188 protein-coding genes and 1 pseudogene (2 of these 189 cut by a window edge) are annotated in these 230,686 nt (G+C 56.7%); 121 read left to right on the top strand and 68 right to left on the bottom strand.

What is annotated here, in order from left to right; genetic code table 11:
- Positions 1-38: the 3' end of an O-antigen ligase family protein gene (locus DRW39_RS06670; protein ID WP_198664810.1), read on the top strand. Its footprint begins 1,273 nt before the window's first position; 38 of the gene's 1,311 nt are visible here — the last part of the coding sequence; the start codon falls outside the window, past its left edge; the stop codon is at positions 36-38.
- 56 nt (positions 39-94) lie between these two features.
- Here DRW39_RS06670 and DRW39_RS06665 read toward each other — a convergent pair whose 3' ends face one another.
- Positions 95-538: a hypothetical protein gene (locus tag DRW39_RS06665; protein WP_116106233.1), complete on the bottom strand. Its 444-nt coding sequence runs from the start codon at positions 536-538 to the stop codon at positions 95-97.
- Positions 539-807: 269 nt separating this feature from the next.
- Between DRW39_RS06665 and DRW39_RS06660 the strand changes: the two genes are divergently transcribed.
- Positions 808-2,502, top strand: a complete 1,695-nt coding sequence (locus DRW39_RS06660; RefSeq protein ID WP_198664809.1) for a glycoside hydrolase family 28 protein — start codon at positions 808-810, stop codon at positions 2,500-2,502.
- Between the two features lie 64 nt (positions 2,503-2,566).
- A complete protein-coding gene (locus DRW39_RS06655) occupies positions 2,567-3,688 on the top strand; it encodes a glycosyltransferase (RefSeq protein WP_116106231.1) in 1,122 nt (373 codons plus the stop codon).
- A gap of 276 nt (positions 3,689-3,964) precedes the next feature.
- Here the strand turns inward: DRW39_RS06655 and DRW39_RS06650 are convergent, their stop codons facing one another.
- The gene (locus DRW39_RS06650) at positions 3,965-4,408 is read right to left on the bottom strand and encodes a hypothetical protein (RefSeq protein ID WP_116106230.1); all 444 of its coding nucleotides are present in this window, start codon (positions 4,406-4,408) and stop codon (positions 3,965-3,967) included.
- Between the two features lie 166 nt (positions 4,409-4,574).
- Between DRW39_RS06650 and DRW39_RS06645 the strand changes: the two genes are divergently transcribed.
- The gene (locus DRW39_RS06645) at positions 4,575-5,768 is read left to right on the top strand and encodes a hypothetical protein (RefSeq protein ID WP_116106229.1); all 1,194 of its coding nucleotides are present in this window, start codon (positions 4,575-4,577) and stop codon (positions 5,766-5,768) included.
- Positions 5,768-7,684, top strand: a complete 1,917-nt coding sequence (locus tag DRW39_RS06640) for a DUF5060 domain-containing protein (RefSeq protein WP_116106228.1) — start codon at positions 5,768-5,770, stop codon at positions 7,682-7,684. The genes DRW39_RS06645 and DRW39_RS06640 overlap by 1 nt, the downstream gene beginning before the upstream one ends.
- A 12-nt stretch (positions 7,685-7,696) precedes the next feature.
- Here the strand turns inward: DRW39_RS06640 and DRW39_RS06635 are convergent, their stop codons facing one another.
- The 10 genes and pseudogenes from DRW39_RS06635 to DRW39_RS22880 form a co-directional block, all read right to left on the bottom strand.
- The gene (locus tag DRW39_RS06635; RefSeq protein WP_198664808.1) at positions 7,697-9,253 is read right to left on the bottom strand and encodes an arylsulfatase; all 1,557 of its coding nucleotides are present in this window, start codon (positions 9,251-9,253) and stop codon (positions 7,697-7,699) included.
- A gap of 32 nt (positions 9,254-9,285) precedes the next feature.
- The gene (locus tag DRW39_RS06630) at positions 9,286-10,431 is read right to left on the bottom strand and encodes a S41 family peptidase (protein ID WP_116106227.1); all 1,146 of its coding nucleotides are present in this window, start codon (positions 10,429-10,431) and stop codon (positions 9,286-9,288) included.
- A gap of 237 nt (positions 10,432-10,668) precedes the next feature.
- Positions 10,669-11,094, bottom strand: a complete 426-nt coding sequence (locus tag DRW39_RS06625; protein WP_116106226.1) for a VOC family protein — start codon at positions 11,092-11,094, stop codon at positions 10,669-10,671.
- Positions 11,091-11,468, bottom strand: coding sequence for a nuclear transport factor 2 family protein (locus tag DRW39_RS06620; protein ID WP_116106225.1), 378 nt, complete (start codon positions 11,466-11,468; stop codon positions 11,091-11,093). Before DRW39_RS06620 ends, DRW39_RS06625 begins: the two co-directional genes overlap by 4 nt.
- Before the next feature lie 18 nt (positions 11,469-11,486).
- Positions 11,487-11,942 carry a DUF1569 domain-containing protein gene (locus tag DRW39_RS06615; RefSeq protein WP_116106361.1) on the bottom strand — a complete coding sequence of 152 codons (456 nt, stop codon included), beginning with the start codon at positions 11,940-11,942 and terminating at the stop codon, positions 11,487-11,489.
- A gap of 161 nt (positions 11,943-12,103) precedes the next feature.
- The gene (locus tag DRW39_RS06610; RefSeq protein ID WP_116106224.1) at positions 12,104-12,835 is read right to left on the bottom strand and encodes a class I SAM-dependent methyltransferase; all 732 of its coding nucleotides are present in this window, start codon (positions 12,833-12,835) and stop codon (positions 12,104-12,106) included.
- A 610-nt stretch (positions 12,836-13,445) separates the two neighbouring features.
- Positions 13,446-14,897: a hypothetical protein gene (locus DRW39_RS06600; protein ID WP_116106223.1), complete on the bottom strand. Its 1,452-nt coding sequence runs from the start codon at positions 14,895-14,897 to the stop codon at positions 13,446-13,448.
- 352 nt (positions 14,898-15,249) lie between these two features.
- On the bottom strand, positions 15,250-15,849 hold the full coding sequence (locus tag DRW39_RS06595; protein ID WP_116106222.1) for an IS982 family transposase: 600 nt from the start codon (positions 15,847-15,849) through the stop codon (positions 15,250-15,252).
- A 131-nt stretch (positions 15,850-15,980) separates the two neighbouring features.
- Positions 15,981-17,570, bottom strand: a complete 1,590-nt coding sequence (locus DRW39_RS22885; RefSeq protein ID WP_116106360.1) for a family 43 glycosylhydrolase — start codon at positions 17,568-17,570, stop codon at positions 15,981-15,983.
- Between the two features lie 72 nt (positions 17,571-17,642).
- Positions 17,643-18,629: pseudogene (locus tag DRW39_RS22880) on the bottom strand (glycoside hydrolase family 43 protein); the annotation flags it as partial.
- 156 nt (positions 18,630-18,785) lie between these two features.
- Here DRW39_RS22880 and DRW39_RS06575 point away from each other — a divergent pair.
- Positions 18,786-19,301, top strand: coding sequence for a hypothetical protein (locus DRW39_RS06575; RefSeq protein WP_157975973.1), 516 nt, complete (start codon positions 18,786-18,788; stop codon positions 19,299-19,301).
- 72 nt (positions 19,302-19,373) lie between these two features.
- Here the strand turns inward: DRW39_RS06575 and DRW39_RS06570 are convergent, their stop codons facing one another.
- Complete coding sequence (locus tag DRW39_RS06570; RefSeq protein WP_116106220.1) at positions 19,374-19,769, bottom strand: ACT domain-containing protein; 396 nt, start codon at positions 19,767-19,769, stop codon at positions 19,374-19,376.
- A gap of 141 nt (positions 19,770-19,910) precedes the next feature.
- On the opposite strand from DRW39_RS06570, the gene DRW39_RS06565 reads away from it, so the two are divergent.
- Positions 19,911-20,525 (top strand): trimeric intracellular cation channel family protein, encoded by a 615-nt coding sequence (locus DRW39_RS06565; protein WP_116106219.1) that lies wholly within the window; start codon positions 19,911-19,913, stop codon positions 20,523-20,525.
- Here DRW39_RS06565 and DRW39_RS06560 read toward each other — a convergent pair.
- Positions 20,522-20,788 (bottom strand): hypothetical protein, encoded by a 267-nt coding sequence (locus tag DRW39_RS06560; protein WP_116106218.1) that lies wholly within the window; start codon positions 20,786-20,788, stop codon positions 20,522-20,524. The two genes, DRW39_RS06565 and DRW39_RS06560, sit on opposite strands and share 4 nt — an antisense overlap.
- A 457-nt stretch (positions 20,789-21,245) precedes the next feature.
- Between DRW39_RS06560 and DRW39_RS06555 the strand changes: the two genes are divergently transcribed.
- A complete protein-coding gene (locus DRW39_RS06555) occupies positions 21,246-23,591 on the top strand; it encodes a sugar-binding protein (RefSeq protein WP_116106217.1) in 2,346 nt (781 codons plus the stop codon).
- An 87-nt stretch (positions 23,592-23,678) separates the two neighbouring features.
- Here DRW39_RS06555 and DRW39_RS06550 read toward each other — a convergent pair whose 3' ends face one another.
- Together DRW39_RS06550 and DRW39_RS06545 are read right to left on the bottom strand one after the other, a co-directional pair.
- Complete coding sequence (locus DRW39_RS06550) at positions 23,679-24,626, bottom strand: hypothetical protein (protein ID WP_116106216.1); 948 nt, start codon at positions 24,624-24,626, stop codon at positions 23,679-23,681.
- A 185-nt stretch (positions 24,627-24,811) separates the two neighbouring features.
- Positions 24,812-25,768 carry an adenylate/guanylate cyclase domain-containing protein gene (locus DRW39_RS06545; protein WP_116106215.1) on the bottom strand — a complete coding sequence of 319 codons (957 nt, stop codon included), beginning with the start codon at positions 25,766-25,768 and terminating at the stop codon, positions 24,812-24,814.
- Between the two features lie 130 nt (positions 25,769-25,898).
- Here DRW39_RS06545 and DRW39_RS06540 point away from each other — a divergent pair, with 130 nt between their 5' ends.
- Positions 25,899-27,236: a hypothetical protein gene (locus DRW39_RS06540; RefSeq protein ID WP_116106214.1), complete on the top strand. Its 1,338-nt coding sequence runs from the start codon at positions 25,899-25,901 to the stop codon at positions 27,234-27,236.
- 93 nt (positions 27,237-27,329) lie between these two features.
- On the opposite strand, the gene DRW39_RS06535 is transcribed toward DRW39_RS06540, so the two are convergent.
- Positions 27,330-28,484, bottom strand: coding sequence for an acyl-CoA dehydrogenase (locus DRW39_RS06535; protein ID WP_116106213.1), 1,155 nt, complete (start codon positions 28,482-28,484; stop codon positions 27,330-27,332).
- Between the two features lie 110 nt (positions 28,485-28,594).
- Between DRW39_RS06535 and DRW39_RS06530 the strand changes: the two genes are divergently transcribed.
- Positions 28,595-30,289 (top strand): CotH kinase family protein, encoded by a 1,695-nt coding sequence (locus DRW39_RS06530; RefSeq protein WP_116106212.1) that lies wholly within the window; start codon positions 28,595-28,597, stop codon positions 30,287-30,289.
- Positions 30,286-31,971 carry a CotH kinase family protein gene (locus DRW39_RS06525; protein WP_116106211.1) on the top strand — a complete coding sequence of 562 codons (1,686 nt, stop codon included), beginning with the start codon at positions 30,286-30,288 and terminating at the stop codon, positions 31,969-31,971. The genes DRW39_RS06530 and DRW39_RS06525 overlap by 4 nt, the downstream gene beginning before the upstream one ends.
- Here DRW39_RS06525 and DRW39_RS06520 read toward each other — a convergent pair.
- From DRW39_RS06520 to DRW39_RS06505, 4 genes are all read right to left on the bottom strand, one after another.
- Positions 31,968-32,702, bottom strand: a complete 735-nt coding sequence (locus DRW39_RS06520; protein WP_116106210.1) for a hypothetical protein — start codon at positions 32,700-32,702, stop codon at positions 31,968-31,970. The genes DRW39_RS06525 and DRW39_RS06520 overlap by 4 nt on opposite strands.
- Positions 32,699-33,250 carry a class I SAM-dependent methyltransferase gene (locus DRW39_RS06515; RefSeq protein ID WP_116106209.1) on the bottom strand — a complete coding sequence of 184 codons (552 nt, stop codon included), beginning with the start codon at positions 33,248-33,250 and terminating at the stop codon, positions 32,699-32,701. Before DRW39_RS06515 ends, DRW39_RS06520 begins: the two co-directional genes overlap by 4 nt.
- Before the next feature lie 45 nt (positions 33,251-33,295).
- Positions 33,296-34,648, bottom strand: a complete 1,353-nt coding sequence (locus tag DRW39_RS06510; RefSeq protein ID WP_116106208.1) for a dihydrolipoamide acetyltransferase family protein — start codon at positions 34,646-34,648, stop codon at positions 33,296-33,298.
- A gap of 95 nt (positions 34,649-34,743) precedes the next feature.
- On the bottom strand, positions 34,744-36,417 hold the full coding sequence (locus DRW39_RS06505) for a competence/damage-inducible protein A (protein WP_232830079.1): 1,674 nt from the start codon (positions 36,415-36,417) through the stop codon (positions 34,744-34,746).
- Positions 36,418-36,713: 296 nt separating this feature from the next.
- On the opposite strand from DRW39_RS06505, the gene era reads away from it, so the two are divergent.
- From era to DRW39_RS06485, 4 genes are all read left to right on the top strand, one after another.
- On the top strand, positions 36,714-37,610 hold the full coding sequence (gene era, locus DRW39_RS06500) for a GTPase Era (protein WP_116106206.1): 897 nt from the start codon (positions 36,714-36,716) through the stop codon (positions 37,608-37,610).
- A 196-nt stretch (positions 37,611-37,806) separates the two neighbouring features.
- Positions 37,807-38,073, top strand: coding sequence for a hypothetical protein (locus DRW39_RS06495; RefSeq protein ID WP_116106205.1), 267 nt, complete (start codon positions 37,807-37,809; stop codon positions 38,071-38,073).
- 48 nt (positions 38,074-38,121) lie between these two features.
- Positions 38,122-38,388 carry a hypothetical protein gene (locus DRW39_RS06490; RefSeq protein ID WP_116106204.1) on the top strand — a complete coding sequence of 89 codons (267 nt, stop codon included), beginning with the start codon at positions 38,122-38,124 and terminating at the stop codon, positions 38,386-38,388.
- A gap of 241 nt (positions 38,389-38,629) precedes the next feature.
- The gene (locus tag DRW39_RS06485) at positions 38,630-39,274 is read left to right on the top strand and encodes a hypothetical protein (RefSeq protein WP_157975972.1); all 645 of its coding nucleotides are present in this window, start codon (positions 38,630-38,632) and stop codon (positions 39,272-39,274) included.
- Here DRW39_RS06485 and DRW39_RS06480 read toward each other — a convergent pair.
- Positions 39,271-40,305 (bottom strand): Gfo/Idh/MocA family oxidoreductase, encoded by a 1,035-nt coding sequence (locus DRW39_RS06480; RefSeq protein ID WP_116106202.1) that lies wholly within the window; start codon positions 40,303-40,305, stop codon positions 39,271-39,273. The genes DRW39_RS06485 and DRW39_RS06480 overlap by 4 nt on opposite strands.
- Positions 40,306-40,451: 146 nt before the next feature.
- On the opposite strand from DRW39_RS06480, the gene DRW39_RS06475 reads away from it, so the two are divergent.
- Both DRW39_RS06475 and DRW39_RS06470 read left to right on the top strand, forming a co-directional pair.
- On the top strand, positions 40,452-41,150 hold the full coding sequence (locus tag DRW39_RS06475; RefSeq protein ID WP_198664806.1) for a hypothetical protein: 699 nt from the start codon (positions 40,452-40,454) through the stop codon (positions 41,148-41,150).
- Positions 41,151-41,219: 69 nt separating this feature from the next.
- Positions 41,220-42,170, top strand: a complete 951-nt coding sequence (locus DRW39_RS06470) for a sugar phosphate isomerase/epimerase family protein (protein ID WP_116106200.1) — start codon at positions 41,220-41,222, stop codon at positions 42,168-42,170.
- 23 nt (positions 42,171-42,193) lie between these two features.
- Here DRW39_RS06470 and DRW39_RS06465 read toward each other — a convergent pair whose 3' ends face one another.
- The gene (locus DRW39_RS06465) at positions 42,194-44,365 is read right to left on the bottom strand and encodes a sensor histidine kinase (RefSeq protein ID WP_116106199.1); all 2,172 of its coding nucleotides are present in this window, start codon (positions 44,363-44,365) and stop codon (positions 42,194-42,196) included.
- A gap of 42 nt (positions 44,366-44,407) precedes the next feature.
- A complete protein-coding gene (gene uvrA / locus DRW39_RS06460) occupies positions 44,408-47,311 on the bottom strand; it encodes an excinuclease ABC subunit UvrA (RefSeq protein WP_116106198.1) in 2,904 nt (967 codons plus the stop codon).
- Between the two features lie 382 nt (positions 47,312-47,693).
- Here uvrA and DRW39_RS06455 point away from each other — a divergent pair, with 382 nt between their 5' ends.
- The 3 genes from DRW39_RS06455 (at position 47,694) to DRW39_RS06445 (ending at position 50,923) form a co-directional block, all read left to right on the top strand.
- On the top strand, positions 47,694-48,713 hold the full coding sequence (locus DRW39_RS06455; RefSeq protein ID WP_116106197.1) for an IS110 family transposase: 1,020 nt from the start codon (positions 47,694-47,696) through the stop codon (positions 48,711-48,713).
- Positions 48,714-48,874: 161 nt separating this feature from the next.
- Entirely contained in the window at positions 48,875-49,753 is an 879-nt protein-coding gene (locus DRW39_RS06450; RefSeq protein WP_116106196.1) for a hypothetical protein, read from the top strand.
- Between the two features lie 291 nt (positions 49,754-50,044).
- Positions 50,045-50,923, top strand: coding sequence for a T9SS type A sorting domain-containing protein (locus DRW39_RS06445; RefSeq protein ID WP_116106195.1), 879 nt, complete (start codon positions 50,045-50,047; stop codon positions 50,921-50,923).
- Here DRW39_RS06445 and DRW39_RS06440 read toward each other — a convergent pair.
- The 5 genes from DRW39_RS06440 to rfbC form a co-directional block, all read right to left on the bottom strand.
- Positions 50,864-51,862: a hypothetical protein gene (locus DRW39_RS06440; protein WP_116106194.1), complete on the bottom strand. Its 999-nt coding sequence runs from the start codon at positions 51,860-51,862 to the stop codon at positions 50,864-50,866. The two genes, DRW39_RS06445 and DRW39_RS06440, sit on opposite strands and share 60 nt — an antisense overlap.
- On the bottom strand, positions 51,846-53,243 hold the full coding sequence (locus DRW39_RS06435; RefSeq protein ID WP_116106193.1) for an MBL fold metallo-hydrolase RNA specificity domain-containing protein: 1,398 nt from the start codon (positions 53,241-53,243) through the stop codon (positions 51,846-51,848). The genes DRW39_RS06440 and DRW39_RS06435 overlap by 17 nt, the downstream gene beginning before the upstream one ends.
- A gap of 208 nt (positions 53,244-53,451) precedes the next feature.
- Positions 53,452-54,396 carry a sulfotransferase gene (locus tag DRW39_RS06430; protein WP_116106192.1) on the bottom strand — a complete coding sequence of 315 codons (945 nt, stop codon included), beginning with the start codon at positions 54,394-54,396 and terminating at the stop codon, positions 53,452-53,454.
- A 73-nt stretch (positions 54,397-54,469) separates the two neighbouring features.
- The gene (locus tag DRW39_RS06425; RefSeq protein ID WP_116106191.1) at positions 54,470-54,877 is read right to left on the bottom strand and encodes a thiol-disulfide oxidoreductase DCC family protein; all 408 of its coding nucleotides are present in this window, start codon (positions 54,875-54,877) and stop codon (positions 54,470-54,472) included.
- A gap of 25 nt (positions 54,878-54,902) precedes the next feature.
- On the bottom strand, positions 54,903-55,433 hold the full coding sequence (rfbC, locus tag DRW39_RS06420; protein ID WP_116106190.1) for a dTDP-4-dehydrorhamnose 3,5-epimerase: 531 nt from the start codon (positions 55,431-55,433) through the stop codon (positions 54,903-54,905).
- 118 nt (positions 55,434-55,551) lie between these two features.
- Here rfbC and DRW39_RS06415 point away from each other — a divergent pair, with 118 nt between their 5' ends.
- Entirely contained in the window at positions 55,552-55,920 is a 369-nt protein-coding gene (locus tag DRW39_RS06415; protein WP_116106189.1) for a hypothetical protein, read from the top strand.
- Positions 55,921-55,939: 19 nt separating this feature from the next.
- Here DRW39_RS06415 and DRW39_RS06410 read toward each other — a convergent pair whose 3' ends face one another.
- Both DRW39_RS06410 and DRW39_RS06405 read right to left on the bottom strand, forming a co-directional pair.
- Entirely contained in the window at positions 55,940-56,782 is an 843-nt protein-coding gene (locus DRW39_RS06410; RefSeq protein WP_157975971.1) for a hypothetical protein, read from the bottom strand.
- A gap of 72 nt (positions 56,783-56,854) precedes the next feature.
- Positions 56,855-58,309 (bottom strand): MBOAT family O-acyltransferase, encoded by a 1,455-nt coding sequence (locus DRW39_RS06405; RefSeq protein WP_116106187.1) that lies wholly within the window; start codon positions 58,307-58,309, stop codon positions 56,855-56,857.
- A 140-nt stretch (positions 58,310-58,449) separates the two neighbouring features.
- Between DRW39_RS06405 and DRW39_RS06400 the strand changes: the two genes are divergently transcribed.
- A complete protein-coding gene (locus DRW39_RS06400; protein ID WP_116106186.1) occupies positions 58,450-59,085 on the top strand; it encodes a peptidylprolyl isomerase in 636 nt (211 codons plus the stop codon).
- A gap of 24 nt (positions 59,086-59,109) precedes the next feature.
- On the opposite strand, the gene DRW39_RS06395 is transcribed toward DRW39_RS06400, so the two are convergent.
- Positions 59,110-59,688 (bottom strand): class I SAM-dependent methyltransferase, encoded by a 579-nt coding sequence (locus DRW39_RS06395; protein ID WP_157975970.1) that lies wholly within the window; start codon positions 59,686-59,688, stop codon positions 59,110-59,112.
- 87 nt (positions 59,689-59,775) lie between these two features.
- Between DRW39_RS06395 and DRW39_RS06390 the strand changes: the two genes are divergently transcribed.
- The 52 genes from DRW39_RS06390 to DRW39_RS06140 all read left to right on the top strand — a co-directional run bounded on the left by DRW39_RS06390 (position 59,776) and on the right by DRW39_RS06140 (position 122,573).
- Positions 59,776-60,459 (top strand): response regulator transcription factor, encoded by a 684-nt coding sequence (locus DRW39_RS06390; protein ID WP_116106358.1) that lies wholly within the window; start codon positions 59,776-59,778, stop codon positions 60,457-60,459.
- A 5-nt stretch (positions 60,460-60,464) separates the two neighbouring features.
- Positions 60,465-62,555, top strand: a complete 2,091-nt coding sequence (locus DRW39_RS06385) for a hypothetical protein (RefSeq protein WP_116106184.1) — start codon at positions 60,465-60,467, stop codon at positions 62,553-62,555.
- Positions 62,556-62,949: 394 nt separating this feature from the next.
- On the top strand, positions 62,950-66,978 hold the full coding sequence (locus DRW39_RS06380; RefSeq protein ID WP_157975969.1) for a choice-of-anchor Q domain-containing protein: 4,029 nt from the start codon (positions 62,950-62,952) through the stop codon (positions 66,976-66,978).
- Between the two features lie 227 nt (positions 66,979-67,205).
- On the top strand, positions 67,206-67,841 hold the full coding sequence (locus tag DRW39_RS06375; protein ID WP_157975968.1) for a UpxY family transcription antiterminator: 636 nt from the start codon (positions 67,206-67,208) through the stop codon (positions 67,839-67,841).
- Between the two features lie 195 nt (positions 67,842-68,036).
- Positions 68,037-69,341, top strand: a complete 1,305-nt coding sequence (locus DRW39_RS06370) for a glycosyl transferase family 1 (RefSeq protein WP_116106181.1) — start codon at positions 68,037-68,039, stop codon at positions 69,339-69,341.
- Positions 69,338-70,396, top strand: a complete 1,059-nt coding sequence (rfbB, locus tag DRW39_RS06365) for a dTDP-glucose 4,6-dehydratase (RefSeq protein ID WP_116106180.1) — start codon at positions 69,338-69,340, stop codon at positions 70,394-70,396. Before DRW39_RS06370 ends, rfbB begins: the two co-directional genes overlap by 4 nt.
- A 9-nt stretch (positions 70,397-70,405) precedes the next feature.
- Entirely contained in the window at positions 70,406-71,269 is an 864-nt protein-coding gene (gene rfbA, locus DRW39_RS06360; protein WP_116106179.1) for a glucose-1-phosphate thymidylyltransferase RfbA, read from the top strand.
- A gap of 5 nt (positions 71,270-71,274) precedes the next feature.
- Positions 71,275-73,086 (top strand): ABC transporter ATP-binding protein, encoded by a 1,812-nt coding sequence (locus tag DRW39_RS06355; RefSeq protein WP_116106178.1) that lies wholly within the window; start codon positions 71,275-71,277, stop codon positions 73,084-73,086.
- 54 nt (positions 73,087-73,140) lie between these two features.
- A complete protein-coding gene (locus DRW39_RS06350; protein ID WP_116106177.1) occupies positions 73,141-74,475 on the top strand; it encodes a nucleotide sugar dehydrogenase in 1,335 nt (444 codons plus the stop codon).
- A gap of 12 nt (positions 74,476-74,487) precedes the next feature.
- Complete coding sequence (locus tag DRW39_RS06345; protein WP_116106176.1) at positions 74,488-75,576, top strand: NAD-dependent epimerase; 1,089 nt, start codon at positions 74,488-74,490, stop codon at positions 75,574-75,576.
- A complete protein-coding gene (locus tag DRW39_RS06340; protein ID WP_116106175.1) occupies positions 75,576-76,319 on the top strand; it encodes a tyrosine-protein phosphatase in 744 nt (247 codons plus the stop codon). The genes DRW39_RS06345 and DRW39_RS06340 overlap by 1 nt, the downstream gene beginning before the upstream one ends.
- A complete protein-coding gene (locus DRW39_RS06335; RefSeq protein WP_157975967.1) occupies positions 76,316-77,134 on the top strand; it encodes a polysaccharide biosynthesis/export family protein in 819 nt (272 codons plus the stop codon). Before DRW39_RS06340 ends, DRW39_RS06335 begins: the two co-directional genes overlap by 4 nt.
- Positions 77,135-77,183: 49 nt before the next feature.
- On the top strand, positions 77,184-79,556 hold the full coding sequence (locus tag DRW39_RS06330; protein WP_116106173.1) for a GumC family protein: 2,373 nt from the start codon (positions 77,184-77,186) through the stop codon (positions 79,554-79,556).
- 15 nt (positions 79,557-79,571) lie between these two features.
- Entirely contained in the window at positions 79,572-80,267 is a 696-nt protein-coding gene (locus DRW39_RS06325; RefSeq protein WP_116106172.1) for a cytidylyltransferase domain-containing protein, read from the top strand.
- A gap of 195 nt (positions 80,268-80,462) precedes the next feature.
- Entirely contained in the window at positions 80,463-81,677 is a 1,215-nt protein-coding gene (locus DRW39_RS22195; RefSeq protein ID WP_157975966.1) for a hypothetical protein, read from the top strand.
- Complete coding sequence (locus DRW39_RS06320) at positions 81,667-82,581, top strand: glycosyltransferase family 2 protein (RefSeq protein ID WP_116106171.1); 915 nt, start codon at positions 81,667-81,669, stop codon at positions 82,579-82,581. The genes DRW39_RS22195 and DRW39_RS06320 overlap by 11 nt, the downstream gene beginning before the upstream one ends.
- Before the next feature lie 1,065 nt (positions 82,582-83,646).
- A complete protein-coding gene (locus DRW39_RS22190; RefSeq protein ID WP_157975965.1) occupies positions 83,647-84,486 on the top strand; it encodes a hypothetical protein in 840 nt (279 codons plus the stop codon).
- A gap of 58 nt (positions 84,487-84,544) precedes the next feature.
- Positions 84,545-84,958, top strand: a complete 414-nt coding sequence (locus DRW39_RS06310) for a helix-turn-helix domain-containing protein (RefSeq protein WP_157975964.1) — start codon at positions 84,545-84,547, stop codon at positions 84,956-84,958.
- 24 nt (positions 84,959-84,982) lie between these two features.
- The gene (locus DRW39_RS06305; protein WP_116106168.1) at positions 84,983-85,606 is read left to right on the top strand and encodes an IS630 family transposase; all 624 of its coding nucleotides are present in this window, start codon (positions 84,983-84,985) and stop codon (positions 85,604-85,606) included.
- A gap of 330 nt (positions 85,607-85,936) precedes the next feature.
- A complete protein-coding gene (locus DRW39_RS06300) occupies positions 85,937-86,212 on the top strand; it encodes a hypothetical protein (protein ID WP_116106167.1) in 276 nt (91 codons plus the stop codon).
- Positions 86,213-86,641: 429 nt separating this feature from the next.
- Entirely contained in the window at positions 86,642-87,622 is a 981-nt protein-coding gene (locus DRW39_RS06295) for a hypothetical protein (protein ID WP_116106166.1), read from the top strand.
- Between the two features lie 467 nt (positions 87,623-88,089).
- Positions 88,090-88,872 (top strand): hypothetical protein, encoded by a 783-nt coding sequence (locus DRW39_RS06290; RefSeq protein WP_116106165.1) that lies wholly within the window; start codon positions 88,090-88,092, stop codon positions 88,870-88,872.
- A 6-nt stretch (positions 88,873-88,878) separates the two neighbouring features.
- Positions 88,879-89,709 (top strand): polysaccharide deacetylase family protein, encoded by an 831-nt coding sequence (locus tag DRW39_RS06285; RefSeq protein ID WP_116106164.1) that lies wholly within the window; start codon positions 88,879-88,881, stop codon positions 89,707-89,709.
- Between the two features lie 14 nt (positions 89,710-89,723).
- The gene (locus DRW39_RS06280; protein WP_198664805.1) at positions 89,724-90,857 is read left to right on the top strand and encodes a glycosyltransferase family 4 protein; all 1,134 of its coding nucleotides are present in this window, start codon (positions 89,724-89,726) and stop codon (positions 90,855-90,857) included.
- A gap of 6 nt (positions 90,858-90,863) precedes the next feature.
- Complete coding sequence (locus DRW39_RS06275) at positions 90,864-91,760, top strand: GNAT family N-acetyltransferase (RefSeq protein ID WP_116106162.1); 897 nt, start codon at positions 90,864-90,866, stop codon at positions 91,758-91,760.
- Positions 91,761-91,764: 4 nt separating this feature from the next.
- Positions 91,765-92,904 carry a glycosyltransferase family 4 protein gene (locus tag DRW39_RS06270; RefSeq protein WP_116106161.1) on the top strand — a complete coding sequence of 380 codons (1,140 nt, stop codon included), beginning with the start codon at positions 91,765-91,767 and terminating at the stop codon, positions 92,902-92,904.
- On the top strand, positions 92,891-94,063 hold the full coding sequence (locus DRW39_RS06265) for a glycosyltransferase (RefSeq protein WP_116106160.1): 1,173 nt from the start codon (positions 92,891-92,893) through the stop codon (positions 94,061-94,063). Before DRW39_RS06270 ends, DRW39_RS06265 begins: the two co-directional genes overlap by 14 nt.
- Positions 94,038-95,018 (top strand): GNAT family N-acetyltransferase, encoded by a 981-nt coding sequence (locus DRW39_RS06260; RefSeq protein WP_116106159.1) that lies wholly within the window; start codon positions 94,038-94,040, stop codon positions 95,016-95,018. Before DRW39_RS06265 ends, DRW39_RS06260 begins: the two co-directional genes overlap by 26 nt.
- A 13-nt stretch (positions 95,019-95,031) precedes the next feature.
- Complete coding sequence (gene asnB, locus DRW39_RS06255) at positions 95,032-96,942, top strand: asparagine synthase (glutamine-hydrolyzing) (protein WP_116106158.1); 1,911 nt, start codon at positions 95,032-95,034, stop codon at positions 96,940-96,942.
- Positions 96,943-96,980: 38 nt separating this feature from the next.
- Positions 96,981-98,168 carry a hypothetical protein gene (locus tag DRW39_RS06250; RefSeq protein WP_116106157.1) on the top strand — a complete coding sequence of 396 codons (1,188 nt, stop codon included), beginning with the start codon at positions 96,981-96,983 and terminating at the stop codon, positions 98,166-98,168.
- The gene (locus DRW39_RS06245) at positions 98,161-99,141 is read left to right on the top strand and encodes a polysaccharide deacetylase family protein (RefSeq protein ID WP_157975963.1); all 981 of its coding nucleotides are present in this window, start codon (positions 98,161-98,163) and stop codon (positions 99,139-99,141) included. Before DRW39_RS06250 ends, DRW39_RS06245 begins: the two co-directional genes overlap by 8 nt.
- Positions 99,138-100,280: a glycosyltransferase family 4 protein gene (locus tag DRW39_RS06240; protein ID WP_198664804.1), complete on the top strand. Its 1,143-nt coding sequence runs from the start codon at positions 99,138-99,140 to the stop codon at positions 100,278-100,280. The genes DRW39_RS06245 and DRW39_RS06240 overlap by 4 nt, the downstream gene beginning before the upstream one ends.
- A gap of 11 nt (positions 100,281-100,291) precedes the next feature.
- Positions 100,292-100,993, top strand: a complete 702-nt coding sequence (locus DRW39_RS06235) for a glycosyltransferase family 2 protein (protein ID WP_116106154.1) — start codon at positions 100,292-100,294, stop codon at positions 100,991-100,993.
- 4 nt (positions 100,994-100,997) lie between these two features.
- Positions 100,998-101,336 (top strand): DUF2304 domain-containing protein, encoded by a 339-nt coding sequence (locus DRW39_RS06230; RefSeq protein ID WP_116106153.1) that lies wholly within the window; start codon positions 100,998-101,000, stop codon positions 101,334-101,336.
- Positions 101,337-101,652: 316 nt separating this feature from the next.
- Positions 101,653-102,735, top strand: coding sequence for a hypothetical protein (locus DRW39_RS06225; RefSeq protein ID WP_157975962.1), 1,083 nt, complete (start codon positions 101,653-101,655; stop codon positions 102,733-102,735).
- A 207-nt stretch (positions 102,736-102,942) separates the two neighbouring features.
- Positions 102,943-104,121 (top strand): hypothetical protein, encoded by a 1,179-nt coding sequence (locus tag DRW39_RS06220; RefSeq protein WP_157975961.1) that lies wholly within the window; start codon positions 102,943-102,945, stop codon positions 104,119-104,121.
- Positions 104,122-104,394: 273 nt separating this feature from the next.
- Positions 104,395-104,550 carry an IS66 family insertion sequence element accessory protein TnpA gene (gene tnpA, locus DRW39_RS22875; RefSeq protein WP_116106150.1) on the top strand — a complete coding sequence of 52 codons (156 nt, stop codon included), beginning with the start codon at positions 104,395-104,397 and terminating at the stop codon, positions 104,548-104,550.
- Between the two features lie 135 nt (positions 104,551-104,685).
- The gene (gene tnpB / locus DRW39_RS06210) at positions 104,686-105,036 is read left to right on the top strand and encodes an IS66 family insertion sequence element accessory protein TnpB (protein WP_116106149.1); all 351 of its coding nucleotides are present in this window, start codon (positions 104,686-104,688) and stop codon (positions 105,034-105,036) included.
- A gap of 39 nt (positions 105,037-105,075) precedes the next feature.
- Positions 105,076-106,302, top strand: a complete 1,227-nt coding sequence (gene tnpC / locus DRW39_RS22620) for an IS66 family transposase (RefSeq protein WP_116106148.1) — start codon at positions 105,076-105,078, stop codon at positions 106,300-106,302.
- Positions 106,229-106,558: a transposase domain-containing protein gene (locus tag DRW39_RS22775; protein ID WP_255419241.1), complete on the top strand. Its 330-nt coding sequence runs from the start codon at positions 106,229-106,231 to the stop codon at positions 106,556-106,558. The genes tnpC and DRW39_RS22775 overlap by 74 nt, the downstream gene beginning before the upstream one ends.
- Positions 106,559-106,833: 275 nt before the next feature.
- Positions 106,834-109,563 carry a gliding motility-associated C-terminal domain-containing protein gene (locus DRW39_RS06195; RefSeq protein ID WP_116106146.1) on the top strand — a complete coding sequence of 910 codons (2,730 nt, stop codon included), beginning with the start codon at positions 106,834-106,836 and terminating at the stop codon, positions 109,561-109,563.
- Between the two features lie 25 nt (positions 109,564-109,588).
- Positions 109,589-110,611 (top strand): UDP-N-acetylglucosamine 4,6-dehydratase (inverting), encoded by a 1,023-nt coding sequence (gene pseB / locus DRW39_RS06190; RefSeq protein WP_116106145.1) that lies wholly within the window; start codon positions 109,589-109,591, stop codon positions 110,609-110,611.
- Positions 110,608-111,783 carry a UDP-4-amino-4,6-dideoxy-N-acetyl-beta-L-altrosamine transaminase gene (gene pseC / locus DRW39_RS06185; protein ID WP_116106144.1) on the top strand — a complete coding sequence of 392 codons (1,176 nt, stop codon included), beginning with the start codon at positions 110,608-110,610 and terminating at the stop codon, positions 111,781-111,783. Before pseB ends, pseC begins: the two co-directional genes overlap by 4 nt.
- A complete protein-coding gene (pseF, locus tag DRW39_RS06180; protein ID WP_116106143.1) occupies positions 111,776-112,453 on the top strand; it encodes a pseudaminic acid cytidylyltransferase in 678 nt (225 codons plus the stop codon). The genes pseC and pseF overlap by 8 nt, the downstream gene beginning before the upstream one ends.
- Positions 112,450-113,472 (top strand): UDP-2,4-diacetamido-2,4,6-trideoxy-beta-L-altropyranose hydrolase, encoded by a 1,023-nt coding sequence (pseG, locus tag DRW39_RS06175; RefSeq protein WP_157975959.1) that lies wholly within the window; start codon positions 112,450-112,452, stop codon positions 113,470-113,472. Before pseF ends, pseG begins: the two co-directional genes overlap by 4 nt.
- A gap of 20 nt (positions 113,473-113,492) precedes the next feature.
- The gene (locus DRW39_RS06170; protein WP_198664803.1) at positions 113,493-114,332 is read left to right on the top strand and encodes a methionyl-tRNA formyltransferase; all 840 of its coding nucleotides are present in this window, start codon (positions 113,493-113,495) and stop codon (positions 114,330-114,332) included.
- Positions 114,333-114,337: 5 nt separating this feature from the next.
- Positions 114,338-115,372, top strand: a complete 1,035-nt coding sequence (gene pseI / locus DRW39_RS06165) for a pseudaminic acid synthase (RefSeq protein ID WP_116106140.1) — start codon at positions 114,338-114,340, stop codon at positions 115,370-115,372.
- Between the two features lie 102 nt (positions 115,373-115,474).
- On the top strand, positions 115,475-116,395 hold the full coding sequence (locus tag DRW39_RS06160; RefSeq protein ID WP_116106139.1) for a methyltransferase domain-containing protein: 921 nt from the start codon (positions 115,475-115,477) through the stop codon (positions 116,393-116,395).
- Positions 116,396-116,480: 85 nt separating this feature from the next.
- Positions 116,481-117,956, top strand: a complete 1,476-nt coding sequence (locus tag DRW39_RS06155) for a hypothetical protein (protein ID WP_116106138.1) — start codon at positions 116,481-116,483, stop codon at positions 117,954-117,956.
- Complete coding sequence (locus DRW39_RS06150) at positions 117,953-119,449, top strand: hypothetical protein (RefSeq protein WP_116106137.1); 1,497 nt, start codon at positions 117,953-117,955, stop codon at positions 119,447-119,449. The genes DRW39_RS06155 and DRW39_RS06150 overlap by 4 nt, the downstream gene beginning before the upstream one ends.
- Positions 119,450-119,459: 10 nt before the next feature.
- Positions 119,460-120,938 carry a lipopolysaccharide biosynthesis protein gene (locus DRW39_RS06145; protein ID WP_116106136.1) on the top strand — a complete coding sequence of 493 codons (1,479 nt, stop codon included), beginning with the start codon at positions 119,460-119,462 and terminating at the stop codon, positions 120,936-120,938.
- Between the two features lie 3 nt (positions 120,939-120,941).
- Complete coding sequence (locus tag DRW39_RS06140; protein ID WP_116106135.1) at positions 120,942-122,573, top strand: aspartate:alanine exchanger family transporter; 1,632 nt, start codon at positions 120,942-120,944, stop codon at positions 122,571-122,573.
- Between the two features lie 813 nt (positions 122,574-123,386).
- Here the strand turns inward: DRW39_RS06140 and DRW39_RS06135 are convergent.
- Positions 123,387-124,286 carry a M23 family metallopeptidase gene (locus DRW39_RS06135; RefSeq protein ID WP_116106134.1) on the bottom strand — a complete coding sequence of 300 codons (900 nt, stop codon included), beginning with the start codon at positions 124,284-124,286 and terminating at the stop codon, positions 123,387-123,389.
- Positions 124,287-124,476: 190 nt separating this feature from the next.
- Between DRW39_RS06135 and DRW39_RS06130 the strand changes: the two genes are divergently transcribed.
- Entirely contained in the window at positions 124,477-127,497 is a 3,021-nt protein-coding gene (locus DRW39_RS06130; protein ID WP_157975958.1) for a hypothetical protein, read from the top strand.
- Here the strand turns inward: DRW39_RS06130 and DRW39_RS06125 are convergent.
- The 8 genes from DRW39_RS06125 to DRW39_RS06090 form a co-directional block, all read right to left on the bottom strand.
- Positions 127,484-128,413: a class I SAM-dependent methyltransferase gene (locus tag DRW39_RS06125; RefSeq protein ID WP_116106357.1), complete on the bottom strand. Its 930-nt coding sequence runs from the start codon at positions 128,411-128,413 to the stop codon at positions 127,484-127,486. The genes DRW39_RS06130 and DRW39_RS06125 overlap by 14 nt on opposite strands.
- 47 nt (positions 128,414-128,460) lie before the next feature.
- Positions 128,461-129,354, bottom strand: coding sequence for an oxygen-dependent coproporphyrinogen oxidase (hemF, locus tag DRW39_RS06120; RefSeq protein WP_116106132.1), 894 nt, complete (start codon positions 129,352-129,354; stop codon positions 128,461-128,463).
- Positions 129,354-129,707, bottom strand: a complete 354-nt coding sequence (locus DRW39_RS06115) for an arsenate reductase family protein (protein ID WP_116106131.1) — start codon at positions 129,705-129,707, stop codon at positions 129,354-129,356. Before DRW39_RS06115 ends, hemF begins: the two co-directional genes overlap by 1 nt.
- 9 nt (positions 129,708-129,716) lie before the next feature.
- Complete coding sequence (locus DRW39_RS06110; RefSeq protein ID WP_116106130.1) at positions 129,717-130,235, bottom strand: biliverdin-producing heme oxygenase; 519 nt, start codon at positions 130,233-130,235, stop codon at positions 129,717-129,719.
- Positions 130,232-130,708 (bottom strand): response regulator, encoded by a 477-nt coding sequence (locus DRW39_RS06105; protein ID WP_116106129.1) that lies wholly within the window; start codon positions 130,706-130,708, stop codon positions 130,232-130,234. The genes DRW39_RS06110 and DRW39_RS06105 overlap by 4 nt, the downstream gene beginning before the upstream one ends.
- Positions 130,709-130,712: 4 nt before the next feature.
- Positions 130,713-133,013, bottom strand: coding sequence for an ATP-binding protein (locus DRW39_RS06100; RefSeq protein ID WP_116106128.1), 2,301 nt, complete (start codon positions 133,011-133,013; stop codon positions 130,713-130,715).
- Between the two features lie 133 nt (positions 133,014-133,146).
- Positions 133,147-133,575 (bottom strand): response regulator, encoded by a 429-nt coding sequence (locus DRW39_RS06095; RefSeq protein ID WP_116106127.1) that lies wholly within the window; start codon positions 133,573-133,575, stop codon positions 133,147-133,149.
- A gap of 69 nt (positions 133,576-133,644) precedes the next feature.
- A complete protein-coding gene (locus DRW39_RS06090) occupies positions 133,645-135,819 on the bottom strand; it encodes an ATP-binding protein (protein ID WP_116106126.1) in 2,175 nt (724 codons plus the stop codon).
- A 135-nt stretch (positions 135,820-135,954) separates the two neighbouring features.
- On the opposite strand from DRW39_RS06090, the gene DRW39_RS06085 reads away from it, so the two are divergent.
- The 3 genes from DRW39_RS06085 to DRW39_RS06075 are packed head-to-tail and all read left to right on the top strand — an operon-like array spanning position 135,955 to position 137,592.
- Positions 135,955-136,458: a hypothetical protein gene (locus tag DRW39_RS06085; RefSeq protein WP_116106125.1), complete on the top strand. Its 504-nt coding sequence runs from the start codon at positions 135,955-135,957 to the stop codon at positions 136,456-136,458.
- A gap of 2 nt (positions 136,459-136,460) precedes the next feature.
- Positions 136,461-137,081, top strand: coding sequence for a hypothetical protein (locus DRW39_RS06080; RefSeq protein ID WP_116106124.1), 621 nt, complete (start codon positions 136,461-136,463; stop codon positions 137,079-137,081).
- 19 nt (positions 137,082-137,100) lie between these two features.
- On the top strand, positions 137,101-137,592 hold the full coding sequence (locus DRW39_RS06075; RefSeq protein WP_116106123.1) for a DUF4174 domain-containing protein: 492 nt from the start codon (positions 137,101-137,103) through the stop codon (positions 137,590-137,592).
- 4 nt (positions 137,593-137,596) lie between these two features.
- Here DRW39_RS06075 and DRW39_RS06070 read toward each other — a convergent pair whose 3' ends face one another.
- Positions 137,597-138,202, bottom strand: coding sequence for a C40 family peptidase (locus tag DRW39_RS06070; RefSeq protein WP_116106122.1), 606 nt, complete (start codon positions 138,200-138,202; stop codon positions 137,597-137,599).
- Positions 138,203-138,294: 92 nt separating this feature from the next.
- Between DRW39_RS06070 and DRW39_RS06065 the strand changes: the two genes are divergently transcribed.
- The gene (locus tag DRW39_RS06065) at positions 138,295-139,611 is read left to right on the top strand and encodes a DUF58 domain-containing protein (RefSeq protein ID WP_232830077.1); all 1,317 of its coding nucleotides are present in this window, start codon (positions 138,295-138,297) and stop codon (positions 139,609-139,611) included.
- A gap of 4 nt (positions 139,612-139,615) precedes the next feature.
- Here DRW39_RS06065 and DRW39_RS06060 read toward each other — a convergent pair whose 3' ends face one another.
- Entirely contained in the window at positions 139,616-139,984 is a 369-nt protein-coding gene (locus tag DRW39_RS06060) for a YraN family protein (protein ID WP_116106121.1), read from the bottom strand.
- Between the two features lie 85 nt (positions 139,985-140,069).
- Here DRW39_RS06060 and DRW39_RS06055 point away from each other — a divergent pair, with 85 nt between their 5' ends.
- On the top strand, positions 140,070-140,678 hold the full coding sequence (locus tag DRW39_RS06055; RefSeq protein ID WP_116106120.1) for a hypothetical protein: 609 nt from the start codon (positions 140,070-140,072) through the stop codon (positions 140,676-140,678).
- A gap of 78 nt (positions 140,679-140,756) precedes the next feature.
- On the opposite strand, the gene DRW39_RS06050 is transcribed toward DRW39_RS06055, so the two are convergent.
- Together DRW39_RS06050 and DRW39_RS06045 are read right to left on the bottom strand one after the other, a co-directional pair.
- On the bottom strand, positions 140,757-141,347 hold the full coding sequence (locus DRW39_RS06050) for a DUF697 domain-containing protein (RefSeq protein ID WP_157975957.1): 591 nt from the start codon (positions 141,345-141,347) through the stop codon (positions 140,757-140,759).
- Between the two features lie 89 nt (positions 141,348-141,436).
- Positions 141,437-142,456 carry a nucleoid-associated protein gene (locus DRW39_RS06045; protein WP_157975956.1) on the bottom strand — a complete coding sequence of 340 codons (1,020 nt, stop codon included), beginning with the start codon at positions 142,454-142,456 and terminating at the stop codon, positions 141,437-141,439.
- A gap of 141 nt (positions 142,457-142,597) precedes the next feature.
- On the opposite strand from DRW39_RS06045, the gene DRW39_RS06040 reads away from it, so the two are divergent.
- Positions 142,598-143,317, top strand: a complete 720-nt coding sequence (locus DRW39_RS06040; protein ID WP_116106117.1) for a pirin family protein — start codon at positions 142,598-142,600, stop codon at positions 143,315-143,317.
- 7 nt (positions 143,318-143,324) lie between these two features.
- Here the strand turns inward: DRW39_RS06040 and DRW39_RS06035 are convergent, their stop codons facing one another.
- A complete protein-coding gene (locus tag DRW39_RS06035) occupies positions 143,325-146,873 on the bottom strand; it encodes a VCBS repeat-containing protein (protein WP_198664802.1) in 3,549 nt (1,182 codons plus the stop codon).
- Between the two features lie 197 nt (positions 146,874-147,070).
- Between DRW39_RS06035 and DRW39_RS06030 the strand changes: the two genes are divergently transcribed.
- Complete coding sequence (locus DRW39_RS06030; RefSeq protein ID WP_198664801.1) at positions 147,071-150,316, top strand: SusC/RagA family TonB-linked outer membrane protein; 3,246 nt, start codon at positions 147,071-147,073, stop codon at positions 150,314-150,316.
- A gap of 77 nt (positions 150,317-150,393) precedes the next feature.
- Positions 150,394-152,112, top strand: coding sequence for a RagB/SusD family nutrient uptake outer membrane protein (locus DRW39_RS06025; RefSeq protein ID WP_116106115.1), 1,719 nt, complete (start codon positions 150,394-150,396; stop codon positions 152,110-152,112).
- Between the two features lie 273 nt (positions 152,113-152,385).
- Here the strand turns inward: DRW39_RS06025 and porU are convergent, their stop codons facing one another.
- Positions 152,386-156,264, bottom strand: a complete 3,879-nt coding sequence (porU, locus tag DRW39_RS06020; protein ID WP_116106114.1) for a type IX secretion system sortase PorU — start codon at positions 156,262-156,264, stop codon at positions 152,386-152,388.
- A gap of 154 nt (positions 156,265-156,418) precedes the next feature.
- Between porU and DRW39_RS06015 the strand changes: the two genes are divergently transcribed.
- Both DRW39_RS06015 and DRW39_RS06010 read left to right on the top strand, forming a co-directional pair.
- Entirely contained in the window at positions 156,419-157,426 is a 1,008-nt protein-coding gene (locus DRW39_RS06015) for a PorP/SprF family type IX secretion system membrane protein (protein WP_116106113.1), read from the top strand.
- A gap of 579 nt (positions 157,427-158,005) precedes the next feature.
- Positions 158,006-159,559 (top strand): hypothetical protein, encoded by a 1,554-nt coding sequence (locus tag DRW39_RS06010; protein ID WP_116106112.1) that lies wholly within the window; start codon positions 158,006-158,008, stop codon positions 159,557-159,559.
- 134 nt (positions 159,560-159,693) lie between these two features.
- Here DRW39_RS06010 and DRW39_RS06005 read toward each other — a convergent pair whose 3' ends face one another.
- The 6 genes from DRW39_RS06005 to gap all read right to left on the bottom strand — a co-directional run bounded on the left by DRW39_RS06005 (position 159,694) and on the right by gap (position 166,884).
- On the bottom strand, positions 159,694-160,152 hold the full coding sequence (locus DRW39_RS06005) for a hypothetical protein (RefSeq protein ID WP_116106111.1): 459 nt from the start codon (positions 160,150-160,152) through the stop codon (positions 159,694-159,696).
- 68 nt (positions 160,153-160,220) lie between these two features.
- A complete protein-coding gene (locus tag DRW39_RS06000) occupies positions 160,221-160,685 on the bottom strand; it encodes a hypothetical protein (protein ID WP_116106110.1) in 465 nt (154 codons plus the stop codon).
- 368 nt (positions 160,686-161,053) lie between these two features.
- Positions 161,054-162,112 carry a PhoH family protein gene (locus tag DRW39_RS05995; protein WP_232830076.1) on the bottom strand — a complete coding sequence of 353 codons (1,059 nt, stop codon included), beginning with the start codon at positions 162,110-162,112 and terminating at the stop codon, positions 161,054-161,056.
- A 73-nt stretch (positions 162,113-162,185) separates the two neighbouring features.
- Positions 162,186-164,570, bottom strand: a complete 2,385-nt coding sequence (locus DRW39_RS05990; RefSeq protein WP_116106108.1) for a GAF domain-containing protein — start codon at positions 164,568-164,570, stop codon at positions 162,186-162,188.
- A gap of 37 nt (positions 164,571-164,607) precedes the next feature.
- On the bottom strand, positions 164,608-165,822 hold the full coding sequence (locus DRW39_RS05985) for a phosphoglycerate kinase (RefSeq protein ID WP_116106107.1): 1,215 nt from the start codon (positions 165,820-165,822) through the stop codon (positions 164,608-164,610).
- 69 nt (positions 165,823-165,891) lie between these two features.
- On the bottom strand, positions 165,892-166,884 hold the full coding sequence (gap, locus tag DRW39_RS05980; RefSeq protein ID WP_116106106.1) for a type I glyceraldehyde-3-phosphate dehydrogenase: 993 nt from the start codon (positions 166,882-166,884) through the stop codon (positions 165,892-165,894).
- A gap of 219 nt (positions 166,885-167,103) precedes the next feature.
- Between gap and DRW39_RS22185 the strand changes: the two genes are divergently transcribed.
- Positions 167,104-167,262, top strand: a complete 159-nt coding sequence (locus tag DRW39_RS22185) for a hypothetical protein (RefSeq protein ID WP_157975955.1) — start codon at positions 167,104-167,106, stop codon at positions 167,260-167,262.
- Between the two features lie 298 nt (positions 167,263-167,560).
- Here DRW39_RS22185 and DRW39_RS05975 read toward each other — a convergent pair whose 3' ends face one another.
- Positions 167,561-168,346: a DUF547 domain-containing protein gene (locus DRW39_RS05975; protein WP_116106105.1), complete on the bottom strand. Its 786-nt coding sequence runs from the start codon at positions 168,344-168,346 to the stop codon at positions 167,561-167,563.
- 151 nt (positions 168,347-168,497) lie between these two features.
- On the opposite strand from DRW39_RS05975, the gene DRW39_RS05970 reads away from it, so the two are divergent.
- Positions 168,498-169,676, top strand: a complete 1,179-nt coding sequence (locus tag DRW39_RS05970; protein WP_116106104.1) for a hypothetical protein — start codon at positions 168,498-168,500, stop codon at positions 169,674-169,676.
- A gap of 296 nt (positions 169,677-169,972) precedes the next feature.
- Here the strand turns inward: DRW39_RS05970 and DRW39_RS05965 are convergent, their stop codons facing one another.
- A complete protein-coding gene (locus DRW39_RS05965; RefSeq protein WP_116106103.1) occupies positions 169,973-170,851 on the bottom strand; it encodes a sulfotransferase in 879 nt (292 codons plus the stop codon).
- A gap of 105 nt (positions 170,852-170,956) precedes the next feature.
- On the opposite strand from DRW39_RS05965, the gene DRW39_RS05960 reads away from it, so the two are divergent.
- The 6 genes from DRW39_RS05960 (at position 170,957) to DRW39_RS05935 (ending at position 177,714) form a co-directional block, all read left to right on the top strand.
- Positions 170,957-171,649 (top strand): hypothetical protein, encoded by a 693-nt coding sequence (locus DRW39_RS05960; RefSeq protein ID WP_116106102.1) that lies wholly within the window; start codon positions 170,957-170,959, stop codon positions 171,647-171,649.
- Positions 171,650-171,755: 106 nt separating this feature from the next.
- Positions 171,756-172,505, top strand: coding sequence for an SGNH/GDSL hydrolase family protein (locus DRW39_RS05955; RefSeq protein ID WP_116106101.1), 750 nt, complete (start codon positions 171,756-171,758; stop codon positions 172,503-172,505).
- A 516-nt stretch (positions 172,506-173,021) separates the two neighbouring features.
- Entirely contained in the window at positions 173,022-173,777 is a 756-nt protein-coding gene (locus DRW39_RS05950; RefSeq protein WP_116106100.1) for an SDR family oxidoreductase, read from the top strand.
- A gap of 39 nt (positions 173,778-173,816) precedes the next feature.
- Positions 173,817-174,350, top strand: a complete 534-nt coding sequence (locus tag DRW39_RS05945; protein ID WP_116106099.1) for a GNAT family N-acetyltransferase — start codon at positions 173,817-173,819, stop codon at positions 174,348-174,350.
- Positions 174,351-174,421: 71 nt separating this feature from the next.
- The gene (locus tag DRW39_RS05940; protein ID WP_116106098.1) at positions 174,422-176,815 is read left to right on the top strand and encodes a family 78 glycoside hydrolase catalytic domain; all 2,394 of its coding nucleotides are present in this window, start codon (positions 174,422-174,424) and stop codon (positions 176,813-176,815) included.
- A gap of 473 nt (positions 176,816-177,288) precedes the next feature.
- On the top strand, positions 177,289-177,714 hold the full coding sequence (locus tag DRW39_RS05935; protein ID WP_157975954.1) for a hypothetical protein: 426 nt from the start codon (positions 177,289-177,291) through the stop codon (positions 177,712-177,714).
- A 95-nt stretch (positions 177,715-177,809) separates the two neighbouring features.
- Here DRW39_RS05935 and DRW39_RS05930 read toward each other — a convergent pair whose 3' ends face one another.
- Positions 177,810-178,469 carry an MBL fold metallo-hydrolase gene (locus DRW39_RS05930; RefSeq protein WP_116106096.1) on the bottom strand — a complete coding sequence of 220 codons (660 nt, stop codon included), beginning with the start codon at positions 178,467-178,469 and terminating at the stop codon, positions 177,810-177,812.
- Between the two features lie 184 nt (positions 178,470-178,653).
- On the opposite strand from DRW39_RS05930, the gene DRW39_RS05925 reads away from it, so the two are divergent.
- Positions 178,654-179,568 (top strand): sugar phosphate isomerase/epimerase family protein, encoded by a 915-nt coding sequence (locus DRW39_RS05925; RefSeq protein ID WP_116106095.1) that lies wholly within the window; start codon positions 178,654-178,656, stop codon positions 179,566-179,568.
- Positions 179,569-179,663: 95 nt separating this feature from the next.
- Here DRW39_RS05925 and DRW39_RS05920 read toward each other — a convergent pair whose 3' ends face one another.
- Positions 179,664-180,242 (bottom strand): RNA polymerase sigma factor, encoded by a 579-nt coding sequence (locus tag DRW39_RS05920; RefSeq protein WP_116106094.1) that lies wholly within the window; start codon positions 180,240-180,242, stop codon positions 179,664-179,666.
- 161 nt (positions 180,243-180,403) lie between these two features.
- Between DRW39_RS05920 and DRW39_RS05915 the strand changes: the two genes are divergently transcribed.
- The 6 genes from DRW39_RS05915 to DRW39_RS05890 all read left to right on the top strand — a co-directional run bounded on the left by DRW39_RS05915 (position 180,404) and on the right by DRW39_RS05890 (position 190,823).
- Positions 180,404-181,408 (top strand): FecR family protein, encoded by a 1,005-nt coding sequence (locus tag DRW39_RS05915; protein WP_157975953.1) that lies wholly within the window; start codon positions 180,404-180,406, stop codon positions 181,406-181,408.
- Between the two features lie 68 nt (positions 181,409-181,476).
- Positions 181,477-184,917 (top strand): SusC/RagA family TonB-linked outer membrane protein, encoded by a 3,441-nt coding sequence (locus tag DRW39_RS05910; protein ID WP_116106092.1) that lies wholly within the window; start codon positions 181,477-181,479, stop codon positions 184,915-184,917.
- 37 nt (positions 184,918-184,954) lie between these two features.
- Positions 184,955-186,430 carry a RagB/SusD family nutrient uptake outer membrane protein gene (locus tag DRW39_RS05905; RefSeq protein WP_198664800.1) on the top strand — a complete coding sequence of 492 codons (1,476 nt, stop codon included), beginning with the start codon at positions 184,955-184,957 and terminating at the stop codon, positions 186,428-186,430.
- The gene (locus DRW39_RS05900) at positions 186,420-187,088 is read left to right on the top strand and encodes a hypothetical protein (protein ID WP_116106090.1); all 669 of its coding nucleotides are present in this window, start codon (positions 186,420-186,422) and stop codon (positions 187,086-187,088) included. Before DRW39_RS05905 ends, DRW39_RS05900 begins: the two co-directional genes overlap by 11 nt.
- A gap of 42 nt (positions 187,089-187,130) precedes the next feature.
- A complete protein-coding gene (locus tag DRW39_RS05895) occupies positions 187,131-188,519 on the top strand; it encodes a BNR-4 repeat-containing protein (RefSeq protein WP_116106089.1) in 1,389 nt (462 codons plus the stop codon).
- Positions 188,520-188,555: 36 nt separating this feature from the next.
- Positions 188,556-190,823 carry a glycoside hydrolase family 3 N-terminal domain-containing protein gene (locus DRW39_RS05890; protein ID WP_116106088.1) on the top strand — a complete coding sequence of 756 codons (2,268 nt, stop codon included), beginning with the start codon at positions 188,556-188,558 and terminating at the stop codon, positions 190,821-190,823.
- Between the two features lie 26 nt (positions 190,824-190,849).
- On the opposite strand, the gene DRW39_RS05885 is transcribed toward DRW39_RS05890, so the two are convergent.
- Positions 190,850-192,481, bottom strand: coding sequence for a hypothetical protein (locus DRW39_RS05885; protein ID WP_116106087.1), 1,632 nt, complete (start codon positions 192,479-192,481; stop codon positions 190,850-190,852).
- A 745-nt stretch (positions 192,482-193,226) separates the two neighbouring features.
- Between DRW39_RS05885 and DRW39_RS05880 the strand changes: the two genes are divergently transcribed.
- Positions 193,227-194,033, top strand: coding sequence for a hypothetical protein (locus tag DRW39_RS05880; RefSeq protein WP_116106086.1), 807 nt, complete (start codon positions 193,227-193,229; stop codon positions 194,031-194,033).
- A 227-nt stretch (positions 194,034-194,260) separates the two neighbouring features.
- Here DRW39_RS05880 and DRW39_RS05875 read toward each other — a convergent pair whose 3' ends face one another.
- Complete coding sequence (locus DRW39_RS05875; protein WP_116106085.1) at positions 194,261-195,577, bottom strand: IS4 family transposase; 1,317 nt, start codon at positions 195,575-195,577, stop codon at positions 194,261-194,263.
- Between the two features lie 256 nt (positions 195,578-195,833).
- Here DRW39_RS05875 and DRW39_RS05870 point away from each other — a divergent pair, with 256 nt between their 5' ends.
- A complete protein-coding gene (locus tag DRW39_RS05870) occupies positions 195,834-197,507 on the top strand; it encodes an IS1182 family transposase (RefSeq protein ID WP_116106084.1) in 1,674 nt (557 codons plus the stop codon).
- Between the two features lie 180 nt (positions 197,508-197,687).
- Positions 197,688-198,578, top strand: coding sequence for a hypothetical protein (locus DRW39_RS05865; protein ID WP_116106083.1), 891 nt, complete (start codon positions 197,688-197,690; stop codon positions 198,576-198,578).
- A 269-nt stretch (positions 198,579-198,847) separates the two neighbouring features.
- On the opposite strand, the gene DRW39_RS05860 is transcribed toward DRW39_RS05865, so the two are convergent.
- From DRW39_RS05860 to DRW39_RS22605, 3 genes are all read right to left on the bottom strand, one after another.
- Positions 198,848-199,042 carry a hypothetical protein gene (locus tag DRW39_RS05860; protein WP_116106082.1) on the bottom strand — a complete coding sequence of 65 codons (195 nt, stop codon included), beginning with the start codon at positions 199,040-199,042 and terminating at the stop codon, positions 198,848-198,850.
- 27 nt (positions 199,043-199,069) lie between these two features.
- Positions 199,070-199,459, bottom strand: coding sequence for a transposase (locus DRW39_RS22610; protein WP_255419240.1), 390 nt, complete (start codon positions 199,457-199,459; stop codon positions 199,070-199,072).
- Positions 199,460-199,566: 107 nt separating this feature from the next.
- Positions 199,567-199,911: a hypothetical protein gene (locus DRW39_RS22605; protein ID WP_232830075.1), complete on the bottom strand. Its 345-nt coding sequence runs from the start codon at positions 199,909-199,911 to the stop codon at positions 199,567-199,569.
- Positions 199,912-200,488: 577 nt separating this feature from the next.
- Between DRW39_RS22605 and DRW39_RS05850 the strand changes: the two genes are divergently transcribed.
- The 17 genes from DRW39_RS05850 to DRW39_RS05760 all read left to right on the top strand — a co-directional run bounded on the left by DRW39_RS05850 (position 200,489) and on the right by DRW39_RS05760 (position 224,794).
- Positions 200,489-201,823, top strand: a complete 1,335-nt coding sequence (locus tag DRW39_RS05850; protein WP_157975952.1) for an acyl-CoA thioester hydrolase/BAAT C-terminal domain-containing protein — start codon at positions 200,489-200,491, stop codon at positions 201,821-201,823.
- 483 nt (positions 201,824-202,306) lie between these two features.
- Positions 202,307-203,587, top strand: a complete 1,281-nt coding sequence (locus tag DRW39_RS05845) for a dicarboxylate/amino acid:cation symporter (protein ID WP_116106079.1) — start codon at positions 202,307-202,309, stop codon at positions 203,585-203,587.
- A 1,086-nt stretch (positions 203,588-204,673) separates the two neighbouring features.
- Positions 204,674-204,994 carry a hypothetical protein gene (locus DRW39_RS05830; protein ID WP_116106076.1) on the top strand — a complete coding sequence of 107 codons (321 nt, stop codon included), beginning with the start codon at positions 204,674-204,676 and terminating at the stop codon, positions 204,992-204,994.
- 154 nt (positions 204,995-205,148) lie between these two features.
- Complete coding sequence (locus DRW39_RS05825) at positions 205,149-205,910, top strand: GLPGLI family protein (protein WP_116106075.1); 762 nt, start codon at positions 205,149-205,151, stop codon at positions 205,908-205,910.
- A 40-nt stretch (positions 205,911-205,950) separates the two neighbouring features.
- Positions 205,951-208,617, top strand: coding sequence for a hypothetical protein (locus DRW39_RS05820; RefSeq protein WP_157975951.1), 2,667 nt, complete (start codon positions 205,951-205,953; stop codon positions 208,615-208,617).
- 376 nt (positions 208,618-208,993) lie between these two features.
- Complete coding sequence (locus tag DRW39_RS05815; RefSeq protein WP_157975950.1) at positions 208,994-209,545, top strand: hypothetical protein; 552 nt, start codon at positions 208,994-208,996, stop codon at positions 209,543-209,545.
- A gap of 151 nt (positions 209,546-209,696) precedes the next feature.
- A complete protein-coding gene (locus DRW39_RS05810; protein WP_116106072.1) occupies positions 209,697-210,824 on the top strand; it encodes a hypothetical protein in 1,128 nt (375 codons plus the stop codon).
- Between the two features lie 125 nt (positions 210,825-210,949).
- Positions 210,950-211,156, top strand: a complete 207-nt coding sequence (locus tag DRW39_RS05805) for a penicillin acylase family protein (RefSeq protein ID WP_198664799.1) — start codon at positions 210,950-210,952, stop codon at positions 211,154-211,156.
- 215 nt (positions 211,157-211,371) lie between these two features.
- Entirely contained in the window at positions 211,372-213,681 is a 2,310-nt protein-coding gene (locus tag DRW39_RS05800) for an endo-1,4-beta-xylanase (RefSeq protein ID WP_116106070.1), read from the top strand.
- A gap of 60 nt (positions 213,682-213,741) precedes the next feature.
- The gene (locus tag DRW39_RS05795) at positions 213,742-214,050 is read left to right on the top strand and encodes a hypothetical protein (RefSeq protein WP_157975949.1); all 309 of its coding nucleotides are present in this window, start codon (positions 213,742-213,744) and stop codon (positions 214,048-214,050) included.
- A gap of 39 nt (positions 214,051-214,089) precedes the next feature.
- Positions 214,090-214,764, top strand: coding sequence for a hypothetical protein (locus DRW39_RS05790; protein ID WP_116106068.1), 675 nt, complete (start codon positions 214,090-214,092; stop codon positions 214,762-214,764).
- A 108-nt stretch (positions 214,765-214,872) separates the two neighbouring features.
- On the top strand, positions 214,873-215,244 hold the full coding sequence (locus DRW39_RS05785; protein ID WP_116106067.1) for a glyoxalase: 372 nt from the start codon (positions 214,873-214,875) through the stop codon (positions 215,242-215,244).
- Positions 215,245-215,280: 36 nt separating this feature from the next.
- Positions 215,281-216,144, top strand: a complete 864-nt coding sequence (locus tag DRW39_RS05780) for a sugar phosphate isomerase/epimerase family protein (RefSeq protein ID WP_116106066.1) — start codon at positions 215,281-215,283, stop codon at positions 216,142-216,144.
- Entirely contained in the window at positions 216,137-216,322 is a 186-nt protein-coding gene (locus DRW39_RS05775; protein ID WP_116106065.1) for a hypothetical protein, read from the top strand. The genes DRW39_RS05780 and DRW39_RS05775 overlap by 8 nt, the downstream gene beginning before the upstream one ends.
- Positions 216,323-216,740: 418 nt before the next feature.
- Complete coding sequence (locus tag DRW39_RS05770; protein WP_116106064.1) at positions 216,741-219,863, top strand: SusC/RagA family TonB-linked outer membrane protein; 3,123 nt, start codon at positions 216,741-216,743, stop codon at positions 219,861-219,863.
- 11 nt (positions 219,864-219,874) lie between these two features.
- Complete coding sequence (locus DRW39_RS05765; RefSeq protein ID WP_116106063.1) at positions 219,875-221,521, top strand: RagB/SusD family nutrient uptake outer membrane protein; 1,647 nt, start codon at positions 219,875-219,877, stop codon at positions 221,519-221,521.
- A 186-nt stretch (positions 221,522-221,707) separates the two neighbouring features.
- A complete protein-coding gene (locus tag DRW39_RS05760) occupies positions 221,708-224,794 on the top strand; it encodes a DUF2723 domain-containing protein (protein ID WP_116106062.1) in 3,087 nt (1,028 codons plus the stop codon).
- A gap of 120 nt (positions 224,795-224,914) precedes the next feature.
- On the opposite strand, the gene DRW39_RS05755 is transcribed toward DRW39_RS05760, so the two are convergent.
- The 6 genes from DRW39_RS05755 to DRW39_RS05725 form a co-directional block, all read right to left on the bottom strand.
- Positions 224,915-225,592, bottom strand: a complete 678-nt coding sequence (locus tag DRW39_RS05755) for a type 1 glutamine amidotransferase domain-containing protein (protein WP_116106061.1) — start codon at positions 225,590-225,592, stop codon at positions 224,915-224,917.
- Positions 225,593-225,646: 54 nt separating this feature from the next.
- On the bottom strand, positions 225,647-226,807 hold the full coding sequence (locus DRW39_RS05750) for an iron-containing alcohol dehydrogenase (protein WP_116106060.1): 1,161 nt from the start codon (positions 226,805-226,807) through the stop codon (positions 225,647-225,649).
- A gap of 4 nt (positions 226,808-226,811) precedes the next feature.
- Positions 226,812-227,819 carry an NADP-dependent oxidoreductase gene (locus DRW39_RS05745; protein ID WP_116106059.1) on the bottom strand — a complete coding sequence of 336 codons (1,008 nt, stop codon included), beginning with the start codon at positions 227,817-227,819 and terminating at the stop codon, positions 226,812-226,814.
- Positions 227,820-227,830: 11 nt separating this feature from the next.
- Positions 227,831-228,409 (bottom strand): TetR/AcrR family transcriptional regulator, encoded by a 579-nt coding sequence (locus DRW39_RS05740; protein WP_116106058.1) that lies wholly within the window; start codon positions 228,407-228,409, stop codon positions 227,831-227,833.
- A 167-nt stretch (positions 228,410-228,576) separates the two neighbouring features.
- The gene (locus tag DRW39_RS05735) at positions 228,577-229,029 is read right to left on the bottom strand and encodes a hypothetical protein (RefSeq protein ID WP_116106057.1); all 453 of its coding nucleotides are present in this window, start codon (positions 229,027-229,029) and stop codon (positions 228,577-228,579) included.
- Positions 229,030-229,530: 501 nt separating this feature from the next.
- Complete coding sequence (locus DRW39_RS05725; RefSeq protein ID WP_116106055.1) at positions 229,531-229,944, bottom strand: hypothetical protein; 414 nt, start codon at positions 229,942-229,944, stop codon at positions 229,531-229,533.
- Between the two features lie 258 nt (positions 229,945-230,202).
- Between DRW39_RS05725 and DRW39_RS05720 the strand changes: the two genes are divergently transcribed.
- A protein-coding gene (locus DRW39_RS05720) for a glycosyl hydrolase family 95 catalytic domain-containing protein (RefSeq protein ID WP_116106054.1) crosses the window boundary here: on the top strand, positions 230,203-230,686 show its beginning. Its footprint extends 1,901 nt past the window's final position; only the first 484 of its 2,385 coding nucleotides appear in the window; its start codon is at positions 230,203-230,205; its stop codon lies beyond the right edge, outside the window.

Below are 230,686 nucleotides of genomic sequence, written 5' to 3'. Positions count from 1 at the left end.
GGACGGAAGCGGGCGGATTTTTGGGAGTGGCGAACTGACGACGGCGCTCTAGGCGATTCATGCTAGGCGTCGGATCCCCGCGCGACACCGGCGGCTACCGCTTGCCTGCAAGTCCGCAATCTGATCCGTTCTGCGCCTGCATCGGGCTGCTCACCGTAGCCCACTCCGCGGCCTCATCCTTAGAGATGTTGACCAGTGGAACTTCGGGCAAAATAATATACCCGACAGCCACGCAGTACATCGCGGTCGTTGTCCCGTTAACGGGTAAATCACGAACCACAAGCTTGGTATTCAGCAGTTTTCGCTCCGTGGGTAAACCGCTGTCCATAACGAAGTTGGTCGAAAGATCAAAGAGTTCCGTATGCTGGCTGATGCGTCTCCAGACCTTCGGGTGGTCCTCCAGGCCCATCGCCGTCAGCAGCGACCGAATTTGCCTGACGTGAAAGGAAGAAAGGAAGTTATCCAGACTGACTAGCTGAGAAACTCGGATTCCCCTATCATCAAGGTAGGGAACCAAGGGAACGTACTGGTTCTTCATTGGAAGCTGCTTAGTTTTCAGGAGAGATTTTAAAAATACGATTGTGAGAAGACGTGTGCAAGTTGTTAGGTCGATTTAATTTCGCTTCCCTTATTTGGCTTGATTGTCACCGCTCGCCCCATTTTAATCCTTCCGGCGACGGTTCGCAGCAATCCTGAACGGGCCGGATCTTCAAATGTGAAATTGGGTATAGGGTAAGTTGATTACGGCACGTAGGGGGCGATGCCGTATGCCGACCTTGATGCATGAAGTCAATCCTGCAAAATCCTATGAATAAATTAGCGCTCCACCTCCCGGCTATCACCTTGCTGCTTCTGGCTTGCCTGCAGCCCTTATCCGCTCAGGACATCACCGTCGACGAACTCTACGCCGACCTCCCCTTTGACATGCCGAGGGTAACGGAACCCACTTTCCCCGACCGTGAGGTAATCATCACGGACTTCGGCGCCGTAGGGGACGGTACCACCCTCAATACCGAGTCGATCGAGGAAGCCATAGCTACCGTTGCCGAACGGGGCGGGGGTACCGTACGTATTCCGCGGGGAATGTGGCTTACCGGCCCGATCACGCTGCGCAGCAACATTCGCCTGCATACCGACGAGGGCGCCCTGGTCATCTTCAGCGAGGATAAGGATCTCTACCCCCTGGTGGCCACCAGCTTTGAGGGCCTGGAAACCTACCGCAACACATCTCCCATCAATGGGCGCGACCTGCAGAACGTAGCCCTCACCGGCCGCGGCGTCTTCGACGGCTCCGGGGATGCCTGGCGGCCCGTGAAGAAAGACAAAATGCCACCGCCGCGGTGGAAAAAGCTGGTCGCTTCGGGCGGCGCGCTACGCGACGACGGCAAGATCTGGTATCCTTCGGAGGAGTACAAGCGGGCCGACAGCGACGTCAACTTCAACGTACCCAATCTCAGCACCAAAGAAGAATTTATGCGGGTAAAGGATTACCTGCGCCCGGTTATGGTGAGCCTGGTCAACTGCAGGAACGTGCTGTTCGACGGCCCCACCTTTCAGAACTCGCCGGCCTGGAATATTCACCCGCTCATGTGCGAGAACGTGATCATCCGCAATTTGGAGGTCCGCAACCCCTGGTACTCGCAAAACGGCGACGGGCTGGACCTGGAATCCTGCAAGAACGTACTCATCTACCAGAATACCTTCGACGTGGGCGACGACGCCATCTGCTTCAAGTCCGGCAAGGACGAGGACGGACGGAAGCGCGGCATGGCCACCGAGAACGTGATCGTATCGCACAACACCGTTTACCACGGCCACGGTGGCTTCGTGGTGGGCAGCGAGATGTCCGGCGGCGTGAAGAACGTAAAGGTGGCCCACTGCACCTTCATCGGTACCGACGTAGGCCTGCGCTTCAAGAGCACCCGCGGCCGGGGCGGGGTAGTGGAGAACATCTGGATCAACGACATCGATATGGTCCGCATCCCCACCGAGGCGATCCGCTTTAATCTCTTTTACGGCGGCAATTCGCCCATCCTGGAGGAGACCCAGTCGGCCGAAACGGAAGCCCGCGACGAGACCCTGATGCCGGTCACGGAGGAGACCCCCTCCTTCCGCAACATCCACCTGCGCGATATCCGCGTCACGCAGTCGGAAACCGCCGCGCAGTTTCAGGGGCTGCCCGAGATGAACCTACAGAACGTCACCCTCGAGGATGCCTCTTTCGAGACCCGTAAGGGCATCACCATTATTGATGGCGACGGGATGCGCTTCAAAAACATTCGCATCCACCAGGCCGAAGGCCCCGCCTTCACCTTCTACAATTCGAAGGATGCGGAGGTGGAAGCAATCGACTTTGCCGGGGAAGGCGAGCAGTGGGTTCGGGTACTCGGTCCGCTGTCGGATAATATTCGCCTGCGATCGAAGGAAGGTCGGTCCGGGGAAGACAGCGTGAACTTCGGGCAGGGGGCCAGACAGTCGGCCCTCAGCTGGGAGACGAAGTAGACGGGAGGGCGCCCACGCCAGTATCCGTTCGCGCTTCCCCAAAATTTTGGTATGTTGGTTTCCAATGACCGACACCCACCTCCACGTTGTCAGCCTGGACGTACCCTACCCGCCCGACTACGGCGGAGCCATGGATATCTTTTACAAGGTCAGGGCCTTGCACGCGCGGGGCGTTAAGATTCACCTCCATTGCTACGAATACGGCCGCGGTAAGGCGCCGGCCCTGCAGACCTACTGCCACCGCGTCGACTACTATCCGCGCCGTACGGGCTGGCGAAGCAATGTGTCCCGCTTACCCTACATCATCCGCTCCCGCCGAAGCCGGCAACTGCTGACCGATCTCGAGGCCGACAATCACCCGGTACTGTTCGAGGGCCTGCACACGGCCTACCCGCTGATCGCCCGGCAGCTCGGCAACCGGATTTGTGTATTGCGAATGCATAACATCGAGCACGATTACTACCGGGCCCTGGCGAAACGGGAACGCAGTCAGGTTAAACGGGCTTACTTCGTCAAGGAAGCCTACCAGTTGAAACAGGCCCTGCACCGGCTGCCTTCGGCGACCCCGATCGCGGCCATTTCCCCGCCGGATACGGCCTATTTGCAGCCGGACTTCCCGGCTACGTTCTGGCTGCCTCCCTTCCACGCCAACGAACGGCTCAACATCCAGGAGGGCAGCGGCACCTACGCCCTCTACCACGGTAACCTCTCCGTTTCCGAGAACGTCGAAGCGGCGGAGTACCTGATCCGCGCTTTTCAGGGCCGGGATATCAAGCTCGTTCTGGCCGGAAAGGAGCCTACCCCGGAGCTACGGGCGTGGGTCAAGGCGTCCCCCAACATCCAGGTCGTAGCCAATCCCTCCGCGGTGAGCATGCAGGAGTGGATACAGAACGCCCACGTCATTCTACTGCCCACCTTCCAGACCACCGGCATCAAACTCAAGCTGCTCGAATCCCTCTGCAACGGCCGCTTCTGTCTGGCTAACCAAGCCATGGTCGCCGGTACCCACCTGGAGGACTACGTTACGCTGGCCGACGGGGACTTCTACGCCGCTACCGAAGAACTGATGACGCGTCCCTTCACGGCGTCGGATATCCAGCGCCGGGAGGCCATCCTGGACGGTGAATACAGCAACCGGCGCAACGCCGGGCGACTCTTGGAAGCGCTGAAGCTGGCGGAACGCTAGGTCTTCGGATTTTGGGCGGCGGAGCGCAGGTAAAGGGTTAGCTACTGAAGGGAGAGTTTCAACTTCCCTCAATCTTTGCCCGACCGCTAGCCGATGACTTGACCGCCCGGTTGCGACATGTTCAGGGTAGGGTGGACGGAAGATCATCAATCCTCAGATTTGCAGCCTGAAAGGAGGACCACTTACCACAAGCTATCGGTGGGAGGATCCTGCAGCTACAAATCCGGCAAAAGAAGCAGCCGGCGTTGGCGTTGTCCTTTCCCCCTCCAGCAAGGACTAAATGTATAAACTGGTAAAGAACGATTCGATCACCGTCCCGAGCACGAAACTCCCCAGGGCGGCCAAAAACGAGATGCGGCCAATGGAAAAGACGTTCGAAAAGGCCATCCACAGGGCGGCAATACCGGCGGCGCCGATGAGTACGGAAGGAAACAACAGTGCCCCGCCGGCGTATCCCCCCAGAAGATTTTTCACGATCTCCAAAATTACGGTGAAACCAAAAAGCGCAAGGGCGAAGTTGGCCTTCCGGTGGCGGACGAAGAGATAGCCTCCGGCGATAAAGAGCTCGACGCAGAGCGCCAGCGGACCGAACTGCCGGTAATAGGCCGGTTGGAAGTAGCCCTCCAGGCCGACGGGGAAGCGGATGTGACCGAGGGCGTCGATCCCCAACCACAGGGCCAGGACCAGGAGGAGCGCCGCGACTATTTTTCTTTTCAACATGGGTGAATCTTAATCTGCCTATCCCAAATAAGCGGGAGAGGCCAACCTAGGCCGCGACGGGGTTGCCGGCAAAATTTCTCGATGACAACCCCCGGAGCATCGACGGAGTTCCTGAAGGGGGTGGGTGAGCCTCTCCGCTTTGTCGCCCGCTTAAAAAATCTGCTTTATGCGTAGTAATCTTATCGTGTTCCTGCTTCAATGGCTGCTACTGCCGGCTGCCGGGGCCCAGTTTCTCGATGACTTCGCTACCGATAGCCACGACGACTACATCCTGATGACGGGCGACGGCGACCCGACCATGGCGCTCACGGCCCGCGACGGGCACGGCATCATCTCTATCGACGCTACGCAGGACCGCCACAACGTTTGGTGGACCATCCTGAAACGGGACGTCACCGACGAACTCGATCTCGAACGACTGAGCGATCCGGCGTACGAATTGCTGCTCGAAGCCCGGGTGAAGATCAGCGCCGCCCCCCGGCGGGTCAACTTCATGGTGGTCACCAACCGCACCACCGACTTCCACGAGCACCTGCGGGAGTTCGACATCGCGGACACCACCGACTGGCATACCATCAGTTTCCTGACCCGCGACCTGGACGTCCGTGCCGGGGATACGCTGTACGTGCAGTTCTGCGCCACGGACTTCGGGCCGGATTCCTACGAGGTACAACTCGATTACTTCCGCGCCGACGTGGTCGAGGCCGCGGATGCCGGTCCGGAAAAGGGGGAACCCCTGGTGTATCACCCCCCGGTACCCGATCTGGCGACCTTCGACCGCGTGCTGCCCGTAGCGCAGAATGCCGTCATCGCACCCGAATACCCCGAAGTAAACTTCAGCAACTGGACGGCCCGGGAGGACGGCGCGGAGGTGCCGGTGCTGAGCGTCGGCCGCGGACAGTACGCTCTCCTGCGTTGGAACCCGGACGACTTCCGGGGGGAAGCTGCGGACGGGGCAGGTATCCTGGAACTCACGACCCAGGCCGTAGCTTCGGGTGGTAACTACCGCGCGGCCTACGGCGACCAGCTCGGCGAAGAATTCCCGAAAGTGCGCATCATCGAGGTGATGGGTGGCGACCCCGACTGGGAGCAGGATAGCGTCACCTACGGCGATTTCCTCCTGCCCGACGGCACCGAGCCGCTGAACCAGCAGATGATCTTTGATCAGCCCGTCACCGGGGGGCAAGGTAGCAAGACCCACGTCACTCTTTCCCGGCCGGTCATGCAGCGTATTCTGGACGGCACCACGACGGGCCTGATCATCAAACCCCTCGGCCTGATCAACGCCAGCTTTTACGCGAACGACGGCGATCGGGGTCCGAAACTCTACTTCAACCTACGCCAAACCGCCGGACGATAATGCGTGATCTATTCTTCTGTTTTGTCCTGTTTTTATTTGTTGCTTCGACGCTCATCGGTCAGGACGCCACTGGCACTTATCACGTCTGGGAAGTGGTGGAGATCGAGCTTGCCGCCGCGAAAGACTACGCTAACCCCTACGCCGAGGTAACCTGCTGGGCGGAACTGGAGGGCCCCGATTTTTCCAAACGGGTATACGGCTTCTGGGACGGAGATTCGACCTTCCGTATCCGGCTGACCGCCCCGGCACCCGGAGAGTGGACCTATACCACCGCATCCAACCAGCCGGACGATGCGGGTTTGAACGGACACAGCGGTACGTTCCTAGCCGAGCCCTGGACCGCAGGGGAATTAGCTGAAAACCCGGTACGCCGCGGTTACCTGCGCCCCGACGCCACCGGTCACGCGCTGCAATTTGCCGACGGCACGCCCTTTTTCATGCTGGGCGACACCTGGCTTGCGGGAAGTACGTGGCGGCTGCCTTTCCGCGGGGCGGTGACGGACAGCAGCTACCAGCCCGGCCCCGGTATCGGCTTCGAGGATGCCGTGCTGTACCGCAAGCGGCAGGGCTTTAACTCGGTCAGCATGATCGCCGCCTTCCCGAACTGGGATTCGGACGTACACCCGAGCACCTACGCGGATGCGAACGGCGTGTACCTGCGCAATGCCTGGGAGAAATTCGGCTATACCGTATCCGATTCCCTGGGCCGCGATGCCTCCGGGGATATGAGCTACTGGGGCAGCTTCACGGCTAAGAATATGCGCGACGAGTGGGGCAACCTGCCGTTCGAGCCGTCGGCGGAGCGGAAGGAATTGTCCGATTTCGACCGGATCAATCCGGCCTATTTTCAAAGTCTCGACCAAAAGATGGCCTTTCTGTCAGAGCACGGCTTCACCTCCCTGCTGGAGACGGTGCGGCGGGATGCCGGGCCGTCGTGGGCGGCGTACTTCGATTTCAACGAGAGTTTCGCGCGCTACTTTCAGTACCTGGTCGCGCGCTACGGGGCGTACAACGTGGTCTTCAGCGGCATCCACCTGGACTGGATACCGGAGGACTTCAGCCTTACCGCCGACCAGTTCAACGAAGCGCTGACCTACCACCACGAGACCTACGGGCCGCCGCCCTTCGGGCAGCCCGTGACGGCCCTGATCAACAACAGTACGTTGGAGCAATTCGGCAGCGGTGACACGGCTCCCTGGCTGACGATCCAGAGCGTAGGCAACAAGCCGCGGGACCACCGGGTGAGCGATTCGCTGGAGTCCATCTTCGCCCTCGAGCCGCCGTACCCGGCAATCAACTTCGAGCCCTACTATACGGGCTGGGACCACGAGATCAATAAGCCGGGCGGCGAGCGGCCACCGGCGGATTCGGAGCGGGACAACTACTTCGCCCGGGCACAGATGTACGGATCGGTACTGTCGGGCGGACTGGCCGGCCACGTGCACGGTACGGCGGCCTACGACATCACCACCACCGGAGAGCCGGCCGGTGCACGGCCCCATTTCTGGGAGGCGCTGCGGTACGCTTCGGGTAATTATATGGCCGGGCTTGGGGAATTTATGCTGTCGGAGGGCGACGCCTACGCCGAGCTACGGCCCGTACGGGAAGATCTCCATCCGCATAAGGCGTCCGACGCCCCCTACGACGGTCTCGATGGCTGGGCGTACATGCTGCGCGACTCCGCGGCTAGCCTGGCGCTGCTCTACTTCGAGCACGGGGCGGAAGTGCCGGAGGTGCACGGCCTGCAAGCGAATGCCACCTACCGCCTGGAGTGGTATAACCCGGTGGAAGGAAGTTGGCAGTCCCCGGTGACGGTGCGGACCGACGGAGCCGGGGTAATGAAACTGTCCGAATTTCCGGAAGATGCTTCGAGGTCCTACGGCGACTGGGCCGCTAAGCTGCGGATCGCGGATTAAGATCAGACGGATTCAGACCCCTACCTGTCGTGCCCATACTTCGTAACGCCGGGACAGTTCCTGCACCGTATCCGGCAGGCTGGGCGCGATATCGTGCAGCTCGGTAGGGTCTTCGGCCATATCGAAAAGCATCCAGGGGGCGGTGGGGGAGTTACGCACGAGTTTGTACCGCCCGCGCCGGACGGCCGCGTGTCCGTAGTGCTCCCAGAACAGGGGGCGGCTTTGCTCCGCGGATGTTTCCTCCAACGTCGTGAGCAGGTTCAGCCCGGGTAACTCGCTTTCTTCGGTTGAAATGCCCGCAGCGGCCAGGGCGGTGGGGTAGAGGTCGATGACGTGGCCGTAGGCGTCGACCCAGTCGCTATCGGCCTGCGGCCCGTCCGGCCAGTGTACAATCAGCGGGGTGGCGATGCCTCCCTCTTCGGTCCACTTCTTGAATTTGCGGAAGGGCACGTTGCTGAGTTGGCTCCAGGGTTTCAGGTAGGCCACGTAACTGCCGGGCAGACCGATGGTGGCGGTATCCCGGTGCAGACCGCGACTGCTGACGTCTTCGGCGCAGCCTCCGTTGTCGGATAGAAATACCAGGAGCGTATTGTCCAGCTCGTCGCTGCCCTCCAGCTGCTCGATCAGGCGGCCGATGCCTTCGTCCATGCGGTGTACCATGGCGGCGTAGACCTCCATGCGCCGCTCCCACTGCATCTCGGGGCCCACGGTGTCCCAGTCGGGAATGCTCGTCTCCAGGGGGGGCAGCTCGTAGCGGTCGTCGATCAGGCCGAGCTCCCGCTGCCGGGCGTGGCGAACGTGGCGCAGGCTATCCCAACCAGCCGCGTACTTGCCCGCGTACAGCTGGGTAGTCGCTTCGGGAGCGTGCAGCGGCCAGTGGGGCGCGGTGTAAGCCAGGTAAAGGAAGAAGGGGGCTTGATCCTGATTCTCCTCGTGATCCTGCAGCACCTCTACCGCGAAATCCGTGTAGGCATCGGTAGCGTAGAAGCCGGTGGCGGGCGGGTACCAGCGCGCGGAATCCAGCACCATTTGTCGCTCGCGGTTCTGGTCGGTTCGCAGGTCGTAGTAGCTGCTGGCACCACTGATGAGGCCGAAGTAGCGGTCGAAGCCATAGTGCAGCGGCCAGTGTTCGGGACCTTCGCCCACGTGCCACTTGCCGGACATATACGTGCGGTACCCCGCGGCCCCCAGCCGTTCGGCGATGGTGGGAATGTCCTCGCGGAGATAGCCCTGGTACGGGCCCGGATCGGGCGCACTATTCGTGCCGCTGACCATCTTGCCCATGCCCGCCGTGTGGGGATACTGCCCGGTCAGCAGCGCCGCCCGCGTCGGACAGCAGCGCGCCGCATTGTAGAAATGGCGGAACTTGGAGCCGTTGGCCGCCAACCGGTCGAGGTTGGGGGTAGCGATCTCCCCGCCGTAGCAGCCAATGTCGGAGTAGCCCATATCGTCGGCGAGAATGAAGACGATGTTGGGGCGTTGGTCGGCCGGGGCGGAGGATTCGTTTTGCGGGGCGGGTGCGCAGGCCACGAGGGCAGCAAACGCGAGTAGGGTACAGCGGTGTCTCATAGGTCGAAGGTAGAACACGCCGCAATGACTATTTAATCCGTAATCCACTCCCGGAGCTGCTCGACCCAGTCGCGGTCATGTAGCAGCTCAATTTCGGCGGGTACGCCCTTGCCCTCGTAGGGGAGGTACCGTCGGTGGCGTTTGGTGGCCATCCGGAGTAGGTAGCGGTCGCAGCCGACGGACACCGATTCGCCTTGCAGCTCGTACGCCAGCACCCCTTTGGTGGCTTCCCCGGCGGTGACGACCCGCGACCACCGCTTCAGTCGCAGCGCGAATTGCTCGGCGTTGCTCGTGGTACCATGGTTGATCAGTACGTAAATGCGGTCGTAATGCCGCCGGTGCCGTCGTAAGATCTTGTAGACGATGTTGGAGTTGCGCACGCCCCCGCCGGTGTTGTCGCGGAGATCTACGATCAGTTGATCGCCGGTCAGGCTATCGGAAAGCGTGGCGTAGAAGGCTTCCGCCTCGCCAAGCACCGGTTGGAAGCCACTGAAGCTGCCCAGGCGGAGGTAATCGACACGGGTTGCCACACGCTGGTAGGCGTAAGTAGCTTCTCCTGAATAGCGCGCGAAAATCGTTTCGGTCGTATCGCGCCGCAGGCCCAGTTGGTGGAATTGGCCGTTCCGCACCTGCTCCTGGAAGGTGACCAGCCGGCCGTCGCCCGGGAGATAGCCCGTATACCGATAGCGAAAGTTGCCGAGCGGATCCAGGTAGGCCAGGGTATCTCCGGCTTGCCATCGGCGCTTGGGGGAATCGACCACGCGCAGCACCATCCCTTCGGTTCCGGCGGCCGGCTCCAAGGAAAGAACGTACGGCCCGGCGTAATAGCGTTCGCCCGTACTAAGATCGTTGTTCGGGGCGGCTCCCGTTTCCTGCGCTCCGTCGCCCAACGTATCCGCAGCGCTGCCGTAGATGGCGGTGTGGCCGTCGAGGAGGGTAGCTACCAATTCCGTCAACAGGCGGTAGCACGCCAGTCGGGACATCTCGGGACTCGTCCGGGCAGTGAGTTGGGCGAAGCGATCGGCGCAGCTGTCGTCGCGGCACCGGTCGCGGAAGGCCGGCAGCTCACGCAGCTCCGACCAGGTATCCTCCAATGCGGCTTGGCAGGAGCAGTCATCGTCTTGTGCGCAGAGACCGTGCGTAAGCGTCACCAGGAATAATAATAAAGCATATCTCATCCACGAAGTAGACGAGGAAGCCTTGCTTTAGGTTGTAAGCTACGGGCACTCAGGCACAGGGTCGAGACAGGTCGCGCCGAGATACCATGGAAGGTGCTCGTGTGCTACCGGTGAGCTATGAGCGTACTCGGAAAATACGAACCAGGGTCGAGGCGCTCCGCGAGGCTAAGTTTAGTGGAGAGCCCCATGCCCGATCCGGCAGAGAACCATCGTATTGCCAGCACGCAACCCACCCCGTCAAGCATTCTTCAGCGCTTCAATGTCAAACTTCTTCATCTTGCGGAAAGCCTCCATGACGCGCGGCCCCCGCTCGGGATCGCCAAGCAGTTCCGGCAGCACCGCGGGCACGATCTGCCATGACAGGCCGTATTTATCCTGGAGCCAACCGCAGTTCCCTTCCCGACCGCCGTTGGCGGTGAGGTGGCTCCAGTAGTAGTCGATCTCGTCCTGGGTGGCGCAGGTGATCACGAAGGAGATGGCCTCAGTGAAGGAGAACTGCGGGCCACCATTGAGACCCATGAAGGTCCGGCCATTCAATTCGAAGTTCACCACCATCGGGTTTTCCGAGAGGATGCGCGCGTCGGGGAAGATGGAGCAGTAATAACGGGCGGCTTCACTGGCGGTCCCGTCGAACCAGAGGCAGGGATGGATGGGCCGGGTCATGCGGGCTGTTTTTTAGACATCGGTGTCTCGCGTTCCGTAATGCAGTAAGAATGGATGGAGATGATTCGGTTGGACTCGTCGAAGCGGTAGACATCGCAGGAAGACGCGCGGGACACCAGCTGTCCGTCGCGGATGAATTCGGCGGTCCCGTTGATGGCTACTCCGCTGTCGTCTTCGATCACCCCGAGTTGCCGGAAGTCAGTGGTCACGCTGGCGAAGTAGGCCGCGATCGTACGGCAGAAGGCTTCGATTTCCCCCTTCCCCGTGAGGTACTGTTCGCCCGGCGTGTTCCAGATGGTTTCCTGCGTTACGTACGGCAGGCACGGCTCGAAGTTACCGGTGGAAAAGGCTTCGGCGATGGCTCGTTTATCCATGGGGGTTGCAGTCTTGGATTAAACCCCGAATTGCCGAAGGTGATGATCCATGTGTTTATAGGCGAAGATGCCGATCTGCTTCTTGGTCATTTTGCCAAAGAAGTCGTGGAGGTCAGCTGGATTGTTGAAATGGGTGAAACCGCTGATCGTTTCTACCAGCTGTTGCTTCTTTATTGCCAGCTCACCATGAATTTCCTTAACGAGAAATGCCTTTCCGGTGGGGATGTTTTTCCCGATGGGCCGGTCGTCCCGGGTGAAGTAGCGGAGCGCCCGGCGTCCGAAAATTTTGCCCAACAGATCGTGGCGATAGGAGATGGGGTTGTCTACGCCCAGTATCCAGCGGTTCCAGATGAGACAGTGAACGGTCATGTGAAACACCTTCATTTTACCCCATAAAGGTGTTGCCAAGGGATCAAGAGCTTGTATCCGGCTGATTAAGGCTTCGCGGGTGGCGGCGTCGAAAATGGTGGTCATACCTTTGGAGGAATAAGCCTTAAAGGTAGCGGGAAGGAAAAAGCCGTCGATTGTCATAGGACAAGAAATCCGGGGACGAATTCGCACGAGCATAGTCATCTCCTAACCCGCCAATAGCCTGACTACAAGTCGGGAACCGGGAGGGGGGCACGCACCCTTCCCTACCCCCGCTTCACCGCCCGCAGACACATAAAAGCGGGAAAGGCATTCAATTCCCGGAAGTGCTTCGGATCCCGCTCCTCGAATTCGGGCACCGGGCGGGGTTCCAGCAGTTCGTCCAGGTAAAAGCCGTTGTGGAGCAGGGGCTGCAGACAATCCTGCAGTGGCCGCCGGTAGCTGTCCACCTCGACGGGCTCGCCGAAGCCGGACCAGGTCGCGCGCACCGCTTCCACGTCGAAGTAGCGCTCCGATTTGAAGTAGGTGTACTCGTAAAAGGGGTGCTCGATGGACATTACCAACGTGCCTTCCGGTTTGAGGACCCGGTGAAACTCCCGGATCGTCGGCCCCCACTCCGGTACGTAGTGCAGGGCGAGGGCGCAGAGTACCAGGTCGTAAGCCGCATCACCGCAGTGCTGAAAGGGCTCCGCCAGGTCCTGTATGTAGAAGGTGCCCTTGGCGCCATTTCGCTGCCGTGCGAACTCCACCATTTTCGGACTCAGATCGAAACCCGTCACCGTGGCACCGCGCTCGTGGAGGATCTCGGCGTACTTCCCCGGTCCGCAGGCGGCGTCGAGTACGTCTTTACCCTTTACATCCGGAAGCAGCCGGAGCGTATTCGGCCGGTCGTAAAAGGCGTTGTGGGGTTTGTCGTCGATGCGGGCGTGGTATTCCCCGGCCATGGTCTCGTAGGCCAGCAGGATGCGCCGGCGCAGGGACCGTTGTTGCTCCGTCATGTATTAAAGGTAGCTCGAAAGGAGGTGGTGCCAGGTATTGCTTTTCGTGCAAGGAAGTAGGCTGTGCATGCGGAGATGGGGGCACTAGGAACAATACGATTTATGCGACTTTCCGATCATTGGAATACACCATTTAATCTTTTAAAAACTCGTATATGTAAGCACAAGGAGCCTGACGCGTGTCCTTTGTTACCCTGGGGTGGCTTTCCATAATCTCGGCTTCGGTCCAGCCGTCATCCAAGCACTCCATTAGGAACGCTACCGACTACCTGGTTCCCTTTACAGCCGGTTATTCCGGACTATACCCGGCACGAAGTGGTTTGAAGATTTAGGTCGCTGCTATCTTCGTTCAGATCAAGGCAGCAAACGTAGGCGACACCGAAGTGTCGGCGAGGCTTGCTAACGCCGGGAGCAAGCGATAAACGTCCACCGCGAAGCAGCAGCGCCAGCTAAACCACTTTGTAACGGGGATTAAGATAACGGTCCCTGCAGGACTCCTCCGCTCCGGTAGGGTCTCCATAGTAAAGCATAGTGCAGAATCGGTCGAATTAATACCAATTGCCACCAGACCCGCGTTCACCAACAGTAGTTCGAAACGCGCAGCTTTCCTCTACTCTCCACCCCGCACCACCTCCACCCCACGAAACATCACCGGATTGTCACTCACCCGCAGGGCCTTTCCGCTCGCGGTGGTGACTTCCTTCAGGATGACCCGCTCGGGAAGTTGGTAGGGATAGCGTTCGACGTAGGTGCTGTCCGTTCGCTCCCGGTTGAAGTCGGCGAAAAGGGCTGGCCCGGGGTTGTCGTCCGGTAGTCCGGAATCGTCGATGTGGAGCCCGGCGATGGTAATGGTATTCGGCATATAGGATACGTAGCCAAAGTCGTGCCGCCCCGAGTAATAGCCGTTGATCACCGCCGCGCCGGCGTTCGTGGGTACGTAGGTGCAGTCGCGCAGCAGCATTGGGCCCCGCCAGCTACTGCCGTAGTCGGACCGGAGGTTAACGAAGCGGCCGCCCCGCACCGAGGTGTTCTCTACGGTCAGGGTGCCACTGCCGATGGCGTTGATGCCCATATGGCCCAGGGTCGAGTTGCGGATGGTCGCGTTGGCCACCCCCTTATGGGCATCGAATCGGGAGAGCACGCAGCTGTCGTACACCAGGTTCTTGCAGTAGTTGGAGCCCATGATGCCCCAGTAGGTGCGGTCGTGGATGTCGTTGGTTTGGGTGCAGTTCACGAAGGAAACGTTGAGGGCCCGGTTGGCCAAAATATCGTAGCTGCCCATGCTCACCTCGGTACCGGCCCGGCCGATGGTGGAGTAGGTTTTATGGCCGGTCAATACGCAGTCGCGCACCGTTACGTAGGCGCATTCCCGGACGTTGATGAAGCCCCCGTAGGGCGCCCCGTGCTTACCCTCCCCGATGATGCGGTGCTGCAGTCCGTCGACGATCACCTGCGACCGCTCGATCACGATGTTGCGGGCGTAGTAGGTGTACTTCGATTCGGCCTGATTGGCTACGGTGATAAAACGGCCGCCGGTGATGCGCAAGGTATCGTTCTCGATGGGGCGGGCACTAATCGCGGTGACGCGGTCGAAGTCCCAGATAATGGGCGTTTGCGGGTCGACAGTCCCGTCGGCGTTTACTACGAAGATGTCGGTCTGTGGTGCCCCCTGGTCCTGGTTCGCCCCGTAGCGGATGTAGTGGCGCACGGAATCGTTCGTCACCGTAACCAGACTGACGGCGGGGAGCGTAATGGGCAGGCGTTCCTGGCCGCGGCGCAGGGTGGTGATCCCCTCCGGCACGAAGGTTTCCTTCCGGGAGCCGACCGTGAAGACCGGGGCGCCGATGTTCTCCACTGCCGTATCGTCGATGATGAAGGTGGCTGTCCCGAAGTTGGTCGGCGTGAGGATTAGCGCGGTGCGATCCGCATCGCCGATGTAGTAGATTCCTCCATCAGCGCGCACCGGTATGCCGTGGTCATTGGCGTAGGCGTGGGCGGCCGCGATGGCTGCGCTGGCGTCGGTCATGCCGTCGGTGGGGGCTCCGAAGTCGCGATAGGTCACGTAGCCCCGCTCGCGGATGGTACGCGCTGCTTCGGGATCTGGCTCGGAGGGGGCATTTCCTGGGCCGCCATTACAGCGGTGAAGAACAGGGAAAAGAACAGCAGGGTGTAACGCATGATTGAAGGGATTCTCGGACGGGACGGCTTCTTATCGTAGCAAACCGGACTGGGGTATAAGGTAACGTGAGGTTGGGGCTATTTGAGCAGTTTTGGCAGCAAAACAGCCGGCTTTTGGTCCATGAATGAGTAAGCAGCCAATGTGCCTAACATATGTGCCAGTGCATTTTGTGGACTGCGATGACGGGTATGATCAATGTCGAATATGGTCATTAAAATATTGAAAACGGACTCAATTATTCCGCGTTTGAATAACGCATATTTTCTTTTAGCGGCATAAGTTTATTCTTCATGCTTTTGCGAATCCGGGTAACCAATTTTATTCCCTGTTCGTACAGTTCTGCAAATATGCTTGAGCTATATCTTTTGTCGCCATAACAGTTTCCCGTCAGTTTGGCGAACAGCGCCCGCAATACGCCGGCGTTGGCATCCGCTACGTTGCCGGGAGTACCGGTGAAGTTCATTGCCTGTCCCAGGTTATTGATGATCAGATGCAGCTTCAGGCCGTAGAACCAGCCCGTTGAGGTGTATCCGCGCTCGGCCAGACCGCGGAAAACCTGGTGCTGGTGGATACGGCGGTTGTGGCACACCGGCAGTTTCTTGGAGTCAACAAAGTAGGTACCCGTAGTCTCGCTGTTCAGGCACCTCCATTTGGCAAACACATACAAATGAGGTACGGCTTTGGTAATTAGCTGTAGAAAGCGCCGATAGCCGACCTGGCGAGGAAAATAGGTCCGTAAATCATGGGCCATCATATCCTCATAATAATACTCGAAGCATTTGTAGCCGGAGTATTGATAGAAAATAATAAGGGTGAGTACTTCACTAATGCTCATAATGCCCTCAAAGCGGCATTTGCCTCCAACCTCACGTCACTTATGCAATAACTCGGCCTGGAAGGCCTCGACCTTGGATCGCCGGGTGGAGGAGGCATATTTCCAAGTACCCAGCCTTCCCCCTCGCCGCGTCATTTCCGCCGCACCAACGCCACGTCATCCACCAGGCAAAACGCCCCCGCTTCCCCGTCGGCTAAAAACCCGATCTCCACCGCATTACCGGTCACCCGGATGTTGTCGACCCGGATTGTCGTCCACTCGGGGTTGGCTTCATTGACGGTCGCGGTAAAGCGCTCCCCGCCCGATTCGGCGTACATCTCCAGGCGGTCGAAGCCGTCGCTGTTCTTCACCTTGGCGGTAAGGACGTAGCGGTCGTCAGGGAAGGTCACGTAGGGGGAGGAGGTGATCGTCTGGTATACCCGGCGGACGAAGGCCACCGTGTCGCTCATGTTCAGGCTGCGTTCGCCGATGACGTGCTTGCGTTCGGCTTCCGTGTTGGCGTGGTTGAGTTTGGGCCCCAGGGTGTCGAGCGAAATGGGCGTACCCTCCACGACTTCCGTCTCCCATCCCCGCAGGAAGGTCTGCACGGGTTTGACCTGACTGGGGATCTGCTTGCGGTCCGCTTCGAAGCTGGCGTTGACGGCCCAGTTGTTGTCTTCGGCCACCCGCCATTCGCCGGTTTCGGCGTTGAGGTCCCAGGAGTTGAGAGAGTTGAAGTAGGGCCGCTCCCCGTCGAAGGAGAGGGGAACCCACTGGTTGTAGCCCAACCCGTTGCCCGCAAAGTCGGCCCAGCGGTCGCCGCAGAAAATGACCGTGGTATCCCTGGTGCCGCGGACGGTCACGAAAAAGCCGGTCTGGGAAATGTGGGCGTAGTCGGCCTCCGCGCCCGCGAAGACCTGCATGTCGTTTTCCGGCAGGTAGGTGCCCATCACGTCGTCGGCCATCAGGTAGTAGGCCAGGGAACCGTCCCAGCCGTAGAGCTGCGAGGCGGCCAGGTAGTACTTGTCCTGGTACTTAAACATACAGTTGCCCTCACGTCCCGCTCCCCGGAAGACCTGTTTGTAGTCGAGCAGGGTGAGGGTATCGTTCTGCAACCCGATCTCGGAGAGGTAGATCTTGTGACGCCCCTGCCCGTAGCTGTACACGAGGTAGGACTTCCCGGTGTCCTCGTCCGTGAAGACCGTCTGATCGCCGGTGTTGGAGGTCCCGATCCAGCTTTCCATGCTTTTGTGGTGGCTCACTTTAAAGGGACCCAGGTGGGAGTCCGCCACGGCAAACAGCACCCGCGCGTTATGCTGAATGATCAGGACGTACTGGTCCGCCTCCTCCACGTAGGCCACGCCCATGCGCCCGAGCCAGCCCCAGCGGCGGTCGGAATCGCCGTAGACTTCGTCAGGGGTAAGTACGTGCCCCTCGAAGGTCCAGTCCACCAGATCGGTGGAGGAGTAGCAGCTCACCCCCGCGAAGTTGTTGCGTGGCTGGGTGACGCTGGGGTCCTCCCGGTACCGTTCGGCCTGCTCGTAGTGTACGCCGTACCAGTAGTATGTCTCCTCGCCCGTTTCCGGGTCGGCAAAGGTGAAGATGCCGCCGCCCTGGCTGTAGATCGGCTCCCCGTCGGCGGTATCCCAGAAGGTATCGTTCTTAATGTTCTTGAACTGGGCGTATGCCGGGTGTAAGCTCAGGGTGAAGAGTAGGAGGAGTAGGTAAGGTTGGATTTTCATGGGTGTGCTGGGTACTGGTTGCTTGGTGCTGGGTGCTGGGTGCTGGTTGCTGGTTGCTGGTTTCTGGTTGTCCGGATAGTAACTGCCGACTACCCGCAGTTTATCTTCGGAAAGATCCACTTCAAACAGCTTAGGATGCCGGATGTACCGCCCATTTACCGAGCGGTGACTGTGCACCGACATCAAATCCTTCCCCCCGAACGAGCGGAAGAGCATCCCGTGCCCGAAGTTATCCGGCGTGATCGGCTCCGGCTCCTGCGTCCACGGACCTCTCAGGTTGCCACTTTCGGAGTAGGCCACGCCCTGCACGTAGATGTCGTGTACCCAGCTGGTCCAGATCATCCCCAGCCGGCCGGTCCCGGTACGAAACAGCCAGGGCCCGTCGGTCACCACGCTCGGACCTACGGTTCCGTCGTCCCGCTTCTGCCGGCTCCAGGGGGAGTCGCTGGCGCGGAAGAGCAAGGTGGCTTCGCCCACCGTGCCGCTGAGGTCCGGCTTCAATTCGATCATCTCCATGGTGCCGTTCTGGTTCTGCAGCCACTCGTAGCAGTAGACCATATAGGGGGTGCCGTCGGTGTCGACCCAGAAGGTACCGTCCAGGGTGGACATGTCGGCGGGCAGGTAGGTGCTGTCGACCATGGGCACGTAGGGGCCGTCGGGCATATCGCTCACGAGGACGTGGCTGGCGCGGCGCTCGATCGCTTTGCCGGCGACGGTATCGATGATGACGTCGCGGTTGGTGAAGGTGGCGAAGTCGTAGTACTTGCCTTTATATTGGTGTAGTTCGGCGGCCCAGATCATGGGGTCGGGGCCCATCCAGCTTGTGGGGTCGGTGGCGACGATCCGGTATGGGCCTTCCCAAGTGACGAGGTCCGCGCTCTTCCACATCCAGCCGCCGGTGCCGGTCATATAGTAGGTCATCGTAGCCGAATCGGCGAGGATGGCCGGGTCGCTCAGGCGTATCGAGTCCAGGGGGAGGTCGAAGCGCACCGGACGCTGGCCGAAGGACAAACAGCTGCAGGCGACCCACAGGAGCACAATAGGAAGGTGATATTGCATGATACCAGTAAGGTAGAGATTTTCACCAACGGTATAGGGACGTATTCACGGCTACGGGTAAGGAATGGGGGGGTGGGAAAAGCAGTCCACTGCCAACTTCAGCGGGTATATCAACCGTCCCCGGGGGTATTCGCTCATTAGGCAAAATCCCCACCTATGAGAAAGTTTACCCTGCAGGCCATGCTGCTATTGACGATTACCTGGACGAATGCACAGGACCGCCAACCCCCATGCTGCCAAACGATAGACCGTACGGTGACCGAGCTGCTTCAACTAATCTCGAACGAGCCGGGAGAAGCAAATGACACGGCGGCGATCCGGGCGCTTTTCCTCCCGACCGCCCGGTTTACGGTGCATACCCAAGATATGACGGTCGATAACCCCCTGCAAACCGCCGATCTGGACGAGTTTCTTCGGTATATGCAGGACCCTTCCTACGATGAGGGCTTTGAAGAGAGAGAAATTTCCCGGGTCGTGGATGAATACCGCAACATCGCTCAGGTTTTTCAATCCTTCGCGGCAACGGAAGGGGATACCCCCCCGGCAAGGGGCATCACCAGCTACCAATTGGTACGTGTCGATGATCGGTGGCGGATCGCGAGCCTGGTCTGGACGATGGAGTCAGCCGATGCCCCGATACCCGATAAATACCTGGAGTACGCAGCTCGGTAGTCCGGCGAAGGAGCAAGCACCTGACGCAGGCAGAAAAAGTAGTTGCAAAAGTCTGCCGAGGTACGGTCCCGGTTAGGTCCCGGCCAGCCCCCGCAGAACCTCCAGCGCGTCCTCCGCATTCTCTTCGGCTATGAACAGGTGGTCATGGTAGTAGCCGGCGATCACGTTACAAGCCATCCCCCGCTCGGCCAGGGCGGTGGCGACGGCCGCCGTCAGGCCCACGGCCGCCAGGTCGGAATGCACGAGCAGGGTGATCCAGGCGGCCGCGAAGGGGTAGGGGAGGCCAAGCCCGTCGGCAATTTCACGCCGGAGGATCAGGGTCGTTCCTTCCGGCTCCCGGACGGTAGCTACGGGGAGGGCGAGGTCGATACCGGCGGTATCCTGCACCGTGGTGAAGACGTAGGTGCCTGGCTTGCGTTCGGGAGAGAGATTAGCCAGCAGTCGGTTAAGGTTTTGCTCCGGGGGCATGGGGAAATGATTCAGGGGAGTATTCGCTAAGCGGTTATCGGCGGGCACTTTACCTGCGCTCCGGCGCCATCCTTTATATGCAGGTGCGCCTGGGCCGGCCTGCTTAAGGTACCTTGGCGCTTCGGATAAACCCGGCTCTATATGGACTACGCCGTACTGACCATCGATTACCTGGGCACCCTGGTCTTCGCGATTTCGGGCGCGCTGGCGGGCCTACGGTCGCGCTTTGACGTGTTTGGTGTATTCATCATGGCGCTGGTTACGGCCATCGGCGGGGGTACGCTGCGCGACCTGCTGCTGGGCAGTACGCCCGTCAACTGGTTGCTGCACCCGACCTACGTGTACATCGTGATCGGCGCGGTGGCGCTCACTTACCTCTTTCGTACGCAGGTGGTGGCGCTGCGGCGCAGCCGTTTCCTCTTCGATACCATCGGCATCGCCCTCTATACGGTGGCCGGACTCCAGAAGGCACTGGATTACGACCTGAGCCCGCTCATCGCGGTGATGCTCGGCGTGGTATCGGCAACTTTCGGTGGGGTCATTCGAGACGTCTTATCGGGGGAGCCACCGCTCATCTTCCGCCGGGAGATATACGCCAGCGCCTGCCTGGCCGGTGGGGTCGTCTTCCTGCTGCTGAGCACTGTGGTCGGCGAGACGGTCAGTACCATGACGGCCAGTCTGGTGGTCTTTCTGATCCGCTTTTTCGCCGTTCGGAATAAGTGGTCGCTGACGATCCCGGTGCGGAAGAGGGGCTAGACCCGATCGGTTACGTCCCGCTCGCGACGCAGTACGCCGTCGTCCAGCACCACGCGGGCGTCGTAGAGGAGAGTATCGCCGTCGGTGATGGCGCTGATGTCGAGGTCGCGGCCCTGAAAGGCGCGCAGCATCACTTCGGAGTAGCCGGTGGGGGCATCCTTCCAGGCGTCGGTGGCCAGGTCGTCATTGTAGCGGTCCACGAGGTCCTCGTCGGTGAGTTCGATCAGGTCGTTTTCGAATTCCTGTAATTGTCGATTTTCCATGATTGGGTACTAGGTTTTCCATCATACCGCCGGGAGGTAGGGTTGGGTTCGGATACGCTGGTGGATAGGTGGCGCGTGAAAGCGCTGATAAGCTACATTGCCGGGGTGCAGACAAAAGTATTGCTGGAGGTTGTCACTACGCAATCGATTGTGTATTTTCGTTCCGATTTTGGAGGTTGTCTGTCCGCTCAGGACGGATCTCCGAAGCCAGATTTAACGAACCAGTGGGGAATTGCCCCCGCTGTGACTGTTTTTTGCATGATATTATGATCGACATTTATGCCGGCGGCCACAAGCCTCCGGCTTTTTTATTGGGCCAAGCGAAGCTTTCGCTCCGGAAGTTTGGTATGGCGGCGGAGCGCAGGAATAAAATTTGTCCAGAATTGGAATATGACCTATACTCGCATCCCGTACAACGCAATCGATTGTGCCTCTTTTCTATTCTAATACCCAGATCATGCAACGACACCTCTACTCCTTTTTATGCTGCCTGCTCGGCAGTACCCTCCTGGCGCAGATCCCGCTGGTCTACGACCAGGAGAATACCGGTACCGCCTGTGAGGCCCCACCGCTTCCCGCGCCGACCGAACTCACGAACTATCCCCTGTTACCCGATCCCTTCGCCTGGGCAGATGGCAGCGGCCGGGTAGAAGACTTCGCGGATTGGGCATGCCGCCGCAACGAGATCGCCGCCGAGATCAGCGAGTACGAGATCGGTCCCAAACCGGTGGCCCCTGAAAACATCACCGCTACCTACACCAACGATACCCTCCGCGTCTCGATCACCGAGAATGGGGAGACGCTCATGCTGACCTCCCGCGTGACCATGCCGGAGGGCGACGGCCCCTTCCCCGTCGTGATCGGCATGAATAATGCTACCGGGTCCCTGCCCGGCGAAATCTTCGAGGGGGTGATCCAGATCCCCTTCCGCCACAATCAGGTGGTGACCTACACCCAGACCAGCGACCGCAACCCCGAAGACCCGTACTACCGCCTTTATCCCGATCTTACCGAGGTAGGTAACTACAGCGCCTGGTCGTGGGGCATCAGCCGCCTCATCGACGGTATCGAGATCGTCAGCGAAGCGCTCAACGCCGACCTGGACCACCTCGCCGTCACGGGCTGCTCCTACGCCGGTAAGATGGCCCTCTTCAGCGGTGCCTACGACGAGCGCATCGCCCTGACCATCGTTCAGGAATCCGGCGGCGGCGGTATCAACGCCTGGCGGGTGTCGGAAACCATCGGCAACGTTGAGAAGATCGACAACACCAACTACAGCTGGTTCATGCGGAGTATGCAGACCAACTTCGCCGGTCAGCCCGGCCTGCTACCCCACGACCACCATGAACTGATGGCCATGGTGCTGCCCCGCGCCCTGCTGGTGCTCGGTAATCCCGACTACGAATGGCTGGGCGACGAGTCCGGCTACGTTGCCAGCCGCGCCGTGGAGCAGGTCTACAAGCAGTTTGGGATCGAGGACCGCTTCGGCTTCTCCTTCCGTGACGAACACCCCCACTGTCAGCTACCGGCCGAATCTTACCCGGAAGTGCAGGCCTTCGTGGATAAGTTCCTCTTCGAGGACGCAGACGCCGATACCAACGTGCGGTACCACGAATTCTTCAATACCGACTACCGCCGCTGGATCGCCGACTGGGCCGAACCCGCCGACCCGAACGCCCCGGTGGCGATCCTGACCGGACCGGAGGACGGCGCCCTCTACGAAACCCCCGCCACGATCACCTTCACCGCTACCGTGACGGACGCCAACGATAATATGGCTGCGGTCCACTTCATGAGTAACGGCGATACCCTGCACACCGATTCCATTGCCCCCTACGAATTCGTCTGGGAGGCCAGCACCGTCGGCAGCTACAGCGTGTACGCCACGGCAGTCGACTCGGCCGGCCTGATCGGTTACTCCAACCAACTATCGGTCACGCTGCGTGCACCGGTCGCGTCCATCTTCAAGACCATGATGATGCCTATCATCGACGGCGTGGCCGACGATATTTGGGACAGCGAGAACATCCTCACCCTCGAAGCGGAGAACGAGTTGGTCGGTTCCGACATCGAGGAAGATGACCTCTCCGGTACGGTCAGGCTGCTCTGGGACGACGACAATATGTATTTTCTCGCCGAAATTATCGACGACGAGCTCGTCAACGATAGCGACAATACCTACGAGGACGATAATATCGAATTATATTTCGACGTGGATAACGCCAAAGCCGGTAGCTACGACGACGATGACGCCCAACTCTCCTTCGCCTGGAACGACGGGACCACCATCGGCACGATTCCCGGTGGGTTCGACACCGAAGGCATCACCTACGCTATCTCGGATACGGACTTCGGCTACTTCGTGGAAGGGATGATCCCCTGGTCGGTACTGGGGGGTACGCCCACGGATTCCATGATGATCGGCTTCGACTTTATGGTCAACGATGATGACGACGGCGGTGGTCGCGACGGCAAGCTCTCCTGGAACGCGACCGAAGACCAGGCATGGACCAATCCGAGCCTTTTCGGTACGATCATGCTGCGGTCGGCCAACGTACTCTCCAACGTCGTCACGCTGCAGGGGCGTACGATTACCCTTTTCCCCAATCCGACGAGCGGACGGCTCAACCTGCGCGGTATCGAGGGAACGTTCGACTACGAGATCTACGACGCCGGTGGCCGCCTTCAGGCGCGGAGCACGGGCCAACAATACATTCCCACCGACGGGCTAGCTACCGGGGTCTACTTCCTGCGTGTACGCGCGGGTGGGGAATCCGTGCAGACCCGCTTCGTGAAGCGGTGACGAATTGATTTTTTGCATTGATGTGATGACGTGTCGAATACTTTCCCGTAAGTATTCGGCACCTTTTTTTGCCCGGTAGCGATCGGATCAGTTCTGCGAACGGGTGAATACCCGGCCGATGAGCGAGGCCGCCTTGAGCGCGAAACGCTTGGAGCGCACCGTACCTGAGCTATGCACGCGGATGGGCGACTCGACGTAATGCCAGTAGACCTTATCGGTATTACTGGGTCGGGAGCCGTCGAGCAAGATATTTCGCACGTAGTTCTTGTGCCAGGGCTTGCGCCGGCCGGCGGCGTGGGACATCACGTAACCCAGGCGCCCGAAGTCCATCGCATCGCGGCCCATGATGCTGACGTCCTCCGTCAGATCCTTGGCGATGTTGAGCGCGTCCTGATCCATGAAGTGGAACATATTCCAGCGGTCGGCAATGCCGATGCGGTCCTGCTTGCCGGTATACTGCTTCATGTAAGTCTGGATTTGATCCCAGAGCTCCGAAAATTCGCGATTTTTCTTGTTGATGCCCACGAATCCCCCGTTGACGTAGACGTCGTCCTTCGGCTTGTAGTCGATACCGAAGCCTTCGTAGTAGCGTTGCCACTGCTTCCGCAGGGGGTGGGACACCGGCAGGGGGCTATTCATGTCCTCACACAGGGCAACACCCCAGGAGACCCAATCCTCGAAGTGGCGCCATTCGGCCTTGATGACGATGTCGCAATCGATGTAGAAGACATTTTCTATTCCCCGGTCCTCATAGCGATTCCATACCTGGCGCAGCAGTTCGGGTTTCACGTAGGCCAGCAACTCTTCGGTTTTTTGCAGGGCGAAGTAGATGTGAAACCCCGGGGCTACTTCCCACCGCAGATTGCCGGAAGCGTCCGGAGCGGCCTCGCCCACCCAGGGGGGCAGGGCTCCGCGGTAACCGGCGTAGAGCTCGCCGCGGAAACCGGCGGCGTACAGCGAGTTGGCCAAAGCCCCCACTCCGTGGTGGTAGTCGCGCTCGAAGACAGTGCAGATCACGCTTTTAGCATCCGGCATGAATGAAATATTTGATTGGGGTTTTCGTGTTAGGGGCAATTGCCAGCGGCCGTAGCCGGTGAAATGTATAATGCCTTTCGGTGTTCACGGCAGGTAACAGGTTCATGGTGGTGCCGTGTTCGGGCAGGTAGCAAACGGCGGGTATCCGTGTCAACTGCCGTTGCCGAAAATGGCGTTGCCGAATACTAATCCGACGGGTTTTCCAAATGGGAGGCGCGAAGGTAAGCCGTACCGAGTAGGATTACCCGGAAACTGCCGGATACTCCTTTGAGATCAACGCTGTCCTCCGTATGGGCGTATGCCGTTTGATCTAAATACGAGAACAGCTCGGCGGAGACGACCAGGTTATTGTTCAGTTGCTTGGTGGCATCCTGGAGCCGGGCCGCTATGTTGACCGGGTACCCCATGATCAGCAGGTGATCGCTACCCGCGACGCGGATGCCCCCCATAATGACGTTGCCGAGGTGGATACCGATACCGATCTGGACGCGATGATTAAAGTGGACGCGGAAGTAGCTGTCGTTCATCTCCCGCAGTCTTTCGAGTATGGCGAAGGAGGCCTTGACCGCCGCGGCGGCACCGCTGGCCAGGTCGGACTCGAAGCCGAAAGCGGCGTAAATACCGTCGCCCGCGGTTTCGACAATTCTGCCGGCGTGCTCCTCGATGACTTCCTGGAAGGTGGTGAACAGTTTGCGGATGATGTGGATGACGTCGAAGGCCAGGTAGCGCTCGATCAGCGGAGTGAAGTTCCGGATATCGAGAAAGAGCAGGGTGAGCTCGCGCTCTTCCCCGATCTGCTGGGTGGCGGCACCCGCGAAGGGGCCCACGTAGAGGCTCATATCCGACTCGTCACGCAGGATGCGGCTCAGGCGAACCGGACCGCCTGTGACCCGCGTTTGGCAAGCCAGTCGGACATTGGGTGGAAAATGCATCCGCTCGCCCAGCGCCAGTTCCGGATCCGTCGGGGGCGTGAGGTGATCGGCCCCTTCGTGGATCAGCACCCGGCAGGTCGAGCATTTGCCCTTGGCACCGCAGGCGTGATAGAGGGGGATGCCCGCCGCCAGGGAGGCCTCCAGCACGCTCTCGTCGGTGGAAGCCTGAACGCTTCCTTCCTTGGTAAATTCGATCAGGTGTGTTGGCATACGGGTTGGTCATCAGGCTGGACCGGCGAAGGTACGGTACGGTTCATGGCCGGAACAATAGCTGCTGTTCGTCGAAAATTATTCTCCTGCGCCCCGCCGCCCCGAGCACGCTCCCTATCTTTCCGCCTAGATGAGCATTTGGGATACCCTTTTCGGCCGCAGATCCCGTTATCCAACCGGTGAACAGCCCGACCATAACTTCGGACGGTACACCGATGCGTACAAAACACGCGATAATTACACCGCCTGGGACCGGGCCGTCGATGCCTTCGAGGACGACCGCTTCCTGGATGCCTGCGCGGCCTTCATGGCTTACCTCCGCGATGAACGGGAGGACAATGTCAAGTGGCAGCAGGAGGACGAAAAGCTGTACTTCGAGTTTTACCAGGGCAGCAAGCGGGTCACCGGTTTTGCCGATGGGGAGCAGTTTCGCGCCACGGCCCGCATCGCTCGCCTGGAAACTCCCAACGTCGACCTGCTCCGGCGGCTCACGTCCATGAACTACGAGCTCAAGTACAGCCGCTTCGCCCTGGACGAGGACGACTGCCTGACGATCGTTTTCGATACACCGGTCGTTGATGCCAGTCCGCACAAGCTTTACCACGCTCTTAAGGAAATGGCCCTGCGCGCCGACAAACAGGACGACCTGCTGCTGGAGGAATTTGAAGCGGCGGTCAGTCCCGTTGAGGTCACCCACCTCGAACCCCTGTCTGAAACCGAAAAGGCCCTCAAACTCCGCTTCCTGCGGGAATCGATCGCCGGGGTAACGGCGTACCTCGCCTCGAGCCGGATCAACCCGGAAGAACACCCCGGAGCGGTAGCCTACCTCTTATTGGAACTGGTGTACCGGCTGGATTATCTCCTCATCCCGGAGGGCCACACCATGGAAGCCCTGGAACGGATGCACCGGATGTACTTCGCCCGGGAAGGGGACCAGCCCGTGACGTATAAGAACGTGCGCCTGCTCGGCGAGCTACAGAAACTGGTGGAACGGGCTCCCGAAGACTTCGCCGAGGAGCTCTACGGCGGAAAGTCCACCTTCGGCATCACGCTACCGGCGAGCCACGACCGGCTGAGCGGACTGATCCGCAACGAGCTACCGAATATGGACTGGTACCAGGATAACGACTTCGACGAAGTGGCCCGTGCCATTCCTGGCTACATTGCGGGTTATGCCTTATTCAACTACGCCATCCCCCCGCCGGATCGCGACCTGCTCAATCTTTACTACCGCGTCACGGAAAACAGCTACTTCCAGAAACTGGGCTACCAACAGGAGCTACTGACCCGCGATGGCCGCCCTGCCCGCCGCCCGATCAAGGCTATCATCGCCGACATCGTCGAGCGGCACCGCCGGGAGTACCCGCGCCTCCGCCCGGTCACCAGCCACCTCCGTTTTGACAATTTCCCCGATTTCGGACGGAGCTATTTGGAGATGGTCGGGGAACTGGACCTTAGTCGACCTTAGGCTAATCCGTAAGTGGGTCGGTTGTCGTGGTGGTAGTCAGGGTAGGGCCGAGGAGGCAGGATGCGTGGCAACACCCGAGACCCGACACAAAACCTAAACATAAAGCTCCCCCTTCAGCAGCCCCCGGCTAATGACGATCTTCTGGACCTCACTGGTGCCTTCGTAGATCTGGGTGATCTTGGCGTCGCGCATGAGTCGTTCGACGTGGTATTCCTTGACGAAGCCGTAGCCACCGTGGACCTGGACGGCCTCCACGGTGTGGCGCATGGCGACCGAGCTGGCGAAGAGTTTGGCCATGGCGCCGGCCTGGTCGTAATCGCCGCCGGATTCCTTGAGCCAGGCGGCTCGGTAGACCAGCATCTTAGCGGCTTCGATGTCGGTGGCCATATCGGCCAGTTTGAAGGCGATGGCCTGGTGGTTGGCGATGGGTTTGCCGAAGGCTTCCCGTTCCTTGGCGTAGGCGGTAGCCAGCTCGTAGGCGCCGCCGGCGATACCGAGGGCCTGGGCGGCGATACCGATGCGGCCGCCGGCGAGGGTCTTCATGGCAAATTTGAAGCCGAAGCCGTTGTCGCCGATCCGGTTTTCCTTGGGCACCTTCACGTTGTTGTACATAATGGTGTGCGTGTCGCTGGACCGGATGCCGAGCTTATCTTCTTTGGCCCCGATCTCCACGCCGTCCCAACTGGTTTCGACGATGAAGGCGTTGATGCCGCGGTGGCCCTTATCTGGATCGCTCTGCGCGATGACGAGGTGGACCTGGCTCGTGCCGCCGCTGGTAATCCAGTTCTTGGTACCGTTCAGGAGGTAGTGGTCACCCTTGTCCTCGGCGGTCGTGCGCTGGTGGGTGGCGTCGGAACCGGCCTCGGGCTCGCTGAGGCAGAAGGAGCCGATCCATTCCCCCGTGGCGAGCTTGGTCAGGTACTTTTTCTTTTGTTCCTCCGTACCATAGGTTTCGATGCCGTAGCAGACCAGGCTATTGTTGACCGACATGATGACCGAGCAGCTGTTGTCGACCTTGGAAATCTCTTCGATCGCCAGGACGTAGCTTATGTAATCGAGTCCGCTGCCCCCGTACTCCGGGCTGACCGTCATGCCCATGAAGCCAAGCTCTCCCATCTGCTTGACCTGGTCCAACGGATAGGTCATCTTATTATCCCGGTCGATAACGCCGGGTTTGCAAACTTGCTGGGCGAAATCGCGGGCGGCCTCGCGGACGGCGAGCTGTTCTTCGGTTAGCTGGAAATTCATGATCGATACGTTTAGCGGGCAAAAATAGCGAAAATTCGCTAGGTGGGTCGGTGCCGTATACCCGTCCATTATACGTACTTTACATGCCCCTACGACCCTGATTAAACCGCATGCGACTGCCTTATCTCCTCCTTTTAATTGTATTCGGATCGGGAATATTCAGCCAGTCTCTTCTTACCGTCGATCCGCTTCGTGTCGGCCTGGATGAAGAGGCCGCCTTTTTGCTTATCCACCAGAACCTGAACGGCCTGGCCGACGTGCCGGATGCGATTCGGGTGGGGGAGATCGACTACGCTTTTGATCCATCTCCCGATTTGCTGCGCTACAACGAAACCTACCGTGCCATAAGTTCATCGGGTGACTCGGTGGACATCGCCTTCACCTCGCTTCCCCTTTTTCAGGTGGCATCTTTTTACGAGTTGAACAACGAAACGAAAGTGCCGTCCGTCATTCGTTACGCCGACGACGAACAGGCAATCAGCGCGATTGCCGGCATTGAATACCGGGGCGGACTATCGCTGGGGTACCCTAAAAAATCGCTGGACCTGGAATTCTGGGACAACGCCACTAACCGGGAATCGGTGGACATTCAGTTCACGGGTCTCCGCGTAGATGACGACTGGGTGCTGGATGCTTTGTATAACGAGCCGATGCGGGTAAATGCCTACGTTGCCCACGAGTTATGGCTGGACTGGCATCAGCCCTACTACATCGACCGGGAACCGGATGCCCGCAGCGGAGCGGACGTAACATTCGTCGAAGTTTTCTTTCAGGACCAATACCACGGGGTGTACCTGCTTTCCGAACAGGTTGATCGCAAGCAATTGGGGCTTAAGAAACTAAAGGACGGCGCGCTGCGCGGAGAGTTATACAAGGCGGTGGATTGGACGGATGCTACTCTTTTTAAGGGCCAACCGCCCCGCCCCGGGAAGAATCAGGCTACCTACAGCGGCTGGGAACTGAAATATCCCGATGAGGATGACCTGATCGACTGGGATCCACTCTACGGAATGCTCGGTTTTGTGAAGAACACCTCCGATGTCGACTTTTCAGCGGGAATTGCCGAGCGGTTCCACCTCGGTAATCTCGTCGATTACATGTTGTACATCAATGTCGCGGCCCTCTTCGATAACTCCGGGAAGAACACCTACCTGGCGCGGTATGACCAATCGGAGCCTTACTTCTACGCCCCCTGGGACCTGGACGGGTCGTTCGGTAATTTCTTCGACGGAAGCCGCGCCGAATTTGGGGACTTCTGGTTGTCGAATGGCCTACTGGATCGGATCATAGCTTTGAATCCCGATGACTTCAATCAGCGAATGTGCGACCGCTACCGGTCGCTTCGGTCCGGAATCCTCGCCACCGATAGCCTGCTCGGCCGTATCGACGAGGCGCGTCTGCTGCTGGAATCGAATGGTGTCTTCGCGCGGGAAAACAAGCGGTGGGGCAATGCCCGCCACGACGCAGAGCAAATCGCGTTTACCAAAGAATTCGTCACCCGCCGGCTGGCCTATTTGGATGAGTACGTATGTTTACTATCCTCCGTGGACGAGGCCTCAAGCGACCATTCCTGGCATATTTTCCCGAACCCGACCGCGGGCTACCTTACCGTGCGGACGACGCTCCTCGGGCAGCCAACCCCCTACCGCATAGTCGACCTCCTCGGCCGAACTCTCCTGTCGGGGGAGTTGCGTGCGGCGGAAGAACGACTCGATTTATCCGGTGTACGGCCGGGCGTTTATTTCATTCAGGTTTTTGACCGTCTCCAACGATTTGTTGTAGCGGATATGTCTTCCCAGTTATGAAAACTATACTGTTTCTCCCCCTGATCGTATATACGATCGCCCTGTCCGGCCAGGTGCCGCTCCCGATTGGCCCGTCGCACTATGGTCTGGATTCCACTCGCAGGATGATGTTGGTCCACGTTGGCGGACCCTCCTTGTCCAAGGCGGAAAACGGACTCCTTACCCCGGATGACCTGTACGAGTTTCCGGGTGCAACGCCGGAGCTGGTATACGACAGTAGTTACCTGATGACCGGACAGAACGGCGACAGTTTTACCGTTTCCTTCACGCCGCTGCCCCTGGTCAAAATAAGCACCCCGCATACGCTTAACCGGAACGAAAAACGCCCGGCGGTATTCACCTACGCCAGCGGCAACGAGATCGTCGTGTCCGACATCGGCGTTCGATACCGGGGGGGCTTCAGTATGCGATTTCCAAAGAAATCACTGGACCTGGAGTTTTACGAGCCGGGTGGCGACGAGGAGTCGCGCGACGTCAGCTTTGGGAACATGCGTAGTGACGACGACTGGGTAATCGACGCGCTTTACAACGAACCGTCACGCGTCAATGCCTACGTCGCCCATAAACTCTGGCTGGACCTGCATCACCTGAGCTACGCCGAGGAGGAACCGGAAGCCCGGGCCGGCGCGGACGTGGAGTTCGTGGAGCTGTGGTTCAACGGAACGTACTGGGGCGTATGCACGATCGGCGAACAGGTCGACCGCAAGCAACTGAAGCTGAAAAAGTACAAGGACGACAAGATTCGGGGGGCCTTATTCAAAAGCGAGGATTACACGGATGCCACGACATTCAAAGGGGTTCCCTCCAGCCAGGTGAAAGGAGATACCTGGGCGGGCTGGGAAGTGAAGCACCCGGAGCCGGAGGAGGTAGACTGGGAAGAGCTGAAGGAAGTCATTCGCTTCGCCGCTTCCTCTACCGACGATGCATTCTCCGAAGAGGCCGGCGACCGCTTTGACCTGGCGAACATCGTCGACTACGTACTATTCGTAAATGCGCTAACGCTGACGGATAATGTGTCCAAGAATACCTATCTCGCCCGCTACAATCAATCCAGCCCCTATTTTTTCGTTCCCTGGGATATGGACGCCGGCATCGGGAATGACCATAAGGGAGATCGGTTATCCACTTTCGAACACTTTTCCGAAAACTACCTCTTTCGCCGTTTGCGGGAGCAAAACCCCGATGACTTCATCGATCAACTTTGTGGACGGTACCAGACCCTGCGGGAGGGCTTACTTCATCCCGATTCCCTCATCGCGCGCGTAGACACGGCCATGGCGACACTACGCGAAAGCGGTGCTTATCGACGGGAAGCGGCGCGGTGGCCGGGGTCGGTGATGTCCGATGGGGAACAGTATGACTTTATGGCGTCGGTGTTGGAGGCCCGCATCGACAAGCTGGATAGCTACGTTTGTTCCCTGCAAACGGGGACGGATGATGGGGACCTACAATCCGTGACTACGCTTAAAATCTTCCCCAATCCCGCGAGTGGTTCGGTCACGGTAAGCTTAGCGGATAATGCGGTGGATACGGATTACGTGCTCTACGGCAGCACGGGCCAATCCGTTCGGTCGGGGCGCATTCGTGGTGAACAGGCAGGCATCCCCCTGGAAGGGCTGCACGCCGGGCTGTATTACTTACGGGTTGGGAAGCAGATTGCCCGGCTGACGATAGTCCACTAGTTAGCTGCATCCTGGCCGGGCGGAGCTGCGGGCTCGCCACCTAAGAATTCCTCCATCGTGAGGCGCCTGCGCAGACGTCCGCCGGCCACTCCGCCGGCACCCAGGTCACGCACGTATTCCACCAGGCCGAGGTTCTTCGCATATATCTCATAGCCCGTATAGGTAGGACTGATGTCGCCCTCCCTTTGGTCGCGCAGGCTTACTTCGCCCTTTAGATCGAAGACGACGGCATCTACTTCGTCGCCCATTACTTCCAAGATGGTGTCGCCCCGGTAGTAGCGGTTCAGCGAGACATAACTCTCCGCATCGGGGTTGCTCGGGGGAACGAACCGGACCCGGTAGCCACTGGCTCGCTCGTCATCGGGGTAAAAGGGGAAGACGCGATCGTAGAGGATCGTGGCATCGACCTGCTGCCGCACGCCGCCGGTATCCGGGGGGTATAGCGTCAGTTTCTGTAGATAGACCCCGTCGTTGCGAACGCGGTCGGTGGTGACCTGCACTGGTGTCGTGGCTTCCGCGTAGCGGGTGGAGCTCAGATAGAGGGCCGAATCCTGGTCGATGCCGAGGTAGTACCAGTATTCGTAGGGAGCAGGCTCGAAGTTGCCGGTGTTCTCGTACTCGTAGATCAGGCCGTCGGTAAGATCCCGGATCGGGTAGTAATAATCCCGCAGGTCGGCTTCCCCCGAACAGGCGGATACCAGGAACGCGAGGATGATTAACAGCTGTTTCATTTTTTGCAGTAGAGTACCCACGCCGGCGGCAGGTTCAGATAGACGCGCTTTGCCTCTACTTTACCGAAGGCACGCTCGTAGTAGGACTTGGTCTTCAGGCTGTAGTGGACCTGGTTGTAGCATCCGCCGGGGCGCAGGTTGTCCTTTGCCGCCTCGACGATGCGCATGCCCAAATCCGGGGGCAGGGCGGCAAAGGGAATGGCCGAAACGATGTGGTCGGCCCGGTCCGCGCCGATGCGGTCCAGCCACTGGCGGATATTCTCGGCACTGTCCTGGGCAACGACGAGCCGGGAGTCTCCAATAGCCCGCATATCGTCGCAGAGATCTTCGCTGACCTCAAAAGCGATAACCTTTCCGTCGGGGTGCAGCCGGTCGAGAATATACTCCGTGATGACCCCGTCGCCGGCGCCGAGTTCGACAATGGTGCGGGCGGTGGAAAAGTCGATCCGGTCGATGGCCGCTTTACAGAGGGCGGGGCTACTACGGGTAATGGTGCCGGTAGTGCCGATGTTACGCAGCCCTTCCAGTAAAAAGGAAAATGTGCTCATGCAAGTACGTTCCCCTACGAAAAGCGGACGGGGGGCAAAGGTTTACTACACGTCACTTCGCTGGGGGTCGAAAGCCTCCAGGTAGTCACCGATGCGGCGCAGGAAGGATCCGCCCAGGAAGCCGTCCACCACGCGGTGATCGTAGCTCAGGCTCATGAACATCATCTGCCGCACGGCAATCAAGTCGCCGTACTCCGTTTCCACCACGGCGGGCTTCTTGCGGATGGCACCGACGGCCAGGATGGCTACCTGCGGCTGATTGATGATTGGCGTACCCATGACGTTGCCGAAGGTGCCGACGTTGGTCACGGTGAAGGTGCCGTCCTTGATCTCCTCGGGTTTGAGCTTGTTCTCGCGGGCGCGGCCGGCCAGGTCGTTGACCTGCTTCGTGAGCCCCATCAAATTGAGGCGGTCGGCATTGCGAATCACCGGGACGATGAGGTTGCCACTGGGCAGGGCGGCGGCCATGCCGATGTTGATATCGGCCTTTTTGATGATGCGGGTGCCGTCGACGCTTACGTTGACCAGGGGGAAATCCTTGATGGCCTTGGCGACGGCCTCGATGAAGATCGGCGTGTAGGTGATTTTTTCCCCGTGCTGTTGCTGAAAGTCTTTCTTGATGCCTTCCCGCCAGTTGACGATATCGGTGACGTCGACTTCGATAAAACTGGTAACGTGGGGGCTGGTCCGCTTGCTTTCGACCATGTGGTCGGCGATCAGCTTACGCATCCGGTTCATCTCGATGATCTCGTCGGACGAAGAACCGGAGGCAAGACTGCCGGCTGGTGCGACAGGGGGGCGGGGGGGAAGGGTTGTCGCGGGAGTTCCAGCCGTTGGTGCAGCCTTGCCAGGACCGGTTATAAAGCGGTTTGTACGCCGCTTCAGGTAAGCCTGTATGTCTGATTTGTTAACCCGGCCGCCATTGCCCGTGCCGGGGATCTGGTCGAGCTCAGCCTGGCTGATGCCCTCCTTCTCCGCAATAGTACGAACTAGTGGCGAATAAAAACGACCGTTATCCGACTTTTCTGATGGGCTCTGCTCACTTTCGCTTTTGTTTTCGCGGCGGGGCGCAGGTGTTGGTGCCGGCTCCGGGGTGGATGCTTTTGGCTTGTCATCGGCCGGTGCCACCGCGGGGGATGCTTCTACCTCCGCACCGGCTTCGGTTTCGATAAGGGCAATGACTTCCCCCACCGCAACCGTGCTGTCCGGCTCGTACCGAATTTCCTTGATGATCCCGGCGACCGGGGCGGGCACCTCGCTGTCTACCTTATCGGTGGCGATCTCCAGAACGGTATCGTCCACCTCGACGCTATCACCGACCTTCTTCACCCAATTAAGGATGGTCGCCTCGATAATACTTTCGCCCATCTTGGGCATGACGAGCTCTACTTGGGCCATGTTATCTACTTTGGTTTTGCTGGCTGGTTAGACCTTGATCGACTAGGGGAAGGCAAATTTAGGTCGTATGCGCCACTTGGTGTTTTGGACACCGGCTACTTTTTGCGTCGGGGGGTGCGCTTAGGCTTGGCCGGCAGCTCGTCTACCTCCGGTGCTTCTGACTTGGACGCTGCCTTTTTACGGCCGGTGCGCCGGGGCTTGGCCACTTCCGCTTCTCCCTCGTCTTTTTTCTTGCGGGGCGTCCGCTTCGGCTTGACTACCGCTTTCGTATCGCTCTTGGCTTCGGCGGGTTTTGCCTTCTTGCGGGGTGCCCGCTTGGGTTTGGGGGTCGTAGCGGCCGGTTCGGTTGCCACGGTAGGCGCATCGACCGGGGTGGGCTCCTTGGCCTTCGTCGGGCTTTCCTCGGCGGCCGCTGCGGTCGTTTTCGGCTTGGTCGTCTTTGCTTTACGGGGGGAGCGCGCTTTTTTAGCGGGCTTCTTCTCGACCACTTCCGCCGGCGGTACGGATTCCTGTACCGGGTAGCCGGGGGTGGCTCCTATTTCCAGACGTAGTAGGTTCAGCGCGTGGAGCGCGGTGTATTCGATATTACGCAGGCGATCTTTTCCGGAGCGAAGCAACTTGGTTACGGTACCCTCGGGCGTGGCGAGGGCCATCCAGATCGTACCGACGGGCTTCTGTGCGGTACCCCCGGTCGGTCCGGCAATGCCGGAGGTAGCGAGGGCGTAGTCGGCGTTCATGCGGGTGCTCGCTCCTTCCGCCATGGCGGTTACAGTCTCTTCACTCACGGCCCCGAACTGTTCTATTGTCTCCTCGGGAACACCCAGCAGGGAGGTTTTTAACGGGTTAGAGTAGGCAACCACGCCCCCGACGTAATGGGCGCTCGAACCGGCCTGTGCGGTGATGAGGCTGCCCAGGTAGCCACCGGTGCAGCTTTCGGCGGTTGCCAGCGTCTGCTTGCGCTCCTGCAGCGTACGGGCGACCAGCGAAGCCAGGTCGTCCTTGCCGTAGCCATAGATAAGCGGGCCGAGGACTTTTTCAAACTCCTTCCGGTAGGCCTCCAGGTCGTTACGGAGGGAATCCTCGTCGTCGCCGCGGGCACTGATGCGCAGGCGTACCGTTCCGAGGCTGGGCAGGTAGGCCAGGCCCATGTGCTCGGGCAGATTATCCTCCAGCGTTTCCAGTCTTTCGGCGATGGCGCTTTCCCCCTCGCCGGCGGTCAGGATCGTGATGGACCGCAGCACCTCGGCGTCGAGCTGCCGGCGTTTGAGGCGGCGCATGACCTCATTGTCCATAAGGTACTGCATCTCGTAGGGCACCCCGGGCATGGAGACGACGATCTGGTCATCCTTCTCCAGCCAGAGGCCGGGGGCGGTGCCCCGCTCGTTGTCCAGAATTTTGGCCCCGGTCGGTAGCCGGCATTGCTGCTTGTGCGCGTCCGTCGCCTGCCTTCCGTAGCGGGAAAAGATCTTCTGCAGGCGCTTCCAGGTGGGGTTGTGCAGCCGTAATTCCGCGCCAAAGTAGTCGGCGAGTACGAGTTTGGTGATGTCGTCCTTGGTAGGGCCCAGGCCGCCGGTCATGAGTACCAGGTCGGATTGTTCCAGGGCCCGGTCGAGCCCACCCATGATCCCCATCCGGCTATCGGCTACGCTCATGTGCTCTACGACCGTGATGCCTTCCTCGCTCAGAGCTGCGGCCATATAGGTGGCGTTGGTATCGGTCACCTGCCCGATGAGGATCTCGTCGCCGATGGTCAGGATGGTTGCGCGCATAATTGGGTGTCTGGTTCAGTAAGGGGTTGCCTTGTCTCGTATCAAGGTGGTAAAGGTCGCAAAGTTCGGCATTCCATAATCCTACGGGCCGGAATAAGCCGGCGGGGGAGGATAACGCACCCTTATGTCGTGTCGACGGTGATGTGTGCGGGGTACCTCGATAAACCGGTCGGACGGGTTTACGTGGGAAGCGCTCCATCCTGCGCTCCGCCGCAAAAAGAGAATGCGCCCGGCCACGTACCTTTACCGGATCACCCCGCACCCCGTACCCCGTACCCCCCATCACCCCCCGTCCTATGCACAAAAGCGGCTTCGTAAACATCATCGGCCGGCCGAACGCCGGAAAGTCGACGCTGATGAACGCGCTCGTGGGGGAGCGAATGAGCATCATCACCGCTAAGCCGCAGACGACCCGCCACCGGATCATCGGCATCCTGACCGAGGAGGACGTTCAGATCGTCTTCAGCGACACGCCCGGCTATATCGAGGAGGCCAGCTACAAGATGCAGGAGAAGATGAACAGCTACGTCAACTCCAGCTTCGAGGACGCCGACGTGATGATCTACCTGGTCGACCCGCAGGAGGAATACGGCGAGGACGACCTGCTCGTGGGCAAGCTGCGCCGTATGGACACCCCGCTCTTCCTGGTCTTCAATAAACTGGACCTGGTGGATGAGAACCGCGTCAGCCAGCTGGAGCGGCAATTCAAGAAGTGGATCAAGCCGCAGCGGATATTCGGTATCTCCGCCCAATCGGGCCTCGGCGTCGACGACCTGCTTACCGCTATCAAGGAAGCCCTGCCGGAAGGTCCCGTCTACTACCCCGAGGACCAGCTCACCGACCGCTCCGAGCGCTTCTTCGTCTCCGAAATCCTGCGCGAACAGATCCTGGAGCAGTACCACCAGGAAATCCCCTACAGCGTCGAAATCGAAATCGAAACCTTCGAGGAAACCGAAACCAAAGACGGGGCGGAACTGGCCCGCATCAGTGCCGTGATCTACGTCAGCCGCAAAACCCAGAAACCCATTCTGATCGGCAAGGGCGGCAGCAGCATTAAAAAGCTCGGCACCAACGCCCGCAAGCGGATGGAAGAATTTTTAGGTCGCAAGGTGTTTCTGGAAACCCACGTCAAGATTCGGGAGGACTGGCGGGATGATGAGAGCTGGTTGAAGCGGTTTGGGTACGATCGGTAGAAGTTATTGGTACGGTAGTTGGTAGTCGTCCGCTTCGCGAACGGAATAGTACGGTAGGTATCGGACCGGTATGTTCTCTGGGACCGGGGAAGCCTCTTCCGTCCACCACTTACCGTACTACTGTAATACCGTACTACCAACCACTCCCGAACATTTACAGCCCACCGCCACGTTGCAAAAGAAAAGATATAGCGACATGGCAGACACGAGAAAGACCACCGATCACCGCACGATTAAATCCTGGACCGAAGACCGCAACGGGGCGCCCGCGATGGTGGAGGATACCGCCGGTGGCGGAAAGGGAGAGATCATCCGGATCCACTTCGAGAATAAATCCGAGAATACGGGCCTGAAGGAGATCAGCTGGGAGGAGTGGTTCAAGCAGTTTGACGACAGCAAGTTGGCTCTCCTGCACAGCACGGAAGCCGGAAATACCTTTAATAAACTGGTGAGCCGCGACTAGCCGTTTTCTCTCCTTTGCATTTTTATCACATTCTAGTAAGACAGACCTATGGCTACCAACGCCACCACCACCGAACACACTACCATCCGGCAATGGGCCGAGAAACACAACGGCGTACCCGGAGTGATCGAAGAAGCTACCACCGCTAACGATAGCCGCCCGCTGGCGATCATCTGGCCGGAAAATCGCAGCGACGCCAACCTACGGGAGATCAGTTGGAATACCTTTTTCGACCATTTCGAATTGCGGCAGCTGGCGCTTTCCTACAATACGACCGACTTCAAAAAGGATTATGAGTTCGTGACGCGGGGATAGACCGCATGCGCGCGCCAAGCCCCCGGGTGACTGGGCTGGAAAGGTATTTGCTAATCGATTTGATTTGCGGTAGATAGATCGACACCGGACGAAGACTTCAGGTCCGAAAAGTGCTGGTAAGTAGAGCCATGTGGTGGGGCGGGGGGTACTTTGGTCCAGGGATATTCGTTTTTTTTGGTGTGGAATAACCCTCTATTGGGGAGCGATTCCATTCGTGTTTACCCTAATCAAGATCGATCATATGACCGAGAAGTTCCTCCGCGCGCGCCACTGGCAATTATTCACTTTGTCCTTCGGGATTCCCTTCCTGATGCAATTGCTGGGTACGGCCGTATCCGTATCCAACGTCGCCAAATTCGACAGCCTGGAAGCCCTTCCCGCCTGGCCGTACTACCTTTCCTTCGCGGGTTCGCTCGCCATCGGCGCGGTGATGTACGGTTGGACCTGGTCAGTAGGTCATGGCCTGCAGCAGCGTATAGCGCGGGAGTTCCGCCGGTCGACCATCGGCTTCGGAGCGGTACTGATTACGTTGGCGGTACTCTGCGTCAGCAGTTTCGCCTATAGTGGCGATACCCTCCTTATTCTGGACGCATCCAACACTTTCACCCTGCTGTTCTGGACCCTGCTGCCACTGCTGTCGGTATGGATGGTCGCCCACCTCTACTGTGCCGCCTACGTGGCCGATCTGATCATTACGGCGGAGGAGGAGCGGGAACCCACTACCCACGAGCTCATTCAGCTGAGTCTGCAAATCTGGCTTTTCCCCGTGGGTATCTGGTTGGTCCAGCCACGGGTCAATCGACTGGCCCGCCGGTCCCCCCAACCCCACGGCGCTTTGGAAGCCGAGGATGTCCTGGTCTTCGGAGAGCAGAGCCAGCCAGCCTAATCGACCGGCAATACCGGAATCGCTTCAATGATCTCCAACTGGAGGATCACGTCTTCAAGCGGTACCGCGGGTTCCGCCCCGCCGGTGATCACTTCATACATATTATCGAATAGGCCCATCCAGTGTCCGCTGCGCGTTTGTACCGGTCCGCGCACGGTCAGGCCATTCGTTTCAGTGTGGAGTAATCCATGCTGCTCGGCCGGCTCTTCCCCGAAGTGCTCGTGATCCGGTAAAATGCCGGCTCGTAACTGGTCCTCCTGAACGTCGATGCCGTACTTCACGAAACTGCCCTGCTTGCCGTGGAGGGTATAGCGGGGAGTAGGCTCCCGTACCAGCAGACTACAAGACAGGTGCACGCGCATCGGCCCGTCGTAGGTAAGTTGGATGTCAAATGCGTCAGAGATGTTAGAATTATCGCGCTGCGTCAAGGTCGCGCCGCTGATGGCTGTCGGACGCCCGAACAGTACGATCGCCTGGTCGATGATATGGGCTCCGAGATCGAAGAGCATGCCCGCGGCGGCACCCGGCTTTTCCTTCCAGGGCTTGGCGTTCGGTTCGGGCTTCCAGCGGTCGTAGCGGGCTTCGTAGTTGACCAATTCTCCCAGTGCACCGCCTTTGACCACGTCACGTACGGTCAGGAAATCGCTGTCCCAACGCCGGTTCTGGAATACAAACAGCTGCAGCCCTTGCTTACCGGCCAGGTCGCGCAGCTCCCGCAGCTGGGCGGCGGTGGCGCAGGCGGGTTTGTCGACCAGCACGTGCTTACCGGCTTCCAGGGCGGCTTTGGCGAACTCGTAATGCGTGGCGTTTGGGGTGGCAATGCTCACCAGATCGATCCGGTCGTCGGCCAGCACGGTGTCCAGATCTGTGGTCGGTTCCAGGTCAGGAAATTCGGCCTGTAGTTCGTCGCGGCGGCTGGTCACTACCCGCGCAACCTGGAAGCCGGCGTGCGCGCGATAGAAGGGAGCCTGCAGGTAACGACCGGAAAGGCCGAATCCGATCAGCCCTACGGTAATGGGTATATTCGTCATAGCGGGCTTAAGATACTAGCTGACGGCAAAGGAGGGCGGCGGAGCGCAGGTAGAAACCGGCCAGGTAGGTGGGGAGCTTCAAAATCAATCCGGAGCCTTACTTTCGGCTGATGCCGTTGCTATCCGTTCTTTCTATTTCACTTTTAGTGAGCGTACACCTTTTCGTAGGATATCTACGCCTGTCTCGCATACCCCGCAGTCGGTGGCTTTCCCTGGCGGGCGGCACTTCGGTCACCTACATCTTCCTCCATGTATTACCGGAATTCGCCGAATACCAAGAAGTGCTTGCCGAAACCGAGCGCATCGAATGGTTCTCCTACCTGGAGCACCACGTTTACAGTTTCGCCTTGCTCGGACTCGTCACCTTTTACGCGCTCGAACGGGCGGCCAAGCGGGCGCGGGATACGAAGCGCGATCCCGACAATGACCACACGCACCACGACGTGCGGATCTTCTGGATCCACATGGCCTCCTTCATGCTCTATAACGGCATCATCGGTTACCTGCTGGTGTGGCGGGAAGATCAGACCGATCTCGGACTCCTCTATTTCGTCGTCGCGATGGCCTTCCACTTTATGGTCACGGACTACGGGCTGTACGATCATTACCGGGAGATATACAAGACCCGCGGGCGCTGGCTGGTGGTCGGTGCGCTGATTGGCGGGTGGGTATTGGGTCTGCTGGGGCGAATACCGGAAGTCTTTATCGGCATGATCTTCTCTTTTCTGGCCGGGGGCGTGATCATGAACGTCCTGAAGGAAGAACTGCCGGAGGAGCGACGGAGTAACCTCTGGGCCTTTATCGGAGGGGTGGGGGCCTATGCTACGCTGTTGGTCGCAACGTGAACGGTTCGGATCCAAGAGGGGGCACTATACCTGCGCTCCGTCGCGATAAAAGGAGAATTAGCTACATTAATGCCGCAAACCAACGTATTCCGCATGATGACCGATCGCCGCAAGTTTCTCCGCCAATCCGCCAAGTACGGCGCCGCCTCGCTGCTGTTGCCCGCATGGGCCTGCGGCTCGGGTAACGAATCAGCGGAAGCTACCTCCGCGAGCGACGGAGCGGAAGAAACGACACCGGCCGCCGGGAATGGTACCCTCGAGGCTTTCGGGATCCAGCTGTACACCCTGCGCGACGTATTGCCCCAGGATCCGAAGGGCACACTGGCTAAACTTGCCGATTACGGGTACACGCAGATCGAAGGCTACGAGGGCGACCAGGGCATGTTCTGGGGCATGGAGCATACGGAGTTCAAGGATTACCTCGACAGCCTGGGCCTGACCATGGTTTCCAGCCACTGCAACATCGACGAAAACTTCGAGGAGAAGGCCCGGCAGGCCGCAGAGATCGGGATGGACTACCTCATTTGCCCCTACATCGGGGCGCAGGATAGTAAGGAGGCCTGGCAGGGCGTGGTGGACAAGTTCAACGACCGGGGCCGCATCTGCGCCGAAAACGGTATCCGCTTCGCCTACCACAACCACGGGTACAGCTTCGAGAATGTCTACGGGATCGTTCCGCAGGACTTCATGATGGAAAACACCGACGATACCGTCGATTACGAGATGGACATCTACTGGGTGGTCACCGGTGGTGCTGACCCCATCGATTACCTGAACAAATACCCCGGGAAATGGATGCTTTGCCACGTCAAGGACCGCGAGACCGGCGCCGATCCGGAGGAAAGCGAAGCCTCGGTGGATCTGGGGACCGGGTCCATCGATTTTGCCGAGGTGCTGGCCGTTGCCCAGGAGCAGGGGATGGAGTACTACATCGTGGAACAGGAGCGCTACCCCTCCGGTACGCCATTGGAAGCCGCGGAGGTTGACGCGGCCTACCTAAAACAACTCAATTTCGGATAGAAGGAAAAGGTAGGACCAGCGCACTATTCGGCTTGTTCTTCGCAGCCGACTCCCGTGTAGAACATAAATTTAGTCCCTCTGTCTACCTCGCTTTCCAGCCAGATTCTTCCCTCGTGGAAACGAATGATCCGCTGGACTAGAGCCAGGCCAATACCGGTTCCTTCGTAATCACCACTGTTGGACGAGCGAGCGAAAAGGTCGAAAATGCGGTCGTGCTGGTCCTCGGGGATGCCGATGCCGTTATCCTCGACGTAAAAGACGGGGCAGCCGTCGCGGTATTCTCCGGTGAAGCCCACTTCCACCCGGGGTTCGCGAGCTTCGGCACTATACTTGAGGGCGTTGGAAATGAGGTTGGTAAAGACGATCAGCAGATAATTCCGGTCGCCGTGGATGTCGGGAATTTCCCGGTGCACCTCGCAGGCAATCTGCTGGTCATCAAAATTAACGAGATCGCGCAGCACGCGGTCTACGAGGTTACGGATGGATAGTTGATTGACGACCATCTGTCGACGATCGATTCGGTTCAGGGATAGCAGGTCATCCATAAACAGCCGCATGCGACTGGCATTTTGCCGGATGATGTGCAGGTACTGTCGCCCCGGATCGCCCAGTTGGTTGTTATATTCCTCGTGTAGAATGTCGGCATAGCTACTGATTCCCCGCAGGGGCGCGCGCAGATCGTGACCTACGGCGTAGCTGAATATCTCCAGGTCTTCGTAGGCTTCGCGTAGTAATTTATTACTGTGGCGTACGCTGGCGTAGCGTTCCATGACCACCTGCTGGACAAACCATTGTAAACCTTGCGCGGTGCCGAGTTGGTCTTGGGTCCACGGAAGGGAGCAGTTATAGCAGGTTTCCGAGGTCATCTCGTAAGAACGTTCGCCCTCCACGCCGGTGATGTCGGCCTGGCTTCCGTAAGTGATGGTTTCCACCGTTTCCGGACGAAACCACAGAACCCATTGGTTTGCGGCGGTATCGAGGGGAAGGTACAATATGCCCGCCGCCGTATCGGTAAGATCGTGGGCGGCTGGTAAGTGTTCTTTTAGCTGATCGGTAGACCAGATCTTATCATCGCCAATTTCTTTTTGAAGCCAGTCTATGATGACATTTATATCATTTACTTCCGGTGTAGTTCCGAAGCAGGTTAATTCCTGATCGGAGCAGAGGGCTACGCCGGGTGTCCCTTCGATCAGATCCAGCGCCGTAATATCTCCCTCCAACAGGCCTTCCGCCAGGGAATTCGCTTTGGCGACCTGATCGTACAGGCGATCGCGCACCTCGTTCGCCGTCTTCTGCATGCGCAGTCTGCGATAATGAAGGTGGTAGGCCGCTCGCTGCTGGGCAACGCGACCGATGACCCGCATAAAGGCGCGCATCTGATAGTCCACATAGAAGGAGTTGCGATTGTGCAGGTAGACGGAGCCCCACAGCTTTCCATCAATGACCAGACTAATGTAACTGAGGGTACTGTAGCCACTATCGGTCAGGAAGCGAAGAATATTGCGATTCGGTCTGCGGGCGGCGCTGTGTGCTTCCAGCACGGTTCGCACTTCATCGCTGACTTCTCCCTGAATTTCCACCAAGGCTTTCTCATTGTCCGTATAAACGTATACGGTTTCCGTAAGCTGACTTTTCCGCTCGACCATGGGAATGTCCTTCTCTACGTACCGTACGTTGAGAAGAGAGGTCTGCCCGGGCTTCTGGGCCTGGTGGGTGACCGTCGCGTTCTGGATATCGTCAAACTGAATGACGATGGCCCGGTCAAAGTCGAAATGGTAGATTAGCCCCTCACAAAGTCTCTCCAGTAGGTCATCTAAATCCGACTGGGCTTCCAACTCGGCGGTGAAATCATTGAGCCGGGCGGCGTAGTCGCCCGCGTGCGGCCAGGTCCGGCGCGGCTCGATTTCTATTACCAGTTCCGCCCCGACGGTGCGGACGACCAGCTGATAATTTCCCGGTTTCCATCCTTCCGGGTCGATCAGTTTGACTATGGCGGGAAAATTCTCCGAAAGGGAGTCCTGTATCTCCGAGATGACCTTTTCGGGTACGAAGTCATGCAGGGTCGAGCCGAGCAACTCCTCCGCGCTCCGGCCGAACTGATCGTCGGAGTGTGCACTGACGGCCTTTATAGCGAGGGTGTCCCGATCGGTAACCAGCACCAGTGCATACGATTGCACCAGGATCTGGGGAGTCATAGGATGCTTATTTCCGGTGAATATAAAGAAACCAGCGTGTTGTTATGTCACAGCCAGCTCGTCCCGGAGAAAGCGACCCGTATGGCTCTCGGCTACTTCGGCCACGTCTTCGGGCGTTCCGGTGGCCACGAGCTGGCCGCCGCCGCGGCCGCCCTCGGGTCCCATGTCGATGAGGTAGTCGGCCACCTTTATAACATCCATGGTGTGCTCGATCACGATGACGGTGTTGCCCTTATCCACCAGTTTCTGGAGTACCTTCAGCAGGTACTTAATGTCCTCGAAGTGCAGGCCCGTAGTGGGCTCGTCCAGAATGTAGACGGTCTGTCCCGTATCGCGTTTGGATAGCTCCTCGGCCAGTTTTACCCGTTGCGCCTCCCCGCCGGATAGGGTAGTAGCCCGCTGCCCGAGAGTGATGTAACCCAGGCCGACATCGCGCAAAGTCTTCATCCGTCGGTATATCTTCGGTATCGGCTGAAAGAAATCGGCTGCCTCGGATACGCTCATGTTGAGGACGTCGGTAATGGATTTCCCTTTGTAAAGGATTTCCAGCGTCTCGCGGTTAAAGCGCATGCCCTGGCAGTTCTCGCATTCCACCTCCACGTCGGGCAGGAAATTCATCTCGATGGTGCGCATCCCGCTGCCCTTGCAGACTTCGCAGCGTCCCCCCTTAACGTTGAAGCTGAAACGACCGGGTTTGTAGCCGCGGATCATCGCTTCGGGTAGCTTGGTAAATAGCTGGCGAATGTCGGTAAATACGCCAGTATAGGTGGCTGGGTTGGAGCGTGGCGTCCGGCCGATGGGCGACTGGTCGATATCGATCACCTTATCAATGTGCTGCAGGCCATAGACGCGACCGTGCTCCAGCGGCTTCTTGACGCTGTTGTAGAAGTGCTGCCGCAGGATCGGGTAGAGGGTTTCGTTGATCAGCGTCGATTTGCCGCTGCCGGATACGCCCGTCACGCAGGTAAGGGTGCCCAAGGGAATCTTGATATCGACGCCCTTCAGGTTGTTGCCCTTGGCTCCCTTGAGGGTAAGATATTTACCGTTGCCTTTGCGCCGCTTCTCGGGCAGCTCGATCTTGCGCCGGCCGGAGAGGTAGTCGCTGGTGATGCTACCGGCGTGTTCCTGCTTCAGAAATTCCTCGGGTTTGCCGGCGGTCACCACGGCTCCGCCCTTTACGCCGGCACCGGGGCCGAGGTCGAGCAGGTAGTCGCTGGCCATCATGATGTCGCGATCGTGCTCGACGACCAGCACCGTATTGCCGATGTCGGTCAGGTCGCGGAGGGCGCGGATCAATCGCTGATTGTCGCGCTGGTGGAGGCCGATGCTTGGCTCATCCAGGATGTAGGTAATGCCCGTGAGCTGACTGCCGATCTGGGTAGCTAACCGGATCCGTTGTGCTTCGCCGCCGGAGAGGGTTCGGCCCGGCCGGTCCAGGCTCAGGTAGCCCAGTCCGACGTGCAGCAGGAACTGCAGGCGGAAGCGGATCTCCTTGAGGATGTCGGTCGCGATGAGGGTGGTCCGTTCGTCCATTCCCTCCTCGGCCGTCTGCATCCAGTCACCGAGTTCGGTGAGGTCCATGCGCGCCAGGTCGCTGATGGTCTGGTCCTTGATCTTGTAGTGCCGCGCTTCCCGGCGCAGGCGGGCGCCTTCGCACTCGGGGCAGGTGTCGATCGTCATGAATTCTTCCGCCCAGGTACGGATGCGCTCGCTGGTGGTTTCCTCGTACCAGCGTACGATCATATTGACCAGGCCGTGCTTCTCCACGTCCCAGACCATATCGTTGGCCACCTTATCGTAGCGGCTCTTCTTTTTCTTCTTGCCGTCCTTTCGGCCGTAGAGAATGACGTTCAACGACTCCGGGGAGATCTTCTCGATCGGGTCGGTCAGCTTGAATTTTTCCGTCTTCGCGATGGCTTTGATCTGCTTGAAGGTCGTGTTGTCACGGGTGTCACCGAGCGGTACCAGGCCGCCCTTATTGATGCTGAGCGAGCGGTCGGGGATGATCTTGGTGATGTCCGGGCTGTTCACCTGGCCCAGCCCCTTACAGGTGGGGCAGTAGCCGTAAGGCGAGTTGAAGCTAAAAGTGTTCGGGCTGGGCTCCTCGTAGCTGATGCCGTTCTCGGCGTCCATCAGGTTCTTGGAGTACGGACTGGCTTCACCGGTTTCGGCGTCCTGAATGAAGACGAGCCCTTCGCCCATCTTTAAAGAGGTCGACACCGCCTGACTGAGCCGGTCGCGCCGCTCCCCGTTCATCTTGATGCGGTCGATCACCAGCTCGATGTCGTGGACTTTGTAACGGCTGACCTGCATGCCTTCCTTCAGGTCCTGAATTTCGCCGTCCACGCGGACCTTGGTGTAGCCCTGCTTCCGTACCTGGTCGAAGAGCTCACGATAGTGCCCCTTCCGGCCACGGACCAGCGGGGCGAGTACGACGATCTTGCGCCCATCATATTCAGCCGCAATCTGGTCGAGCATTTGCTCCTCGGTATACCGCAGCATCGGCTTGCCGCTCACGTAGCTGTAGGCGGTGCCGGCACGTGCGTAAAGCAGGCGCAGAAAGTCGTAAATCTCGGTCACCGTACCCACCGTGGAGCGGGGGCTCCGGTTGGTGGTCTTCTGCTCGATGGAGATGACGGGGCTGAGCCCGGTGATCTGCTCCACCTCGGGCCGCTCCATGCTGCCCATGAACTGGCGGGCGTAGCTGCTGAAGGTTTCCATGTACCGCCGCTGCCCCTCGGCGTAGATCGTATCGAAGGCGAGGCTGGATTTGCCGCTGCCGCTGAGACCGGTGATGACCACCAACTCGTTACGCGGTAGTTCCACGTCGATGTCCTTGAGGTTGTGCTCCTTGGCGCCGATCACGGTGATGAAGCGTTCCGTGTGGGGTATCTCTTGCGGGTCTTGGCGCCGGGTCTCGGGGGTAGCGGTCGTGGTTGAAGGCATAGCCTTAACAACCCATCAAGTTGGTGGGTGGTTGTGTCGGTTGGCCCGCCTCCTGGTCCGCCGAGCGGCAGCTCGTCCTTTAACTTCGTTGTGTCCGGTTTGTAGGCTTGCCGCCCGCGCTGCAGTTGTTGGGTTTGGCTTTTCAGCGTAGCGCTTGTCTGGCTTAGGCTATCTTCTGGACTTCACCCGCTTTATTCACCACGACGAACCAGCCTGGGGGTAAGTCACTACTTCGTCTTGGGCTCCTAACCCATGGGCAGATACCGACCCCTCAGGACTGTTCGCTGCCCCAACCCGTATAGCAATCCCGGGAGTAAAACCCGCTAAAGGACAGGGGTGGGCAGCGTACACGGTTCGCCGTAGCTTCAAACGCCACTAAATTATGGCTAATTATCGATTCTTCGTCGGCTGGGATGTATCCCCGGACACCCTCACCTACTGTATTCATACCCAGCAGGCCGAACTAATCCACGAGGGCCTTATCCCCAATGAGCCCGAGGCCATCAAGCAGTGGTGTGGACAGCTCCCCACGCTGCTGAGCTGTGCCCCAAAGGAGGTGTTCTGTCTGGTCGAGCACACCGGCCTATACTCTCACCTACTGGTTAAACTGGCCCACCGGGCGGGACTGAGCGTGTGCCTGGAAGATGCCCTGCGCATCAACAAGTCGGCCAGCCGGCAGTTGGACAAAACGGACGACGGGGACGCCCGTAGCATCAGTATTTACGGGCTGGAGCGCGCCTATCGCCTGCAGCTGTGGGTGCCCGACCGCAAGGTGCTGGCGCAGATCGAGGGACTACAGCGGCGGCGGCGCAACCTCATCAAAAACCGGCAAAGCATGGCCACTTCGCTGAAAAACAGCCTTGCCCTGGACAAGGAGCCGCTGGATAAAGCAGTCAGCCGAGCCATCCAGCAGGCGATCGCCAAACTCGATAAGGTGATCGCCTTGGTAGAAGCTAAAGTCCAGCAACTCATCGAAGCGGATGGGGAGCTTCAACCCATTTACCGACGCGTGCGCTCCTGCTTCGGCTTCGGGCCGAAAAACACCGTGGTGGTGCTGTTGGAAACCGGTTTTCTGCAGAAGATATCAACGGCCAAGGCGTGTGCCAACTACGCCGGACTACGCCCGAACGAGCACCGCTCGGGAACATCCATTCATCGCAAGGCCCGTACCTCGAAGAAAGTCAACCTAAGCCTGAAAACCGCCTTCCACCAGGCAGCCTTCAGCGCCATGACAAACTCTCCCATTCACCGCGCATACTATCAACGTAAACGGCAAGAAGGCAAGACCCACCTACAGGTGCTCAATGCGCTGAGAAACAAACTTTGCCGTACGATCTACGCTTGCGTAAAGAATGAAGAAGATTATCAAATAAACTATACTTCCGCCTTGCATAAGTCATAGCAATCTGCCGAGGGGGCGGGTCGAATTATGAGGATCGACTTTTCGGAAGTGGTACAATAGGTTGAATGCTTTTTCTCTCCGACCCGTCGGCAGACCAGTTAGCGCTAGGCAGACGACTAGTGCTACTCCCGTACCCGTCGGCGACGAGTACCTTTATCAACATGAGCCCCAGCCCGATTTCGGTGCGGCTATTTGCCTACGCCGTCGCCCTATTGCTGCTTTCTGCTTGCGGCAGCACGTACCCGCCCCGTAAGTTTTCCCTGCCGCAACGGCTTCGCGAAGCTTCCGGTCTGGTGATCGATCAGGGCCGCATGCTCTGGCACAACGACAGTGGCGACGGCCCGTACTTGTATAGCACGGATATGGCCGGTAGCTTATTAAAGGTCGATACCCTGCGCGCCGCCGCCATTGATTACGAGGATATCTGCCAGGATGAAGCGGGCCGCCTCTATCTGGGCGACTTCGGCAACAACCGCGGACTGCGGCAGCAGCAAGTCATCTACCGCTACGATACGGTGAGCGAGCGGACCGACTCCATCGTCTTCACCTACCCCGGCCAGGACGGACGCGGCATCCAGTACCCCGGAAATTATAACTGCGAAGCGATGGTGTTTCTCGATGGGCAGCTCCACCTCTTTACCAAGGATGTCCTCTCCGGAGACCGACCCTTCTATATCAAGCATTTCCGTCTACCCGCCACGCCCGGCAATCACGAGGCCAAACTGGTCGACAGCCTGTACCTGCCCCGCCGGGTCATTACGGGAGCAACGCTGGACCGGGAGAAGAAAGAGCTGTACCTCGTCGCGTACAATTTTCGCGTATTACTTGGATTCATCCCTTCCGGTGCTGCATCGCTCATTACCATTTCCGGCTACCCCGGAGATGAATTTTTCAAGGGGAATATCGAGCGCCGCAATATCTCCTGGGCCGTTCCGACGCAGCACGAGGCGGTGGCGATCTATGATGATCGGTATTTGTACATAGCGGCTGAAGCCACTGCTATACGGCGCCGTGCTATTGCGCGGCGTATTCGACGCTGACAGTGTTTTATGCTAGATACGATGGAAGCGTAGGTCCTGTGAGCCCACGATTTTAAACCGGATGATATGATAAAAAATTCAATATTTTCTACTCACAGTTTCTTCGGACTTTCGAATATAGTTGTTTGCATGGTTGAGCAATAGCAACAAGGCTATTGCGACATATTTGTATCATTAGACTTGCGATACTGTGAAAGAAGCTTTGCTTTTCTAAATATGCACTTTAGCATGGCGAAGGCATTGGTTGACTGCGGTTCAGGTGGTATATTGAGTTACCCTAAACCCCTACGTATGGATCGTAACTTTATTTTAGTAGTAGTCCTGATGGTTGTAAGCTTCTCGGGTATCTGGGCTCAATCGGCCTTATCCGTAAGCTATTTCGACACCTACGGAATACCTGCTTTCGATACGACCGATATGGCAGCGAGCACTACGACATTCATCATCAACGGAAACTGCAAGACCCTACAACTGCAGGTCACCGATCCGGAGAACGACCCACAGCCGGTCTCCACTCCCTACGCAGTACGGGTGCTGAATGCCGACGGTGATTCCATCAAAGATTTAACCGGTAACGTGAATGTGACGATGCGGGTGTACACGCCCGAGACGGTCACCGTAGCGGCACTGTTTCGGTCCGGTGACGGTGCGAGCGGATCCCGAACCCAGCAGCTTAATTACGAGGTGCCGGGCAGTACCTCTTCCTGGACTGAATTCACCCTCACTTTCGAAGGAGACGATCTGGGCGGCCTTGCCCCGTCCGATATACGCGACTTTTGGTTCTACCTCGACCCCAATGAGGAAAATTTCGCCGGCAACCAGTTCGTGATCGATCATTTGGCTATCGGCGGTACCCCGGACCCGACCAGGTATTCACCTTGCGATCTTGTCAGCGATGTCACGGAACCCGAATGGGCGCAGTCCCTATCGGTATTTCCTAATCCCACAGGTGGAAATCCAACCTTGGCAATTGAGGGACGCCACCTTGGCGCAGCGCGTTTGCACGTGGAATTGCGCGACGTGATGGGGCAACGGATACAGCTCCCTTATCAAGCAATCACTTCCGAGCGGACACTGCTGCAGATCGACGATTTGCCGGCGGCAACCTACTTACTGTTTATTATGGACGGAGCCGGTGGCCGAGCGATTCGACCCATTATAAAACAATGATCTTTCCGGCTGGCCCCACTGCCGGCTCCCGATCCGGTAGTAGATGACGTAGCGGCTCCCGGAATTGGCCATGTGGGGCCACAGATCCTCGGTTACCTGCCGGGCCAGACTGGTATCGGCCACCTCCCGCCGCAGCAAATCGCCCCGGTAGAGGTAAAGCCCTTCGTAATAGGTGGCGGAATCCACTCGGTAGCGCAGGGGCGCCAGCCGGGAAAAGTAGGTGCTGTCCTCAAGGGCCACCAGGTTAGGCTCATTGATCAGGTAGGCCAGCTCGCCGCGCCGATACACGGCCGCCCAGTCGTAGGTCGCTACGGCCAGGTCCAGCGGGAGGGGATAGGCAGGCTGTCCGGTGACGTAATGGTCGATTGCCCGCGGGTCGACTATGGAGTTTTCCGTTTCCCAGCTGCCCAGGTCGCCGGTATTATAGGCCATCAGCACAGCCCGGTCGACGGGCGGGATACCCTGCCGGTCGCGATCGCGGTACTGGTGCAGGCGAACGGTACAACTGATCGATGCTCCCGTCAGCTGACGCAGGTCGTCGAGAAAGGCAAAATAAGCATCCCGGGTACCGGCGGTCCAGTCGCAGTCGACTTGCAACTCCTCGTAAGGGTAGGGGAAGCGTTGATTCAGAAGGTGAAGGACATCCCCCGCCAGTTCGCCGCTGGGATGAGTGAAAACGTCGTTGGTGATAAAGACTACCGGTACCAGGTCAGCCACCACGGTACCATCCGTTTCAAGTAGGGCGGAGGGCTCGGCGCGGCCATCAGTCCAACTCACGTCGAATACCTTGACGTACACCCGGTCGGTGCGCATTGTCTGCATCGGACCGCTCGGCGGGTCCAGTCGCGTCTCCCAGTGATAGAAAGCATAGGCAGGTTCGGGAACGTCTCGTCCACAGGAAAGCAGGAAGAGCAGCAGAATGCTACAGCTCCACCTCATCCTCCAGTTTTGGTGCCACCACGTCCGTGAAGCCGGCCCGGTGCAGACTTTCGGTGAAGGTTTCCATCCGGTCCAGCGTGCCGTGTACCAGGAATAGTTTTTTGCAATGGTCTTGCTGCCCATTCAGGAAGTTGATGAGTTCGGAGCGGTCGGCGTGGGCGCTGAAGCTGTCCATAACGACGACGTCGGCGCGGAGCTCGTGGTATTCCCCGTAGAGCTTCATGCCCGTCGCCCCGTCGCGAAGCTTCCCCCCGGGGGTGCCCGGCGCGCAATAGCCGACGATGAAGATGGTATTCTTCGGGTCGCCCATGGTATTTGCCAGGTGGTGTTTGCTGCGACCCGCGTTCATCATGCCGCTGGCACTGATGATGATGGCCGGCCCATCCAGGAAGTTCAGCGCCTTGCTGTCCTCGACGTCTTTGATGTACGTCAGGTCGTTGAAGCCAAAGGGGTTGTCGTCGGTCAGCAGGTATTCCTGCAGGTCCAGATCGTAGCATTCCGGGTGGGATCCGAAGACGGTGGTGGCATTCACGGCCAGCGGGCTATCAACGAATACCTGGATTTTCGGCAGCCGACCGCTGCTCTCCAGCTGGTCGAGCATGTACACGATCTCCTGGGTACGCCCTACGCTGAACGCCGGGATCAGCAGTTTCCCCCGTTTTTCCACGCAGGTATTCCGGATGATCTTCAGGAAGCGCTCCATTTCGTTGGGGGGCAGCTCGTGTTCCTTATCGCCGTAGGTGGATTCGCTGATGACGTAATCGCACGCCGGTAATTTCCGCGGGTCCCGCAGAATGGGCCGGTCGGGTCGGCCGACGTCACCCGTAAAGCCCACCGTGGTCGTCCTTCCGTCCGCCCGCTTCACGCGCAGGGTTACGCTGGCGCTACCGAGGATGTGCCCCGCATCGCGAAACTGGAGTTCCACATCGGGGTGAATGCGGATCCACTCGCCGTAAGGGTGACCGACGAAGCGCTCCATCGCCGGCTTCACGTCGGGCCGACTATACAGCGGCTTGCGCCCCTTGCCGAATTTTCCGTACCGCTTATTATAGTACTCCGCGTCCTTCTCCTGGATGTAAGCCGAATCCAGCAGCAGGATGGCGCAAAGGCTTCGGGTAGCGTGGGTGCTATAGATATTCCCCCTAAACCCGTCACGTACCAGCTTCGGGATACGCCCACAGTGGTCGATGTGCGCGTGACTCAGCACCAGGGCATTGATCTCCGCGGGCTCGAAAAGAAAGTGCTCGTTGAAGTTCTCCATCTCTTCATTCCGTCCCTGGTACAGCCCGCAATCCAGCAGGATCTTGTAGCCACCATCGAGAGTGAGTAGGTGGCACGAGCCGGTAACCTCGCGCGCGGCACCACAGAATTTAAGCGTCATAGGGGGAGTTGGTGAATGGATGAAGGACTGAATTATCGAATAGCCGCCACAGCAGACGCGCTACCCGGCCTCCGCAGGATACGAAATTCATAATGGACCGCCCCTACGTCATGCAATCAGGTGGGCTTACCATACTTATTGCGGCGGAGCGCAGGTAAAAAGCTAAACCAGCACCCGGAAACCAGCAACCCAGCACCCCAAACCCTGATCAAACCTCCCCCCCATAAACCAACGTAGCCGGAAAGTCAATCTCCACCGGCGGAACAAAGTCCGAATTAAATGTACGCTGGTACCAGTAGTCCGCATACCCTCCGAAACCTTCAGCCAGGGAGGCCATCATCGGCTCGTACTTTTCCTTCAGCAGCTGGTCGATCTCTTCCGGGATCCGGACCTTGGGGGAAGCGTTAGACACCTTTTTGAGTTTGCAGTAGCGATCGATGGCGGAGGCATCGCCGCCGGTGAAGGATACGATGTCGGATAAGAGGGCGTGGGGGTCGTGGACGATCGCGTCGAAGAAGCCGACGATGATCTGCGCGGGGTCGAAAACCTCGGCGTAGGCGTGCAGGGTGCGGATATAGTCGCTGCGGAGCACCTGTCCTTCTGAATTCAGAAAGGCGCGGAGGTCGTCGAGGTCGAAATTCTCGTCCTGGGTGTAATCCTTAATCCGTCCCTTTTTGATGGTATGGCGGTAGTGGGACCAGGCGCGATCCACCGGGTTGCGGATGAGGAAGATAATTTTCGCATCCGGGCTGATGGCCTGCATCCGCCGGATGTCTTTCTCCTTCAGCATGGAGTAGGCCGGGGTGATATCGCCGGTGAGGCCGGAGAGATCCGCGAAGAGGCTTTCGTACCAGGCGTCCGTGTATTTAGGCAGCGCGTAATTGGCCATCCACTTCAACTCGTGCATGTTCCCGCGGCGCAGGGCGTCGACCGTTCGCTTACCTTCCATATATACCCACGATGGCTTGCGTACCCGGTCGATGAAATTGGCGGGGGCCAGTTCGTAGGGGATCGGGTATTCCTTACTGCGGTTGAAGTAGTGCAGTTCCTTGACGTAGGGGAGAGCGTACTGCGGGAGTTCCGAGAGCCGGGCCCATAACCAGGTCGTGCCGGATTTCATGGCACCGATGCCATAGAAGGAAATATTACTCATGTAGAATGGCGTTCGAGCGCTAAGGTAAACGGGGGGTACTTCATCAACGACGGTTTGCCGATCGAAGGTGTACCTAAACTTCCAGAAACCTGCCCTTCCATTCCGGGCGCGGTAGCATGCAATTGTCCCGTTTGCCGAACCAATTGTAGCGGTGGTGGCTGATGTAGTTGTAGAAGAAGTCCCGGATGCGGCGCGGAATGATGCCAAATATGGCCATGTAGGACAGCGGCCCGCCCATGAGCTTTAACGTCCGGAGCACGCTGCTGCTGCGCGTATATACGGTGCCGTTTTCGTAGAGCACGACCGAGTTCAGGTCCCGCGGATTGATCCCGAAGGGCGGCAAAAGTTCCTCGGCAAGTTCCGACTGCAGGCTGGCGAAGCGCAGTTCCCCGCGCCGGTCGTTCTTCAGGATAAACTGCACGGCCCCGTTGCAGAGGTTACAAACGCCGTCGAAGAACAGAATGGGATGCGTGGTGTCCATGCGGAGATAACACCCCTTTCCCCCCTTAGGTTAGCAGCGGCCAGGCCAGATCGCGTTCGGCTACGGTGTACTCTCCGTCGATTTCCGGCCACTTGATCCCGAAGGCGGGGTCGTCGTAGCGGTAGCCCTGCTCGGCCTTGGGGGCGTAGAGGTTGTCGCACTTATAGGCGAAGACCGCGTGCTCGGAGGTGACCAGGTAGCCGTGAATGAAGCCGCGGGGGACGAAAAGTTGCTTGTGGTTTTCGCCGCTTAGGTAAACTCCGTACCACTGCCGGTAGGTAGGAGAGTAGGGACGAAGGTCGACGGCAACATCGTATACCTCCCCCGAGATTACGCGTACCAGTTTTGCCTGCGCCGCGTCGCCCTCTTGTTTATGCATGCCCCTAAGTACTCCCCTGCTGCTGGCAGCTTGATTGTCCTGGACGAAGGTTGCGTCAATGCCCGCCTCCCTGAAGGTCCGTTCGTTGTAGGTTTCCATAAAGTATCCCCGTTCGTCGCCGAAGACGCGGGGTTCGAAGACCTGAAGGCCGGGAATGGGAGTGGCAGTGAAGGGCATGAGAGGGAGGGGTTTTACGGGGCAGCCATGCAACCGTCGGCTACCCCTAAGTCGTTTTTACCACGAAGGTACTAAGGGCAACCCCTTACCACGAAACCCTATAGAGAAATCGGCCTGTATGGACACTAACTGGGAACAAGACTTCGCCTACCAGCGCATTCGCCACCTGATCAAGGACCGCTTCCGCCGCGATAACCTACCGGATCTGAACGCCCTGCTTTTTCTCATCGGCGTGCAGGAGCTCGGCCACTGGCAGGCCGATTTCACTAAGGAAGAAAAACGCGATCTGATGCACATCGCCGTCTGCCGCCTGATGGCCGAAGACGGACACTACCGCTTTGTAGGCCGCGACGACGAGGGCTGGCCCCACTACGAGCTGACGAGCAAGATCCCGCCGACGGACCTGGCCGGGCAGGAACGGCTGTTGAAGGAGAAGATCATCGGGTACTTTGCCGAGTTGGAGTCTTCGGAAGGGTTTATCGGATAGGGAACTTAGAATATAGTACCTATTCTTTGTGATTTGTAAACTGATCCATTCTTACTAATCTCTCCTTTAAAATCCCAACAAATTTTTTTCCCCCCTCATAAGTTAGGTGATCCTGATCCTCAAAGTTTTGACTATCAGATAAATCGTCAGTGAAGTCTAAAACAGGATAACCGCTGTTGATTAGAATGGAATCAGCTTTGTAACCTTTGCCAATAAATGCCTCTTGATAGACAGCCGTCAGTGGGAACTTCAATCCGATGATATCTATGCCATTATTTTTTGAAATGTTGATTATATCTAATAAATGAGCAGTGAGTATTTTGCTATTTTGCGAATTTCCAAATTGTTTATTTGCTCTTTCTTTAGCAAGCTTGCTTTGTTTGTCTTGAGACAAATTTTCCCACTCTTTATTTTGAAGACTATCAGATAGGGTGGTTATGAAAATATCTCGGATTTTATTACGGAAATTATGCTGGATAATTGTCCTTAAATTAGGAGAAAAGAATGGTAAGTAATATGGAATCAGGTTATCTTTAAGATAAGTTAGTGTATTGTAATAGTCGTCACTGGTTAAAAAGTAATTTGATCGGTCCGCATTACTGCTAGCTTCTCGGTAGCTGCTAAGAGTATGGTCGCCTACAGTAAGAAATATAGTGTCTATATGTACGTCGTTGCGAATTAAAAACAATAATTTTCTTTTCATGTCCAAATAGGAATCACTTGGCATTGAAAAATTATAAATATCTATTTTTTGAGTGTGGTTTAGTAGTTTTTCTCCGTGTGAATCAGCAAACAAATATTTGTTGAATTTGAGGCTGTGTTCTTCATACTTGTCATAATAGATTGGCTTGCTTAATATCAAAAGAATTAAGTTAATCAACATTAGTATAGTTGCAAATATAATTATATGAATTATAAATTTTTTCATTATCAATTAAAATTGGAAGTATATAAATTCAACACTACTTCCAGAGTAGCCAAAAAGATAAATAGCACAGACGATGGTCGTATATACTACCCATCTAGTTATTCGGGAAGTGGTTTTTGTTAGGTTGTAAAGTGGATGTGGGTAAATTCTGCCCTGCCACTCAATAAACATAAATATTAAAATTATAATTACCGTCGTTAGAGCCTCTAATTTACCTGCAAATTCTGGAAATGTAAATAGCGATGGTGACAATATTTCTGTAAAAATTCCTATTGCGTGCGCTATGTTTTCACTTCTAAAAAATATCCAAGTCAAACTTGTTAATAGAAAAGTTCCTATTATGCGTAGACACTCTCCAGGCGTAGGCAGAGTACGGCCTGTAACTGTTGAATTTGTAAACTTTCGATTTCTTCCAAGCAAGAGTAGTGGTAAAAAAAAGGTTGCATTTAATGCCCCCCAAATCACGAATGTCCAATTTGCACCATGCCACAGCCCGCTAACCAAAAAAATTACATATGTATTCCTGATTTTATTTAAAGTTGTTCCGCGGCTTCCTCCTAATGGAATATAAAGGTAGTCTCTGAACCAAGTCGTCAAGGATATATGCCACCGCCGCCAAAACTCAGCTATATCGCGGGAAAAATACGGGTAATTAAAATTTTGCATTAAGTCAAAACCGAATAACCGGGCCGTTCCTATTGCAATATCGGAATAACCAGAGAAATCTCCATAAATCTGGAAAGTGAAAAAGATTGCACCGAGGAATAGCGTGCTTCCAGAATGACCGTCCCAGTTATTGAAAATTAGGTTTGCAAACTGCGCGCAGTTGTCTGCAATCAGTATTTTTTTTACAAGACCCCATAGTATCTGTCTCATGCCATCAGAGGCTAAAGCGTTACTGAATTTTCGGGGCTTTTCAAATTGAGGGAGCAAGTGTACTGCCCGCTCTATAGGGCCGGCTACGAGTTGAGGAAAGAAACTTACGTAAGCCGCAAATGCAACAAAATTCGAAGCTGGCCGTAGGTTTCTGCGGTATACGTCGATAGTGTAGCTGAGGGTCTGGAAGGTATAAAAACTGATTCCCACCGGCAACACGATGTCGAGAGAGGTAGCGGGGATGGTTGCCCCAAAGAAGGAAAATGCATCTGTGAAAGAGTCGAGAAAAAAGTTAAAGTATTTAAAGTAGCCAAGAAAACCGAGATTAATTAAGATGCTGGTCCAAAGGAGAGCCTTGCGCGTCCCGTGACGATCCGTCTGGCCCAGTCCGCGGCCGATAGCGAAATCCACGACGGTGCTGAATAAAATTAGGGACAGAAAGCGGTAGTCCCACCAGCCGTAAAAGAGGTAGCTGGCTGCTACAATCAGTAGATTCTGTGATTCGATCCGCTTGCGGCCGATAAGCCAGTAGACCGCAAAGACTATTGGCAGAAATATCGCGAAATCGAGAGAGTTAAAGAGCATGGACTACGACTACGGAAAATCACCTAAGTAAACCGGGAAGCTGGCCGTTGCTAGGGCATATTACACCTAAGGACCGTCCACCGGAAAGTTCAAATATACAAGTTAGTACTACCTTAGCCCACGCCGCAACTATCCTTTCTATGCGTTTAGTCATTGTTGTCCTATTTCTCACCCTTACCGCCTGTCAGGAAAGCAACACCCACGCCGTCCTCCAAACCAACTTGGGCGACGTAGAGATCCTCCTCTACCCCGAAACGGCCGGCCACACCGAAAACTTCGTGAAACTGGCCGAGGAAGGCTTTTATAATGGTACGCTCTTCCACCGCGTAATCCCCGGCTTTATGGTCCAGGCCGGCGACCCCGAGAGCAAAGGCGCCGCAGCCGATCGGCCCCTCGGCATGGGCGGCCCCGGCTATGAAATCGACGCCGAGATCGGTGCCCCTCATCTTCACGGCGCCGTCGCCGCCGCCCGCACCCCCGACAACGTCAATCCCGAGCGCCGCAGCAGCGGCTCCCAGTTTTACATCGTGACCGGCCAACTACAGACCGACAACTCCCTGGATAACATCGAGCGGCGAAAAGGCATCCAGTACAACGAAGCCCAGCGTGAGGCCTACAAAGGCATCGGCGGCCGCCCCGACCTCGATCAGGATTATACGGTCTTCGGCGAAGTGATCAGCGGCATGGACGTCATTGAGAAGATCGCCGAAGTCGAAACCGGTGCCTACGACCGGCCGTTACAGGACGTTGTCATCGAAAATGTGGTGATTAAGTAGCCACCGGCTTCCTCCGCTCTCTCCCTAAAGCATCCCCAAAGAACAACTATACACAAAAGCGGGCGGCAAATTCGCCAGCGTAAAGCGCACCGATACGTTCGAAAAGCTATCCTTCAGCAGGCCGTAGTCCTGCAGCGCGTACTGGTACTGTAAAAACGCACCGGCCGGGGTGAGCACATCCTGTGACTGCCGGATGATTCGCTGTTTTACGGATTGGTCGATCATGCTGAGCGGTAAGCTCGAGACGACGTAATCCACCGAAGCGGGAGCAAAGTGCTCCGTCAGGCGATCGGCCCCGCTGGCGATCACCCGAAGCCGGGGATCCTGAATTATGTGCAGTCGTTGGACGAAGGTGTGGTTGATCTCGAAGGCCGTCAGCGTACTCCCGGGATGCAGGATGTCGAGCAAAGCGCGGGTGACGCAACCTTCCCCGGGACCTAGTTCCACGACGGTAAGGGGGCGGTCCGAGGGAATGGAACCGATGAGGTGCTTGATCAGGGCCGGGGAGGCCCGGGCGATGGCGCCGGTAGAGCGAAAGTTTTTCAAGGCTTCCCGGAAGAAGTTCCAGTTATTCATAGCGATGCGTCGGCGCGGATGGTACAAAGAACGCAAAATTCACCCATAAGGTCGATAATGATCCCCGCAACCATTAGGACCCACCGTTTGTACCAACTGCTAAAGTACGCCCGTATGCTGCGCATCCTGTTGGTTGAGGACGAAGAGAATATCCGCGAGACCGTCAAGCTAAATTTTGAAATGGAAGACTTCGAGGTCGTCACCGCCGAGAACGGCCGGCTGGCCCTCAAGCACGCCGAGGAGCAGCATTTCGATATCATGATCGTGGACGTCATGCTCCCCGAGGTGAACGGCTTCCAGGTCGTCGAGCAGATCCGGCTCACCAACCGCGATACCCCGATCATCTTTCTCACCGCCAAGGATCAGGCACAGGACCGCATTCAGGGACTGAAGAAAGGCGCCGACGACTACCTGACCAAGCCCTTCGTATTCGAGGAACTGCTGCTACGCGTCAACCGCCTGATCGAGCGGACGAGCAAGTCCCCCGATGTCCAGCCCGAACGCTTTACCTTCGGCAATAACCGCGTCAACTTCGCGACCTACGAGGCCGAGGGCAACCAGGGTTCCTTCACGCTCACCAAGAAGGAGGCTATGCTGCTCAAGCTACTAACGGAGCGCCGCGGAGAAGTCGTGAGCCGGCAGCAGATTCTCCAGTCGGTTTGGGGGTACGACGTCTATCCCAGCACCCGCACGATCGACAACTTCATTTTGTCGTTCCGCAAATACTTCGAAAAAGACCCGAAGAATCCCGCCCACTTTCTGAGCGTGCGCGGCGTTGGGTATAAGTTCGTTGAGTAATTTTAATGCAAGATATTTCCTTCACCTATCCCGTTTGGTACCTCGCGCTTTGTGCACTGGCGGGACTGGCGGTCGCTACCCTGCTCTACTTTCGCGCCCCGCTCTCCGCATCCCGCCCGCTGGTGGCGGGCATGGCCGTCCTTCGCTTCCTGGGCTATAGCCTGCTGGCGGCCCTGTTGTTGGCCCCGCTGTTACGCTACATCGATACGGACCGCCAGGAACCCATCATCGTCATGGCGCAGGACGTCAGTGAGTCGGTCGGACTGGAAACCGACACCGTAGCCTACGCGGAAGAATGGTCGCAGCTCCGGGAATCCCTCGCGGACCGCTACCGGGTAGTGGAATATACCTTCGGCAGCGAACTGCGGGAAAACGGCGCGCTTACCTTTCAGGATAAACAGACGAACCTGGACGCCGTCCTCAACGAGATCGGCGATGTATACGGTACCCAGAACCTGGGTGCGGTAATTCTGGCCACGGATGGCATCTACAACCAGGGAGCCAATCCCGCCTACCGCGACTTCGCCCTGCCCGCCCCGGTTTACACGGTGGGCCTGGGAGACACTACCCGCCGCCGCGACCTGCTGGTCAGCCGCGTGTTCCACAACCGCATCGCCTACCTGGACGATCAGTTCTCCATCCAAATCGACGTACGCGCCCGCAATGCCGCGGGAGAAACGACCCGACTCAGCGTGAGCCGGGTAGGGGAGGGGGGCAACGCCGTGCTCCGTAACGAGCAAATAGCCATCGAAAACCAGGACTTCTTCACCACCCGGGAAGTGGTCCTTGATGCCGACCGGCCAGGGGTACAGCGTTACCGAATCGCGGTCACCGACATCGGCAATGAACTGACGACCGCCAATAACCAGCGCGACATCTTCGTCGACGTGCTGGATGCCCGACAACGGATTCTCATCTTGGCCGAGGCGCCCCACCCGGACATTGGTGCGTTACGGCAGGCACTCGTGACCGGACGGAACAACGAAGTGGAAGTCGCTTATGCAGCAGACTTTACGGGCAGTGCGGCAGACTTTGATCTGGTCATTTTGCACCATCTTCCATCCGTAGTTAATCGGGTTAGCCCGGTCCTTGACGTCTTGCGGCAAGAGGAAGTCCCCACCTTGTTCGTTACCGGACCGGCCATGCCCGCCGCGCTCGCTAACGCGGCGCAGGATCTGCTGGTTTTTCAGGGCGGCGGAGCGCAGGTAGATGGCAACGAAGTAACCGGAAGGCTGGCGCCCAACTTTAACGCCTTTACCCTAAGTGACGACCTGCTCCAGGCGGTTCCCACCTATCCGCCGCTCTCCGCGCCATTCGGCACCTTTTCCGTCGGACCGGGCGCTCAAGTGCTGTTCCGGCAACGGATCGGCCGGGTGGATACGGAATACCCCCTGCTCGTAGTAGGCGAAAGCCGCGGCCGGCGGACCGGTGTTCTGGCAGCCTCCGGCCTCTGGCAGTGGCGACTGTTTGACTACCTGGAATACGGTGACCACGAGCGCTTCGACGAACTGATCAGCCAGCTTACCCAGTACCTGACCGTACAGGACGATAAGCGGCGGTTCCGGGTTACGACCGGTGAGAACATCTTCGATGAAAACGAACCCGTCCGGCTGGATGCCGAGCTCTACAACAGTAGCTACGAACTGGTCAACGGCCCCGAAGCAACCGTGGTCGTAACCGGGGCGGATGACCGGGAGTACAACTACACCTTCAGTCGGACATCCAATGCGTACACCCTGGATGCCGGTACGCTACCGGTTGGCAATTATACCTATCGGGCGCGGGTAAGCGACGGAGGGGAGCAGTTGATCAGCGACGGTCGATTCAGTGTCCAGGCCGTCGAGGTAGAACGCTACGTGCTGGAAGCCGACCACGGACTGCTGCGCCAGCTCAGCGAACGCTACGGGGGCGAGCTACTCTTCCCCGGTCAACTCAGTACGATCGCGGATCGCCTGGATGCCAGCGGCGTAGCCAAGCCGGTGCTTTTCGAGACCATCAATACCCGGTCCGTCCTTAACCTCAAAGGCATTTTTGCCCTCCTCTTTTTGCTCTTTGCCGCCGAGTGGGGATTGCGCCGTTGGTCGGGGAATTATTAGACTTGTTGTGGGTTCGCTTTTTGAGCGAACGATAGCAAATTCTGTTCTGAGCAAGACGAAGAGCGGAGGCGATGCCGGCAGCATCGGCGAGCATTTTAACGCCGCGCAGGACAAAATTTGCCGAGTGCAGCCGAAAGGGTGAGGTCGCAACAAGTCTATTAAGCAACAGCCGGTGATAACGGGTATTCGAGCGCTCGATTTTGAGGGATTTAGCAGAATATTTGTACGGAAGTATATTGTTACTACGTTTAAGGCGACTCTTTTGGGTGATAAAAAAATTATTGCCTGAATGCCTGCATTTTAACAGAACTAAGTTGGGTAAAGCTTACGTATGTCGATCGTAAGCTTTTAATCCGCGATGCCACACCGCTGTCGCAAATCCCAACATAGAACTATGCAACACAACTACCATTACAAATTTTTACTGGCCATAATGCTGGGCCTCTTTACGGGGCCACTGCTGCTGGCCGCCACGATTACCGTGACCTCGACCGCCGATTCGGGGGAGGGAAGTCTTCGAGCAGCCGTAATGATGGCCGCGTCGGGCGACGAGATCGTCTTTGGCTCGCAAACAAACGGTCGGTCCATCGGCCTGATGAGTGTGATCGACATCCGCAAAGACCTGACCATCCGGGGGAACGGCCGGAAAATGACTATGATCAGTGGCAGCGGAATGACGCGGGCTTTTTCCATTCTGAACGGCGCTACGGTCATGATCCACGACCTCAAAATTTACAACGGACGCGCCTTTATCGGCGGTGGCATCCGCGTGCGCGCCGGAGCAAGTCTGATGATTGACGGCGTGCAGGTGGACGAATGCGTCGCCTTCGGCGGCCGTTCAGACCGCGGCGGCGGGGCCGTCTATAACGAAGGAACCTTCACCATGACCAACTCCTTCATGGCCAACAATACCGCCCTGGGCCGCCAGGGTTCCGGTGGCGCTATTCTGAACGCACCGGGCGGTACACTCGAGGTAGCCTACTCCTGGATCCGGCACAACCAGGCCAATCGCGCCGGTGGCGGCATCGAGGACGCCTCGGGCAGCGGATCGATGGTGACCATCATGGAAACCAACATCAATGACAATATCGTCTACAACGCCCCCGGCAACGGCGGTGGCATCCACATCGGCAGCGACGGCGACGTCATGATCACCGGCGGTACCGTAGATATGAATAAGGCCGGCGCCGAAGGCGGCGGTATCTGGAACGGCGCCGGCACATTGACGGTCAGTAATACGCTGGTCCGTATGAACGAAGCCATGGGCGACGACGCCGACCAGGGCGGCGGTGGCCTTTACAATAATGGCAACGGCACCATTATCCTGCGGGACAGCGCCCGTGTTTTTGAGAATAAGGCAACCGGCCTATCCGGAAGCGGTGGTGGTATCCTCAATAATACCGGAGCCACCCTTACCATCATGAACAGCTACATCAACGGCAACGAAGCTAACCGCGCCGGCGGCGGTATCGAGGATGCGTCGGGCAGCGGCAGCATGTTCACCATCACCGATTCCTACGTCAACAAAAACATCGTCTACAATGCCCCCGGCAACGGTGGCGGCATCCACATCGGCGGCGACGGCAGCCTTACGGTCGACGGCGGCCGCGTGAACGAGAACCAGGCCGGCGCAGAAGGTGGCGGTATCTGGAACAACACCGGCACCCTCACCGTAAAGGGCAACGCCAGCATCTTCGGTAACGTGGCCATGGGCGACGCGGCCGACCAGGGCGGCGGTGGACTGTACAACAACGGTGGCGGAACCATCCTGCTCAGCGAAAACGTACAGGTACTGGAAAACAAAGCCACCGGCATGGCCGGCAGCGGCGGCGGTATCCTGAATAATACCGATGCCACGCTGATGATCTACGATAGCCGCATCGCCGACAACGAAGCCAACCGCGCGGGCGGCGGCATCGAGGACGCTTCCGGCAGCGGTAGCGAATTCATGGTCATGAACACCAAAATTACCGGCAACATCGTGTACGATACTCCCGGCAACGGCGGTGGTATCCACATCGGTGGTGACGGCAGCCTATCCGTCACCGGCGGCATCGTCAACGATAATCAAGCCGGCGCCGAAGGCGGCGGTATCTGGAACAATACCGGTACCCTGACCGTCTCCGGCACCACTTTCCGCGGCAACGTGGCCATGGGTGACGACGCCGACCAGGGCGGCGGCGCGCTGTATAACAACGGCGGCGGTACCATTAGCCTGTCCGACGGCGTAACCATCGAAAGCAATAAGGCTACGGGAACTTCCGGCAGCGGCGGCGGTATTCTGAACAATATTGATGCGACACTCACCATCAGCAACGCCCGCATTGCCCTCAACGAAGCCAACCGGGCCGGCGGTGGCATCGAGGATGCTTCGGGTAGCGGCTCGATGGTGACCATCACCGATTCCAAGATCAACGACAACGTGGTCTTCAATGCCCCCGGTAACGGCGGCGGTATCCACATCGGTAGCGACGGCGACCTCATGATCACCGGCAGTAGCGTCGACATGAACAAGGCCGGGGCCGAAGGCGGCGGCATCTGGAACGGAGCCGGCACCCTTACGGTCAGCAATACGCTTGTCCGGATGAACGAAGCCATGGGTGACGACGCCGACCAGGGCGGCGGCGGACTGTACAACAACGGCAACGGTAACATCATCGTAAAGGACAACGCGCGTATTCTGGATAACAAAGCCACCGGTACGGCCGGCAGCGGCGGCGGTATCCTGAATAACACCGGTGCCACCCTGACCGTCATGGACAGCGAAGTATCCGGGAACGAGGCTAATCGCGCCGGTGGCGGCATCGAGGATGCTTCCGGCAGCGCCAGTATGGTAGAGATTACCGATACCGACTTCGAGAATAACCGCGTGAATTTTGCCCCCGGCAACGGTGGCGCGATCCATGTGGGCAGTGACGGCAACCTTACCATCAGCGGTGGTATGGTCAGTGGCAACAGTGCCGGCCAGGAGGGCGGCGGTCTTTGGAATAGCGTGGGAACGATGACCGTTTACGGCGTCAAATTCCACGACAACGTGGCCGAAGGCGACGATGCCGACGACGGTGGCGGAGCCCTGTTCAACAACGGCGGCACCATGATCGTCGAGGACGCCTACGTGCATCAGAACCTGGCAACGGGTACGTCCGGCTCCGGCGGCGGACTCTTCAGCACCGGCGGTTCGGTAACCGTCACCGGTGGTGAGTTCACCAACAACCAATCCAAGCGTGCCGGCGGTGCGGTTGAGATCGTAGACGGTAGCTACACCTCCATGGACGTCACCTACGACGGCAACATGACCGGCAGCGCACCCGGCAACGGCGGCGCCTTCCACGTCACCGGCATGATGAGCACCGTTGATTTCATGGGCGGCTACGTCACCAACAACATTGCCGCGAACGAGGGTGGCGGTATCTGGAACCAGTCTGGCACGATGATGACCATTACCGGCGTCAGTATCCTCGGGAACACCGTCACCAACAACGGTTCCCTGAAGACCCGCGTAGCCGGCGCCGGCGTATTCAACAACGGCGGCATCCTCGACATCGAGTCTTCCACCATCTCGAACAACGCCGTCACGGGTAAAGGCCTGGTCGGTGGCGGTGGTATTGCCAATAACACCGGCGGTACGCTCACCGTCATGCAGTCGACCGTATCCGGAAACAAGGGCGGCGTGACCGGCGGCGGTATTGCCAACGACGGCTTGGTGGATCTCGTCAACACGACGATTACCGGAAACACGGCGCTAGCCGGCGGCGGCTACGCCCAGGCGACCCCCTACGCCACGCTGACCATCACGGGCACGATCGTAACCGACAACGAGGCTATCAAAGCCCCGGACTTTGCCAGCGCCTTCAGTACCGTCAATTCCGCCGGCTACAACCTGATCGGTGAGGATAAATTGAACCAGTTCCCCGCTACGGACACGGATAAGGAAGGCATGTCCGCCGACCTGATGCCCCTGGCCGATAACGGCGGCATGACCATGACCCACGAGCCGCGCTGTTCCAGCCCGGTCATCGACATGGGCGATCCGGACGATAACTCTGCCGACCAGATCGACCAGCCCGTCTTCGGCGGTATCCGGGACATTGGTTCCTTCGAGAAGCAGGTCGCCTGCCCCGGTAGCGAGCCGGGCTATAAAATGGATATGGACCCGACCGAGCTCTCCGTCCAGACTACGGACCAAGTCAGTGTATTCCCGAACCCCGCGGCGAACGACTTCCTGAACGTCGTATTGCCGACCCATTTTGAGGGCGAGGTAACTCTCCGCATCATCAGCAGCGACGGACGCAGCCACCAGGTAAAAACCACGCAGGCCACCCAGTACCGCCTGGACCTGACGGCTTTCGCCCCCGGTGCCTACACCCTGCAGGTGACTAACCGCGAAGAGCGTCAACTTACCCGCTTCGTAATCAGCCGGTAAGCAAACCCGCTTTGCAACAATGCCCCGATTCGCTAGCGAATCGGGGCATTTTCGTTTTTGAGAGGGCCTGTGACGGCCACCCGATTGCGTCCTAACCAGATATAGTTATTTGAAATGTCAACAGTTAACGAATTGGGTCAAAACATCCGGACCGATTCTCTGGTGTCCCGTTTAAAGTTATCTTTGCGGTCCGTTTGGACATCTTGTCCCATAGAAACAGACGTTTAGTGCTGATCACCTCCTCTTCAAAGAACCCGATACCACAGCCGCCCAATCCGCTGGATGATCTGCATCCCGTAGAGCAGCGGTGGTTTGCACTCCGGGTCGGCAACCGAAAGGAGAAGGTCGTGGTCAAACTGCTGGAGCGTGACGGCATACAGACCTTCCTGCCGCTGCGGGAGCGCCCCTTCAACTACAAATCCAAGACGGGCGTCCGGCAGATTCCCCTGCTCGGAGGTTATTTGTTTGTAAAAATAACCCAGCAGGAAAGCCTTAAGGTGCTTCAACCCACCTACGTCTTCGGCTTCGTAAAGCTGGGCAAGGAACGGCGCCAGATCAAGCAGGAGGAGATCGACCTGCTGCGGCGCCTCTCATCGGATTCCAGTCTGGAATGGGTAGTGGAGGAAAAAATGGCTACTCTGCAACCCGGCCAGCTGGTCGAAATTTGTCGCGGACCACTCAGCGGGGTACGTGGACATTATGTAGACGCAAAAAATAAGAAGACCTTTGTCATCTCCTTGGGCGGGCTCGATGCCCGTCTGATGACCTACGAGGTCTCCCCGAAGGACGTCATCCCACTGGATGGCGACGTGCAAACGGAGGAGCCCAAACAGGAAGACAAGGGGAAAAAGAAACTTTGGTAAAAAGGCGTACCAAGGCGGAAACAGTATCGCAGGCGCGATTCGGACAAAGTGGCCCCGACACATGGACGGCGAAGCCGTATCTAGGGTCCCGGAGCTCCAGCTCCGGGGAACCAAGAACTGGACACTACCAGTCCTACCCAACCGCTTCGGCAGACGAACTCCGTTACACTCCGTTCGGCGGACGAAGCTAGCCCAGTGAAACGCGTACTCATCATCACCTACTACTGGCCCCCCTCGGGTGGTATAGCCGTGCTTCGCTGCCTCAAATTCGCCAAATACCTCCGCCGCTACGGCTGGGAGCCCGTGATCTTCACCGCTGAAAACGCCCACTATCCCACCTTCGACGCCAGTAATGAAAAGGACGTCCCCGCCGACCTGGAGGTGATCCGGCAGCCCATCTGGGAGCCCTACGCCTGGTACAAAAAATTCATGGGCAAACCCGCCGACGAGAACGTGAACAACGTCTTCTACACCGACGAAGCCGCCGGCGGATGGAAGCACGAACTCGCCGTTTGGGTACGTAGCAACTTTTTCATCCCCGATGCCCGGGCAACCTGGATCAAGGGATCGGTGAAGCGTATCCTGGACTATTTAAAGACCAACCCGGTCAACGCCATTCTCTCCGACGGACCGCCCCATTCCAACACCCGCATTGCCACGCTGGTGAGCAAAGCAACCGGACTGCCCTGGCTGGCCGACTTCCAGGATCCCTGGACGCAGGTCGATTACTACCAGCTGCTCAACCTCACCGGCTGGGGACGGCAGAAACACGAACGGCAGGAACAAGCGGCGTTCCGGCAGGCATCGCTGACCACCATCGTGAGCCCCCACTGGAAGCGGGACCTGGAAGCCATCGGGGCCAATAACGTCCGGGTGCTTTACTGGGGCTACGACCCGGAGGACTTCGAAGATCTCGAGCGCCAACCGCACCAAAAATTCACCCTGACCCACCTGGGCATCATGGGCTATGACCGGAATCCGGAGGTCCTCTTTCGCGCCATCCAACAACTGAAGCAGGAGGAACCGGGCTTCGCCGAAGACTTCGAGCTACGGTTATACGGTCAGGTCGACCACCGGGTACGCGCGAGCATCGAAGCGTATGATCTGCTGGAGCAAACCAACTTCGCCGGTACGGTTACCCGGGCGGAAGCGCTGCAGGAGATGAAGAACAGCCACCTGCTGCTCCTCTTGCTCAACCAGCAGGAAAATGCACTGGGGCGGGTCCCCGGCAAACTATTCGAATACCTGGCCGTCCGCCGGCCGATTATGAACTTCGGTCCAGTAGAAAGCGACGTCGCAGCCATGATCGAGGAAACGGAAAGTGGTTCCTCTTTTGGGTACGATTTTCTACCTGCGCTCGTCGCAAAACAACTGAAGGAACACTACGCGGTGTATAAAGGGCGGCGGAGCGCAGGTAAAACGAACGCCAACATCAAGCAATACAGCCACCCGCAGCTCGTTCGTAAACTTTCTACCTTTCTAGACGAAATCGCAGCATGAATCAGAAAACTATCCTGGTTACGGGCGGCGCGGGCTTCATCGGTTCCCACCTGGTTCGCCTCCTTGTAACGAAGTATCCCGATTATAATATCGTCAACCTGGACGCGCTCACCTACGCCGGTAACCTGGCTAACGTAGCTGACCTAGAAGACAGAGGGAATTATAGCTTCGTCAAGGCCGACATTACGGACCTGGAGTCTATCCGCAAGATCTTCGCGGTCTATCCCATCGATACGGTGATTCACCTCGCGGCGGAAAGCCATGTGGACCGGAGCATCGAAGACCCCCTGGTGTTTATCAAGACCAATTTGGTGGGTACCGCCACTTTGCTGCAGGTAGCCAAAGAGGCCTGGAAAGATAATTACGCCGGGAAGTTATTTTACCACGTGTCGACCGACGAGGTGTACGGCTCGCTCGGTGATACGGGCTTCTTCACCGAGGAGACGCCCTACGATCCGCGGAGCCCGTATTCTTCTTCTAAGGCGGGAAGCGACCACCTGGTCCGCGCCTGGCACCACACTTTCAGACTGCCCGTCGTACTGAGCAACTGCTCGAATAACTACGGACCCTACCAGTTCCCGGAAAAGCTGATTCCGCTGTTCATCAATAACATCCGGAACGAGAAGCCGCTGCCCGTTTACGGCAAGGGCATTAACGTACGCGACTGGCTGTACGTGGAAGACCACGCCCGCGCCATCGACGTCATCCTGCACGAAGGAAAGGTGGGGGAGACCTACAACATCGGCGGCCACAATGAGTGGAAGAATATCGACCTGATCCGCGTCATCTGCCGGACCATGGACGAAAAGCTCGGTCGCGCACCGGGTACCAGCGAGGAGCTGATCACCTACGTCACCGACCGTGCCGGCCACGATATGCGCTACGCCATCGACGCCACCAAGCTGCAGGAGGAACTGGGCTGGACCCCGAGCCTGCAGTTCGAAGAGGGCATCGCCAAAACTATCGACTGGTACCTCGACAACGAGGCCTGGATGCAGTCGGTCACCAGCGGCGCTTACCAGGAATACTACGAAACCATGTACCAAAACCGCTAAGGAAGCCCCATGAAAGGAATTATACTAGCCGGCGGTTCGGGTACGCGACTTTATCCTATCACCAAGGGCGTCTGCAAGCAGCTGATGCCGGTGTACGACAAACCGATGATCTACTACCCGCTCAGCATTCTGATGCTGGCGGGGATCCGGGAGATTCTCATCATTACGACCCCCGAAGACAATACTGCCTTCCGCAACCTGCTGGGCGACGGCAGTGAACTCGGTATCCGCATCGAGTACGCCGTACAGGAGGTTCCTAACGGACTGGCCCAGGCCTTCGTGATCGGGGAAGACTTCATCGACGGTGATAAGTGCGCGCTGGTGTTGGGAGATAACATCTTCCACGGAGCGGGACTGTCGCAACTTCTTCAAGAAAGCGCGAAACTCGACAAGGGTGCCCGCGTATTCGCCTATCAAGTACATGATCCCGAGCGCTACGGCGTAGTCGAGTTTGACAACAACCGTAAGGCCATCAGCATTGAGGAAAAACCCGAGCAGCCAAAGAGCCGCTACGCCGTACCGGGCCTATACTTCTACGACGAGCGGGTAGTGGAAGTAGCCAAAAACGTCGAACCCAGCGCCCGTGGTGAGTACGAAATCACCACCGTAAACCAGTGGTACCTCGAGCGGGGCGAACTGGAGGTCGGTATTATGCAGCGGGGCACGGCTTGGTTGGATACCGGTACCTTCGAGAGTCTGCACGACGCGGCGGAGTTTGTTCGGGTGATTGAGAAGCGGCAGGATACCAAAATTGGGTGCATTGAGGAGGTGGCCTGGCGGATGGGGTACGTTAACACGGAAGAATTAGCTCGAAGCGCCGCGCCACTCCAGAAGAGTGGTTATGGCAACTACCTTCTCAATTTAATCAAATAGAAGGTTTGAAAAGGATTAAAAATTTATTCCCGACTAAGGTGTTCAAATACTTTAGTTTCTTTTATCGCTTCTTAGGAGCTAGCGTATTTATTGCATTGGCGGCAAGCATGATGGTTGCCGTTCTAGACGGGGTAGGGCTTACCATGTTCCTACCTTTACTAAAGGTAGCAGGGGGCGACGAGAGTGGCGATCTAACTGCCGAGATGGGAGATATGGCTATGGTTGTTGATGCTATCGCTTCCATAGGTATACCGCTTACTGTCGTATCGGTACTGGTTTTGATGTTTTTCTTCTTTAGCTTAAAAGGAGTGGCAAAATTCTTTGCTGACTTCTACCGTGTAGTTCTTCAACAGAGATTTGCTAACCGGCTTCGCTTACAGAACATGCGGCTTTTAGCGGAGTATGATTACCGAGAATTTTCTAAAGCAGATTCCGGTAAGATCCAAAACACGTTTAGTGGAGAAATTGAGCGGATAAACAATGCCTACCGCTACTATTTTTCAATGCTCCAGCAGGGAATCATGACCGTTGTGTACGTGGCACTTGCCTATTCCGTAAACCCTAAGTTTGCGGTAATTGTGGCAGTCGGGGGAGTGCTTTCCAATACTATCTTCAACGGAATTTACAAGCGTACTAAGATCGCTTCGCGCCAGGTCACCGCTAAGATGCATACCTTTCAGGGCTATCTTATCCAGAGCGTGAGCAGCTTCAAGTTTTTAAAGGCCACCGACCTAATAACGCCTTACCGAAAGAGAATTGACGAATCCATTAGGTCGGTGGAGAGTGAACAGCGGCGTATTGGTACGATGGGGGCCCTAGCTACCGCTCTGCGTGAACCGGTCACCATAGGTATCGTAGTTGTAGCCATCTTTATTCAGGTGGAGGTATTTGGACAATCCCTCGGTTTGATTATTCTTAGTTTACTGTTCTTTTACCGAGGGCTCACATCGTTGGTTTCGATGCAGAGCTTTTATAACTCTTTTCTGAGTACTTCTGGGTCCATAGAGAATATGGAAGTTTTTATTGAAGAACTTAAATCAGGCCAAGAAGAAAATGGTAAAGTCGTTGTTGAGGGAATCAACCAACACATAGAAGTAAAGGATCTGACGTATTCCTACGAAGACGAGCCTGTCATTAAGCACTTGTCTTTTCTTTTGAAAAAGAACGAAACGATCGGCATTGTTGGAGAAAGCGGTGCCGGTAAAACCACGTTAGTCAACGTGGTGTGTGGATTGTTGCGTCCTCAACCAAATATGGTATATGTAGATGGAGTTGATATGAACAGTCTCGATCTACATTCTTACCGGGCCCAAATTGGATACGTTACGCAGGAGGCGCAAGTGTTTACGGACACCATCTTTAACAACGTTAGCTTTTGGGCGCCCCAAACGGTAGAAAATGAAGCGCGGGTACAAGAAGTTCTCAAATTAGCCCATGCCGATACCTTCGTAAACGGGCTTCCTGGCGGGCTAAATACGGTTATTGGAATTAACGGAATAAACTTGAGTGGGGGGCAAAGACAGCGGATATCCATTGCTCGCGAACTCTATCGTGAGGTTGATATGCTGGTGTTAGACGAAGCGACCTCTGCGCTTGATTCCCAAAGCGAAAAATTCATCCAAGAGAATATTGAGAGCCTTTCGGGTAATTATACGATGTTAGTGATAGCTCACCGGCTGTCAACTGTTCGAAAGGCAGATAAAATTATTTTCATGCACGCGGATGGTAGGTACGAAATAGACCGATTCGATGCCCTCCTGCACAAATCTGCAACGTTCAGAGACATGGTAGCCTTGCAGAATATGCAGACGGCCTAATTACCTGTAACAACACAGTGTTGATATCTCCTATAGTTTTTCTATCACAACAGCATGACTGAAACTTCTGAACCAATCATTTCTGCTATTGAGCAGTTGCAAGCCTTTCGAAACAAAAAACGGATGCTTTCCGTAATAGGTTTGGGCTATGTGGGGCTACCTTTGGCATTAGAGTTAGCCAAGAAATTTCGGGTTCTCGGTTTTGACATCAGCGATGCACGCGTGCAAATGATGCGTAATAAGCAGGATCCAAGTGAAGAATTGGACTCTAGCGCTTTTGAGGGAAAAGATATCACCTTTACTTCGAATGCGAACGATCTGGTAAAAGCCAGTTTTCATATAGTGGCCGTTCCGACCCCGGTTGATGCTTCTCGCACTCCAAATTTAAAGCCCCTGTTTGGTGCCTCTGCTTCCGTAGGGAAGCATCTCAAACGAGGAGACATCGTCGTGTTCGAGTCTACGGTATATCCGGGATGCACCGAGGAAGACTGTGTGCCCATTCTTGAAAAAGAAAGTGGGCTTAACTACCCAGAGGACTTTACGGTTGGTTATTCCCCGGAACGGATCAATCCGGGGGATAAGGAACATACCGTCGATAAGATACTGAAAATAGTGAGCGCTACGGACAATGAAACGCTCAAGGTCGTAGCCGGTATTTACGGGGATATTATCACCGCCGGTATCTACAAAGCTGCAAGTATAAAAGTTGCAGAGGCAGCAAAAGTGATCGAGAACAGCCAGCGGGATGTCAACATCAGTTTTGTCAACGAACTGAGCATCATTTTCCGACAAATGGGTATAGATACCCGTGATGTGCTGGAAGCTGCGGGTACGAAGTGGAACTTTTTGCCTTTCCGCCCCGGGTTGGTGGGTGGGCACTGTATTAGCGTTGATCCGTATTATTTACTGCATAAGAGCGTAAAAATGGGCTACGACCCATTGGTGATTGCCAGCGGGCGCAGGATCAATGATCAAATGCCAGCCTTCATAGCCAAGGAATTGGTGCAAGCTCTTTTGAAAGCCGACAAGAATCCGAAACAGAGTAAGGTGCTGGTTTTGGGAATGACCTTTAAAGAGAATGTAGCGGACATCCGCAACTCAAAAGTAGTTGACGTAGTACGGGAGTTAATGGAATTTGGGGTTAATGTCCAAATCCACGATCCCCATGCTAATCCGAACGAAGTTGCGCATGAATACGGGCTGAGCATGACGGAAGAAATAGGACAGAACTACGATGCCATAATAGTAGCCGTGGAGCACGAACGTTTTAAGGGAATGGACCTCGAAAAATTCCGGAGTATAAGCCGCGATCATTTGTTGCTCTTTGACCTTAAGGGAATTTATGACCGTTCACAGATCCAGGATGGCGAAATGATTTGGCGGCTTTAAAAATTTTTAAATATGATCCTCATTACCGGAACGGCCGGCTTCATCGGTTACCACCTGGCTCAGCGTCTGCTGGCCGAAGGAGAGCAGGTGGTAGGCCTCGATATTATCAACGATTACTACGATGTTCGGGTGAAATATGGCAGACTCAAGGCCGCGGGAATTAATTTGGATGAAATTGAATACGGTGAACTGATACAGAGCTCCTCGCAACCTGGCTATCGGTTTATCCAGTTGGATCTGACCGACCGGGGACCTCTAAATCGACTCTTTAGTGAGCAAAGCTTTGATACCGTAGTCAACCTGGCAGCCCAGGCGGGCGTACGGTATAGTCTTGTCAACCCACAAGCTTATATCGACAGTAACATTATAGGGTTCACAAATATTTTAGAAGCCTGCCGCCACCACAACGTTAAGCATTTAGCCTACGCTTCGAGTTCTAGCGTCTACGGATTGAACGAAAGAATGCCGCTTAGTACCGACGACAATGTCGATCATCCGATCTCTCTTTACGCAGCCAGTAAAAAGAGCAACGAGTTGATGGCGCATACCTATAGTCACCTATTCGGACTGGCTACTACGGGATTACGTTTTTTTACGGTGTACGGACCGTGGGGGCGTCCTGATATGGCGCTTTTTCTGTTTACCGAGGCAATCCTTAAGGGAGAACCTATCAAGGTATTCAACCACGGTGAAATGGTGCGGGATTTTACCTATGTGGACGACATCGTGGAGGGGATCAAACGGGTCATTGATAATCCACCAAAGGGAAATCCCACCTGGACGGGTATGGCACCGGAACCCTCCACTTCTAAAGCACCGTACAAAGTGTATAATATTGGGAACAACAATCCGGTAAAACTGATGGACTTCATCTCGGCAATTGAGAAAGAGCTCGGCACACAAGCAGAAAAAATAATGATGGACTTACAGCCCGGGGACGTGCCCGCTACTTACGCCAATGTGGAAGATTTGATGCGTGACTTAGATTACCAACCACAAACCAAGATTGATTTCGGTATCAAACAGTTTCTACAATGGTACCGTGACTTTTATGGGCCGGTAGGAACTAAGGAGGGGGCAGTGCATAGCTTCCAGGCCTGATGCTTAGCTGGTTTTTTAAATCTGGATCTACTCTTTCTGACTATTCTTTCCTAAAGACGGATTTTCATGCTCATTGGCTTCCGGCACTGGACGATGGCTCGCCAGATATGGAGCACACATTGGCGATGCTACGAAAGTACGAGCAGCTAGGCTTTTCTAATCTCATAGCCAGCCCCCATGTAATGGTGGATATGTACACCAATACCCCGCGTTTAATAAAAAAGCAACTGGCGGCCGTTATAAAATCATCCGAAGCCGCTAACATAAACCTCACCCTAGCCGCTGCCGCTGAGTATATGCTGGATGAAGGTTTCGGTGACCTGCTTGAGAATAATACTTTGTTACCTATCGGAGATAATAGGGTACTTATAGAGTTTGGATTTTATGCTTCACCCTTTAACCTTGATGAATTAGTATTTCAAATTCAGGCAGCCGGCCTACAGCCCATCATCGCACATCCGGAGCGCTACCGCTACTATTTCCGTGATATTACGGACTTGAGAAACCTGCATAAGCGAGGATCAAGCCTGCAAATCAATTTGTTGTCTTTAGGAGGCTACTATGGTAAAAGGGTGGCAGCACTAGCAAGACAGTTATTGGAAAATAACCTGGTCGATTACCTCGGGACTGACGCTCACTCTATTGATCATCTACAAAAGATAGAGGCGTTACTCAACGACCGCAAAGTTTGCAAGTTGATCCAGTCCCACCAATTTAAAAATCACGAACTATTATCCGCGTGAACAAAATAATCTTAGCTATTGGTTGGATGGCTGTGGTACTTAGCCTGAGTTCCTGTGTGCGTCATCGGCAACTGGTGAATTTCCGCGATCCGGACGCTCCGGAAATAAGTGACTATAGTAGTGCCACCAATATTCAGCCGCTTCGGGTACAACCAGATGATATTCTTTATATCACCATCAATAGCCTTAACGATGAGGTAAGCAGACCTTTTAATATCGGGGGGGACGGCAATACCCGGCTGCCCGGGGGGGGCGGCGCAGGACCTGGACAAGTGAATCCCTTATTGCTACAAGGTTACGCCGTGGACAGTAGTGGATATATTCAATTTCCTAACGTTGGGAGAATTGAGGTCGGTGGGCTCACGCTTGAAGGTGTTCGTGAAAACGTAGCGCGTGCTATCGAGCCATTTTTAAATAACGCCGCGGTAAACGTAAAATTTCTAAACTTCCGATATACTATTTTAGGTGAGGTCATTTCTCCCGGCACCTACTCCACTGCGAACGAGCGGGTTAGTTTGCTCGAAGCGATCGGAACGGCAGGTGATTTCACACCCTATGCGGATCGGGATCGTATCGTAATTATTAGAGAAGAAAACGGTAGAAGAGTTGCGACCACGCTGAACTTACAGGACACAGAATTCTTTACATCGCCTTACTATTACCTGCGACAAAACGACGTCATCTATGTCGAACCAACTCAGGCAAAGATTGCGACGGTGGCCGATCCGGTAAGTCGGGCTATCAGCTACGGATCGGCATTTTTATCATTTGTAACCTTTGTAGTTACTATCATAGCCACGACGAGCGGAAATTAGGGATCCTAATTATCTCATGCCCCGTTCAAATAAATAGTCTTAAATAGCATTGGAATATCTTAACCCACCTCCAGGATCTACGGTAGAAAATAAGCTTGCTACCGAAACTGTGACAGCCGATGCACCTTCGGGTGGGGGAAGTAGCCTGGATTTGAAGCGCGTATTCTTCAAATTACTTCGGAATTGGTGGTTACTGTTGATCGGCTTAGCTATTGGTTACGGCTGTGCGAAATTGTTTCTTCGCTACCGTGACCTGAACTACGAAGTTAGCGCGGTAGTCCAGATCAGTGATGATCCGACGCAAGGGGGCGTGAGCGAACAGGTGGTAATACCGAATGTAGCGGGAGATCAAATGCAGAATCTGGAGAACGAAATTCAGATGATGACCAGCCGTAGTTTGCTACAGCGAGTGGTGGAAAGACTGAGACTGGATGTTAGCATTTATACGGATGGAAGAGTACGGAACATCAACCTTTACGGATCCGAATCTTCGCCGGTAATCATCGATAGGTACGAACCCAACGAGCAGGCGTTCGGGAAACAGCTAATTATAAAAATTCTTCCCGATGACAAGTTTGCATTTGGTCCGGAAGAATCGCTGGATACTTTCCGATTTGGGCTTCCCTTTACTTGTCAGCATGGAGGGTTTCTGTTTTTAAAACCGAATAAACCATCTGTCTATGATCGGGTCTTAATCGAATTTAAGGATCCCGTACGAGTCGCACGAACGTACGCCAACCGGTTATCTATTCGGCCTATTGGCGCATCGGATATGTTATCCATAAGGTTACAGGATCAGGTTCCCGAACGTGCGATAGATCTCATCAACGAGGTAATTGCCGTTTACGATTCAATCACGGTTAGTGTGAAAAACCAGAGTACGGACCGGACAATGGCATTTATCGATGAAAGGGTTTCGGAGTTTAGCCAGGACCTCAATCAAGTGGAGGAACGAGCGGAAAATTTTATTAGGAACAATGATTTATTAGTTGATATTCCTACCAATTTAGAGATTGAATTATCGCAGTTGCAGGAGGCCGAAGCCAAACTCGCTGATTTGCGCCTGCAACTAAGTGGGGTAGACAACTTGGGGGAATATTTGCAATCCGACTCAAGCCAAAGCCAACTTATTCCCTTCACTTCCAATGTTGCAAATTTAAACGTAAGTACTCTAATACAGGAATACAACAATTTAATCATCCAACGCGAGAAGTTGCTTGCAACCGCGCCCTCCGAAAACCCGGTGGTGATCGCGACACGCGAACCCATTCAAAGATTACGAAATAATATCTTGGATGGAATTGCTGACGCCCGGCGGCAAATTGATTTGCAAATTACGGAACTACAAGAGCAAACATCCGAAATTCTTTCGGATATAGGCGCCGTTCCGAGCCAGAGGCGACAATTACTAGGTATAGAGCGCGAACAGCAAATTAAGGAGCAACTTTACTTGTTTCTCCTCCAGAAGCGGGAGGAAACGGGGCTTACTCAGGCGATAACCGCCTCAGGATTAAGGGTAATTGAGACGCCTATCACCGAAGGAGCCACCGGACCTGAGTCCAGTCAAATATATTTGATAGGACTATTATTAGGATTTATAGTTCCCGCCGCCGGCATCACGTTGGCGGAAGTACTTGATAATTCGGTGAAGAATGCAGACCAGATTAAAAAGGTAACTTCAGTCCCCGTGTTAGCGACCATAGCGGAAAGTAGAGGCGAGCGGCAGGTTGTCGTACAAAAAGGAAGCCGCACTCCGGTTGCCGAGATGTTCCGTATGCTGCGCACGAATTTGCAATTTCTTGGAGCCGGTCGAAAGCAGCAGGTGATCCTCATAACGTCAAGTATGAGTGGGGAGGGAAAGACCTTCGTCTGTATTAATTTAGGAGCCAGTTTAGCACTGGCTGGAAACCGTGTCATGCTAGTAGGTATGGATTTACGGAAGCCAAAATTAGGTCGGTACATAAGCGAAGGAGACGATGACTCGGGCGTAGGACTATCAAATTATTTGGTAGGAAAGGCAGAAATGGGAGACATAATAAAAATTTCGCCAGAGTTCGAGAATTTGCATTACATCACGGCGGGAACAATACCCCCGAATCCAGCTGAGATGATCATGCTGCCTGAAACAGGTGCATTTTTGGACAAGTTGCGGGAAGATTACGATTATATCTTGATAGATACACCGCCAGCGACGTTGGTGACTGATGCGATATTACTACATGATCACGTAGATACATCTCTTTTTGTAACCCGCTTCAGTAAAACCAGCCTCGATCAGGTAAAGTACGTTAACGAACTAAGGTCTGGAAATAAGCTCCCCCATTTAGCAATCATTCTTAACGGGGTAAAAACGGGTCGCGGCTACGGCTATGGCTATGGCTATGGCTATGGCTACGGTTATGGCTACTATAACGACAAATAACTAAAACGAGTAAATATGGTTAAAGGCTTAAAAGCAATCATACCCGTAAGGGAAGGGTCAACGAGAATTAAGGAAAAGGTGCTGCTTCCGCTCGGCGGCAAGACACTCTTGGGATGGAAGATTCAACAACTTCAAGAAATAATGCCGTCGGAAGATATTTATGTCAGTACGAATTCCGATCGACTCATAGAGATCGCTACGGATATGGGCGTTTCATACCACCGCCGAAGTGATCGGCTTAGCGAAGGAGTACAAACTACGTTTTCCGAAGTTATAACAGGTATTGTAAGTGAGATTGAGGCCGACCACGTGGCATGGATAACGGTCGTTGTGCCTTTAATGCGACCTAACCAGTACCGCGATGCTTTTGAAAAATACGAGGAGGTAGTAGTGGAACATAAACGTAACGATTCACTTGTCACGGTCAACAAGCTGAAAGAATATTTTTGGACGGATGAGGGAGCATTTAATTACGAAGCCTCAAAAAACCATACCATCAGTCAAAATCTCAAGCCCCTTTACCGGGTTACGAATGGTCTTTACATGGCTCCAAAGGAAATCGTAATGCAAGAAGAATACTTTTTGGGAACTAATCCACACCTTTTTGAGGTACCAAAGATTGCAGGTGTAGATATTGATGAGATCGAAGATTACAATATGTCAAAATATTTGCTGAATATGTACTTTGACGAGGAGTTTGCTGGAAGGTAGAAGCAAGTCTCTTGATAAGTAAGTAGGACTTCTACTTGTAAATTTTACAATTAAAATGGCTTCTTCGCTTCTCAATATACTCGTACTCTAAAATTGCGTTAATCAAACATATATATAACAAAAATGGTAGTCTAGGTATAACTGTCTTTCAATAATCAATGAATAGGGTGACTACATTACTTTAAAAATTAAACTGTGGCGATTCGGAACTCTAAATCAGGTTTAACAAGTGACGAAATATTCCAGATGTTAGAAGATCATCATGGAAACAATGAATTTGTCTGGAGAAGTAAATTTAAGGGTGCTATAAAGATTGCATTGAAACACTTTGCGACTTTCATTAAAGAATTCAGGAAAAAGCCAAAATCAATGCAAGATAGCACAAAGCTACATTTTAGATTAACGCCAGCGTTAACAAAGCATTTGGATTTTCCTCAATTAACATACTTTTCTATTGGAAAAACGTTGTCTGAAAAAATAATAGATGTTTCAAAGCCATACTATTACCTTAACTTAGCGTATTTGTTTAATCATACTAATGTATCTGTAAAGCTGTTTGAAAAAGCATACGTTGAGCTTTGTAAAATTCTAAACGGTTGCGTAATCGAGGTTTATACAATGGGGCCAAGCTTGCTATCAGGTTTAATTGCACTCTATTGTAATAGGCACGCAGGATCAAGGTACTGTTACATTCAGCATGCGGTGTATCAACAAGATCGAATTGTGCCATTCTATGAAAGAAATTTTACTTCCACCAAAAGTTGGCTGTGGGGAGAATATATTGCAGGTGCCTACCGAAAGCAAGGTGTGAAACATATTAAACTCATGCCTAATATGAAAATAGATAGTGTTACTCCGACGGTGAATTTTAATTGGGATACCGCATGCAGTATTTTAATCATTGGTGAGTCATCTGATAAATATTATTCTGACTATGACTCTTACTTCTACGATGCTATCAAAGGTGCACTCAATGTTCTCAAAAACTTTCATGGTTTGAAGGTAAACAAGGTCTTCTTCAAGCCTCATCCAAGAAGTAAGGCTAAAGCAAAGTGGAGAACCTACTGCGATAAAATGAATTGGTATTATATAGAGTCAATTCCAAATGGGATTAATTTAGCAGTAATAGGAGTCTTTTCTACATATTTGCTTGAGGCTTTAAGCGACGGATTTATTGGCTTTCAGGTTCAAAGTAATGCAATTAGATCAATAACGGCATATGATGATTACACAGAGTTTTCTTCACTAATTTCCGTGCCATCATCGCTAGATGAATTATCAAGAGAAGATATTAAAGTGAAATTTGATAAGGATAAAATTGTGGCGAGTAGACCTTTCATAGATGAAAAATATTTAATCGTTTCTTCTAGTTGGAAAACTCAATACCTAAAAGATATTTATGAAAAGTAGCAGGAATAATTATTTGATAATTGTAGTTACCTACAACGCCGAACATTGGGTTGATACATTTATACAAGAGAGTGGTGGGGTACCCCAATATAACTTTATAGTTGTCGATAATGCCTCAACAGATAAGACAACTGATATAATAAGTCTAAAATACCCGAAGGTTAAGTTGATTAAGTTAAATGAAAATCTTGGGTTTGGTAGAGCGAACAACTTAGGAATTGAATACGGACTCAATAACGGGTATGAATACTTCTTGCTATTAAACCAAGACGCTTCAATTTCACATTCAAACGTAATTAAGCTAATACAATTCTCCAAACACACGTTAGATGCGGGTATTGTAAGCCCAATGCAACTTGCAAATAGGAACGGTGATTTGGAGATCGGCTTTGCGAAGTATTTAACAAGAAAAGGAAATAAGGAAATCGGTAAGATAGGAGGAATAGAGGTTTCCTTCGTAAATGCAGCTATATGGCTTATTCCACGGAATACCTTATTAAAAGTTGGTGGATTCGATCCATTTTACGATCACTACGGTGAGGACAGCGACTACGTCAATCGAGTCGTATATCACGGGTTGAAAGTTTATGTATGTAGCGATTCATTTGGATATCATTACAGGAAGCAAATTAAGAATCGTAAAAAAAGCAGTGACATTTGGCTTGCCCGATATTTGGTTACCATTTTGAAGAATGTTAGGTATAATCCTATATATGCTTATATGAAGATGTATTATCGTTCTTATCAGATTATCACCAACAAGCGAAAACATAGCGTCAGCTTCATTCAGGTCGTGACTGCATTGCGAAGAGTGCATAACGCTTTACCTAAAGTTATGAAACAACGGTATATGTCTTCTAAAACAGGTCATACTTATTTAAATCTTGGTGACGTTAATAAGTAAGATATATAAGTTTAGAGGACAAAAGTTCCAGCTCAAGGGCAAAAACCTTTAGCGTTCGAATAAATAAACCAAAATTATTATACCCAGAAATTAATATAGCACCTCTGTCAATACGGCGGTGGCATTGAAGTGATGAATACAATTGTATGGCGGTTTATCAGAAGAGAGGATCCGATAACTAAAGAAGCGGCTTTCTGAGCGTGATCGTTATCTTATGGATGGCAAAACAGAAAAGAACACTAACATATTCAGATTTAACGAGATAAGAAAACAATTACACTCTATTGTTAACAGCATATTAATTGGAAAGATCATCAACGGCCCTTCGTTGTGCCCATATTGATTACTAGATCAATGAAAAGACCTAAAATCTGTTGGCTATTTCGGTCAGTAAGGTTTAGTTGATGGACTTCGCCACCGACATTAGGAAGTAAATGCCGGCCGACTTTGAAATGGAACTTGAAGTTGGTTCATAACCTTATGACACAAAGACTGCAAAGTTTTGAATTGCACGTATCCAAAATCTGGTTATTCGTTGAATATAAACAGAAAAAGCGGTAGAGTTTGACGAATTACTATTCAGCAGGTCCTCGAATTTTAAATTTGCGTAATGGCCCAAGTGGGTGCGCACAGGCCGTAGGACGAACTATCCGATCAATCAAGACAAAACTACTCTTTGGCTATTGTCTACCGTGCGGCCTATCGCGGGCTCATTCCAAAGGAACAGTGCTGGGCGGGCAAGACATTGATTTCCCACCTCGAAGGCTACTCTTTGCCGGTTTGTACTCCTGAGTCAATTGGCCAGCACGGCGGAAACTGCTTTCTCCAGGAAGACTGTCAAGTTTGTAGCCGCGGTCGACTACCTATCTTGGTAGAATAATACAACTTCGACCATAATTCTAGAAGTTACGCAATTAGATTTATCTTTACAGGTTGCATTTACGCAATAAGATAATTATCCCGGTGCATAATTAATCTCGTTTCTCTTTCAAAAGTAAGACAAAACTAGCTATTAAGATCAACTGCCTAACCCTAATTGAGCAAAGAAAATTACCTATTGGCGACATGAATAATAAACATATAAACAACAAAATTCTCGTTTTGGTAGGTATGCATCGCTCTGGAACCAGTTTGACTGCTCAGTGGATGGCAAGTTGTGGTTTGCAGTTAGGTGACAAATTGCTAGGAAGTAGCCCAGGCAATAAATTCGGCCACTATGAGGATATGGATTTTTTAGAATTCCATGAAGAACTTCTTGCGTATCATGGAAAGAATTATGACGTTACAGAGCCCATACAATTTACTGTTCCTGATGGATTTAGAAATCGAGCGACTACTTTAATTACAAACAGGAATGGTGCTTACCCACAGTGGGGTTGGAAAGAACCTCGAACTTCGTTATTTTTACATCTTTGGGATCAATTGATTGATGATTCTAAATATTTGATCATCTATAGAAACTTTGAAGAGGTTGTAGACTCTTTATTGCGAAGGGAATTTCAAACCATAAAGCGTAGAAGAAACTTTGTAGCAAAATACTACAGGCTTTACCAGTATAATAAATCTTTTCAAAAACGGGCTAATCATTACTTACGTGTATGGATCGCCTACAATAAGTCTATTGTAAATTTTGTACGGGAAAACCTCAGATCCGAAAAAATATTGCTTTTTGATAATGAATTGCTGTATTACAAATCCATAGATATTATTGATCATCTAATTGATGAGTGGAGATTCAATCTAGAAAGGCAAAGTATGGATAGAATATACAAGCCTGGTCATATGAAAACCAGCAACGAAGTTGTTTTTAATTTTGATTCCAAATTATATGAAGAAGCAAACGCCGTTACCGAAGAACTTAACGAATACTCGAAAATTATAGGTCGTAAAATTAATATAATTTAAAATTGCTAATATATACCGGTAGCGAAGTGATTTGGGCGTGAACCCTTATTTTTTGGCCGTGAACTATCAGTTAAGCGAGCAAGACTATCAAAAGCTGCGGCAGCTACAGAAGAATACGAAGCTGAGCCGTCGCCGTTACCGCAAGGTGACGGTGTTGGTCATGTCGCACCACGGCTTCAGTGTCGAGATGGTACAGGCCGCCCTGGGACTGGACGATAATACGGTGCGCCGCTATTGGGGCGGCTACCAGGACAAGGGCATCGACACCTACCTTGCCGACCACTACGTGCCTTACATGGGTAAGCTGACCGAGGAGCAAGAAGCCAAGCTGGCGGAGCATTTGGATACGAACCTATATCTGGACGTCAAGCCCATCATTGCCTACGTGCAGGAAAAGTACGGCGTAGAGTATTCGGAGTCGGGGATGCGTGATCTGCTGCACCGCATTGGTTTCACCTACAAGCATACCTAGGCTGTCCCCAGGCGGGCCGACGAGCTGGCCCAGCAAGCTTTTCTGGAGGAGCGCTTACCGGAATTACTGGCCGAAGTCAACGCCGGCGTAGCCGAGGTGTACTACACCGACGGCACCCATCCCACCCACAATACCAAAACGGGCCGTGGTTGGATCCGTAAAGGGCACGATTTCGCCATCGACTGCAACAGTGGCCGTAAACAGGTCAACATTAACGGAGCGGTGCGTGCCACTAAGCCGGAGTACCTGGTTTGTGATGTTACGGATACCATCAACGCGCAGTCCACGCAGCGGCTATGCCGTCAGCTCTTGCGGAAGCATCCGGGCAAGACGATCTACTTGGTGTGCGACAACGCCCGCTACAATCGCTGCAACTGGCTACAGGAGTGGGCCGGCGACCAGCGGATTGAGTTTGTCTTTCTGCCCGCTTACTCGCCCAATCTTAACCTGATTGAGCGGCTGTGGCGGTTGCTCCGCCAGGAAGCCATCAACTCCATGTACTACGCCACCTACGAGGCATTCCTGGCGGGGATTATCGGCTTTTTAGATAATGCGAAGAAATACAAGGCGGCTATTCGATCCCTACTGACGCTGAATTTTCGAACGATTGAGCAGCGATCATATCACTATGCCCAAACCACTTCGTGAAGGGTATAGCAACAATTCCTGGCGGTGCTTCAGAAGTAATGGTGTGATAGTTGAAAAGCGGCAGCCTGAACGAGGTCATTCTCTTAAGGGTGATTAAATGCAAAGAGAATACTCACCTGCCCAGACTGCACATGTGGAAAGATAGTCATGTACGGCCACACTCACCACGGTAAACAGCTCTACCGTGCAAAGATTGTCAGCGCCACTTTGTGGCCAAAAACGATCACTGGATTGATGAGCAGACCCGTATGTTCTTCGAGAGGCTCTTGCGTGATCGAATGAGTTTGTAGGCCATCTGTCGTGCCATGCAGGTCAGCATGACTTGGGCTGATGGACTTCGCCGTCTCAATTTGGATAGAGATGCCGGCCGACCTTGGAATGGACTGGGAGTTGCTCGACAACCTGACGGACGAAAAGTTACAAGGCATTGAATTACAAATAGATGAGATTTGGTTATTCGTTGACCGCAAACAGAACAAGCGTTTGATCTGGGTGGCCTGTTGCCCGGCAACCAAGCAAGTTCCAGCCTTCTATATTGGCCGACTAGGCAAAGTAGATGTCCAACAGCTTCTGGACAAACTACCCGCACGGCTGCGGCAAAACTGATCTTTCGCTACTGACTACTGAGAGATCTACTACCAAACGATTTCGAAGGAACAGAACGGACAAGTAAAGCATTGACATACCATATCGAAGGCTACTTTACTGGGGTTCGCGCCAGGGTAAGTCGGCTAGTGTGGCGCAGCGTGTCGTTTTCCAAGAAGCTGACTAACCATGTAGCAGCGATTGGCTACCTATTCTAACAGCGCAATCTGACCGCCCTCCATTACTTGTGATACACCGCCCTAGATACTTCATCTAAAAATTATTTCTTTATTACCCCTGGCAGGGACAGTGTATGTCATTTCTATATTGATAACCAAAAAATATGATCTTTCTTTGCAGTGACAGCCAATTGAATGTTAAGTATATGTTTCAATCAATTTTGCTGTCATCATACTATATAACTGATGTGATGTTTTATACTATCGCCCAATGAAGATTACTATCCACAAAAAATTTCACCCTTGGTATTATTCATATTTTTTACAGGGGTTGCAGCAATTGAATATTCCATTCTCGTTTGATACCCTGATAAACTCATCAACGGAACAACGTCTGAATAGAGAAGGATTTAGCAAGGATTTTTTAATACTTTCAATACGTAAAAATGGTAAAGAGAAAATTCTTGTTATTGGTGCGGATGATAAAACAACAGTATCATTAGAACTCCTAGCGTTAGCTGACTTATACGCTAAAACTAATGTTTCAGTTGAAACTCAGCAAAGTCATAGTATTGTTCCGATAGGGCCCACCTTTGGAGTAAAGTACTTAGATGTAGAATTACTGAAGATGGCAATTCGGGATGCTTTTAACAAAGACTATAGCAAATGGAAACTTGCTATGAAACGGGTGAAGTACGATATGTATCTACAATTAAAGGATTCGCCTGGTGATCTTCGCAGAATATTTTACTTAAATTATCCTTGGAAAAAGCATAACGATCTAACAGAATTCAGGAAATCTATCATTGAGTATCTTAAAGAGCTTGATCATAATAACATAATAAAATTTGAAGGAGGATTTTCAAAGCGTCGATTTGGATATCATGAAGGCTTGCGTGAAGTTTCAGCAAGTAAAATTTACAATCATAAGAACTATCTTGAGTCTTTAGCTCAGACCAAAATCGCTCTTAATACTTCTGCTGTTCATAATTGTTTAGGATGGAAAATGGGCGAATTCCTCTGTTTAGGAAGATGTATGTTGAGTTTTTCCATCGAGAATGTTATGCCCTTTGACTTTAAGTCTGGTAGGCACTACCATCAAATTGAACATATTTCCGAATTAGAATCTAATATTAAATATTTAATCAATAACCCGTCTGTGGTTAACACTATTCAACGAAACGCTCATGATTATTTCCATCAATATATAGCGCCAAGCCAAATAATGAAGCGATTGCTTTATATGGTATAAATGATTAGGTTTCAATCGAGCCAATAGCTTGATTGAGGGGTGTTTATCATTTGTATTAAGATACCTGTATAGTGTGCAATCATAAATTTTTATTATTATCTATTAGGCGGTGTATCGGGAGTAATGGTCTGATGGTCGAAAAGGCGGCAGCCTGAGCGATGTAACTATCTCAAGGCCGGGGTCCCACGCTTGATTGTGGCTATGTTTGCTACCGCGCTCTGGGCGATGATAGCTGCCGCCTAAAGCTTCGAATCACTTCGTAGTACGTTATAAGACAAAGACCGTACATCAGTCAATCGGGAGGCAACTTCTGTTCAGTCTTCTCGATTAGCATGTTTAGCAATCCACAAAGTCCCACATTGAATAACACAAAGTGTATAATTTTACTATCAGCAAAGTCTTCCGGTTCCAGTATTTTTCAACGGTACGTAACAGCTAACTTTGCTTTCCGTACCGTACCCTACACTATGCACCAGAAAAACGAGACCCTCTTCTGGACAAAAATCGCTTCTATTCTAGATTTGCCTCAGCAGCCTCTGGTTCACAGCATGGTACCCATGCCGGCTGGTGAAGCGCGGCGCAGCCTTCGAGTGTTTCTCGAAGGAAATAACGTAAACTGTACGGAGGAAACTTTCAAGTCAAAGGATGCGCTGCTGGACTCCTTCGGTACATTAGCGAAGATTTACGGTCCCCGGTTTATTGAGAAATCCCCCCATCACCTCCGGAACTGGTCGAATATTGAACTAATCCTAGCAAACCGCGAACGGTGCCGCGATGAGGTCGACATCAACATTGTCGGACTGGTGCGAAACCCCTACGGTGTAATCTATTCCGCCTGGTCACGGTGGAAATTTGATCCCATTGCTTTCGAAGCGGAGTGGTATGAAAGCTACCACAATTTGCTTAGACTGAAGGGTCAGCTGGGGGAGCAACTGACCCTCTTCCGCTACGAGGACTTGACCAAGAACAACAGACTGATCGATAAGTACGTAGGTACCATCGGTGCTTTTGAACAATCTACCTCGGACGTATTCATTCACAACCACTCGGTATCTAAATACCAACAGGACAAAAAGTTCGGACATCAGCTATCGAAGAAAACGATGGAGTTGGCGCAGCAGATAGGGTATTCGATCGACGAACTGACGAATACCAAGCACTGGACTTGGCCGGGGCGGCGCACCTATCATAAGTTCAAACACTACACAAAAGACGAAATACGTACTCTGCTGAAAAACCGGAATAAATAGTTTTTCGTGCGGATCATCACTTACCACGATATCACTAACCCGGCGCGTTTCGCCGAGCAGATCGCCTACCTTAATGAGCGGTACGACTTTGTCGGGTTACCCTCCGTGCGGGATGGGCTACTCAAGGGGATCACCCCCGCTTCGGACCGGGAACAACTCGTCATAACCTTCGACGATGCCTACCCCTCGGTGTATACCGAAGCCTTCCCAGTACTGAAGCAGCTCGGTATTCCGGCCACCGTCTTCGTTATTTCCGGTCTGGTAGGTACCGAAGAGCCATACTGGTGGGAGGAGATCCCCTACTACGCCCCCTCCAAGTGGACGGCGGCGGAACGAAAGGCAAAGGTGTGGGAGGTGAAGAAGTGGCCGGACGAGAAGCGGTTACAGTATATCCAGGAGCTAAAGAAGAACTCTCCGCTGCCCCGGCTTACCCGCAAGCAACTCGGGTGGCCGGAATTACTGGAACTGCAGCAAGCCGGCTGGACCATTGCCAATCATACCCATACTCACCCTATGATGGATCGGTGCAGTACCGAAGAAATGGCTCGCCAGGTAGGACGCTGCCGGAAAATGCTTGACGATAACGGGTGCAGGGGGGGGCGATGGTTTGCTTACCCCAACGGGAATGCATCTTTGGAAGCGGAGCGGATACTCCGGCAGGAAGGGATAGAGTTAGCCTTTATGTTTGACCATAAGGTCAGCAGGCCCGAAACACGCACACCGCTGCGCGTTTCGCGCTTAAGCATGGACTCGGAGGCTTCGGTTCTAAAGACGTGGCTGATCGTCAGTGGTCTGCACAGTGAATACATGAAATTAAGGAGGTCCGTCGGCCTATGAAGTACCTAGCAATAATGGATTCTCTCGGAGCCGGGGGAGCCGAACGTTCCAATACTGATTTTTGGATGTACGCCCGTGAACGGGGTGTAGAAGTCAGTATCGTAGTGTTTGACCGCAGACCCCACGGTACCGAACGGGAAGTGTTGGAGGCGGGCTTTGACGTTACCTTCCTACGGCAGCGTCATCCCCTGCTAAATGCCCGGGAACTCAGTAAGATCATCAAGCGTGAGTGCCCGGACGTAGTGCACAGCACCCTCTTCAAATCCAATCTAAGGACGCGCCTAGCGAAGTTGTACGGTGCCTCCTTCCTGCACGTCGAAAGCCTGGTAAATACCACCTACGATTATAGACGGCTCAACGACCCCAACGTAGTGCGCTACAAAATGGAGGGCTACCGGCTTATGGACGGACTGACCATGAACCCCCTCGCGGATGAACTACACGCCATCACCGAAGAAGTCAAGAAACATTACCTCCGTAAACTCGGGGTCCGCCCTAAAAAAGTGACGGTGATACCGCGTGGACGCAATCCCAATCCCTACCGCGACGACGCGGAACTGCGGAAACAATACCGGCAGGAATTCGGAGTGCCGGATGGCACGGTCTTACTTGTCTCCACGGGACGGCAGGAATTCCAGAAGGGACACATTTACTTGCTCGGAGCCCTGCGTTACCTGCGTGACGAACTGAAGGTGGCCAACTTTCGCTGGCTGCTTCTCGGTCGGGAAGGCCATGCCACCAAGACAATCAACGACAAGGTCAGCGAATTTGATTTGCACGATAAGGTCATCCGGGCCGGTCACCGCTACGACGTGGTCAAAATTCTGCCCACGGCCGACATATACGTGTTCCCCTCACTGTACGAAGGGCTGGGAGTCGCACTACTTGAAGCGCAAGCGGCCGGGCTACCGATCGTCTGTAGCGATATCCCGGTCTTTCACGAAACGACCTCTACCGACAATGCGGTCTACATTGAGCCCTTGGAAGAGAAGGACTTTGCCTTGGCACTTCGGGAACTCATCGCGCAACCCGAGCGCCAGAAGGAAATGGGGGAGGCCAGTCTGCTGAACTTTAACCGGCGTTTTCAACTTGATAAGGTACACGCCCGGATGTTGGAATATTTCCAACGGCTAACCGCTGATCACTAGTCCGGAATGAAAATTGATATTCGCCCTTTCTCCGCCGACCAACACCTAGGGAAAGTTATCGAACTGCTATCCACCAGTCTCGGCGATGTCGCCAATCAGCAAACCTTCTCTTGGAAGCACCTAGAAAATCCTTTCGGAGCCTCTCCGGGGCTGTTGGCCTTCACGGGTGATCGACTGGTCGGACTGCGGTTCTTCATGCACTGGCGCTTCACGAATGGTGAGCAAACCATTCATGCCCTGCGCCCGGTCGACACCGTGACCCACCCCGACGCCCGGGGTAACGGCATTTTCAAACGCCTCACGCTGGAGGGGCTAGATAGATTCGGGCAGAATAAGCTCGTTTTTAACACCCCCAACAGCAAAAGCTTGCCCGGCTACCTCAAGATGGGGTGGCAACGTTACCCCGGATCGCTGGATTACTACTATAGCTGGCGTACGCTCCTCGGCGAAAGCCTGGGCAGCCGGCAGGTATTTCTAACACCAAAATGCCCGCAAACCCTCCCGCGCCGCACCCGCGGCCCCGCCGTATTCACGACAGATAGGACGCCGGAGTTTTTCCGCTGGAGATACAGCCGCGGAAGTTACCGCTTCGCAACGCTGGGGCAGGAGCCCACCGCGCTTCTGGTGTACGATCTCGAACGTAAGGGTCCCTTTTCCGTACTCCGAGTCGTGGATGCCGGCGGTTCTCCCGAAGACCATGGCGCACTCGTGCGGGCGACCGCCCGGCGGGAGGGCGCAGTCATAGTACGCACCGTACAGGGGCAGGGCGGCGGCAACCGTAGCCCCCCCGCCCTCAGCCTGCGGCGCGGTAGTTCGTTGGTGGTCACACGGGGCAATGAGGGGCTGGACCCGCTCAGTTTGAAATTGTCCTTTTCGTTCGGGGATCTGCAAAGCATTCTGTAGTCTTATGACGATCCTACAACTCATCACCAGTCGGCAGACCCGGGGGGCGGAAACCTTTGCAATTCAGCTATCCGAAGCCCTCGCAGAGCGTGGGCACCGGGTAATCGTGGCCGGACTGTACGCACCCTCCGATACCCCTCCGACCATTGCCGAGGGGGTAGAAGTGGTGGACCTTTCCAGCCTGTTTCCACGGGCCGTGCCCTACTGGAGCATCCTGCGCGTGCTGGCCGACCTGATCAAGCGAGAGGAAGTGGACGTCATACAGGCCAACGCCTCGGATAACCTAAAGTACGCGGTGCTGAGCCGTCAGATTTTTCGGTGGAAAGCCTTTCTGGTATACCGCAATGCCAGCATTATGTCCGCCTGGGTATACAACGCGGTGCACCGTAACATCTACCGTTACGTACTCGGAAAGACAGACGCCGTGGCGAGCGTGAGCACCATGAGTAAGGAGGACGTACAGTCCACTTTCGGATTGCCGGAACGGAAGGTTCACCGCCTCACGATTGCCACCCCGGTGCCCAAAATAATAGACCATCGTGCGGCCAGGCACCGGCTGGGCGATCTTGCCGGGCAGACGCTGCCGAATTCAACTAGGCTGCTATTTCACGTAGGAGCATTTACGTGGGAGAAAAACCACGCAGGATTACTGCGGGTCTTTAGCCGGATAAAGGAACAGTATGGGGGGCAGGTGAAACTCGTCAGCATTGGTTCGGGACCGCTATTTGAAGAGATTACCGGATCCTGTACTGACCCGGATGTGATTTGGCTAGGTTACCGGACAGACGTTTTTGACCTTCTTCCGGCCGCCGACCTTTTTCTGCTGACGAGCCAGATAGAGGGTACCCCCGGAGTGGTGCTGGAGGCAGGTGCCAACCGTGTTGTTCCATTGTCTTTTACCGTCGGTGCGGTACGGGAGTGCCTACCCACTCAGCTCGGGGAGGCGTTGACCTTCCCCTTCGGTGACGAAGCCGCCATGGCCGCGCGGGCAGTCGAGCTATTGAACGACGGGGAAAAGCGGCAGGACTACGCGGACCGGATGCGGTCGTTCGTAGAAACGAATTTTTCCTTGAGCTCGGTTGCCGAGCAGTTTGAATTACTTTACCAAAAACAAAATAAGGTCACCCACCATGCCACGCATTAAGGTACTCCACATCATTAAGGGCCTGGGGCGCGGAGGAGCCGAAACGCTGCTGCCGGAAACCCTGCGGGTGCACGACCGCGAACAGTTTGACTTTCAGTACCTCTACTTCCTCCCCCACAAGGATCAGGTGGCCAAAGACCTGACGGCCATGGGTAGCCACGTCGACTGCGTACCGGCTACTACCTTCCCGGGAATGCTCACCTGCCTACCCGCCGTCCGCCGCATCGTCAACCAATCGGAGATTGACCTGATCCACTGTCATCTGCCGCTATCCGGAGTCATCGGTCGGCTGGTGAGCAAGCTGACCGGCGTACCGGTGGTCTATACCGAGCACAACATTCAGGAACGCTACAACGTGATTAGCCGTACGCTCAATCTGCGCACGCTGTCCGTCAACCAACAGGTGATCTGTTGCTCGCAGGATGTGCACGACAGTCTTGACCGCTACGCGCCCGAGCATTACCGCCCGAATATAGTGACGGTGGAGAACGGCGTGAACACCGAGCGTTTCTCTCCTGATTACGGAGAGCAGCGCGCCATGCGCGCTCAACTGGGCTTGCCGGTGGATAAGAAGATTATCGGTACGGTGTGCGTATTTCGGGATCAGAAGAACTTACTACTCTGGGTCGCGGCGGCCGCCAAACTTAGTGCCGGGGTGCCGGACCTGCACTTCGTACTAGTTGGCAACGGACCACAGGAAGAAGCCGTCCGGACCGCGATCCGTAAGGCCGGGATGGAGGACAAGTTCACGCTGCCGGGCCGGCTCCAGGAAGTGCGTCCCTGGCTGCGTAGTCTTGATGTCTATCTCATGACCAGCAAATTCGAGGGCTTACCGATTGCACTTCTGGAAGCTATGTCGATGCAGCTACCGGTGGTATCGTCGGGGGTGGGGGGCATTCCCGAAGCTATCCGTCACGGGCAGGAGGGCTACCTGGTAACGGAGGCAATCGACCGTCCGGAGGGCTACGTCGAAAACCTCCACAAGATACTTACGGACGAAAGCTTACGGGACAAGCTGGCCATAGGGGCGCGAACGCGGGTGCAGCGTTCGTTCAGCGTGCAGTACATGGCCGGTCGGTTAGAAAACGTTTACCGGGCGGCGGTAAAGTCAAATAAACCAAAATTGAGATTGCTTGAGCCTAAGTATCGTACCCTTTAGGGAAGAACACCTGGAACGGGTCGTGGAGCTATTCCTGCTCAGCCTCGGCGACGAGGGGGGAGTGCCGACGCCCGAATACTGGACATGGAAGCACCTCGACAATCCCTTCGGAGCTTCGCCCACTCTGCTCATGATGGACGGTGAGAAGCGGGTCGTAGGCATTCGCGCGTTCATGGCCTGGAAGTGGGTCCAGGGCGGGCGGGAGTACCAGGCCTACCGCTGCGTGGATACCGCTACTCACCCCGACTACCGGGGTAAGGGTATCTTCAAACAACTGACGCTGGACCTGCTACACCGTTTGGGACCCGAACGGGCCCAGTTCATCTTCAACACCCCCAACGAGATGAGTAAGCCCGGCTACCTCAAAATGGGGTGGGAGGAGGCGGGCAAGGTGCCCCTCTACCTACGCCCGGTAGTAGCCGGACTAATGGACGCAGACTTCCGACCCAACCCCGCCCACGCGGTCGACAGAAGCCTGGACGAACAGAAGCTTTCCCGGTTAATTCATGATTTTTACCGGCTTACGGACGGTTTCCTGAGTACAGTCTACACCCCGGAATACTTCCGCTGGCGCTACGCCGATATTCCGGACCTGACCTACTACCGCTACGGAATGAACGAGGGCGTACCCGGTGCGCTGTGCTACTACCGGCTCAAACTTACCGGAAAGATCCGCGAACTGCGCATTACCGACCTGCTGTACCGGGACACCGATCAGCTGCACCGACTGCTGAGTCAGCTCGGCGGAGTTGCCAGTGATGTGGGTGCCACGGCCATCAGCGTGCTGCGGCCGGCGGGTCTGGGCGGTGGCGGCCTTCTGCGCCACGGCTTCCTGCCATTCCCTCCCCGCGCCCTGTCGCTGACCAAACGGCGGATCGGTACAGACCCAATCTACGATAACCTGAATCCTGACGCTTCCTGGAACCTGAGTTCGGGTGCCGTCGAACTATTCTAAAGCCAGCTAGCCTATGTGTGGCATTTATGGTCTAATCCATTCCGAGCGGCTGAACGTCGAGAGTATCGACCGCAGGCTAACCCGCTTTTTGGGGCACCGGGGGCCGGACGCAATCAACTCGGTCACCCACGAGGGAGCCTACTTCTTTCATTCCAGACTCGCAATCCAGGATATTGCCTGCGGCCAGCAGCCGATGTACGCGGAGCATCACCTCATCGTATTCAACGGAGAGATATATAACCACCAGGACCTGCGTGAGGAGTACCGGCTCGACTGTAGTACCAACTCCGACACGGAAACCATTCTGAAACTCTACGCCCGGGTGGGAAACGAGACCTTCGGTCTGCTGGACGGGATGTTCGCCCTCGGCCTCTACGACCTGCGTTCCGGTCGACTCGTACTGGCGCGGGACCGGTCGGGCGAAAAACCGCTCTACTATCACTGCGGAATGAAAACAGGCTCCTTCAGTTTCTCCTCCGAGCTCAATGCACTCTACGTAGGTTGCCCCGAAGAATTGGTGGTGGACGAGGAGGAACTTCTGACCTACCTGCAGCAGGGTTTTTTCGTGCCCGGTACCTCGGTCTACGAGAAAGTGACCGAGGTAATACCCGGTACCTTCGTCACCGTAGACAGCGCCACCGCCCAACCCGTGCCCGAAGTGTACTGGGATCCCGCGGAGGCCTACCGGAACGGGGCAAGGAACCGTATTGACAGCGAGGAGGAGGCTCTGGAAGTGCTCGATGAAGTCCTGAGCCGTTCGGTCAAGCAACAGTTACTGAGCTCGGACATTGAGGTCGGCACCTTCCTCAGCGGTGGAATTGATAGCGGACTCGTCACGGCCCTGGCCACCAAGTTTAACAAGAATATCCGCTCGTTTACCGTAGCCTTCAGCGGGGAGTACGACGAATCAGAACTGGCTCGTCAATCAGCCGACTATCTAGGGACCATTCACCGGGAACTGCACATTGACTTTGGTGACCTAAAAGATCGCGTGCTAGACATATTTGGTGCCTACGGGCAGCCCTTCAGTGACGATTCGGCTATCCCTTCCTGGTTCGTCACCCAAGCCGCCAAGGAACACCTGAGCGTGGTACTTACCGGTGATGGAGCGGACGAGCAGTTCGGCGGCTACCGACGCTACGTGCCCCAGCGTTACCTGGACCCGTACACTAAGTCTTCCTCGGTGTTCTCTCGCGGTCTACGGTCGCTGATCGCCCCGAAGAGCCACGGCAGCCGGGGGGCGCGCAAGTTTCTGCACCGATTACTGGGCGCCTGGAACGAAAAAAACCTGTCTGGTACCTACCTCACACTGACGACCGACGCCTTCTACTCCTACCGGGATCGCTGTCTGAAGGAAATCCCCCCCCTCGGCGTACTGGAAGAACGATTACGGCTGGGACAATCGATGGAGGAGCTAGCCCCCCTGGATCGTGCCCTGTTCTACGACTTCTCCATCATGCTACCCGCAATGCTGCTGCCAAAAATGGATATCGCCGCAATGCAGAACGCACTCGAAACCAGGGCTCCCTTCCTCGGCAAAGAGATACTAGAGCTGGCTACCCGTCTGCACCCCAACCTCAAAATCAGGGGGGTGACAACCAAGTACCTCCTGCGCGAACTCTCTAAGCGTTATCTACCGGCATCCATCATCGGTCAGCCGAAGCGGGGATTTGAAATTCCGATTCACGATTGGCTGTCTCATACGCTGGCTCCGGTGTGGAAGGATATGGCCCTTTCCACCAACAGTCAGAGTCGCCGCTTACTACGCCCGGAGTACCTGAATCAGCTCACACGGACCGATCACGGCCTGCCCGAGGATCACTGGTCCAAACAGGCGATGACTATACTGGGGCTGGAAGCCTGGGAGTACCGGCGCCGACAACTCGGCGAAGCACGGCGGGAAGCCCCGATCTTTCATTCGTAAGGCCGTAGCTTTGCGGGGTACCACAAACGGAAGGTAAGATGACGGTAGTCCTGGCCCTAGTAGTTGTCGTTGTTGTAGCCTACTTGCTCATTAGTGCGTACAGCGACCAGGTGCGGCACTCTCAGCAGTTTGCGTGGGGACTGTTTTGCTATCATGTCCTTTTTGCGGTTGTGTATTACCTATATGCATTAGCAAAGCCTTCGGATTCCAAGGCTTATTACCGTATCGGGAGCAATGGTGTGCCTCGCCACTTATTTGGCGCTGATCCGGAAAGCGTAGGCTGGATCGATTTTTACGGTTTTGGCACAACGTTCATTGATTTTTTGGTTTATCCCTTTGTTTACTTACTCGGCTTTAGCTACGAGGCGGCCATGCTTTTATTTTCGGTTTTCGGCTTTGTGGGATTTTTCTTTTTTTATCTGCTATTGGCCGAGCGAACGGTATATCGGCACAAATTTTTCGGTATTGATGTAGTAGTGCTCATTTTTTTCTTTCCTATCGCCCACTTTTACAGCGCTTCTCTTGGAAAGGGTAGCGTTATCCTAGCAGGAATGGGTATGTTGTTTTACGGGCTTAACAACATGAGAGAAAGGCTACCCGTGCTCCTTATAGGGGCACTCATCGTTCTTCACATACGACCGCACGTTATGGGTGCGTTAATGGCCTCCGCGGTGGTGGGGGCAATAATTAGCAACAAAGGGCTTAAACTGTGGCAGAAAGTGGCTATTGTCGGAATTAGTGCGTTCGGGGCGGTGCCACTATTAGAAGTTGCCTTCGGGTCGGCAGGAATTGAATCACTTGATGTTGAAGAGGTACTCAGTGCGGCGGATAAAAGAGCCACCGACCACCTTAGTGCCAATTCTGCGGTAGACATCCAGAATTATTCCCAGCCGATGATTCTGTTCACCTTCCTCTTCCGGCCACTATTCGTTGATTCTCCTAACGCAATGGGCCTGATTGTAAGTTGTGAGAACCTACTTTATTTGATCCTTTTTATCAAAATTATTTCTTTGCGATTTGTTAAGTATTTTGTTCAGTCACCTTGGATGGTAAAGACTAGTTTTATTGCTTTCATCGTCATCAGTTTGGCTTTGGCGCAATTCTCTAGTAATTTAGGTTTGGCGACGCGTCAGAAGACTCAGGTAACCTACCTTTTCTTTATCGTCTTATTGTCCTATGCCGACTACTCCTACCGGCAGGAGCGTAAAGTTGTGATTGGTGAATAACGCCGGAGCCTTCATCATTTCGCTGGACTTTGAACTACACTGGGGAGTTTTCGATCACACTACCTTAGACGGTAAGAGTCGGGCCTACTTTCGTACCACCCGGGGACTGATTCCACCCACTTTACAGCTCTTCACGGACTACGGCATAGCCGCCACCTGGGCCACGGTGGGAATGCTTTTCGCCAATAGTAAAGAGGAGCTTCACCAATTACTTCCGAAGCACCGACCGCAGTACCGCAACCCCCAACTGGACCCTTATCGCCTGCTGAAGGAAGTGGGGGAGAACGAGGACGAAGATCCTTACCACTACGCTCCAAGCCTGATTGAGCAGGTGGCCGCCACGCCCGGGCAGAAGATCGGGAGCCATACCTTCTCCCACTACTACTGCCTGGAGGCCGGGCAGGATAGTGAAGCGTTTACCGAGGATTTGGAGAGTGCTCAGTTGGCAGCTACTCCCTATGGTCACGCGACTTCACTCGTTTTTCCACGCAATCAGTACCGGACGGACTATTTTCCTGCGCTCCGGCGCCATGGCTTTCAGGCGTTCCGTGGGAATCCGGACACCTGGTTCTGGCAAAGTCGTTCGGGTGAGGACACTACCTTATTTCAGCGGGCCGTACGACTGACCGACAATTATTTACCGCTAGCGAAATCCTGTTTTTTCGAAGGTGGAGCTGAAAATGATGGATTGGTTAACGTTCCGTCCAGTCGGTTCTTTCGTCCGTACCTTGCACACATCGATGGATTGGGGGGGCAACGGCTAAAAATCAACCGTATTAAGGGAGAAATGGAACGGGCGGCGCGATTGGGGAAAGCGTACCATCTTTGGTGGCATCCGCATAATTTGGCTACGGATCCCACCCGGAACATGAACGCCCTGGAAGAGATACTGAAAAAATTTGAACAACTCAACAAGAATTACGGATGGCAGAGTCACTCTATGGAGTCTTGGATCGAAGCCGGACGGAAATGAATGAAAGCGCACTAACGGGGAAGACGGTAGCGGTAGTCGTCAATACCAGTTGGAATATTTACAACTTTCGGAGTGGCCTGGTCCGATCGATTCAGCAGGCCGGAGCTCGGGTCCTTGCCGTAGCCCCTCCGGACGATTACTCCCAACGATTAGTGAGTGAACTGGGCGCCGTATTTGTCCCGCTGCGACGTCTTCGTCGCAAAGGAACTAACCCGGCACAGGACTTTGCCCTCACCCTGGAACTGATGAAGCTATACCGCCGCCACAACGTCGACGTAGCCCTGCACTATACTATCAAGCCGGTGATCTACGGCTCCCTGGCGGCCAAGATGACCAGGGTCGCGAATATCAGTACCCTCACTGGATTGGGGTACGCTTTCTTACAGGAAGGGATCGTCAATCGAGTGGCCAAGAAGTTGTACCGCCAGGCGTTGCGGTCGGCCTACTGGACTTACTTTCAGAACGCAGACGATCGGCAACTCTTTCTCTCCAGCGGTATGGTTGACCCTGAGCGATCCGGCGTGGTGCCGGGCTCCGGGATCGACACGGACCGGTTCAAGCCCACGGATCCAGTAGAATCGAACGACAGCGTCAGCTTTCTCTTTATCGGGCGCCTGCTCTATGATAAGGGGATTATCGAATTCCATGACGCGGCTACCTCGCTGCGTACGCGTTATCCGGAGGTTACTTTCCACGTCGTCGGAGGACTGGACGATGGGAATCCAAGCGGGGTGTCATCGGCCGTAGTAAAGGAGTGGGAATCTTCCGGAGACATCGTCTATCACGGGCAGGTGAGCGATACCCGCCCCTACATCGCCAACTCCACCGCGGTAGTACTTCCTTCCTACCGGGAGGGATTGCCCCGGGTCATGCTGGAGGGCATGGCGATGGCTAAACCCCTGGTGGCTTCCGACGTTCCGGGTTGCCGGGATACCATAGTTGACGGAATCAACGGCTATCTGGTAGAAGTGCAGAATGCGGTAAGCTTGGCGGAGGGTATGGAAAAGCTGATCCTAGCCTCGTCCGAGGAAAGAAGGCAAATGGGATTGGCGGGAAGAAAAATGGCCGAGGAAACCTTTGCGGAGCCGGTGATCGTCCGGCGTTACGTTGACCTGTTAACCCAAGCCTTAGCTTCCTGAACGCTGCCCCGATGGAAGGTGTAAAGGTCTCCTCTCAGGTGCTCGTACTCGTGCCGGTCTACAACGAGCAACCGGACGTTCTGGAGAAGACCATAGCCGCCCTGCGGGAAACGGGTGTCCGCATACTCATTATTGACGATGGTTCCTCTCCTCCCGTAGGTGACTGGATCGCTCCGGAGGTGGTACGACTCCGCCATTCGGTTAATCTGGGGCAGGGGGCCGCGCTGCAGACCGGCATGTCCTACGCCCGGGCCCGAGCCGATATTGAGGTCGTAGTGCACTTCGATGCGGACGGACAACATTCCCCCTCCACCCTTCCCGACCTGCTCAGGCCCTTGCAGGACGGTACGGCGGATATCGTTTTCGGCAGTCGTTTCATGCGCGCGGCCGACCGCCGGCAGATCCCCCTCCTTCGTCGTTGGACGCTTCAGCTGGGAAGAGTATTCAACCGGCTGGTGGCCGGCTGGTGGATGACGGACGCCCACATCGGCCTGCGGGCCATGAACCGACGGTCCTTCGACTGTATCGTGCTCCGCGAAAACCGGATGGCCTACGCCACCGAGTTGCTGTGGCAGATCAAAAAGCATAGCCTGCGCTGGAAGGAAGTGCCCGTTACCGTCGTCTATACGCCCTATTCCCGCGCCAAAGGGCAGTCTTCCTGGAACGCTTTCAAAATAGGGTGGAACATTCTGCTCAGACTAATTTACCGCTGATCGCATGGAGCCAATTCAACTACTGCTGCTTGCCGCCCTGCTTGCCATCGCGCTGGTGTATCTCCACCAGACCCGCAACCGTCTGGGCCCGATCCTCCTGCCCGGGTTAGTGCTGTCGCTAGGGGTGTTGGCCGTCTACGATCCGGACGGGACCACGGCAATCGCGAACTACCTCGGGGTGGGGCGGGGCGCCGATTTACTCCTCTACAGCACGGTAATAGGCTTCTGTGCGGCGCTCGTAATTATTTACGGCAAATTCCGTAGGCTTGACGAGCGCTATACCGAGGTGGTGCGGGAACTGGCGCTGTTGCGCGAGGCCGTTGAGCGCGGGGAACGTGGCTGAGCGGTACGCCGCGACGGGCTGGGTACTGGTACTGAGCTCGGTCCTGTGCATTCTTCCCTTTCTGATCTTTTGTGGATATTGGCATCCCGTCGGCACGCACGCTGTGGACTGGATCAGCAATTGGGGGGGCAAGTACGATAACATTGACTGGTGGGCGCAGCAGCTTGACTGGTACCGAACCACTATGGGTAGGTACAGTAGCACCGCTCTGCTCAGTACCGTTGAGCGTTGGTACCGGCTTCCCACCTTACGACTTGTCGTACTGTTGCTACACCTTTTGCTCGGAGGTGCACTGTACTATGTAATTTCCCCCTTATTGCGCGGATCAGGAATCAAGTGGGTGGCTACGCTCACCGTACTCGCGCTCTATTTGAGCCAGCTTAGTAATCCATACGATAGTCTGTACAGACTTACCGGACTGTTTATTTATCAGACCGGACTGATCGGCACCCTGCTACTGGCCGGCCTGTTGTGGAGAGGGAGATCGTATTTGGCTATCCCGGTGATCGTATGGACGGTAGGAACGAATGAAATCAGCCTGCTCCATACCGGGTTATTGGTAGGAAGCTACCTACTATTGACACCGGCCTGCCTTCGAAAACCGCAAGGGTGGGCGCTGATCCTGACTTGGGGCTTCTGTGCGGCGATCGCCCTCTTGGCACCGGGAAATTGGGTTCGGGCGGAGCTTTATTCGTCTGCCGCATTTTCAACTGGCGCACTGGTCGGAGTGACCATTGCCTCCGCGGGCTACCTGATGCTGACCTGGCTGTCCTCCACTACGCTGATTCCGTTGCTGGTGCTGGTTGCCTGTCTAGGGCCACGTATCGAATTAAGTCTTCGCCAGCGGATATTGGCGGTAGGGGCGGCGCTTGTCTTGCCGGTCTTGTCTCTGGCTCCCGTACTCTTCGCTACCCGCGGAGACAGCCTTCCCGAGGGCATCACCGACTGGCAGATCATCCCGACGGTGCTCCTCCTTGGTCTTGTCGCACTCAGTTTGCCGCGACCAAGATTGTCCCCCGCGGTAGGTGCCGCGCTGGCGGTATTCGTAGGTATGGCTAATCTCTTGGGTGGCCTAAGCGTGGATCGGGGACGTGAGGGCGGCCCCCGTAGCCCGGTCGAGCGTATGGTGATCGCCTCGCCACCGGGTGCCGCCTGGTGGCAACTGGCTACCGGAAAAGCACAGGAGTATGCGCAGTCCGTGGAACGGCAATATGAGGCCATCCTGACGTGCGAAGCAGGTACTTGTTTCGTGCCTCCGGTAACCGAGCTTTCCACTTTTCTGTACGCCCCCTCCTACGACCGGCGCATTAAGGCCCACGGCGATCCCTGGTTTGGATACTTAATGAACCGCCCGGATGTTATCGTCCTCTCGGCTCCTTCCAAGACGCGGGATCGATGATTCCCGTATCGGCTGCCGGTCAATCAGCCGTCGAATCGGGTAAAGAGCAGTGGCATATACAAAGGCCGGCGTAAATTGCACGGTAACCTCTGATCCGTAAATACATACATTGCTTCCAACCAATCCGATTTGCCGGCCGCCAAAATTCTTTTTTTAGCCAATTACTTTCCGCCGCGCCCTGCCGTAGCCGGCCGAAGGTTAGGACATTTGGCGAACTGGGCGAGTCAACATTGCGAGCAGGTCTTCGTAATCCGGGCCGACCGGCAGTTCGCGGGCGGCGACCTGCCTGATTTGAATGTCGTGGCCCTTCCTGCCCGCGATCTGCGCGCCTTCCTCGGCGGACCGGGGCCCGCGCATACGCTTCCGCACAACAGCTATCGGAAAAGGGTTTCCGGTCCGCTACTTCGCCTACGGCAGTCCTTCCCCTTTCTCTACCTTACCGATGACGGTGGCCCCGTCTACCGCCGGCAGGCCTACCAAGTTGCCGTGCGCCTTATCGAGGAACATGGCATTACCACACTATTTTCTTCCTTCCGCCCCTGGTCGGACCATCTCGTAGCCCGCCGCCTGAAGCAGCGGTATCCGCATTTGCACTGGATCGCTGATTTCCGCGACCTTCACGCCGATCCCGTAAGAAAGGACGTTTGGTGGCCTGCCCTGCAACGGTGGTGGGCCCGGCAAATCGTCGCGATGGCCGATGAGGTATGGGGCGTTTCCGAGGGACAGGTACAGTACCTGCGCGAACTGCATGCCGGCGCGACGGTACGACGAAACCGCTTATTCTCCCTCCCCCCGGCAATTACCGCCCCCCGGACCGAGCGCTTTACCATCGTTTATACGGGCAGCCTGTACGAAAGCCTGCAAACGATCAAACCGCTCGTAGACGCTATTAATACTTTGGTTACCCGGGGGGAGGTACGTGCGGATGACTTCGAACTAATTTACCGGGGCAAAGACGACGGCCTCTGGTCGGAATGGACGGCAGGGCTACACCCTAACGTACACTGTAACACCCGATCTTACATCGCACCCGCGGCGGCGCATAAGCTTCAATTGGAAGCTCAACTGTTGCTCTTGCTTACCTGGTCCGCCCCCGGATACTACGGGGTTCTCACCGCAAAACTTTACGACTACCTTTCAACCGGCCGTCCGATACTGGCGCTGGTCAATGGCCCGGATGACCCCGAGTTGCGCAATATCGTGGAAGGCAGCCATGCCGGTAGAGTCTACGCCGACGAAAGGCTTCCGACCGACTGGTTATTGGGCTGCTACCAGCAATGGCAAGAGAGTAAGGGGTGCATTCCCTGGTCGTCTGACCTAAAGTACATGGCCCGCTACCTAGAAGACCAACCGGTAGGTACGCGTAGTGACTACGCTGAGGAGTAATTCGTTGGCTGCTACGCCGAAATAATTCTGCTTCGCCTAGGCACGCGGGTGCCACCTGGCTACCCGCGCTTGCAAATAGCCTTGTCTACTACCGCCCCGAACAGTGGACGGTACCCGCCGTCCTCCTATTTCTCTTCCTCGTCGCCAGCGTCTTTAAGGACGTGATGAATTTCCGGGGATTGTGGGTAAGCGTCCGAGCAACCCCGTCTTGTTTAAGAGGTATAGTGAGCGAGAGCTTTGCGGGCAAAAGCAAGCGTGGATAAATCAAGTCGTATGTATGCCCTGGTCGAGCATCAAGCCAGTTCGGGCCATTCGATTAAGGATTTCTGCGCCGAGGCGGGGATCAGCTACGCTACCTTCCATTATTGGCGTAGCAAGTTCCGGCTCTCAGGCAGGCGCCTTCGGCCGATGAGGGCTTCATTAGTCTAAAGTGTTCGCCGCCGCCCCCTGAGTTAGCGGCGGCGGCTACCCTGGAAGTCAGCCTGACAGGAGGATTACGCCTGTCGTTTTCGGATAGTGACCCAGAGCGGCTGGCCGACTTGTTGCACCGCCTGGATCAGCGGTATGCTCAGTTTTAGTTCTCGCCAGCGCTACTTTCTCTACCGGGGAGCCACCGATATGCGCAAAGGGTTCAACGGCCTGAGCGGGCTGGTACGCCGCTACCTGAAGCAGGGTACGCTACTCAGCGGAGATGTCTTCATTTTCCTGAATAAGCGGCGTGACCGCATCAAGCTGCTGGTCTGGGATCGCGACGGCTGGGTGGTCTGGTATAAGGTTCTGGAACGGGGAACCTTTGAGTTGCCCCGGGCTGAGGGGGACAGTTTGGAGCTCTCCTATACCGATCTGCAACTGCTGCTGGCGGGCATCGAAATCACCTCCGTCAAACGGCGAAAAAGGTACGCTTCCGCGGCCTGATCCAGGGCGGTTTTTCGTATTTTGTGCTCCGTGGGAGCCATGGTATCCAAGGCGGAATACGACGAGTTGGCGGGTAGGTATAACACCCTGCGCCACGAGTTCGACCAGCTGAAGAAGATGATCTTCTCCGCCAAGTCGGAGCGGTTCGTTGGCACCCAGGTTGCGCCCGAACAAATGGCTCTGTGGGATCAGCCGGCTAAAGCCAACGGCGAGTCCGCCGTCACCCAGCGGATAGCTTACCAGCGCAAACGTAAACCGTCCCACCCAGGCCGCAATCCGCTGCCGGATGGTCTGCCCGTGGAGGAGATCGTTCTGGAACCGGAGGGACAGGACACCGAAGGGCTGGCGTGCATCGGCCAGGAAGTCACCGATACGCTCGACTATCGTCCGGCTACGTTGGTCATCATCCGGCGTATCCGGCCGAAGTACGCCCGGGAGGAAGCCGACGGCTCCACGACGGTAATCATCGCCGACTTACCCAGCCGACCGATCGATAAAGGCATCCCGGAACCGGGGCTGCTGGCGGAGATCTGCGTGGCCAAGTACGTCGACCACCTGCCCTTTTACCGCCAGATCATGCGCTTTGAGCGCGATCACGGCTGGGTGGTGCATAAAGCCACCGTCGGCGACTGGTTCGCGGCCACCTGCAGCCTGCTCGAGCCACTTTATCAGCAACTGCTGCGCACGGTAGTTGCCGCGGATTACCTGCAGGTGGACGAGTCGACGATCAAGGTACTGGCTTCGGAAAAGAAAGGAAAAGCGCACCTGGGCTACCAGTGGGTCTATCGGGACCCTGGATCTGGCTTGGTGCTCTTTGACTACCGTAAAGGGCGTGGGGTGCACGGCGTGATGGAAAGGCTGGCGGAGTTTACGGGCTATCTACAGACGGATGGGTACAAATCCTACGAGACCTACCTGCGCAAGCACCCGCAGGTCACGGGCGTGAGCTGCCTGGCGCACATCCGGCGCAAGTTCTTCGACGCCCGCGAGCAGCATCCGCAACTAGCGGAACTGGCGCTGGCGGCCATTGGCTTTCTCTACCACGTGGAGGCGCACTGCCGACGCCAAAACCGGTCGGCAGCCGAACGGCTGGCCCTGCGCCAGCGGATAAGCCTCCGGTGTACGAAGCCCTGTTGGAATGGGCCAGGTACGAGCAGCGCAACAACCTGTCGAGCGGGGCCTCGGCAAGGCCCTGAAGTACGCCAAAGATCAATTACCCCGTCTGAAGCCCTGCTTCGCCGACGGTCGGATAGAAGTGGACAATAACTTGATCGAAAACTCCATCCGACCGCTGGCGCTGGGCCGGAAAAACTACCTCTTCGCCGGCTCCCACGCCGGGGCGCAGCGGGCGGCGATGCTGTACTCTTTCTTTGCCAGCTGTAAAAGACTGGGGGTCGACCCTCGCAACTGGCTGCGGGACGTCTTGGAACGCATCGCAGACCATCCAGTCAACCGCCTGGAGGAGCTACTGCCGCATCAGTGGGCCATGGCTAACGCGCATGCCGGTACGGAAGAAGAGTGAAGTGAGCAACACGGGGTTGCTCGGACGCTTACGATTGTGGGTATTGGTGGGGTTATATTTGGCTGATCACCAAGTACGAGCGGCCGGGCGGGAGCTTCCCAGCAGGCGATGAAGCCTTCGGGGAGAGTTCCCCGCAGCCCAGCAAAGTTGCCCTTCTCTCGCGCCCCGGCATCCTAATCAATGGGTTTCCGACGCAATAGCTATCTTTAATGGCGTTTACAATATTGCGGCTATTGCCAGTTTGATATTACGCCCCCCAGTTATTCCTCACCAGTATGAAGCTCTTAGCTGTTTTTGTAAGCCTGCTATTAGGTACGACTCCCCTGTTTGCACAATTCGGCCAGCATACCTGGTTCATAGGTGACGATACCCCGGGAGCCCAAACCGGCATACGGTTCGGGCTGGCGGATAATCAGCCCCGGGATTACAGTGGTGTCCGGTTCCCGCTGCAATTGAATGAGAATAATATGATCGTTTCCGATGGAGCATCGGGGGAGGTCATTTTCTATACCGACGGTCTGCAGATAGTGGATGCCAGCCACCAGCTCATGCCCAACGGGTCCGATTTAGGCGGTACGCCCTCCAATAACTATGGCACATCGGTGGTGTACGACCCGGCGGGGTGTCGTTCGTACTACCTGTTCTCTGGAGAAGATGAGACGTTCCCGGCACCACGGGCCCTCTATTACAGCAAGATCGATATGGACCTTCCGGGGAACGGGACGTTGGATCAGCCGTTAGGTGATGTCGTAGCTGGTGAGAAGCGGGTCCGGATAATGGACGCGGACGTCGATATAGCACAGGGGTTGTTTGCCTTACCCAAGGCCAACGACAGCAAGGAAAGCTGGCTATTCGCCGCGCAGCGTGACGGGAACGTGCTCTTGCAGTTTGAAGTTACCGCTTCCGGTGTACGGCTGGTAGCGGAGTATAGCTTATCCCACCTGCTCAGGGAAGAAATCGCGGAGGACGATCCGATTTTAGGTTTTCGAATGGCGTACTATCCCGATTTAAGCACTCAGGGCAGACTGGTGATTGCCGTATCCCGCAAAATGGACGAGTCGGAAGCTCCGATTGGCTACGTGCGCTTCGATCCCGAGCTAGGGCAGATTCTGAATAACCAGGCCACAATCATTACCAATGATGTCCGGTGGACCTACGACGTGGAATTCTCCCCGGACGGGTCCAAGCTCTACTACACCGAATATTTTGGAAACCGGCTCCGCCAGTACGATTTTGACACCGAAACGCTAACCACTGTGGCTACCTCGACCCACGGCGGGCGAACCGGAGGGCTGCGGTTAGCCCCTGACGGGGCCATTTACTGGGCCAACGCTTATAGTTATTTCAACGGTTCTCGTGTTCCGGGACTGGCCCGGATCAATGCCCCGAACGTTGCCGGCACGGATTGCGACGTTGAGTTCGATGCCATCACTTTCCCCCCGGCTAATCGGCCGCTGTGGTTGGGAGCGCTGCCCACCTTCGGAAGTTTTCCAACACCTTTCGAGGCAAGCGCCACCGGTACGGCAAGCTGCGATCAACCGAATGGAGAAGCGGAAGCCCTGGTCAACAGAGGTAACGCGGCGGACTACAACTACGCCTGGGACAACGGAGAGCAAACGCAGCGTGCGGTCAACTTGTCCGAGGGCATCCATACGGTAAGCGTGACGGATGCCGCGGGATGTACCCAGACCGCCGCGGTCATCGTCGAGGGGGGAACCGAACTGTCGTCCGATGACTTTCGTGTCGAAGAAGTGGACGATTCCTCCTGCACCGAAGAGGCTGACGGTAGACTACGTGTAGACCACCCCGCGTTCTTGGCCGGAGAGGGATACACTGTTTATTTTACGTTTGACGGTCGGCTAGATACCCTTGACGCCGTGGTTGATGCCACCGGACAACTGCTACTAACACCACTGCGACCGGGGCTTTTCGAGGACCTGACGGTGGTCGCGCCGGGTGGCTGCGAGGGCATGGTGCCCGGTCAATTTACTATCTCGTCCGTAAATTTCCTCGACGCTCCGGTAATCGAACAAACCGGCGGCACCTGTGCTGGAGATACCTTGCTGCTTAACGTGGCGACACCCAATCCGGATGCCACCTTCACCTGGACGGCCCCCGATGGATCCACGTATAGAGGAGACCGCCTGCAATTGGAGAACCTGAACGCCTCTACCGCCGGGGTTTATACACTACAGGAAGTCGTGGCCAACTGCTCCAGTCCCGTCGTCGAAACCAGCGTGTCCGTTGCCCCCCTTCCCGAACCGATCGGTACGGATACGCTGTCCTGTAACACCGAGCTCAACCTGCCGTTTACCTCAACTTTTCAACCCGTGCGCTGGGACGATGGTGCCCCCCCAGGACCCCGTACCGTGTCCGAGAGCGGCACTTATTCCTTTGTGTTTACGAATGCCGCGGGGTGTAGCTTACGGGATAGTTTCACCGTGACTCTGGCCGATGCAATAGCTGTGTCCCTTCCCGAAGACTTGACGGTAGCGGAATGTAGCTTGGTAATGCTGGAGTCTGGTATCACGGACTCCACGAACCTGGACATTCAGTGGTCGGGAGATTTTGCTATTTGTGCGGGATGTACGGCACCGATCATCTTTGTCGATACGATGGGTACGGTTACGCTGGAGGTTATGGACTTGCGTACCGGCTGCCTGGCAGTAGATAGTACCCAGATCAGCATCATCGCGAATCGTGACTTATACATACCGAATGCCTTTTCACCCAACGGCGACGGCACGAATGATGTCTTTACCGTCTTTTCCCGCAAGCCAAATACCGTGGTACAGCGCATGGACATCTACGACCGATGGGGCAATGCTATCTTTCACCGCGAGGCCTTCGCCGCAAACGATGTCTTGGTAGGGTGGGACGGCCGTGGACTGCCACTGGAAGATGGCGATCCGTTTAACAATGAGGTCTTTGTGTACGTCGTGACCGTGCGGTTATCCGATAATAGAGAGCTGGAGCGAACTGGCTTCGTACACCTGATCCGTTAAGGGATTTTCTTACCTTCGTCCGTCCATGGAAAAGCTTAACCTGAACGGAAAATCACTGCTAATCACCGGGGGGACGGGGTCCCTCGGAAAAGCCCTGACGCGCCGGATTTTTGCCGAGTGGCCGGACATCCGCCGTCTGGTCATCTTTAGTCGTGACGAGCAGAAGCAATTCGTCATGGCGCAGGAGTATTTGAACGCCAGCTACCCGGCGATTCGCTTTTTCATTGGCGACGTTCGCGACCGCGAGCGGCTGGTCCGGGCCATGCAGGGGATCGATTACGTGATCCACGCCGCGGCCATGAAGCACGTTCACCTCGCGGAATACAACCCCTCGGAATGCATCAAGACCAACGTGGGTGGGGCCGAAAATGTCATCTACGCCTGCCTGGAGACGCAGGTGCAGCGGGTGGTGGCATTGAGTACGGATAAGGCCTGCGCGCCGATCAACCTGTATGGCGCCACCAAGCTGACGAGCGATAAACTCTTCATTGCCGCTAACAACATCAAGGGTAAGAATCCCATCCGCTTCTCCGTAGTCCGCTACGGAAACGTAATGGGGTCCAATGGCTCGGTCATTCCCTTCTTCCTGAACCGCCGCGACGGCGAATTTCTCCCCATCACCGATCCCCGGATGACGCGCTTCAACATCAGCCTGGATGGGGGAGTGGACATGGTTTTTCACGCCCTGGCAAATGCCTGGGGCGGGGAAATTTTCATCCCGAAAATTCCAAGCTATCGCATCACTGACGTAGCCGAAGCCATCGCGCCCAAATTGGAGCAGCGGGTAGTTGGCATCCGGCCGGGCGAGAAGATCCACGAAGAGATGATCACGCCCTCGGATAGTTTCTATACCTACGATATGGGGAAGTACTACGCCATCATTCCGTCGGTCCCCAACTGGAATTTGGATACATTTAAGGATCATTTCGGGGCCGAACTGGTACCGAATGGGTTCAGCTACAATTCGGGGAGTAATTCCGAGTGGGTAACCGTCGAGCAGCTGCGGTCCTTCATTTCCGAGCACGTCGATCCAACTTTTTCGGTATGAGCGAGCACGCCATTCCCTACGGCCGTCAGCACATTACGGACGAAGACATCGCCGCCGTAGCCGAGGCGCTGCGGTCCGACTATCTCACCACGGGGCCACGCGTGGAAGAGTTCGAAGCCAAATTCGCCGAATACATTGGTGTCAAGTACGCGGTGGCGGTCGCCAACGGAACGGCGGCGTTGCATTTATGCACGCTGGCTTTGGGGGTCCATGCCGGATCGCGGGTCATCACCACCCCGATCACTTTCGCCGCCAGTGCAAATTGCGTGCGTTACTGTGGGGGCGAGGTCTGGTTCGCCGACATCGATCCCGATACGCTCTTGCTCGATATCGAGAAGGTCCGCGAGCTGATCGAAAGCAAACCCGCCGGCTATTTCCAGGGCGTGATTCCCGTCGACTTCGCCGGCTATCCGGTTGACCTGGAGGCGTACCGGCATCTGGCGGATCAACACGGTCTATGGATCATCGAGGATGCCTGTCACGCTCCCGGCGGTTATTTTACCGATAGCGGCGGAAGGCAGCAGTGGTGCGGCAACGGTGCATACGCCGACCTGGCCATTTTCAGTTTCCACCCGGTCAAACACATCGCCAGCGGGGAGGGTGGGATGGTCACCACCAACGATCCGGAGCTTTACGAACGTCTCCGGGTACTACGAACTCACGGTATTACGCGCGACCGCGGCAACCTGCGCTACCCCGATCACGGCGGTTGGTATATGGAGATGCAGCAGCTCGGGTACAATTACCGTATTCCCGACATTCTATGTGCGCTGGGTATCAGCCAGCTGTCCCGGGCGGAAGCCGGCCTGGACCGCCGGCAGAAAATCGCAAATCTGTACGATGAGGCTTTCCAGGGTATGCCCGCCAATCAACTTCGTGCGCATGGTATTCCGACCGATGGCATTCGGCACGCCTTTCACCTCTACGTGGTCGAAGTGAATGACCGCCTCGGTCTCTACGATTACTTGCGCGAACACGGGATCTACGCCCAAGTCCACTACGTACCGGTCCACACCATGCCTTATTACCGGGATATCGGGTACGAAGCCGCGGACCTGCACCACGCCGAAGATTACTACGCCGGGGCGCTCAGTTTGCCAATGTATCCATCCCTGACACAGGAGGAACAGGAATACGTAATCGAACGCGTGAAAGGCTTCGTCGGTGGGTAGCATCGCCATCATTCCGGCCCGGGGGGGCAGTAAAAGAATCCCCCGAAAGAACATTCGTGACTTCCTGGGAAAGCCCATTATCTCTTACTCTATCGAAGCGGCTCGCGATAGCGGGCTCTTTTCAGAAATTATGGTTTCCACTGATGACGAGGAAATTGCCGAGGTAGCTCGTGAGTACGGTGCTACCGTTCCGTTTTTACGGAGCGAGAAGACCGCCGATGATTTTGCTACCACCCTGGACGTGCTGCGCGAAGTGCACGAAACCTACGACCGGTCATTTGACCTGGCGTGCTGTATCTACGCCACCGCTCCCTTTGTCACTGCTCCTTTGCTACACCGCGGCTTGCATACGATAACACAGGATGACCGGGATTCGGTCTTTCCCGTTCTGGCCTTTTCCTCACCGATTCAGCGGGCACTGTACCTCACCGAGGATCAGCGAGTGGCTATCCTGTCGCCTGAGTATTTACAAACCCGATCGCAGGACCTGCAACCCTGTTATCACGATTGTGGTATGTTTTACTGGTACCGGCCGGACCGAATCCTGGGTCCGGGGAAATTGTGGACCGATAACTCCGGCTGTATTCTGCTGGGAGAAATGGAGGCCCACGATATCGATACCGAAATGGATTGGCGGATAGCTGAATTTAAATACCAACTGAATCATTGAAGAGCGCAGCAATCGTCATATTTCGCACGGATGGCAACGAGTCAATAGGACTCGGGCACCTGTACCGCTGCCGGGCGCTGGCCGAAATGCTTTCTTCTGCTTTTCCCTGTTACCTGGCTTTTCGGCACCTTCCTTTTGACCTCCGGCCCGAACTGACGCAACCCTACCACGCTAGTTTAGACCTGTCGGACATTCGGGCGGCGGAGGAAACAGACGCTATACTCACCTGGGGCAGAGCACAAGGGGTAATGGCGCCGAATTGTACAATCATTGTGGTCCTGGACGGCTATCACTTCGATACGGCATACCAAGCGAAATGGAAAGAATCTCGGATTCCACTCGTCTGTATTGACGACATTCATACCCATCACTTTGTAGCTGACGTCGTCATCAACCATGCGGGAGGGGTGACTCCTGATGACTATTCGGCAGAACCCGGAACGAAATTCTGCCTCGGACCCCGCTATGCTTTGCTGCAAAGACCATTCCGTACCCGGGTGCCTGCCCAGATCGCCGCGCAAGACGACCGTATCTTTATTTGCCTGGGAGGGGCAGATCCGCCCAATGCGACGCTATCGGTACTCCAAAAGTGTGTATCCGTTTTCCCCGCGTCCTCCTTCGAGGTGGTACTGGGCGGAGCTTATTTACACGAGGAAGAACTGGTCCATTATCTGGACCGGACAAAGGCCGATATTCGTTTGCACCGCAATCTTACAGCGGGGGCTATGGCCGATCTAATGCGGGAAAGCCACTCGGGCATAACTTCCCCCAGCACGGTCAGCTTTGAATACCTGAGTGTCGGCGGGCTGCTGTACCTGTACCCGATTGCCGATAACCAGGCCTCCATTTATACCTATTATCTACGGGAAGGAGTTGCCTTTTCTTTCACCGACAGCTTTCCCGTACTCGATCCAGAACGGGTCGCGGAATCGATCGAACGACAAACCCGGCTATTCGATGGGCACTCCGCTGAACGCTTTCTAGATTTGTTTCATTCATTAGCCGAAGAATGCGCATAACGCTATTAATAAGTGGGGGTTTGGGATATGCCGCTTTGCAGGCACTCCACGCTCAATACGAGGTCGCCTATGTATTTACGGACCGGCAATCTCTGGCTATCCACGAATACTGTACGGCGGCTGGATTACCCGTATTTATGGGGAATCCCCGGGGCGGAAGGGCACGCGACGTTCTCCCCGCGGCCCGGTGTGATGTCCTCTTGTCTATCAACTACTTATTTTTAGTCGAGGAAGATATACTGGCGGTGGCCAACCGCTACGCCATTAACCTGCACGGCTCTCTCCTTCCCAAATACCGGGGAAGAACCCCTCACGTGTGGGCAATCATCAATGGCGAAAAAGAAACCGGTGTCACGGCCCACCTCATGACACCGGCCTTGGATGCCGGAGATATTGTAGGGCAACGGAGCCTGAATATTCGACCGGATATGACGGGCGCGGACATACTTGCTGCCTACCAGAACATGTATCCCCAACTGCTGGGGGAGGTGTTAAACAAAATCGCAGCCGATACCCTCACCCTCCAGGCCCAGGATGAAACCCGGGCGACCTATTTCCCCAAGCGAACGCCAGAGGATGGCCGCATCAACTGGGGCTGGTCGCGGGAAAGGGTCCGAAACTGGGTCAGGGCGCAGGCACCGCCTTATCCCGGCGCGTATTTCGAGGTAAACGGGAACAGGGTAACTGTCCATTATGCATTTCCCTCGTCCTTGGGATTCCGGCACGAACAGCCGGACGGTACCCTCCTGGCGGTGGTCGGAAGTGACCTGGAAGTGAAACTGGCCGACGGGGTACTTCGAATCGGTCCGGTACCGGACGGTACCTCTTTACGGTCCCTTATTGGAAAAACATTGAGCTGAAGAACATGAAGATTGGCAATTATACCATTGGTCCGGATTCTCCCCCCTTCATTATTGCCGAAATGTCCGGTAATCACAACGGGGAGCTCAGCCGGGCACTTGACTTGGTGGACGCAGCGGCTGCCGCGGGTGCCCACGCCCTGAAGTTGCAGACCTATACGGCGGATACACTCACTATCGACGCCCGTGGCGGGCTCTTCGATATCACCAATGAGGATTCACTCTGGAAGGGAAAAAACCTGTACGATCTCTACCAGGAAGCCCATACGCCGTGGGAATGGCACGAACCAATTTTCCGCAGGGCGAAGCAGTTGGGAATGATCGCCTTTTCGTCCCCCTTCGATGAAACGGCGGTCGACTTTCTCGAAGATCTGGACGTGCCGGCCTATAAAATCGCCTCCTTCGAAAGTGCCCATCATCCCCTGCTGCGCAAGGTTGCGGCTACCGGTAAGCCCGTCATTATCAGTTCCGGGGCTTCCCGGTTAGACGATTTATACGAATCCATCCAGGTACTTAAGTGCGGCGGAGCGCAGGAAATATGTGTACTCAAATGCACGAGTACTTACCCCGCTACCCCGGCCACCACGAACTTGCGGACCATTCCGGTCTTCCAATCCATCTTCCCGGACTGTCAGATAGGTTTGTCCGATCACACAATGGGACTAGGCGTTTCCGTCGCAGCGGTTGCCCTGGGAGCGACTGTAATCGAAAAGCATTTCACCCTACGCCGTGCTGACGGTGGGGTGGATAGTGCTTTCAGTATGGAACCGCAAGAGCTAAAAGCGCTGGTTACGGAAACCGAGCGGGCTTGGCAGGGCCTCGGTGTCGTACAACTTGACACTCAGAAGTCGGAGGAAAAAAGCCGACAATTCAAGCGCTCAATTTACGTGGTTGCCGATATTGCGGCCGGGGATATCTTTACCGATCAGAACCTCCGGGTCATTCGGCCGGGTGACGGCATGGCCCCCAAATTTTACGAGAAAATTATTGGTACCCGGGCGGCTCGCGCCTACCAGCGGGGCACCCCATTCCATCGGTAAGAAAAAGCCTGGATCAATCTGCCTGCTGCCCTTTGCCCGGTGGCCCCCAAAAGATTCTACCTTTAGGCTTCACCCCGGGGTGAACTAAAGTTATTTAATTCTATGGTCACCATTTCCAGCGATGAACTCCGTTTATCAGGCGAACTTACCGAGTACCTGGGTGATCCCGGATTGGTGGTTGTTTACGGGGCGGGAGAGCAGACTTGGTTGCGGACAATGAATTTCGCACTTTGGCCCAAGATTTTAAAACGGATAGCCTTCGACAGAAGGGTTCTCATTGCGCGGCGCGGAAAGCGGATATCCGGTACCGAGATGGGGTATCGTATCCTCTTTAATAAGGGTTCCGACGGATTGACCCATAATTACCGAACCATAAATTATGGATCCCGCATTCTTCTTTTTTCCTCTCAGAGTGATAACGTAGCCCTAGATCGCGAACAGTTCTGGAAAAACATTGCCGGTTACCACGAGCACCTGGATGTGGATTTGCAGAAGGAAGATGTCAAAACCCGAACCCAGTGGCTAGCAAGCGAGATAAACGCTTACCAACCTGACTCGGTGCTCGAGCTTGGCTGCGGGGGCGGCAGAAATCTTTACTTTATCCAGCAGGCTAACCCCGACTGCAACCTATACGGTGTGGAAATCAACCCCGCTGCCGTACAAGTCGCCCAAAATCTGCTCGGCCCGAATTTTAAGCTACTGTCGTCCAGCATCTACGATCTTGAAGCGATCGAAACGGATTCGGTCGACGTAGTCTTCACCTCCGGCGTGCTGATGCATATTTCGGGTGACAAATTGCCGGAGATCACGGCAAATATTAAGCGAATAGCCCGGAAGGCTATTATTCACTACGAGTTACACGGACCCAGCCATACGTTTGACTTTCACCGCTATCCCCGCGATTACGGAAAACTTTATCCAGATTTCCGGGAGGAAGCCCGCTACGAAGTCTTCGACCGCCAGGACTTTCGCAACGCCGGAACGGAATCGTTTCACCACTGTCTGTTGAAGATCCCCCTGTAGGCCACCACCGGGGCAGTAGTCTATCACCGGAGGACAGCCATTAGCCATTCGCACCGACTCGGCTCGGGCTTGGTATCTTTCCGCCATGAATTGGCTGTTTCATGGTTTTGGCGCCGATGCGGTAGCCGGCTTGGTGGAGCGCATTACCGAGGAGTACGGGGAGGGACGTCACTTCTGGATCCGGGATAACCTCGGACAGGACCGCATTACTTCCCATTCCCGCCTGACCGTTATCGATCACCACGCTGCGCTCACCCTCACCGGAGACGAATTGCCGGTCGTCCGGGGCGGGGAACCTATGTCGGAAGCAATTTTCGAGCTTTACACCGACTTAAAGCCCACGGTGATTAAAATGATGGACCGCCTGGACCGCTACGGACCGGCCCGTTCGTACCCCCAGCGCGAGTCCCTTTACCGACGTCAATTTCTGTACTGGCTGGCATTTTTGCGGGAGTATCAGATCGAAGCCTTCGTCGGATCGAACTTACCCCACGAGATTACGGACTTTTTGATTGCGGAACTGCTTCGCGTACTGTCGGTCCGCAGGGTGACCTTCTACCAGTGGACGCCGGACATCGTTCTCCCACTTAATGACTATCGACAGTTGCCCGATCAGAAAACCCGGCCCGCGGCCCCGATCGGCATTGCTGACGGTGAGATTGTCGAGCGTGTCAATCAACGTATACAGAATCAGCAGCGGGGTGGCGAATCTGCCACGCCATTCTACATGCAGGCTGACCGTATTCGCCGGCAAAAGCGAAAGCGGGAAGCCCACTGGCTGCGACGGGCCACTAGTAAAGTACGGGGCATATGGACAGCGACCGGGCTTCGTTACGCCTATTACCTGCTCATCGAGAAAAACCTGCTGCTGCCCCGCCGAGACCGTCAGTTTGAGGAGCACTACCGTGCCCGGGCATCTGCCGAATTGCCCCTTGACGTCCCCTTCATCTATTTGGCTCTACACTATCAGCCGGAGGCGACGACATCCCCGTTGGGGGAGGCCTTTGTGGAACAGTATCGGATAGTGGACCTTTTACTCGCGGCCTTCCCCGAAAATGTGTCGATTTACATAAAGGAACATCCGAACCAGCGCTATATCGGCCGCGGTGACGACTACTTTGCCCGCTTTCCCTCTTCTACGCGCATCCGATTCGCGGCTATGGATTTCAGTAGCGCCGATTTAGTCGAGCACGCTATTGCCGTGGCAACGGTCAGCGGTACGGTCGGCTTCGAATCATTATGGAAGGGGAAGCCCGTTTTGCTGTTCGGTTACACCTATTATGGCGGAGCACCGGAGACTTACCGGATTCAAAACATGGCGGATGCTCGTTTGGCCGCCGCCGCGGTGCTCGGTCACTCAGCGGCTGTCCCGAATGGAAGTCCGGAAGTCTTTACCCGCCAGCTTCTGGAACGGGTTATTCCAGCCAACATCGATACCTACTACCATGACAATTCGGTAGAAGGGCTACCTCCAGAGCACAATGTGCGGATACTGAGCGCGGAAATCCTGGCTCGACTGTCTCTACCTGCGCCCCGCCGCCCAGTAGATCCCACCGCATGAGCACCCTTTTCGTTTCTCTCCAGGGAATCAGCCCTATGCACCAGGCCACGGAACTCGAAATCATGAGCGAGCACGCCGAGCGGGGCGAAAAACTGTATCTCCTACACTGTGATGCGTGCTTGTTGACCTGCAGCCTGAATTCAACCCATAATCTACTTGGCTGCGCGATGTGCGACGCCCGGGCCACCGACACCGCCGACCGGGTTGCCGCCGAGACGCTCAAGCTAAAAGAAAGCCTCTTTCCTGATCGGTTTCCGCAAGAGATGCCGGAAAATGTGGATGAACTATTGGAAGTCACCATTGACGGCATCAACATTGGGCGGGGAGCGGCCTCTTCCACGGTATCCATATTACGAGATTACAATCTCGAGCCACGGGGACGACACCGGAAGCTGGTGGAGCTACAACTCCGAAACGCCACAGGCGCCCTAAAAAACTATCAATGGGTGCTCGACGAAATCCACCCCGACCGCGTAATCGTCTTCAACGGCCGCCACTCCGAGCTCTGGCCGCTGCTCGGGTTGTGCAGACAACGGGGAATACCCTTCGCCACCCACGAAAGGGGAGGGAACGACCAGCTTTACCAGCTTTTCGAGAATAGCCTGCCCCACAGTATCCTGACCCGCCAGAGATTGATGCGCGAGCTGTGGTCGGCAAGGCCGCGGGCGGAACGGGAGCTGGCCGCCACGAACTGGTACGAAGCGAAAAAAGTAGGAAAGCACCGCGACGACCGCAACTACCTCGCCCAGCAGAAAGCCGGCGAACTGCCGACTAATTGGGATGCGGATCTACATAACATCGCCGTGCTCGTGTCGTCGGAAGACGAGATGCAGGCCATCAAGGAGTGGATAACGCCCCTGTACCGGCAGCAGAACGAGGTGGTATCGCGGCTGCTCGCGGATCTGCGCGGCCGTACCGATCTGCATATCTACATCCGTATGCACCCCAACCTGGGATCGGTCGACAATCAGCAGACGCGGGAGCTGTACGCGATGGACCAGGAGAATCTTACCGTTATCCGACCGCAGGAAGCTTTCGATACCTACGCTGTTTTGGAAGCGGCGGACGTCGTGCTCTCCTTCGCCTCGTCCGCCGGAGTGGAGGCAACTTTCTGGGGAACGGCCAGCGTGCTCTACGGGCGTGCCTTTTACGAGGGCGAGGATGCCGCCTACGAGCCCGCCGATTACGAACAGTTGGTTGACCTGCTCACCACCCCCAACCTGCCGCCTAAACCCAGGAAGAACGTACTTCGTTACGGCTACTTCGTGAGCCACTTCGGCATCCCGTACCACAGGGTTCGGGTAGTCGATACCAAGACGGTGTACCTGGGAAAGGACAAGATGAAGCGCTTCGGTCCGCGGATGGCCGCCAACCTCCTCCGCTACCTCCCCCAGATCCCCCGCTGGCTAAAAACCCACCGCATCATCACCAACCGCCGCCTGCGCCTCTCGCAGCTCACCAAGCTGTACTCCCACCTACGGGAAAAAGCCTGACCTTCGGCCCATGGGCGTGATCCAGCGGCAAACCATCAAGAATAACGTCGTATCCCTCCTGGGGGTAGCCATCGGGGCCGTCAGTCAACTGCTGATCTATCCCCTGGCGGTGGGCCTGAAGGGGCACATCGACGGCGTGGTCAGTTTTGCTACGCTGCTGACGCCGCTGTTGCTGCTCGGTACGCCGGCGGTAATGATCCGTTACCTGCCCTACCTGCGCGGTGATGATGAGGTCCGGAATGCCGGACAGCTGCTCACGCGCAGCCTGGCCGTGGCGACCGGCGCGCTGATCGTCGTGTGTCTACTCAATCTGTTGCTCGATCCCTACCTCGGGGTAGGGCAGGGGGTGCTGGCGGACGGCCGGTGGACCATCATCGGGGTATCCGCCGCCCTCGTCTATGCCGGCATTCTGACCTCGCATCTGGTGAACTTTCAGCGGATCGCGGTGCCCGTCATCTTCAACAACCTGCTGATCAAGGTAGGGGCTCCGCTGATCGTGCTGGCCGCGGTATACGGCTACCTGCAACCGACGGGCGCCGATGCCTGGCTGGTGGTGTTGTACGCCGCAGCCGCCGTCGGACTGGTCTTTTACGCCTGGCGATTAGGTAGTCTTCACCTGAATTGGGGGCGGTTGCAACTGGTGGATATCAAAGTACGGGATCTTTACGGGCTCGCGCTGTTCAGCGTTTTCGGTGCCCTGGGCTCCCGACTGACCGCCCAGCTCGATACCGTAAGCATCAATACGCTGCTCGGCGACGTAGACACCGGTATCTACGCCATCGCTAAATACGTGATGAACGTGATCATCATCCCGACGGTCGCGATCAACTCAATTACCTCTTCCATCGTGGCGCGGGCCTGGCGGGAGCGGGATTACGGTCATCTCCGCTATCTCTACCAGGAGTCGGCCATGGTATTGTATGCGGTCGGCGGATTGATTTTTACGGGTTCGGTCGTCTGCTTACCCTACGTCTACGACCTGACCGACGCCCTCGCGGTGTACCGGGTCGGCTACGCATCGGTGCTGTTCCTGGGCGGGGCGCAGCTGTTCGACCTCATGACCAGCATCAACGGTAACCTGATCGGAATGACCGATTATTACCGCTGGAACGTTGCGCTGGTACTGGTGCTCGGCGTGATCAACGTGGCATTAAATTATATCTTTATTGCGGTGCTCGGTTACGGGATTACCGGCGCGGCGTTGTCCACGCTGGTATCGCTGCTGCTGTACAATGTGCTGAAGGTACTTTTCGTGTGGTGGAAAATGCGGCTTCAACCGCTGACGCCCAGCCTTTTTTACACCACAATGGCGCTGCTTGCCTGTGGACTTGCTGGCTGGTTCCTGCCGCTGGGCGTCCGTACCTCGTTGCAGATCATCGTACGAGGTGGCCTGATCTGCCTGTTGTTCTATGGTTACCTCCGGTATACTTCCGGGGTGCCGGCCCTGCGGCGCCTATTGACCCAAGGCGTGTCTAAGATGTTTACCTGATCCATGACCGAGGTACTATCCCAAAATCCCCTCCTCCTCCTTTTTGCCGTAATGGCGATCGGCTACGGACTGGGGGAGATCCGCATTAAAAGTTTTAAGCTGGGCGTAGCCGCCGTTCTCTTCGTCGGCCTCGGCTTCGGGGCGCTCGGCCCGGAACTGGAAGTACCCCAGTTCATTGTATTCATGGGCCTGGCCATCTTCGTGTATACCGTCGGACTGACCTCGGCGCCCTCCTTTTTCGCCAGCTTCCAACGTAATGGCTTCCGGGATATCTACTTCGCTACGGGTACCATTTTGCTGTCCGCGGGGCTCGCTTACGGGATCGGTTTGTGGCTGGACTTCGATCCGGCGACCACCGGTGGCCTTTACGCCGGAGCGAGTACCAACACGCCCGCCCTGGCCGGTTTGCTCGACGCCATCCAGAAGAACGTGCCGCTGGACGGGCAGGATGCTGTCTCCCAACAGGCGGTCGTCGGCTACTCCCTGGCTTATCCCCTCGGCGTGCTCGGGGTTATGCTGGGCCTGTTCCTGCTGCAGCGTTTGATGGGCATCGACTACGACGAAGAATATCGCGAGTTGCAGAAGGACTACCCGCTCGGCGAAAAACTACTGAGCCGCACCTTCCGCGTCGAGAACCCGGATATGGCCGGGCGTACGCTGCGGGAATTTCGCCAGCAGCACCGCACCGGTGTAGCCTTCGGGCGCATGCTGCACGAAGGGGAAACCTACCTGACGACCTGGGACAGTCAACCCGAAATGGGCGACCTCATCGTACTGGTCGGATCGGAGGAAGCCATCGAGGAAACGGCCCGCCACGTGGGCCCACCGGCGGAAGGGCAGTTGAACCACGATCGCTCCGTCTTCGACGTACGGCGCATCTTCGTCTCCAACGACGAGATTGCCGGCAAAACCATCGCCTCCCTTAACCTACAGGAACGCTTCAACGTGCTCATCACCCGCGTCCAGCGCGGCGATATGGACCTGCTCGCCGGCGGTGATACGGTCCTCGAGCTGGGTGACCGCATCCTCCTGGTCGCTCACCGTAAGGATTTGCCGGAGGTCTTCCGGGTATTTGGCAACAGCTACGAGGCGCTGTCGAAGGTAAATCTCCTGTCCTTCGGCTTAGGCATCACCCTGGGCTTGCTGCTCGGTATGATCACCTTCGAATTACCGGGGGGTTACTCCTTCAGCCTCGGCTTCGCCGGCGGCCCCCTCATCGTCGCCCTCATTCTCGGGCAGCTACGCCGCACCGGCCCCATCGTCTGGACGCTGCCCTACGGCGCCAACCTGACCCTGCGCCAGCTCGGCCTCATCTTCCTCCTGGCCGGCATCGGCATCCGCTCCGGCCAGACCTTTTACCAGACCCTCCAGACCGATCTCGGCCTCAAGCTTTTTCTCGCCGGCGGCGTCATCGCCATCATCACGACGGTAGCTACGATTCTGGTCGGCTACCGGCTTTTAAAGATTCCCTTCTCCTTCCTCGGTGGCATGGTCGGTAGCCAGCCCGCCGTCCTGGAGTTCGCTACGGAGCAGGCCGGCAATAAGTACCCCACGATCGGTTACACCCGTATGCTGCCGGTGGTGCTGATCGGGAAGATCTTGGCGGTGCAGTTGTTGTATAGTTTGTTGAGTTAGGAGACCCTCTCCCCCGGCCCCTCTCCGCAGGAGAGGGGTGACTCACCCGGCAGCTTCTTCCCAATCAAGTAACCCAACGACCACCTAATCATCACCCCGGGTCCACCCCCTCTCCTATGGAGAGGGGGCCAGGGGGGAGAGGGCTCATACCACGGCCCCAGCGATACTTCCACCGCGCCGTCCAGCGTCTAGCCGCAGGAGAGGGGTGACCCACCCGGCAGCTTCTGTCCAACCAGGTAACCCAACGACCACCTAACCATCACTCCGGGTCCACCCCCTCTCCCATGGAGAGGGGGCCAGGGGGGAGAGGGCTTAAAACACGGCCCCAGCGATACTTCCACCGCGCCGTCCAGCGTCTAGCCGCAGGAGAGGGGTGACTCACCCGGCAGCTTCTGTCCAACCAGGTAGCCCAACGACCACCTAACCATCACCCCGGGTTCATCCCCTCTCCCCTGGAGAGGGGGCCGGGGGGAGAGGACTCATACCACGGCCCCAGCGATACTTCCACCGCGCCGTCCAGCGTCTAGCCGCAGGAGAAGGGTGACCCACCCGTCAGCATCTTCCCAACCAGGTAACCGAACGACCACCTAACCATCACTCCGGGTCCACCCCCTCTCCCCTGGAGAGGGGGCCGGGGGGAGAGGGCTTAGAACGCGGCCCCAGCGATACTTCCACCGCCCCGTCCAGCGTCTAGCCACAGGAGAACGGTGACCCACCCGGCAGCTTCTGTTCAACCAGGTAGCCCAACGACCACCTAACCATCACTCCGGGTCCACCCCCTCTCCTATGGAGAGGGGGCCGGGGGGAGAGGACTTAAAACCCAACAAACTCCCCCGGATCAACCGCCCGCCCCTGGTGCCAAAGCTCGAAGTGGAGGTGCGGACCGGTGCTCTGCGTGCCCGTATTGCCGATGATGGCTACGGCTTCTCCGGCCTTGACGCGGTCGCCGACTTCCTTCAGCAGGCGGCTGTTGTGCTTGTAGAAGCTGATGAGGTTGTTGTCGTGCTGGATGCCGATCATATTGCCGTTGGCGTTGCTGTATTCGGAGAGGAAGACAATGCCGGCCCGGGTGGCCTTCACGGGGGTGTTTTGGGGGGCGAGAATGTCGACGCCGGTGTGGTCGGTGGCCAGGTTGAAGCCCGCGCTGACCTCACCGTTTAGGGGGGCAACCAGGTAGACGGAGGCCAGGGTGACGTCGTTGCTACCGGGCGACGGCTGGGCGGCACTCGCCTGGGCGGGAACCGTCATCCGCTCCTCCTCCATCTCGCGACGAAGTTTGATCTCGGCCTCGGAGGGGGGGAGGGGCTCGACTTCGTCGGTGGCTACGATCTCGGTGCGTTGTTCGACGCTGTCGACCGTGATGGCATCGCCGAGCAGGGTGCGCTTCAGATTCTCGATGTACAGATTCTGGCTGTCCACGACGTCCGTAAGTTCCTTCACCGTAAACTGGAGGTCAGCCATTTCCTCCCGCTGGACGACATCGCCGTAGCCCGGAACGTACTGTCGCAACGGGGTGAAGGCGATCAGCCCGATCACGATGACGGCCACCACCAGGAAGAGGGTGGACAGGGCGGCGTAAACGTTCAGCGGGGTGAGGTTGTAGCTGCCGATCTCGTGGTAGTTATGCGTATTCCGCACGACCAACTGGTATTCATCCTGGCTACGCGCCTTGATGCGATTCCAACGACTCAGGTTTTCGTGTGTTTCCTCCATGATAAGCTCCTGTAAAACAAGTATCCATGACTCCGTGGCGGCTTAATTTTGGCGGCGGAGCGCAGGAAAAATACATTTTCGGGAAATGCGGGGCAGACGCCGGGCCCAGCCTACACTTTCCTTTACCTTGCGCGCGTTTACCGCATACCACCAAGTTAAGGATGGCAGGGCAAGCACTAAAGCATAAGGTTTGAGATTAACGCAGTTGTTTCTGGTTTTATTGATTCTCCAGGTAATCGTGGCGAGTTGCGCCTCGACCAAGAGCCGGGAGGAGCAGGGCGTCGTGGCCAAACTCTGGCACAACACCAACTCCCACTACAATGGCTACTTCAACGCCCGGGAGATCATGGACGAGAGTCTGCTCGTCCTCAACGACCAGCATACCGACAATTATACCCAGCGCCTGGAAATGTTCCCCTTCCTGGCCGTCGACAATACCGGCAGCGTAGCCGGCGAGCTCGATCGCGCCATCGAAAAGGTAGCCGTCGTGGTGAAAAAGCACCCCTTCAGCAATTGGACCGACGACAGCTACCTGCTCGTCGGCCAGGCTCAGCTCCTCAAGCAGGACTACGAAGGTGCCGAACGCACGCTGGAGTTCGCCATGAAGGAATTCCGGCCCCGCCCCGAACGCAAAAAATCCAAAAAAGGCCGGGAATCCGAAGCGGACGAGGACGAATTTGAAAGCGGCCGGGAGATCGCGACCAGCCGCACCCAGAGCCGGCGCGATAAGATCCGTGCCCAGCGCGAAGCCCAACGCGAACGGCAGCGGACCATCAAGCAACGGCAAAAAGAGAAAAAAGCCGAGCAGCGCGCCCGCGAAAAGGAGCGCAAACGCCTCATCCGCGCCCGTAAAAAGGGTATCCGCCTGCCCTCCAAGAATACCGCCACCGATACCTCCGCCGTCGTCGGCCTGGAAAACGAGCCCGAGGAAACCCCGGAAGAGGAAAGTGAACTGGAAGAGGGGCCGATCGGTATGATCTCCATATTCGGAAACCGCTCCGGCGACGCCGCCGGCAGTGGGGAATACGGCAGCAAGTCCGGCAGCTACCTCCTGAAGCACCGGCCCGCCTACCAGGAGATCCGGCTCTGGCTCGCCTGGACCCTCATCAAACGCGACGATTACGACCGCGCCCAGATCATCCTGCAGGACCTGCGCAACGATCGCGGTACTTTCTCCGACGTGCGCCGTAAAGCCATGGCCGTGCAGGCCTACCTCTACCTGGAGCAGGACCGTCCCGAAGAAGCCATTCCCTACCTGGAAGCCGCCGCCGAAGTAGCCGAGGAGCGCAACGAGCGCGCCCGCTACTACTACATCGCCGGCCAGCTGAATCAGGAACTCGGACAATCCGGCGCCGCCGTCAACGATTTCGAGCAGGTAGTGGCCGCCAAGCCCGCCTACGAACTCGAGCTCGGGGCCCGCATCAGCATGGCCCAGAATGCCTACCTGAGCGGTGGCGGTAGCCCCGACGAAGCCCTGCGGCAGCTCGAGCGCATGACCAAGGAGGAGAAAAACCTCGAATACGAGTCTCAGATATTGTATTCCATGGCGGGCATCTCGCTCCGGAGCGGCGATGAGCAGGCCGGTGCCGACTATCTCCGCCGGGCGCTCAATAGCCCCTACGGCGGCCCCGACACCCGCGTCGAAGCCTACCAGCTCCTGGGCGATATGGCCTACGACGAACGAGACTACCTCTCCGCCAAGCTCTACTACGACAGTACGCTGCAGGTCATGGGGAATACCCACCTGCGGTACGCCGCTACTACCGACCGCCGCGACCGTCTGGGTACCGCCGCTTCTCAGCTGCAGGCCATCGAGCGCAGCGACAGCCTGCTGCGGATCGGTATGCTGCCCGAAGCGGAACGGCGGACGTGGGCCGAAGAACGCTTTGCCCTTAGCCGCGCCACCAATAGTGCCGCCCTGTACAGCACGCCGGCCACCCGGGGCAGTATCCCCGTCACGAACGCGGCAGCTACCATTGCCGGCAGTAGCTTTTGGGGCTACGACAATCAGGCCATCCGCCGCGGCCGCCGCGACTTCGAGCGCCGCTGGGGAGACCGCGCCCTGGAAGACAACTGGCGCCGCAGCAGCCGGACCGATATCAACCTCTTCACCGACGACGGCGATGCCACTATCCCGGGAGCCGCCGATAACCCCGATGCCTCGCTGGTGACCGAGGATGAGATCAACCGCATTCTCGCCGATATTCCGGTTGATCCCGCCGACCAGACGAATACCCGCAACGCACTCGCCGAAGCCTATTTTACGCTCGGCCGGGAATACCGCGACCGGGTCGAGGACAACGAATACGCCATCCAGGCTTTCGAAACCCTTGATGAGCGCTTCCCCGACAGCGCGCACGAGCCGGAGAGCTGGTACTATCTCTACTTGCTGCACAAAGACGACGGCAACGCGACCTCCGCCTCCACCTACGCGAGCCGCTTGCAGGATAAATACCCGGACTCCAAGTTCGCCAAGCTGGCTAACGATCCCAACTACGCCAAGGAGGTCATGAACGAAGAGGCAGGGCGCATGCGGAGCTACGAACGGGCCTACAGCGCCTTCACGGAGCAGAATTACGGTGCCGCGCAGAGCCTCATCGAAAAGGGTACCCGGGATATTCCCAACGATCATCCGCTGCGGGCCCGCTACGACCTGCTCCGTGCCATGGTGTCCGGAAAGCTGGAAGGTCGGGCGGCCTACATCGCCGGACTACAGCAGGTTGTTGCTGACTATCCGAACAGCCCGGAACAAACCCGTGCCCGGGAAATCCTTCGCTTACTGGGCGAAACCGGCGCGCGTATCCCCGGTCAGACTGCCCCGGAGCAGGAAGTGAGCGATGCCTTTACGCTGTCCATGGATGAGATCCACTACATCCTCATCGTCTTCGCTAACCAGGAAGTGCGCTTGCCCGAACTCAAGGTGGAACTGGAGGAATTCAACCAGGAGTACAATAAGCTCGACCGGCTGCGCTCCACCCCGATCTACATCGGGCGCGACAACGAAACGCCCATGCTCGTCATGCGCCGGTTCCAGGACGGCAAGGAAGCAATGAATTATTTCCGGAATGCCACCGAGCGCCGCAACGAGTTTCTCGGCGGTACCGAGGAGAACTATATGATCCTTCCGGTCAGCCAATCCAACTACCGCGAAATCCTGAAGGCCCGTTCGATCGCGGGTTACGATCAGTGGTTCCTGGCTAATTACCAGTAGGGGCGGGGCGTATCAGCCAGCTTCGGTGCAGGTTCTTCTTACGAAAATCGGGTGGTAAGGTCTGTCCCGTGATCTCTTTGGCCGCGCCCGAAATCGCGGATTCGTCCAGACGGAACTTCCGGTAATTGGTGCTAAAGAACAGTTGCCCTTCGGAGTTCAGGCGGCGTAGGGAGAGGTTTATCAGCTCCGCGTGGTCGCGCTGTGTATTGAGTACGTCGTCCATCATCTTCGAATTCGAAAAGGTGGGCGGGTCGAGGACGATCAGGTCGTAGGTAGTTCGCACCGGTCCGCGCAACCAGGCCAGCGCATCCTCCCGTAAAAATCCGTGGGCGTTCGGGTCCAGTCCGTTCAGTTCGAAATTGCGCTTTCCCCAGTCCAGATAGGTGTTGCTGAGGTCGAGGTTATCGACCCGTTCGGCGCCGCCCGTGGCCGCGTATACCCCGAACGAACAGGTGTAAGCGAACAGATTGAGCACGCGCTTACCCGAAGCTTGCTCACCGATCATCTTGCGGCTTCCGCGGTGGTCGAGAAAGAGGCCGGTATCGAGGTAATCATGGAGGTTGACGTAAAAACGGCGATCGTATTCGGAAACCGCGAACTCCCGTCCCACCTCATTCAGTTTCTCGTACTGCTGCTTCCCGCTTTGGCGTTCGCGGATCTTGAAGTGAATGCGGTCGGGATCGACCTCCAGGGCGGCGGCCAGTTGCTCGCGGTACTCGTCGGTAACGGTCTCTTCGCCGCGGGTGTAGACCGCCACGTACAGCCGGTCGCCGTAGCGATCGACGGTGAGGGGGAACTCATCGAGGTCGGCATCGTACACCCGGTAGGCTTCCAACCCTTTCCGGCGGGCCCATTTACCGTAGTGTCGGGCCATCTTGCGAAGCCGGTTGTGAAAGGCCTGATGTTGGGCGTCCATAATGAAGTTTTCGACGGGGTGTTTACCTGCGCTCCGCCGCAAAAAAATTACCAGTCGATTCCCTTGCGAAGGTAGGTCAGCGTTTCCGCCTCCCGGCTGCCGGGGTCGGGGCGGTGGTCGTATTCCCAGCCGGCCAGGGGGGGCAGGCTCATGAGGATGCTCTCGGCGCGGCCGTTGGTGGTGAGGCCGAACTTCGTGCCGCGGTCCCAGACCAGGTTGAACTCCACGTAGCGGCCGCGGCGCAGGCGCTGCCAATTGCGTTCCGCTTCGGTGACGGGCTTATCCTTATTTAGCCCGAGCAGGTGGAGGTAGGTTGGAGCGAAGGTTTCGCCGACGGCGGCGGTAAAGTCGAAAAGTTCCCGTTTCGTTTTACCCTCCGTGGCGGGTTCCAGGCGGTCGAAGAATATGCCACCCACCCCGCGGGTCTCCTCCCGGTGGGGGAGATAGAAGTAGTCGTCGGCCCATTCCTTGAAGCGGGGATAGTAAGCCGTGTCGAAGCGATCGCAAGTAGCCTGCAACTGCCGGTGGAACCAGGTAGCCTGCCCGGGGACCACGTAGTGCGGCGTCAGGTCGATGCCGCCCCCGAACCAGTTTCGCCCACCCTCCAGTTCGAAGTAGCGGACGTTCATGTGGATGATGGGGACGTGGACGTTGCGGGGGTGCAAGACGATACTGACCCCGGTGGCGTAGAAGGTGGTCTGTCCGGCTTCGGCCTGCAAACTGGCCGCCGCGGCCGCGGACAATTCACCGTGCACGGCACTGTAGTTCACGCCACCCTTCTCGATGTCGTTGCCGCTGACGACGCGGGCCCGGCCGCCCCCGCCGCCGGGGCGCTCCCAGCTGTCTTCGCGGAATTCGCAACCGTCAGCGGCGGAAAGTTGCCGGCAGATGTCGTCTTGCAGGTGCTGAAAATAGCGGCTGATTTCGTGACGATCCGGCATCAGGACTCCAGGGCTTCCCGGGTTCCGGCCACGCTCTTCTTGGCGCTGCCGATGAATATCCGGTCATCGACGATCGTCACCGGGCGCTTGAGGAAGGTGTATTCCTCCAGAATAAGCCGGCGGTAATCGGCTTCGGCGAGCTGCTTGTCCGCCAGGCCCATGCTGCGGTACTTCATCGCCCGGCGGCTGAACAGGGCCTCGTAGCTCCCGGCCAGTTCGGCCATACAGTCCAGTTCGACCGGGGTGATGGCGGTTTCCTTAATATTTACTACTTCGAGGTCGGGTTGCTCACCCAATTCTCCCAGGATACGCTGGCAGGTCTTGCAATTCGTAAGTTGGTACATCTTGGCCATGGCGCGAAATTACGCAAGGCCGGCCCATTCGGCGGTAAAGCGGTCGAAGGTGTCCTGCGCGCTGCGGGTGGCCTCCTCCATTTCCGCCTCCGATAGCTCAACGGAATCGAGCACCTTCGCCAGGGAACGCCACTGTTGGAGGCCCCAGTCGGCCTGGTTGCGGTAGAAGGAAAAGGGTTCACCGGCGGTGAGCGCGGAATTTTCCCGGAGCTTGCGGTAGATGATGCTACCCCCCAGGCTGGATCCTTCCAGCACGTACAGGATGCCCAGTGCCTGAGGCAGTGTTACGGTTTGATCCGGTGACGCGGCCGTGGGAAAGCGGGGACGGTAGGTGTAATCGGCGTATTGAAAGCCGGCCACCAGGGGCTCCAGTACGCGGTGGGTACGCTCCTGCCAAAGCTGGAGGCGCCGGTATTCGGGAAGCGTCAGGCTGCCGTCCATGATCTTGTTACCCAGGGTGACGGACTCCAGGCGTTCGTGCTGCTCCCGCGTCGCGCCGCGCAGCCGTTCCAGGAGGGGAGACTTCATTTTGGACGATGATTATACGATATCCAGAAGTCGGCCATAGTGGAGACCAGTCTTTTGAGGTCGCCGTAGCGTTCCGGCTTGGTGAGGTATGCATTGGCGCAGTGCCGATAGGCGGATTGTATATCCCGCTCCTCGCTCGATGCGCTCAACATCACGACGGGGATCTGGGTGAGGCGCGGCTTGGAGCGTATGTATTCCAGTACCTCGAGCCCGGACAGCCCCGGCATTTTTATATCCAGGACGATCAGGATGGGCAGCGTATCGTTACGCCGGATTCGTTGCAACAGAAAATCGCGGGTCAACTTACCGTTTTCGCAGTGTACGATCGGATAATCGGGCTGGGACTGCCGGAAAGCGCGTTCGAAGAAGAGGTAATCTACGCGGTTGTCTTCCGCGCAAAGAACGTAGGGATCAGTGTAGGTGACCTGACCTTCCTTTCCCGTAGAACCTGGCCCCTTTTGGGATGTCGCCATAGGACTAGTTCTTTTGGGCGTCCAGGTAAAAATTGAAGGTGACCCCTAATTTATCGTCCGTCACCCAGACTTCTCCATCGTGGCGGTTGACGATGCGCTCGACGATGGCAAGGCCCACGCCTGTCCCTTCGGTATCGGACTGGGTAGACAGTCGGCTGAACATTTCGAAGATCGAACGGGCGTATTCTTCGGGGATTGAGGGTCCGGTGTTGGAAATGTAATAGACGGGTTGACCCTTGTGCTTCACTTTGCGCACCCCGATTTCCAGGCGATAGTTGTCCTGCTCATCCGGCTGGATGTACTTCAGGGCATTCGAAATCAAATTAAGAAGCAACTGGCGCAGCATCCGCTTGTCCCCCTTTACCAGGGGCATCTTGTTTTTGATCTCAATCCCGATATCCGTCGTGGATGCGTAAACGGGGCGAAGCTCGGCGATGACTTCGGCAGCTATCGTAGAGACGTCGAGCGGTTCCACCTCCAATCCTCCGCTTCCAACGCGGCTGAGCTCGAGAATATCGGTAATGAAACTATTCATTTGCTCTACTCCGCCGTGTATCTTGGCGATAATCCGGTGGGCATCCTGGTCTAACTGGTGCCCGTAATCCTCGGCTAGTATCTCGGTATATCCATTGATGGCGCGGAGCGGTGCCCGCAGGTCATGCGACACCGTGTAGGAGAAGGTTTCCAGGTCCTGCAGGGCCTTCTTTAGTTGCTCATTGACTTGCTTGACCTCCGTATAGCGCTGCATGAGGCTGTTCTGGATCGTAATGCGCAGGGACAGGGCCATGTCAACCTCCTCCTTCAGCCAGGGGGCGCTACAGCCGTCCACGGTCTCTACGTACTTACTGAAACTGCGACGGGGGCCCAGTCGACGGGTTCCGTCTTCGGCGGTAATCACCTCCTTATCCGGGCGTCCGCCCCAGGTTACCGTCTGTGTAACCGTAGGACGAAACCAGGCGATCCAATCGGTGAGTTCCGGGTTGAGGAAAATGATGAGCCCGCCGGCCGCATCGTCGCAGTGATCTTCGAAGGGAGGGTATTGCTCGCTTAAGTTTTCACTGTAGAAAAGCAGATTTGATTCCGGATTGCCTAGCTTCTGAATGTAGCCTACCAATCCCTGAATGTCCGCTAAAGAGGGTGTGCTGGCAAAGGATTCGAAACGTTCCTCGAAGTAGATGGCCGCTCCGGAAATCCCCGGGAACATGTTCATGATGTTGTGGGAGCCCTTGGTCAGGCCGTCGAAGAGATCACGTGTCTTCGTGATCATTTCCCCAATGGCCAGGCGGGCCAGGTTGCGGGTGAGCGTTTCCTGGCGGTAGCGGTTAGCGGACTGTAGCGATAAGTGGCCGCTGAAAATCTGGCCGATAAAGGCCAGCATCGACCGGATGCTGTAATCGACGAAGCGCGGAGAATAGTGGTGCAGGGCAAAAAGTCCCCATAGCTTGCCATCCAGTACGATCGCAACGCTGAGCGAATTATTTACCCCCATATAATGGAGGTACTCCAGGTGAACGGGCGATACCCCACGGCAGAGCACCATGCTCAAATCCAGGTTGTTAATATCGCTTTGCTGGCTCTGGTGGAGACGGGCGGGCGGAATTTTGCCGTCGGTGATCAGCCGCACCCGATTTTTCAGGTAAAGGTCCCGCGCCTGCTTGGGTATGTCAGTGTGGGGATAACGCAGACCCTCAAAGGGTTCCAGGTCCTCGGCGCGGGCCTCGGCAATTACCTCTCCGTTGAATTGGTGATCGAACTTGTACACCATGACGCGGTCGTAGCCGGTCACCTGGCGTATGACGGTCGCGGTTTCGGTAAACAGGTTGTCGTACTCCTTGATGCGTTGGATCTTGGAAATGGCACGCGACAGCAATTGCTGATAGCGGGATGCCTGGATAAATTCGGAGGCGGACTCGATCTCGATGTACAGACAGTCTTCATCGCGTTGCACGATGACGTTCTTGATCAACCGCTCGCCATTTACCGTAAAGAAAGCCTGGATCGGGTTTAGTGTTTCAAAGCCATCGTCACGGCTCAAACCGACGGATATCTGTGCCGTCACCTCATAATTAAGGACATCCTGTATCGGACGGTCGATGATCTCTTTCCAGGGAGTGCCTATGATGTCAAGCGTATTCTCACTGACGTGCCGAACAACCAGATCTTCCAGGTCAACCGCTAGCAAGCATGCATATGCCTGGACGACCTGAATGTGGCGGAGGGGTTCACCATCACAGTTCTCCAAATCTACTTGGTAGGGATAAACTTTGCGAATGGATTCGGCTACCGGATCATGAGATAAATGCATGCAAGAAACTATGTGCAACCCTCGTCACGAAAGAATGACGTATCGATCCCGGGGGTTACGAGCAGCAACAGAAGGAACGACCGTGGTAAAAAGATCTGATCTACCATAACTGCCGGTGCGGGATAGTGTTCAATTATCCGACCATGGGGCGTAGGCGATTCGTTTTGATCCAGAAGGAATTAATCGAGCCTACGAGTTCCCGTAAGTCTTGAAACCGGTTAGGCTTCACCAGGTAGCTATTCGCACCGAAATCATAAGCCTGTGCGATATCCTGCGGCTCGTCGCTGCTTGACATAATAATGATCGGCAGGTTGCGGGTACGTTCGTTGGCTTTTAGTTTTTCAAGGACCTCCAGGCCGCTCATCCCGGGCATCTTGATATCCAGAATGGCCAGACGGGGGAGGGGGGAAGAAGCGGAAGCATTAAGCAGTCCCTCGAGAGCATCCAGGCCGTTTTTGCACCAAATCAGTTCGGGGGGTGAATCCAGGCGCTGAAGCGCACGCTGAAAAAACTCAGCGTCAGTCGAGTCGTCTTCGGCTAAAAGAATTTGATTAGCGTACATGGGCGGCGGGAGATAAACAACCGATCGGGGTCAAGATAAACTGGGATAGATTCTATGGTAACTCTCTTTTTACTCGAATGGTTTGGTTGTGGGAGTAAGATTCTCGTCGGTGTAGAACAGAAAGATCGCTCCGTGGTTCGGTTCGCTTTCGATCCGAATTTCCCCGTTGTGCCGGCTGAGAATTCGGCGCGTGATGGCCAGGCCGACCCCATTGCCCCGGTACTCCTCCGCGGTGACCAGGCGGTTGAACATACCGAAGACGCGTTCGTGGTGGGATTTGTCGATGCCGATTCCGTTGTCGGATACGTAGAATTCTCCGTCCCCGAAGTTATTGGCACGCCGGTAGCCGACTTCAATCTCGGGGGTATCCTGCCCCTGACTGTACTTGACCGCATTGGAAATCAGGTGACGAAACACCATGGCCATCAGCCGGTAGTCTCCCCATATAGTTGGCAGGGGTTGACGGATGTCTACCCTTACCTCGTGACCGACCTGATTTTCGACTTCTTGCACGGCCGATCGGACCAGGGTAGGCACGTCGCAGTTTATGGGGTTGAGCGGGACGCGGCCGATCCGGCTGAGTTCCAGGATGTCGGTAATGAATTGATTCATCCGGACGGCATTCTGTTGAATAACGTGGATCAACGCGGTTCCTTCCGATCCGATCCGGCCCGCAAAATCTTCCAGCAGAATTTCGGCGAAGCCATCGATGCCCCGCAGAGGTGCCCGCAGGTCATGGCTAACCGTATAACTAAATGATTCCAACTCCTCGTAAGCCACCTGCAGGCGGTGGTTGATGCGGGTGAGCTGGCTGTAGCGTTCCATGATCACTTCACGGATATAGGTCTGTAGATCGCGGGCCGTATCCAGGGCGTCTTCCGTCCATGCGCGTGAATACCCGCGGCGTATTTCTACCGTGGAAGCAAATCGCTTGGTTTCCGGGTTCACCTCGGCAGATCTTATACTGCCGAAAGTGACTTGTTGGGCCCGCTCCCGGCGAAACCAGACGATCCAGTCCGTACAGCGCAAATTCAGCGGCAGCAGCAAAACCCCGGCCGAGGTGGCGGTAAGTTCGGCGCCGCGCTCATACACGGAAGCCAGGTTGTCCGTCGCGAACACGTCGCGGCTGCCCACCTGCGACTGGGCCCAGTCGAGCAGGCGGCGTATTTCGTCGGAGGGTGGGGTACGCCCCATCGTCACCAGTTCGGCATCCAGGAGAATCGCGGCCCCCGTCGTTTCGGGGATCAGTTCCACCAATCCCGGGTCTGCGCGCTGCAGCCCTTCTACCAGGCTGGAAGCACTGGCCAGGTTCTCCCGGATCCGGCTGCGGATGGATTCGGAGGCGAGCAACTGCCGGTGGGTTTGATTGGAAGCCCGATTGACCAGCGATTGACTGACCAGGATGCCCACCAAATGGCAAAAATTGCGCAGTTGGTGGTCCAGATACCTTTCATCGCGGGAATGAGCGAAGATCATGCCCCATAATTCATCCTTGTCCCAGAGGGCGATACTCAGGAGACCCTGCACTTCTTCCTCCCTTGCGAATCGGTCGAGCGTGGGATAAATCTCCCGACAGCCCAGGCAATCCCGGATGATCTCATGGGTACCGTCGACGTCACCCACCATACGGTATTTCCCTTCCAGTGAACGCGGACTGCACAGTACGTTCTCCACGCTGTACCGAGGGTGAAACTCCTTGGGTAGGTCCTCCAGGCGATACCGTATGCCGTACAGGGAGGAAAACCTGCCGTTGTTGAATTCTTCCCGCACGACTCCGGAGCCGTCCGATTCCAGCTCGTATGCAATGACCCGGTCGTAATGCAAATAGCTGCCAATGCGGCGACACAAGGTGTTCAGCAGAGCCGGTATCGTTTCGGTACCCGTTATGGAGTGGTGAATTTCCCGCAGGGCTACCTCGCGGGAAAAATCGCGATGTACGGCGATGCGGGGTTCGATCTCCAGCAGCATCCCGTCATAGTGATGGTGAACGACCGCCTGGCGGGTTCCCCAGGGGAGGGGTTCGTCCGGTTCCAGGGGGATTTCCTTCAGGGAGTCCCGGTGGGCGACTTCCCGCATCCGTTCGAGGGTTGCCGGGCCGAAAAAGGCTTCTGCGGGCTGCCCGATCGCCGTTGCGGCCGCCTTTCCCCAGATTTCGCCCACATTCTCACTCACGGCGCAGACCGTTCCGTCCGGGGCGACCGTCAGTACGTAGGCGTAAGACTGTATATATAGCTCCTGCGGCATGGCTGTGATGGGGGTGCCAAATAGTGACACGCTCCTGTCTTGCTAAAGCGCAACACCAAACAGCCATGTTTAAGTGCGCCCGTTAAAAAGGAGGGATACGCTAAACCATATTCACTCTTCCCTACTATAACAGGTATGAAAGCTGCCGACCGACTGATTCGCCACCCGGGGCTCGATCCGCTGTGGCGGAGCATCGAGCGGGAGCACCGGAGCAAATTGCTCACGGCGGTCTTTCTCGTGGTAGCCGGTCTGTTGCTTTGTGCCCTGTCGCTGCGCTATTCGGCCTGGTGGCCGTTTGCGGGATCCCTGTCGGCTACGCTCGGTGCTTTCTGGCTGCTGCGATTACTCGGCCAGCAACCGGTGGCGGCCTGGCAGGAAGACCTGCGGGAATCACCGGAGCGCTTCGTATGGGTGTATAGTATGGTGACGGAGCGCATGCCCTTCGGGCTCAACCTGATGCGCAGCGGCGTCCTTTATATATACGACAGCGGCGGCGAAGGGCACAGTTTCAGTATACGGGCGGATCACCTGCTGCTCGTCACCAAAACCCTCAACCGCCTGCTGCCGGCGGCGGAATTCGGTTACACGCCGGAACGGGAACTACAGTACCGCGGGGAAATCAGCCGATTAAAACGATAATTATGGCCACCTTTTGGCAGAAAATTACCAAGCTCTTCGCGGAAGCGGAAAACAGTACCCCCAGCGACCCCGCCGTCCATGAGATGATCGAGCGCGACGAGGCGGAGCTCACGGACTACGCCCGGTGGAAAAACACGCTGGCCCGACGCCGCCTGTTCGACTGGCTGACCGACCAGTACGCCCTCTTTCAGAGTGGGGTAAGCGGCGACCGGGCCGTCGATTTCCTGAATACGCCCAGCAGTAAGGGCTTCGTCATCCACTTCAACGAGACGCAATACACGAAAGTGGAGATCACGCACTTCTTTCACTACCTGAAGGAACGGGTGCTCGAACTCAATTACCGGACGCAAATCAGCGATCGCCGGGTATTCAGTCGGGCGGATTGGGTAGAAACGCAGGAACGGCACTACCTCAAACCCCGTACCCGCAAGCAGCGCCTGGCCGGGCCGGTAGCGCGCGGCGGGCTGGAGCAAAAATTCGGTAACATATCCATCGAACTGGAACTGCGTGACGACCTGCCGTGGAATCTGCGGCTGCGCGCCACTACCTACCAGGATGCCCAGTACAGCGAGCCCGAGTCCTTCCGGGCCCTGATGGTCGCGCTGGCCGGAACATCGGATTAGGGCCCCGCGTTTCAATGGTATGAAATCCGCCGCCCTCCTCTTGTTATTGTTAGCTATGCCGCTCTTTATGCCGGCCCAGAGCCTGACGGAATTCCGATGGAAGTCGCGCGTAATTCTGGTGTTCGCCCCCAGTCTGGAAGACCCGCTTTTCCTGAAGCAGTACGCCGCCCTCACCGCTGCCCAGGAAGAACTGCGGGAACGGAAAATCGTCATCATGATGGTCACGCCGGAGGGCGTCCACGAAAATACCGGCGTCTTTCTGCCGGAAAGCAGCTCGGAATATTTCTATGATCAGTTTTCCGCGCAGCCCTACCAGCTCGAACTCAGCCTGGTCGGATTGGACGGGACGGAAAAGTTCCGGGCAAAGAATACGGTAACCCCCGTCTCCGTCCTCTTAGAACTGGTGGACGGCATGCCGATGCGGCAACGCGAAATGTTGCAGGGAACCGGCAACCGAAGCCAAATCAATTCGAAGGACCCCACGCCCGATATTCCCGACGGTAAAAATTGAGCCGCTACCGGATCAGGTCCCGGACGTTATAGATCTTCGGTCGCCAGTACGAGGATGCGAGAATATTTTCGCGAATCACCCCCCGGCTGCTCGTCGGATGAATGACCCATATCTCACCGGGTGCGGCATCCACGACCATCGATACGTGAAATACGGGCTGGTTGGGCCCCCGCCGGTAGAAAACCAGGTCACCGGGCTGTGCGCGGGCCGGGTCGATGGGGCTACCCTGGGTGGCCTGATCGCGGGAGACGCGGTGGATACTGAGCCCCTGGTCGTTGTACAGGTACTTCACGAAGCCGGAGCAGTCAAAGCCCTCCTTGGGGGTGTTGCCCCCGTATTTGTACCGGATTCCCATCAGCTTTTCCGCCTGACTGACCAATTGGCTACGAACCATGGCCGTCGGACCGCTCCGACGCTCCGGCGTGGCGGATCTTTCCGGCTCCCGGGTCCGCGCGGTGGCCGGTCGCTTCGCCGGGCGGGGCGCGCGGGTACGCTCTACCGTGGCCGAACCGCCGGCCCGTGACGGGTTGCGTACGCTACTCGGCGGCTTGAATGAACTACAGCCATTCAGCACGATCAGGGCAACGAAAAAAAGAGTGGGTAATTTCAAGGGCCTGGTTTATTAACACTCAACGCCTGGTCCGGCGAATTTAGTTTAGTTTGGCCGTCGTGAGCGACGGAATTAAGCCTTTCCTAACGCATTTGTCGAATATCTACCTCGGCAACCGCTTCTTCTTCACCCTCGGCGGAGTGGCGGTGCTGTCGGCCCTTGGTTTTTACTACACTTTCCTGTTTCCCGTAGCGGTTGGTGCGGCCATCCTGCTACTGGCGGCCACATGCTACGACCTTTACCGGCTTTACCGCATCACGGATCTGGTAACGGCCACCCGAAAGCTGCCGTCCGTCCTCTCCCTCGGCGACGACCTGCGTGTTTCCATCGAGCTGATCAACGGAGGCAAAGCCCCGCTACGGGCGGTAATCACCGACGAGCTGCCCGATCAATTGCAGGTCCGCGACCAGCGTATTCCCCTGGCCTTACCCGCCCGCAGCCGACGAACGGTTAGTTATCCGCTTCGCCCGCTCAACCGGGGGGTACACCGGTTCGGTAACCTGCATGTCTTTCTACAAACCGCATGGCGACTGGTGGAGCGCCGCCTGGTAGCACGCGTGCCGGAGGAGGTCGCGGTCTATCCCAGTATCGTGCAGATGAAGAAATTCAGTCTCGAAGCGCGGGCGGCCACGCCCCTGGGCGGTAGCCGGCAACCCCGGCCGGTAGCCCGCAGCTACGAGTTCGACCAAATCAAGGAATACGTGAAGGGCGACGACCTGCGCAGCGTCAACTGGAAGGCCACGGCCCGGCGCGGGCAGGTAATGGTCAACCAGTACGAAACGGAACGCGCTCAGCGCATTTATTCGATCATCGATAAGGGGCGTACGATGCTGATGCCCTTCGGCGGACTGAGCCTGCTGGATTATGCCATCAACGCCAGCCTGGCCTTGAGCCGCGTCATCCTCGACGGCCAGGACCGGGCCGGCCTCATTACGTTCTCGGATAAGTTGGGTGACGTGGTGCCGGCCGACAGCAAACCGGACCAGCTTCACCGGATCCTCGAGACGCTCTACCGCCAGCAGGAACGGGAGGGGGAAAGCGACTATGACCTACTGTACTATGCCACCCGCCGCTTCCTCCCCGGGCGCAGTCTCCTGCTGCTGTTCACCAACTTCGAGAGCAATTACGCGCTGGACCGCGTGATGCCGGTGCTCAAACGGATTGCCCGCCACCATTCGCTGGTCGTCATTCTTTTCGAGAACACCGAAGTGGCGGCCCTACTGGACGAATCCACTCCCGATGTAGGCTCGGTGTACCGGAAAAGTACGGCCCGTCGTTACCTGCAGGAGCGGCAGTTGATGGCCCTGCGACTACGGCGTAACGGCATTCGGGTAGTTCTGACGCCGCCGGAACAACTCACGGGGCAGGCCATAAACGAATACCTGCGGGTGAAGCGCAAGGGCCTTTGAGCGATCAGTGCAGCCCGGGGAAAAACACGTCCGGGTAGTGATCCAGCTGGTAGTCGGTGGGCGATCGGTAGAGTATGGCGATCAGGTCGAAGCGGATCTCCCATTCGTAATCGATCTCTTCCATATAAGCCGAAGCCGCCCGGCTGATCCGGCGCTGTTGTTCGGGCTTGAAAAAGATGCTCGGATGACCGAAGGCCTGGGAGCTGCGGGTCTTGACCTCCACGAACACCAGGATCTCTCCGTCCCAGGCGATCAGGTCCACCTCCGTGCGCCGGTACCGGTAGTTGGTGCGTTCGATCCGGTAACCCTTTTGTTCGAGGTAGGTCCTGGCCAACGCCTCTCCGGCGTTTCCCGTCTTCTTACGGTCGGTCATCAGTCTAAAGCTAGCACAAAGCGGTCGATCCGCATGCCAATCCTTCCATGCGCCGTTATCTTTACCGGCCAATAACCTTTATTCTATGTCGCGTCCGTATATCCTACTTCTATTTGTCAGTCTGCTGGTATCATCCCTGTTGTCGGCCCAGACCCGGGAGGATGCGGCCCGCGACGACCTCGGATACGGGTCCGCGCGCAGCCGTCAGGTCGAGGATAATCAGGCCGGCGACCTGTGGTACGGTGCCGGGGCGACCATCGGATTTTCCGCTAATCAGTTCAGCAGCCTGTTCCGCATCGGCGTTTCCCCTATGGTGGGCTACAAGTTCAACAACATTTTCAGCGCCGGGCCCCGTGCCAGTCTGATCTATACCCGCTACAACAACGACGCGATCGGAACCGACAATTCGATTACCTGGTCCGCCGGGCTGTTCGCCCGTGCCAAGGTATACCGCAGCTTTTTCCTGCACGCCGAGTATAGTCTGCTCAGTGAAAAGGATTACGGCTTCTTTGGCGCCAGTCAGTTCGGTAACCGCGTGACCCGCGCCATTCCGTACCTCGGTGGGGGCATCAACCAGGGTGGGGGACTTGGTTCCGCCGGCTTCGAATTTATGATCCTCTTCCGCCTCACGCCCCGGGAATACGCGAACGACACGCCCTACGAGATACGTTCCGGCTTCACCTACAACTTCTAAATAAGAAAGCCCCGATTCGCTAGCGAGCCGGGGCTTTCTTACTTTAGGTCGGGTGACTCAGGCCACCCGGCCGGAAAACTACTTCTTCCGGTCACCCATCAGGTAGCCGAAGTTTCCTCTCCATCCACCTACTTTGGTAGGGTTCCATTTACCTTCCTGTACCTGCTGTACGATGTGATTGACGATCTCGCTGACGGTGATGTCGGCGGGATTCTGACCGCTCGAAAGACGGGCCTGGTAGACCTTACCGATCTCGGCGGTGGTGAAACCGCTGAGGGCGGCTTGCGTGGCACCTCCGATGAGAAACTTCAGCGGGCTGAATGCGCGGGTGATGCTGGAAGCGATACCCGTCAGCAGGCGTCCACCGAGGGCCGTCACGCCGGTGGTGATCGTCATGCGGATCATCTGGTCGTTGACGTCGTATTCGTATAGATCGGCTAGTTCCCGGATCATCTTGACCTGGATAGCGGTCAGGGCCGCCACGTCAAGACCGAAAGAAGGGATCAAACCGGCCGCGGTGCCGAAGAGGGCATACTTGCGGATGATCGCGTCGGCCTCCTGTTCTTTCCCTTGCGCGCTGTTCTTGGCGGGCAGGTTTTCATTCTTCACATTGCTGCCGAGCGTAGTGCTTTCGGTAGTAGTCGGGGTAGTAGATTCGGGCGTTGCCATGGTTGTTGTATGTTTTTCGTTAGTACCTATACAACCGAAGCCCATACCCGATATGTTCGGTATGGCCCCCGTATATCCCCGGATTCACCCTATATACCGTACTGATCGAGCAGCAGGGAGGCCAGCTCTTCGCTGTTGATGGTAATCTTGCCGGTAGCTTCGTCCACGTGCACCTGACCGTTACGGAAGTGGTCCTTTGTACAGGTGATACTGATCCCGCCCACACCCGCGCGGAGGTAGAATTGATTGCGCAGCGCCTTGCGGTCTACCCGGAAGCCCTGGTCGATCGGACTCTCCTGGTCGGCCAGCATCTCCTGCAGCGGCTTTTCGTTTCCGTAGAAGTGCTCGTCGAAGTCCTGTACGCGGATGGTTTGCTGGGGTGCCTTGGCCGCGTATTTGACGAGGGCTTTCTCGAAGTCCCCCTCGTTCATCGCGAAGCCGGTTTCGCGGTCCTTGGGCACCGGTAGCTCCTCTACCATTTCGAGGAACGACTGGGTCAGCTCCGCGCTTGTTTCCGCCCGGTCGATACCCACCCAGTCCGTAAAGTACTGGCTGATGCTGCTCTGCGTCCGTGCGTGGCGGATCATCTGGACGTTGCGTCCCGGACCGGCCAGCAGCCGGGCGGCCATGGCCATATTCTGTATGTCGAGGTAGGCCGTCGTCCGCAACTTGAGCGCCGGGTCTTCTCCCTCTTCCTCGAAGATCATCCCCTCGGCGTTCCGGATCATGTAGATACCCAGTATCCTTTGCTCCTCCATGGTATAGTCGGCGAAGAGCAGGTAGCCCCCCTTGGCACCGACCACTCCCTCGAGTTTGTCCTTCAAGACCGACATCGCGTGGCTGCTGAAGGCAATAAAGGGCTGGCGGCTACGGCCCTCCTCCAGCCAGTTCTGATAGTAAGCCGGGAAAAGCCCCTCGTCCGGCTCGACCAGGAATCCCTGCAGCAGGTCCGATTTGCGCTCGAAGATCTCGTCCAGCCGTCCGATCAGTTCGATGGCCTGCTCCGTGATCGGGAGCGCCTCGCTACTCAACAGCAGCGAAGCCTCGGCCATCTCCGGCTGCTTCTTCAGTTCGTGGACGATGGCGTGGTGAATGATGAGTTGGTCCATGCGGCGAAGGTAATTAGATGTTTTAGCTCGGCGGCGGAGCGCAGGTAAAAAGCCCGCTCCCAAAGCGGAGCCAATTGCAACCATCCACCTTGGGTACTGTTTTACGAGTGTATATAATGTATGTACAATAAAATTGATATAATGAAGACCTTATACCACCCCGCCGCCTCCCGCGGTCACGCCAACCACGGCTGGTTGAATACCCACCATACGTTCAGCTTCGCGAATTATTACGATGCCGAGCGCATGCACTTCGGCGCCCTGCGGGTCCTCAACGACGACGAAGTTGCCGGCGGCCGGGGATTCGGTAGCCACCCCCACGATAATATGGAGATCGTATCCATCCCGCTGGAAGGTGACCTGGAGCATAAGGACAATATGGGCAACACGACCGTCATCCGCGAGGGAGACATTCAGGTCATGAGTGCCGGTTCCGGGGTGGTACACTCCGAGAAGAACAAGCACGCCGACCGCCCGGTCAAGTTCCTTCAGATCTGGTTGTTCCCCAACGAACGTGGAGTCACCCCCCGCTACGACCAGGTCAGTATGGACACCCGCGCGGAGGTCGATAGCTGGCAGACGGTCCTCACCTCGCAGGATGACAGCCAGCCGGGAACCGTCTGGATCCACCAGGATGCCCGCTTTCGTATCGGACGCTTCTCCGCGGATAGTACCCATACGTACGAACTCAGCGGCGCGGGCCGCGGTGTTTACCTCTTCGTACTGGAGGGCAGCGCCGAGGTCGACGGGCAAGCGCTTTCCCGCCGTGACGGTCTCGGAATTAGCGACACTACGACCTTTTCCGTGAAGGTTGGAGCGGATGGTGCGCGCATCCTGGCCATGGAAGTGCCCATGAACTGATCCACGATCACCGCGAAAGCAGCTGTTCCCCCTGAAAGGTGATCACCCGAAAATTAGTAGCCGTGGACGGTAGCCACAGATTCCGCGTGGCCTGGCTCAGGTAGCCGCTACCGTAGTACACCTCACTCAGTGTTTCTACACCGTCCATGTCGTAGAGTACCCGTTGGGCATTCGGCGGCACCGAGATCCGTTGCCACTCCGTATCGGAGGGCGTAAATGCGCGGCTCGGTCCCCGGTTTTCGGCCGCTACGATCGTCGGCATTCCGGCTATGTCTATCAAAGTCAGGCTACGGCCGTTGCCGGGCACGACAAAGGCATCGCTGCGTGCGGGTACGAACGCGTGGCTATCCGGGTCAAACAGGAGCACGAGACCGTTTAGCGCGTCCAGCATGCCCATGCCGGTTTCCGTACCGTAGTCGTTGCCGATAGCGACGAGGTCGGGGTACCCGTCCCGGTTCACGTCGATCGGCTGCATCCCGAAGATGGGGGCCACCTGTGCCGGGCGGGGTAGGGGATGGAGGGCAAAGTCGCCGTTCCCCACGTTCTCCACCCATGCGGACTTGAGATAGTTGGCCCGCAGGGTAGTGACTTCCGCCCCCGGATATCCGGATAGCACGTCCTCGATGGTGGCGCGGCCGAATTGCTCGTGCCGTGGATACCGTCGTTTTACGCTGATGACCTGCTTTTCGGTATCGGTACGCTGGTGGCGGGGAAACTCTGCCAGTGAACCATCCTCGGCCAGCGCTTTTTGCCCGATCAACAGGTCATAGCCCCCGTTACCGTCGAAGTCCGCCCCGTACAGGCCGATGTAACCGTTCTCGGTCGAGCTGTACAGGTGATTGTCTCCGAAGTTACCGGCTACGTAATCCATGTCCCCGTCCCGATCGAAATCCGCCGCGGCCAGTCCGTTCCACCATCCACGCTGGTCGGTCAGGCTTTCCGGGCTTCGGTCTTCGAGCTTCCCTTCTTCGTTGTGGAACACCCGGATGCCCATTCCCTGCCCGGCTACGAGCAGGTCCGTCCAGCCATCGTTGTCGTAGTCCGTCCACAGGGCATCGCACACCAGACCGATCCGGGTGAATTCGCTGGGTGATTGCTCGGTAAACTTTCCTTTCCCGTCATTGATCAGGAGGTAGGAATCTACGGGTTCAGGAAAGCGGGCGGGCTTGAGGCGGGAGCCGACGAACAGGTCGAGGTCGCCGTCCCGGTCAAAGTCCGCGGCACGCACGCAGGACCCGCTGGCTTTTATTGCAGGAAGCGCTTCCTCCACCCGGCTAAAATTGCCCGATCCGTCATTGAATAGCAGTTGGTCCGCCAGCTCGGGGCGATCCAGGGAAAACTCACTGCCTCCCGATACGAGGTAGAGGTCGTTATCGCCGTCATTGTCTGCATCGAAGAACAAGGACCCCAGTTCTTCGGCATCGGCCATGCTTGCCGGTATGGCGCGCCGCTCGAAGGTGGCGCTGCCGTCGGCGGACCGCCCCTGGATCAGCAGATCCCCGCGGTAGAAGTGACTCCCCGACCGGTACAGGTCTTCGAGCCCGTCTCCGTTGACGTCCGCTACGGCGAGTCCGGGTCCGTACTCCGAAAGTTTGTGGGGGAGCAGGGGTTGGACGTTGAAGTCGATGAACAGGCAGTCCCGGTGAACGGGCAGGTCAGCCAGCAGATCGGGTTGGGCCAGCAGGTAATCGGCAACCGGTTGCCCGGGGATAGGCTTTCCCGCCGGTTGGCCTTGACCACGATGAAGGGTCGTACGCGCGTTCCGGTCCAGGGAAGTGTATTCTTCCTGCGCACCGTCGGGCCAAATAACCTGTACCGACCGCAGGGAATCCGCCGGCCGCAGGCCGAAGTGAAGGACGTCGGCTACGCTGGAAAGAAAGCCCCGCACCGGGCTATTGAAGGCCGTCTGCAGGCCGCTGTCGGTGACCACGGTCACCCTGGCTCCGATGGCAGCGGGATTGGCGCCCGGTTGCCGCAGACTGAGCTGTATCCAGGAATTATCGGTGGCCGGTCTCTCCGCGGAAATCAGGTTATTGCGGAAAAGGAAGCAGCTGTCGTTGATGTTGTTGACGACGTAGTCCAGGTCGCCGTCGTTATCCAGATCGGCGTAGACGGCCCCGTTGCTGAAGGAGGGGTAGTCGAATCCCCATTCCCGGATCCGCTTCGTGAAGTGGGGAATGGACTGCCCGTCGTTTTCGTAAGCGTAGTTGGGGATCTTGATGGAGGGGATTTGGGCGAGGCGCATTTCCCGGGAGGCCAGGCGGCTGTTCACCACGTTGTAGTCCATAAAGTCGCGATCCGTCACGTCGCGAGGGAAGCCGTTGGTAATGAGCAGATCCCGATCGCCGTCGTTATCCACGTCGGCGGCCAGGGGGCTCCAGCTCCAGTCGGTCGAGGCGATGCCGGCCATCATACCCACGTCGCTGAGCAGAAAGGTGCTGTCGTTGACCCGCCGGTTGAGCTGCAGGGTATTGCGGGTGAACTGGGGCAGGTAGCCGAAGCGATCGTTGTTGAGGTAGGCGGTGTAGTTATTGGGAGGCATCATGGCCTTGCGGCGGAGGTTATTCTCCGGGTACATATCCACGGCGACCACGTCCTCCAGGCCATCGTTATTCAGGTCGGCCACGTCATTGCCCATGGCCGAGTAGCTGGTGTGCTTGAGGTAGTCGCCGGATCGATCGGAGAAGGTGCCGTCCTGGTTATTGATCCACAGCAGGTCGTTGCTTATGTAGTCGTTGGTGACGTAGAGGTCCGGCCACCCGTCGGTGTTAAGGTCACAGACCGAGACGCCCAGGCCGTAGCCCTCCCGTAGGATGCCGGCCTCGCGGGTGACGTCCGTGAAGCGGGGCAGGCCGTCGGGTGCGGGCCCGTCATTCCGGAAGAGCTTGTCGTTCTTTCTTCCGCTGCCGTCGGTAATCTTCGGCAGGTAACGGTTGGGGATGGCGCGGTCGTCCATCTCGTTGATGAGCAGGTAAAGGTCGAGGTCCCCGTCGCGATCGTAATCGAGAAAGGCGGACTGGGTCGTGTGTGAGGTATCGGCGACCCCGGCGGTGGCGGCCACCTCGATGAAGTGCGGGATCGCCAGCCCGTCGGGCCCGGCTTCGTTGCCCGTATTGAGGAAGAGCAGGTTGGCCCGGCGCGGCCCCGGCTCGTATACGGTAGCGCTGACGTACAGGTCGGGGCGCCCGTCGGCGTTGATGTCGGCAACCGTGATGCCGCTGCACCAGCGGCCGGCGGCGGCAACGCCGGCCTCGGCCGTTACGTCGGTGAACTGAAAGTCACCGCGATTGAGAAAAATTTTATTGTCGGCGGTATTTCCGGTGAAGTAAAGATCGGTGAGGCCGTCGCCGTTGAAATCACCGGCTCCCACTCCCCCGCCGTTGTAGACGTACTCGAAATCGAGGATGTTAAAGGTGTCGTTCTCGGTAATCCGATTGGCGAAGGCCAGGCCGCTTTTTGCGGTGTCTATCCGTTGAAAAAGCGCAGCATCCTCTTTTTGCCGACATCCGGCGATCAAAAAGAGGCAGCTGGCTAGGCTTAAGATGAGCGATTTCATGCAAACAAAGTAAAGCGCCAAGATAGGTAGGCTTTTGCCAGGCACCATAATATTGTATGGTAGGCCATCGGTCAAAACATAATTCCGGTTCTTTTAGCTGATTAATTTATTTGGTATGTTAGCGCCCTCAAAGAAGCCCGGAAGGTAGGCTTGTCCTCCTTCCTGATTTTTTTGAACTCACTAATTTAATCTCGATCATGAAACAACTTTTGGGCCTACTGATGGCGCTGCTATGCTCGGCGGCCATCTACGGGCAAACAACAGTCACCGGTACCATAACAGATCCCGACGGACTACCCCTCATTGGAGCGACGGTCATTGCACAGGGCACCTCGGTGGGTACCGTCGCCGATATTGACGGCAACTACGAACTCACCGTTCCGGCCAATGTCACCGACCTTATCTATTCCTTCACCGGCTACGAAACCCAGACCGTCACCCTTAGCGGTCAAACGGTCGTGGACGTAGTGATGAGTGAGGGGGTCGCCCTCGACGAGGTAGTCGTTACCGGTTACGCCGTCACGAGCAAGCGGCAGACCACCGGCGCCATTTCCACGGTAAGCACGGAAGAGCTCACCGCCATCCCGTCCGGTAACGTAGAGCAGCAGCTGCAGGGTCGTGCCGCGGGGGTAACGGTCATTACCAGCGGTCAGCCCGGTACCCAGTCCATTATCCGGGTGCGGGGTTTCGGCTCCTTCGGCGGCAACAATCCTCTTTACGTCGTTGACGGGGTGCCGCAAACGAATATCGATTTCCTTTCCCCGGACGATATTCAGAATACGTCCATCCTGAAGGACGCTGCCTCCGCCTCCATCTACGGTGCGCGTGCGGCGAACGGCGTGGTGGTCATCCAGACCAAGCGCGGCAGCAAGGAAGCTTCGCCCCTCAAGGTCACCTACAACGGGCTGACCGGCTTTACCGACCCGGGTAGTGGAAACCCGATCCTGACGCCCGCGCAGGATGCGATGAAGACCTGGGAGGCCATCCGCAACACGGCGGCGGCCAACGGAGTCGATCCGGCCTACAGCCACCCACAGTACGGTAGCGGGGAAACGCCCGTCGTGCCCGACTACATCCTCGTGGGTGATGCCAGCGGCGTCGTCGGCAGCGTCGACCTCGAAGCCCAGCGGGAAAAGTACAATATCGACCCCAACCTGGGCCCCCTCTATCAGGTAGTTCGCGCCAATAAGGAAGGTACCGATTGGTACGATGCCATTACGCGCACCGCCATGGTGAACCGGCATACGCTCGGATTCTCCGGTTCCACGGAAAACACCCGTTACTACGTGAGCCTGGGTGCCCAGCTACAGGAGGGGATCCTGCTGGAAAACGACTACGAGCGGTACACCGCCCGTATGAACACCGAGTTTGACCTGGGCAGCAGGGTGCGCTTCGGTCAGAACCTCCAGTTCACCCACCGCAAGACCCTCGGCCTCACCGGTGGTGGTGGGGGAGCGGGCAGCTCCAACGAGGAGAACCAGATCCTTTCGGCCTTCCGCCTGAATCCCCTCATTCCGGTACGTGACGAGTACGGCGGTTACGCCGGTACCCGTGCCCCCGGCTTCGGTAACCCCCGTAACCCGGTCGCCGAGCGGGAAGGACTGGCGAACAACCAGAACTTCGAGAACATCGCCTTCGGTAATCTTTACCTGGAGTTCGACCCCATCGATGCCCTCGTCCTTCGGTCCAGCTTCGGCGGCAAATACGTCGGCTATAACGGTCGTTCCTACGGCCGCTCCACCTACGAAAACGCGGAGAACATCGGCAGCTTCAGCTACAGTGAATTTCAGGGCTACGGCACGGACTGGATCTGGAGTAACACCGCTACCTACACCCAGAAGTTCGGCGCGCATAGCCTGAACGTCCTGGCCGGCGTGGAAGCCCTGGAGATCGGTAAATTCCGGAACAGTGACGGATCTGGCATCAACCCCTTCAGCGAAAGCGTCGACTTCGTATCTCTAAATAACGTAAACAGCCGCGTGGTCAACTCCGGTTTCACCAACGGCAGCCGGTTCTATTCGGTCTTCGGTCAAGTCAACTACAACTGGAACGACCGCTACTATCTGACCGGTGTACTGCGTCGCGACGGTTCCAGCCGCTTCGGTACCGACAACCGCTACGGAACCTTCCCCGCTATTTCCGCCGCCTGGCGCGTAACAGCGGAGCCCTTCATGCAGAACCAGACCTTCTTTGCCGACCTGAAAGTTCGGGGTGGCTGGGGCCAGATGGGTAACTCCAACAACGTATCCGGCGACAACCGCTTCTCGCTCTTCGGTACGGGACTGGGACCATCCAGCTACGATATCTCGGGATCCAACTCCACCGCTATCGCCGGTTTCTACCGCAGCCGGATCGGTACGGAAACCGCGCAGTGGGAAACCTCGGTGACCTCCAACATCGGATTTGACGCGACCCTGCTCGGTGGCAACTTCGACGTGATCGTCGATATCTGGCGCAAGGAAACCAACGACCTGTTGGTGCAGCTCGCCGTCCCCAATGTACTCGGCCCCTCCGCTACGCCACCGTCGGTCAACATCGGCAGCATGCTCAACGAAGGTATCGACGCCCAGCTTATCTACCGGACCAAGATCGCCGGCGACTTCGGAATCGAGGCGACCATCAACGGTGCCTGGCTGAACAACGAGATCACCAAGTTTACCGACGACGTAGACTTCTTCGATACCAACGTAGCCAGCCCCCGGATCACCGGAACCATCGTCCGTAACCAGGTCGGTATGCCCCTGTCTTCCTTCTTCGGCTATAACGTCATCGGCCTGTTCCAGAGCGACCTTGAAGTGCAGAACGCCCCCGATCAGGAGGGTGCCGCTCCCGGCCGCTTCCGCTTCGAAGACAACAACAGCCGTGACGAGAACGGTGAGCTCACCGGTATTCCCGACGGACAGATCACCGAGGCCGACCGTACCTTCCTGGGAAGCGCGGTTCCTGATTTCACCGGTGGTTTCAACCTCCGCTTCGACTACAAAGGATTCGACCTGACGACCTTCTTCTACACCTCTCTCGGTGGCGAGGTCTACAACTACTCCAAGTGGTTCACCGACTTCTACGGCACCTTCGTGGGTGCGGCGGTATCCACCCGGGTGCTCGACAGCTGGACGCCAGACAACCCGAATACGAATGTTCCGATCTACGAGAACATTTCCAACTTCAGCACCTCGACGGAGTCGAACAGCTACTACGTGGAGAGCGCCGATTACCTGCGCCTGCAGAATATCTCGCTGGGATACTCCTTCCCCGATAACGCTTTCAATGGCTTCGTGAGCAATCTCCGTGTTGCCGTATCGGCCAATAACCTGTTCACGATCACCGGTTACGAAGGGCTTGACCCGGCGGTAGGTGGCGCGGCCGACACCCTCTTCGGGGTCGACCTGGGCAACTACCCCGTCACCCGTGGCTATAACCTGTCCCTAACCGTTGGTTTCTAAACAGTCCAACATTCGTCCCGCCCGGCTCAAGGCCGGGCGGGACGAGCCGGACACGAACACATTTAATTAAAACTATCATGCAGACTAAAAAACGTCTCACCTATATATTCGCCACCCTGGCAGCGCTGGGCCTGGTTTTCCAGGGCTGCTCGGATGATTTCCTGGAGGTGGCCCCCACCGGTTCGCTTAACGAAGACGTGCTGGGTAGCCGGCCGGGTATCGACGGTCTACTGATCGGTGCTTATTCCCAACTGGGTGGCCGTGGCAACTACTTTGCCGGAGCCTCTAACTGGGCGAACGGTTCCATTCAGGGCGGTGATGCCAATAAGGGCACCGAAACGGGTGACTTCGCCGACATCAACGAATTGGTTCGTTACCAGCTTACCACTACCTCCCGGATTCCTTCCGATCGCTGGAACGGTCTCTTTGAAGGGGTAGCCCGCTCAAATGCCGCCGTCGGAATCGCCAAAAACTCTACCGACCCCAACGTCAGTGACGAATTTCGTGCATCGGCCATGGCCGAAGGACGTTTCCTCCGTGCCCTCTACTACTTTCAGGTTAAGATCTCTTTCGGCAAGGCCCCCTTCGTCACCGAAGATCTGACCTCGGAAGAAGCCGTACTCGTCCCCTCCTCCGACCTCTGGTCCGACATCGAGGCTGACCTGATGTATGCTTACGAGAACCTCCCTGCTACGCAGGAGCAGGCCGGTCGTGCCAATAAGACCGCCGCCGCCTCGCTGCTAGGCAAAGTGTACCTCTTCCAGGAGAAATGGTCCGACGCGAAGGGCATGTTTGATTGGGTAGTGGAGAACGGTCAGACCGCCAACGGTCAGGCACTTGCCCTGCTGCCGAACTACGGTGATCTGTTCAACGCTGCTTTCGACAACAACAGCGAATCCATTTTTGCCATTCAGGCCGCCGCCAATACCGGTACGGTCAATAATGCCAACCCCGACTTCGTACTGAACTTCCCCCACAATACCGGATCCAGCGGACCCGGCGGTTGCTGTGGTTTCTTCCAGCCGAGCTTCGACCTGGTGAACTCCTTCCGTACGGAGGGTGGCCTTCCGCTGTTTGACGAGGCTTACCGGAGCGAGGGCAATGCCATTACTAACGACTTCGGTCTATCCGCCGAAGATCCTTTCACGGTTGACGATAAACCCGTCGACCCTCGTCTCGACCACTCCGTCGGTCGTCGCGGTGTTCCTTACCTCGACTGGGGCCCTCACCCCGGTCGTCCCTGGATCCGCGACCAGGCTCACGGTGGTCCCTACGCGCCTAAGAAGTTCATCTACTACCAATCGCAGGAGAATACCTTCTCCGACGGTACCAGCTGGACCCGTGGCTATCCCGCCGTCAACTACGTGGTACTCCGGTACGCCGACGTACTGCTGATGCTGGCCGAGGCCGAGATCGAATTGGGTAACCTGGACGATGCCCTCGACCTGATCAATATGGTCCGCGAGCGGGCTGCCAACTCCGAGCTGGAGGACTCTCCCGCCAACTACGAGATTTCCCTCTACGACGACTTAGGAAGCCAGGCGAATGCCCGCAAAATCCTGCAGTTTGAGCGGAAGCTTGAGCTTTCCGGTGAAGGCCACCGCTTCTTTGACCTGCGCCGTTGGGGACGGGCCGAGTCCTTCCTGAACAGCTACGTGGACTACGAGCGCCAATTCCTTCCCGTACAATTCGGCGGTGCCCAGTTTACCGCCCCCCAGGATCTGTACTATCCCATCCCCCAGGGTCAGATCGACCTGCAGGGACTGGATGTACTCGGTCAGAACCCCGGTTACTAACCTAATCGGCACCAGCCGGTACGCGAGCGGCCCTGATCGGTATTACCGGTCAGGGCCGCTTTTTTTTGCCCTTATCAGTCGGAATATCGGCCTAAATGAGCCTGGCAGAAACCGCTAAGATCGCTGTACCTCCGTGGTATGGAGTTGGGGCGCAACCAAGCGGTAGGCATAGCCAGACTCAAGGCCAGGCGCCATCGCCTTCTCGTGTGCCGACAGCCATAGGAACTGAGGAAATACCGGATGCTCTTCGGGCTGAAGCGCGTGCCAAGCCGGCTATTTAAGGATGACCAGTTTTTCGAGTTCCCCGTTGATGATGTTCGTTCCGTCTCCCTGCAGCCGGATCTGGTAGAGGTACACTCCGCGCGCCAGCTGGTCACCGTAGTCATCCAGGCCGTCCCATTCGATACAGTCGTCTTGGCGAACGGTGCCGTCACTTACGGGGAAGTCAGCCTGTAGGGTCTTGACCAGGCGACCACTGACGGTATAGATCTGAATCAGTGCGCTCACTTCCTGACCAACGAGGGTATGATCGAATTGAAAGCAGGTCGAGGTGGTGAAGGGGTTGGGATAGTTAAGCACGTGGGTGAGCGCATCCCCCATGTCAGAGGCCACAATGAACTCGGTACTGGATACCGTGCTGTTGTTGGCCACGTCCCAGGCCCGGATCCGCACCGTGTGCAGCCCGGGTTCGAGATCGAATAGGGGGTAGCGGACCTTCCCGCTACGGTAATTATCCACATCCGCTTCGTAATAGTCGTTCAGTACAATTGGATTCCGGGAATCTTCGTCGAGCACTGCCTCTAAATCGTGACCAATACTGTTGCCGGTTACATTAATGCCCAGGTCATCGGTCAGGTGCAGCAACAGGACGGGGTCGGAGGAGACTTCTCCGCCGGTCACGAAATCCGTGTCGTCGAGGTAGACTTCCACGGTCGGGCCTTCGTCGTTAGCCGCGGTATCGTCTCCGGTGCCGCCGACGATGAGGCGATCGTAGAAGCCGGCGGCATCGGTACGCTGGGATTTATCGGCCGCGTAGTAACTGACTTTGGCCGGGCCGAAGGAATAATCGATGTCGTTCGGTACCACGAACTCGAAGGAGAACTTACCGTCGGTCACGGTAGCCCGGCCGCGAAAGATGATATTGCGTTGGACATCGATTTCAAGCAGCGGGCTGTCACTGTTTTGCTGTAGGGTGGATATGGTCTGCTCCTTATCGTAGATGGTCGGATAGACTTCCCCGTTGAAGTTGCTCAGCAGGACGCTATCCACGGTAATGACTTCCCCGCTGATGCGGACCTTTTGCAGGGCGCGTACCGTATCGCTTCGGCTCATATCCACCGGCAGGGTGTCGATCATGGTGGTCCGAACGCTATGGCGGGGCAGGGCTAGTACGGTTGCGGGGTCGCCGAGCAGGGTGTACTTCCGGGCGTTTTCCGTGTCGCCCTGCAGGTAGTTTACATCATCCACCGGGGTGGTCGCATTCTTGGCGATGCGGATGATATCGCCCAGACTGGGCCATTCCCCATCGGAGCGATCCAGCATGGCCTGGACGGTATTATTGGTGAGTTGGTAGTTGCGGGTAGCGAAGACCGGCCGCGTGGTCGTCATGAGCGCGATAACCCCACCATTGGGGGTCAGCAAGGCCTCCTCACCGGCACTGACGAAGCTGGCATCGTCGTAATTGCTGAAGGTGCAGGTGGCCGTGATGAATACGGGGGGCTGAATAGGATCCGGAGAACTTTCCGGGCGCGTCCAGTTTCTGATCTGGGGAATCGTCAGTACCCTTTCCTGGGCCCATCCACGCGGACCGCCGTGCCCCAGATAGGTGACGGCCATGGCCCCGCGAAAGACGGCGCGGTCGAGTCCCTCGGTGATGGCGGGGTAACGCTCGCCGGCGGAGATGCTCTGCTGCGGGTAGAGATCGAAGTAGAGTTTGTCGAAGTTCAGGTCGGGCTTCCGGCTTTCGACGGCGTTGGCGACCCGGTTGACGTCGATCGTGTGGCGACCGCGGTCTTCGTCATCACCGACGAAGACCATGCGGGTGCGCCAATCGCCGAAGGTGGATGGGTCGGTATCGTAGCGAATGAGCTTGTCGACCAGCGGATTGGCCTCATCGGCCGATTTGAGGGGGAGTCGCCCGACGGCGATGCTGAGGTCCGGGGCAAGGGGTTGGCTGCCGAAGGCCGGCGTCATGATCCCGTAGAAGTCATCGGCGGGAAAGCTGTTGACCTCCGTCAGGCTACCGTCGTGCTCGAAAACGGGAATGAAATTGGTGCCCAGTTTGTAGATGTTGCGGTGGTCGAAGCTGCCGTCACCAAAGAGCAGCAGGTACTTCAGGCCGGGGTCCCGTTCGTACACCATCCGTACGAAGTTGCGAATGGCGGCGGGGTCGTCCCGACCGCTACTGAATTCATTGTAGATCTCCTCCGTCGTCACCAGCTGGACGGTAAAGCCGTTGTGGTCACGCCGGTGCTGGGCCAGGTTTTCGGCCTGGCTTTTGAATTCTGGGTGGGTCACGATGATCATATCCGCCCGGTTGATCGCGTGGATATTCTGATTGGCGACTTTGCCCAGGGCGCGCGGCTCCAGACCGGTGTTGTCCTGGAAGGCTACATATTCGTAGAGCGCCCCGGCGGGTGCATTAAACCGGTTGCCGGACAAACCGGCTTGCCAGACATCCGGGCCGTCCACCCGCCATACCCGTACGCCGGCCGGCGGGTTGAGTAGGTCGAAGGTGACCGAAGCGGCATCAATGGTGCGGGTATCGCGGAAAGCGAACTGCTTGCGTCCGCCGAAACTGAGCCGGCGACGCCCGCGCAACTGCACGTAATCCAGCCAGGCTTCACTGCGTCCTCCACCACCAATCCGGGGGTAAAGAACCCTGACATCCAGGCGGTCGCTCGCTGCGTTGACCGAGCCGGATAGGGTAGTGGGTCTGGCTGCCGGACTCTGCTCCTGCGCGCCAAAAATTACGGCGGAAGCGAGGTTGCTGGCTATCTCGGTACCGTTTACACTGACGAAAAAGCGGCTGGAGGCTTCGGCGCGAACGGCCATCCGGGCACGTACGCCCACGGGTTCTTCGGTTACGAGATCGGGGAATACGAAGGTTGGATATGACTTTTCGCGACTGCCTTCGAAAAAGTCCCCCCACCAACTCTGGCCGGAGCCATGACTGTTGGTTGTTTTGCTGAGTACGTGAAGGATGTTTGCCTGGTCTTCCTCGTAGTGTTGCACGTCGTCGTAAGCAGTGGTTACCGTTCCACCGGCTGCCGTTGGAAGGGTACCGACCCGCCGACCCCGCCCCGATGCGTTAAGCTGGAGATAGTAGTGGTTTTCGGTGGAGTAAATGTTTTTTTCCAGCGAAAAGCGATCTCCTACCGGATCGTAGGTCTGTCGGTCCGGTCCCTCTGCATAGAAAAGGATGTAGTCTCCGCCGTCGAAACTACCGTCTCCTTCCCCTTCGATGTGAATAGCGAGTTCGGAGAGATCGTCGGGCGGAGTTGCATTGACTGTTTCGGGAAGCATCCCACCACGCTGACCGTATATTTTGATATCTCGCGGATCGATGGCATCCAGGCCGCTGACTTTGAGGGCATCGGTCAGGAAGGCACGCGACAGCCGGTATACGCCGGTCGTTTGTACCGCTATCTTGTAGATATCCCCTTCCCGAAGAACGGACTGCGTCGTGAAATTGAGGGATTTCGGATTGACTTTCCCCGGACCGGGCACCAGACGGAGACTAACCGAAGTAAGGCGTTGAAGGCCGCCAGTGGTGGCGATGATCGAAGGACCGCTGATCTTGCCGGACCACCCTTCGGGTTGGAGGACCGAGGAGTAGCTAAAGGTGAAGTCCGTGTCTCCAGGCGACTCGAAGCCGGAAGGGGGTAGAAATGATTCGCTTTCTAATTCAACGACTTCCACGCTATAGGACCGGCCGTCGGCGGGGCGGAGGGTATGGATAAAAGGCGGCAACTTTCCGGTACGCAGGGCACTCTCGTCGTCACCGACGATATACGACAGGACCACTCGGCGGTTGCCTTCCCATTCCACCACGGTGGGTTCTTCCCACGTAAGCTGTTGACGGACGGTGATTTGCGCCCCGATAGCGCCCGAGAGCAATAGGCAGATAAAGGCGGGGAAAAGCTTCGGCATAGTTCGTCAATAAGGTGCGAAAATAAGATACGCAGCGTGGCGGTAAACGTTGTCCGCGCGGCGCAGATTGCCGGTCGGGGGAGGCGGCCTGTCGGTGGGGCGACCGCCCCGCAGCGGGATTTGGAAAGCGATGCGTTAGAGAGTAGCTTTAGGCATGCATCATCTTCTTGCATTGATTGCCCTATTGTGCTGTCCCCTGCTTGTGCAGGCCCAGGACGCCGTCTTCTCGCAATTTTATGCTTCCCCTCTCCAGCTCAACCCGGCCTTTACCGGCGTGAGCGCCGCCCCACGGATCACCCTCAATTACCGGAGCCAACATACCAGCTACCCGAGTGCTTACCGCACGTTTGCCGCCAGCTATGAGCAACCGGTGAATAATTCACCATCCAACTTCGGGATCCGCGTGCTGACCGACAGTCAATTGGATGGACTCTACAAGACGAGCCAGGTCGCCCTGGTGTACGCTTACGATGTCCGGATCAACCAGGATTTCCACGCCCGTATCGGCCTGAGTGGTGGCCTGCTCGATAGCCGGGTAGACTATAATGGGTTGATCTTCGGCGACGTGATCGATCCGACCGAAGGCCCGGACGGCATATCCCAGGAACAACTGGAATCGGCATCGACGACCTCCGTGGATCTGGGGACCGGAGTCTTACTCTACGGCAGAAACCTCTATGCCGGACTGAGTATCGAACACCTAAACCGACCCGATGAAGGACTGCTGGCGCTCGACGATAACCTGTACGCCGGCCGGCCCCAACGCTTTAGTCTGCACACCGGTGCACAGTTCGATCTCAAGCGGTTTAGCAATCCCCGCCGCCCCGCCTACGTCACGCCCAACCTCCTGTTTACCAGCCAGGCGAGTTTTCAGCAACTTAACCTGGGGGCGTACTTCGGGTACGGTGCCTTTTCGCTGGGCGGGTGGTACCGGCATGCGTTCGGAAACGCGGACGGCTTCATCGCCGCGGTCACTTTCCGGGAAGATATCCTCCGCATTGGGCTCAGCTACGACAGCGTAATTTCCGCACTTCGTAGTGTCCCCGGCGGATTGGGAGCGACTTTCGAAGTGAGCTTCACCATCGACTTCGGGAATAGCCAGGAGCTTCAGCGCCGACGGCACGCGGACCGGTACAACGACTGTCTGGGCATGTTCCGGTAATCACATTTCCGAGGTAGTTGCCTTTAAGCGTATCCCCCCTTTTCATCGAGGCCAGGGCTTTAATTCTCTTCTCGCGGTGCCCGGGGTAGGTGCGGTGGGTCCCCGCGAGGAAGGGCTCTAAAAACTTTTCGTGTTAAAATCCTCGGAAACGCTTATCTTCGGGGCCATGATCAACCATTCGGATGGTTTGGCGCATAAAAAAAGCGCCAACCGAAGAGCGGTTGGCGCTGTCGTTATAATTTCGCTAAAACCGGTAAGCTGACACGAGGCTAGTTATGTCAACCACTCCTTTGATGAAAAACCCACATTCAAGGGTTGCGAATTATAACTAAAGAGACACTATGAACAAACACAATTTTATAAAACTCAAGATTAGATTTTGAAAAAGTTGTTTTAGGTGTTTTTCCGTTGTTGATAGTACAAATATAGAGCGCGGAGGTATCGAAAAGTAAGCATTTTCAACTATTTTGCAGCACACTATTGCGCATATTTTTCAGGCTTATTTTTTGTAACTGGTTGGTTTTTAGTTCTTTATGTTTTTCATAATCGCTCACTCCAGCCTTATTCCGTAACATCATAATGGAGGATATCCAGGAGCTTTTAGACGTTGCCTCTTCTAAAAAGATCGGAAAACTGCTGAAGATCAGTAAGGCCAAGGGAAAGCAATCCATGGTCGCCGACCTACACGCCCTGATCAAGAAGGGCAATCTGGAAGAAGAGGAGATTGTCGAACGCCTTTACGGCGCCGGAGCTACTACCAGCCACGCTGCTTATCGCGCACTGAAGGGCAGGTTACGAGACCTAATTACTACGGCTATAATGGACGATGACGTCTACTCGGCCAACTATCGTAATTACGATGAGGCCCAGGTGAACGGTTATCGGCAGCTGAACCTGATCAGTTTGTTACTGACGCGACGCGCCTGGCAGAGCGTGAAGTACCTGGCTCATCTGACCCTCCGACGCGTACAGGATTATGAGATCCTGCCAATCAACAGCCGTCTTACATCCATCCTGGCCAGTCTTTATCTCGGCGTTGGTTTTGATGACAAGCGCTTCTCCAAGTACCAGGAACTGGCTGACTACTACGCTCGCGCGGAATGGATTCTGAATAAGGTAACCAGTCGGTACCGGGAGATGCGGCGGATGATCTACACCCACAAGCTTCTCCCCAATGAGATAGGGGCTAAGGTGTCCGAGTTTGTAGCGGAATGTGAACCGGAGGTTAGGGAATACCCCAAGGTTTCCGCCATGCAGGCCATGTTTTATATGATGAAGGTCCACAGCCTGACCCTTCTAGGAAACTACCTGGAGGCGATCCATACGGCCAACGAGGCGGAGATCGTGCTCCGTAATTGCAAGGGAGCCGGTAATCAATCCCTTTCCCTCATGGCACTCACGCGGGTTGAATGCTCGGTGAAGCTGAAGGACTTCAAGGAAGGGTACCTGCAGGTTAAGCGGGCGAAGGCGATGATCGCGGAAAACTCAATCAACGATCTGAAGCTCTCCGAATACGCCATCACGCTGGGACTGCAGACCGGACACTACGATTATGCTTACGAGCAACTCGCGCAGGTAGACCGGTCAGCGCTGAAACGCCTGCTGAAGCAACAGCACGTCGAGTACTGGTTTATTCTGGAGGCTTACATCAATATCCTGATCCTTTCCGGGATGATCGATCCCGACAAAATGCAGGGCCAGTTGCCTGACTTTAAGCTGTCCAAATTTGTCAATAACGTACCGTCGTATTCCAAGGACAAGCAAGGGATGAATATCCAGATCTTGATCCTGCAGGTTATTTACTTCATCATTCAGCAGCAGTATACCAAGGTTATGGATCGCACGGATGCGCTCAGCCGCTACGGAAGCCGCTACCTGATGAATAACGAGAACTTAAGGAACAACTGCTTCTTTAAGCTGTTGCTGACCGCCAACAAATGTGAATTTCACCGGGCGGCAACGGTACGTAAGTCAAGTAAGACCTACCAGAAGATGGTCAGCCCGGAGGCTAAAAAGCTGGGTAGGGCGAATAGTACCGAGATGATCCGGTACGAAACGTTGTGGGAAATCGTGCTTCAAAATCTTGACAACAAGGCCCCGGATCGCCGGCGGATGCGTATGCCGTCCAAATAGGGCGAGTGTTGATTTCGTTAGGCCGATTTACAGGATAATATCTTCTACCATGGTGGGTTTGTGTTTTGCTCCCCGTGGGGATCGTGTGTTCAAAGTATAATCAGATCTGTCCTTGGGAGGGATAGCCCCTTCGCTTAAGCGCGGGTAACAATGTCCTCCACAACGATGTTCGAGGTAGCTAGTTCGCTTCCGCGGGTAACAATGTCCTCGACAACGATATTGCTGCTGGCCATCTCGGCACCGCGGGTTACGATATCCTCGACGACGATGTTGTTGCTGGCCATCTCGGCACCGCGGGTTACGATGTCCTCGACGACGATGTTGTTGCTGGCCATCTCGGCACCGCGGGTTACGATGTCCTCGACGACGATGTTGTTGCTGGCCATCTCGGCACCGCGGGTTACGATGTCTTCGACGACGATGTTGCTGCTGGCAAGTTGGCTGCCGCGGGTTACAATATCTTCTACTACGATATTTGCGTAGGTAACAATGTCTTCGACTACAATGCTTGGAGTCAGGTCGCCCAGGCTTTCAAAGGCGGCACGGGTGGATTCCAAGGTTTCGGGAGACAGGAGGTAAGTGAAGAATTCCAAGAGATGAGATTTAAAGAGGACGAATTTTGGCTAAAATTCTGATTATGGATTAAGGTGGGGGGGGAGATTTAGGCGCGGGTTACGATGTCTTCGACGACGATGTTATTGCTGGCCATTTCGGCGCCGCGGGTCACGATGTCTTCGACGACGATGTTATTGCTGGCCATTTCGGCGCCGCGGGTTACGATGTCTTCGACGACGATGTTATTGCTGGCCATTTCGGCGCCGCGGGTCACGATGTCTTCGACGACGATGTTGTTGCTGGCCATTTCGGCGCCGCGGGTTACGATGTCCTCGACGACGATGTTGTTGCTGGCCATTTCGGCGCCGCGGGTCACGATGTCCTCGACGACGATGTTATTGCTGGCCATTTCGGCGCCGCGGGTCACGATGTCTTCGACGACGATGTTATGCTGCGCATAGGTTACGATGTCTTCGACGACGATGCTGCCGACCAGGCTGTTGAGGTAGTCGACCGCAGTTTGGGCGGTGGAGACAATTTCTGGAGAAAGTAGTTCGTTAAGGAAAGCCATAAGTAGTTTGATTGAGAATTGAGACAATGATTAAAAACCCAAAGGGGGTTAAAAGAGAAGTACTAAACCGAAAAGTGGTCCGTTTACAGGATGATATCTTCTACCATGATCGGTACAGGTTGTGATCAGAAGGTGACCGTGTGAATGGATTCGGTTAGGCGTTTTCATGAGTAGCTGTATCTGCGTTTCCGCTGATTGTATTCCAAAGATGGGTGCAACTAGGCCCGGGAATTGCAGCACTTTTCAATACAATAAAAGGCCTATAAACGAACGGAAAACCGTTCAATATTCCATAAACGCAAGAAAGCCAGTGCTTTACGGCACTGGCTTTCTTAGTTTACGGAATATAAAATAAACAACAAATCGGCTTATTCGCCGGTATTTTCTTCCATTTCCTCGTCTCTTCGGCTACGACCAGGCGCTCCCAGGCGCTCAAAAGTGCTCTCCGGAGGCGGACCGAAGCGGCCCCGGCCCTCGGCTTCGTCGTCTGCATCGTAGGCTTTGATGATCGCTTTCACCAGGCGGTGACGTACCACGTCCTCGGCGGTCAGGCGGATGACGCTGATTCCTTTTATCGGTGCAAGCAGTGTAATGGCCCGCCGAAGTCCCGAAACCTGGTTACGGGGAAGGTCCACCTGGCTCAGGTCACCGGTCACGATACACTTGGCGGAGGGGCCAAGGCGCGTGAGGAACATCTTGATCTGCGAGGTGGTGGTGTTCTGCGCTTCGTCCATGATGACAAAGCAGTTATCCAGGGTTCGGCCACGCATGTACGCCAGGGGCGCGATCTCGATCGTACCGTCCTCCCGGAATTTGTCCAGGCGCTCCCGCGGCAGCATATCGTCGAGGGCATCATATAATGGACGCAGGTAGGGGTCGATCTTATCCTGCAGGTCGCCGGGCAAGAAGCCGAGGCTCTCTCCCGCCTCTACGGCGGGCCGGGTAAGAATGATCTTCTTTACCAGCTTGTTCTTCAGGGCGCGGATAGCGAGGGCGACCGCGGTATAGGTTTTACCGGTACCGGCCGGACCTACGGCAAAGACGATGTCATTGGCTTCCGCCGCCTCGATCATCATAAATTGATTGGGTGTACGGGCCTTGATGGGCTTGCCGTTGCGACCGAAAACGATGGTCTTGTTCTTGCTACCCGTACCGAGGCGGGTCTGGAAGGGGTTCTCGCCCGCCAGCACGTCCTCCACCGTGTGGGTGCTGAGCTCCCGGTTGTCCTGAAGCAACCGCATCATCAGTTCCAGGTGATGCTTGATCTTCTGCGCGTCCGGTTTCTCGGCCTTGATCTTAATGTTGGTACCCCGCTGGGTAACGGTAGCCTCGGGGTAAGCCGCCCGAATCAGGTTCAGCTTTTTGTTGTTCTCCCCGAGCAAGGAAACGGGGTCCACCCCATTTATTGACATGACAATTTCGCTCAAACGATTGATTTTTGGCTCCGTGAACGGTTAGGGAGCAGTTGGTTTACTTAACTATGCACCACGCGCCAAAGTTTCAGACTTTTACCCGGAACCTCAGGGCCTGCAAGCCGCTGACCGATTGCAGCGGATCCAGCGTCAGGTATTCAACGTCACCGTCGACGTAGCCGGCCTGGTGGAGGTAGTGCAGGTAATCCTCGTATTCTTCCACGTCCTTATCTTGCATATATACGATGCTGACCATCCCCGGCTGGGTCAATCTTTCGGCCCCCTGGCGGATCGTTGCCTTGTCAATCCGCTTCTTCAGGATCTCGTACCGGACGTTGTAGTCCCCGTCCACGTCAAACCGTTTTTCGTCCATGCGAAAGCGGATGTTGAGTGTAGCCGTGTAGGCGAAGATCAACTGTGCCGTACGGAGGGGCATGGGCAGTTCCGGGCGGAGGGTATCCACGCGACGCGTCAACTCGCACAGGTCGACCAACTGCGACAGCCGCAGGTTGCGGAGGTGCAGGTCCGTAAACCGGTGGTGCTTCAGCAGGCTCTGGCCGATGTACATTTCGTATTCGACACCGTCCGTTTTGTATTTCTCGAAGTAGTGGGGGAGCACCTTCTGGGCGGCCTGGTCCCGCTCCGTGAGAAAATCACCGATCATCCGGTTCAGCGTATTGACACTGTTCTCGTAATCGCGGCGTACCCGGTAGAACAATCCGAGGTCACGGTCGAGGTTATGCCGGTAGGAGGCGATGAGCTCCCGCAACGCAGGAAAGGACTGGCCCAGCTGGAGCACGAGAGGACTGAGCTGACGGTGGATGAAATCGCCGATCCGGATCTCGTGGCTGTTGTCGAATTGGTCCAGGGTAGTGGCCAGGTGCACATCCAGCGACATGATGACCTGATTCACGATGGGAAAATCGACCATGTCGAGGGCGCGGACCAAAATTAGCCGGCCGGCCCGCAGGTTATCGATGAGATCCTGGTATATGGCGGCGTTGCGCAGGTTAGAGCTGCCTACGATATCCAGTTGACCGTAAAGCGGATACACCTTTTTAAAACGGATCTCTTCCGCCACCGGAGAAAGACCCTCTTCCTGCCGCTTGAGGATATTGAAAGCCGCTTCCGTAAACCGCCACTCCACGGTGGGGTGCAGGCTCGTATACTGCTCGCGCAGGATCACTTCGATTCGATTGTTGATGTATTCCCGGCTTCTTTCCACCGCGGTCCGGAACAGCCCGCGAATTTCCTCGAATTTAGACTCCATGAACGCATTCAGCGCATGGGACTCCGGACTGGCCAGTTCGACGATACCGATCACGTGTTTGTCCTGACTGAGCAGCGGGGCCAGCAGCATGCTCCGGTAACCCAGGTCGATCAGCCGTTCTTCCAGTAGGGTAGGGCTGTCGATGGCGGCCAGATCCTGGATGACCAGCATTTCACCGGATTGAAACACCCGGTCGTAAATACTCCCGGCGTAAGCTTGGTCGGTCAGGCTGGCTACCTCGTCGGCCAGCAAATTGTACCGGATCCGGTATTCGTGGTCCACGGCACGCTCCTGGGGATAGTCGACGGCGGTTAGTCCGAGTTGCAGGTGGGGCAGCTGGAAGTGCAGGCGAACCAGGTTAGCCAGTTCCTTCACCCGGTCGACGTCGAGTACGGCGTCACGGCTGATCAGGCGGTGCTTGAGTCGGCTCAGGCTTTCCTCGGCCGTCACTTCATGAAGTTGCGCGAGGTGAAAGCCGTGAAAGCTAAACACGTCCGGCGGCAGCAGCTTCTGCCAGAGCTCGGTGTGATGGATATTATTCAGGAGTTGCTGAATCTGCGCCTTCCGCAGTTGCGGCAGGGGTCCGTTTACATTGACCGAAACGAAGTCCTGATTGAAGATTGGCTTGTAAAAACGATTCAAGCCCGTCAGCGGGTCCGGTACCGTGAGCATGGCACTCGCTTCGATATTGACCTTCACGCCATAGCACTGTTGAAGGATGGTGCAACCGACCATGACCAGGTGCTTTTTCCATACTTCCTGCGCTCCGTCGCCAAAAGAATAACAAACGTCCTGCCGGCCGAGGAGCTCCCGCATGCCATCGCTGACGTACAGCGGCTGCATGGAAAAGGGAAGCGAGAACTTAAACAGCTGACTGCTGCGGTCTTCCGGCGAAACCAGGAAGACCATCATCAGGTCGAGCAAATCCTCGTGTTCCCGCAGCATGCTAAGATCGTGGATGGGCGACCGGAAGGCCGGCACCTCGTCCACGCGCCGCAGGATTTCCCGCCCGATGAGCCGGACCCCGGCGGAACCTTCTGCCGCCATGGCCTCTACTTTATGCAGCAGGCGCTCGAAGCTGAGCACGGATGGGTAGGGCGTTACGAAGGGATCAAAGTTCGTCCCGTTCGCTTCCGCCCCGCCAAATTGCAGGGGAATACCGATGTGCCGGTCGCGCTCGTCGATTACGATCTCGAGGTTCATGCCCGAATAACGCGGTGGCGACAAAAAAGGCTGAACGCTAGCTACGAATCGCTTTGATACCGGGCAATTCCTTGCCTTCGAGCAGTTCGAGCATGGCACCGCCGCCGGTGCTCACGAAGCTCACCTTGTCGGCCAGTCCGGCCTGGTTGATGGCCGATACCGAATCTCCTCCACCGATGAGGCTGTAAGCTCCGTTCTTTTCGGTGGCTTCGGCTACGGCTTCGGCGATGGCATTGGTCCCCTTGGCGAAGTTCTTCATCTCGAAGACGCCCATCGGGCCGTTCCACAGGATGGACTTGCTCCTGGCAATTACCTCGGAGAACTTTTCCACGGACTTGGGTCCGATGTCCAGCCCCTGCCATTCGTCGCCGATCTCGCCGGCGGGCACAATGTCCGATGGGGTTTCGTTGCTGAATTCCTTCCCGACGACCGTATCCACGGGCAGGTAAATCTTCGTGCCCTTGGCTTCGGCTTTTTTCAGGAGGTCCAGCGCGTTGTCCGTCTTGTCCCGTTCCACCAGTGACTGACCGACCTTGCCGCCCTTGGCCAGGCTGAAGGTGTAGGCCATGGCACCACCGATGATGATGTTGTCGGCGAAGTTCAGCAGCTTTTCCAGCAGGAGGATCTTGTCGCTCACCTTGGCACCCCCGACGATGGCGGTCACCGGATGGGCGGGGGAGTTGAGCAGTTTATCGGCCCCTTCGAGTTCGGCCCCCATCAGGAAGCCGAAGCTTTTCTTGTCGGCATCGAAGAACTGGGCCACGGTGGCGGTAGAGGCGTGCTCGCGGTGCGCGGCGCCGAAGGCGTCGTTGACGTAAACGTCAGCCAGGCCGGCCATGGCTTTGGCCAGGTCCTTGTCGCCCTTTTCCTCGCCGGCATAGAAGCGGGTATTCTCCAGGAGTAATACCTGGCCCGGTTCGAGGGCTTCGACGGCGGCCTTGGCATCTTCGCCGATGGTATCCTCTACGAAGATGACCTGGCAGCCGATGTTGTCCTCCAGGGTCGGAACGACGGGACGCAGCGTGAAGCTTTCCTTATCGATGGTGCCATCCTCCAGCTTTTCCTTTTGCGGACGCCCGAGGTGGGACATGAGGATAACGGCGGCACCGTTTTCAAGGAGGTACTGAATGGTCGGCGCGGCTTTTTCGATCCGCGTGGCGTCGGTCACCTCTCCGTCTTCGTCGATGGGAACGTTGAAATCGACGCGTACGAGTACTTTCTTTTCTTCGAGGTCTAGGTCTTGCAGCTTCATAGTGGGGGTAAAATTACCGAAATAAAAAAGGGGCGCACCGGTATGGCGCGCCCCGTGCTTGTCAGATGATTAAAGGCTGGCGATCCGTTCGCAAAGATCGGCCAGGCGGGCGCTGTAGCCGGCCTCGTTGTCGTACCAGGACACCACTTTGACGAGGGTGCCGGAAACGATGGTCTGGTCTTTGTCGTAGAGGCTGCTGTACTTGCTGCCAACGATGTCGCTGCTCACGTAGGGCGCATCGACGTAGGCGAGAATGCCCTTGAGCGGTCCGCTTTCGGCGGCCTTTTTGAAGGCATTGTCCACCTCTTCGAGGGTCACGTCGCGCTTGACGATCGCGGTGAAGTCGGTCAGTGAGCCGGTGGGTACGGGTACGCGCATGGCGCCTCCGTCCAGCTTGCCGTCCAGGTGGGGGAGTACCAGGCCAACGGCCTTAGCGGCACCGGTGGTGGTGGGCACGATGTTGAGGGCTGCGGCACGGGCGCGGCGCAGGTCTTTATGCGGGCCGTCCTGCAGGTTCTGGTCGGCGGTGTAGGCGTGTACCGTGGTGATAAAGCCTTTTTCGACACCGAAGGCATCGTCCAGGACCTTCACCATCGGGGCCAGGCAGTTGGTGGTACAGCTGGCATTGCTGTAGATCTTGGTGTCGGCGTTGATGACGTCTTCGTTCACGCCGAGCACGACGGTGGCCACGTTCCCTTTCGCGGGGGCGGAGATCAGGACCTTTTTGGCTCCGGCTTTAAGGTGGAGGCCGGCCTTTTCCTCGTCGACGAAGCGACCGGTACATTCCAGTACGACATCGACGTCGAGGTCACCCCAGGGGAGTTTGCTCGGGTCGGGCTGGCTGAGGGCGTCGATCTTCTTGCCATCGATGTAAATATTATCGTCGTCGGAGGTCACCTCTCCGGGGAAGTTGCCCTGAACGCTGTCGTACTTGAAAAGGTGAGCGAGGGTGGCATTGTCAGTGAGGTCGTTGATCGCGACGACATCCAGGCCCTTTTCGAGTAGGTTACGAAGGGTAATACGTCCGATGCGACCGAAGCCGTTAATTGCAATCTTTGCCATAATTTGAGGTGAATTTTATATTGGGATTCTCTTTGCCGTCCAGCTGTGAGTCGGTGGAAGCACGGGCTTGCCATCGCGGCGGGACGGAATCTAGATAAAGGTTAGCCCGCGACATTGTTCAAAGGTAGCTTACTTAGTGTAAATATTACGGTTAGTGCGGCCGTAAACTCCGGTCTCCCGCGGCCTCCGGGGCGATTTCCCGGGCCACTGCCGGCGCTGGTGCCCTATCCATCTACGGGGACGGGAAACTACGTCCTGCCCCGCCAGCTTCCAGTATGGATAACGGATAGCGCCTCCGCGCAGGTAGCCGGCTTGCTGACCGAATACCGGGAAGGGGAGGGAATGGTGGTCCGGCCGCCGCGGTACGCCTCTCGGTAGATGCCGCCGCGGACACCGGCCGGGAAGGACACCGGCTTGCGATCGACGACACCGGCGTAGGCTTCACCGCCGCCACGCGCGCCGGCCTTTTTACGGTGCCCAGACCCTCATTCAATTAATATCCACCGGGGGCGCTATCCTCCCGCAGGTAACCATCGAGGATGAACCCCGCTTTGGCTACCGCGGGATGGACCTGCACGTGGGTGAGTGCCCTCCGGGACTTACTGGATGGTTAGGACGTAGATTACGCTACGCACGTTTTCTAGGAGTAATAAAGGGGGCGCATCGCCAATCTACCCTAGTTTTCCGCCCAAATCCCCGTCTCCAAAGTCCAGTCATAATCTTCGTACTCCCGGTCGATATTCTTCTCTTCCGGCTCGAGCACGCCGTAGTCGACTAGGAAGTCATCGACGCCGTCGTGGTCGCGGAAGTCGCCGCGGAACCAGGAGAAGAGGGGGGAGGTGACGAGTACCCGCTTTCCGTCGCGCTCCTCGATGGTGGAATGCTCGGCCAGGTAGCTGCGCACGCGGGCATCGATCTGCTCGTTGTAGGTGGCGGGCGTGTAAATCTCTACCGGCGGGCAATCGCTGGCCCCGCAGTTGAGGGCAAAGTGGATGCGGGAGTCGCCGCCTTTGACGCGGAACGTGCGGCTGAACTTGTCGGTGAATAGCTGGGGGATAAATCCCAGGCCCAGTTTGTTCTCCCCGCCGCGGATGATGCCGTGCTCCATGTCGTCGGGACTAAGCTCGTGACCGGCTACCGTAAAGCGGGGCGTTTTGAAGAAGCTGCCGCGATTGTCGTACAGTGCGGGCTGCTGCGTGAGCAGGTACTGCACCATCCCGTTGTATACATTGACCCAAAAGGCGAGTTTTTCCTCGCGGGAATCGAGCGCGGCGGCCAGGTTGCCGGGGTCGTAGGTGGCCAGCCGATCGACAATATCGTCAACGTTACGTCCCGCCTTCAGCCCCTCCAGGAATTGCTGGCTCAGCTCGTTCGGAGTGATGCCCGGCTCGGGGTTGCCGGTGGCCTGATAGGTGCCGCAGGCGGTAAGAAACAGGAGGCTCAGGGCGAGAAGTCGATGCATAAAAGGGTGTTATTTATCCCTAACACCTACGCAGCAACATGGCTCACGGGATTCAGGGACTTGGGCGGCGGAGCGCAGGTAAGGAGCTTATTGATAGCGGGTAATCATCTTCGGGAACCTGTATCTTTACTAGTTCAAAGCGGGTGACCGAATGAACGAAGAGCGCATGTACCGGGTGAAGATCGGCTCCCCTATCGGTGGCTACGTCATCTGCGCCGTGCTGACCGGTATCGCGCTATGGATGATCCGGGCGGTCTTTACGGACCTGGATGACCAGACCAGTCTGGCAACCAAGTTGGTAATCACGGTACTCTTCGGTACCGTGGCAATCGGTACCATTTGGTACGCAGTGGACCTCCATTTTCGCTACCTCGTGGTGGATGAAAGCGGCATTCGCAAGCGCCGGATATTCCGGGAAAATTATCTGGCCTTCGACCACATCGCCGGCCACCGGAGTATGCACGAAGGCAACGGCCTCATCCTGGAAGCAAAGGATGGTCGACGGATGATCATCGAAAAGGACTACGTTGATCCCGAACATTCCCTCCTCACGCTTTGCCTGCGCTACCCGGACCTGGACGAGGTGTCCAGAAAAAAGGACCGGCAGCGGGTGCTATCCGACCACGAGGTGGGATTCTCGCGCAGCGAACGGGAGGCGAAATTGAACTCCGCCATGCGGCAAGCACGGATGATCAATTGGTTGGCAGGACTCGTAGGTGCCTGGGTCTGGATCTATCCGCATCCGTATAGCTTCGCCTATGGAACAGCGATCGCAGTCCCGCTCCTGGCCGCCGTTTTAGTGGCGCGTAGCGGCGGACTTATCCGGTTAGACAGTCGGAAAAGCTCCGCTCGCCCGGGCGTGACGACCGGCCTATATTTTTTGGTAGCCGCCCTTTTCATACGTGGGTTAATTGATTTCGAGCCCTACGACTATGGATCGCTCTGGCCGATACTGCTCGCCACCTCGCTACTGCTGACGGCCGTGATCGTTATGGTTTTCGCATCGGAGGTAAAGAGTAAACCCGGAATAGCAGCCGTCTTTTGTTTAACCGCGATGTACGCCTACGGAAGCCTGCTCCACGTCAACTGTTACTACGACGACCGGGAAGCGAGCCGCTATCCCGTGGAAGTGATGGACAAGTCTTATTCGTCCGGACGAAACCAAAGTTATTACCTACACCTCTCCGAGTGGAAGGCACGCCCGCGAAAAGAGATGAATAGGGTTAGCCGCAGCCTGTACAACCGGGTCGAAGCCGGTGACAGCGTGCTCGTACTTTACCGCGCCGGCAAATTGGGAGTGCCCTGGTATAGGGTCGTCACGGCCGATTGATCCGCCGGCTGCGCGGTCGCGGAGTGCTCCAGGAAGAAGAGCGTCAGAGCGAGCAGAATCAGAAACAGATAGGCGCTGAGTCGTTGGGCGGTAGGCATGTGTGGCTTGGCTAGGAGTGTCAAATGGCTGGGGGGTAAGGCTAGAGGGGGGCTAATGCAACGCGAAAGTAAGGGCATGCATCACGGAATGCAAGTGATCCGAATAAACTTCACCAATACTTATTATAGGGGCAGGGATTTCGACAGGCTATGCGCGTTTATAAAGGCCTTTATACCTGCGCACCGCCGCCCTCCTGGTTAGGGGGCCAGGTTAAAGGCGGCCGCGATCTTTCGTTGGTTGTCGATGGAAAGCTCTGTTTTCCACCGTTCATCCAGGCGAATCTCGAGGGGATGCTCGCGGTAGAAATCCGCCGACCAGGGTTTGTCGGAAAAAGCTTCCGGGATGTCGTGGTACTTAGCCACCAGGGTTTTGGTCCCGGAATTACCCGCTAAGTGATGGTGATCGTGCTGCCAGTAGGTGATCATGTCGTCCCGGTAGTCCAGACCGATCAGCTCACATAGTTGGCGCAATACCCTTTCCGGATTGCGACAAAGGTCCTCGTAGTGGACACACGCTTTTTCCACGTAAATACGTCGGAAGAGTCGGTCCCGGCGTTCCTCCATCCCCTTTATCTGGTCAATAAATTTCGCAACCGATACTTCGGGGAACTTTCGGTGATAGCTATTGATGACCGCCCTTGGATCGCGGCGTATCCATACGAGATAGGGGGTGAAGTCCCGCGCCGAACGCAGCTGGTGTAGGGCAATGCGGGTATACTGTGCATTCTTGGAACTGTCGATAAGGACCGAGCGCCCGGGCAGGGCATCGAAGAGCGTGCGGTAGATACGCCTCCGATTGCCGAGTAGCGACGGCCGAAATTTAGCAAAGGCCCGGTAGATCCAGGTACGTTCCCCCCGGAAGTGCCCATAGAGTTCGCTCATCCGTTCGGGCGTCCAGACGGGATCGGTGTAACCGTGAAAACCATTCGGCGGAACCTTCCCTTTCCGATATCGATCATCGTCGCGGATGACCTTGAGCTCCCCCAGGCCGAAAGCAGCGGGGTGGCTGCTCAACATCATATCTAAAAGGGTGGATCCGCAGTGGCCAGTGCCCTCGATCAGTACTACCTTTCGCATCGGTTGGGCTTCAGGGGGCTAAGATACGATCGACCCGTCGGGCCAGCCTTTCCGGTGGCGTTCCTTTCCGGTCGACTACTTTCTTGATACAAAAAAACCGTAGCCATGCATTCCTACCTTTTACCCGCTTTACTGTGTCTCAGCCTGTTCCTGATGGAGGGCTGCGACGATTCCGCTCCGGATTCGGTCTCCGATGTCCCACGGGAGGCCGCGGTCGATACGATGCCCCCGACCCCAGCCCAGACGTTGCCCCCGGATGATCTGGTGACCGACGAGGCAGGCGGCGATACGGAAAGCGGACCGATCGAGAAGATAAGGACGCGGTACCGCGAGGTGCAACAACTCCTGGACGCGGGTAGCTTGCGGACCGATACCCTGACGGTCCTCTGCCAGGTAGCGGACGGCGAATTTTTCATGGTGCGCTACCTCGACGGGGAGGAGGTGGTCATGCTGCGCACGACTACGGGCATCGGCCACGCCTTTACCACGAAGCGGATGTATTTCCAGGACGGCGAGCTGTTCTTCGCCTGGTGGATCGACGAGCAGTTCAGTCCCGTCTCCCCGTTGGAGGGGGCCGGTGAGGAAATGGGTTGGGTAAGCGAATACGAGGAAACCCGCTATTACATCGTCGCAGGCGAAGTGATCCGGCAACTGACCAAATCTTACGAAACGGAAAGCTGGAACGATGACCAGGACCCGGCGGCCGTTCCGAATCAATCGGTCGAGGTAGCGCCGGGTACGCCCTATCCGGAAGCGGAACAGCTAGCGGAATGGAAAACCGGTGAAGTCAATTGCTAGTGCCGTGTGTACTCCCAACTAGTCAAGCACGTCTTTCGTGGGTTGAGTTTACCCGATTGATGGCGTATTGCGGTATGGATTGCTAGATTTGGGAAAATCATCGATCATGCCAAATCACCGCCGAGACTTTATTAAAAACGCCGCCCTGTTGCCCGCCGCCCTGGCCGGAAGCGCGGCGCTGACCAAACCATCCGCCATGTCCGCCGACGTACCCGAACGGCTCACCGTGCTTTTTCAGGGAGATTCCATCACCGACGCGGGTCGCGATCGCGACCGCACCGAAGCCAACGACTACGGCAACATGGGCGTCGGTTACGCCCTGCTGGCCTCCGCGATGCTGGTAGGTAAGTACCCCGGCACCGACCTGACGTACTACAACCGCGGCATCAGCGGCAACAAGGTGTACCAACTCGACGATCGCTGGGAGGCGGACGCGTTGGACCTGAAGCCGGACGTGGTCAGCATCCTCATCGGCGTCAACGATTTCTGGCACATGCTCAACGGCAACTACGACGGGACCGTGGAGGTCTACCGCAACGACTTCCGGGCCCTGCTGCAGCGTACGCGGGACGAGCTGCCAGGGGTCCGTTTTATCCTATGCGAGCCTTTCATCATCCGGGGTGGTAAAGCGGTGGAGAGCGAGCGCTGGGCTACGGAATTTCCCGCCTACCCGGAGGTGGCCAAGGAGATCGCCGACGAATTTGACGCCGCGTGGGTACCCTTTCAGCAAGTATTCGACGAGGCGTTGGAGGAAGCCCCGGCCGAGCACTGGAGCCACGACGGGGTGCATCCGAGTCTGGCGGGCAGCTACCGAATGGCCGAAGCGTGGATGGAGGCTTTTGCGGGATTATGGTAACCGACGGGCATTCGTTGCGAGTAGGGGCAAAAAAAGGGCCCGGGCAAAGCCGGGCCAGATCAAATTGACACTATGAACAAACACAAATACGATGATGAATAACAGCATCGAGCAGGGCAAAAGCCCTGGATCACCAAAATGCCAAGAAGGGAATTTCTGAAGGGCGGATAGGTGATTCTCGAAACTGACATCCGCGAAATAATTCGCACGATGTAGATTTAAAACGGTCAGTCAGGGGACGTATTGCCACTGTTAACGATTTAGAAACAGCGGCAAAAGAAGAGCCCCGCCGGGTAAGACCGGGCGGGGCTAAAAAGGAGTGTTGCGTCAAAGTATAAGTAGCCTCTCAAATGTGTATCGCTTACCGGCGATAGTTGTTAGTACAACAGTCTGGCCTGCTGCGCGATTGCGACTTAAGAATTAATTAAGGCAGGAGGGTAGAAAGAATCGGTCGACGAAGGTTCGCCGCCGAACCCGGCCAGCTAGCCGAGGTTAATGAGCGCGAAAGCTTTCGCCATGGACAAACCTGTCGTAATCATTACCGGCGCCGGTCAGGGCATCGGCCGCGCCACCGCCGCGCATCTTGCCGGCCTGCACTACCGGGTAGCCCTTTTGGAAAAGGACGAGGAGGCAGGGCGGGAGGCCCTGGCGGAAAGTGAGCGCCGGGGCGAGGCCCTTTTCCTGCCCACCGACGTGGCCGGCGAAAAATCCGTCAAAGAGGCAATCGATACGGTCGTCAAAGAATGGGGCCGGATCGACGGCCTGGTCAACAACGCCGGCTTCGCCATCAATAAACCGATCGAAAAGCTCAGCCTGGATGAGTGGAACCAGGTCATCGGTACGAACCTGACCGGCGCCTTCCTCTGCGCTAAACACGCCGCGCCGCACCTCCGCGACCGCCGGGGAGCGATCGTGAATATGTCGTCCACCCGTAGAAAGATGTCCGAACCGGACACCGAAGCCTACTCCGCCTCCAAGGGGGGGATATTCGCGCTCACCCACGCACTGGCCATCAGCCTGGGACCGGACGTGCGCGTGAACAGCATCAGCCCCGGCTGGATCGACGTCACCCCCTGGCAGAAAGCAAGCGAACGCGAGCCGGCCGAGCTTTCCGCCGCCGACCACGCGCAACACCCCGTCGGCCGCGTCGGCATCCCGCAGGATATCGCCGATATGGTCGCATACCTTCTCTCCGACCGCAGTGCCTTCATCACCGGACAAGACTTCGTCGTCGACGGCGGCATGACCCGCAAAATGATCTATCAACCCTAATCCGCACCCCAGTCGCTCCGCCGTCCCTATTTTAGGTCCATGCAGAACCTTCACATTCGGCAGGAACGTTCGGCGGATCGCTCTCCCGTGCTCGCCCTGGTCGAGCGAGCCTTTCGGAACGAAGCCTTCAGCGACCAGCGGGAGCACCTGCTGGTGGAACGCTTGCGGGATACCGCTGCTTTCGTGCCGGAACTATCCCTCGTAGCGGAGAAGGAGGAACGCATCGTGGGGTACATTCTGCTCACCAAGATCGACATTCAGGGGCGCGACCGAAACCATCCGTCCCTGGCGCTGGCCCCGGTAGCCGTGCATCCTGACTTTCGCGGTCGGGGGGTTGGCACTGCGCTGATCCGGGAGGCACACCGCCGGGCTTACGCAATCGGGTTCGGTTCCGTCGTGCTGCTGGGGCACGCGGCTTACTACCCCCGCTTCGGCTACCGGCCCGCCCACCATTTTGGCATCGAACTCCCCTTCGACGTTCCCGCCGAAAACGCAATGGTCGTCGAGCTGAGGCCGGGCAGCCTGAAGGGGGTGAGCGGACGGGTCCGGTATGCCCCGGCCTTTACCGAATAGGGGGGAGGCGGGATGCTGCAAGCGGTACAGTTGATATATTCACCGGCCTTCCCGTCGATCAACCCGTTTTTATGCGTTCGTTACCCCTGGCTCTTTTCTGGTTATTCGTCATCGCTTATTTCCCCGTGACCGGCCAGGCTCGGATGCCCGACCTCGAACGGAGTCACTGGCCCGCCGAATGGATCACCGCGCCGGACGCGGACCCGGAGGCCTACGGGGTGTATTACTTCCGTAAATCAATCGATCTGCCGGAGGGTACGGATACCTTTCCCGTCCTGATATCCGCGGACAATGTCTACGAGCTCCGCGTCAACGGCAAGTTCGCCGGTCGCGGGCCGGCCAAGAGCGACCTCGACCACTGGAACTACGACCGGCTCGATCTGGCCCCGCTGCTGCGGCCCGGCAAAAATACCCTGGCGGTACGGGTTTGGAATGCCGGGCCCTACCGGCAGGAAGCGCAGATCACCTACCGTACGGGGCTTATTCTGCAGGGAGCCGATCCCGTTGCGGAGACCGTTAATACCGATACCACCTGGGTAGCTCGGCGTGACGATAGCTACCGGCCCATACCGATCAGCCGGTCTAGTCGCATCCCCGGAATGATCGATCTGCAAGGGTACTACGTGGCCGGTCCCGGTGACCGGGTAGATCTTGCCGGGCGGGTCACGGGCTGGGAAATGCCGGACTACGACGATGGTGATTGGTTGGCTGCCGCGGCGCTGGTTCGCGGCGTACCGCGCCACACCGTGGGTATGGACGCACGCGAGCCCTGGCGATTACTGGCTTCGGTCGTGCCACAGATGGAGGTTCGGGAAGAACGCCTGGCCACGGTGCGCCGGGCGGAGGGGGTGGAGGTCCCCGATGGCTTCCCGACTGGCTCGGAACCACTGACCGTGCCGGCTCGGACCCGGGCCAGGGTATTGCTGGATCAGGCCTACCTCACGAATGCCTTCCCTACGCTCCACCTCAGCGGGGGGGAGGGGGCATTGGTCGTCGTCACCTACGCCGAGGCCCTCTACGAGGATGACCTACGGACGAAAGGAAACCGCGACCGGATCGAGGGCAAAACCATGGTGGGCCGGGTGGACAGCATCTATACCGGTGGGGAGGGGCAGCAGCGCTTCACCCCCCTTTCTTACCGCACCTATCGCTACCTCCAACTCGAGATCGTGACCGCCGACGAGCCCCTCGTCGTAGCGGACATAACGGCCGAGGCGGTGGGCTACCCCTTCGAGCGGCGCGCGCAGCTGGAGTCGCCCATAGCCGAAATAGATACCATACTGGACATCGGATGGCGAACGGCCCGGCTCTGCGCGATGGATACGTATATGGATTGTCCGTACTGGGAGCAGCTGCAGTACATCGGCGATACGCGCATCCAGGCGCTGGTCTCCCTCTACAATACGGGTGACGACCGGCTGGTCCGCAACGCCCTCAACCTGATGAACTACTCGCGGCAGCCGGAGGGCATTACCCTGAGCCGCTACCCGACCAATATCCGGCAGATCATCGCGCCCTTTTCGCTCTGGTACATCGGTATGCTGCGCGATTACATGTGGTACGGGGACGACCCGGCCTTCGTACGCGAGAAGCTTTTCGGTATCCGCCAGGTGCTGGACTACTTCAGCGACTTCCAGGACGCCGACGGTTCGCTCCGCAACGTGCCCAACTGGGCCTACTCCGACTGGGTGAACGAATGGGCCCGGGGAGAGCCGCCCCGGAGCGAAGCCGGTTTCTCATCGGTCCTGGACCTCCAGCTTCTGCTGGCCTACCAAAATGCGCGTCAGCTGGAGCAGGAATTAGGGATGGCCGCTTTCGCCGAGGCCTACGAGGAGGAAATCGACCGACTCTCGAACACCATCCGGAAAAAATACTGGACCGCCGACCGCGGTCTCTTCGCGGATACGGAAGACCACGCCAGTTATTCCCAGCACGCGAACGCCCTGGCGATCCTGGCCGGTCTCGTACCGGAAGGCGATCTGGCGCCGCTCGGCCGGCGCATGCTCTCCGAAGAAGATCTGGCACCCGCTTCCATCTACTTCAAATACTACCTGCACCAGGCGCTCACCCGGGCGGGCCTGGGCGATGATTACCTGGACTGGCTCGATATCTGGCGAAAAAATATGGACCTCGGCCTGACCACCTGGGGCGAGGATTCCAACGTGGAGGATACCCGCTCGGATTGCCACGCCTGGGGGTCCAGCCCGAATATCGAATTCTACCGGACCATCCTGGGTATCGATAGTGCATCGCCGCATTTCCGCACGGTGCGGATCCAACCCCACTTGGGTGAAATCCGGCGGATTAGTGGTTCTATGCCGCATCCGGCCGGGGAAATCGTGGTGGTGTACGATCTTGACGCCGGTACGGGGCGAGTTACCTTGCCGGAGGGAATCATTGGTGAGTTCGTCTGGCGTGGTCGGGTAGTGGAGCTGGTCGGTGGAGAGAATACGCTGGAGATGTGACTTTCATTGTGGCGGGGTTCATACGTGTATACTTCTAAGGGGGCGAATAAAGCGGCTCACCGTACGATAGTCGAAGGTCGAGCGCTCTACGAGCCGAGACTTCAGCTTCGCGATTGCCTGGCGGATTACGAAGAGGGAATAGGACGGGAGTGAGGGCAAAAATCCTGCATCCTACTGCCGACGCACGCTGCTTGGATACTGTGCATATACCAGGATGGGCAGGGCCGGGTTGCGGAATTTTGTATGTCCTTCGCTGCCGGTATAAGGTATTTACCTGCGCTCCGCCGCCCGCTTCAACAGCGAGAAGGGTGGGGGGCTTCGTACATCATCGGCAGGGGGGAAGAAGTAAAAATAATTATGCCCCCACCGACGCCAACATCGAACCACCGATTGTTCTATAGCTGGATCATAAACGATCCGCTCGTGCCGCGTTGCGCGTGTACGTTTTAGCATCCATTGAAATGAAAACCAATATGAAACACATCATTATTTGCGGCATGTTAGGCCTTGCCCTGGCGAGCTGTAACGACACCACCAACGAGGTGGAGTACGACGCCGCCGAGCAGGATTATACCCCCACTACCGAAGTCAACAGCCAGCCGATGGAGATGGAGGATTCGACCGCGCTCACCGGGGATATGACCTACAGTGAGCACTTCGATGCCGCCCTGGCCAGCCTGGACGCCGATCACGCCTCCGAAGCCGCCGATCACATGCAAATGGGAATCTCGGCCCTGATGTCGGAAGGCGTCAATATGGAGGGTACGGCCCACCAGGAATTCAAAACCGTCGTGGAGCAGCTGGAGGACGCTAATTCCCGCCTCCGCGCCGGAGAAGCTACCGACCGGGAACAACTGCAGACCCTGATCACCCAGGCGGAGGAAATGGTGCAGCGGTAGGCATTACCATAACTGCTGCTGCTGCTTCCCTAATAACCTCCCAGGCACGCCGGCCCGTAGCGATACGGGCCGGTGTGTTTTATATATGGCGCGACCTAGACTTCCACGCTTTCGCCCGCCACGACGAGGCCGTGGAAGCCGATTCCATTTTTCTCCAGGTAAGCCGCGTAGTTTTTCTGCCGGGCCTGGACGAAGTACTCTTTCGCGTAGCCATCGTGTACCGGGATCACCGCCTTCGGTTGCATTTTCGTCATGAAGTCGAAGGCTTGTACCTCCGTCAGAAAGGGCGCCATGATGGGGCACAGCAATACGTCGCACCCCCGGAAGCGCAGCAGGTCTTCGCTGAAGGAATCGCCGGGGTTAAGCACCGAATCGTTGATGTAGAAAGCCGTCACCACGGGCATCGTATCGGACAGAATGGGTTCGTGGCTTACCGGTACCGCCTCCAGGTGAAAGGCCCCGAATTGCCGCTTCCCCTCCTCGAAGACGGTTACCTCGAAGCTTTCCCCCTGGAGCTTGTCGGCCACCTCTTGGTTGGCGATGATCTCCAGGTCGTTGTTGGCGACGATTTGCTTGATGGCCGGCAGGAAGAGATGGTCCGGGTGATTGTGCGTGATGACCAGGTAATCGATGTCCGTGAGCTTCATCGCATCGACCTCGCCGTGGGCAAAGCTGAAACTTCCCGGATCGAAGAGTAGTCGTTGGTTATCGTGCTCGAGGAGCAAACAGGAATGGAGGTACTTCGTGATCTTCATAGGTGTTGTTCTTGCATGGGGTGGCTATTGAACTGTTGCGCGTGCGTGGGGTTTGGTCGGGTCGCTAGCGTCGTCCGCCGAGCGGTAGCTCGTCTGCCGACACGGATTGATCTTTCCGCTTCATCCCGCCGCTTACCCTCGTATATCAGCCGAATGCTTTATCCTTGACCTAAATTATTGCATCATGCTACGTACTTTCTATCACGCCCTGGTGATCTTGCCTTTGCTCGTTTTCACCGCCTGCGGCACCAACAATTCACAGGATAACGGCGAAGTGGCCGCCAACACGGTCGCCGAAACCGACACCGACCGATTCGGTGGCATCGCCCTCTACACCCTGCGGGATACGATGGGTAAGGACCCGCGCGCCGTACTGGAAGCGGTCGCCGACCTGGGTTACGAGTACATCGAGGCCGCCGGGTACAGCGATGGGAAGTACTACGGCATGGCGCCCGCCGCCTTCAAGGCGATGCTCGACGAGGTGGGCCTGAAACCCATGAGCAGCCACCAGAGCAGCATGACCCGCGCGAACGCGAAAAAGGAGATCGCCGATGCCAAGGCCGCCGGCTTCGAGTACATCGTGATCCCCGTACCGCCGGAAGGGCTGTTCAAGTATGACCCCGCCACGCAGAAGCTGGGCATGACGGGCACGGTGGCCGACGCCTCCGACATCATCAACGCCATCGCCGCGGAGGCTTCCGCCCAGGGGATGAAGGCTCTGTACCACAACCACGACTTCGAATTTATCGAGAACGAGGAAGGCATCGTCCCCATGGACTACTTTCTCGAGAACTCCAACCCCGACGACCTGAACTTCCAGATGGACCTGTACTGGGTGACCAAGGCTGGCGCCGACCCCGTCGAGTACTTCGGCAAGTACCCCGGCCGGTTCAAGGCCTGGCACGTGAAGGATATGGACGACCAGGGCCGCTTCGCTCCGGTGGGTACGGGCAGCATCGACTTCGACCGCATCCTGGCCGCGAAGGATCAATCCGGTATGGAATTCTACCTGGTGGAGCAGGACGCTACCTTCAATGAGACGCCCATGGAGGCTATTGAAATCAGCCACAAGGGACTGGAGGAGATCGGCTTCGAGTAAGCGGTTTTCAAGCCCCCTGTCACGGCGCGACAAGACCCGTAGCGGACGCTGCGGGTCTTGTCGTTCCCGGTGCCGCGCTACGCGTAAGCCGCGATTTACAGGTCCTTGCCGAGGAGCAGGAGGAGCCAGACCGCTTCGGCCAGCCGCTCCCGCAGGAAGTGCCGCGCCTTGACCAGTTGGCTCTTGACGGTGTGGGGGGAAATGCGGAGTATGTCGGCGATCATGCCGTTCCCGACCCCCTGGTAGTAGTGCAGGATGAAGATGCGCCGCCGTACGGGGGGCAGCAGCTCAATGGTTTGCTGGATGAGCTGCGACTGCTCCCGGGCAATCAGTTGGTGGTCGCCGTCGCGGTGGGTGACCAGCGGGTAGTTTTCGGCGAAGGCGGTAGCTAAGCGCTGATCGGCGGCAATTTTCTTCAGGTAATTGAAGGCGGTATCGCGGGCGATCTTGTGTAGCAGGGCGGATAGCGGACGCTCGGGATCGACGACGGAGCGCCGCTTCCAGAGCTGGATGAATACGTCGGCGGTGGCTTCTTCCGCCAGGTCCTGCCGCCTGATCAGGCCGAGGCAAAAGGTGTAGATCTTCCCCTGGTATTTCCCGAAGAGCTGACGGAAACAATCGTGATCACCGGCGATGAAACCCGCTACTAACTGTCGTTCCTCCTTGGTTTGCATGATGACCGTACGATTTGGCCAGGGTAAATTAGCGTTTCATTGCGTAAATAGGAAAAATTTAAAAATTTATCCTGTCCGGGTAATCCCTTTCCAAATTCAAATTGGAGTAGGTATGAGTGGGCCGGAAAGACACCCCTCACGTAACTATGAAAGATCCGGTAATGGAACAGCTGACTGAGAAACTCTACCGGGGGGAAGCCTCCCCGGCCGAACTGCATCAGTTGTTCCACCTCCTGCGTCAGTCGGATGAAGCTTCCCCCCCGGAAGTGCTGGAGCGCCTGCTGGCGGAATTGCCGGAAGAACCGGTGTCCGGCGACCAGGGCGACGAAGACGGAATCAGGAAGAAGGAGCAAGCCCGCATTTTCTCCCGGGTCGAAGCGGGTATCGGGATGCAGCCGCGGGTCCGGCGAATCGGCGGCTACTGGCGCGTTGCCGCGGCCGCGGCCGTGGTCATCGGCGTGGCGGCCTTCCTGTTGCTTTTCCGGGGGGAAGACAACACCCCGATCACCTTCGCCACGGGGCCCGGGCAGATCGAGCAACTCAGCCTGCCCGACGGCTCCCGGGTGACCCTCAACGGCAACTCTTCCCTGAGCTACGCCGCCGACTGGGAGGACGGAGCGGACCGCTTCGTGCAACTGGAAGGGGAAGCCTACTTCGAGGTGACGAAACAGCCGGCAACCAACGCCAAGTTCTCGGTGCGCACCCCCGACCTCACGGTAGAGGTGCTCGGTACGGTGTTCAACGTAAGCACCCGCCGTGAGGAAACCGAGGTCTTCCTGGAAGAGGGCAAAGTAAACGTGGCCCTCGAAGGAAACGCCGGAGTGAAAACGCTTGCCCTGGAACCGGGGGAGTCCCTGACGTATTCCGCTAAATCGCGGCAGCTGGCCCCGCCCAAACCCGCCGAAATAGAAACCGAAACCGCATGGAAAAGAGGCGTGCTGATCTTTCGCGAGCAACCCCTGCTCAGCATTTTGGAAGACCTGGCGATTGCCAACGAGTTAAAATTCAGCATCACCGACGATGCACTGAAGGATGAGGTATTCACCCTCGCCCTGCCCACCACGAATATGGATTCCACGATGAGCTTGCTGGCTAAAACAACGCAGACCAGCATCATTAAGCGCAACGGGGAATTTATCATCTCAGCGGGCGGGTCCGTCGAGTGATGTTGCCGCCGAAGGGCCTCCGAGGTGCCTTCTTATAGTCTTAAGTCAATCTTGTAAATCACTAGTATATGATTTTCTCCTTACTCCGTAGGGGGCTCCTAAGCATGCCCCTACTCCTGCTATGCGTACAACTGTGCGCTGCTTCTGACACCGGCAGGCAACAAATGCGCCCCCTGGCCGAGGTGCTGGAGGAGATGAGCGAAACCTACCAGGTTTTCTTCAACTACCGGAATGAATTAGTCGCTGACCGCCTGGTCGACTTCGAGCTCGAACGCGGGGAAGCGCTGGAATCGGCCGTCAGCCGGCTGACGGAAGCAGTGGGACTCAATTTCGAGATTGCCAGCGACCGCTTCGTCATCATTTATTCCCGCAGCAAGGCGGGGGAGCGACTGGCCCGCAAACTACGCCGGAAGGTGGGCCAGCTGGAACGTATTGAGGGCGGTGAAGCCCTGCAGCCGGCCGGTACCCGGCCCCTCCGGCGGGTGCTGGAGTACTCCCGGGAAAAACTGGCCGCGGCCCAGCTCGTTTCGGGTACCGTCACGGACGGCACCGGACAGCCCTTGATCGGGGTATCGATCCAGGAACAGGGAACTACCAACGGAACGGTCACCGACATCGACGGCCAATACACCCTGACGGTCGAGAACGAGGAGAGCGTACTGCTTTTCTCATACATCGGTTTCAAAGCTACCTCCGCCACCGTCGGAGCCCAGAGTACCATCGACATCACGCTGGTCGATGACGCCGCCCAGCTCGATGAGGTGGTGGTGATTGGCTACGGCACCGAACGCCGGCGCGACGTGCTGGGGGCCATCGCCTCCGCGGATGAGGAGACTATCGAGCAGACCACTCCGGTCAACGCCTTCGATGCGATCCAGGGCCGCCTGGCCGGGGTAAATATCACCTCCAACGGCGGTCCGGGCGCGGGTTCCGACATCCGGATACGCGGTACCTCCACCTTCCAGGGGGGCGTAGATCCTCTCTACGTAGTAGACGGACAACAGCTGGAAAACATCGACAACCTCAACCCCAACGATATTGCCTCCATCGAAGTCCTGAAGGATGGTGCCTCCGCGGCCATCTACGGCTCCAAATCGGCGAACGGGGTCGTCATCATCACGACTAAGTCCGGCGTGCGGGGCCGCACCGGCCTGGAGATCAACCATTCCACCGGGCTGAACGAGGTATCGAGCCTCATTCCCGTGGCGAACACCCGCCAGCGCGTCCTCTTCGAGCAGCAACGCAGCGGCGGCATTGGCAGCGGCGTCGACCCGGATTCGCTCAGTGCCCGCTTCCAGCAGGAGGTGGACCTGCAGGACGAGCTGCTGCGTACGGGCGTCCGCAACCAGACCGGGCTGTCCATCAGCGGCGGCGGCGAAAACAGTACCTTCTACTGGAACACCGGCTACCTCAGCCAGGACGGCATCGTGCTCAACAGCGACTACTCGCGGGTCAACACCAGCCTGAAGGTCGACTTCGACTTTAACAGCGTCATCAGTGCCGGGACCCGACTCAACGCCTCCTACGAGAAGCAGAGCGGGCTCGACGAGAACTCCGTGTTCCGCCAGCTGGCCGAGCGCCCCCCCTACCTGCCGGTACGCGACGGCAACGGGGAATTGTTTCCCCAGGCCTTTGGGCGGCGCAACCCCCTGGCCGAGGCCCTGGCCGCTACCAACGACGACCGGAACTTCCGCTCGACCATCTTCAGCTATTTGGAGCTCGATCTGCTGCCCAGCCTCAGCCTCCGCTCGACGCTGGGTGTCAATTACCGGCAGCGTAAGCGCAATGGCTTCAACCCCAGCATCCTGCAGGGCGGACAAAACCCTGCCACGGGATATGAATCGCAGGATCTCGACTACGACGTCCAGCAGGAAAATTACCTGACCTACACCAAGGCCTTTGGCGAACACAACGTATCGGCCCTGGCGGGCTTCCAGACGCAGCGCTGGAACAGGGAGTACGGCACGATCCGGGCCATCACCTTCGCCTCCGATCTCATACAGACCTTCAATAACGTGGCGGAGCTGAATACCGGGGCCACCCAGACCTTTCAGGAGCGCCACGCGCTGCTGTCTTACTTTGGACGACTGAGCTATAACTTCCGGGGCAAATACCTGCTCGCCGGTACCCTGCGGCGCGACGGCTCCTCCCGTTTCGGCACGGACCGGCAGTACGGCAACTTTCCCTCCGCGTCCGCCGGCTGGCGCATCAGTGCCGAGCCCTTTATGGAAGGCTTGCGCAGCACGATATCGGACCTTAAACTGCGCGCCTCCTACGCCATCACCGGCAACGAGCGGATCGGGAATTACGCGGCGCAGTTTCTCTACAGTCCCGGATTCATTTACAACGGGGTCAACGGCGTGGCGCCGGTGCAGCTGTCCAACCGCGACCTGGGATGGGAAAGTACCGAACAGGTCAACCTGGGACTTGACCTGCAACTGCTGGAGGGGCGCATCACGACCACCCTGGATTACTATGTGAAGACCACCAAGGACCTGCTGTACTACGTTCCGCTGCCGGAAGAAACCGGATTCGAAGGAGCCATCCGAAACGTGGGTTCCGTGGAGAACCGCGGATTCGAACTGACCGTCAGTGCCACCCCCCTGCGGCTGAACGACTTCAAGTGGTTCACCAGTTTCAATTTCTCCAACAACGAAAACAAGGTGCTGGCCCTGGCCGACCCCGACGGTTTTCAGCGGGGACCGTTCATCGTGGAGGTCGGAGAATCCATCGGTAATATCTACGGCTTTACCAACCTGGGTGTTTTCGCCTACGATGAGTCCAACGCCTTTACCGATGCCGGCGTGCAACTGACGCCTAACTTCGATGCCGACGGCGCCTTCACCAATTATACCCTCAACGGGCAGGTGTACACCGGCGAGGTCAACCAGCTACGAGTCAATAACCGCGTGGTGGGCGGGGGAGACGTGATCTGGAAGGACCTCAACGGCGACTTCGAGATCGACAATTCCAACGACCGGTCGGTGATCGGCAACGGACTGGCTAATTACTTCGGCGGCTTTTTCAACGAGTTGACCTACAAGAGCTTCTCGTTGTCCTTCCTCTTCGACTACAATTTCGGTAACGACATCTACCGCAATTACGACGATCGCCGCAACACCGCCACCACCTTCGGGGCCACCCCTCATCCGGACCGCATCGAAGGCGCCTGGCTGCGGCCCGGCGATGTAGTGGAGTATCCCAGCCAGGACCGTACCCGCTCGCAGAACCGCATCGGTATCGACAGCTACTACCTCTCCGACGCCGACTTCATCAAATTCCGCAACGTTCGCCTCACGTACAACATGGCACCCGGTCTGCTGAACCGCTATGCGTGGCTGAACGGACTATCGGTTAACCTGTCCATCAATAACCCGATCACCTGGACCAATTACGAAGGCTACAACCCCGAATTGGGAACCCGGGGAGATGGGCTGGAACCCGGAATCGATAACCTCCGCTACCCGAACAAGACGGAATACATCCTCGGCCTGCAGATCCGGCTGTAAGCCACGGTCGCCCCTACCTATTCATAAAAAGTTAATCATGCAACTCAATTCACACTCCGCTCGCCTTGCCTGGGTGGCCCTCGGATTGCTCCTTTTTACCGGCTCCTGCAGCGAGATCCTCGAGGAGGAGCCCTTCAGCCAGACGTCCGACGCCCAGTTCTGGAAGAATAACGGCGACGTGGAATCCGGCGTCGCCGCGATCTACGACGCCATGCAGGAAACCTACCGCCTCAACCACTACTTGTGGGGGGAATTCCGCTCGGATAACTTCATCGCCAGCGACCGGGTAACCGTACAGTACGAGGAACTGGTCACCAACCAGCTCACGCAATCCAATGCCGTTACCCTGCGCTGGAACAGCCTCTACCGAATGATTGGCAGGGCTAATCTGGCCATTGAGAAGATCCCTCAGGTCCCTGGCTACACGCCCGGACTGCTGGGACAGTGCCACGCCCTGCGCGCCTACGCCTACTTCGACGCCGTACGCGTATGGGGGGCCGTACCCCTCTACACGGAAGCCATCACTAATCTCGAGCAGGATCTCTTCCGACCCGCCACCGACGGAGCCACGATCCTGCGGGAAGTGGTCGTGCCGGACCTGCTGCTCGCCGAAGAGCTGATCACCGGCTCGGGCGACGAGTTCCGATTCACGAAAGCCGCTAACTACGCCCTGCAGGCCGACGTCTACACCTGGCTGGAAGAATACGAAAACGCCAAGGTCGCCCTGGATAAGCTGATCGCCCTGAACGATTACAGCCTGGTCACCACCCGGCAATCGTGGAGGCGACTGTTCCTCAATGACCTCAATATCGGCCAGTTTCAGGAGGGCCCCGAACTGATCTTTTCCGTCCGCTACGATGTGCTGGAAGACGGTGGACGGGCCTCCGGCAACTACGAGTTGTTCTTCGCCGGTACCCCCAGCTTCTTCATTTCGCCTACCCTCGAGCGCAAGTGGATTGAGCGCTTTCCGACCGATTCGGCGGGCTGGTACGCCAAGTACCCGGACTTCGCCCCCCAGACCACCGACGAATTCGGCAACGTCCTCTACGGCGACTGGCGCTACTTCGAGAGCCGCGAAGACCGACCCATCGGGGAGGCCCGCCCGGCCAAGTACGCCAAGACTAACTTTAACCTCAACGACGACGAGACCAACATCCCTGTCTACCGCTACGCCGGTATCCTGCTGCTGAAGGCCCTGGTGGAAAACCGCCTGGGCAACGCGGAGGTCGCCGTCGAGATGATGAACGAGGTCCGAGCCGCCCGCCAGCTGCCGCTGGTCGACGGTGCCGACTACCCCGATATGGAAAGCCTGGAGCTACTCATCCTCGACGAACGGCAGCTCGAGCTCTTTGCCGAGGGCGACCGCTGGTGGGATTTGCGCGCTTTCGACCGCGTGCAGCAAGCACTCGACACCATCGCTACCGTACCCGACGACCAACTGGTCTTCCCGATCTACGAGGAACACCTCATCGACAACGATCTACTCATGCAAAACCCCGGTTATGTCAACTAATTCCCCCTACGTCGCCGCCACCAACCGGTACACTCTTGCTTTCCCGCTACTGTTACTGCTTACCGGATTGATTACCCTGTCCGGCTGCGACCTGGAACGACAGCGGCAATTCGAGTTTGATCCCGATATCGCGCCGCAGGTCACCTTTGACATGACCGCGCTGGACTTCATTCGCTCCCACCCGGCGGATGACTTCAACTATCTCGACTCGGCCATTACCCTGCTGGGCATGGAGGCGGAGTACGAATCCAACCCGGACCCGCGCACCTACATCCTCCTGAAGGACGCGGCCTTTACGGACCGGGGGGATATCCTGCAACAGATTACCGGCGCCACCGATACGAGCCTGGATTCGCTCGACGGCGAACAGCTGGAGCGACTGCGCTACGTCCTGCGCTACCACATTATTGAAGACTACATCGAAAACGGCTTCGATCCGCTGGTGGTGGTTTACCGGGATTACTTCTTCCAATCACTGATTCCTGGCCCGGAGGGCATCGTTTCCGTAAACCGTGACGACCGCTTCCGGCTCGGCATCAACCAGTCGGATGACCTCCAGGGCACCAAGCGGGGCGGCCGCCTGGGGGAGCATAATTACATCTTCACGAATGGGGTAGCCCACCTGACCAGCCGCAGTTTCCGCAATGCCCTCTACTGATTTATCGGGGTTCATAACAACCCGTTCTAACCTTCCCTGATTATGTTTCGCTGTCCACTTCTTTTGCTGCTGCTCCTGAGTTCCTGCGCCGACTCCCACGCCCAGGAAAGCGAGGGTGGGGTGGCGCTGGTGAGTGAAAGCCTGGTAGCCGAAGACGGCCTGTTCTTCTACGGAAAAAAGGGCGAAGCCTTCCAGTTCGGGCCGCAGATATCCGCCCACGGGGACTGCATCGCCGTGGGCGGCGGCTTCACCTTCGTGACCTGGTACCGGGGCGGGATGGACAAGCGGAACCTCATGCTTTCGCGGCGGCGCAACGACGACCCGGCGGCGGCGTGGGTCACCCTGGAGTTTCCGGATAAACACATCGGTTACCGCGGCGACTCCACCCTGGGCGACAGCCACAATACCGCCGCCGTGGCCGTCAGTACGATCGACAGCACCGTCCACCTGCTGTACGATATGCACGCCTACGATGCGCGGAACTTCCCCGACCATTACTTTAATTACCGGGTCACCGAAAAAGGGGCGGCCTTCGTTCCGGACGCGGAATTCACCCTCGACCGCTTCCAGCCGAAACGGAATTACCTGGTGGAGGGGCAGACTTACGAAAAGACGACCTATCCCGGCTTTCTCACCGACCCGGACGGCCGCCTCATCGTCGGCTACCGCCTCGGCGGGTCCGGGCAGGGGGAGCACCAGTACGCCGTTTACGATGCGACCGGCTGGAACAAAACGCTCAGCTGGGCTAATGGCCGCATTCCGCTGCCGGACCGCTACAGCGTCTACGGGAGCCTGCAGATCGAGCACGGGAAGCTGCACGCCGGGTACTCCATCCGCTATAAGGAAAGCGATCGCTACACCTTCAACAGCGGACTCTACTATGCCTACGCGCTGCCGCCCTACGAGGCCGGAGACTGGTACGACGTCAACGACCGGCCGATTAGCACGCCCATCGGTAAGGCGAATGCCCTGCAGGTGGCCGACCCGGCGGCGGATTACGGTACCACCCCGAAACCGCGGAGTTCCTCCGGCCCTGCTTTCACGGTTACCGAGAAGGGGGACATTCACTTCCTGACGCGGGTCGACAACCGGAGCGTACACTACTGGCGCGTGGCGGGCCAGTCGGTCTGGCAACACGCGGCCGACGGAGAGGTGCCCGGCGGCGCTAAACTGACGAGCTACGGCAATACCCTGGTGGCTATCGACCTGGCCAACGGGCGCCTGCGCTTTAAGACCGCCCCGGCCGGCACCAACGACTGGCGGACGGTCTACGTACACGATGCCGGTCCGCGCTTCCACCACTTCCGCACGGCCTACGACGGTGGCCGGGTGTACGCATACGGACAGGAAGGCACCGGAAAGGACGCCCGACCGCTCTACCTGCAGGTCTTTGACCAGGGGGAGGCCATTGCCATCCCTGCCCGAAACTAAGCATGCCGCTCAATGCAACTCACATATTCCCGATTCATGCGTAATGCTCTGCTCCTGCCGCTTTTCCTGATCCTCTTGCAGACCGCGGGTTTACGGGGGCAGTCCGGCGATACGATCTACCGCGACCCCGGCCGGAGCATCGAGGAGCGGGTGGCGGACCTGCTGTCGCGTATGACGGTGGAAGAGAAGGTAGCCCAGATGCGCATCTTCCACGCCAACCAGGGGGTAGAAGGCGATGAAGAAGGTAATCTGACCCTCAGTGAGAATGTAAAGACCCGCCTGACCCACGGCATAGCGGGTATCAAAAACCCGGGAGAACACCTAAATCCAAAAGCGGCGGCCACCCTCAACAACGAGCTACAGCGCTACATCATCGACCACAACCGGCTGGGCATTCCGGCGCTCTTCGTGACCGAGTCCTACAACGGGGTGGACGCGGCCGGTTCCACGGTCTTCGGCCGGCCGATCACGTCGGCGGCGAGCTTTAATCCGGAGCTGGTACACCGGCAGTGGGACGTGGTCGGCCGCGAAGCGCGGCTGCGCGGCATGCACATGTGCCATTCCCCGGAGGCCGACCTGGTCCGCGACCCCCGCTTCGGGCGCAAGAGTGAGGCCTTCGGCGAGGACACCTACCTGGTGAGCCGCATGGTGGTGGCCGCCATCACCGGCGTGCAGGGCGACTACGACGGACTCGGTGCGGGCACCCACATCGGGGCGGTGGCGAAGCACTTCGCCGGATACGGACAGATCCTCGGGGGCACTAATTTCGCGGCCATCGAGATCTCCCCCCGCACCCTGCACGACGAGATCCTGCCCCCCTTCCGGGCGGCCGTGCAGGAGGCACGGACAGTAGGCATCATGGCCAGCCACGGCGACCTCAACGGGGTAGCCAGTCACGCCAACCCCTGGCTGCTGACCGAGGTGCTGCGCGACGAGTGGGGATTCGAGGGCTACACGGTCTCTGACGCCAACGACATCGGGCGACTCTTCTACTTCATGAAAGTAGCTGAATCCCCCGAGGCCGCCGCGGAGATGGCCCTGCGCGCCGGCATGGACGTGGACCTCTACGCCGACGATGCCTATTCGCTGCTGCCCGCCATGGTCGGCCGCGACTCCTCCCTCGTTGCCAACCTGGACCGGGCGGCCGGGCACGTGCTGCGGACCAAATTCATCCTCGGGCTCTTCGACGATCCCTACGCGGACGTAGCCGAAACCGAGGCGGGCGTACGAGCGGCCGCGTCCCTCGCCCTCGCGCGGGAATCGGACGAAGAGTCCATCATCCTGCTCAAGAACGAAGCGAATACCCTGCCCCTCGCCCGGGCCGGTCAACGGATCGCCCTGCTCGGTCCCCTGGTGAACGAGACCACGGAAGCGGCTTTCGCGGAAGTGGCCGGAGCCGGTGTGACGCTGGTCAGCGATGCCGGCTTCGAACTCACCGACGGCGCGGAGGCCATCCCGGTGCTCAACGACGATACCGCCGCCGACGTGGACCGCCTGGTGGAACTGGCCCGGGATGCCGACGTCGTGGTCCTCTTCCTGGGCGGCGACGAGCACACCGCCAAGGAGGGTTTCTTCAACGGGGCATTGGGCGACCGACTATCGATCGACCCGGTTGGTCCGCAGGACGAACTCATCCGCCGGGTAAAGGAACTGGGCAAACCGGTCGTGGTCTGCCTGCTGCACCGCCGAACCCTGTCCGTGAACGCGATCGCCGAATCGGCCGACGCCATCCTGGACGGCTGGGACCTCAGCGAATTCCGCGACGCCTCGCTGGCGCGGGTCATCTTCGGGGACGTGAACCCTTCCGGCAAACTGCCCGTAACGGTACCCCGCTCCATCGGTCAGCTGCCCTTTCATTACGCCGGCAAGGAGATCAACAACAAAAAGGGCTACCTCTTCACCGAGAACGGACCGTTGTACCCCTTCGGTCACGGGCTAAGCTACACGACTTTCGAGTACGGGGAGCCGGTACTGTCCGATACCACCCTCACGGCGGAGGGGAGCCTGACCGTCAGTGTCGACGTCACCAACACCGGATCCCGCAGCGGACGCGAAGTCGTCCAGTGGTACCTCAAGGACCAGATCGGCTCCGTTACCCGACCGGATATGGAACTGAAGTCGTTCGAAAAGATCACCCTCGAGCCCGGGGAAACAAAGACGGTTACCTTCACTGTGACGCCCGATCTACTGGCCTTCACCCGGCTGGACATGACCTACGGCCCCGAAAGTGGCACCTGCGAGGTACGGGTAGGGCCGTCATCCGCGGATTTTCAGTCCCGGACTTTCCAATTGGTAACGGAGTAAATCTTCCCTTCCCGCGGGGTGGCCACCTAGTCGGTGACCACCTTCAGGACCAATCCCGGTACCGAAATATCGCCGGGATCGCCCTCGCTCGTGCCCAGCATTTCGATGAGTTCCCCGGGCAAAGTAATCTGGTGATTGGTGTGGGTGATTTTAGAGTAGATATCAACGGCCGTATCCCCCAGCAAATCCTGCGCCAGCACCGTGAATTCCTCGGGGAGTGCTTCCGGAAATTCCAGCGTAAGGGAGTCGTAATAACCGAAAATTCCGATGGGCTGATCGACCTCCACCTCATTGACCGTGACGTGCGCTTTGGGGTAGATCCAGCTGCTGTCGGGGGTTACGCGACCTTCCGTAGCCACGGCCACCGCCCCGTTCGGGAACCTGGACGCCATGACGTAGGGTGCCATTCCTTCGGCCTCGACTTCCGGTAACGGCAGGTTACGGGCCATAACCGCGGGCGCGCTCTGGCGGACCATCTGACCGTGCGTACGTTTTAGCCAGGTATCGTTCTCGTGGAAGACAATACTGTCGACAAGATTTTCCGGCGCATATAAGTAGGTACCGTAACCCGCCGGCATCGGAGGGGCAATCCGTTGCCAGCGCACGAAGCGGTCTACCTCGTTGAGGCGGAGGTTGACGTGGCGGTCCCCGGCGATCTGGAGGTGAAAATCCTTACCCTTATACATCCGGGGCGTAAGCATCGGGTGGCGCTTGGCGGCCACGAGCAGGCCGAGGGCGGCGGCGGCGTTCGGGTCGTCCTGGATATTGAGCAGGGCGCGGTAGGTTTCATCACCCGCGGTCTGCACCAGGATATCGTGCACCCGCTGCAGGGTGGTGGTGGTTACCATGAGGGGGGCGGCGTCGTAGGTACGGAAGACATCGGTGTTCCGCATGACGTCCAGTGACTCCTCCACCTTCCGGGTCATTTTGTCCAGTGCCGGACCCAAATCCTGGGAAACGAGTTCATCGCGGTTGTAAACGGAGGGGTACAGCGTCAATCCGGCCATCGGCCACTTCGGGTTGACGGGGCCGGCACCCGTGATGTGCTCCAGGGTCAGCTCGGGGTAGATCTCCTCCTTGATCCGGGTAGCGTAGTAGTGATCGATATCGCCACCGTCTATTTTCCAGTATTCGATGCCCGCGTATTTGCTCCATTCCACGCACTTCCGCATCTCTTCTTCGCTGGGGTTTCCCCGCACCCACAGGCCGAGACCCTTCCAGCCGAGCGCCTTCATGTCGGCATTCATCTGTTTCAACTGCTCCCGCGGTTCCAGGTGAGCGTAGCTCGGGAAGTCGAGGGTATCCGTGATCAGCGTAAAAAAGGTATTCTCCTCGATCCGCTTATTCTGCCAGCCGTGGTCGATCACGAAGTAGAAATCGCTCCGCGTCCGGGGCAGCATCACCCGGGCCATACCCCCCTCGCCGAAGATGCTTTCCTCGTTCATCTCCTCCCGGGCCGCTTCGTTGGTGTAGATGGTGGCCGCATCCGGATCGGTGACCTCCTGCCCTCCGCGGATCAGGTAGTTCTGCCAGTACCAGGTGCACCAGTAATTGGGGGCTTCGGAAACCTGGTCCGGGACCAGGCTTTGCATATAGCCGTTGGAGGCACAGCTCAGGAAGATGATGACAATGAAAGACAGTCGAAAGACCAGTTGCATGAAGATCGATTAGTGCATAGGATGTAGCACGGAATGATTAATTCCCGGCGTGGATTCCTGCCTGATTATTAGGGATTTATATAGGTAGTAAGATACCTAAAAACGGCGCTTCAGGGCTGTAATTTAGGGGTTATTTATGTCCCCCGCCGAATATATTTTAATGGAGTGTCATCGAGCCGCGGATACCCGGGATTTACCCTCCGGATTGGCAGGGAAGGGGTAGGGTTTTCGTTGGGTGCAGGTTGTCGTTGTCGCCTTCGCACCGTCCTCGCCTTAATACGGTTTTTACCTCTTTGATCTGGCGCGGTTGGTAGGCGGTCGCCAATATCCTTAACATGAAAAGCGACTAGCTGGCTTAGGCGGGATGGTAGCTCGACTGGGTCTCCGTAGAGGAGCTATTTTTTTGGCGGCGGGGCGCAGGTAGAAAGATCTTATCGAGGGTCTAGTTTCCGCAGAAATTTGGCCGATCTAAGCATTTAATTTTTTGACAAGTCTGGAGCTTTTCTACGTGGAATACTTTTAACCAGTCCGGAGGGTGGGGTTGATTACACCCTAGTTGGCCATGAAATGCGCACACCCGTCTACTGGCGTACGTTTTACTGCATACGAGGATCTGAAATTGCGTAGTTTGTGCAGGCTCGGGGGCAAATGCGCAATGCGTATATGTGGTTGTTCGGCGCAAGACATTCACTACCACTAGAAATGTCAGATTGTATTAAAATTAAATAGAGTAAAGTATTTTCCATTGACCACTGAAACAATAGTTGCTATTCTATCTGCGACAATTCTACTTGTGTCTTATGCATATCAAGTAATACAAGATGTATCTAGCAAAAAAAGCAACAAAATTATATTAGCTATTCTAGGTTCAATCACACTGCTGTCAGCTGTTTTTACAATTAAAGATGGATTTGAGACTCAAGCTGAAAATATAGCTAAGGCAACTGCTGATTCAATCGAAGTGACAGTCCGTAGTCGTATCGCAAAAGGTGTCGACACAATTCAAATGGTCTCAAAAGCTTCGCAGGATTCATTGATTCAGCTAATCGATCGCGCAGATAGTGCACAGCAGATAGCAGAACGTAACTTGCAAATTTTGAATTCCACGTATGCAACAGTTCTTCAAAATTTAAATCAAACTTCTGAAGTCAATATTAAGCTTATTAGGAAGTTCTCAGTTGATTATTCTATGCTTTACCAATATTTCCCACTAGGATTTACAGTTGTCATCTTTCTCGAAGACGGGTCCTACGAGCAAGTTAGGTATCCAGGACGAGAATATATTTCCATTAATCGACTTACTTACCAATACGGAAATGATAGCGAAGAATACATATTCACTTTAAACTTTGATTGGTTCGACGGACCGCCGGATTCGACTTCAATTAAGAATAGTGGAGGGCGAGGCATTCTACCCGGGGGGAGGGTTTACAATTACGGCAACTCTGGGTTTGATGTGCCTGGAGGGACTATTTTGTTGATGCTTATCGAGGATATTCCTTCAGCGCCTACATTTGCTGTAGGAAAAGTCAATACGAGGCGTAGAGAATGAAAACTGCGTGCATATTAGAAAAGTATAACCCAACTAAAAATAGTAATGCGCCGAACACCGCCTCAACTCCATTAAGTTACGGCAATAAGCGTCATACTGGAACCTTCACCGTGGCTCCTTTTACACCAGCATTGCTTCGAGCGGGTTGACTAAGTATCTTTGGAATATAGTTCCCCCGTCCGGCCGTGAGACGGCTCGTGCACGTGACCTGCTGCCTTGGCCAATCCTTACATAGCTGAGCGATAGTTTGGTTCGTAAACGTGTCGGTCCTGACTCCGCAAGATCCGTCTGATGCGCACACGGCTCAGGCGGGGCCTATAGGGTTCGAGGTGGGAAACCAGTTCGTCCAATAAGACCTTAGTCCGGGCGCGCCACCGGCGCACGCCCTCTAAAAACAGGGTGGGCAGCCACCTTTTGATCAGCCCGGCGGTCACGTTCCGGTTGATGCGGTAGCTATACTGACGGTGTTGGGTACGTGCGGCCTTGGCTTGTTCTCGATCCAGCAGGCAGGCACTCTGTACATTATAGAACCAGAAGGTCGACCAGAGGTCCTGTTCCACCCCGGGCTGAGTGTAGGCGGAGGTCAGCGCCATTTGTAGATAGGACTTGAGGTGGGAGATGCCCGTCTCTACGCCCCAGCGCATCCCGTACAGTTCCCCCATTCGCCGATGGTGAAAGCGCTGCCGGTGTAACAGCGTGGTCAATAGGACCTCTACTTCCCCGGTGGGTAGTTCTACGCGCACCAGGCGTAATTCCAGCGGGTGGCGTTCCTCGGGGCGTAAGCCGAGCTGACGCAGCGTACGTAAGGCCCGCCCCAGCAAATGGACTTTGATGATCCGGTCAGCTTCTCCGCTGCGTACAAAGTCCACTACCTGCGGACTCATGGTGATAGATAAGCGAATGATGCAGTCGGAACCGTGGCGGCGGTGCAGGAATGGCAGACCATAGCCGGCGAAGCCGCGGTCATAGATGTAGATGGCTTTGGTGGGCAGGTGCTCCACATTGGGGTACGCATGCCGGATCTCTCCGCTCTTCTGTGTATGTAAGTCAGCGCGTAGAATAATACGGTTAAGCAGATCGTAGGTTAGCAGGATGCGGGTGGAGGGCACATTGTCGTGCTGGTTTTGGTGAAAGCCGAAGGCCTGCCCGATCCAACTTTCGCGGGGTAGGGTCTGGCCCGTACCGTCAACGGCAATGAGAAGGTGGGATCGCCAGCGGCGGGCATGGCGAAAGCTGGCGTAGAAAGCCTGAACGGATTGGTAGAAGAAGTCCTTGAAGAATAGGGGGCGGATGTGCTTGCGGCGTTGGACGATGGCAGACTTTGTAACCGGGAAGGATCCCAGGCTGACAAAGAAATCGTGCAACTCCACGGCGGTGGATTTACGCACGAGTTGCAGAATAAAGGCAACGGTCCGCCGGAAGGTCAGCGGACTGGAGCGGGTAAACCGTCGGTGGGGCTCCACAATGTACTTCTGGCGAGCCTCTGCGTTGAGATCGGGGAAGGCACGTAGAAAGGAGAGGAAGCGGGTCAGGGCGCGGGTCATCCGTCTAAGATCAGGAGAAACCTAATGTTGTGAAATAACTTAGCTTAATGGCCGTAAACACCGCCTACCACGTACAGCCGCCTGTTGAGTTTTTAGGTGCTATTATTGCTTTAGAAGCAGCCGTAAAGAATACCAAAACGAGGAATGTTGGCTGATAGAGGCGGCCGTCGGGTAGGCAATCGTCAGAGTGTGCAAAAAGTATGGTTTCCGATTTTCTTGCCGTATCTTAAGGGTACCCCACCGATACCCGAGAAAGATGCCCAAGAAGAAAGGGATAGATACCACCCAGTTCGGGCTTTTTGCCACACCGTTGGAAGTAATGATCCCGGCTACGGCCGAAGTCCGTGTAGTAGCGGCTTTTGTCGACCAACTGGACTTACCCAAGCTAGGCTTCAAGGCCGTACAGGCGGATGGAGCGAGCGCTTTTGGTCCGGAACTGCTGCTAAAGCTGTACCTGTATGGCTACCTGAACCGGATCCGCAGCAGCCGCCGACTACAACGCGCCTGCGAGGTCAACATCGAGGTGATGTGGCTGACGGGCAACCTGAAGCCGAAGTACCATACGATCGCTGATTTCCGCAAGGTCCATCCCAAGGCACTTAAAGAGGTCTTTAAACAATACGTCCTGTTGCTAAAGAACTGGGACTTGATCGCCGGCAAGCGCCTGGCGGTGGACGGTACGAAGATCCACGCGCAGAACGCGCGCCGCGTCATCTGGGGAAGGGGGCCCAGATGTAAGCTCTTCAACTCCGCTAAGCTAAAGCGGAGCCTGGAACGCATCGATCGGGGCATCGAGGAGGCGCTGCAGGATTTTGCCGACCGGGACGCCCAGGAAGACAGCGACCAAAAGCGGGAGTTACAGCAGCAGGCAGTCGACAAACTGGCCACGCTGCGCGAGCGGAAGGAACGCTACGAGGAGATGCAAAAGGAGCTCGAGGAGAGTGGGGAAAATCAGCTCAGTGAGACGGATGAGGACGCCCGCTCGCTGATGGTGAAGGGCACCGAGTCGCTGGTGGGCTACAACGTACAGTCGGTGGTGGACGATGCGCATCACCTGATCGTGCATACGGAGGCCACGAACGCAGGCGACATCAACGCTTTGGCGGGGCTGGCGGGGGCGGCTAAGGAGACATTGGAACTCCCCGTTGAATCGGAAGCGCCGACCGAGGTGTTAGCGGACATGCGTTGGCAGGGGGAGGGGCCCCTGCCAAAAGCTCACGACGCGACCAACTTACAGGCGGTAGAGGATCTGGGTATGGAGCCCTTCGTGGCCGAGCGCAAACAGACCCGGCGGGGCCGTACGACCGAGCGTGGCTACGGTCCGCGGGAGTTTGTCTACGACGCCGACCAGGACTGCTACCGTTGTCCGGCGGACCGGCAGCTGATTACGACGGGCAAGTGGTACCAGCGACGGCGCAAGGACGGCGGCGTCGGTAGTGGCAAACGCTTTCGTAACTACCGCTCGTCGGTGGAGGTGTGTCGCCAGTGTCCGCTCTACGAGCAGTGCGTGAGTGCGGCGGGGCGTAGGCAACGCCACGGTAAAGTACTGACGCGGCAAGAACACGCCGGGGCGGTGGAGAGAAACCACGAGCGGCTGAAGGACAGGCCGGAAGTGTATCCCCGGCGCCAGGCGATCGTGGAACACCCGTTCGGAACTTTAAAACGAAGTTGGGGGGCTACCTACACCCTGGTCAAGGGGCTGGAAAAGGTCGACGGGGAGTTCAGTTTGCTGGCCTGCTGCTACAACCTGCGGCGGAGTATGTCCATTTTGGGCGTATTGGAGCTGGTGCGGCGGCTGAAGGGGCGTTTTTTGACCGAAATAGTGGCATTATGGCCTGTCCGAGGATCAAATTGGAGCGTTGTGAAGCGCTTCAGGGCTGATTTTCGGCGAATATTAAAAGTAAGGCGGGCGCAGCCGATTTTTGCTTAGTTTGAGTGGGAGCTTTTGCACAGCCTCCCGTTGGGCGACAGACCGCCATTTAAGGCGGTCCGATTAGAAAAGGGAGTCAATCGGTGATAAGATGATTTAGATGGACGAAACCAGACAGATTTGCAAAGCTCAGAGTCGACATCCGGCAGTATTTTTGTAGGCGGGGTTAGAAAATATTGTATGAAAAAGGCAACCCTACTTTTAGCTGCATCAATGTTGTTTGTAGTTTCTTGTTTCGTAATTAAAGATAGCGAGAACACTGAATATCAACTTGTGTCATATCTTGATATTCCGGTAGACAGCATGGGTAATCTTCCCAAGAATCCATATGTTATTGATTTGTCTCATCGAGAGAAAAGGTTAGTTGTGCTTGGCACCCAGCATTCCTTTGACTCTCTGAATCCTATGTATGAATCTATGGAAAGAATATTTTATAATGTTCTGCCTGACATTTTAATAAATGAAGGAGGGGATTTGCATAAATCATATACATCATTGGGACAAGCAATCACAGAAGATAGTGATCTGGGCTTTGATAAGTATCTAGCAGACAAACTAGGTATAGAGACTGTAAATGGGGACGAACCACAACGACTCGAATTTATGGAGCTGGCAGATGCATTTAGTCGAGAAGAAGCCATTATGTTTTATGGAACTGAGAGATTATTATTGCCCTATGTATTTGGTGAGTATGCAGGTGATTTAGATCACTTATATGAAAGAAAGTTTATTTACAATCTTATGCATTACGATGATATCAAACTTAGCCCGGAGGAGCAAACATTTGTATACTATCAGCAGGGGTTTGAAAAATTTTTTGGAGGTAGGATTGACTGGAATAATTTTGATGAGGTCCGTAACAATATAAATCAGCTTGACTTCATACCCTTCGGTAACCAACATCACTTTAATACGGTCGCGAGAAAATCAAAAGAACTTCGAGATATTTACCTGCTCCGAACCATTGAAGAGCAATTGAAACTACACGACACTGTGATGGTGGTTTACGGAGGATGGCACGTATTAGCAATCGAGCCTTCACTAACCACGATAATTGCAAACACACATTAAGCTAGAAAAATGTGGGTAGACTTCGGGTATTATTTGAATATAAGGGATTAGAGAAATGGACGTTAGTCAAATATAATAAGGATCAAAGTGAGTCGCCCAACATTGCGCCAACACCATTAAGTTAAGGCGCCGCCTTGTTTTTCTCATCCCTAGCCAGGGCCCGTTTTCCAGCCATACCAGGCTGCCTTATTTTCGTTGATTCGGTGTGAACATACCCCTGGCCCGCCCTCGTTGTACGAGGGATACTGTGACGGTAGATATGCGGGTGTTTATACTGCTTTTCTATAATTTTTCTCGTGGATATGGCGGTTATTCATCCGCATTATTTTCCGCTCCCGTTCCCGCTGGCGATCGGGACGGTAGGGCTCGGTGTAGCGGGGCATCAGTTCCAGTAAGACTAGCATTTTCCTTCGCCAGGTAGCCGGACCGTCCAGGTAGATGTGGTAGAGAAAACGCTGCAGCATCCCGGCCGTCACGTTCCGGTTGATGCGCTAGGCGAACTGGCGGTGAGCGGTAGCCCGTTGTACCTCCTCCTCACTGGCGGCGAGCAGGACGCTCTGCTGGTTGTAGAAGGCAAAGCTTGCCCAGAGGTCCTGTTCCACTCCGGGCTGGGTGTAGGCCGAGATCAGCGCCAACTGGAGGAACGATTTGAGGGTGAAGATGGCCGTTTCGACGCCCCAGCGTTTGCCGTATAGCCACTTGAAGACACCGTGGGGGTAGCGCCGCCGATCGGTCAGGGAGGTCATGAGTACCTCCACGGTACCGTCCTCCAGCTCTACGCGCACTAACCGCACCCGGAACGGGGCGCCCCGTTCGGGTCGCAGCCCCAGTTCTTTGAGTTTGCTGTACCCCCGCCCGGTACGGAGCCGGCTGGTTACGATGCACTCTTTATCAGCTGGTTGAGATGGAAGCCGAAGACGCGGCCGAGCCAGGCAAAATTGGGCAGGGCCTGTCCGGTTCCGTCCACGGCAATCAGCCGCTTCCCCTTTTAGCGCCGGTGCCGGGGAAAGTGGCGATAAAATAGCCGGGAGGTTTGGACGAAGAGGTCTTTGAAGAAGGTGGGTGTTATGGCTTTGCGGCGTTGGCAGAAGGCGGATTTGGTGACGATGTCCTCGGGGCGCCAGCGGAAGAAGCGGCCCAGTTCGACGGCCAGGGACTGGCGGGCCAGATCGACCACCAGACTGACCGTACGGGCAAAGGTGAGGGGGCTACGGCGCACGAACGTACGGTCGGGATCGTAAATGTATTGCCGTCGCCGCCGGGGGGTGAGGGCAAGCCGGCGGCGCAGAGCGGAAAAGTAGCGGAAGATGGGCCTTATGCTAGTGCAACGCAAGCGGGGCCGTATTTTCGGAATGCCTTAGCTCAATGGTCATGTACACAGCGCCGTCATCAAGCCGGCGGTTAAGCTGTTGGGTGTCGAGATTGCTTTATCGGCTAGGAAAGAAATCTACTGATCCATTAGTTGGTCGGTAAAGCCGGTCTGCGGTGGCGCACCCGTCAGACTGTGCAAAAGCTCCAACGCCGGCTACGCTCGCCGAAGGACTTTTGCCTATCCGGACAAAAATTTACTAATTATATGATTCAGCGATTTACGAAAAGTATTGTTCCAAACATTTGTCGGCGATTGTCGGTCGAGTTGGACTTTTTGCACAGCCTTCCGTTGGGCGAAATGCCGCCATTAAAGGCGGCCCTAAAACCGCAAGAAATCCAACTGAGAAGCGGTAATTAGCGAGTTGAGTGAATTCTGAAAGAGGATTACGTCAAAGTAAATTTGGGTTGATAATCAGACGCCTATTCGCAAATCAAGTAGAGTGACTACTTTGAATTGAGATTTTGGATGCGTCATTTTGAAGACTACCATACAACCTATAGGCGGTAGCATCGTCTTTAGTCTTAACCAAAGGAAAACTATGAGATCTGTATTCAAAGAATTCGCATTTCTATTTATATCCATTTCCTTCATGACTAGTTGTGAAAAGAATGGGGATGCGGACAGAATCAGTATATCTATTGATTCAGATAGCAGCTTTTACTACAAGCCAATAACTATTCAAGTATCAGGTATTCAACCTTCTACAGAGGCTACCTTGAAACTTAAGTTCAAGGACGAAAAAAACTATATTTGGACTTCGGAAGCAACGTTTCTCGCGGACAAAGCGGGAACGATAGATCCCAGTATTCAACCTTCATTGGGCGGCAACTATACAGGCGTACATCCGATGGGATTGTTTTGGTCCGCAAAATGCGATGATTATCACCAAGTCTCCACCGGCACTGGCTTCATGGCTTTTATAGATGTTGTGGCTAACGATTCAGTTGTCGCTAGTGATTCAACGTACAGAATAAGTACGAGAGAATTTAACGAGGCAAACCTTGAAGTTCTTGAACTTAATGATACTGTTGTTGCCGAATATTACAAGCCCAAAGATAAAGAAAGCCTCCCTGCAATTATCTTTTTAGGAGGTTCTGGTGGACAATTTAGATCAGAGAGAGCCTCGTTATTTGCTACTGAAGGATTCGCAGTATTAGACCTAAAGTATTTTAATGGAAGAGGTCTTCCGGATGGAATTGTTGAAGTTCCACTAGAATATATACACGGAGCATTCAATTGGTTAAAAAATAGACCAGAAATTAACCAAAACCGCATTGGAATAATGGGAAGGTCAATGGGCTCACAACCAGCATTGCTGTATGCTAGTGAGTATCATGGAGTCGCTTATGTAGTCGTCGAGGCCCCCTCTAGTGTGGTATGGTTTGGTTGGGAAGAAGGGAAATCGTCATTTACACACCGTAATATATCGTTTCCCTATGCAGAGTATACGGACGAGGAATCGGAAAGAATTGAATTAAAGATGAGGCAAGAGGGAGTACAATACCATGATGGCCCAAAGTTTCTGAGTGCATTCCAAGACTCGGCAATGATCAGCAGAGCCAGCATACCGGTGGAGAAGATAGAGTGCCCGATACTTTTCATATCCGGGGCTGATGATAAGATGTGGCCATCAGCGATGATGGCCGAAAGGATGATGGATAGGCTAGCAAACAATAATTTTAACTACCCCTATCTGCATAAATCGTATGATGATGCTGGGCATAACTTTGCCGGTGGAGGCCAAGGTTGCGGAATACCATATCTCCCACCTGAGGACTATTCGGAGAGCTCAGCTAAGGGCGGTACAAATGAGGGAAACGCTATTGCTGCCATTGAGTCCTGGAATGATATATTAGCATTTATCAGAAAGTAAAGTGTTGATTATCTGAATAGTAGAGCTTAATTAAAAATTCGCCCAACATTTAAGCGTCAAAGTGAGACCAGCGCAGCGAGCGCCTCACGTTGCGCTTCTGTTGGACCCAGCCGCCGGGTGAAAAACCAATCTATGGGTATTGAACCGGTACGCTGACTCCGTAGGCAGTACCATCGTGAGTTCGGGCGGTAGCTTTCGGGCTGCTGGTGGTTAATTTTGGGTCGGAAAATGGAGGATGGACCGGGAGTATTGCATAAAGTGTGTCACGTCATTTTCTAGCGTAAGTAGCTTTTGGTCAAGCCCCCGTAAAAGACTGCGGAGGCATGGGTAAAATATACCGGACGGCCTCCTCACAGGTCCAGACGTAATCGGTCATCGTAGAGAATGACTAGCTGGTAGGGGGCGGCGCCTTTGCCAATTTCACTTCCATTACCATTTTCCACCAGCGTAGCTTTACCCCATACTGCAATTCTCCGCCATCGTATGAAGTCCCTACCCCTACACTGGAAGATCATCATCGGCATGGTCCTGGGCGTACTCTTTGGCTTCGCCGCCAGTACCCTGGGCGTCAGCGACTTCGTAGTGGACTGGATCAAACCCTTCGGCATCATCTTCATTAATGCGCTGAAGCTGATCGCCATTCCGCTGATCGTGGCTTCCCTCATCAAGGGGATCAGCGACCTGAAGGACGTCTCCCAACTCTCGCGGATCGGTGGGCGCACCCTGGGGCTCTACCTGGTGACGACCGTAACGGCGGTGACCATCGGACTGGGCATCGTCAATCTGGTGAATCCGGGGAAGGTGGTTTCGGAGGAGACGCGGGAGAACCTGCTGGCGGCCTACGCCAACGACGCCAATCAGCGGATCGAGATCGCTACGTCGCAATCCGACCAGGGGCCGCTGCAGTTCCTGGTGGATATGGTGCCGGATAACATTGTCGGGGCGGCCTCCTTCAACGGGAATATGCTGCAGGTGATCTTCTTCGTCGTCTTTTTCGGTATCGGGCTGATCCTGATCGACCCGGTGAAGGCGCGACCCGTGAAGGCCTTTTTTGACAGCGTGAACGACGTAGTGCTCAGGTTAATCGACCTCTTGATGAGCACCGCTCCCTACGCGGTATTCGCTTTGCTGGCGGCCCTGGTGGTGGAGGCACCGAGTGCCGACCTGTTCGCGGCGCTGCTGTCGTACAGCGTATGCGTGCTACTGGGACTGGGCATACTTATACTGATCTTGTATCCCTTGTTGGTGCGTTTGCTGACGGGCGTAGCATACGGGCGGTTTTTCCGTGGCATCGCGCCGGCGCAGTTGCTGGCCTTCAGCACCAGTTCCAGCGCGGCGACCCTGCCCGCGACCCTGGAGTGCACCACCGGGAAGCTCGGGGTGGGGGAGGAGATCGCCAGTTTCGTGCTGCCCATCGGCGCTACCGTGAATATGGACGGTACGAGTCTGCACCAGGCGGTGGCCGCCGTCTTCGTGGCCCAGGTCTTTGGGCTGGAACTCGACCTGGCCACCCAACTCGGCATCATCGTCACGGCCAGTATGGCATCGATCGACGCGGCGGCCGTTCCGAGTGCCGGCATCGTGATGCTGGTCATCGTGCTCGGGCAGGCGGGGATCCCCGTGGAGGGCATTGCCCTGATCTTCGCCGTCGATCGTCCCCTGGATATGTGCCGCACCATCGCCAACATTACGGGCGACGCGGCGGTGGCGATGGTCGTCGCCAAATCGGTCGGGAAGCTGGACGTCGATGCCGTGGCGAGGTGAATGACGCCGGGCATTGCACCGTTCAGATCTGGCTAATCGCAACATATGCTTGCGCGATCCGCCCCGCCGGTATACCACATTTGCCGGAATGTATATTACTAGCCAACCACTATGCGGTTTTAGGTCTATACGTAAAAATATAATAATTCGTGGTCGGGTAGAGTGCGGATACATTGCGGCACGCTCTTTCAATTACCTACTATGTAGAACTGCACGTGAATTTCTCTCGCCCTACTCCTTGGGGTACTCATGGTGCTTACCGCCTGTACCAAGGATACCGGTCTCACCACGCCAGCGCCTGAGGCAGGGAAGCTCGAAGGCAAGGCGAACAAAAGCCACCTTAACAAAGCGGTGGCCGCGGTACGTCAGGCCACCCTACCGTACCTCGACCCCGAAGCTGCCCTGGCCGACCCGACGGCTTTGTCGATACCAAGGATTGCGTATCCCTGGAGCCCGAGGTGCTGGTCTAAGAGATGAAAAACAACGGCAGCTATAAACTGGTGGCGATCGAGTACCTCCACGTCGGTAAGACCCCGCCGATGTTTGCCGGTGCGATCCATTATCATCCCTTTGCTCGGCCCTTTGCGGATTCCGCACTCCACGTATGGGCCTGGAAGGGGAATCCGAGCGGCATGTTTGAGGATTTCAATCCCAACCTAAGTAGCCCTTAAAGCTTCCCGTGATGGATTAAAACAGCGTGTCTCGCATGCCGGGCACGCTGTTTTACGCTTCACCGGGTGCATTGCGGTATGGCGGAGATGCTTCGCGACGTGCGTAGTTGGGCGATGCTATCCTGACCACTCGAACCACGTACCCAGCCAACGCCTACCTATTTCACTGTCCCAAAAGTTAAAGAATGCACGGTTTGCCGCAAAGAACCCAGCATATCCTTAGTCCGTCGGGGATGCCCTAACCAAAAGCAAAGCTATCGCGTCGGCGCCTATTGCGCGCATCGAATGCCGGATATATATTTATATAATCAGAAGAACAGTTTTAACACCGGGCCCAGTCGATAGTGTAATTTTGGTGGGGTCGTCTTCTTCGCCCCTTAGCACATTGCGGAAGAAATCGAATATTCCTCGATTAATGAGAAATTCATTATTGGTACTCGTATGCATTTTAGGTGTGTCCTCCCTTTTCGCCGTAGGTAATACTAGTGGTGTTGTTGATGGAACAGACCCGCAGGTTCAAGTTGTAAGTGACGTGTCGGTAGATACGGATGCGCTCGTACAATTCATTCTGGCCGATCTTCCCTCCGACGGCAGCATCACCAATGTTGAGGTAGTGCAGGAGGTTGGAAGCTGCACCATCACGGTGGAAGCGACTCCTGGTGGTATCGGGGGTACCATCAGTGCTACAGCTAGAACCTGCAAAGGAGCCTGGCGGAAGATTAAAGCCATGCTTTAAGATTACAGGTTAATGTGATACCGGGGGGAAGTTGGAGTATGATCTCCACTTCCCCTTTGTAATTTATCCTGCTTATTTATTCCCATATGGTAGCGAGGCAGCAGGTATAGTACCTAATGCTGAGTCCAATTAACCGAAATTACCCATAGCCACGATGAATAAACTCCTATTAACCCTGCTCCTCGTCGGGTTGAGTAGCCTGGTGGTCGCCAAAAAAAACACCCTCAAAGTAAGCTACCAACAAATCGTTAACCGGAATGTGGAAGAAGGCGACCATTCCTTTTTTGCCGAAATCAACTACGCCGACCTAATAGCAGACGAGCGGATGGCCACCTATCGGTACGTCCAGGATACTACCGGCGGGCAAACGGTTGTAAGTGAATTAGAAGAAAGGGTTAAACTTCGTTATTACGATCCCATCGGATTTGCTTTCCATACCGACGTAAGCCAACGTACCCTGACCTCGCGGGAGTTGGTGACCGATCAGTCCTTCATCGTCACGGAACCCCTGCCTGACCTGAATTGGACGATCGGTGAAGAAACCAAAGACGTGGCCGGCTATGCCTGTACGTCAGCCAGCGTTACGTTTCGTGGCCGGACCTACGTTGCCTGGTTCACGCCCGAGTTACCGCTGCCCTTCGGCCCCTGGAAACTGGGCCAACTGCCCGGCCTTATTCTGGAAGCCAGCGACGATACCGGTATGATAAAATTTAAAGCGCTGGGAATCGAGCAAATTACCGCTACGGACGATGAATGGCAACTGCCCCCGGCCAAGGGCAAAAACGTTTCCTTCGACAAGTTCTATACCACCCGAGCGAAGGTCATTGCGGACAAGTGGGCTAAATGGGCGAGTATGCCCGGCATCACGGTAAAGCTGGATAATAAGACGCCGAGTTATTTCGAACTGACCGAGTAAAGTGACGCTCACCACAAGGTACAGTAAGGTACTGACCCAATTGTCAGGTATCATCGGCTTCCTGCTCATGACAACGGTAGCCGCTTTCGGACAATCCGCAGCGACCGGATTGGTTATTGACGAAGGTGGCCTACCCATTCCCTACGCTCAGGTGATCATCTACCAGGGCGGCAAGATCCTGGCTTACGAAAGTTCCGATGAAAGGGGGGTATTCCCCTACCCGGTAGTGCTCCTCAGCGGCGAGCCCGGCGATCGGGCCACGAGCCTTTCCGTACGGTCGTTTGGTTACGCCACGCTCGTCTACCCCATGGATGAATTGCCCGCCGATCACCGGTACGTCCTGGCAGCGCGCCCCCTTAGCCTGGATTCAGTCAGCGTCTCCGCCAAAGCGCTGCCCGCCATTCGCCGGGGAGATACCTTGACCTACGACGTAGATGCTTACCGCTCCGGTACCGAAAACCGACTGGAGGACTTGCTGCAGCAACTTCCCGGCGTGGAAGTCGACGCGGACGGCTCCATAACGGTCGACGGCGAACCGATCGACCGCATCCTGGTAGAGGGGCAGGACGTGTTCGGGACCAACTACAGCCTGCTGAGCCGGAATATGGGCGCGCAACCGGTGCAGCGGGTAGGCGTCATCAATAATTATACGGACGACGACCTGGTCGGGGACCTAAGTGGGGAGGAAGAACTGGTCCTGAACGTGGAACTTCGGGACGGCCTCCAGGCGACCGTTTTCGGCCACGCCGAAGCCGGCGTGGGAACGCAGGGCACCACAGAAAGTGATTTAAACCTATTTCATATCGGGCGAAAACGGAGTTCCGTTTTCTTCGCCCAGCAAAACACGATCGGCCTGCCGGGCAGTACCGCGGACGACCTCAGCATCAAGACCGGGAGGGGAGGGATCGGATATGACCCTACCCGCCTGCCCAGTTTGCTGAGTTCAGGTACGCCTGATTTTCCCGCAGAGGTAGAACCCGAGCATTACCTGGACAACTCGTTGATCTCCACTGCCGGCTCTCTGCTGTCGCAGCGCAAAAACAAATACCGCAGCCGAACGCTGTTCAGTCTCGACCGGGCCCGGGAAACGGTGGCGACTTCCTTGCTCGGCACGCAGGTTGTGGGCGATACGGAAGTCCGGGAACGGCAGACTACCGATTTTCTATCGCTGAACCGTCGTTTTTACCTGGAGTCAGAGAATCGTATTTACTTCGGCGACAACAGCCGGCTAGATATTACCGCGCTTACTTCGGCGACTTATCTCCAATCCGGCGTGGACCTGTTTGCCGAAGTGGATGACGTCCGGGATAGCCTGCTTACCGACGTTGCCAGTAAGCCCTTTACCGGGTTGCTGAACGCTTCGTTCGTACGGCGGCTGACGCCACGGAACGCTTTTCGCATCCATTTGGAGCTTTCCCATACGACCAATCCGCAGTCGGCCCGCTATGCGTCGGAGCGCTACCGGCAACGTTTTGACAGCGGGGAACTCGTGCAGGACAACGACCTGGTTTTGCGGGGTGGCCGGGTGTCGGCGGAGTGGATGCAACGGGTGGGTAAGATGAATATGGTTAACGCCGTCGGGGTGCGGCAACAAACTTCCCGCCAGCGAGCTACGCTCCACCCTTCCGGGTCGGAGGAATTGATCGCCATCGACCGTAACGGGGACGAATTAAAGCTGGGTCTGCTTGCCCCTTACTACGGCGTGTCGCTGGATCGCACATTCAAGAAAGGACGCGTCAGTGGGGATATAGACCTGTCTTATTTAAACAACCGATCGGAAGGAAGCGCGACGGAAATGCGGGTGGATACCAATCTGTTGGCCGTGCAGTCTTCGATATCGCTGGAATACAATCTTACTCCCAGATTCAAGGTGCAGCTCAACGGAAGGGAATCGCGGAGTTTACCGGAGTTGGATAATTTTTCCGGTCAAACCTACCTCCGCGACTACGAAACCGTTTTCAAGGGACTGCCCGAAACGACGCTGCAACGGCAAACGATGGGGGAACTGCGGTTCACCTACGCCAATCTATTCCGGCAGCTCAATATAAGTTGGGGGAGCCAGGTGGTCCAAACCCACAATGCGGTGGTGCAAAATATAACGCGGGATACCTTGCTGAGTCTTATCCGCCTGAGTGACGGGGGCAGGCCCCTGTCGGTTACCAGCTACGTGAGCGTGGATAAATACCTGGCGTTTCTACGGGGAAACGTACGCCTCGACTATCGGAATTATTCGGTTTCCAACCCTGCCACGTTTAACGGTGGATCCGGCACGAATCGACTGTATCTGAATAGCATCCAGGCGAGGTTCGATACGCGGCTTTCTCCGGTCGTCCAATTTCACGGAAGCTACTCGCTGAGCCTGGCCAGAAGCGAATACGAGAACGACACCAATCGGTTCACGGGCGCTACCTCCAGCCAGGACTGTGGAACGGAACTGGTACTGGGTACGACCGAGAAGTGGTACGTTGCCCCCAGCAGTCACTACTTACGGTGGTCAACTGACCTGGCCACGGACAATGCTTTGCTGCTCTCCCTGGACTCCTACTACCAAATCTCCCCCAGAGTCGGAATAGGGCTAAAAGGATACAATCTCGCGAACCGCCGGGACGTGACGCGAACGGTGACGACCGGGTTTGAAAATTCCCGGGTGCTGTACCCCTTGCGCCCGGCCTTCGTCATAGCGCGGGTGAACTGGCAGTTTTCCTGACTTCGGTTGCACTGGGTTTAGCGCATTTCCGTGGCGAAGGCCGCAGAACGATGCACCGCAGGAAGAAGGGCGGCGGCATAAGCGATCCAGGGTACCCGGCGCTTTGGCGACGAATCGGCGCGTTGATTCGCTTTGGCTTATTATGGCTGTCGTCATCCGAAGCATGCAGTTCGCGATTGGCTGATTACCTGCGCTCCGCCGCCATATGAAGCTTGTGTAATGGGACGGCTATTGCTAAACCGCTTTATCCCGCTCCCGTCCATGCTATTAGCTAGACCGTGCCATTCCCGTTTCCGACGGCACCCTGTATTTTGCAACCGCGCAGGGCGTAATGCGAGCGATAAAGAGGGAAGCACCAAACCAAAGCCACCCCGCTATGCTAGACGGAGAACCGGAATTACTACATCGCTTCGTGGAGGCTTTAAGGGAAGGCAGCGACCGGCAGGTTATCAGCTCGCTGGTGGATCAAAAAAGGAAAATGCCGAGAAGCGGAACGTACGACAGCCTGGTAACGGATGTACGGGCCTTTTTTGAATTAGACCAGCGGGAAGACCGGTCGTGGGTGGTAACGAAAAGATTCAGCGGGCAGACGCGGGCGGCCATTAAGGAGTTGCTCATTGAAAGGATCTTGTCCGCACTGGGATCCGCGAGCGTGCCCGACCGCCTTTTCGAACCGAAGACCTGGCGGGTCAAATTTGATGATCGCCTGATTGACGTGGAGGAGGTCGCACGGAGGGATTGGGACTATATCATCTATAAATCCATCAACTACAGCGATGCGTATTACGCGGACGTGGTTTACGGCGGGATCGCGTCGTACAGCAAGGTCCTGAAGCTCGATGCGGAGGAGATCGCCATCGTGGAAAGGTTTGAGGAGCGAAGCACCGCTAAGATGATTGCGGCGAAGCGGCATGCTAACCGGCGGTAAGGGGGGCAATATGGTCAGAATAACGAGGTGCGATTGTATGCGAATCATCAGGTACCTGCCATTCGTACTTCTGCTACATTTTTATCTGGCTGGGTGCGAAGGTCCACAAGCTACGCCGACCTCGACCATGCACTACGCAACGACTATTGACATGTCTCCCAATGGAACGGATGTAACCATCGACCTCACCTGGTGGCTAGAAAACTTCCCTGCCGACAGCATCACCTTCACGCTCGGGCGGGGTATCCGAATTGCCGGGGGGGACGGGGTCGAAGTGGTCGGTAAGGATGAGCGGGATGTACATTACCAGACTAAATTCAGTAATCCCCTGCATCTGCAGTACGTCGTGCCCGAAACGGCGCTGATCTCGCTACCGGAAAGTGGCTATCTGGAGGTCTCCCACCAGCACCACTGGCTGCCGGACGTGCAGGGTGAGCGCTACGAGCGTCCCTTTACCTACGCGGTGGAGTACGTGGGGCCGGAAGCATTTTCTTTCTATGGGCTTGGTGAAAGGACGGTCACGGATCGGTCTACCACGGTGGAATCGAGCAAGCCCACTACGATAGCTAGCCTGTTTTTGAGTCGGGTAGTGGAAGATGTATCCTTGAAGGATATCCGGGTGGTGAATTTCGTCGATTCGCTGACGACGGCCGATCTCGATAGCCTCCGGGTGCTGGGTGAGGCGGTGGGGGCCTTTTACGGGGAATTATTTCCGGAGCATCCCGTCGATCCGGCTACGGTCTATGTCTGCCCGACGGACATTCGCCAACCAACTTCGCTGACCAGTTACGCGACGGAAGAATCGGCCTTCCGGCTGGGCTACGTAGCCCGCCGGCGATCGCTGGAGTACGCCTTCGCCCACGAGATGGCGCACTTCTGGTGGAACTTCGGGGCTGGGGATAACGCGGGGCCCAATGGCTTCCTGAACGAGTCCTTCGCGCAGTATAGCAGCTATCTGTTTTACAGGGAGGTGCATGGCGAATCGGCCTTCCGGGAATTGATCGAAGGTGTCCGGGAGCAATTGCACTGGGCCGGTCTTATTATCACTGGTGAAGAACGCTACGCTTCCCCCGGATCCGCCACCCAAATGCTATACGGGGTGGGGCCCGTCATCCTGTATGACTTGCACCGGCAGCTAGGCGACGCGGATTTCTTAGCCTTCCTGAGTGCCGTGCTTCAGCGGCGTCCGGAGACGCTGCCGGAATTCGCGGATTGGCTCAAGACGACCTACGCAGGGGACGCCCGTTTCGCGGAGTTCACCGAGCGGGTTTCCGGATAGCGATGCGGCAAAATCCAGCCGGAAAAAGGCTAACTGGTGGAAATGGCCTAATTTAATAAGCGGGGATTCACTCACCCTGCTGCCTCCGGCAAAGCGCATACACTATGAAAACCTACCTGCTTGGCGTGCAATGCTTGTGCACTTCCGCCCGCGCCAGGGTGCTGCTTTCCTACGGCAATGCCACCCAGCCGGACTCGCCCCACTGCGGCGATCAGCTGGAGTTGTTCTCGAGGAAGGAACTGCGGGACGCCTGGTTCGACCTCGCCGAGGTCGGGAAGCACGCGGCCCGGACCGAGGTGCTCGAGGGAGACGGATTTCGAGTGAAGGAGTAGGGGAGGGAGTATCCCTTTTACCACCAGCATGCCGTCTACATATTTCTTTCTATAATGTAGAATATAATGTTGCGCAATCGATTGTTAGTCGGTATGTTTACTGTGCATGGAAGTCGATATGCAATTTATGTTCGTCTGGCTGAAGTGTAAAATACCTAAAATTCAAACCCGTAAACGGACCGATGTAACGGTCTTTTCACCTAAACCAACCCGTCATGCAAGTATTTTTACGCAACCGCCTCCTGGCGGCCCTCCTGGCTTGTGCCCTCTTCGCTCCGCTCGTCTCCTCCGCCCAGGACGGACTTCGCGACTGGGCCGGACCCAAACAAGTGTTCATCGGAAACATCATCAGCAATGCCCTGCTCGATAACCCCGGCGGGTACGAGGGCGGCCGCGCCATTACCAACCTACGGACGGAGTACAACGTCGTTACGCTGGAAAACTACATGAAGATGAACGCCGTGCTCCCCGCCTCGGAGCCGGGCAACATTCATAATCTCTCCGTGGCCCAGCTGCGGAATACGCTGCGCACCGGCCAGATCGATCGCTTCCTGAACGGGGCGAGCTTCAGCGGCTTCCGCAAACGGGGCCACGCCATGATCTGGTACAGCCAGGCACCCACCTGGCTCAACAACAACGCCCCGAACTGGACCGCCCAGCAGGTCTTCGATTTCTCCCGCAAGTACATCCTCGCCCTGGGCCAGGTATGTGGGAACGGCATCGACGAGTGGGACGTCCTCAACGAGGCGATCTCCGACGAAGCTACGGCCCGCTGGCGCACCGGCACCTGGTACCGGCAGGCGGGCAACGGCAGCTCCACCACTTACGGACCGGCGACCTACGAGAACTACTTCCGGATGCTCTTCGTGTGGGCCCGGGAAGCCCAGCCGAACGCCCGGCTGTTTTACAATGACTACTCGATCGAGACCTTCAACGCCAGCCCGACGTCCAAGAACGGCTTTATGCGAACCCGTTTTGCCGAACTCAAAAATTGCGGCGCGCCCATTGACGGGATCGGCTTCCAGAGTCACTTCATCGCCGCGCAGATGATTACCGCGCAGGGAGCGGTTAATGAAGGATTCATCAATGCGGTACGGACGAGCATGCAGGACCTGGACAACGCCGGCCTGGAGGTCGCCGTCACCGAACTGGATATTCGCATCTGCAACGGCGACCGTTCCGAGGCTTCTTTGGAGCCCGCCTACTACGAGTTCGTCCGCATGGCCTACGGCGAGCCCAACTGCCGGGAACTCCTCCTGTGGGGGCAGCACGACGAGGTGAGTTGGATCACGCTGTCCAACAGCGGGGTGTTCGGGCCCTGCCGCGATCCCCTGATCTTCGACAACAGCTTTTACGCTCCGAAGGCGGCCTATAACGGCGTACGCGGCGCTATCCAGTCGCAGCCCAACCGCTCCTCCTACGGCTATCCGCCCCTGAACCCCGGTGCGGGAGTAGCCGGTAACTGCAACGGCGGAAGCGGTGGCGGTGGCGGTGGCGCGGCCATCAACACGGTAGCCGCCAGCGATGACGCGATCCGGAACGCGGATAATACCCTCACCGTCAATTATACGGCCACCGGCAACCAGGACATCGTCGTGTACTTCCAGCTGGACAGCGACCCCTATACCGTCTACCGCGAAGTACGGCAGGCCGTGACCGCCGGTACCCGCAACCTGAACCTGTTAGTGAACGTACCGGCCGACGTGCCCCTGGCCGACAATGCCTACCAGTACCAGGTGCTGCTGGCTCCCCGGGGCGGTGGTTATGACAGTCGATTAGCTAACCAGGCGCTTACCGACGTGGACGTGGTGGCCTCCGGTCCGGCGAATCTCGACAACCAGGTCTTCCTGTTCCGCAACGTGGCGACGGGCCTGTACCTCGATTCCGACGGTACCCCCGTTATCTGCGGGCAGGGGAACGTCGGGCAGGATAAGCAGTGGCGGCTGGTGCCGACCGACAACGGTTTCTACAACATCGACAATGTCTTCGAAGGCCGCGGCGTCATCGACTCCGATCCCAACGGCGTCGTATTCTGCAATACCGGCACCGCCCCCGATACCGGCGACGACAAGGAATGGCGGGCCGTGCCCCTCGGCAATAACCGCTACCGTTTCGAATGCCGTATCGGCGACCGGGGAAATCTGTACAACAACACCGATAACACCGCCGGCTACGCCTCCGCTACCGATGGCCGGGCGCAGTGGGAACTCGTACCGGTCGCCGGTGCTAATCTCAACGCCGCCGCTCCGGCCGCTGCTGCGGGCCAGGCCCCCATCGGGGAAGACCTGCAGGCGCTCGTCCTGTATCCGAACCCGGCAAACTCCGAGCTGTACCTCGATGGCGTTCCCGACGGCCGCTACACCGTGACGATCTACGACGCCACCGGACGGCGCCTGCTGCAGCGGGACCGGACGGTGTCCGGACCGACGCGGATCGACCTTACTACCGTTCCCGACGGTCTGTACATCCTCAACCTGCACGACGGCTTCGGCGGACACGTGTCCCGGAAATTCCGCAGGAACTAATTACGCATTTCAGTCATCTGTTTCAGCCCTCCGTCTACCGACGGGGGGCTTCTTTTTTGTATGAGGACCTGGCCGGGGTCCGGATCGAAGCAAGTCCACCGCGCTTCCTTTTTCTCTTTATACCTGCGCTCCGCCGCCCCGATCATGTTTATGCCATACGAAATCCACGATGTCATCATTGTCAGCGCCGGCTACATCCAGCGCGCGAAAGACATCCTGCCCAAGCAGGGGGCTCGGCGACCGTGGCGTCTGTACCAGAATTACGTGATGGATGCCCTGGTGACCCGCTTCGGTAAAGTTGACGACGGGGTGCTGGCGTTCGGGCGGACCGGCCGGGAAGGGAAAGCTGGGGTGCACACAAACGATTAGCGCGGTCAGAACGTCTGTCGACCCAAACGCTTCCGACACATGATCAGATACCTGATACTGCTTCTACTCCTGTGCCTTGCTTCTTCCTGCCTGCCGAAAGATCCGTCAGCCGGGCCGGTTACTACGGAGATCGAGAAGGGGGCCAGGTGGACGCTGCGGATAGGCAGCGGTGCCGAAGAGGTGTACGCGCAGTTACAGGCATTGGGTGTGGAAAAGGGATTCGACCGGGTGGCGGTGGTCGGGCGGTTGCCCGCGCGGGAACCGGAATCCCTGGGAAGTGAGCTGCATCTGTACGATGCCTTGACCATACAGTCTACTTCGGGCGTCACGGACCGCGCCCTGCTCGAACTCGGGCGCGATACCATCGCGAAGATCTACGGGGGTGGCGCTCTGCCGGATTCCGTGGCCCGCTGGCCGGCGCAGGTACCGGCAGGGGATGCCATCGCCGTGGGCGATTCGATTAGCGGGCTACCGGAAAAATTGGCCGCACTCTTCCAGCTGTCCGATTATGCCGGGTACGAATTGGTGTTACCGGACAAGCCGCTAGCCCGCGCTTACGATCCGGTGATGGCGGACTACGCCGAGTGGGCCTTCGTATTTTTCGAACCGGCTTCCGACGGTCTGCAGGACCGCTACTCCGCACGGCTGCTTTTTGAAGGGGGGGGATTGGACCTTATTCGCGTTACCCACGAGCGGTTTGAGATCGTGTTCTGATTCTGGCATTGTCTTGGTGGGACGTCCGTAAAATGGGCAGACTTTGCCGGCCGGCGTATACGAAAGGGAGGATCCTGCTGCGTTAGTGAGCCAGCAAACGGAACCGCCATGCAATGTCTTTCCAAATCGATTCGCGCGTTTATCGGGGCGAAAGATTTTAGCGAATCCCGTCGCTTCTACCGGGCGATGGGTTTCGATGAGGTCGTTATCGACCCGAAAATGAGCTACTTTAAAGTGAGCCGGATCATTGGCTTTTATCTGCAGGACTATTACGAGAAGAGCTGGGTGGACAACAGCATGCTGCTGCTACAGGTGGAGAACTTCGACGACTGCTACGGCGAGCTGATGGGAAAGGACCTGCCCACGGCTTTTCCCGGCGTTCGCTTTTCCGACGTCAAGCGGCACGACTGGGGACGGGAGCTCGATATGCTCGATCCCTCTGGGGTGCTCTGGCACTTCGCGGAGTTTCGCGGGAACTGAGGGATTGAACTACTGGCTTTTTTGCTACCTTTTGGCATGAAGTCGATCTGCCTTACCCTGACTATTATCCTGCTTTCCCCGTTCCTGACTGCCCAAAATACGCCCACCATCCCGGCCATCGGGATCGTGCAGGATTCGCTGGAAAACGACGCGGTCATCACCGCCGCGGGCTACGGTTTCCTGACCTCGAGCACCCAGCGCTTACTCTCGCCGCGTAATGTCTCCGAGGCCGAATTCGAGGCCCTGCTTCCGGGCATCCGGGCGCTGAACGTACCGCTTTACGCCACCAACCTGTTCATTCCGGGCGAGCTGAAGGTCGTCGGTCCGGACGTGGACGAAGCCGCCGTCATCGGGTACGTGGACACGGTATTGCGGCGAGCGCAGGTAGCGGGCCTTACCCTGATCACCTGGGGGAGTTGCGGATCCCGTTCATTGCCCGACGGGTTCAGCCGCGTGGAGGCTACCGCACAGTTTATCTACATGGGCAAGCGCGTAGCGGAAGTAGCCGAACGCTACGGCATCCTCCTGGCGCTGGAAAACCTGAATACCACCGAGTGTAACTTCATCACCACCCTGCGGGAGGCGCTGGAGGTGGTCCGCGCCGTCGACCACCCCAACTTCCGCCTCTGCGTGGATATCTACCACATGCTCATGAACCGCGAGCCGGCATCGGATATCCGGGGGGTGGGTCCATACGCCGTGTACAGCGAAATCGCCGAGCGAAAGCGCCGGGCGCCGCCCGGCGTGGCGGGCGATGACTTCACCCCCTACCTGCGGGCGCTGAAGGAGGAAGGCTATACCGGCAATATCCACATCGAGGCCCGGTGGGGTGAGGTGGGGGAGCAGGGTGGTCCGGCTTACGCGGAGATGTTGCGGCAGTTGCGGGCGGTGTATGAGTGACTTGCCCGGTGCCCGTTTACTGGTGCCCGGCGGCGGCCGTCCCGTTTTTTATCGCCAGCGTCCGGTGCGGGAAAGGAATCTGGAGGCCCTCCCGGTCGAAGCGGTGTACGACCGCCCCGTCCGCGGCAACAGCTTTCTGGCTAGGGTGCTGGAACTATGGTCAATGGAGCGGCTATAAAAGTAGGCTAAGGGACTTCAAGGTGGTTGCCCTGTTCGTGCCATTTCCGGTTGCACGAAAACTCAGCGGGCGGATGATTTTTGCCTAGACCGGAGCGTGCGTCACGAAGCTGATAATCAGGCGGAATGCGGCCCGATAATGCCCTGATTTCCCCGCGTGTGAAGTTTCATGACCGAAATTAGACAATCGGGAAGAAACCAATTAAGCGGGTAGAAAGCCGTTCCCAGGTTCAAAATTTAATTTGGCCCATTAATTATTTACTTTATAAAGCTAAGAATTTTGAGGGATGAAGCCCATATAAAGCGGATTATAAGGCATTTGGAGCCATACGAAAAATGGCGTTTTGTTGAATTGTAACACGACAATTGCGTAGATTTGCCCGCTTACTAGCAACCTAATCAACTAAACTAATTAATTCATGAGACGATTTCTACTTGCGTTAGGGCTAACGCTCTTCGTTATGGGTATCGCTGTGGCCCAACGGACCGTCAGCGGGACCGTGACTGACGGAGAGGGCGAGAGCCTGATCGGGGTCAGCATCCTGGTCGAAGGCAGCAACACCGGTACCGTGACGGACATCGACGGTAACTACAGTCTTTCCGTTCCCGACGAGTACAACACGCTTTTATTCAGCTACACCGGCTTTGGCGCCCGGCAGGTCGATATTGACGGGCAAACCGTGGTGGACGTCACCATGGAACCCTCGTCGGAGTTGTTGGATGAAGTCATTGTAACGGCTTACGGGATCACGACTAAGGAGGCCTTTTCGGGTTCGGCGGACGTGGTGGGCGCGGCCGAACTGGAAACGCGTAACGTGACCAGCCCGATCGCCGCCATCGAAGGTAACGCGACCGGTGTGCAGTTTACCTCACCATCCGGACAGCCCGGCTCCTCGCCGAACATCATCATCCGGGGTGTCGGTACGCTGAACGGCGATACCGATCCGCTTTACATTGTCGACGGTATCCAGTTCGAAGGGGATCTGAGCAGCATCAGTCAGCAGGACATCGAGTCGCTGACGATTCTGAAGGACGCTTCCTCTACCTCCCTCTACGGATCGCGCGCCGCTAACGGCGTCGTGCTCATCACCACGAAGCGAGGTTCGGCCGCCGGCACCAACGTCTCGGCATCCGTCCAGCACGGGTTCGTTTCGCGGGCCGTTCCCCTCTACGACGAGGTCACACCTGGGCAGTACTACGAATCGATGTGGCAGGCCCTGCTGAATTCCGGTGCCGCGGATGGCGATCCGGAAATTGCCTCCGCCAATATTTTCACCAGCCTGGGGTATAACCCCTTCGACGTACCCAACGACCAGATCGTAGGTACGGACGGCCAGTTGAATCCCAATGCGAACGTTATCTACCAGAGCCTTGACTGGTACGACGTGATGGAGCAGAGCGCCACCCGGACCAACTACAACGTCAACCTGTCTACCGGCGGAGAGGATCACCAGGTGTATTTCTCTACCTCCTACCTCGAGGAAGGGGGCTACGTAAGAACCACCGAGTACGACCGCCTGACCAGCCGCGTGAATGCCGACTTCGACGCCACCAACTGGCTAAGTATGGGCGGTAGTGCCAACGTGACCATCTCGAATTCCCGGGGTCCGAGTTCGGCCGGCGAGGGAAGTATCGTCAACCCCTTCGGATTCGCCAAAAACATCGGCTCGATCTACCCGGTGTACGTGAACGACCGCGAAGGTAACCTGGTGCTGAACCAGGCCGGTAACCCCATCTTCGACAACGGGGAGGGGTACTCCGAGTACGGCATCGGTTCGCGCCCCATTAACCAGGGCCGGCACGCCCTGCAGGAACTGCTCCTCAACAACGAGCAAGACCGCGACAACCTCTACGGCTTCCGCTTCTACGCCGACGTGCAGCTCTTCGAAGGCTTGAGCGTACGCCTGAACTACGGTCGTGACCTACAGGAAGGCCTGGAAAAGGAGTACGAGAACAACATCATCGGCGACGCACAGCCCACGGGACGCTATAGCGAGACACGTTTCAGAAGGCAGGTGGAGAACTTCAACCAGTTGCTTAATTACACGAAGAGTCTGAGCGACGTACATAACTTCGACATTACGCTGGGGCACGAAAGCTTCGACCGCAACTTCACCCAGAACGACGCGCTGGCCATTGACCAGACCGCCGAAGGCATCTATGAGTTTGCCAACTTTGCCACCCCCGTGAGCGTCGGTGGTTACACTTCCGACAAACGAATCGAGGGCTACTTCGCGCGGCTCAATTACAATTTCGACCGTAAGTACTTCCTGAGCCTTTCGGCGCGCCGCGACGGTTCCTCGGTATTCAGCGAGGAGTCTCGCTGGGGTACGTTCTACTCCGCCGGTGCTTCCTGGCAGCTGGGGCAGGAGCCCTTCATCGAGAACATCCCCTGGATCGATCGCCTCAAACTGCGGGCTTCCTACGGTGAAGTCGGAAACGACGATCTGCTGGACTTTTACCTCTCGCAGCCACGCTACAGCCTGACCTCCAACGCTGGTGGCCCCGCCATCTGGTGGTCGGATATCGGTAACGCCGACCTACAATGGGAAACGATCGAAAGCTTCGACGTAGCGCTGGAATTCTCCCTGTTCAACAACTTCCTCGACGGTTCCATCGAATACTACAAGCGGAACTCCTCCGACCTGCTCTACCAGCTGCCTATCGCGCTGAGTAACGGACACAACGCCTTCCCCTCCAACATCGGCGACATGTACAACTCCGGTGTGGAGCTGGGGCTGACTGGCAACCTCATCACCAGCCGGGACTTCCGCTGGAGCATGCGCCTGACCGCCTCGACCTTCACCAACAAGATCACCAGTCTACCCGACCCGGTCATCGACGGTTCGAAGCGCTGGGCGGAAGGCCGTTCGCGCTACGACTACTACATCCTGCATACCGCGGGCGTAGACCCTGAGAACGGTGATCAGTTGTTCTACGTATACGAGTTCGACGAGGATGGAAACAGCGTCCAGCAATTCGAGGAGGACGGAACGCCCGAACTGACCAACGACTGGCAGGCGACGGAGCGGGCCTACACCGGCACCAACTCCATTCCCGACATGCTGGGATCGGTATCTAACAACTTCTTCTACCGGGGCTTCTCCTTCAACTTCCTGTTCACTTACGGAATTGGCGGTGAAGTACTGGACTACGGTTACGCCAACATGATGCACAGTGGTGACTACGGCAGCTCGCTGCACCCCGACATCGTCAATGCCTGGCAACAGCCGGGAGATATCACCGACGTCCCCCGCATGGAAAACGGTAACCCTGACCTCGTACAAACGCAGTCTACCCGTTTCCTGACCGATGCTTCCTTCCTGTCCCTACGCAATGTTAACCTGAGCTACACCTTTGACAGCCGCTTCCTCGACAACATCGGATTGGAGAGCCTGAAGCTGTCGGTTACCGGGGAAAACCTTTACCTGGCGACCAAACGGGACGGACTGAATCCTCAGTATAACCTGTCCGGTACTCCCTCAGGTAACGACTTCAACCCCTCGCGACTGATCACCTTCGGTCTCAATACTAACTTCTAAAACCATATCTCATGGTCCATCATATAAAATACGCGCTGATTGCCGTTGCCTTGCTAACGGTATCCTGCGAAGAAGATTTTTTAAATACTACCCCCACCGATGCGATATCGGCCAGTGACGCCCTGGCTACGGAGGCTAATATGTCCCTCATTATCGCCGGGATGCACCGGTCTCTGTACTCACAATCACAGACCATCCTCCCGGGCGGCTCCGCCGTTGCCAGCACCAACCGGGCCAACGAGCACTGGTGGGTGCCGATGGGCGATAACCTGGGCGGCGGCCTGATCCACAGCGCCAACGCCAATAACTTAGGCTGGCGTGACGGTGCCCAGTGGAACAACCACACCCAGGAAACCAACCTGACGGTAGAGGTTCTATGGTACCACCGCTATAACCTGATCGCGAACGCCAACTCCATCATCAATCGCGTCGAGGAAGGCGATCTGCCCATGACGCCGGAGCTGCGCGAGATCGTCGGGCAGGCTTACACCTACCGCGGCTACGCTTACATGTCGCTGGTGCAGCACTTCGCCAAGGGCTACCTGATCGGTAATCCTTCTTCCGACCCCGGGGTGCCGCTGCTCTACGCCACCGAAGCCCCCTTCACCAGCGCGCCCCGCTCGACGGTGCAGGAGGTGTACGATCAGATTGCTTCGGACTTTGCAGCGGCCATTACCAACTTCGAGGAGGCTTCCTCACGGGCTACAAAAGTTGACCTGAATATCAACGTGGCCTATGGCCTACAGGCCCGGATGGCCCTGGCTACCGGCAACTGGGAATTGGCTGCCGAATCGGCCGTGCAGGCCCGCGATGGATATAGTATTATGGGCGAATCCGACTGGAAGGCCGGATTTAACAGCATCAGTCTACCCGAGGTGATCTGGGGCAGCAACGTGATCACTACGGAAACCACCTTCTTCCGTTCTTACTTCTACCTCGCCTCGAATACGTTCAACGGCAGCCAGAACCGGAACAATCCGAAGATCGCCGACCGCCGCCTGATCGACGCCATTCCGGATACTGACTACCGTAAGGACATGTTCCTGATCGACGCGCCCAATTCCAACCTGTCCGCCGCAAATGGTGAAGGCGGCTGGGAGAACTACGACGGCGACGAGTACGAAACGGAGGAGGAGTGGCAGGCCGCCATTGACAGCCTGACCGCTGTATGGGGGTGGACCTCCGCGCACAACACGCACCCGTATATGCACGTCAAGCTGCGTCAGCAGCAGCCGGGAACGATCGAGCCCGACGACATCATTTACATGCGCGCGTCGGAGATGTACCTGATCGAAGCCGAAGCAGAGGCTATGTTGGGAAACATCGAAGCGGCTCAGGAAGCACTCCGTCCCCTCGGCGAGGAACGCGACAGCGCCTACGACGTGACCCAGTACGACGACCAGGAGAGCCTGATGGAGCACATCAAGTTCCAGCGTGGTGTCGAGCTGTGGGGCGAAGGCTTCCTCTTCCAGGATAAGATCCGTTGGGATGAAGGCATCGATCACTCCGCCAACGGCGGATCGGGTGCTTCCCAAACGCTCTACCAGGATGCCTATATCGTTGCTAAGCCCTCCGAGAACCCGGACTGGGTCTTTAAGATCCCGCAGCGGGAACTGGATGCGAATCCGAACCTGACCCCTGCTGATCAGAATCCGTAGCGGATCTTGCTGCCATCTATGAAGGTCACTTCGACCTTGAATAGATGTTATCGGGAATCCCGAATGCTGGCTCGGCCAGTGTTCGGGATTTTTTTGTGTCGGGGTTGCAAACTCAAACAGCCAGCGGCAACAACGGTCAAACTACGAAACGTTTCGTATATTTGATTTACACCTGCGCAATCATTCATGGGCACCCTGCACCGCTTACACCAACTTACCGGCTGGATCGTCTTCGCCATCACCGCTATCGTCCTGCTCCTCAGCGTGGAGCGCACGGGTAGCCTCTGGGACGTGGGCGAGTTCATCCTCGGTGCCTACAAACTCGAAGTCGTTCACCCCCCGGGGGCGCCCCTCTTCCTGCTTATCGGCCGGCTCTTCGCCTCCGTGGGCAACCTGCTCAGCGACGACCCGGCCCTGATCGCCGCCTTCGTCAACGGCATGTCGGCCATCTGTACGGCCTTTGGCGCCACCTTCATCGCCTGGTCTACTATCCGCCTGAGCCTGCTCTCGCTCACCGGTCGCGACGAGCGCGCCGAAGTGGGCGGCGGACAGGTCATCGCCGTGGCCGGTGGCGGACTGGTCGCCGGACTCGCCGCGGCCTTCACCACCTCCGTTTGGTTTTCGGCCGTGGAGGGGGAGGTTTACGCCATGTCCTTCTTCTTCACCTGTATGACGGTGTGGGCGGCCATCCGCTACTACACCACCCCCCGGGAGCTGGACTACGTCGCCTACCGCTGGCTCATCTTCAGCATCTTCTGTATCGGGCTTTCGAGCGGGGTCCACCTGCTCAGCATCCTGGTGCTGCCCTTCATCACCCTGCTGTTCTACCTGCGCGAGCGGGGGCGGCTTTATAAAAACGCGAAGCTGCCCCAGTGGGCCCAGTTCATCGCCGCCGGCCTGACCGGCGTGCTCATGATTGGCATCATTCAGACGCTGGTCATCATCGGCGTACCGACCGTGTGGCAGTGGTTCGAGATCGGCCTGGTCAACAGCGGCCTGCCGGTGCACATCGGCCTGCTGCCCACCCTGATCGCCTACGGCGGCCTGCTCTACCTGGCCTTCCGCTACGCCCATAAACACCAGGACCAGGGCGTGCAGCTCGCCGCCATGGGCATCGCCACCATCCTGATCGCCTACAGCGTCATCGCCGTGGTGGTCATCCGGGCCGAAGCCAAGACGCCGGTCAACATGAACAACCCGGACAACGTCACCAGCCTGCTGCCCTACCTCAACCGCGAGCAGTACGGCGAACGCAGCCTGCTGTACGGCCCCAACTTCGACGCCGACATGATCGCCACCGACCTGGACGACCGCTACGGCCTGGTGAACGGCGAGTATGTCTATACCAACTATAAGATCACGCCGGAGTACGAGCCCGGCAAGCAGATGTTCTTCCCCCGCATGGCCGACGGCAGCCAGGGGCGGCCCGATCTGTACAAGCGCTGGATGGGCCTGGACCCCAGCCAGCCGCTGCCCTACGGGCGGCCCAACGCCATCGACAACCTGAAGTTCCTGTTCAATTACCAGATTGGCTGGATGTACTGGCGCTACTTCATGTGGAACTTCTCCGGCCGCCAGAACGGCGAGCAGGGCTACTTCAGCTGGGACGAAAGCCGAGGCAACTGGATCACGGGCATCCAATTCCTCGACGAAATGCGGCTCGGCAATCTGGACGAACTACCCGAGGAGTTTAAGAACGATCCGGCGCGCAACACCTACTTCCTCCTGCCCTTCATCTTCGGTCTGCTGGGACTGCTGTGGCACTCCACCAAGCAGGGAGAGGAGTTCCTGACCCTGCTGGCGCTGTTCGTGATCACGGGCCTGGGCATCATCATCTACACCAACCAGCCACCGAACGAGCCGCGGGAGCGGGACTACGTTCTCGTGGGCTCCTTCTTCACCTTCTGTATGTGGATGGGCATGGCCGTGCCGGCCATCTATGAGTTCCTCAAGGTACGTGGAGCGGGCGTAGCCATCGGTTGCTCGGCCCTGGTGCTGGTGGCCCCGATCCTGATGGTCACCCAGAACTGGGACGACCACGACCGCTCGGAGCACACCGCGGCGCGGGACTACGCCCATAACTTCCTGGAGTCGGTGGACGAGAACGCCATCATCTTCACCTACGGCGACAACGACACCTACCCCCTGTGGTACGCCCAGGAGGTGGAGGGCATCCGGACCGACGTGCGCGTGGTGCATTTAAGTCTCATTCACACGGACTGGTTCATCGATCTGCTGCGGTATAAGATGAATGACAGTTCGGCGCTGGAACTAAGACTGACCGCGGAGCAGATGCGGGGCCGCCGACGGAACGACGTCCCCTATTACGACCCCCGGGGTAGTGGACTGCCGTGCCAGGAGGGGCCCTCCGTCACCCTGGACCGTTTCATGGGCGAGGTCGCTACCGATAAGAACCTGACGTCTTCGAGCGGCCGCATCTTTGAAACGGCCTACAGTACCTGCAACGTGAGCATCCGGGTCGACCCGGGACGGCTCGCGGAGGCTCCCTGGCTTAGCCCGGCCGGGGTGCCGGTGGCGGCCGAAATCCCAATTCGGGTGCCGGAGGGCATTATGCGCAAGGGCGATGTCGCTATCCTGGACATCATTGATTCCAACTTCTACCGGCGACCGATCTACTTCGCCGCCACCGTACCTCCGGACCAGTTCTACGGATTGGACGATTACCTCCAACTCGAGGGACTGGCGCTGCGGCTGACGGCCGCCCGCACCCCGTCGCAAACGATAACCTACGGCGCGGTGGGAGCGGGCAGTGTCGACGTCGATCGGTGCTACGATCTGGTCATGGACGAGTGGGACTGGGGCAACTTCGACCGGGTGGACACCTTCGTCAATTCTAAATACGCACCGGCCATAGAGTCCATGCAGCTGGTCATGCTGCGCACTATGCACACCCTGCTGGAAGGCGGCGATACGGAACGTGCGCTAGATATTGGCGATCGCTTTTTCGAGGCCTTTCCCAATATGAATTTTCCGTTCCGATACAATGCAGCGATGGTGCTGGTACCTTACTTCGAATCGGGGCAGACGGAGCGGGTGCGTTCGGTGATCCGGCAACTCGCGAAGAGTACCGCCGAGCGCCTGAATTACTACGAAAGCCTGGACTCGGAGATCGTCGAGCGTAGTTTCGATTATAACAATGGTCTGCGGCAGGGATACGCTATCGCGCAACTGCTGCTGGCCCGGGTGGGGGAACAGGGGGATGCGGACCTGCTGCGGGAGGTGGAAACGAATTTGGGAAGATTCGTAAAGTAGGAGATTGACCATCTCGGTTTCCGGATAGCAGCTACAACAAAAACAATCCCGGTCCCTGACATCGTCGGGGACCGGGATTCGTTTACCGAGCCCATAGATGGATCGCTGGAGACTGTAAACCTACTGCAACGCAGCATACAGCTCCTCGGCCACCTTCTCGGAACTGGCCGGGTTCTGCCCGGTAATCAACAGGCCGTCGGTCAGGACGTGGACATTCCAGTCATCGGCCTTGGAGTAAATACCACCGTTCTTCTTCAGCATATCCTCGACGAGGAAGGGCACGACGTCCGTCAGGCCCACGGCTTCCTCTTCGCTATTGGTGAAGCCGGTTACCTGCTTGCCTTTGACGAGCGGCTCGCCGGACGGGTCTTTCACGTTCTTCAGGGCGGCCGGTGCGTGACAAACGAAGGCTACGGGCTTATCCTGAGCGTAGAAGTTTTCGATCAAGGCAACGGAGGTTTTATCCTCCGAGAGATCCCACAGGGGGCCGTGACCGCCGGGGTAGAAGACGGCATCGAAATCGGAAGCGGAGACGTCGCTAAGCTTCTTCGTGGTGGCAATCACCCGTTGGGCTTGTTCGTCCTGCTTAAAGCGCTTGGTATCCTCGGTCTGGGCGTCTTTGGTGTCGCTGCTGGGGTCGATGGGAGCCTTTCCGCCGGCGGGGGTAGCTACGGTGATATCAGCCCCCTTGTCGAGCAGGGTGTAGTAGGGAGCGGCAAACTCCTCGATCCAGAATCCGGTCTTCTTGCCGGTGTCGCCCAGCTTGTCGTGGGAGGTGAGTACGAATAGAATTTTCATGGTATATATTTTACTTAATTGGTTCAGGGATAAATGAGGATACCGCGGCGGCGATCAGTACGCCATCTTCACGATCTCCTCGGCGTCGGCGGGGGTGAGCTTCCGGTGCTCGCCGAGGCCTTTCCAGCCCCGTTCGTTGAAGCGGCGGGCGACCTCCTCGCCGGTACCCTCGTAGTCGGCGGTGTATTCCGATAATTTGGTGTCGATGCCGAGCTGGTGAAAAAAGTCTTCCGTACGGGCGATGGCGGCGCGGGCTTTTTCTTCCGTCGTGCCGTCGGTGATGTTCCAGACGCGCTCGCCGTACTGGGCCAGCTTCTCGCGCTTGGCTTCGAAATTATAGGTATAATGACTCGGCGCGACGATGGCCAGGGTACGGGCGTGGTCGATGCCGTAGAGCGCGGTGAGCTCGTGGCCCATGGCGTGGACGGCCCAGTCGGTGGGTACACCCTTCGAGATGAGTCCGTTAAGCGCCATCGTGCAACTCCACATGAAATTCGATGCGGCGGCGTAGTCGGTGGGGTCTTCCAGCACCTTCGGGGCTACCTCGATGAGGGTCTGGAGGATACTCTCCGCGAAGCGGTCCTGTAGCAGCGCGCCGGTGGGGTAGGTCATGTACTGCTCGAGTACGTGCGTGAAGGCGTCCGTGATGCCGTTAGCCAGTTGGCGCTGCGGAACGGAGTGGATCACCGTGGGGTCGAGAATGGAGAAAACGGGAAACAGCCCCGGCCCGCCCATCGCGAGTTTCTCTTTGGTCTCGGCGCGGGTGATGACGGAACCCGAGTTCATTTCCGAGCCCGTGGCCGGCAGGGTCAGGACGGTAGCGAAGGGCATGCCCTCCTTGATGGAAATATTATCGGTGAGGATGGTCCAGGGATCGTCGCCCTCGTAGCGGGCCGCGGCGGACAGAAACTTCGCGCCGTCGATCACCGATCCGCCACCGACGGCGAGGATGTAGGTGATGTCCTTATCCCGGATGACGCCGAGGGCCTCCATGAGTTTGGCGTATTCCGGGTTGGCGGGTATGCCCCCGAATTCGACGACATTCCGGTCGCCCAGGGCGGCGGTCACCTGCTCGTAAATCCCGTTGCGCTTGATGCTGCCGCCGCCGTAGAGGAGTAGGATGTTGGTATCCCGGGGGAGTTCCTTGTCGAGACTGGCGATCTGTCCTTTGCCGAACAGGATCTTGGTGGGGTTCTGATATTGAAAGTTATTCATGTGCTTATTTTTTTACGTTGACGACCATCTTGCCGGTGTTTTTGCCGTCGAAGAGGTCGAGAAAGGCCTGGGGAATGTTGTCGAATCCTTCCCGGACGGTTTCCTTATGGGTGATTTTGCTCTCCTGCAGCCACTGCGCGAGTTGCCGGACGCCGTCGGGGAATTTGTCGGCGTAGTTCGATACGATAAAGCCCTGCATCAGGGCGCTGTTCTTCACCAGGAAGGGACGTACGCTGACACTTCTGGGCAGTTCCTTGCTGTTGTAGACCGCGATGGCCCCGCAATTGATCGTGCGGGAAAATTTGTTGATGTGAAACAGTACGGCGTCGGAGATTTCGCCGCCGACATTGTCGAAGTACACGTCAACCCCGTCGGGGCAGGCGGCTCCGATGGCTTTAGCCATGTTTTCCGTCGTGTTGTAGTTGATGCCGGCATCGAAACCGAATTCGGAAGTCAGCATATCAACCTTCTCGTCGGTACCGGCGATGCCGACGACCCGCAGGCCGAGGATCTTGCCGATCTGACCGACTACGCTCCCGACGGCACCGGCGGCGCCGGACACGACCAGGGTTTCACCGGACTTGGGTTTGCCGATTTCCGTGAGTCCGAGGTAGGCGGTGAGGCCGGTCATACCCAGCACACCCAGGTAGGCGGAAAGCGGCGCCTTGTCGGGGTCGACTTTCTGCAGGCCCTTGGCGCCGGCCACCTGCTGCTCCTTCCATTCCAGGGAGCCGGAGACATAATCGCCTTTCTTGAAGCGGTCGCTCTTCGATTCCATCACCTCGGCAATGATGCCGGAGGATATGGGCTTACCGACCTCGAAGGGGGCGACGTAGGAGGGGGCATTACTCATTCGGCCCCGTAGGTAGGGATCGACGGAAACGTAGACGCTACGCAGGAGCACCTCTTCTTCGCCGGGAGTGCCGACTTCCGAGGTGGTCATGTCAAAATCGGCCAGCGTTGGCTTCCCCGACGGGCGGCTTTTCAGCAGGATGGTTTGGTTGGAAGGCATAATGTTAATGTTTATAGTTTGATGCTATCCCAGGCCATCCGGTAGACTTCGTCGATCCGGGGCTGGGTGATGTCGTAGAGGTCGCGCTGCTGCATGTGGAGTAGGAAGGCGATCGGGTATATGCTGAAGGCGTAGAGCTGGTAGGGCGAGACGGGGCGGATTATCCCCTGGGCCTGTCCGCGCTGCCAAAGGTCGAGCAGCGGCCGGAGGTGACGCAGGCCTTCCTGCCGACTGGCCTCGTCGATCATAGGGGTGTTGTCGCACTGGGAAAGGAAGACGGCCTTGTCCCGCTCCCGCAGTTTAAAGGCGGCGATGTTGTACCAGATCGTGCGGAAATCGTCTTCGACGGAATCGGTGGGAGCGTAGTCCCGGAAGGCCGACGCGCTGAAGGCCTCCTTCACTTCCAGGTACACCTTGTTGACCAGGTCCTGCTTGCCGTCGAAGTAGCGGTAGATGGTGCCCGCCGCTACGCCCGCCCGCTTGGCGATCAGGGACATCGGGGCGGCGTGGAAGCCGTTGTTGTTGACCAGATCGATGACGGCCGCTATGAGCGCGCTTCGTTTGGCTTGTCCTTTTTCCGTGGTGGGCATAGTAGGATAGGTGTACTATGTAAATGAACGTTCATTCATTTTGTTCAAAGCTTACTTTGCCTCGCTTGTTGGAACGGTGAATAGTTCGTCTGACGGCTGGTCGATTTCGCGAGGAAACCGGTCCGGAGTTGCTTTCACCTGCGCTCCGCCGCCCAAGTTTAGTTATGCTACCGCCCCTCCCTTTCCGTCGCTCCCCGACGATTTCTTCGGATCAGCGCGTACAGCATCCAGAAGGATAGCGTGAGTAGTACGATCCGGGGGAGAAAGGAGAGGATGCTACTATTGTAATACAGGTAGCCCAGAACCATGATCGAAGCGGTGTACGAGAGGACGACTCCCTTGGTGTTTGCGGGGCGGATAGAGAAGACTCTCGCCAAGACGAACATCAGTAATACACCAATCAGGGTGCCAAACGCGGAATACATGGCCAAATAAAGCAATCCGGGGGTAGAGCCTATCCAATACATAGGCTTCATGCCGGTGGACAGGTAGCTTGCTGCTTCTTCGATCGCCTGCCCGGAGAATAGAAGGAGAAAGTAGATGAATGCGACCCGTGCCCTACGGGCTGCGTGGGTGGTGAATCGAAGCGGGCTAGTCTTTGTATTCGAACTAACTGCCATGCTTTGGCTTTTGGGTACGGCGCAGCTTATTTGTCCAGCGAATGGATACCCAAAACAGGAGCGTGAGGGCCGCACATATGGCCGCCAGTATTTTTGAATCAGCATTTGCCGAAAAAAACACCAACAGAAAAAGGGACGTGGTATACACCATTACCATCCCCTTATTATTGTTCCGCTTCACCCGGAATACAGCCGAGAGGAAAACCATTAAAAAGGCCCCAATACATGTTCCGAGTAGGCAGTATAGAACCATTCGCATCCTGCCGGCAGCGCTATCTATCATCAGCGGAGGATGAACTTCCGTTGAAAAGTAGTTGGTGACCTCCAGGCACGTTAAGCCTAATACTAATAGTACGAAGTAGAGCAATCCTACTAGGAGCCAGTACCCCGTGATGCTAATTACTTTATGTGCATACCTCATGCTGATGCGATCGGAGTAGGCGATTTGGCTAATGCATTACCCTTGCTTAGTCCGTAACGTGCTGACTGCTTTCATATTACTCAGTTGCCGACGTTTGGCTTTCCCGATGTATTTAGGTTATTCATCCAATTAATCAATACCCAAAATAGGAGGGACAGCGCCGCGGAGATAACCGAAAGGATATAAGGGTCAGCCATTACCGATAAAAAGACCAGCATAAATAGGGAGGCAGTATACGCCATTACTAAACCCTTATTGTCGTATCTCTTTACCCGAAATATAGCGGAAATGAGCATCATCAACGGAAATCCGATGAATGTTCCAATTGCAGCAAATAAAAGCATCAGGTTTCTTCCGCTGGGGCTGTCTATTAAAATCGAAGATTGATCTTCGGCAAATAGCATTGTAAAGAGGTCTAAAAGTACAAAGCCAAGGATAGATTGAAAAAGGTATATTGCCCAAATAATAGTCCAGTGAAAGATCGTGCTACGCATTTTAGGTGTATTCATCCATTAAAAGGAGCCAAAGCTTACGGAAGCAATTGACTTCGGCAAGCTAATCCGACCCGGTCGACACTTTTAGCGCTCGCCCTGTAGGAAACAGTTTGGCGGCGGCGTCACGTACAATTTACGAACTTTTATGGCGCCAGATTTTACCGCAACCCACCACCCGCTCTACCTTTTCCCCCACCCAACGTAAGTTTGCCCGTCTCACACCGTTGTACCTAGTCCCGTCACTCGCCTGTCGATCGTATGAAACGCTTTTTACTACCGTTCTGCCTGTTGTTCTTTGGCTTACGTCTTGCCGCTCAGGACGCTACCGCCACCGACCACGTCCTGTGGTACGACGAGCCGGCCGGCTACTTCGAGGAGAGCCTCGTGCTCGGGAACGGCCGCGTAGGCGCCACCGTCTTCGGTGGGGTGGAAACGGACACCATCTTCCTGAATGACCTCACCCTGTGGTCCGGCGAACCGGTGGATACCTCTATCGACCGCGATGCCCACGAGGTACTGCCCGCCATCCGGGAGGCGCTGGCCCGCGACGACTACGAGGCCGCCGATTCGCTGAACGTCAACCTCCAGGGACCCTATTCCGAATCCTACGCGCCGCTGGGTACGATGCACCTCCACTTTGACGGGCAAGCCAAACCCACGAAGTACTACCGCGAGCTCGATATCGCCAACGCCGTCGCCCGCGTACGCTACCGGGCGGGGGGCACCACCTTCGAACGGGAGT

Source organism: Lewinella sp. IMCC34191, from assembly GCF_003390935.1.
GTDB lineage: Bacteria > Bacteroidota > Bacteroidia > Chitinophagales > Saprospiraceae > Neolewinella.
This window is presented reverse-complemented; position numbering and strand designations above follow the sequence as displayed.

Excerpts from the sequence above, each read along its gene's own strand:
- DRW39_RS06665 (WP_116106233.1), bottom strand. The coding sequence starts at position 538 with ATGAAGAACCAGTACGTTCCCTTGGTTCCCTACCTTGATGATAGGGGA.
- DRW39_RS06660 (WP_198664809.1), top strand. The coding sequence starts at position 808 with ATGAATAAATTAGCGCTCCACCTCCCGGCTATCACCTTGCTGCTTCTG.
- DRW39_RS06655 (WP_116106231.1), top strand. The coding sequence starts at position 2,567 with ATGACCGACACCCACCTCCACGTTGTCAGCCTGGACGTACCCTACCCG.
- DRW39_RS06650 (WP_116106230.1), bottom strand. The coding sequence starts at position 4,408 with ATGTTGAAAAGAAAAATAGTCGCGGCGCTCCTCCTGGTCCTGGCCCTG.
- DRW39_RS06645 (WP_116106229.1), top strand. The coding sequence starts at position 4,575 with ATGCGTAGTAATCTTATCGTGTTCCTGCTTCAATGGCTGCTACTGCCG.
- DRW39_RS06640 (WP_116106228.1), top strand. The coding sequence starts at position 5,768 with ATGCGTGATCTATTCTTCTGTTTTGTCCTGTTTTTATTTGTTGCTTCG.
- DRW39_RS06635 (WP_198664808.1), bottom strand. The coding sequence starts at position 9,253 with ATGAGACACCGCTGTACCCTACTCGCGTTTGCTGCCCTCGTGGCCTGC.
- DRW39_RS06630 (WP_116106227.1), bottom strand. The coding sequence starts at position 10,431 with ATGAGATATGCTTTATTATTATTCCTGGTGACGCTTACGCACGGTCTC.
- DRW39_RS06625 (WP_116106226.1), bottom strand. The coding sequence starts at position 11,094 with ATGACCCGGCCCATCCATCCCTGCCTCTGGTTCGACGGGACCGCCAGT.
- DRW39_RS06620 (WP_116106225.1), bottom strand. The coding sequence starts at position 11,468 with ATGGATAAACGAGCCATCGCCGAAGCCTTTTCCACCGGTAACTTCGAG.
- DRW39_RS06615 (WP_116106361.1), bottom strand. The coding sequence starts at position 11,942 with ATGACCACCATTTTCGACGCCGCCACCCGCGAAGCCTTAATCAGCCGG.
- DRW39_RS06610 (WP_116106224.1), bottom strand. The coding sequence starts at position 12,835 with ATGACGGAGCAACAACGGTCCCTGCGCCGGCGCATCCTGCTGGCCTAC.
- DRW39_RS06595 (WP_116106222.1), bottom strand. The coding sequence starts at position 15,849 with ATGAGCATTAGTGAAGTACTCACCCTTATTATTTTCTATCAATACTCC.
- DRW39_RS22885 (WP_116106360.1), bottom strand. The coding sequence starts at position 17,570 with ATGAAAATCCAACCTTACCTACTCCTCCTACTCTTCACCCTGAGCTTA.
- DRW39_RS06575 (WP_157975973.1), top strand. The coding sequence starts at position 18,786 with ATGAGAAAGTTTACCCTGCAGGCCATGCTGCTATTGACGATTACCTGG.
- DRW39_RS06570 (WP_116106220.1), bottom strand. The coding sequence starts at position 19,769 with ATGCCCCCGGAGCAAAACCTTAACCGACTGCTGGCTAATCTCTCTCCC.
- DRW39_RS06565 (WP_116106219.1), top strand. The coding sequence starts at position 19,911 with ATGGACTACGCCGTACTGACCATCGATTACCTGGGCACCCTGGTCTTC.
- DRW39_RS06560 (WP_116106218.1), bottom strand. The coding sequence starts at position 20,788 with ATGGAAAATCGACAATTACAGGAATTCGAAAACGACCTGATCGAACTC.
- DRW39_RS06555 (WP_116106217.1), top strand. The coding sequence starts at position 21,246 with ATGCAACGACACCTCTACTCCTTTTTATGCTGCCTGCTCGGCAGTACC.
- DRW39_RS06550 (WP_116106216.1), bottom strand. The coding sequence starts at position 24,626 with ATGCCGGATGCTAAAAGCGTGATCTGCACTGTCTTCGAGCGCGACTAC.
- DRW39_RS06545 (WP_116106215.1), bottom strand. The coding sequence starts at position 25,768 with ATGCCAACACACCTGATCGAATTTACCAAGGAAGGAAGCGTTCAGGCT.
- DRW39_RS06540 (WP_116106214.1), top strand. The coding sequence starts at position 25,899 with ATGAGCATTTGGGATACCCTTTTCGGCCGCAGATCCCGTTATCCAACC.
- DRW39_RS06535 (WP_116106213.1), bottom strand. The coding sequence starts at position 28,484 with ATGAATTTCCAGCTAACCGAAGAACAGCTCGCCGTCCGCGAGGCCGCC.
- DRW39_RS06530 (WP_116106212.1), top strand. The coding sequence starts at position 28,595 with ATGCGACTGCCTTATCTCCTCCTTTTAATTGTATTCGGATCGGGAATA.
- DRW39_RS06525 (WP_116106211.1), top strand. The coding sequence starts at position 30,286 with ATGAAAACTATACTGTTTCTCCCCCTGATCGTATATACGATCGCCCTG.
- DRW39_RS06520 (WP_116106210.1), bottom strand. The coding sequence starts at position 32,702 with ATGAAACAGCTGTTAATCATCCTCGCGTTCCTGGTATCCGCCTGTTCG.
- DRW39_RS06515 (WP_116106209.1), bottom strand. The coding sequence starts at position 33,250 with ATGAGCACATTTTCCTTTTTACTGGAAGGGCTGCGTAACATCGGCACT.
- DRW39_RS06510 (WP_116106208.1), bottom strand. The coding sequence starts at position 34,648 with ATGGCCCAAGTAGAGCTCGTCATGCCCAAGATGGGCGAAAGTATTATC.
- DRW39_RS06505 (WP_232830079.1), bottom strand. The coding sequence starts at position 36,417 with ATGCGCGCAACCATCCTGACCATCGGCGACGAGATCCTCATCGGGCAG.
- era (WP_116106206.1), top strand. The coding sequence starts at position 36,714 with ATGCACAAAAGCGGCTTCGTAAACATCATCGGCCGGCCGAACGCCGGA.
- DRW39_RS06495 (WP_116106205.1), top strand. The coding sequence starts at position 37,807 with ATGGCAGACACGAGAAAGACCACCGATCACCGCACGATTAAATCCTGG.
- DRW39_RS06490 (WP_116106204.1), top strand. The coding sequence starts at position 38,122 with ATGGCTACCAACGCCACCACCACCGAACACACTACCATCCGGCAATGG.
- DRW39_RS06485 (WP_157975972.1), top strand. The coding sequence starts at position 38,630 with ATGACCGAGAAGTTCCTCCGCGCGCGCCACTGGCAATTATTCACTTTG.
- DRW39_RS06480 (WP_116106202.1), bottom strand. The coding sequence starts at position 40,305 with ATGACGAATATACCCATTACCGTAGGGCTGATCGGATTCGGCCTTTCC.
- DRW39_RS06470 (WP_116106200.1), top strand. The coding sequence starts at position 41,220 with ATGCCGCAAACCAACGTATTCCGCATGATGACCGATCGCCGCAAGTTT.
- DRW39_RS06465 (WP_116106199.1), bottom strand. The coding sequence starts at position 44,365 with ATGACTCCCCAGATCCTGGTGCAATCGTATGCACTGGTGCTGGTTACC.
- uvrA (WP_116106198.1), bottom strand. The coding sequence starts at position 47,311 with ATGCCTTCAACCACGACCGCTACCCCCGAGACCCGGCGCCAAGACCCG.
- DRW39_RS06455 (WP_116106197.1), top strand. The coding sequence starts at position 47,694 with ATGGCTAATTATCGATTCTTCGTCGGCTGGGATGTATCCCCGGACACC.
- DRW39_RS06450 (WP_116106196.1), top strand. The coding sequence starts at position 48,875 with ATGAGCCCCAGCCCGATTTCGGTGCGGCTATTTGCCTACGCCGTCGCC.
- DRW39_RS06445 (WP_116106195.1), top strand. The coding sequence starts at position 50,045 with ATGGATCGTAACTTTATTTTAGTAGTAGTCCTGATGGTTGTAAGCTTC.
- DRW39_RS06440 (WP_116106194.1), bottom strand. The coding sequence starts at position 51,862 with ATGAGGTGGAGCTGTAGCATTCTGCTGCTCTTCCTGCTTTCCTGTGGA.
- DRW39_RS06435 (WP_116106193.1), bottom strand. The coding sequence starts at position 53,243 with ATGACGCTTAAATTCTGTGGTGCCGCGCGCGAGGTTACCGGCTCGTGC.
- DRW39_RS06430 (WP_116106192.1), bottom strand. The coding sequence starts at position 54,396 with ATGAGTAATATTTCCTTCTATGGCATCGGTGCCATGAAATCCGGCACG.
- DRW39_RS06425 (WP_116106191.1), bottom strand. The coding sequence starts at position 54,877 with ATGGACACCACGCATCCCATTCTGTTCTTCGACGGCGTTTGTAACCTC.
- rfbC (WP_116106190.1), bottom strand. The coding sequence starts at position 55,433 with ATGCCCTTCACTGCCACTCCCATTCCCGGCCTTCAGGTCTTCGAACCC.
- DRW39_RS06415 (WP_116106189.1), top strand. The coding sequence starts at position 55,552 with ATGGACACTAACTGGGAACAAGACTTCGCCTACCAGCGCATTCGCCAC.
- DRW39_RS06405 (WP_116106187.1), bottom strand. The coding sequence starts at position 58,309 with ATGCTCTTTAACTCTCTCGATTTCGCGATATTTCTGCCAATAGTCTTT.
- DRW39_RS06400 (WP_116106186.1), top strand. The coding sequence starts at position 58,450 with ATGCGTTTAGTCATTGTTGTCCTATTTCTCACCCTTACCGCCTGTCAG.
- DRW39_RS06390 (WP_116106358.1), top strand. The coding sequence starts at position 59,776 with ATGCTGCGCATCCTGTTGGTTGAGGACGAAGAGAATATCCGCGAGACC.
- DRW39_RS06385 (WP_116106184.1), top strand. The coding sequence starts at position 60,465 with ATGCAAGATATTTCCTTCACCTATCCCGTTTGGTACCTCGCGCTTTGT.
- DRW39_RS06380 (WP_157975969.1), top strand. The coding sequence starts at position 62,950 with ATGCAACACAACTACCATTACAAATTTTTACTGGCCATAATGCTGGGC.
- rfbB (WP_116106180.1), top strand. The coding sequence starts at position 69,338 with ATGAATCAGAAAACTATCCTGGTTACGGGCGGCGCGGGCTTCATCGGT.
- rfbA (WP_116106179.1), top strand. The coding sequence starts at position 70,406 with ATGAAAGGAATTATACTAGCCGGCGGTTCGGGTACGCGACTTTATCCT.
- DRW39_RS06350 (WP_116106177.1), top strand. The coding sequence starts at position 73,141 with ATGACTGAAACTTCTGAACCAATCATTTCTGCTATTGAGCAGTTGCAA.
- DRW39_RS06345 (WP_116106176.1), top strand. The coding sequence starts at position 74,488 with ATGATCCTCATTACCGGAACGGCCGGCTTCATCGGTTACCACCTGGCT.
- DRW39_RS06340 (WP_116106175.1), top strand. The coding sequence starts at position 75,576 with ATGCTTAGCTGGTTTTTTAAATCTGGATCTACTCTTTCTGACTATTCT.
- DRW39_RS06325 (WP_116106172.1), top strand. The coding sequence starts at position 79,572 with ATGGTTAAAGGCTTAAAAGCAATCATACCCGTAAGGGAAGGGTCAACG.
- DRW39_RS06320 (WP_116106171.1), top strand. The coding sequence starts at position 81,667 with ATGAAAAGTAGCAGGAATAATTATTTGATAATTGTAGTTACCTACAAC.
- DRW39_RS22190 (WP_157975965.1), top strand. The coding sequence starts at position 83,647 with ATGAATAATAAACATATAAACAACAAAATTCTCGTTTTGGTAGGTATG.
- DRW39_RS06300 (WP_116106167.1), top strand. The coding sequence starts at position 85,937 with ATGGACTTCGCCGTCTCAATTTGGATAGAGATGCCGGCCGACCTTGGA.
- DRW39_RS06295 (WP_116106166.1), top strand. The coding sequence starts at position 86,642 with ATGAAGATTACTATCCACAAAAAATTTCACCCTTGGTATTATTCATAT.
- DRW39_RS06290 (WP_116106165.1), top strand. The coding sequence starts at position 88,090 with ATGCACCAGAAAAACGAGACCCTCTTCTGGACAAAAATCGCTTCTATT.
- DRW39_RS06280 (WP_198664805.1), top strand. The coding sequence starts at position 89,724 with ATGGATTCTCTCGGAGCCGGGGGAGCCGAACGTTCCAATACTGATTTT.
- DRW39_RS06275 (WP_116106162.1), top strand. The coding sequence starts at position 90,864 with ATGAAAATTGATATTCGCCCTTTCTCCGCCGACCAACACCTAGGGAAA.
- DRW39_RS06270 (WP_116106161.1), top strand. The coding sequence starts at position 91,765 with ATGACGATCCTACAACTCATCACCAGTCGGCAGACCCGGGGGGCGGAA.
- DRW39_RS06265 (WP_116106160.1), top strand. The coding sequence starts at position 92,891 with ATGCCACGCATTAAGGTACTCCACATCATTAAGGGCCTGGGGCGCGGA.
- asnB (WP_116106158.1), top strand. The coding sequence starts at position 95,032 with ATGTGTGGCATTTATGGTCTAATCCATTCCGAGCGGCTGAACGTCGAG.
- DRW39_RS06250 (WP_116106157.1), top strand. The coding sequence starts at position 96,981 with ATGACGGTAGTCCTGGCCCTAGTAGTTGTCGTTGTTGTAGCCTACTTG.
- DRW39_RS06240 (WP_198664804.1), top strand. The coding sequence starts at position 99,138 with ATGAATGAAAGCGCACTAACGGGGAAGACGGTAGCGGTAGTCGTCAAT.
- DRW39_RS06235 (WP_116106154.1), top strand. The coding sequence starts at position 100,292 with ATGGAAGGTGTAAAGGTCTCCTCTCAGGTGCTCGTACTCGTGCCGGTC.
- DRW39_RS06230 (WP_116106153.1), top strand. The coding sequence starts at position 100,998 with ATGGAGCCAATTCAACTACTGCTGCTTGCCGCCCTGCTTGCCATCGCG.
- tnpA (WP_116106150.1), top strand. The coding sequence starts at position 104,395 with ATGTATGCCCTGGTCGAGCATCAAGCCAGTTCGGGCCATTCGATTAAG.
- tnpB (WP_116106149.1), top strand. The coding sequence starts at position 104,686 with ATGCTCAGTTTTAGTTCTCGCCAGCGCTACTTTCTCTACCGGGGAGCC.
- tnpC (WP_116106148.1), top strand. The coding sequence starts at position 105,076 with ATGGTATCCAAGGCGGAATACGACGAGTTGGCGGGTAGGTATAACACC.
- DRW39_RS06195 (WP_116106146.1), top strand. The coding sequence starts at position 106,834 with ATGAAGCTCTTAGCTGTTTTTGTAAGCCTGCTATTAGGTACGACTCCC.
- pseB (WP_116106145.1), top strand. The coding sequence starts at position 109,589 with ATGGAAAAGCTTAACCTGAACGGAAAATCACTGCTAATCACCGGGGGG.
- pseC (WP_116106144.1), top strand. The coding sequence starts at position 110,608 with ATGAGCGAGCACGCCATTCCCTACGGCCGTCAGCACATTACGGACGAA.
- pseI (WP_116106140.1), top strand. The coding sequence starts at position 114,338 with ATGAAGATTGGCAATTATACCATTGGTCCGGATTCTCCCCCCTTCATT.
- DRW39_RS06160 (WP_116106139.1), top strand. The coding sequence starts at position 115,475 with ATGGTCACCATTTCCAGCGATGAACTCCGTTTATCAGGCGAACTTACC.
- DRW39_RS06155 (WP_116106138.1), top strand. The coding sequence starts at position 116,481 with ATGAATTGGCTGTTTCATGGTTTTGGCGCCGATGCGGTAGCCGGCTTG.
- DRW39_RS06150 (WP_116106137.1), top strand. The coding sequence starts at position 117,953 with ATGAGCACCCTTTTCGTTTCTCTCCAGGGAATCAGCCCTATGCACCAG.
- DRW39_RS06145 (WP_116106136.1), top strand. The coding sequence starts at position 119,460 with ATGGGCGTGATCCAGCGGCAAACCATCAAGAATAACGTCGTATCCCTC.
- DRW39_RS06140 (WP_116106135.1), top strand. The coding sequence starts at position 120,942 with ATGACCGAGGTACTATCCCAAAATCCCCTCCTCCTCCTTTTTGCCGTA.
- DRW39_RS06135 (WP_116106134.1), bottom strand. The coding sequence starts at position 124,286 with ATGGAGGAAACACACGAAAACCTGAGTCGTTGGAATCGCATCAAGGCG.
- DRW39_RS06125 (WP_116106357.1), bottom strand. The coding sequence starts at position 128,413 with ATGGACGCCCAACATCAGGCCTTTCACAACCGGCTTCGCAAGATGGCC.
- hemF (WP_116106132.1), bottom strand. The coding sequence starts at position 129,354 with ATGCCGGATCGTCACGAAATCAGCCGCTATTTTCAGCACCTGCAAGAC.
- DRW39_RS06115 (WP_116106131.1), bottom strand. The coding sequence starts at position 129,707 with ATGGCCAAGATGTACCAACTTACGAATTGCAAGACCTGCCAGCGTATC.
- DRW39_RS06110 (WP_116106130.1), bottom strand. The coding sequence starts at position 130,235 with ATGAAGTCTCCCCTCCTGGAACGGCTGCGCGGCGCGACGCGGGAGCAG.
- DRW39_RS06105 (WP_116106129.1), bottom strand. The coding sequence starts at position 130,708 with ATGGCGACATCCCAAAAGGGGCCAGGTTCTACGGGAAAGGAAGGTCAG.
- DRW39_RS06100 (WP_116106128.1), bottom strand. The coding sequence starts at position 133,013 with ATGCATTTATCTCATGATCCGGTAGCCGAATCCATTCGCAAAGTTTAT.
- DRW39_RS06095 (WP_116106127.1), bottom strand. The coding sequence starts at position 133,575 with ATGTACGCTAATCAAATTCTTTTAGCCGAAGACGACTCGACTGACGCT.
- DRW39_RS06090 (WP_116106126.1), bottom strand. The coding sequence starts at position 135,819 with ATGCCGCAGGAGCTATATATACAGTCTTACGCCTACGTACTGACGGTC.
- DRW39_RS06085 (WP_116106125.1), top strand. The coding sequence starts at position 135,955 with ATGAAAGCTGCCGACCGACTGATTCGCCACCCGGGGCTCGATCCGCTG.
- DRW39_RS06080 (WP_116106124.1), top strand. The coding sequence starts at position 136,461 with ATGGCCACCTTTTGGCAGAAAATTACCAAGCTCTTCGCGGAAGCGGAA.
- DRW39_RS06075 (WP_116106123.1), top strand. The coding sequence starts at position 137,101 with ATGAAATCCGCCGCCCTCCTCTTGTTATTGTTAGCTATGCCGCTCTTT.
- DRW39_RS06060 (WP_116106121.1), bottom strand. The coding sequence starts at position 139,984 with ATGACCGACCGTAAGAAGACGGGAAACGCCGGAGAGGCGTTGGCCAGG.
- DRW39_RS06055 (WP_116106120.1), top strand. The coding sequence starts at position 140,070 with ATGTCGCGTCCGTATATCCTACTTCTATTTGTCAGTCTGCTGGTATCA.
- DRW39_RS06050 (WP_157975957.1), bottom strand. The coding sequence starts at position 141,347 with ATGGCAACGCCCGAATCTACTACCCCGACTACTACCGAAAGCACTACG.
- DRW39_RS06045 (WP_157975956.1), bottom strand. The coding sequence starts at position 142,456 with ATGGACCAACTCATCATTCACCACGCCATCGTCCACGAACTGAAGAAG.
- DRW39_RS06040 (WP_116106117.1), top strand. The coding sequence starts at position 142,598 with ATGAAGACCTTATACCACCCCGCCGCCTCCCGCGGTCACGCCAACCAC.
- DRW39_RS06035 (WP_198664802.1), bottom strand. The coding sequence starts at position 146,873 with ATGAAATCGCTCATCTTAAGCCTAGCCAGCTGCCTCTTTTTGATCGCC.
- DRW39_RS06030 (WP_198664801.1), top strand. The coding sequence starts at position 147,071 with ATGAAACAACTTTTGGGCCTACTGATGGCGCTGCTATGCTCGGCGGCC.
- DRW39_RS06025 (WP_116106115.1), top strand. The coding sequence starts at position 150,394 with ATGCAGACTAAAAAACGTCTCACCTATATATTCGCCACCCTGGCAGCG.
- porU (WP_116106114.1), bottom strand. The coding sequence starts at position 156,264 with ATGCCGAAGCTTTTCCCCGCCTTTATCTGCCTATTGCTCTCGGGCGCT.
- DRW39_RS06015 (WP_116106113.1), top strand. The coding sequence starts at position 156,419 with ATGCATCATCTTCTTGCATTGATTGCCCTATTGTGCTGTCCCCTGCTT.
- DRW39_RS06010 (WP_116106112.1), top strand. The coding sequence starts at position 158,006 with ATGGAGGATATCCAGGAGCTTTTAGACGTTGCCTCTTCTAAAAAGATC.
- DRW39_RS06000 (WP_116106110.1), bottom strand. The coding sequence starts at position 160,685 with ATGGCTTTCCTTAACGAACTACTTTCTCCAGAAATTGTCTCCACCGCC.
- DRW39_RS05990 (WP_116106108.1), bottom strand. The coding sequence starts at position 164,570 with ATGAACCTCGAGATCGTAATCGACGAGCGCGACCGGCACATCGGTATT.
- DRW39_RS05985 (WP_116106107.1), bottom strand. The coding sequence starts at position 165,822 with ATGAAGCTGCAAGACCTAGACCTCGAAGAAAAGAAAGTACTCGTACGC.
- gap (WP_116106106.1), bottom strand. The coding sequence starts at position 166,884 with ATGGCAAAGATTGCAATTAACGGCTTCGGTCGCATCGGACGTATTACC.
- DRW39_RS05975 (WP_116106105.1), bottom strand. The coding sequence starts at position 168,346 with ATGCATCGACTTCTCGCCCTGAGCCTCCTGTTTCTTACCGCCTGCGGC.
- DRW39_RS05970 (WP_116106104.1), top strand. The coding sequence starts at position 168,498 with ATGAACGAAGAGCGCATGTACCGGGTGAAGATCGGCTCCCCTATCGGT.
- DRW39_RS05965 (WP_116106103.1), bottom strand. The coding sequence starts at position 170,851 with ATGCGAAAGGTAGTACTGATCGAGGGCACTGGCCACTGCGGATCCACC.
- DRW39_RS05960 (WP_116106102.1), top strand. The coding sequence starts at position 170,957 with ATGCATTCCTACCTTTTACCCGCTTTACTGTGTCTCAGCCTGTTCCTG.
- DRW39_RS05955 (WP_116106101.1), top strand. The coding sequence starts at position 171,756 with ATGCCAAATCACCGCCGAGACTTTATTAAAAACGCCGCCCTGTTGCCC.
- DRW39_RS05950 (WP_116106100.1), top strand. The coding sequence starts at position 173,022 with ATGGACAAACCTGTCGTAATCATTACCGGCGCCGGTCAGGGCATCGGC.
- DRW39_RS05945 (WP_116106099.1), top strand. The coding sequence starts at position 173,817 with ATGCAGAACCTTCACATTCGGCAGGAACGTTCGGCGGATCGCTCTCCC.
- DRW39_RS05940 (WP_116106098.1), top strand. The coding sequence starts at position 174,422 with ATGCGTTCGTTACCCCTGGCTCTTTTCTGGTTATTCGTCATCGCTTAT.
- DRW39_RS05935 (WP_157975954.1), top strand. The coding sequence starts at position 177,289 with ATGAAACACATCATTATTTGCGGCATGTTAGGCCTTGCCCTGGCGAGC.
- DRW39_RS05930 (WP_116106096.1), bottom strand. The coding sequence starts at position 178,469 with ATGAAGATCACGAAGTACCTCCATTCCTGTTTGCTCCTCGAGCACGAT.
- DRW39_RS05925 (WP_116106095.1), top strand. The coding sequence starts at position 178,654 with ATGCTACGTACTTTCTATCACGCCCTGGTGATCTTGCCTTTGCTCGTT.
- DRW39_RS05920 (WP_116106094.1), bottom strand. The coding sequence starts at position 180,242 with ATGCAAACCAAGGAGGAACGACAGTTAGTAGCGGGTTTCATCGCCGGT.
- DRW39_RS05915 (WP_157975953.1), top strand. The coding sequence starts at position 180,404 with ATGGAACAGCTGACTGAGAAACTCTACCGGGGGGAAGCCTCCCCGGCC.
- DRW39_RS05910 (WP_116106092.1), top strand. The coding sequence starts at position 181,477 with ATGATTTTCTCCTTACTCCGTAGGGGGCTCCTAAGCATGCCCCTACTC.
- DRW39_RS05905 (WP_198664800.1), top strand. The coding sequence starts at position 184,955 with ATGCAACTCAATTCACACTCCGCTCGCCTTGCCTGGGTGGCCCTCGGA.
- DRW39_RS05900 (WP_116106090.1), top strand. The coding sequence starts at position 186,420 with ATGTCAACTAATTCCCCCTACGTCGCCGCCACCAACCGGTACACTCTT.
- DRW39_RS05895 (WP_116106089.1), top strand. The coding sequence starts at position 187,131 with ATGTTTCGCTGTCCACTTCTTTTGCTGCTGCTCCTGAGTTCCTGCGCC.
- DRW39_RS05890 (WP_116106088.1), top strand. The coding sequence starts at position 188,556 with ATGCGTAATGCTCTGCTCCTGCCGCTTTTCCTGATCCTCTTGCAGACC.
- DRW39_RS05885 (WP_116106087.1), bottom strand. The coding sequence starts at position 192,481 with ATGCAACTGGTCTTTCGACTGTCTTTCATTGTCATCATCTTCCTGAGC.
- DRW39_RS05875 (WP_116106085.1), bottom strand. The coding sequence starts at position 195,577 with ATGACCCGCGCCCTGACCCGCTTCCTCTCCTTTCTACGTGCCTTCCCC.
- DRW39_RS05870 (WP_116106084.1), top strand. The coding sequence starts at position 195,834 with ATGCCCAAGAAGAAAGGGATAGATACCACCCAGTTCGGGCTTTTTGCC.
- DRW39_RS05865 (WP_116106083.1), top strand. The coding sequence starts at position 197,688 with ATGAAAAAGGCAACCCTACTTTTAGCTGCATCAATGTTGTTTGTAGTT.
- DRW39_RS05860 (WP_116106082.1), bottom strand. The coding sequence starts at position 199,042 with ATGCTGCAGCGTTTTCTCTACCACATCTACCTGGACGGTCCGGCTACC.
- DRW39_RS05850 (WP_157975952.1), top strand. The coding sequence starts at position 200,489 with ATGAGATCTGTATTCAAAGAATTCGCATTTCTATTTATATCCATTTCC.
- DRW39_RS05845 (WP_116106079.1), top strand. The coding sequence starts at position 202,307 with ATGAAGTCCCTACCCCTACACTGGAAGATCATCATCGGCATGGTCCTG.
- DRW39_RS05830 (WP_116106076.1), top strand. The coding sequence starts at position 204,674 with ATGAGAAATTCATTATTGGTACTCGTATGCATTTTAGGTGTGTCCTCC.
- DRW39_RS05825 (WP_116106075.1), top strand. The coding sequence starts at position 205,149 with ATGAATAAACTCCTATTAACCCTGCTCCTCGTCGGGTTGAGTAGCCTG.
- DRW39_RS05815 (WP_157975950.1), top strand. The coding sequence starts at position 208,994 with ATGCTAGACGGAGAACCGGAATTACTACATCGCTTCGTGGAGGCTTTA.
- DRW39_RS05810 (WP_116106072.1), top strand. The coding sequence starts at position 209,697 with ATGTCTCCCAATGGAACGGATGTAACCATCGACCTCACCTGGTGGCTA.
- DRW39_RS05800 (WP_116106070.1), top strand. The coding sequence starts at position 211,372 with ATGCAAGTATTTTTACGCAACCGCCTCCTGGCGGCCCTCCTGGCTTGT.
- DRW39_RS05795 (WP_157975949.1), top strand. The coding sequence starts at position 213,742 with ATGAGGACCTGGCCGGGGTCCGGATCGAAGCAAGTCCACCGCGCTTCC.
- DRW39_RS05790 (WP_116106068.1), top strand. The coding sequence starts at position 214,090 with ATGATCAGATACCTGATACTGCTTCTACTCCTGTGCCTTGCTTCTTCC.
- DRW39_RS05785 (WP_116106067.1), top strand. The coding sequence starts at position 214,873 with ATGCAATGTCTTTCCAAATCGATTCGCGCGTTTATCGGGGCGAAAGAT.
- DRW39_RS05780 (WP_116106066.1), top strand. The coding sequence starts at position 215,281 with ATGAAGTCGATCTGCCTTACCCTGACTATTATCCTGCTTTCCCCGTTC.
- DRW39_RS05775 (WP_116106065.1), top strand. The coding sequence starts at position 216,137 with ATGAGTGACTTGCCCGGTGCCCGTTTACTGGTGCCCGGCGGCGGCCGT.
- DRW39_RS05770 (WP_116106064.1), top strand. The coding sequence starts at position 216,741 with ATGAGACGATTTCTACTTGCGTTAGGGCTAACGCTCTTCGTTATGGGT.
- DRW39_RS05765 (WP_116106063.1), top strand. The coding sequence starts at position 219,875 with ATGGTCCATCATATAAAATACGCGCTGATTGCCGTTGCCTTGCTAACG.
- DRW39_RS05760 (WP_116106062.1), top strand. The coding sequence starts at position 221,708 with ATGGGCACCCTGCACCGCTTACACCAACTTACCGGCTGGATCGTCTTC.
- DRW39_RS05755 (WP_116106061.1), bottom strand. The coding sequence starts at position 225,592 with ATGAAAATTCTATTCGTACTCACCTCCCACGACAAGCTGGGCGACACC.
- DRW39_RS05750 (WP_116106060.1), bottom strand. The coding sequence starts at position 226,807 with ATGAATAACTTTCAATATCAGAACCCCACCAAGATCCTGTTCGGCAAA.
- DRW39_RS05745 (WP_116106059.1), bottom strand. The coding sequence starts at position 227,819 with ATGCCTTCCAACCAAACCATCCTGCTGAAAAGCCGCCCGTCGGGGAAG.
- DRW39_RS05740 (WP_116106058.1), bottom strand. The coding sequence starts at position 228,409 with ATGCCCACCACGGAAAAAGGACAAGCCAAACGAAGCGCGCTCATAGCG.
- DRW39_RS05735 (WP_116106057.1), bottom strand. The coding sequence starts at position 229,029 with ATGGCAGTTAGTTCGAATACAAAGACTAGCCCGCTTCGATTCACCACC.
- DRW39_RS05725 (WP_116106055.1), bottom strand. The coding sequence starts at position 229,944 with ATGCGTAGCACGATCTTTCACTGGACTATTATTTGGGCAATATACCTT.